General features: G+C 49.2%; 199 protein-coding genes, 5 tRNA genes, 3 pseudogenes and 1 other annotated feature (2 of these 208 running past the window's edge). Of the genes and pseudogenes, 123 read left to right on the top strand and 84 right to left on the bottom strand.

The window, feature by feature from the left end:
• The 5 genes from BUQ98_RS01380 to BUQ98_RS01400 all read left to right on the top strand — a co-directional run.
• A protein-coding gene (locus BUQ98_RS01380; protein WP_074212156.1) for a heme lyase CcmF/NrfE family subunit crosses the window boundary here: on the top strand, positions 1–1,577 show its 3' portion. It extends 397 nt beyond the left edge of the window; the window shows 1,577 of its 1,974 coding nt (coding positions 398–1,974); its start codon lies beyond the left edge, outside the window; its stop codon occupies positions 1,575–1,577.
• On the top strand, positions 1,574–2,125 hold the full coding sequence (locus tag BUQ98_RS01385) for a DsbE family thiol:disulfide interchange protein (RefSeq protein ID WP_074212157.1): 552 nt from the start codon (positions 1,574–1,576) through the stop codon (positions 2,123–2,125). The genes BUQ98_RS01380 and BUQ98_RS01385 overlap by 4 nt, the downstream gene beginning before the upstream one ends.
• Entirely contained in the window at positions 2,122–2,631 is a 510-nt protein-coding gene (locus tag BUQ98_RS01390; protein ID WP_083605162.1) for a cytochrome c-type biogenesis protein, read from the top strand. The genes BUQ98_RS01385 and BUQ98_RS01390 overlap by 4 nt, the downstream gene beginning before the upstream one ends.
• Positions 2,628–3,839 carry a c-type cytochrome biogenesis protein CcmI gene (gene ccmI, locus BUQ98_RS01395; RefSeq protein WP_074212158.1) on the top strand — a complete coding sequence of 404 codons (1,212 nt, stop codon included), beginning with the start codon at positions 2,628–2,630 and terminating at the stop codon, positions 3,837–3,839. Before BUQ98_RS01390 ends, ccmI begins: the two co-directional genes overlap by 4 nt.
• Before the next feature lie 75 nt (positions 3,840–3,914).
• A complete protein-coding gene (locus tag BUQ98_RS01400) occupies positions 3,915–4,673 on the top strand; it encodes an MlaA family lipoprotein (RefSeq protein ID WP_074212159.1) in 759 nt (252 codons plus the stop codon).
• 83 nt (positions 4,674–4,756) lie between these two features.
• Here BUQ98_RS01400 and BUQ98_RS01405 read toward each other — a convergent pair whose 3' ends face one another.
• The 3 genes from BUQ98_RS01405 to BUQ98_RS01415 all read right to left on the bottom strand — a co-directional run bounded on the left by BUQ98_RS01405 (position 4,757) and on the right by BUQ98_RS01415 (position 7,605).
• Positions 4,757–6,124 carry an outer membrane protein transport protein gene (locus tag BUQ98_RS01405; protein ID WP_074212160.1) on the bottom strand — a complete coding sequence of 456 codons (1,368 nt, stop codon included), beginning with the start codon at positions 6,122–6,124 and terminating at the stop codon, positions 4,757–4,759.
• A gap of 271 nt (positions 6,125–6,395) precedes the next feature.
• Positions 6,396–7,100 carry a DUF3379 family protein gene (locus BUQ98_RS01410; RefSeq protein ID WP_074212161.1) on the bottom strand — a complete coding sequence of 235 codons (705 nt, stop codon included), beginning with the start codon at positions 7,098–7,100 and terminating at the stop codon, positions 6,396–6,398.
• Positions 7,087–7,605 carry a sigma-70 family RNA polymerase sigma factor gene (locus tag BUQ98_RS01415; protein ID WP_254813859.1) on the bottom strand — a complete coding sequence of 173 codons (519 nt, stop codon included), beginning with the start codon at positions 7,603–7,605 and terminating at the stop codon, positions 7,087–7,089. The genes BUQ98_RS01410 and BUQ98_RS01415 overlap by 14 nt, the downstream gene beginning before the upstream one ends.
• Before the next feature lie 479 nt (positions 7,606–8,084).
• Between BUQ98_RS01415 and fadI the strand changes: the two genes are divergently transcribed.
• Complete coding sequence (fadI, locus tag BUQ98_RS01420; RefSeq protein WP_074212163.1) at positions 8,085–9,395, top strand: acetyl-CoA C-acyltransferase FadI; 1,311 nt, start codon at positions 8,085–8,087, stop codon at positions 9,393–9,395.
• Positions 9,395–11,533, top strand: coding sequence for a fatty acid oxidation complex subunit alpha FadJ (gene fadJ, locus BUQ98_RS01425; protein WP_074212164.1), 2,139 nt, complete (start codon positions 9,395–9,397; stop codon positions 11,531–11,533). The genes fadI and fadJ overlap by 1 nt, the downstream gene beginning before the upstream one ends.
• A 56-nt stretch (positions 11,534–11,589) precedes the next feature.
• On the opposite strand, the gene BUQ98_RS01430 is transcribed toward fadJ, so the two are convergent.
• Positions 11,590–14,367 carry an insulinase family protein gene (locus BUQ98_RS01430; RefSeq protein ID WP_074213539.1) on the bottom strand — a complete coding sequence of 926 codons (2,778 nt, stop codon included), beginning with the start codon at positions 14,365–14,367 and terminating at the stop codon, positions 11,590–11,592.
• 140 nt (positions 14,368–14,507) lie between these two features.
• Here BUQ98_RS01430 and sixA point away from each other — a divergent pair, with 140 nt between their 5' ends.
• Entirely contained in the window at positions 14,508–14,993 is a 486-nt protein-coding gene (gene sixA / locus BUQ98_RS01435) for a phosphohistidine phosphatase SixA (protein ID WP_074212165.1), read from the top strand.
• 52 nt (positions 14,994–15,045) lie between these two features.
• Here sixA and smrB read toward each other — a convergent pair whose 3' ends face one another.
• Complete coding sequence (gene smrB / locus BUQ98_RS01440; protein WP_074212166.1) at positions 15,046–15,576, bottom strand: endonuclease SmrB; 531 nt, start codon at positions 15,574–15,576, stop codon at positions 15,046–15,048.
• Between the two features lie 121 nt (positions 15,577–15,697).
• Here smrB and prmB point away from each other — a divergent pair, with 121 nt between their 5' ends.
• Together prmB and aroC are read left to right on the top strand one after the other, a co-directional pair.
• Positions 15,698–16,630, top strand: coding sequence for a 50S ribosomal protein L3 N(5)-glutamine methyltransferase (gene prmB / locus BUQ98_RS01445; RefSeq protein WP_074213540.1), 933 nt, complete (start codon positions 15,698–15,700; stop codon positions 16,628–16,630).
• A 177-nt stretch (positions 16,631–16,807) separates the two neighbouring features.
• Positions 16,808–17,881 (top strand): chorismate synthase, encoded by a 1,074-nt coding sequence (gene aroC / locus BUQ98_RS01450; RefSeq protein ID WP_074212167.1) that lies wholly within the window; start codon positions 16,808–16,810, stop codon positions 17,879–17,881.
• Between the two features lie 61 nt (positions 17,882–17,942).
• Here the strand turns inward: aroC and BUQ98_RS01455 are convergent, their stop codons facing one another.
• Positions 17,943–18,566, bottom strand: a complete 624-nt coding sequence (locus BUQ98_RS01455; protein WP_074212168.1) for a trimeric intracellular cation channel family protein — start codon at positions 18,564–18,566, stop codon at positions 17,943–17,945.
• A gap of 201 nt (positions 18,567–18,767) precedes the next feature.
• Here BUQ98_RS01455 and BUQ98_RS01460 point away from each other — a divergent pair, with 201 nt between their 5' ends.
• A complete protein-coding gene (locus tag BUQ98_RS01460; protein WP_074212169.1) occupies positions 18,768–19,319 on the top strand; it encodes an elongation factor P hydroxylase in 552 nt (183 codons plus the stop codon).
• 4 nt (positions 19,320–19,323) lie between these two features.
• On the top strand, positions 19,324–19,602 hold the full coding sequence (locus tag BUQ98_RS01465) for a YfcL family protein (RefSeq protein ID WP_074212170.1): 279 nt from the start codon (positions 19,324–19,326) through the stop codon (positions 19,600–19,602).
• 108 nt (positions 19,603–19,710) lie between these two features.
• Here the strand turns inward: BUQ98_RS01465 and mnmC are convergent, their stop codons facing one another.
• Positions 19,711–21,711 (bottom strand): bifunctional tRNA (5-methylaminomethyl-2-thiouridine)(34)-methyltransferase MnmC2/FAD-dependent 5-carboxymethylaminomethyl-2-thiouridine(34) oxidoreductase MnmC1, encoded by a 2,001-nt coding sequence (mnmC, locus tag BUQ98_RS01470; protein WP_074212171.1) that lies wholly within the window; start codon positions 21,709–21,711, stop codon positions 19,711–19,713.
• A gap of 119 nt (positions 21,712–21,830) precedes the next feature.
• Between mnmC and fabB the strand changes: the two genes are divergently transcribed.
• From fabB to purF, 10 genes are all read left to right on the top strand, one after another.
• Positions 21,831–23,045, top strand: a complete 1,215-nt coding sequence (gene fabB / locus BUQ98_RS01475; RefSeq protein WP_074212172.1) for a beta-ketoacyl-ACP synthase I — start codon at positions 21,831–21,833, stop codon at positions 23,043–23,045.
• 253 nt (positions 23,046–23,298) lie between these two features.
• On the top strand, positions 23,299–24,453 hold the full coding sequence (locus BUQ98_RS01480) for a 4-phosphoerythronate dehydrogenase (RefSeq protein ID WP_074212173.1): 1,155 nt from the start codon (positions 23,299–23,301) through the stop codon (positions 24,451–24,453).
• Positions 24,450–25,463, top strand: coding sequence for an aspartate-semialdehyde dehydrogenase (locus BUQ98_RS01485; protein WP_074212174.1), 1,014 nt, complete (start codon positions 24,450–24,452; stop codon positions 25,461–25,463). Before BUQ98_RS01480 ends, BUQ98_RS01485 begins: the two co-directional genes overlap by 4 nt.
• A gap of 270 nt (positions 25,464–25,733) precedes the next feature.
• A complete protein-coding gene (locus BUQ98_RS16740) occupies positions 25,734–29,945 on the top strand; it encodes a FimV/HubP family polar landmark protein (RefSeq protein WP_083605164.1) in 4,212 nt (1,403 codons plus the stop codon).
• Positions 29,946–30,079: 134 nt separating this feature from the next.
• Complete coding sequence (gene truA / locus BUQ98_RS01505) at positions 30,080–30,916, top strand: tRNA pseudouridine(38-40) synthase TruA (protein WP_074212175.1); 837 nt, start codon at positions 30,080–30,082, stop codon at positions 30,914–30,916.
• 116 nt (positions 30,917–31,032) lie between these two features.
• Positions 31,033–31,965: an acetyl-CoA carboxylase, carboxyltransferase subunit beta gene (gene accD, locus BUQ98_RS01510; protein ID WP_074212176.1), complete on the top strand. Its 933-nt coding sequence runs from the start codon at positions 31,033–31,035 to the stop codon at positions 31,963–31,965.
• A gap of 65 nt (positions 31,966–32,030) precedes the next feature.
• Complete coding sequence (gene folC / locus BUQ98_RS01515; protein ID WP_074212177.1) at positions 32,031–33,281, top strand: bifunctional tetrahydrofolate synthase/dihydrofolate synthase; 1,251 nt, start codon at positions 32,031–32,033, stop codon at positions 33,279–33,281.
• Positions 33,282–33,293: 12 nt separating this feature from the next.
• Positions 33,294–33,854 (top strand): SPOR domain-containing protein, encoded by a 561-nt coding sequence (locus BUQ98_RS01520; protein WP_074212178.1) that lies wholly within the window; start codon positions 33,294–33,296, stop codon positions 33,852–33,854.
• 61 nt (positions 33,855–33,915) lie between these two features.
• Positions 33,916–34,413 (top strand): CvpA family protein, encoded by a 498-nt coding sequence (locus tag BUQ98_RS01525; protein ID WP_074212179.1) that lies wholly within the window; start codon positions 33,916–33,918, stop codon positions 34,411–34,413.
• 31 nt (positions 34,414–34,444) lie between these two features.
• Positions 34,445–35,959, top strand: a complete 1,515-nt coding sequence (purF, locus tag BUQ98_RS01530; protein ID WP_074212180.1) for an amidophosphoribosyltransferase — start codon at positions 34,445–34,447, stop codon at positions 35,957–35,959.
• Positions 35,960–36,021: 62 nt separating this feature from the next.
• Here the strand turns inward: purF and BUQ98_RS01535 are convergent, their stop codons facing one another.
• A complete protein-coding gene (locus tag BUQ98_RS01535; RefSeq protein WP_074212181.1) occupies positions 36,022–36,621 on the bottom strand; it encodes a Yip1 family protein in 600 nt (199 codons plus the stop codon).
• A gap of 505 nt (positions 36,622–37,126) precedes the next feature.
• Between BUQ98_RS01535 and BUQ98_RS01540 the strand changes: the two genes are divergently transcribed.
• The 3 genes from BUQ98_RS01540 (at position 37,127) to BUQ98_RS01550 (ending at position 40,131) form a co-directional block, all read left to right on the top strand.
• Positions 37,127–38,182: a response regulator gene (locus BUQ98_RS01540; protein ID WP_074212182.1), complete on the top strand. Its 1,056-nt coding sequence runs from the start codon at positions 37,127–37,129 to the stop codon at positions 38,180–38,182.
• 149 nt (positions 38,183–38,331) lie between these two features.
• Positions 38,332–38,832 (top strand): transcription/translation regulatory transformer protein RfaH, encoded by a 501-nt coding sequence (rfaH, locus tag BUQ98_RS01545; RefSeq protein WP_074212183.1) that lies wholly within the window; start codon positions 38,332–38,334, stop codon positions 38,830–38,832.
• A 63-nt stretch (positions 38,833–38,895) separates the two neighbouring features.
• A complete protein-coding gene (locus BUQ98_RS01550; RefSeq protein WP_074212184.1) occupies positions 38,896–40,131 on the top strand; it encodes a GGDEF domain-containing response regulator in 1,236 nt (411 codons plus the stop codon).
• Between the two features lie 88 nt (positions 40,132–40,219).
• Here the strand turns inward: BUQ98_RS01550 and folD are convergent, their stop codons facing one another.
• Positions 40,220–41,080, bottom strand: a complete 861-nt coding sequence (gene folD / locus BUQ98_RS01555; RefSeq protein ID WP_074212185.1) for a bifunctional methylenetetrahydrofolate dehydrogenase/methenyltetrahydrofolate cyclohydrolase FolD — start codon at positions 41,078–41,080, stop codon at positions 40,220–40,222.
• 309 nt (positions 41,081–41,389) lie between these two features.
• On the opposite strand from folD, the gene BUQ98_RS01560 reads away from it, so the two are divergent.
• From BUQ98_RS01560 to BUQ98_RS01605, 10 genes are all read left to right on the top strand, one after another.
• Positions 41,390–41,466: transfer RNA gene (locus BUQ98_RS01560), tRNA-Arg, on the top strand.
• Between the two features lie 347 nt (positions 41,467–41,813).
• Positions 41,814–43,118, top strand: coding sequence for a trigger factor (tig, locus tag BUQ98_RS01565; protein WP_074213541.1), 1,305 nt, complete (start codon positions 41,814–41,816; stop codon positions 43,116–43,118).
• 278 nt (positions 43,119–43,396) lie between these two features.
• Positions 43,397–44,020, top strand: coding sequence for an ATP-dependent Clp endopeptidase proteolytic subunit ClpP (gene clpP / locus BUQ98_RS01570; RefSeq protein ID WP_074212186.1), 624 nt, complete (start codon positions 43,397–43,399; stop codon positions 44,018–44,020).
• A gap of 144 nt (positions 44,021–44,164) precedes the next feature.
• Entirely contained in the window at positions 44,165–45,442 is a 1,278-nt protein-coding gene (clpX, locus tag BUQ98_RS01575; RefSeq protein WP_074212187.1) for an ATP-dependent protease ATP-binding subunit ClpX, read from the top strand.
• A 137-nt stretch (positions 45,443–45,579) separates the two neighbouring features.
• Positions 45,580–47,952 (top strand): endopeptidase La, encoded by a 2,373-nt coding sequence (gene lon, locus BUQ98_RS01580; RefSeq protein WP_074212188.1) that lies wholly within the window; start codon positions 45,580–45,582, stop codon positions 47,950–47,952.
• 189 nt (positions 47,953–48,141) lie between these two features.
• The gene (gene hupB, locus BUQ98_RS01585) at positions 48,142–48,417 is read left to right on the top strand and encodes a nucleoid-associated protein HU-beta (protein ID WP_074212189.1); all 276 of its coding nucleotides are present in this window, start codon (positions 48,142–48,144) and stop codon (positions 48,415–48,417) included.
• A gap of 169 nt (positions 48,418–48,586) precedes the next feature.
• Positions 48,587–50,467: a peptidylprolyl isomerase gene (gene ppiD / locus BUQ98_RS01590; RefSeq protein ID WP_074212190.1), complete on the top strand. Its 1,881-nt coding sequence runs from the start codon at positions 48,587–48,589 to the stop codon at positions 50,465–50,467.
• Between the two features lie 171 nt (positions 50,468–50,638).
• On the top strand, positions 50,639–50,941 hold the full coding sequence (locus tag BUQ98_RS01595; RefSeq protein ID WP_074212191.1) for a ComEA family DNA-binding protein: 303 nt from the start codon (positions 50,639–50,641) through the stop codon (positions 50,939–50,941).
• 107 nt (positions 50,942–51,048) lie between these two features.
• Positions 51,049–51,651 carry a 5'-deoxynucleotidase gene (gene yfbR / locus BUQ98_RS01600; protein WP_074212192.1) on the top strand — a complete coding sequence of 201 codons (603 nt, stop codon included), beginning with the start codon at positions 51,049–51,051 and terminating at the stop codon, positions 51,649–51,651.
• Positions 51,638–52,996 carry an anti-phage deoxyguanosine triphosphatase gene (locus BUQ98_RS01605; protein ID WP_074212193.1) on the top strand — a complete coding sequence of 453 codons (1,359 nt, stop codon included), beginning with the start codon at positions 51,638–51,640 and terminating at the stop codon, positions 52,994–52,996. Before yfbR ends, BUQ98_RS01605 begins: the two co-directional genes overlap by 14 nt.
• Here BUQ98_RS01605 and BUQ98_RS01610 read toward each other — a convergent pair.
• Complete coding sequence (locus BUQ98_RS01610) at positions 52,986–53,609, bottom strand: tRNA-uridine aminocarboxypropyltransferase (protein ID WP_074212194.1); 624 nt, start codon at positions 53,607–53,609, stop codon at positions 52,986–52,988. The two genes, BUQ98_RS01605 and BUQ98_RS01610, sit on opposite strands and share 11 nt — an antisense overlap.
• 76 nt (positions 53,610–53,685) lie before the next feature.
• Entirely contained in the window at positions 53,686–54,906 is a 1,221-nt protein-coding gene (locus BUQ98_RS01615; protein ID WP_074212195.1) for a pyridoxal phosphate-dependent aminotransferase, read from the bottom strand.
• 291 nt (positions 54,907–55,197) lie between these two features.
• Here BUQ98_RS01615 and BUQ98_RS01620 point away from each other — a divergent pair, with 291 nt between their 5' ends.
• The 6 genes from BUQ98_RS01620 (at position 55,198) to BUQ98_RS01645 (ending at position 62,369) form a co-directional block, all read left to right on the top strand.
• The gene (locus BUQ98_RS01620; RefSeq protein ID WP_074212196.1) at positions 55,198–56,496 is read left to right on the top strand and encodes an isochorismate synthase; all 1,299 of its coding nucleotides are present in this window, start codon (positions 55,198–55,200) and stop codon (positions 56,494–56,496) included.
• Positions 56,496–58,265 carry a 2-succinyl-5-enolpyruvyl-6-hydroxy-3-cyclohexene-1-carboxylic-acid synthase gene (gene menD / locus BUQ98_RS01625; RefSeq protein ID WP_074212197.1) on the top strand — a complete coding sequence of 590 codons (1,770 nt, stop codon included), beginning with the start codon at positions 56,496–56,498 and terminating at the stop codon, positions 58,263–58,265. Before BUQ98_RS01620 ends, menD begins: the two co-directional genes overlap by 1 nt.
• The gene (gene menH, locus BUQ98_RS01630; RefSeq protein WP_074212198.1) at positions 58,265–59,047 is read left to right on the top strand and encodes a 2-succinyl-6-hydroxy-2,4-cyclohexadiene-1-carboxylate synthase; all 783 of its coding nucleotides are present in this window, start codon (positions 58,265–58,267) and stop codon (positions 59,045–59,047) included. Before menD ends, menH begins: the two co-directional genes overlap by 1 nt.
• A 61-nt stretch (positions 59,048–59,108) precedes the next feature.
• Positions 59,109–59,975 (top strand): 1,4-dihydroxy-2-naphthoyl-CoA synthase, encoded by an 867-nt coding sequence (gene menB / locus BUQ98_RS01635; protein WP_074212199.1) that lies wholly within the window; start codon positions 59,109–59,111, stop codon positions 59,973–59,975.
• A 7-nt stretch (positions 59,976–59,982) separates the two neighbouring features.
• On the top strand, positions 59,983–60,972 hold the full coding sequence (gene menC / locus BUQ98_RS01640) for an o-succinylbenzoate synthase (RefSeq protein WP_074212200.1): 990 nt from the start codon (positions 59,983–59,985) through the stop codon (positions 60,970–60,972).
• On the top strand, positions 60,969–62,369 hold the full coding sequence (locus BUQ98_RS01645) for an AMP-binding protein (RefSeq protein WP_083605166.1): 1,401 nt from the start codon (positions 60,969–60,971) through the stop codon (positions 62,367–62,369). Before menC ends, BUQ98_RS01645 begins: the two co-directional genes overlap by 4 nt.
• On the opposite strand, the gene BUQ98_RS01650 is transcribed toward BUQ98_RS01645, so the two are convergent.
• Together BUQ98_RS01650 and BUQ98_RS01655 are read right to left on the bottom strand one after the other, a co-directional pair.
• A complete protein-coding gene (locus BUQ98_RS01650; RefSeq protein ID WP_074212202.1) occupies positions 62,366–64,228 on the bottom strand; it encodes an MFS transporter in 1,863 nt (620 codons plus the stop codon). The genes BUQ98_RS01645 and BUQ98_RS01650 overlap by 4 nt on opposite strands.
• Before the next feature lie 182 nt (positions 64,229–64,410).
• On the bottom strand, positions 64,411–64,806 hold the full coding sequence (locus BUQ98_RS01655; protein ID WP_074212203.1) for an NINE protein: 396 nt from the start codon (positions 64,804–64,806) through the stop codon (positions 64,411–64,413).
• A gap of 201 nt (positions 64,807–65,007) precedes the next feature.
• Here BUQ98_RS01655 and BUQ98_RS01660 point away from each other — a divergent pair, with 201 nt between their 5' ends.
• Positions 65,008–65,871 (top strand): Tim44 domain-containing protein, encoded by an 864-nt coding sequence (locus tag BUQ98_RS01660; RefSeq protein ID WP_074212204.1) that lies wholly within the window; start codon positions 65,008–65,010, stop codon positions 65,869–65,871.
• 56 nt (positions 65,872–65,927) lie between these two features.
• On the opposite strand, the gene BUQ98_RS01665 is transcribed toward BUQ98_RS01660, so the two are convergent.
• The gene (locus BUQ98_RS01665; RefSeq protein WP_074212205.1) at positions 65,928–66,194 is read right to left on the bottom strand and encodes a YkgJ family cysteine cluster protein; all 267 of its coding nucleotides are present in this window, start codon (positions 66,192–66,194) and stop codon (positions 65,928–65,930) included.
• A 164-nt stretch (positions 66,195–66,358) separates the two neighbouring features.
• Between BUQ98_RS01665 and BUQ98_RS01670 the strand changes: the two genes are divergently transcribed.
• The 11 genes from BUQ98_RS01670 (at position 66,359) to BUQ98_RS01725 (ending at position 77,061) form a co-directional block, all read left to right on the top strand.
• The gene (locus BUQ98_RS01670; RefSeq protein ID WP_074212206.1) at positions 66,359–66,796 is read left to right on the top strand and encodes a YcgN family cysteine cluster protein; all 438 of its coding nucleotides are present in this window, start codon (positions 66,359–66,361) and stop codon (positions 66,794–66,796) included.
• 453 nt (positions 66,797–67,249) lie between these two features.
• Positions 67,250–68,110 (top strand): helix-turn-helix domain-containing protein, encoded by an 861-nt coding sequence (locus tag BUQ98_RS01675; RefSeq protein WP_074212207.1) that lies wholly within the window; start codon positions 67,250–67,252, stop codon positions 68,108–68,110.
• 112 nt (positions 68,111–68,222) lie between these two features.
• On the top strand, positions 68,223–69,545 hold the full coding sequence (locus tag BUQ98_RS01680) for an MATE family efflux transporter (RefSeq protein WP_256359493.1): 1,323 nt from the start codon (positions 68,223–68,225) through the stop codon (positions 69,543–69,545).
• A 192-nt stretch (positions 69,546–69,737) separates the two neighbouring features.
• Entirely contained in the window at positions 69,738–70,097 is a 360-nt protein-coding gene (locus tag BUQ98_RS01685; RefSeq protein WP_074212209.1) for a hypothetical protein, read from the top strand.
• Positions 70,098–70,146: 49 nt separating this feature from the next.
• Complete coding sequence (locus BUQ98_RS01690; protein WP_074212210.1) at positions 70,147–72,270, top strand: protein-disulfide reductase DsbD family protein; 2,124 nt, start codon at positions 70,147–70,149, stop codon at positions 72,268–72,270.
• Complete coding sequence (locus BUQ98_RS01695; RefSeq protein WP_074212211.1) at positions 72,267–72,785, top strand: protein disulfide oxidoreductase; 519 nt, start codon at positions 72,267–72,269, stop codon at positions 72,783–72,785. The genes BUQ98_RS01690 and BUQ98_RS01695 overlap by 4 nt, the downstream gene beginning before the upstream one ends.
• 29 nt (positions 72,786–72,814) lie before the next feature.
• Positions 72,815–73,546 (top strand): DsbA family protein, encoded by a 732-nt coding sequence (locus tag BUQ98_RS01700; RefSeq protein WP_074212212.1) that lies wholly within the window; start codon positions 72,815–72,817, stop codon positions 73,544–73,546.
• A gap of 107 nt (positions 73,547–73,653) precedes the next feature.
• Positions 73,654–74,882 (top strand): IS3 family transposase gene (locus tag BUQ98_RS16745; RefSeq protein ID WP_139294610.1). Its coding sequence is split into 2 segments (ribosomal slippage): positions 73,654–74,005 and positions 74,005–74,882, totalling 1,230 coding nucleotides; the frame shifts between segments, so codons are not numbered across the junction.
• Between the two features lie 85 nt (positions 74,883–74,967).
• Positions 74,968–75,948, top strand: coding sequence for a tRNA dihydrouridine(16) synthase DusC (gene dusC, locus BUQ98_RS01715; RefSeq protein ID WP_074212215.1), 981 nt, complete (start codon positions 74,968–74,970; stop codon positions 75,946–75,948).
• An 8-nt stretch (positions 75,949–75,956) separates the two neighbouring features.
• Positions 75,957–76,592: a YecA family protein gene (locus BUQ98_RS01720; protein ID WP_074212216.1), complete on the top strand. Its 636-nt coding sequence runs from the start codon at positions 75,957–75,959 to the stop codon at positions 76,590–76,592.
• A 4-nt stretch (positions 76,593–76,596) separates the two neighbouring features.
• Positions 76,597–77,061, top strand: coding sequence for a (deoxy)nucleoside triphosphate pyrophosphohydrolase (locus tag BUQ98_RS01725; protein ID WP_074212217.1), 465 nt, complete (start codon positions 76,597–76,599; stop codon positions 77,059–77,061).
• 6 nt (positions 77,062–77,067) lie between these two features.
• On the opposite strand, the gene dsbB is transcribed toward BUQ98_RS01725, so the two are convergent.
• Complete coding sequence (gene dsbB / locus BUQ98_RS01730; protein WP_074212218.1) at positions 77,068–77,607, bottom strand: disulfide bond formation protein DsbB; 540 nt, start codon at positions 77,605–77,607, stop codon at positions 77,068–77,070.
• Positions 77,608–77,695: 88 nt separating this feature from the next.
• Entirely contained in the window at positions 77,696–79,288 is a 1,593-nt protein-coding gene (gene nhaB, locus BUQ98_RS01735) for a Na(+)/H(+) antiporter NhaB (protein ID WP_074212219.1), read from the bottom strand.
• Positions 79,289–79,685: 397 nt separating this feature from the next.
• Here nhaB and fadR point away from each other — a divergent pair, with 397 nt between their 5' ends.
• A complete protein-coding gene (gene fadR, locus BUQ98_RS01740) occupies positions 79,686–80,537 on the top strand; it encodes a fatty acid metabolism transcriptional regulator FadR (protein ID WP_074212220.1) in 852 nt (283 codons plus the stop codon).
• Between the two features lie 56 nt (positions 80,538–80,593).
• Here fadR and BUQ98_RS01745 read toward each other — a convergent pair whose 3' ends face one another.
• Genes BUQ98_RS01745 through BUQ98_RS01755 form a run of 3 tightly spaced genes read right to left on the bottom strand, consistent with a single transcriptional unit; the run spans position 80,594 to position 85,422 of the window.
• A complete protein-coding gene (locus BUQ98_RS01745; RefSeq protein WP_074212221.1) occupies positions 80,594–82,141 on the bottom strand; it encodes a SpoVR family protein in 1,548 nt (515 codons plus the stop codon).
• 41 nt (positions 82,142–82,182) lie between these two features.
• Positions 82,183–83,454, bottom strand: coding sequence for a YeaH/YhbH family protein (locus BUQ98_RS01750; RefSeq protein ID WP_074212222.1), 1,272 nt, complete (start codon positions 83,452–83,454; stop codon positions 82,183–82,185).
• A gap of 33 nt (positions 83,455–83,487) precedes the next feature.
• On the bottom strand, positions 83,488–85,422 hold the full coding sequence (locus BUQ98_RS01755; protein ID WP_074212223.1) for a PrkA family serine protein kinase: 1,935 nt from the start codon (positions 85,420–85,422) through the stop codon (positions 83,488–83,490).
• 279 nt (positions 85,423–85,701) lie between these two features.
• Here BUQ98_RS01755 and BUQ98_RS01760 point away from each other — a divergent pair, with 279 nt between their 5' ends.
• Positions 85,702–86,457, top strand: coding sequence for a MipA/OmpV family protein (locus tag BUQ98_RS01760; RefSeq protein WP_175566272.1), 756 nt, complete (start codon positions 85,702–85,704; stop codon positions 86,455–86,457).
• Positions 86,458–86,512: 55 nt separating this feature from the next.
• On the opposite strand, the gene BUQ98_RS01765 is transcribed toward BUQ98_RS01760, so the two are convergent.
• From BUQ98_RS01765 to BUQ98_RS01775, 3 genes are all read right to left on the bottom strand, one after another.
• Positions 86,513–87,397 carry a D-hexose-6-phosphate mutarotase gene (locus BUQ98_RS01765; protein WP_074212224.1) on the bottom strand — a complete coding sequence of 295 codons (885 nt, stop codon included), beginning with the start codon at positions 87,395–87,397 and terminating at the stop codon, positions 86,513–86,515.
• A 137-nt stretch (positions 87,398–87,534) separates the two neighbouring features.
• The gene (gene gap, locus BUQ98_RS01770; RefSeq protein WP_074212225.1) at positions 87,535–88,530 is read right to left on the bottom strand and encodes a type I glyceraldehyde-3-phosphate dehydrogenase; all 996 of its coding nucleotides are present in this window, start codon (positions 88,528–88,530) and stop codon (positions 87,535–87,537) included.
• Between the two features lie 352 nt (positions 88,531–88,882).
• Positions 88,883–89,752 (bottom strand): DUF2989 domain-containing protein, encoded by an 870-nt coding sequence (locus BUQ98_RS01775; protein WP_074212226.1) that lies wholly within the window; start codon positions 89,750–89,752, stop codon positions 88,883–88,885.
• 152 nt (positions 89,753–89,904) lie between these two features.
• On the opposite strand from BUQ98_RS01775, the pseudogene BUQ98_RS01780 reads away from it, so the two are divergent.
• Positions 89,905–90,185, top strand: a pseudogene (locus BUQ98_RS01780) (YeaC family protein).
• Between the two features lie 48 nt (positions 90,186–90,233).
• Here the strand turns inward: BUQ98_RS01780 and BUQ98_RS01785 are convergent.
• The 3 genes from BUQ98_RS01785 to sppA form a co-directional block, all read right to left on the bottom strand.
• Positions 90,234–90,896 carry a glutathione S-transferase family protein gene (locus BUQ98_RS01785; RefSeq protein WP_074212227.1) on the bottom strand — a complete coding sequence of 221 codons (663 nt, stop codon included), beginning with the start codon at positions 90,894–90,896 and terminating at the stop codon, positions 90,234–90,236.
• A 123-nt stretch (positions 90,897–91,019) separates the two neighbouring features.
• A complete protein-coding gene (gene ansA / locus BUQ98_RS01790; protein ID WP_074213543.1) occupies positions 91,020–92,033 on the bottom strand; it encodes an asparaginase in 1,014 nt (337 codons plus the stop codon).
• A 132-nt stretch (positions 92,034–92,165) separates the two neighbouring features.
• Positions 92,166–94,052, bottom strand: a complete 1,887-nt coding sequence (gene sppA, locus BUQ98_RS01795; RefSeq protein ID WP_074212228.1) for a signal peptide peptidase SppA — start codon at positions 94,050–94,052, stop codon at positions 92,166–92,168.
• 216 nt (positions 94,053–94,268) lie between these two features.
• On the opposite strand from sppA, the gene BUQ98_RS01800 reads away from it, so the two are divergent.
• Together BUQ98_RS01800 and BUQ98_RS01805 are read left to right on the top strand one after the other, a co-directional pair.
• Entirely contained in the window at positions 94,269–96,281 is a 2,013-nt protein-coding gene (locus BUQ98_RS01800; RefSeq protein ID WP_074212229.1) for an NADPH-dependent 2,4-dienoyl-CoA reductase, read from the top strand.
• Between the two features lie 97 nt (positions 96,282–96,378).
• A complete protein-coding gene (locus BUQ98_RS01805; protein ID WP_074212230.1) occupies positions 96,379–96,927 on the top strand; it encodes an NAD(P)H nitroreductase in 549 nt (182 codons plus the stop codon).
• Positions 96,928–96,976: 49 nt separating this feature from the next.
• Here BUQ98_RS01805 and BUQ98_RS01810 read toward each other — a convergent pair whose 3' ends face one another.
• Complete coding sequence (locus BUQ98_RS01810; RefSeq protein ID WP_074212231.1) at positions 96,977–98,209, bottom strand: ISL3 family transposase; 1,233 nt, start codon at positions 98,207–98,209, stop codon at positions 96,977–96,979.
• 173 nt (positions 98,210–98,382) lie between these two features.
• On the opposite strand from BUQ98_RS01810, the gene BUQ98_RS01815 reads away from it, so the two are divergent.
• Positions 98,383–100,350, top strand: a complete 1,968-nt coding sequence (locus tag BUQ98_RS01815) for a DNA topoisomerase III (protein WP_074212232.1) — start codon at positions 98,383–98,385, stop codon at positions 100,348–100,350.
• Between the two features lie 53 nt (positions 100,351–100,403).
• Here BUQ98_RS01815 and BUQ98_RS01820 read toward each other — a convergent pair whose 3' ends face one another.
• Positions 100,404–101,162 (bottom strand): sulfite exporter TauE/SafE family protein, encoded by a 759-nt coding sequence (locus tag BUQ98_RS01820; RefSeq protein ID WP_074212233.1) that lies wholly within the window; start codon positions 101,160–101,162, stop codon positions 100,404–100,406.
• Between the two features lie 236 nt (positions 101,163–101,398).
• Here BUQ98_RS01820 and BUQ98_RS01825 point away from each other — a divergent pair, with 236 nt between their 5' ends.
• The gene (locus BUQ98_RS01825; protein ID WP_074212234.1) at positions 101,399–104,347 is read left to right on the top strand and encodes a bifunctional diguanylate cyclase/phosphodiesterase; all 2,949 of its coding nucleotides are present in this window, start codon (positions 101,399–101,401) and stop codon (positions 104,345–104,347) included.
• A 134-nt stretch (positions 104,348–104,481) separates the two neighbouring features.
• Positions 104,482–106,569, top strand: coding sequence for an alpha-amylase (locus tag BUQ98_RS01830; protein ID WP_083605169.1), 2,088 nt, complete (start codon positions 104,482–104,484; stop codon positions 106,567–106,569).
• Between the two features lie 85 nt (positions 106,570–106,654).
• Here BUQ98_RS01830 and BUQ98_RS01835 read toward each other — a convergent pair.
• The 3 genes from BUQ98_RS01835 to BUQ98_RS01845 form a co-directional block, all read right to left on the bottom strand.
• Positions 106,655–106,731, bottom strand: a tRNA-Pro gene (locus BUQ98_RS01835).
• A gap of 107 nt (positions 106,732–106,838) precedes the next feature.
• The gene (locus BUQ98_RS01840; protein ID WP_074212236.1) at positions 106,839–108,716 is read right to left on the bottom strand and encodes a DUF3413 domain-containing protein; all 1,878 of its coding nucleotides are present in this window, start codon (positions 108,714–108,716) and stop codon (positions 106,839–106,841) included.
• A gap of 42 nt (positions 108,717–108,758) precedes the next feature.
• The gene (locus BUQ98_RS01845) at positions 108,759–108,977 is read right to left on the bottom strand and encodes a YejL family protein (protein ID WP_074212237.1); all 219 of its coding nucleotides are present in this window, start codon (positions 108,975–108,977) and stop codon (positions 108,759–108,761) included.
• A gap of 77 nt (positions 108,978–109,054) precedes the next feature.
• Here BUQ98_RS01845 and yejK point away from each other — a divergent pair, with 77 nt between their 5' ends.
• Positions 109,055–110,074, top strand: coding sequence for a nucleoid-associated protein YejK (gene yejK, locus BUQ98_RS01850; protein WP_074212238.1), 1,020 nt, complete (start codon positions 109,055–109,057; stop codon positions 110,072–110,074).
• 89 nt (positions 110,075–110,163) lie between these two features.
• On the opposite strand, the gene nhaC is transcribed toward yejK, so the two are convergent.
• Positions 110,164–111,618 (bottom strand): Na+/H+ antiporter NhaC, encoded by a 1,455-nt coding sequence (nhaC, locus tag BUQ98_RS01855; RefSeq protein WP_074212239.1) that lies wholly within the window; start codon positions 111,616–111,618, stop codon positions 110,164–110,166.
• Between the two features lie 542 nt (positions 111,619–112,160).
• Between nhaC and asd the strand changes: the two genes are divergently transcribed.
• Positions 112,161–113,285, top strand: coding sequence for an aspartate-semialdehyde dehydrogenase (gene asd / locus BUQ98_RS01860; RefSeq protein WP_074212240.1), 1,125 nt, complete (start codon positions 112,161–112,163; stop codon positions 113,283–113,285).
• Positions 113,286–113,436: 151 nt separating this feature from the next.
• Here the strand turns inward: asd and sodB are convergent, their stop codons facing one another.
• A complete protein-coding gene (gene sodB, locus BUQ98_RS01865; RefSeq protein ID WP_074212241.1) occupies positions 113,437–114,021 on the bottom strand; it encodes a superoxide dismutase [Fe] in 585 nt (194 codons plus the stop codon).
• Positions 114,022–114,303: 282 nt separating this feature from the next.
• On the opposite strand from sodB, the gene BUQ98_RS01870 reads away from it, so the two are divergent.
• On the top strand, positions 114,304–114,642 hold the full coding sequence (locus tag BUQ98_RS01870; RefSeq protein ID WP_074212242.1) for a Grx4 family monothiol glutaredoxin: 339 nt from the start codon (positions 114,304–114,306) through the stop codon (positions 114,640–114,642).
• 93 nt (positions 114,643–114,735) lie between these two features.
• Here BUQ98_RS01870 and BUQ98_RS01875 read toward each other — a convergent pair whose 3' ends face one another.
• The 3 genes from BUQ98_RS01875 to rnt all read right to left on the bottom strand — a co-directional run bounded on the left by BUQ98_RS01875 (position 114,736) and on the right by rnt (position 118,983).
• The gene (locus tag BUQ98_RS01875) at positions 114,736–116,058 is read right to left on the bottom strand and encodes a Na+/H+ antiporter family protein (RefSeq protein WP_074212243.1); all 1,323 of its coding nucleotides are present in this window, start codon (positions 116,056–116,058) and stop codon (positions 114,736–114,738) included.
• Between the two features lie 447 nt (positions 116,059–116,505).
• On the bottom strand, positions 116,506–117,819 hold the full coding sequence (locus BUQ98_RS01880) for an outer membrane protein transport protein (RefSeq protein WP_074212244.1): 1,314 nt from the start codon (positions 117,817–117,819) through the stop codon (positions 116,506–116,508).
• A 486-nt stretch (positions 117,820–118,305) separates the two neighbouring features.
• A complete protein-coding gene (rnt, locus tag BUQ98_RS01885) occupies positions 118,306–118,983 on the bottom strand; it encodes a ribonuclease T (protein WP_074212245.1) in 678 nt (225 codons plus the stop codon).
• 205 nt (positions 118,984–119,188) lie between these two features.
• Between rnt and BUQ98_RS01890 the strand changes: the two genes are divergently transcribed.
• Positions 119,189–120,100: a flagellar protein MotY gene (locus BUQ98_RS01890; RefSeq protein WP_371515103.1), complete on the top strand. Its 912-nt coding sequence runs from the start codon at positions 119,189–119,191 to the stop codon at positions 120,098–120,100.
• Between the two features lie 104 nt (positions 120,101–120,204).
• Here BUQ98_RS01890 and gloA read toward each other — a convergent pair whose 3' ends face one another.
• From gloA to BUQ98_RS01940, 10 genes are all read right to left on the bottom strand, one after another.
• On the bottom strand, positions 120,205–120,621 hold the full coding sequence (gloA, locus tag BUQ98_RS01895) for a lactoylglutathione lyase (protein ID WP_074212246.1): 417 nt from the start codon (positions 120,619–120,621) through the stop codon (positions 120,205–120,207).
• A 44-nt stretch (positions 120,622–120,665) separates the two neighbouring features.
• Positions 120,666–121,307, bottom strand: a complete 642-nt coding sequence (nth, locus tag BUQ98_RS01900; protein ID WP_074212247.1) for an endonuclease III — start codon at positions 121,305–121,307, stop codon at positions 120,666–120,668.
• A 17-nt stretch (positions 121,308–121,324) separates the two neighbouring features.
• Positions 121,325–122,023, bottom strand: coding sequence for an electron transport complex subunit E (locus tag BUQ98_RS01905; protein ID WP_074212248.1), 699 nt, complete (start codon positions 122,021–122,023; stop codon positions 121,325–121,327).
• The gene (gene rsxG / locus BUQ98_RS01910; RefSeq protein ID WP_074212249.1) at positions 122,020–122,658 is read right to left on the bottom strand and encodes an electron transport complex subunit RsxG; all 639 of its coding nucleotides are present in this window, start codon (positions 122,656–122,658) and stop codon (positions 122,020–122,022) included. The genes BUQ98_RS01905 and rsxG overlap by 4 nt, the downstream gene beginning before the upstream one ends.
• A complete protein-coding gene (gene rsxD / locus BUQ98_RS01915; RefSeq protein WP_074212250.1) occupies positions 122,655–123,734 on the bottom strand; it encodes an electron transport complex subunit RsxD in 1,080 nt (359 codons plus the stop codon). The genes rsxG and rsxD overlap by 4 nt, the downstream gene beginning before the upstream one ends.
• Before the next feature lie 5 nt (positions 123,735–123,739).
• Complete coding sequence (rsxC, locus tag BUQ98_RS01920; protein WP_074212251.1) at positions 123,740–126,190, bottom strand: electron transport complex subunit RsxC; 2,451 nt, start codon at positions 126,188–126,190, stop codon at positions 123,740–123,742.
• Positions 126,190–126,765, bottom strand: coding sequence for an electron transport complex subunit RsxB (rsxB, locus tag BUQ98_RS01925; protein ID WP_074212252.1), 576 nt, complete (start codon positions 126,763–126,765; stop codon positions 126,190–126,192). The genes rsxC and rsxB overlap by 1 nt, the downstream gene beginning before the upstream one ends.
• Positions 126,762–127,346 carry an electron transport complex subunit RsxA gene (gene rsxA, locus BUQ98_RS01930; RefSeq protein WP_074212253.1) on the bottom strand — a complete coding sequence of 195 codons (585 nt, stop codon included), beginning with the start codon at positions 127,344–127,346 and terminating at the stop codon, positions 126,762–126,764. The genes rsxB and rsxA overlap by 4 nt, the downstream gene beginning before the upstream one ends.
• A gap of 350 nt (positions 127,347–127,696) precedes the next feature.
• Positions 127,697–127,772: transfer RNA gene (locus BUQ98_RS01935), tRNA-Asn, on the bottom strand.
• A gap of 141 nt (positions 127,773–127,913) precedes the next feature.
• Positions 127,914–127,989, bottom strand: a tRNA-Asn gene (locus BUQ98_RS01940).
• 690 nt (positions 127,990–128,679) lie between these two features.
• Between BUQ98_RS01940 and uvrB the strand changes: the two genes are divergently transcribed.
• The 3 genes from uvrB (at position 128,680) to BUQ98_RS01955 (ending at position 132,826) form a co-directional block, all read left to right on the top strand.
• Positions 128,680–130,704, top strand: a complete 2,025-nt coding sequence (uvrB, locus tag BUQ98_RS01945; RefSeq protein ID WP_074212254.1) for an excinuclease ABC subunit UvrB — start codon at positions 128,680–128,682, stop codon at positions 130,702–130,704.
• A 299-nt stretch (positions 130,705–131,003) separates the two neighbouring features.
• Positions 131,004–132,452 (top strand): quorum-sensing sigma-54 dependent transcriptional regulator LuxO, encoded by a 1,449-nt coding sequence (gene luxO, locus BUQ98_RS01950; protein ID WP_074212255.1) that lies wholly within the window; start codon positions 131,004–131,006, stop codon positions 132,450–132,452.
• Positions 132,453–132,466: 14 nt separating this feature from the next.
• A complete protein-coding gene (locus BUQ98_RS01955; RefSeq protein WP_074212256.1) occupies positions 132,467–132,826 on the top strand; it encodes an Hpt domain-containing protein in 360 nt (119 codons plus the stop codon).
• On the opposite strand, the gene yvcK is transcribed toward BUQ98_RS01955, so the two are convergent.
• From yvcK to BUQ98_RS16995, 3 genes are all read right to left on the bottom strand, one after another.
• The gene (gene yvcK, locus BUQ98_RS01960) at positions 132,773–133,690 is read right to left on the bottom strand and encodes a uridine diphosphate-N-acetylglucosamine-binding protein YvcK (RefSeq protein WP_074212257.1); all 918 of its coding nucleotides are present in this window, start codon (positions 133,688–133,690) and stop codon (positions 132,773–132,775) included. The two genes, BUQ98_RS01955 and yvcK, sit on opposite strands and share 54 nt — an antisense overlap.
• 110 nt (positions 133,691–133,800) lie before the next feature.
• The gene (locus tag BUQ98_RS01965) at positions 133,801–134,373 is read right to left on the bottom strand and encodes an LON peptidase substrate-binding domain-containing protein (RefSeq protein ID WP_074212258.1); all 573 of its coding nucleotides are present in this window, start codon (positions 134,371–134,373) and stop codon (positions 133,801–133,803) included.
• Between the two features lie 360 nt (positions 134,374–134,733).
• Entirely contained in the window at positions 134,734–134,901 is a 168-nt protein-coding gene (locus BUQ98_RS16995; RefSeq protein WP_175566273.1) for a hypothetical protein, read from the bottom strand.
• 287 nt (positions 134,902–135,188) lie between these two features.
• On the opposite strand from BUQ98_RS16995, the gene BUQ98_RS17000 reads away from it, so the two are divergent.
• The 5 genes from BUQ98_RS17000 (at position 135,189) to BUQ98_RS01985 (ending at position 141,965) form a co-directional block, all read left to right on the top strand.
• Positions 135,189–135,353, top strand: coding sequence for a hypothetical protein (locus tag BUQ98_RS17000; RefSeq protein ID WP_175566274.1), 165 nt, complete (start codon positions 135,189–135,191; stop codon positions 135,351–135,353).
• Positions 135,354–136,043: 690 nt separating this feature from the next.
• Entirely contained in the window at positions 136,044–137,714 is a 1,671-nt protein-coding gene (locus tag BUQ98_RS01970) for an ABC transporter substrate-binding protein (RefSeq protein WP_074212259.1), read from the top strand.
• A gap of 154 nt (positions 137,715–137,868) precedes the next feature.
• Complete coding sequence (gene oppB / locus BUQ98_RS01975) at positions 137,869–138,789, top strand: oligopeptide ABC transporter permease OppB (protein WP_074212260.1); 921 nt, start codon at positions 137,869–137,871, stop codon at positions 138,787–138,789.
• Positions 138,790–138,799: 10 nt separating this feature from the next.
• A complete protein-coding gene (gene oppC / locus BUQ98_RS01980; protein ID WP_139294693.1) occupies positions 138,800–139,711 on the top strand; it encodes an oligopeptide ABC transporter permease OppC in 912 nt (303 codons plus the stop codon).
• Positions 139,712–139,859: 148 nt separating this feature from the next.
• Positions 139,860–141,965, top strand: coding sequence for a methyl-accepting chemotaxis protein (locus tag BUQ98_RS01985; protein ID WP_074212262.1), 2,106 nt, complete (start codon positions 139,860–139,862; stop codon positions 141,963–141,965).
• A 16-nt stretch (positions 141,966–141,981) separates the two neighbouring features.
• Here BUQ98_RS01985 and BUQ98_RS01990 read toward each other — a convergent pair whose 3' ends face one another.
• From BUQ98_RS01990 to BUQ98_RS02010, 5 genes and pseudogenes are all read right to left on the bottom strand, one after another.
• On the bottom strand, positions 141,982–143,130 hold the full coding sequence (locus tag BUQ98_RS01990) for a ribosomal protein uL16 3-hydroxylase (RefSeq protein WP_074212263.1): 1,149 nt from the start codon (positions 143,128–143,130) through the stop codon (positions 141,982–141,984).
• 116 nt (positions 143,131–143,246) lie between these two features.
• A complete protein-coding gene (gene purB / locus BUQ98_RS01995) occupies positions 143,247–144,614 on the bottom strand; it encodes an adenylosuccinate lyase (RefSeq protein WP_074212264.1) in 1,368 nt (455 codons plus the stop codon).
• Positions 144,615–144,639: 25 nt separating this feature from the next.
• On the bottom strand, positions 144,640–145,284 hold the full coding sequence (hflD, locus tag BUQ98_RS02000; RefSeq protein ID WP_074212265.1) for a high frequency lysogenization protein HflD: 645 nt from the start codon (positions 145,282–145,284) through the stop codon (positions 144,640–144,642).
• Positions 145,285–145,297: 13 nt separating this feature from the next.
• Positions 145,298–146,407: a tRNA 2-thiouridine(34) synthase MnmA gene (gene mnmA, locus BUQ98_RS02005; RefSeq protein WP_074213545.1), complete on the bottom strand. Its 1,110-nt coding sequence runs from the start codon at positions 146,405–146,407 to the stop codon at positions 145,298–145,300.
• A gap of 270 nt (positions 146,408–146,677) precedes the next feature.
• A pseudogene (locus tag BUQ98_RS02010) lies at positions 146,678–147,303 on the bottom strand (pseudouridine synthase); the annotation flags it as partial.
• A 139-nt stretch (positions 147,304–147,442) separates the two neighbouring features.
• Between BUQ98_RS02010 and icd the strand changes: the two are divergent.
• Positions 147,443–148,693, top strand: a complete 1,251-nt coding sequence (icd, locus tag BUQ98_RS02015) for an NADP-dependent isocitrate dehydrogenase (RefSeq protein ID WP_074212266.1) — start codon at positions 147,443–147,445, stop codon at positions 148,691–148,693.
• A 103-nt stretch (positions 148,694–148,796) separates the two neighbouring features.
• On the opposite strand, the gene pseI is transcribed toward icd, so the two are convergent.
• The 19 genes from pseI to BUQ98_RS02110 all read right to left on the bottom strand — a co-directional run bounded on the left by pseI (position 148,797) and on the right by BUQ98_RS02110 (position 164,758).
• Positions 148,797–149,846: a pseudaminic acid synthase gene (gene pseI, locus BUQ98_RS02020; RefSeq protein ID WP_074212267.1), complete on the bottom strand. Its 1,050-nt coding sequence runs from the start codon at positions 149,844–149,846 to the stop codon at positions 148,797–148,799.
• A complete protein-coding gene (gene pseH, locus BUQ98_RS02025) occupies positions 149,830–150,408 on the bottom strand; it encodes a UDP-4-amino-4,6-dideoxy-N-acetyl-beta-L-altrosamine N-acetyltransferase (RefSeq protein WP_074212268.1) in 579 nt (192 codons plus the stop codon). Before pseH ends, pseI begins: the two co-directional genes overlap by 17 nt.
• Complete coding sequence (gene pseG / locus BUQ98_RS02030; RefSeq protein WP_074212269.1) at positions 150,399–151,475, bottom strand: UDP-2,4-diacetamido-2,4,6-trideoxy-beta-L-altropyranose hydrolase; 1,077 nt, start codon at positions 151,473–151,475, stop codon at positions 150,399–150,401. The genes pseH and pseG overlap by 10 nt, the downstream gene beginning before the upstream one ends.
• On the bottom strand, positions 151,472–152,176 hold the full coding sequence (pseF, locus tag BUQ98_RS02035; RefSeq protein WP_074212270.1) for a pseudaminic acid cytidylyltransferase: 705 nt from the start codon (positions 152,174–152,176) through the stop codon (positions 151,472–151,474). The genes pseG and pseF overlap by 4 nt, the downstream gene beginning before the upstream one ends.
• 3 nt (positions 152,177–152,179) lie before the next feature.
• On the bottom strand, positions 152,180–153,325 hold the full coding sequence (pseC, locus tag BUQ98_RS02040; protein WP_074213546.1) for a UDP-4-amino-4,6-dideoxy-N-acetyl-beta-L-altrosamine transaminase: 1,146 nt from the start codon (positions 153,323–153,325) through the stop codon (positions 152,180–152,182).
• Positions 153,326–153,337: 12 nt separating this feature from the next.
• Positions 153,338–154,333, bottom strand: a complete 996-nt coding sequence (gene pseB, locus BUQ98_RS02045; protein ID WP_074212271.1) for a UDP-N-acetylglucosamine 4,6-dehydratase (inverting) — start codon at positions 154,331–154,333, stop codon at positions 153,338–153,340.
• Positions 154,334–154,504: 171 nt separating this feature from the next.
• Entirely contained in the window at positions 154,505–155,128 is a 624-nt protein-coding gene (gene hisIE, locus BUQ98_RS02050) for a bifunctional phosphoribosyl-AMP cyclohydrolase/phosphoribosyl-ATP diphosphatase HisIE (RefSeq protein ID WP_046075334.1), read from the bottom strand.
• Positions 155,125–155,898 (bottom strand): imidazole glycerol phosphate synthase subunit HisF, encoded by a 774-nt coding sequence (gene hisF / locus BUQ98_RS02055; RefSeq protein ID WP_074212272.1) that lies wholly within the window; start codon positions 155,896–155,898, stop codon positions 155,125–155,127. Before hisF ends, hisIE begins: the two co-directional genes overlap by 4 nt.
• Positions 155,880–156,617 (bottom strand): 1-(5-phosphoribosyl)-5-[(5-phosphoribosylamino)methylideneamino]imidazole-4-carboxamide isomerase, encoded by a 738-nt coding sequence (hisA, locus tag BUQ98_RS02060; RefSeq protein WP_025673431.1) that lies wholly within the window; start codon positions 156,615–156,617, stop codon positions 155,880–155,882. Before hisA ends, hisF begins: the two co-directional genes overlap by 19 nt.
• Before the next feature lie 6 nt (positions 156,618–156,623).
• Positions 156,624–157,223: an imidazole glycerol phosphate synthase subunit HisH gene (gene hisH, locus BUQ98_RS02065; RefSeq protein WP_046075337.1), complete on the bottom strand. Its 600-nt coding sequence runs from the start codon at positions 157,221–157,223 to the stop codon at positions 156,624–156,626.
• Positions 157,223–158,290 (bottom strand): bifunctional histidinol-phosphatase/imidazoleglycerol-phosphate dehydratase HisB, encoded by a 1,068-nt coding sequence (hisB, locus tag BUQ98_RS02070; RefSeq protein WP_074212273.1) that lies wholly within the window; start codon positions 158,288–158,290, stop codon positions 157,223–157,225. The genes hisH and hisB overlap by 1 nt, the downstream gene beginning before the upstream one ends.
• Before the next feature lie 11 nt (positions 158,291–158,301).
• Entirely contained in the window at positions 158,302–159,354 is a 1,053-nt protein-coding gene (hisC, locus tag BUQ98_RS02075) for a histidinol-phosphate transaminase (protein ID WP_139294695.1), read from the bottom strand.
• Between the two features lie 2 nt (positions 159,355–159,356).
• A complete protein-coding gene (hisD, locus tag BUQ98_RS02080; protein ID WP_074212275.1) occupies positions 159,357–160,673 on the bottom strand; it encodes a histidinol dehydrogenase in 1,317 nt (438 codons plus the stop codon).
• A gap of 6 nt (positions 160,674–160,679) precedes the next feature.
• Complete coding sequence (gene hisG, locus BUQ98_RS02085; RefSeq protein WP_074212276.1) at positions 160,680–161,576, bottom strand: ATP phosphoribosyltransferase; 897 nt, start codon at positions 161,574–161,576, stop codon at positions 160,680–160,682.
• A 34-nt stretch (positions 161,577–161,610) separates the two neighbouring features.
• Positions 161,611–161,749, bottom strand: a sequence feature (His leader region).
• 199 nt (positions 161,750–161,948) lie between these two features.
• Positions 161,949–162,152 (bottom strand): hypothetical protein, encoded by a 204-nt coding sequence (locus BUQ98_RS02090; protein ID WP_074212277.1) that lies wholly within the window; start codon positions 162,150–162,152, stop codon positions 161,949–161,951.
• A 101-nt stretch (positions 162,153–162,253) separates the two neighbouring features.
• On the bottom strand, positions 162,254–162,730 hold the full coding sequence (locus BUQ98_RS02095) for a YchJ family metal-binding protein (RefSeq protein ID WP_074212278.1): 477 nt from the start codon (positions 162,728–162,730) through the stop codon (positions 162,254–162,256).
• A gap of 44 nt (positions 162,731–162,774) precedes the next feature.
• Positions 162,775–163,509: a UDP-2,3-diacylglucosamine diphosphatase gene (lpxH, locus tag BUQ98_RS02100; RefSeq protein WP_074212279.1), complete on the bottom strand. Its 735-nt coding sequence runs from the start codon at positions 163,507–163,509 to the stop codon at positions 162,775–162,777.
• A gap of 83 nt (positions 163,510–163,592) precedes the next feature.
• Positions 163,593–164,090, bottom strand: coding sequence for a peptidylprolyl isomerase (locus tag BUQ98_RS02105; protein WP_046075345.1), 498 nt, complete (start codon positions 164,088–164,090; stop codon positions 163,593–163,595).
• 143 nt (positions 164,091–164,233) lie between these two features.
• Entirely contained in the window at positions 164,234–164,758 is a 525-nt protein-coding gene (locus tag BUQ98_RS02110; protein ID WP_074212280.1) for a MarR family winged helix-turn-helix transcriptional regulator, read from the bottom strand.
• A 286-nt stretch (positions 164,759–165,044) separates the two neighbouring features.
• Here BUQ98_RS02110 and cysS point away from each other — a divergent pair, with 286 nt between their 5' ends.
• A complete protein-coding gene (gene cysS / locus BUQ98_RS02115) occupies positions 165,045–166,445 on the top strand; it encodes a cysteine--tRNA ligase (RefSeq protein WP_074212281.1) in 1,401 nt (466 codons plus the stop codon).
• A gap of 111 nt (positions 166,446–166,556) precedes the next feature.
• Here cysS and BUQ98_RS02120 read toward each other — a convergent pair whose 3' ends face one another.
• On the bottom strand, positions 166,557–167,405 hold the full coding sequence (locus BUQ98_RS02120; protein ID WP_074212282.1) for an ion transporter: 849 nt from the start codon (positions 167,403–167,405) through the stop codon (positions 166,557–166,559).
• Positions 167,406–167,514: 109 nt separating this feature from the next.
• Positions 167,515–168,153 (bottom strand): YchE family NAAT transporter, encoded by a 639-nt coding sequence (locus BUQ98_RS02125; protein WP_074212283.1) that lies wholly within the window; start codon positions 168,151–168,153, stop codon positions 167,515–167,517.
• A gap of 175 nt (positions 168,154–168,328) precedes the next feature.
• Between BUQ98_RS02125 and BUQ98_RS17005 the strand changes: the two genes are divergently transcribed.
• Both BUQ98_RS17005 and adhE read left to right on the top strand, forming a co-directional pair.
• Entirely contained in the window at positions 168,329–168,466 is a 138-nt protein-coding gene (locus tag BUQ98_RS17005; protein ID WP_175566275.1) for a hypothetical protein, read from the top strand.
• Positions 168,467–168,856: 390 nt separating this feature from the next.
• Positions 168,857–171,598, top strand: coding sequence for a bifunctional acetaldehyde-CoA/alcohol dehydrogenase (adhE, locus tag BUQ98_RS02130; RefSeq protein ID WP_256359488.1), 2,742 nt, complete (start codon positions 168,857–168,859; stop codon positions 171,596–171,598).
• A 72-nt stretch (positions 171,599–171,670) separates the two neighbouring features.
• Here adhE and BUQ98_RS02135 read toward each other — a convergent pair whose 3' ends face one another.
• From BUQ98_RS02135 to BUQ98_RS02170, 8 genes and pseudogenes are all read right to left on the bottom strand, one after another.
• The gene (locus BUQ98_RS02135; RefSeq protein ID WP_074212285.1) at positions 171,671–172,318 is read right to left on the bottom strand and encodes an SDR family NAD(P)-dependent oxidoreductase; all 648 of its coding nucleotides are present in this window, start codon (positions 172,316–172,318) and stop codon (positions 171,671–171,673) included.
• Between the two features lie 258 nt (positions 172,319–172,576).
• Positions 172,577–173,089 carry a VC2046/SO_2500 family protein gene (locus BUQ98_RS02140; RefSeq protein WP_074212286.1) on the bottom strand — a complete coding sequence of 171 codons (513 nt, stop codon included), beginning with the start codon at positions 173,087–173,089 and terminating at the stop codon, positions 172,577–172,579.
• An 80-nt stretch (positions 173,090–173,169) separates the two neighbouring features.
• On the bottom strand, positions 173,170–174,177 hold the full coding sequence (locus BUQ98_RS02145; protein WP_139294697.1) for an alpha-L-glutamate ligase-like protein: 1,008 nt from the start codon (positions 174,175–174,177) through the stop codon (positions 173,170–173,172).
• Positions 174,178–174,217: 40 nt separating this feature from the next.
• A pseudogene (locus BUQ98_RS02150) lies at positions 174,218–175,723 on the bottom strand (inactive transglutaminase family protein); the annotation flags it as partial.
• Between the two features lie 9 nt (positions 175,724–175,732).
• Complete coding sequence (locus BUQ98_RS02155) at positions 175,733–176,521, bottom strand: ATP-dependent zinc protease family protein (RefSeq protein ID WP_074212289.1); 789 nt, start codon at positions 176,519–176,521, stop codon at positions 175,733–175,735.
• Positions 176,522–176,903: 382 nt separating this feature from the next.
• On the bottom strand, positions 176,904–177,875 hold the full coding sequence (cmoB, locus tag BUQ98_RS02160) for a tRNA 5-methoxyuridine(34)/uridine 5-oxyacetic acid(34) synthase CmoB (RefSeq protein WP_074212290.1): 972 nt from the start codon (positions 177,873–177,875) through the stop codon (positions 176,904–176,906).
• 146 nt (positions 177,876–178,021) lie between these two features.
• A complete protein-coding gene (gene cmoA / locus BUQ98_RS02165) occupies positions 178,022–178,750 on the bottom strand; it encodes a carboxy-S-adenosyl-L-methionine synthase CmoA (RefSeq protein ID WP_074212291.1) in 729 nt (242 codons plus the stop codon).
• 147 nt (positions 178,751–178,897) lie between these two features.
• Positions 178,898–179,776 (bottom strand): DUF72 domain-containing protein, encoded by an 879-nt coding sequence (locus BUQ98_RS02170; RefSeq protein ID WP_074212292.1) that lies wholly within the window; start codon positions 179,774–179,776, stop codon positions 178,898–178,900.
• Positions 179,777–180,034: 258 nt separating this feature from the next.
• On the opposite strand from BUQ98_RS02170, the gene aspS reads away from it, so the two are divergent.
• The 25 genes from aspS (at position 180,035) to nadA (ending at position 204,280) form a co-directional block, all read left to right on the top strand.
• On the top strand, positions 180,035–181,819 hold the full coding sequence (gene aspS, locus BUQ98_RS02175; protein ID WP_074212293.1) for an aspartate--tRNA ligase: 1,785 nt from the start codon (positions 180,035–180,037) through the stop codon (positions 181,817–181,819).
• 127 nt (positions 181,820–181,946) lie between these two features.
• Positions 181,947–182,693 carry a YebC/PmpR family DNA-binding transcriptional regulator gene (locus BUQ98_RS02180; protein WP_074212294.1) on the top strand — a complete coding sequence of 249 codons (747 nt, stop codon included), beginning with the start codon at positions 181,947–181,949 and terminating at the stop codon, positions 182,691–182,693.
• Positions 182,694–183,215 carry a crossover junction endodeoxyribonuclease RuvC gene (gene ruvC, locus BUQ98_RS02185; protein WP_074212295.1) on the top strand — a complete coding sequence of 174 codons (522 nt, stop codon included), beginning with the start codon at positions 182,694–182,696 and terminating at the stop codon, positions 183,213–183,215.
• Between the two features lie 658 nt (positions 183,216–183,873).
• Positions 183,874–186,468, top strand: a complete 2,595-nt coding sequence (locus BUQ98_RS02190) for a LysM peptidoglycan-binding domain-containing protein (RefSeq protein WP_254813860.1) — start codon at positions 183,874–183,876, stop codon at positions 186,466–186,468.
• 157 nt (positions 186,469–186,625) lie between these two features.
• The gene (locus BUQ98_RS16885; protein ID WP_139294612.1) at positions 186,626–186,862 is read left to right on the top strand and encodes a hypothetical protein; all 237 of its coding nucleotides are present in this window, start codon (positions 186,626–186,628) and stop codon (positions 186,860–186,862) included.
• Positions 186,863–186,904: 42 nt separating this feature from the next.
• On the top strand, positions 186,905–187,432 hold the full coding sequence (locus BUQ98_RS02200; RefSeq protein WP_074212298.1) for a hypothetical protein: 528 nt from the start codon (positions 186,905–186,907) through the stop codon (positions 187,430–187,432).
• A gap of 42 nt (positions 187,433–187,474) precedes the next feature.
• Positions 187,475–188,707 (top strand): ISL3 family transposase, encoded by a 1,233-nt coding sequence (locus tag BUQ98_RS02205; protein WP_074212231.1) that lies wholly within the window; start codon positions 187,475–187,477, stop codon positions 188,705–188,707.
• A 202-nt stretch (positions 188,708–188,909) separates the two neighbouring features.
• Positions 188,910–189,530, top strand: coding sequence for a hypothetical protein (locus BUQ98_RS02210; RefSeq protein ID WP_074212299.1), 621 nt, complete (start codon positions 188,910–188,912; stop codon positions 189,528–189,530).
• A 28-nt stretch (positions 189,531–189,558) separates the two neighbouring features.
• Positions 189,559–190,188 (top strand): hypothetical protein, encoded by a 630-nt coding sequence (locus BUQ98_RS02215; protein WP_074212300.1) that lies wholly within the window; start codon positions 189,559–189,561, stop codon positions 190,186–190,188.
• A gap of 6 nt (positions 190,189–190,194) precedes the next feature.
• A complete protein-coding gene (locus BUQ98_RS02220) occupies positions 190,195–190,860 on the top strand; it encodes a hypothetical protein (RefSeq protein WP_217693626.1) in 666 nt (221 codons plus the stop codon).
• Positions 190,861–190,888: 28 nt separating this feature from the next.
• Positions 190,889–191,524: a hypothetical protein gene (locus tag BUQ98_RS02225; protein WP_074212301.1), complete on the top strand. Its 636-nt coding sequence runs from the start codon at positions 190,889–190,891 to the stop codon at positions 191,522–191,524.
• A gap of 697 nt (positions 191,525–192,221) precedes the next feature.
• A complete protein-coding gene (gene ruvA, locus BUQ98_RS02230; RefSeq protein ID WP_074212302.1) occupies positions 192,222–192,851 on the top strand; it encodes a Holliday junction branch migration protein RuvA in 630 nt (209 codons plus the stop codon).
• 2 nt (positions 192,852–192,853) lie between these two features.
• Positions 192,854–193,867 carry a Holliday junction branch migration DNA helicase RuvB gene (ruvB, locus tag BUQ98_RS02235; protein WP_074212303.1) on the top strand — a complete coding sequence of 338 codons (1,014 nt, stop codon included), beginning with the start codon at positions 192,854–192,856 and terminating at the stop codon, positions 193,865–193,867.
• Positions 193,868–194,377: 510 nt separating this feature from the next.
• The gene (gene cydA / locus BUQ98_RS02240) at positions 194,378–195,961 is read left to right on the top strand and encodes a cytochrome ubiquinol oxidase subunit I (protein WP_217693632.1); all 1,584 of its coding nucleotides are present in this window, start codon (positions 194,378–194,380) and stop codon (positions 195,959–195,961) included.
• Positions 195,962–195,972: 11 nt separating this feature from the next.
• Positions 195,973–197,109, top strand: coding sequence for a cytochrome d ubiquinol oxidase subunit II (gene cydB, locus BUQ98_RS02245; protein ID WP_074212305.1), 1,137 nt, complete (start codon positions 195,973–195,975; stop codon positions 197,107–197,109).
• Positions 197,110–197,124: 15 nt separating this feature from the next.
• Positions 197,125–197,232 (top strand): cytochrome bd-I oxidase subunit CydX, encoded by a 108-nt coding sequence (gene cydX, locus BUQ98_RS02250; protein ID WP_021024361.1) that lies wholly within the window; start codon positions 197,125–197,127, stop codon positions 197,230–197,232.
• Positions 197,225–197,521: a cyd operon YbgE family protein gene (locus tag BUQ98_RS02255; protein ID WP_074212306.1), complete on the top strand. Its 297-nt coding sequence runs from the start codon at positions 197,225–197,227 to the stop codon at positions 197,519–197,521. Before cydX ends, BUQ98_RS02255 begins: the two co-directional genes overlap by 8 nt.
• Positions 197,522–197,736: 215 nt before the next feature.
• Positions 197,737–198,144 carry a tol-pal system-associated acyl-CoA thioesterase gene (ybgC, locus tag BUQ98_RS02260; protein WP_074212307.1) on the top strand — a complete coding sequence of 136 codons (408 nt, stop codon included), beginning with the start codon at positions 197,737–197,739 and terminating at the stop codon, positions 198,142–198,144.
• Positions 198,141–198,827 carry a protein TolQ gene (tolQ, locus tag BUQ98_RS02265; protein ID WP_074212308.1) on the top strand — a complete coding sequence of 229 codons (687 nt, stop codon included), beginning with the start codon at positions 198,141–198,143 and terminating at the stop codon, positions 198,825–198,827. Before ybgC ends, tolQ begins: the two co-directional genes overlap by 4 nt.
• Positions 198,828–198,830: 3 nt before the next feature.
• On the top strand, positions 198,831–199,277 hold the full coding sequence (gene tolR, locus BUQ98_RS02270) for a protein TolR (RefSeq protein WP_074212309.1): 447 nt from the start codon (positions 198,831–198,833) through the stop codon (positions 199,275–199,277).
• A gap of 9 nt (positions 199,278–199,286) precedes the next feature.
• Positions 199,287–200,363: a cell envelope integrity protein TolA gene (gene tolA, locus BUQ98_RS02275; RefSeq protein WP_083605170.1), complete on the top strand. Its 1,077-nt coding sequence runs from the start codon at positions 199,287–199,289 to the stop codon at positions 200,361–200,363.
• Between the two features lie 107 nt (positions 200,364–200,470).
• On the top strand, positions 200,471–201,802 hold the full coding sequence (gene tolB, locus BUQ98_RS02280; RefSeq protein WP_074213549.1) for a Tol-Pal system beta propeller repeat protein TolB: 1,332 nt from the start codon (positions 200,471–200,473) through the stop codon (positions 201,800–201,802).
• A 49-nt stretch (positions 201,803–201,851) separates the two neighbouring features.
• Positions 201,852–202,370, top strand: coding sequence for a peptidoglycan-associated lipoprotein Pal (gene pal / locus BUQ98_RS02285; RefSeq protein WP_074212310.1), 519 nt, complete (start codon positions 201,852–201,854; stop codon positions 202,368–202,370).
• 34 nt (positions 202,371–202,404) lie between these two features.
• Positions 202,405–203,133: a tol-pal system protein YbgF gene (ybgF, locus tag BUQ98_RS02290; protein WP_074212311.1), complete on the top strand. Its 729-nt coding sequence runs from the start codon at positions 202,405–202,407 to the stop codon at positions 203,131–203,133.
• Positions 203,134–203,236: 103 nt separating this feature from the next.
• Entirely contained in the window at positions 203,237–204,280 is a 1,044-nt protein-coding gene (gene nadA / locus BUQ98_RS02295; RefSeq protein ID WP_074212312.1) for a quinolinate synthase NadA, read from the top strand.
• A gap of 81 nt (positions 204,281–204,361) precedes the next feature.
• Here nadA and BUQ98_RS02300 read toward each other — a convergent pair whose 3' ends face one another.
• Complete coding sequence (locus tag BUQ98_RS02300; RefSeq protein WP_074212313.1) at positions 204,362–204,940, bottom strand: UPF0149 family protein; 579 nt, start codon at positions 204,938–204,940, stop codon at positions 204,362–204,364.
• 231 nt (positions 204,941–205,171) lie between these two features.
• On the opposite strand from BUQ98_RS02300, the gene BUQ98_RS02305 reads away from it, so the two are divergent.
• The 3 genes from BUQ98_RS02305 (at position 205,172) to BUQ98_RS02315 (ending at position 208,751) form a co-directional block, all read left to right on the top strand.
• A tRNA-Ser gene (locus BUQ98_RS02305) sits at positions 205,172–205,259 on the top strand.
• A gap of 583 nt (positions 205,260–205,842) precedes the next feature.
• Complete coding sequence (locus BUQ98_RS02310; RefSeq protein WP_074212314.1) at positions 205,843–208,203, top strand: S8 family peptidase; 2,361 nt, start codon at positions 205,843–205,845, stop codon at positions 208,201–208,203.
• 44 nt (positions 208,204–208,247) lie between these two features.
• Positions 208,248–208,751 carry a hypothetical protein gene (locus tag BUQ98_RS02315; protein WP_074212315.1) on the top strand — a complete coding sequence of 168 codons (504 nt, stop codon included), beginning with the start codon at positions 208,248–208,250 and terminating at the stop codon, positions 208,749–208,751.
• A 96-nt stretch (positions 208,752–208,847) separates the two neighbouring features.
• On the opposite strand, the gene wecA is transcribed toward BUQ98_RS02315, so the two are convergent.
• Entirely contained in the window at positions 208,848–209,888 is a 1,041-nt protein-coding gene (gene wecA, locus BUQ98_RS02320; protein ID WP_074212316.1) for a UDP-N-acetylglucosamine--undecaprenyl-phosphate N-acetylglucosaminephosphotransferase, read from the bottom strand.
• A 158-nt stretch (positions 209,889–210,046) separates the two neighbouring features.
• Between wecA and BUQ98_RS02325 the strand changes: the two genes are divergently transcribed.
• The 18 genes from BUQ98_RS02325 to rfbB form a co-directional block, all read left to right on the top strand.
• Entirely contained in the window at positions 210,047–211,213 is a 1,167-nt protein-coding gene (locus BUQ98_RS02325) for a nucleotide sugar dehydrogenase (protein ID WP_074212317.1), read from the top strand.
• 372 nt (positions 211,214–211,585) lie between these two features.
• Entirely contained in the window at positions 211,586–212,290 is a 705-nt protein-coding gene (locus BUQ98_RS02330) for an alpha/beta hydrolase (RefSeq protein WP_254813861.1), read from the top strand.
• Positions 212,291–212,340: 50 nt separating this feature from the next.
• Positions 212,341–213,687, top strand: coding sequence for an MBL fold metallo-hydrolase RNA specificity domain-containing protein (locus BUQ98_RS02335; protein WP_074212318.1), 1,347 nt, complete (start codon positions 212,341–212,343; stop codon positions 213,685–213,687).
• Between the two features lie 241 nt (positions 213,688–213,928).
• A complete protein-coding gene (gene cysD, locus BUQ98_RS02340) occupies positions 213,929–214,843 on the top strand; it encodes a sulfate adenylyltransferase subunit CysD (RefSeq protein WP_074212319.1) in 915 nt (304 codons plus the stop codon).
• A 12-nt stretch (positions 214,844–214,855) separates the two neighbouring features.
• Complete coding sequence (locus BUQ98_RS02345; protein ID WP_074212320.1) at positions 214,856–216,577, top strand: SLC13 family permease; 1,722 nt, start codon at positions 214,856–214,858, stop codon at positions 216,575–216,577.
• A gap of 5 nt (positions 216,578–216,582) precedes the next feature.
• Positions 216,583–217,215, top strand: coding sequence for an adenylyl-sulfate kinase (gene cysC / locus BUQ98_RS02350; RefSeq protein WP_074212321.1), 633 nt, complete (start codon positions 216,583–216,585; stop codon positions 217,213–217,215).
• 3 nt (positions 217,216–217,218) lie between these two features.
• Positions 217,219–218,205, top strand: coding sequence for an acetyltransferase (locus BUQ98_RS02355; protein WP_074212322.1), 987 nt, complete (start codon positions 217,219–217,221; stop codon positions 218,203–218,205).
• A gap of 3 nt (positions 218,206–218,208) precedes the next feature.
• Positions 218,209–219,618: a sulfate adenylyltransferase subunit CysN gene (gene cysN / locus BUQ98_RS02360; RefSeq protein WP_074212323.1), complete on the top strand. Its 1,410-nt coding sequence runs from the start codon at positions 218,209–218,211 to the stop codon at positions 219,616–219,618.
• 120 nt (positions 219,619–219,738) lie between these two features.
• The gene (locus BUQ98_RS02365; protein WP_074212324.1) at positions 219,739–221,055 is read left to right on the top strand and encodes a flippase; all 1,317 of its coding nucleotides are present in this window, start codon (positions 219,739–219,741) and stop codon (positions 221,053–221,055) included.
• 2 nt (positions 221,056–221,057) lie between these two features.
• Positions 221,058–222,155: a nitroreductase family protein gene (locus BUQ98_RS02370; RefSeq protein ID WP_074212325.1), complete on the top strand. Its 1,098-nt coding sequence runs from the start codon at positions 221,058–221,060 to the stop codon at positions 222,153–222,155.
• Entirely contained in the window at positions 222,152–223,303 is a 1,152-nt protein-coding gene (locus tag BUQ98_RS02375; protein WP_074212326.1) for a polysaccharide pyruvyl transferase family protein, read from the top strand. The genes BUQ98_RS02370 and BUQ98_RS02375 overlap by 4 nt, the downstream gene beginning before the upstream one ends.
• Positions 223,304–223,568: 265 nt before the next feature.
• Positions 223,569–224,570: a glycosyltransferase family A protein gene (locus BUQ98_RS02380; protein ID WP_074212327.1), complete on the top strand. Its 1,002-nt coding sequence runs from the start codon at positions 223,569–223,571 to the stop codon at positions 224,568–224,570.
• 8 nt (positions 224,571–224,578) lie between these two features.
• The gene (locus BUQ98_RS02385) at positions 224,579–225,706 is read left to right on the top strand and encodes a glycosyltransferase (RefSeq protein WP_074212328.1); all 1,128 of its coding nucleotides are present in this window, start codon (positions 224,579–224,581) and stop codon (positions 225,704–225,706) included.
• A gap of 82 nt (positions 225,707–225,788) precedes the next feature.
• Positions 225,789–226,574, top strand: coding sequence for a glycosyltransferase family 2 protein (locus BUQ98_RS02390; RefSeq protein WP_074212329.1), 786 nt, complete (start codon positions 225,789–225,791; stop codon positions 226,572–226,574).
• Between the two features lie 43 nt (positions 226,575–226,617).
• Positions 226,618–227,424, top strand: coding sequence for a glycosyltransferase (locus BUQ98_RS02395; protein ID WP_074212330.1), 807 nt, complete (start codon positions 226,618–226,620; stop codon positions 227,422–227,424).
• Between the two features lie 76 nt (positions 227,425–227,500).
• Positions 227,501–228,475, top strand: a complete 975-nt coding sequence (locus BUQ98_RS02400; RefSeq protein WP_074212331.1) for a glycosyltransferase family 2 protein — start codon at positions 227,501–227,503, stop codon at positions 228,473–228,475.
• Positions 228,476–228,523: 48 nt separating this feature from the next.
• On the top strand, positions 228,524–230,098 hold the full coding sequence (locus BUQ98_RS02405; RefSeq protein WP_074212332.1) for a hypothetical protein: 1,575 nt from the start codon (positions 228,524–228,526) through the stop codon (positions 230,096–230,098).
• Positions 230,099–230,442: 344 nt separating this feature from the next.
• Positions 230,443–230,686: the start of a dTDP-glucose 4,6-dehydratase gene (gene rfbB, locus BUQ98_RS02410; protein WP_074212333.1), read on the top strand. It continues 842 nt past the right edge of the window; 244 of the gene's 1,086 nt are visible here — the first part of the coding sequence; it begins with the start codon at positions 230,443–230,445; the stop codon falls past the right edge of the window.

Here is a 230,686-nt window from a genome sequence, read left to right on the forward strand (position 1 = left end):
CAGTGGGCTTTTTGCTCTTTATTATCCTCACGTCGAATCCGTTTGATCGTACGTTGCCATACTTTCCCGTCGATGGGCGTGATTTGAACCCTCTGCTTCAAGATCCAGGATTAATTGTTCATCCGCCGATACTGTATATGGGCTATGTCGGTTTCTCGGTGGCCTTTGCGTTTGCCATTGGCTCTTTGTTGGCGGGACGACTCGATACCGCATGGGCTCGTTGGTCTCGCCCTTGGACGACTGCCGCTTGGCTGTTCTTGACACTTGGCATCGCCCTTGGGTCTTGGTGGGCCTACTATGAACTCGGCTGGGGTGGCTGGTGGTTCTGGGATCCCGTCGAGAATGCGTCATTTATGCCATGGCTAGCAGGCACGGCGTTAATGCACTCATTGGCGGTAACTGAAAAACGTGGCACCTTTAAAGCCTGGACGGTGTTATTAGCCATATCGGCCTTTTCACTGAGCTTATTAGGGACCTTCCTCGTGCGCTCAGGTGTCTTGGTCTCGGTGCATTCGTTTGCTTCCGATCCGGCAAGAGGTCTCTTTATTCTTGGGTTTCTTGTCGTGGTGATCGGAGGGTCGTTACTGCTGTATGCCCTCCGTGCGTCAGAGATCCGAGGACGCAGTAAGGTTTCGCTTATCTCGCGCGAGAATGCGCTATTGGTGAACAATACGTTACTGATGACCGCGCTGGTGATTGTCCTAATAGGGACCCTCTTACCACTCGTCCATAAGCAAATTGGCCTTGGTTCGGTGTCCATTGGAGAGCCTTTCTTTAACTTTCTATTCGCGTGGCTAATGCTACCGTTTGCCTTTTTCTTGGGGATCGGTCCTTTGATCCGCTGGAAGCGTGACAAGCTCTCGACGCTCATCAAACCCATGCTCGTGAGTGGCATAGCCTCCGTAGCGCTCGGTATCGGAGCGATAGCGATACTGGCTGATAGTTTTAAAGCCATGGCTGCGATGGGCGTGACCATGGCACTTTGGATTACCTTCTTGCATGGCTATGAGCTCCACCTGCGTGCGACTCATCGCCATCCATTCAGTGTGGGGATCAAGAAACTGGGGCGCAGCCACTGGGCCATGGTACTCGGGCATATAGGTTTGGCCATTACCATTATTGGCGTGGCGATGGTGGAAAACTACGATATTGAGCGCGATGTTAAAATGGCGCCAGGAAGCAGTGTGACACTGCAAGGGTATACTTTTAACTTCACCGATCTGTCTGAAAAGCCAGGTCCTAACTATCAAGGCTATGTCGCTTCATTTGATGTGTACCGAGGGGACACGTTTATTAATCATTTGGAGGCGGAAAAACGCTTTTACTCGGTTCAGCGCTCGATGATGACAGAGGCGACCATTGATCGGGGGTTAACCCGTGATCTCTACATCGCCATGGGTGAAGAGTTACCGGATGGTTCTTGGGCAATGCGGCTTTACTACAAACCTTTTGTCCGCTGGATCTGGTTTGGCGCGATCGTGATGGCACTAGGCGGTGCGTTGGCGATTAGTGACAAACGGTATCGGTTTCGTCGTAAGCCTAAGCTATCGAGCACGACACAGGGAGTAAAAGGGTGAAGAAGTTATTTTGGTTTTTACCGTTGTTCGCGTTTGCTGTCCTGGCCGGTTTTTTTGTCGCGCAGCTCGATAAGAATGCGCAGGGAGATGATCCAACCAAGCTTGAATCCGTGTTGGTGGGAAAGCCGGTGCCAGCGTTTCATCTTGAGGATCTACAAACGCCGGGCAAGGTCTATGATCAAGCCATTTTTAATGGTGAGCCCTTATTGCTAAATGTATGGGCGACCTGGTGTCCTACCTGTTATGCGGAGCATCAGTTTTTAAATAAACTGGCATCGCAAGGGGTTAAAATTATCGGGCTTAACTATAAAGATGATCGTGAAAAGGCGATTAAGTGGCTGAATAACCTCGGCAACCCATATCAGATTAGTTTATACGATGGCGATGGCATGTTAGGGCTGGATTTGGGCGTTTATGGTGCTCCTGAAACCTTTTTGATTGATGCCAATGGCATCATTCAGTACAGACATGTGGGTGATGTGAATGCACGTAATTGGGAACAAACTCTCAAGCCCAAGTTCGACGCACTGAAGGAGGCTGGATCATGAAACGGATCATGATGTTCTGCTTGCTGTGTGTCAGTGCCTCCCTGGCATTGGCTAATGCGATTGATGTGTATCAGTTTGAGTCGGCAGAGCAGGAGGCGCGTTTCCGTACTCTGACCAGTGAGTTACGTTGTCCTAAATGCCAAAATAACAGTATTGCAGATTCTAATGCAGAATTAGCCCAAGACTTGCGCCAGAAGGTCCATCAAATGCTGCAACAAGGGCGTAGTGATGATGAAATTCGAAGCTTTATGGTGGCTCGTTATGGCAACTTTGTGACTTATAATCCGCCGTTGACAGCATCCACCGTCATTTTATGGCTCGCTCCGGCTTTGGTACTGATGTCAGGTATTGGTTTTGTTATTGTCCGTAGCCGACGAGCGAAGCAAACCCTCAACGACGAACTCAGCCGTGAAGAGCAACAACGACTGGATGCGTTATTGTCGCCCTCCGAGCAATCGACGTCATCCGAGTACGCAGAAAAAGAACAAAATAAGGAGCCAAAATGATTGAGTTTTGGGGCGCCACCTTGGTGTTATTTGTCCTTGGCGCGGTGATGTTTCTTTGGCCCCTTTGGCAAAAAAGCGACCACGACCATCAAGCCAGCCGTGATGCACTCAACAAAGCTTTTTACTATGACCGGGTTGAAGAAATTCAGTCAGAGAGTGCCGAAGGGCTGATTGATAACGAGCGGGACTTAACGCAGGATTTACAACAATCCTTGCTAGATGATATTCCCGAAAAAGAAAAAGCTAAACAGGCGCGTCACTTGCGTTTAACGCCGATGCAATGGGTGCCGGGGCTTATCGTTCTCGCGGTGGTGAGCTTTGGATTATATGGCATTGAAGGCAGTGCGGAGCAGGTTGCACAATGGCAGCAAACCGCCAAACAGCTACCCGCATTGTCAACGCGCTTGCTGGACAATGAACAGCCGCTAACTCAGCAAGAGATGCAAGACTTAACCTTGGCATTGCGTACGCGCTTGCAACATGATCCGCAAGACAGCACTGGCTGGTTGTTACTGGGACGAATTGGTCTGGCCAACCGTGATGGCGAAACTGCCAAAGGGGCGATGGAAAAAGCGTACGCACTGTCGCCATCTCGCCCAGAGATCCAAGTGGGGTTAGCCCAAGCGCTGTTGTTTGCGGGGGACGAGGCTGAAAGTGCCCGAGCTCAATCGTTATTACAGTCAGTGGTTAAATCGGATCCTTTTAACTTACAAGCGATGTCGTTACTGGCGTATCAGGCGTTTGAACAAGCACGTTACCAGGACGCGATGGCTACCTGGGAGGCGATGAAAACCTTGATTGGCAAGGAAGACCCGCGTAATCAAACACTCGATCAATCGATTTCTCGTGCTAAGCTGGCGCTGAATAGTGCCGAAGGGGCTAACGTTGGCATTACCGTCAAACTGGGTAAGCAAGTTGAACTCCCCGATCAGGGGGTCGTGATCATTTCTGCCCATGCATCGGTTGATGCAGCGATGCCGATAGCAGCCAGGCGTTTACCACTGTCTAAATTTCCCCTCTCGGTAGCGTTGGCGGATACAGACAGCCTTAATCCGTCACAGGCGCTCTCATCACTAAATAATGTAGTGATTAAGGCGCGTATCGATCGTGATGGTAATGTGACTACCAAGCAAGGTGACTGGGTCGGTATCAGTGAACCTGTGGCGTTAGGCGAGGACGTTGAACTGGTTATCGACAAAAGACAATAACCAAGACAAAATAGTCGAATTTGTTACCAAGGCTGGGCATGTCCAGCCTTTAATCGTAGAGAGGAATCTCATTTGATGTGGAAACGCCTATGTTTGATGGCCGTGGTATTAGGTCTATTGTCAGGGTGTGCGTCGCGGCCACCAGGGGCTGAGCCTCATCCGGACGATCCGTTAGAAGGGTTCAACCGCGCCATGTGGACGGTTAATTATGACTATCTTGATCCCTATGTGGCACGTCCTGTTTCGATTGCGTATGTCGATTATGTACCAAGCCCTGTGCGTACAGGTATTTCCAACTTTTTAGGTAACCTTGAAGAGCCGGCCAGCTTTTTGAATAGTTTGCTTATGTTGGAGGGCGAAAAAGCCGCCACCCACTTTAACCGTTTTTGGATTAACACTTTGTTTGGCTTGGGTGGCTTAATTGATATTGCCTCGGACGCCAATATTCAACAATACGATCAACGTGAGTTTGGTGACGCCATGGGGCATTATGATGTCGGGACCGGCGCGTATATTATGCTGCCTGGCTATGGCCCTACCTCGGTGCGAGAGGGCGCAGGGGAAGTGGTCGATGGCTTATACCCACCGCTTGCGTTACTTACCCTGCCGCAGTCGGTTTTAAAATGGATGTTTGATGGGATGGAGTCGCGCGCCGCGTTAGTGTCTCAGGAGTCGCAATTGGATAACTCGCCGGACCCCTACGCGTTTGCACGTGAGGCTTACCTGCAAAACCGTCGCTATCGTGCTAAAGGGGATGAGGCACTGGAGCAACAACCCGCTTTGGATGATGAGTTTCTCGATGACTTTATCGATGATATCGATGCTGCACCGTAAATCAGCGTAAGCGAGTTAGGTAAAACGCGATAAAAAACACCACGGCCAAAGCCGTGGTGTTTTTGTTAGATAAGGCGTGATGCTTAGAAACGATAGCTGGCTTGCACGCCGACTAACCACACATTACCGGTGGTTTCGCCTTCAAAGTTACCACCAAACGCTGAGCCTGACTGATCGGACTCAATACCATCACGTGGTTCTTTTACCGGGGCATCTTTGGCAAACACATAAGTGAATGCCGCATCCAGCGTGAGCTTGGGTGTCAAGTTATAGCCAGCGCCCACGCTCAACCACGTCCGGTCAGTCTCTGGGATGGTCAGGGTACGGTTTTTATCGCTTACCGCCGACGTGTCATAGGCAACGCCTGAGCGCAATGTCAGTTTTTGATCCCACTGGTAGGTGGTGCCGATGGCAAAGCGGTAGTTATCTTCCCAGTTTTCCACTTTCACCATCTTTGGATCGCTAGAAAGGGAGGGAATATTCGCCTCGAGTTTGTCAAAGCTGCTCCACTCGGTCCAGTTAATGCTGGTGTGTACCGCCCACTGCTCAGTCAGTTGATGCAACGACGAGAGCTCTGCGGTAGCGGGCAGGGTGAGATCCATACTGCCTGAATAGTGGTTGTCACTCAGATAATCTGCTCCAGCAAGTTGACCTTTTTGAATCGCTGCTAGGTTGTAAGTTAGCCCTTCTGCATGCCCATCTAATGTCAGGTTTACTTCAGAGCGATAGTTAACGCCGACCCGGTGCTTGTCATTAATGTCGTACACGGCACCCAATTGCCAACCCCAAGCACGGTCATCGCCTTCCATGTATTTCAGAGTGCTGTGGGCGGGAACAGGGCTGCCAGCAAGTGCGCCTGCGTTGGAAGGTAGTTGAGAGTCTTTACTACTTTTGGCTCCAATGCTCCCTTCCCCCAACACATAGCGGATACCGGCGCCGAGGCGTAATTGCTCGGTGGCTTTCCAAGCGATATTAGGGTTGATTTCAAAGGTAGTCACCGCCGCTTCGTTACCAAACTGGGTACCGGTAAAATCGTCGCCCAAATCGGTTTCCATGCCAAAGTTGGTTGCTAAGGCTAAGCCAGCGGTAAAGCGATCGTCGATTTGATGGGAAAAATAGAAATTAGGGATCACGGCATCATGAGCGACATCATCGGTTGACGTTGTAGTCTTTTTACCATTCGCGATGTTTGTGTTCGTCCCATCAATATCGACGTTAGGGTTTACGTAGATGCCACCGGCTGATACTTGCGTATCGGAAAGATAGCTTAATAGCGCGGGGTTACGAAATTGCGCACTGGCGTTATCCGCCATTGCCGCTTCCCCTGCGAAGGCTCGGCCAAGGCCGGTTGCTGAGGTTTCTGCGAGCTGAAAACCGGCACTGTGTGCGGTCGTGGAAAGAGAGCCGAGCGCGGTGGCGACGGCAAGGTAAACGATCTTATTATTTTTCATCTGCTTACTTGTTCGCTGTATAAAGGGAGGCCTAGAGTAAAAGCTCGCGTGCGTAAATCAATTTATCGCTACGCTAAAGGGTAAAAACAAAATAATAAAATGATAAAAATTAGTTTATTGGTGTTTTTATCTGTTTTGATGGTGGGGATTTAAGCGACGAAGGCTGAATTCAGCGAACACTTGTAATCACTAGCAGGATACAACGTTGTTGGTAATAAAGGACATTGTGTCACGCGCCCTCTCTGTCCGTCGAAAGGGCGCACACACTTGGTTAAATAGCTTTGGGGGTAAGCTGCTGTTGCAGTTGCTCGGCGATGGGGGGGGCGGCGCCGTTTGCCTCGCCGACCACGATCACGCTCGCCGATTGTACTGGGCGGCTGACGGCTTGCATTTTGCCGTCACTTTTTTGCGCAGGTGCTTGGCTAGCAGATGGAACGACAAACACTGTATAGGCTTGCCCATTACTCTCCATCACCATGTGTAAAGCATGTTGATCACCAAAACTACAATGGTTGATATAAGTGACCTGGCCGGGGAGCGCATTAAAGGCCTTGCCAAACGGCTGCAACTTGGCATTGACTTGCTCAATAGTCGCCCCCTCGTTAATACCTTCGATAAAGGCGTGCTCATGATAATAGTGTGCTAATGCCGTTTGGTTGAGGTCCAGCGTGGCACTGCCCCAGTTAAATTGACCGAGTGCGATGCCAAACACAAAGGCAATGGAGGCGGCGATGGCAAGATGCCAGCGAGGGCGTTTGACTCGTTGCTCCACATCGGTGGTTTGCGAGAACAAAATTTTATCGGCCAACTCTTCAGGTACATCGACGCGCAGTGCTTGGTCAATTTTGCTATCCAGCTCGGCGATGTCCTCCGCATAACTTTGATGGCTGGCGGACTCGTTTTTGGCGGCTTGCAACTCAGGGTCGGTGTCGTAAGGGTCTGCAAGTAGACGGCGGCGAAATTCAAGATCGTCCATACTGTTGGCCTCCTGAGGTTGCGGCGGTATCCAGTGCTTCTTTTAGCTGTGCGCGGGCGCGAAAAAGGCGTGTCATCACGGTGTTTTTGTTTAGATCCAAGATTTGGGCGATTTCTTCACCGCTAAAACCAGCAATCACTTGCAATACCAAGGGTTCACGATACTCCGGCGCTAACGCGGCAATTTGCCTGTGTAACCAGCGTTGCTCCATGGATGCCTCTTCACTGGGACGGGTTTTGTCTTCTAGATCGCCATCGTCGATATCGACGTGCTCAAGCTGCTTGCGTTCAAAGCGTCTAGCGTTTTCTCGGCGCAAAATTGTGATTAACCAGGCCTTAGCGGCCTTGTCGTCTTGGAGGCTGTCCAAAGCGCGCCAAGCGCGTAAGCAGGTATCTTGCACCAAATCTTCCGCGATATGCGGATCTTTTGCCAGCCAATAGGCATAGCGGTAGAGGTCTCGATGCCACGCGCGCACCAATGCCTCGTATCGTGCTTGTCGGGTCATACCAGATGAGCCTTTATCCATGGGTTGCATCAGCCTATAGAGACCGAGTGATTTGTCATTTTATTTCATCTTAGGTGAAAAAAGGGCACAAGTTTGATCTGTTTCAATATTACCCTCCAGCAAATCGGTACAGTGGTTCCTGTCGTTATCGGCCATGTGTCGACACTCGTGAGGTTGAGTGAACGGCGTTTCCTTTTTGAATGATATGACTTTCTGTTCGGATCTGGGTGCGGGGAAAAGCACTGCACACATCCCAGATTATCGTTTTGCTTTCCAATATTTTTGGGGCTCACGCTAGCGTGTAGCCCCTTTTTTTTATGCGGTTTTCTCTGCTTGCTGTAAAAAACACGGTCGACGCATGACTTGTTGAATTGTGCGCTTGTTGGCAATCTCACCAATCAACGAAAACGGATGTTTTAAGCCGATAACAATTTAGTTACAATCGTGGTCAGACCTGTAGAACATCCTAAGGAGCAGTGATGACGTCTCAGCAACACCTCAAAACCAGCAATGGTGATCGCATTGCTATTGTGTCTGGGCTACGCACCCCCTTTGCCCGTCAATCAACCGCTTATACAGATGTGCCCGCGGTCGATCTCGGCAAAATGGTGGTGCAAGAGATGCTCAACCGAAGCCGTATTTCCCCGACAGATATCGATCAAGTGGTGTTTGGGCAGGTGGTGCAAATGCCTGAAGCGCCCAACATTGCTCGTGAAATTGTGCTGGGTACCGGCATGGATATTCACACCGATGCCTACAGTGTCACGCGTGCTTGTGCCACCAGCTTTCAAGCGGTCGCCAATGTGGCAGAGAGTATGGTCGCGGGCAATATTCAAGTGGGTATTGCTGGTGGCGCGGATTCATCATCCGTATTACCCATCGGCGTTAGCAAAAAGCTCGCGCGAACCTTATTGGATTTAAGCAAAGCAAAAACAATGAGTAAGCGGTTAAAGCTGCTCAGTAAACTGTCAGTAAAAGATCTGGCGCCGGTTCCGCCCGCTGTTGCCGAATATTCGACGGGGCTGAGCATGGGGCAAACCGCTGAGCAAATGGCAAAATCGCATCAGATCCCACGGGAAGAGCAGGATGCATTGGCACTTCGTTCTCATCAATTAGCCAGTAAAGCCTGGGATGAAGGCTTACTGAGTGATGAAGTGATGACCGCCTATCCCGAACCCTACAAAGCCTGGATTGCACAAGACAATAATTTGCGCCCAGACTCCACGCTTGCTGACTACGCCAAACTACGCCCCGCGTTCGATCGCAAACATGGCTCGGTGACGGCAGCCAATAGCACGCCGCTGACCGACGGGGCTGCGGCGGTACTGATGATGCCAGAAAGTCGCGCGAAAGCATTGGGTCTTGAGGTGCTCGGTTACATTCGCTCCTATGCGTTCTCCGCCATCGGGGTGGAAAAAGACATGCTAATGGGCCCTTCTTACGCCACACCACTTGCGCTTGATCGTGCGGGGATTTCTCTTGCGGACTTAACCTTGATTGATATGCACGAGGCGTTCGCCGCGCAAACCTTATCCAATGTGAAAATGTTCGCCTCTGATACGTTTGCTCGTGAGCATTTAAATCGTGACCGCGCGATTGGTGACATTGATATGGATAAATTTAACGTGTTAGGGGGCTCTATAGCCTACGGTCACCCATTTGCCGCGACAGGCGCGCGGATGATCACCCAAACTTTACGTGAATTAAAACGTCGCGGCGGTGGTTTAGCATTGAACACAGCCTGTGCAGCAGGCGGCCTAGGCGCAGCAATGATCTTGGAGGCAGAATAATGACCACAGAAACCCATCAAGCCTTTCATTTAACGGTTGCTGATAACCAAATAGCCTGGCTGACCATTGATGTGCCGGGCGAGAGCATGAATACGCTACAGGCAAGCTTTGTTGAGGGCGTTTCCGCGGTTTTAGATCGACTCGAAAACGATAAAAGCGTGAAAGGGCTAGTGATTCACTCGGGTAAGCCAGATAACTTTGTGGCCGGTGCAGACGTGCGTATGCTCGAAGCCTGTGACAGCGCCGAGCAAGCCCGCGATATTGCCGCGCAAGGTCAGGCTCTGTTTTCACGCATTGAAAAGCTTCCATTTCACGTGGTGGCAGCCATTCATGGCCCTTGCCTAGGTGGTGGGCTGGAGCTCGCGCTTGCCTGTCACAGCCGTGTGGCCACAGATTGGGAGAAAACCCGTCTTGGCCTGCCAGAAGTACAACTAGGCTTGTTGCCAGGGTCGGGCGGGACACAGCGACTCCCTCGCCTTATCGGTGTGCCTGACGCACTCGATATGATGCTAACCGGCAAACAGTTACGCGCCAAAAAAGCGAAAAAGCTTGGTGTGGTGGATGACTGTGTGCCAGATACCGTTTTGCTCGACGTGGCCGAGCATCTCGCGCAAAAGTCGAAACCAAAACGCAACCGCAGCTGGCAAAGCTGGATGCTGAGTGGGAATGCGGTTGGGCGTAACATCGTCTTTGATCAAGCGGGCAAAAAAGCACGAGCGAAGACTCGTGGTAATTACCCTGCCGCCGATGCCATTTTATCGGTGGTGAAAAAGGGACTCGATAAAGGTTTGAAAGCCGGATTTGAGGAAGAAGCGCGCCAGTTTGGTGAGCTGGTGATGACCTCGGAGTCTAAGGCACTACGCAGTATCTTTTTCGCCACCACCGCGATGAAAAAAGAAAACGGCGCCGATGCTGAGCCCAGCGATATCAGTCGTATTGGCGTGCTTGGCGGTGGCTTGATGGGCGCGGGGATTGCCCATGTCTCGGTCGCAAAAGCGGGTTACCCGGTACGCGTGAAAGATGTGAGTGAAGATGGCATTTTGAATGCCCTGCGTTATAGCTACCAACTGCTGGACAAAAAACGTAAGCGTAAACAGCTTAGCAAGGCCGAGCTGCAAGCGACCATGATGAAGCTATCGGGTGATACACAGGCGACGACTTTATCTAACTCGGATGTGGTGATTGAGGCGGTATTTGAAGATTTGTCACTGAAACACCGTATGGTGGAAGAGGTCGAGTCAATCACAGATAAAGATGCTATTTTTGCCACTAATACGTCGTCATTGCCTATCTACCAAATCGCCGAAGGTAGCCAGCGCCCGGAAAACATTGTGGGCTTGCACTATTTTAGCCCCGTAGAAAAAATGCCGCTGGTGGAGGTGATTCCTCACAAAAACACCAGTGATCAGACGATTTCGACTGTGGTTAAGCTGGCGCGCCAGCAAGGTAAAACGCCGATTGTAGTCGGTGATAGCGCGGGCTTTTACGTCAACCGGATCCTTGCCCCTTATATGAATGAGGCTGCGCGTGTGTTGTTGGCAGGAGAAAGCATTGAGCATATCGACACCGCGCTATTGGACTTTGGCTTCCCTGTCGGGCCAATCACCTTACTTGATGAGGTGGGCATTGATATTGGCGCTAAGATAGCACCTATCTTGACGCAAGAGCTGGGAGAGCGTTTTGAAGCGCCGGATGTCTTCGATGTGTTGCTGAATGACGACCGGAAAGGGCGTAAAACAGGCAAAGGGTTTTATCGCTACGATGCAAGCAAAAAAGGCAGTAAGGGTAAGCAGGTGGATAAGAAAGTTTATAGCTTGCTCAATATTACCCTTGGTGCCAAGCTTTCCGGCCACGAAGTGGCGCAGCGCTGCGTATTGATGATGCTTAACGAAGCAGCACGGTGCCTCGATGAAGGCGTCATTCGCTCAGCACGAGACGGCGATATTGGGGCGATCTTTGGTATCGGCTTCCCGCCGTTCTTGGGCGGCCCTTTCCGTTATATGGATCATATCGGCATTGACCGTGTGGTCAACTTGCTCAACGAGCACCAGAATCGTTACGGTGAACGATTTGCACCTTGTGAGCGTCTGACCGTGATGGCCCAAGAAGGGCAGGTATTTTATCCCAAGGGTGAATAGTTCTCACCGGTTAGCGCCAAAAACAGCCTCGTCAATCGAGGCTGTTTTTTATTGTTTTATTCTTCACTACGCCCACATCGTGCCCGAAAGGCATCGATATCCATGATGGGGTAAGTGCCATCTAGTTCAGCATCTTCTTGATGCTCGGTACCACAGCTATGCATCACTAGCCTATCGGCTGTTCGTGGTTTGAGTGTGTTAACCACAAAACGCACCATGTCAGCTCGAGTGAGTGAAGCCATGGCGTCGGCGACTTGCTCGCGACGTTGGTATTGATAATCCTTATTACCTATGCTTATCCAGTAGCGCTGAGCACGGGCTCGTAAGTTATTATCTGGCTCTCTAACTTGTGCTAACAGGCTCTGCTTACTACTTTGCCAGCGCGCGTCAGTCATTTCCAGTAGCACCATGAAAAAGGCATTGAGAAAATCATCGATAGCGCCCATTAATAATTCAGGGCCCGCCATAGGGGATTGCACATAAAAAATGAGCCCCGGGTGGCGATTCAAGGGTAAGTTGTTGGCTCCAACCATATACCCGAGTTGTTGTTTGGTGCGTAATTCATTAAAAAAGGTTGCTGACATTAGGTGGTTAGCAAGGGTATAGGTCGCGACGGCTTCTGGCTCGGTGGATGCGCTTTGATAATAAACCAACAGAGCCGATTCGGCATGTCCAAGTTCGCGCTCAAAACTGACAGTGCCAACACCGTCGAGTAAGGTTAGCGGACGAACCGATTCTTGGTACGCCTGTCCTTTTACCCTTAGCGTGTCTTTAACGGTTTCTGCTAAGGCTTGGGCGTGGTGCCGATGCCAATTTCCGTACACAAACATGTCAACGTGGAGCGTGGCAAGCATCGCATCAACGAAACGGGGTAAGTCCCCTAGACTGACAGTGTCTAATGCACTTAAAAGGGCATGATACGGTGGGTTGTTTGGTTGCAGTAAGCCAGTCATGCTGTTGTAAAGCTGGCTCAGCGGCTTATTCTTTTCTGCATTTTCCCAACTGCGTTTAAGTTGCGCTTTGATGGTGTCAAAGCGCTCGGGATTAAAGCTACGCCGAGAAAAGGCTTGTAAAATCAACTCGAGCAACAAAGGCTGCTTATCGTTAAAACCACTTAACGTCAGCGTTACCCCTCCTTGGTGGGCATACAAATTGTAATTGATCCCCGCAATTTCGGCTTGATACGCTTGCTCGTTTAACGCTTCAAGTAACATCTCAACACTGAGTCGTGTCATCACAATGTTTTTCACCGTAGCGACAGCATGAGGGCTGTCGATAGCAATATAAATATGCCCTTTGGGGACACAAAAATGCGGCTCTTGACCATGCCAGAGTCGAAAGCCAGGTAACTCTTCTACCAAGCTTGGGGCATCGCCAGAACCGGGTTCAACCGCTAGTGGGTGTAGTGCATCGGCAATGTAGGGATTAGGGTCAGGTAACGTCAGTGCGGGAGATGTATAGTCGGTTTTCCATTTGGCGATCTGTTGCGCTGAAAAGCGTTTGACCGAATAGGGCGTTTGATACCAATTGGCTTGGTGATCGTAACTAAAGCCTTTCGCAACGAGCATGACGCGCACATTATCGACCGTCATATGTTGCAACATAGTTTGAATCTGGTTTTGGTCGAACTCCGTCATCATATAATCACCATATAGCACGTCATCGGGTGCGTAATGGTGCATATTCATGACTGCCTGACTGACGGTATCAATTGGACGAAGGGCGTCTTGGTAGTGGAACGCCAACTCTTGTACTTGTCGTTTTTCTTGGTAGCGCCACGCTTGTATCCCGTCACGGCGGATCAAGGCCATCGCCTGAAAAACATGAGTGATGATATCGTCAATATGGCTGAGGCCCAATTCTGTCAGCGCGAAGCCAAGCGTAAATTCACGAAAATCTCGCCCGCTGATCCCGCCTCCCGCAGAAAGTGTGTTGATGTACCCCTTGTTTTTTAATAAAGACATTAAGCTACCTGGACCTTCATAGCCAAGCAGGTGAGCAATGTAGGATAGGGGCTTGGTGCGATATTGTGTAGGGTGTTCTGGGACAGAAAAAGCGAGGGTCAGCTTACGCACCTCTTTGAGAGGTTCAATGGTGACCCATTGATGCTGCTCTGCCTTGGTAACGAGCGGCTCGTCAATCGAAAGAATCGAATAATTTTGATTAGGGATCGCCGTAAAATGTTGCTGGGCTAATGCCTCAAGTGTATCTAGCGATTGCGGGCCAGTGAGGGCCAATGTCATGAGGTTGGCGCTGTAGTTATCGTGATAAAAAGCAATCAGATCGTCACGTATACGTTGGTCGCCGCGATCGGCTAACGTATCCACACTGCCGACTGAGAATTTCGCAAACGGATGGTGAGGGTTGATGGTTTCTTTGTGGACTTGATAGATACGTCGCACATCGTCGTTGAGCTTCATGCGATATTCTGCGTCAACGGACTGACGCTCTTTGTCGACGGCATCGGCATCAAAGCGTGGCGAGATAAAGAAAGCACTGAAGCGATCTAAGGCAGGCTCGAATTGATTGGGCCGAATATCGAAAAAGAACGTTGTGTTTTCTGTACCGGTCCAAGCGTTATTATGCCCCCCATGTTGGCTGATAAAGCGCTGGAAGTCGCCAAGCACAGGGTAAGGCTTTGTGCCCAAAAATAGCATGTGTTCTAAAAAGTGCGCCAGCCCTTGTCGGTCTTTGGGATCATGGAAATGACCCACATTGACTGATAGCGCAGCGGCACTGCGATGGGCGTGTGGATCATTGATGAGTAAGACACGTAACGCGTTAGCAAGCGTGATATAACGGTAGTGTTTGTTGTCGTTCGGACTGACGTGCACAAGCATCTCACTATCACAGTAAATAAGTTAGTAGTAAGTATGACTACCAGTGACCAGAGTCGCAAACCACTTATTTGGTCTTTTGTGTTTTACCTTGGTAGCATGCAGCAAATCTCAGCATATAGGTGGGTATCAAGGCGATGAAATTGATCATAATGCGTCACGGCGAAGCTCAAGCATTTGCAGCAAGCGATAGCGAGCGCGGCTTAACCGCCAATGGTGAACAGCAAAGTAAACAGATGGCGGTTTGGCTGAACCAGCAGATAGGGAGCCAGGCCATTGATAAAGTGCTAGTGAGCCCTTACCTACGTGCGCAGCAGACGTGGCAAGTCTGTGCACCGTTATTGCCTACGGCTAGCCAGGTGATAACTGAAGAAGAGATTACGCCTTATGGCCAAAGTGATCGGGTCTATGATTATGTGAATGCAATGATAGAGGTTGAGAAGCTCGACGTGGTCTTGGTGGTATCGCATTTGCCGCTGGTAGGGTATTTAACCAATGAATGGGTTCAAGAAGGCCAGCCGCCTATGTTTGCGACCTCGGCGATGGCGTTAATTGATATTGATATCGATACGCAACAAGCCTCGCTGAGCACGATGATGTCGCCGAGAAAGCTCCCCCGTTGATAGCCTCAGTATGTAACCCAAAGCAGTAATATGAAGACAAGTGGTGCGTTTGCTAACGCTCTGGCACCTCGATCAGGACCAACAAGGCCCCATCCCCACCAAATTCGCGGGGTGCCTGATGAAACGCCATCACATTGGGGTGCTGCGCTAGCCAGAGGGGGATTTTCTCTTTGAGGATGCCTTTGCCGATACCATGCATCACACTGGCACAACGAGTGCCCTCTTTGACACAGGCGGCAAGCATCGCGCCGAGCTCTCGTTTGGCTTCTTTTTGCGTCATTCCGTGTAAATCGAGATAGATATCGGGCACATACACACCACGACGAAGCCGCTTGACCTCGTATTTTGAGACATCTTGACGCGCGTACTGCATCGGGCCAGATGCACTGAGCAGCGGCTCGAACTCATCGGAAAAGTAAAACGCATGATCGCTACTTTGCCGCTCAAACTGACGTTGTTTGCGCGTGTTGGTCGTCTGGCGTTGCGGTGGGTTTATGGTATCCTGCTTCAACTTTTTTGCGCCTTTGACGGCATCACGGAATAGCGATAAATCTTCTTCCGTCATCGATGGTTTTTTGCTCATTAAAAACTGTCTCCGAGGTGATGACCTGAATTGTACATTCAGCCAGCTCAAAATGCTGCTTATTGTACTGACCTCGCGTCAAAGGGCGACCCTAAATTGCATGAAGCCGATGGAGGCCAATGTGGATACGATTTTTACTGAAGAAGTGGTCAGTGAGTTACACACGCTGCAAGACATGCTGCGCTGGACAGTCAGTCGTTTCAATGCGGCAGGACTGTTTTATGGTCATGGTACGGATAACGCGTGGGATGAGGCGGTGCAGTTGGTATTACCGACACTTTATCTCCCCGTTGATGTGCCCTCCGAAACACGCTTTTCTCGCCTCACCACCAGTGAAAAGCATCGAATTGTTGAGCGTGTGATTGCGCGAATTAATGATAAAACCCCGGTCGCGTACCTGACCAACAAAGCGTATTTCTGTGGCTTAGAGTTTTTTGTCGACGAGCGCGTGCTGGTCCCACGCTCACCGATTGGTGAACTGATCCAACAAGAGTTTGCTGGCATCTTGTCCCATCCACCCAGCCGAATTATGGATCTGTGCACCGGCAGTGGTTGTATCGCGATCGCCTGTGCTTATGCCTTCCCAGATGCCGAGATAGATGCGGTAGATATTTCCACCGATGCGCTGGATGTCGCTGAAATCAATATTCAGGATCATGGCTTGGAAGAGCAAGTGATCCCAATGCGGTCAGACTTGTTAAAAGAGGTGCCGCAAGATAAATACGACTTAATTGTCAGCAATCCGCCTTACGTTGACGCGGAAGATATGGATGATTTACCGGATGAGTTTCGCCATGAACCTGAGTTGGGGCTTGCTGCGGGCACGGATGGCTTGAAGTTGGTGCGCCGGATGCTCGCCAATGCACCGGATTACCTCACCGATGACGGTATACTGATTTGCGAAGTGGGTAATTCGATGGTGCATATGCAAGAGCAATATGGCCACTTGCCTTTGCACTGGGTTGAGTTCGAAAACGGGGGTCATGGCGTGTTTATGATCAGCCGCCAAGACCTCGTTGCGTGTGCCGATGAATTTGCGCTTTATCGCGACTAGTCAGAGCGCGCGTTTTATGAACAAAAGCCAGCTTCTCGCTGGCTTTTTTATTCTTTATTGCTGATAGGTGTTGCCCGATACGCCTGGATTTTCTTTGCGTCTTTGGTTGCTTTATGGTTAATTGCTAACAAAGTACGCAAAAACACAACAATGCCCATCAGGCAAACAGAGGAAGGCATGGCAGGCAACACGATAGGACAAATTTTTCGCGTCACGACCTTTGGAGAAAGTCACGGTGTCGCGTTGGGCGCGATTATTGATGGCTGCCCGCCGGGGTTAGCGCTCACCGAAGCCGATATGCAGCATGATCTTGACCGCCGTCGTCCCGGGACGTCGAAATATACCACACAGCGCCGTGAGCCCGATGCGGTCAAGATTCTATCCGGTGTGTTTGAAGGCCAAACCACGGGCACATCGATTGGCTTGATGATCGAGAATACCGATCAGCGTTCAAAAGATTACTCCAAAATCAAAGACGTGTTTCGTCCTGGCCATGCAGACTTTACCTATCACCACAAATATGGCGTTCGCGATTACCGCGGCGGTGGCCGATCGTCAGCCCGTGAAACGGCGATGCGTGTTGCCGCCGGTGCGGTGGCTAAAAAGTACCTGGCGCAAGTACATGGCATTCAAGTGCGTGCTTACTTGGCGCAGATGGGAGAGGTGATCATAGACACCGTCGACTGGGCGCAAGTCGAGCAAAACCCCTTTTTCTGCCCGGACGCCAATAAACTCGAGGAGTTAGATGCACTTATCCGTCAGCTCAAAAAAGACGGCGACTCGATTGGTGCCAAACTGACCGTAGTGGCGGAAAACCTGCCGGTGGGCTTAGGCGAGCCGGTGTTTGACCGTTTAGATGCCGATATCGCCCACGCGCTGATGGGGATCAATGCGGTGAAAGGGGTCGAAATTGGCGATGGCTTTGATGTGGTGACGCAGCGCGGCAGTGAGCATCGTGATGAAATTCATCCTGAAGGCTTTGCCTCAAACCACGCGGGTGGCATTCTGGGAGGGATTTCCTCAGGTCAGCCATTGGTGGCACATTTAGCATTAAAGCCGACTTCTAGCATTACGGTGCCGGGAAAAAGCATTGATATTCACGGGGAGTCCGCGGATGTGGTGACGCGTGGTCGCCATGACCCGTGTGTGGGGATCCGCGCGGTACCGATTGCCGAAGCGATGGTCGCGATTGTGCTGATGGACCATTTGCTGCGCCATCGCGGCCAAATGGGCGAAAACCCCCGCATATAACAGCATTCACCTATCATTCTGCATACAAAAAACCGCACCCAGTTGTGCGGTTTTTTTATCATTAGTGCAGAGAGGAAGGCGCTTCGAAGCGAAAAACCGGTAACGACCAGCCAAAGCGAAGGGCAGCCATTCGGAATCCAAAACCAATCACTAAACTGGCGACGGTCGCAATCAGTTCACCGATGTCGAGTTTAATCAAACAAAAGTAGAGCGCACCGGTCACAAAGGCGACTAAGGCATACAGCTCTTTGTGCAACACCATGGGAGGTTGCCGGCAAATTAAATCCCGTAGTAGTCCACCAAAAATACCGGTGATCAGTGAAGAGACCATGCAAATTAAGGGATGCAAGCCCATATCCATTGCCACACGGCAGCCGATAATACTAAAGGCGGCAAGGCCCAGTGCATCTAGGGTGACAAACAGTTTATAATTGCGTGCGACCCAACTGGCTATCCACGGAGTGATGAAGCCAGCGAGGCAGGTGATCACGAGAAAATGCGGGTTAGCGACCCAAGTCAGCGGGTAATGGCCAAAAAGAATATCGCGTACTGTACCGCCTCCGATAGCGGTGGCACTGGCGACAAACATCACTCCAAACCAGTCCATGTGTTTTCTCCCTGCGCAGAGGGCACCTGTCATGGCTTCTGCGGTAATGCCAATGACATAAAGCGTCAATAACAACATACAACCCGACACCTTATACTGGGGTTAGAAATTGACGCGCATTGTAGTGGCCTTAACTGTCTCGCACAATCAAATTTGTGATGAAAAACAAATAAAAAAGAGTGTGTAGATTGAACAACTTAGCTGGTATATATGCTAATTTTTACTACTAAAGATGTCTTTTTTGTTACTGATTAATATTTAATCCTTTTAAAGTGCAGTATGACCCACGATTATCACGACTTAATTCGACTTTTTAACCAAACATTTCTTGCCACGTTCAACACTGAGCTCTTGCTTGGCGGCGATGAGCCTATTTACCTGCCTTTGGATGCCAAACATCCTCACCACCGGGTGATCTTTGCGCGTGGCTTTTTTGCCTCAGCATTGCACGAAATTGCACACTGGACGATTGCTGGTGAGAAGCGCCGTCAGCTGGAAGACTATGGCTACTGGTATCACCCCGATGGCCGTGATGCTGATACCCAAGCCGCGTTTGAGGCGGTTGAAGTGAAGCCGCAAGCGATTGAGTGGATTTTTTCTGTAAGCTGCGGATTTCGCTTTCAAGTGAGCTGCGACAATTTAAGTGGTGTGGTGCCGGATCGGTACGCGTTTACTGACAAAGTCCGTCAGCAAGTGATGGGGTATGTCTCTGATACTGAGACAAGCCCTGCTTTGCCCGTGCGCGCCAAGCAGTTTTCTGATACCTTGCGAGACTTTTATGGTGTTGCACCGTTGACGCCAGATACCTTTACGTTGCCAAGCCAAGGTTAAAAAGATGAAAGTTCAAGACTATGAAGCGCGCATTTTAGCGTTGATCGATGAGATGGTAGAAACCGCCTCAGACGATGAATTGTTTGCCAGTGGCTATTTGCGTGGCCACGTTTCTTTAGCGGCAGCGGACTGTGAGTTAGAGGGCACGGACGATGTTGCGTCGTTAAAAGCCCGTGTTGATGCCAGCTTGTCTGACAACGCCAGTGAGCTGTCACCTGGCGACCAACGTCTCGTTGGAGCGCTGTGGGATTTATTGCAGCAGCAAGTGGAAAAAGACGCGTAACTTGTTGTTTTAAAATTGTGACACTAAGAGGTATTGCAAACGATACGTCTTGGAAAAAGAAAGCCATCGCCTCGACGATGGCTTTTTTATTGACCTTGTTCGAGGGGGCTATAGCGCTTTACCTTTTAGCAGCTTACGAACCCACATTCGTCCCGGGTGCAGAGAGTCCAGTACCGACTGAGCTAAAGGCAAAGGCTCGTCACAAAGCTGCGCAGCTAGTACTTCTGCTGCTAATGGCGCTGAGGTGAGGCCGCGAGAGCCGAGACCCAGTAAGCAAAATAGTCCTGGGTAAACAGGGACGGAGCTGGCTTTCTCTTTGTCTTTTTGCAGGGTTTGGTAGGTGGAAACCAGTGCGTCGTAATCACACACATTGCCCACAAACGGCAAATGGTCGCGACTGGCACAGCGCACGCCCACGCGCCCCTCTTTCGCTAATGGTACCGCACGTGCCCAGTCGGTATCGACACAATCGGTTAAGCGTTGTTGGTTTTCAACCTGATCAGCGGCTTGGAAGGCTAGGTCAGCATTATTGCGGCGATAGCTTGCACCTAAGCAATGTTCCTCCGCCTGATTAGCTGGCGTCAAATAGCCTTCGAAACATAACACAGTGTTGAGTTTACGTAGATCGGCATTGCTGGGCACATGGCTGACTTGACCGCGCACGGGATAAACCGGAATAGGCTGTGTTTGGCTAAATTGCGCGGATTGATGACTGTTTGCGATCACCACATTTTGGTGGCAAACCTCACCAATGGTGGTATTGAGCGTCCAGTCATTATCCGTTTGGGTTAAGTTGTCTACGTGACAATCAAAATGGGCGTGAAGCTGTCCGCTCGCGATAGCGGCATCAATCACTCCCGCGGTAAACTGTTGCGGGCTCATCCAACCGCCTAACGAGTAATAGACGCCAGCATGCCCGGTTTCTAACCCCACTTTGTTGCGAACCTCTTCTTCATTGAGTGGCGTCACTAACTCTACCGGAAACGCGCCATTGACCATCTTGGCCAACTTAGTGGCACTTTTTTCATCGTAGCTAAGTTGCGTCACCCCACACCAATCGTGTTCGAACGGGATGCCTTGTTCGTCTCTCTGGCGAACAAACTGTCGTGAAAATAAAAACGCTGGGGCAAAAAACTGACTTAACGTGTCGTTGTTGCCATTGAGCAGTGGATAAATCGCGCCTTGACGGTTACCAGATGCGCCAGCCGCAGGGTGCGGATCTTGGCAGTAAAGGGTTACTTGCTTGCCCCGTTGAAGCAATGCGGTGATCAAGGCAGCACTGGCAATGCCGCCGCCAACAATGGCAACATCGTCTGCTTTTGAGGCAGGTTTGCGCGCATACCAAGGCTGGTAGCTGGCAGCTGCTTGGCGAACAGATAAAACGCCAGCCAACATTTCCCGCTTGTGACCAAAACCTTTGACCTTTTTCATCTCAAAGCCGGCATCGATTAAACCACGACGCACGAAGCCCGCCGCGGTGAAGGTGGCACAGGTACACTGCTCACGAGCAAGCCTTGCCATGCCATTAAATAATGCTTGATTCCACATCTCTGGGTTTTTACTCGGGGCAAAACCGTCTAAATACCAAGCATCAACAACGCCTTTTGGGCCTGTTGGCACTTGCGGTAACCAATCTTTAATATCACCAAACCATAGATCGAGTGTAATCTGACCGTGAGCCAGCACGATCCGTTGGCAGCCAGCGAGCGGTGAAGGGTAGAAAGCACGAAGTTGCTCGGCATAGGGCGCAAGCTCAGGCCAAGCTTGATGTGCACGGGTAAGATCCTCTACTGTCAGGGGGTACTTCTCAAAGCTGATAAAATGAAGCTGAGTGACAGGCGCATTTGGGTGGTCTTGACGGAATTTGTCGAAGGCCGCCCAAGTGGCGAGAAAATTGAGCCCGGTGCCAAAGCCGGTTTCCGCAATCACAAATCGGGGTGACGTGGCTATTTGCCAACGTGCGGGGAGTTGGTTTTGTTCGAGGAACACATAGCGGGTTTCGGCCAGGCCGTCGTGGTTGGAGAAATAAACGTCATCGAACTGATCCGCGACGGGGGTGCCCGTGTCATTCCAGCTTATTTTTGCGTGGTCGATCGAGGGAGTGCTCACAAATGCCTCTTACACAGGAAAGGGAAAATGGAAATTGTACTGATAGAAAGGAAAGCTGACCACTTATCAGCCTTAAAAACGCTATCATCCACTGCGAAATTAACGTCTAGGAAAGAATCATGAAACGAGCTGTCATTACAGGCATGGGGATTGTTTCCAGTATTGGTAACAACGTCAAAGAAGTGCTGGAGTCGCTCAAAGCGGGAAAATCTGGCATTAACTTTTCTCAGCAGTTTGCAGATATGAAGCTGCGCAGTAATGTTTGGGGCAATCTCAAACTCAACCCAGCCGACCATATTGATCGCAAAAGAATGCGCTTTATGGGTGACGCGGCGGGCTTTGCCTACTTAGCGATGGAGCAGGCAATTGAAGACTCAGGCTTAGCTCCTGAGCAGGTTTCTAACCCACGAACTGGCCTGGTTGCTGGTTCGGGGGGGGCGTCATCCGTTAATCAAGTCACCGCAGTGGATACCTTGCGCGAGAAAGGGGTTAAACGTGTTGGGCCTTATATGGTGCCGCGCACCATGTCATCAACCGTTTCAGCGTGTTTGGCCACTCCATTTCAAATTAAAGGGGTGAACTACACCATGAGCTCTGCGTGCGCGACCTCGGCACACTGTATTGGTCATGCCCTTGAGCTTATCCAGCTAGGCAAACAAGATGTGGTGTTTGCCGGTGGTGGTGAAGAGCTTGATTGGTCACTGACCATGATGTTTGATGCCATGGGGGCCTTGTCGACCAAATATAACGATGATCCGCAAAAAGCGTCACGAACCTATGACACGGACCGAGATGGTTTCGTCATTTCTGGCGGTGGCGGTATGCTGGTGGTGGAAGAACTGGAGCATGCGCTGGCGCGTGGTGCGACCATCTATGGTGAAATTGTTGGTTACGGTGCAACGTCTGACGGGTATGACATGGTGGCGCCGTCGGGTGAAGGTGCCGTGCGCTGTATGAATATGGCGATGCAGGATGTCGATGGCGAGGTTGATTACATCAATACGCATGGTACATCAACGCCTGTGGGTGATGTGAAAGAGCTAGGAGCAATTCAAGAAGTGTTTGGCGGCAAGAGCCCAGCCATTTCTGCGACTAAGTCAATGACAGGTCACGCGCTCGGTGCTGCCGGTGTGCACGAAGCCATCTATTCAACCTTGATGCTTGAACAAGGCTTTGTCGCGCCAAGTATCAACGTGGAGAACTTGGATCCAGCCGCTGAAGGGTTAGATATTGTGACCCAACCGCGTGAGCAAGCGCTTACTCGAGTGATGTCAAACAGCTTTGGATTTGGCGGCACCAACGCCACCTTGGTGATTGAAAAATATCGCGGTTAATACCGCGCCTGTTTCCAGGTTTGCAGAGAGACTCTGCCATCAGACACGGATCATTATCGTTGAGAGCCGTTAATGGTCTTTTCAGGTCCTGGATTTACCCGGCTTCGGCCGGGTTTTTTTATGGCTGAGGCCACCCGATAAGCGGGGTAACCCGCTCAGCTGAAGGGTGTTTTCTTACCGTGAGACAGATACAATAACCTTCTCGCATTTAGCATCCGATAAGCGATGCACCGACTCACATAGGACGTTGAACGTGAAAATTGTCGTAGACGAAAACATGCCTTATGCCCAAACCTTGTTTAGTCAATTGGGTGAGGTGGTTGCATTACCCGGGCGCGCAATCCGTGCCGCGGATTTAATCGATGCTGATGCATTAATGGTGAGAAGCGTCACGCAAGTGAACCATGCGCTGATTGACGGTGCCACCCGTCTGCGTTTTGTCGGTTCAGCCACTGCTGGTGAAGATCATCTTGATTTTAACGCCTTGCACGCACAAGGCATCCATGGCACGGCAGCGCCAGGTTGTAATAAGGTTGGGGTCGCGGAGTATGTGATCAGTGCTTTATTGGTATTGGCACAACAGCAAGACTTTAAATTGACCGACCGCACAGTCGGTATTGTTGGCGTGGGTCATGTGGGGGACTACTTGGCTGCGCGGCTTGCGGCACTTGGGATTAAAACCTTACTTTGCGACCCACCTCGTCAGGCTCGAGAGAACCTTGCTGATATGGTGGACATTGACACCCTGATCGCACAATCGGACGTGGTCACTTTCCATACGCCTTTGACCACGACTGGTGAGCACCCCACTTACCACCTCATGAATCAAGCTCGTTTAGAGGCGCTTGCGTCAGGCAGCATTTTAATAAATGCTGCGCGTGGCCCGATTGTTGACAACCATGCACTTAAAGCGCGGTTAGCACGAGGCGACATTGATGCGGTGTTGGATGTTTATGAACATGAGCCTGAGGTCGACCTTGCCCTTATGGACCAGCTCACGTTTGCCACACCTCATATTGCAGGCTATGGTCTGGAAGGAAAAGCCCGCGGTACTACCATGGTCTTTAACGCACTGTGTGAACACCTTGACCTGCCTCATCGTGTGCATGCCAGTGAGCTGCTGCCTACGGCGCCGATTCCACAGGTTGCCTTGGCACAGCCGTGGCATCAAAGCGATCTGATGGCACTGACCCAATTGGTCTACGATATTCGCCGAGATGACAGTGATTTTCGTCGTGCCATGCATACCGCAGGTGATGACAAACAGGCTCAGCGTACAGCCTTTGACCAATTGCGAAAAAATTACTGGGATCGACGCGAGTACAGTGCGATCACGGTAGCCGGGCAGGCAGATTTCGGGTTACAGTCGCTGGCTAAGCTGGGCTTTAGTATTGAGGAGCATGCATGACACAAGCATTTGACGTTGCCATTTTGGGCGCAACCGGTGCGGTAGGCCGCACCATGATCGAGATGTTAGAAGAGCGCGATTTTCCGATTGGTACGCTACACCTCCTCGCCAGTGAGCGGAGTGCAGGAGAGACCATTACCTTTAAAGGTGACAGCTTGCGTGTGCAAAATGTCGATAATTTTGATTGGACACAGGTTCAACTTGGACTGTTTTCAGCCGGCGCACAGGCTTCCGCGCACTGGGCGCCGATTGCCGCCGATGCGGGCGTCGTCGTTATCGACAATACATCCCAGTTCCGTTACGACTTCGACGTGCCGCTGGTGGTGCCAGAAGTCAACGCAGCCGCGATTGGTGATTTTCGTAACCGTAATATTATTGCTAACCCAAATTGCTCGACCATTCAGATGCTGGTGGCATTAAAACCGATTTACGATGCCGTGGGTATCGAACGCTTAAATGTGTCTACCTACCAATCGGTATCGGGCTCTGGGAAAGCGGGTGTCGATGAGCTTGCCGGACAGACGGTTAAATTGCTTAATAGCCAAGATGCTGAGCCTGCGTTATACAGCAAACAAATTGCCTTTAATTGCTTGCCTCACATCGACCAATTTATGGAAAATGGCTACACCAAAGAAGAAATGAAAATGGTGTGGGAGACGCAAAAAATCTTGGCGGATGAGATGATAGGGGTTAATCCTACTTGTGTGCGTGTCCCCGTGTTTTATGGTCATGCCGAAGCGGTCCATATCGAATGCCGTCAACCTATTGACGCGTCAGAAGCGATTGCGATCTTAAGCCAGCACGATCATATCGAGGTTTTTGAAGGGGAAGATTATCCAACCCAAGTGAAGGAAGGGACAGGATCAGATAAAGTGCTCATTGGGCGTATTCGTAATGATATCAGTCATCCCAATGGGTTAAACCTCTGGGTGGTAGCGGATAACGTCCGTAAAGGTGCCGCGACTAACTCAGTCCAAATTGCTGAAGTATTGATCCGCGACTACCTATAGAATGACAGCATCGTGTGATAGCAAGCTCGCCAGAGTCTGAGCTTGGTGGCTACCCCATCCATTGATGGGGTATTTTTTTAGGCACTAAACTTGCAAAGGCTGGCCATGTTCAGGCGTGTTGTGATGTAGCCATTCGGGCAAAAACTGAGGCAGAGCGCCCACAGTTTGATCGCACAACACACTTTTATATCATCAAACTACAGTTTTTCGCATGGCTTCCGATATAGTTAGATATTTAGTGAGGCCATTTCTGCCATAGGGAGTGCGGGTGTGTCCAACGCACAGCAAAGTGAACAGTCTTCTTCTCAAGCTCGATTGACGATAATCTCGCCTAATATTAGGCGGCATCTTGTTGCCGTACTGGGGTTATTGGTGATCAGTCTCGTCAGTATGTCAACGGTGCCGGTCGAAGCGGCGATCCGTATTCTGGGTCCGCAAGATGAAATGGCGGCCGAAACCGCCTCGCCCCAACCGACGCCAGCGGTTGCATCTGCACAACAATATGGCCCAACTGAGGCTAACGAAACCTTGTGGTCGATTGCGACTCAAATGCGTCCTAATACGCAAGTGAGTGTGTATCAGACGCTCGGTGCGATTTTTCGTCTTAATACCGACGCATTCACCAACAACAATATTCATAGCTTGCAGCCGGGTAGCACCTTGGTCATGCCGACGCTGGCGCAAATTGAGCGAGAAAGCACACAAGATGTGATTAATCGTCTTGAAATCGATGATGCGCGAAAACAGGTACAAAATACTGCGCCTTTAAGCGCTCAAGTCAGCGAGCCTGAAGAGCAGGAAATGACACAGGCCGAGCCAGCCCCCCCTTCACCTGGGTCGCAATCAGAACCAGACCAAACATCAGATTCTGAGAATGCGCAGGCCAACACGCCTCAACCTGAAGTGGTTCAAACCTTACAATCGCAGCTGCAAAACTCTGATCAAGAGATGACCCGCTTGGTTGAAAGTAACCATGTGCTTAAGGTGCGTTTGTCCGAAGTGCAGCACGAGCTGAGTGCACTGAAAGAACAAATGGGTAACGATGCAGAGTTGAATCAAGAAATCCGTGCCTTTCTTGATAAACAACGTCAACAACAAGTTGAGCAGGACACACAACCTCCTTCAGCGGTTGATTCATTGCTCGACAGCCCACTACTGCTGGCCATGCTGGCGATTATCCCCGGCGCTTTGATTGCAGGGGGAGTTTTCTTCTTCCTTGCTCGCCGTAAAAAACAAGAGGAAGAAAGTGAAGAGCCTGCTTCACTTGATCACGATGACCTCGATGATATGCCCGTTATCATGGTCCCCGATCCTGATGAGGATCAGGACGAAAACAGCGATGAAGAGCAGCCCGACGATGAGTTAGAAATTACTGATGACGGCCTTAGCGATGAAGACATCGCGTTTGGGGATGACACAGATCTAGATAATCTCGACCTCGACGATGAGCTTGATGGTATGTCTGGCAACGAGTCCAGCGTAGCGCCAACAAGTGATGATGCTATTGGCCTTGAGGACATGGAACGCGCGTTGGATGAATTAGCGGATACGCCACCTGCTGAGACTGAAGCTGCAACCGACGATGCGAATGAAGAAAAAGATACGGGCGATGCTGAGCAACCTGAAGAGGAAATGAGCGCGGACGAAGCGCTTGCGGCTGAGTGGGCGAAAGCATTAGAAGAAGGTAACGACAGTGATGTCGATGATATTGATGCCTTGCTCGCGGGAGAGTCAGACTCAGAGTCTTCACCTGAATCGAACGATGAAATAGATGCGAGCACCGAAGGGGGTGACGCTGAAGTATCGGCTGATAATACAGAGACAACAGGGGACAATGAAGAACAAACGCCAAATGATGCCCTGTTTGACTCGGTTCTCGATGATGAGCCGGATCTAGATTTAAGCCAAGATATTGATCTGTCGGATGACAACGAGGATGACGGTGTTTCTCTCGATAACACCACAGAGCTACTTGATGAGTTAGTCGGTGATGAAGACGACGATGAAAGTTGGTTGAATAAAGACGATGAAACGGATGATGAGTTTGATGAAAGTAGTGACGCACTGCTTGATGAAGTTTTAGACAAAGACGATGACCCACATTTAGAAGATTCTGATGCCTTGTTGGAAGAAGTTCTGGGGGATGATCAAACACCGGATCCGCTGTCCGATGAGGATGATCCCGCCCTCTGGGATGAAACAGAAGACAGTGATCCGAATGAAGCGGAGTTAGAAAAGCTTCTCTATGCATCTGATGACAGCGATGAATCCGCGACGACGGATGACGTAGAAGCCGACGCCCCTGAACAAGAAGAAAGCGAAAGCGATCCCGTGTCGTCTGATGAGACGGACTCAACGGTCAATGAAGAGCCTGACACTGAGGAGCAGCCGGAAGCAGATACTGCTGAACCGGAGCAAGCGCCAGAAACGGATGACAGCGATGAACCCGCGACGACGGATGACGTAGAAGCCGACGCCCCTGAACAAGAAGAAAGCGAAAGCGATCCCGTGTCGTCTGATGAGACGGACTCAACGGTCAATGAAGAGCCTGACACTGAGGAGAAGCCGGAAGCAGATACTGCTGAACCGGAGCAAGCGTCAGAAACGGATGACAGCGATGAACCCGCGACGACGGATGACGTAGAAGCCGACGCCCCTGAACAAGAAGAAAGCGAAAGCGATCCCGTGTCGTCTGATGAGACGGACTCAACGGTCAATAAAGAGCCTGACACTGAGGAGCAGCCGGAAGCAGATACTGCTGAACCGGAGCAAGCGCCAGAAACGGATGACAGCGATGAATCCGCGACGACGGATGACGTAGAAGCCGACGCCCCTGAACAAGAAGAAAGCGAAAGCGATCCCGTGTCGTCTGATGAGACGGACTCAACGGTCAATGAAGAGCCTGACACTGAGGAGCAGCCGGAAGCAGATACTGCTGAACCGGAGCAAGCGCCAGAAACGGATGACAGCGATGAACCCGCGACGACGGATGACGTAGAAGCCGACGCCCCTGAACAAGAAGAAAGCGAAAGCGATCCCGTGTCGTCTGATGAGACGGACTCAACGGTCAATGAAGAGCCTGACACTGAGGAGCAGCCGGAAGTCGATGCTGCCGAACCGGAGCAAGCGCCAGAAACGGATGACAGCGATGAACCCGCGACGACGGATGACGTAGAAGCCGACGCCCCTGAACAAGAAGAAAGCGAAAGCGATCCCGTGTCGTCTGATGAGACGGACTCAACGGTCAATGAAGAGCCTAACACTGAGGAGCAGCCGGAAGTCGATGCTGCCGAACCGGAGCAAGCGCCAGAAACGGATGACGCAGAAGCCGACGCCCCTGGATCTGAAGGCGATAATCTAGATGACATCAGTGAAGATGATTTACTCGACTTAACCAGCTTGCCTGAATATGACGAAGAGGCCGCGCTCGCGGATGTCGAGCCGGTTGACGACGAAGAGCAAGCTGCTTTTGATACCGTGCCAGAGCCAGAGCCAGAGCCAGAGCCAGAGCCAGAGCCAGAGCCAGAGCCAGAGCCAGAGCCAGAGCCAGAGCCAGAGCCAGAGCCAGAGCCAGAGCCAGAGCCAGAGCCAGAGCCAGAGCCAGAGCCAGAGCCAGAGCCAGAGCCAGAGCCAGAGCCAGAGCCAGAGCCAGAGCCAGAGCCAGAGCCAGAGCCAGAGCCAGAGCCAGAGCCAGAGCCATCAAAAAAAGATGAACGAGATTACGCGTTTGACTCTCTGTCGTTGGATGATTTGGGTGAGTTTGACGAGAACGATGCGTTAAGCGCAGCACTTGATGAACAGCGTGAACTTGAGTCTTATCTGAATGAACAACAAGGTGAGGCCTCAACGTCAGACATATCTGAGCGTGACACAAGAGATATCAGCGATCTTGATGATGATGATCACCAAGTGGGTGGTTTGAATATGGAGGCGCTGCTATCGGAATCCGATGACGATTCACCACTTGATCTGTCTACGTTATCGGACGAAGAAGCAGCCGTTTGGCAAGCCGATAACGAACCAGAGCCAGAAGCGGAAAGTGAAGACTGGAGTCAACAACCTGCTATTGATCCCGCTTCACTGGAAACGTTCGAGTTAGAACAAGCCCTGGACGAAGATCTGCTTAGTGAGGGACAAGCAGAAAGCGAGTTAATTGGTGAAGCTCAGGAAGACGATGACTATATAAGCATTGAAGAGTTGATGCGAGATGACGGAACGACACCAGATATCGATCCTGACAAGGCAGAGATGAACTTAGACGTCGGGCTTGATGAATTCCCGGATGTGTTGGAAGACATTAGCGCTATCGATGTGGATGGTGACACTGCCAGCACTGAGGCATCTACCAATCTTGACTTGGCTAAAGCCTATCTCGAAATGAATGATATTGATGGTGCGATTTCGTTATTAGAAAAAGTGATGCAATCAGGCAATAAGACCTTGCAACAAGAGGCGAGACAATTGCTTGAGCAACTTAGATAGCAAAAGAAACAGGTAGCGTGTGCTACCTGTTTCTTTATGGCTTCGATGTAGGCAGCCCATGTTTTAACCTGCATCCAGATGGCTTTATGGGTATAATGCGGCGCCTTATTGACGAGTAAATAAAAGGCACAGGCATGAGATTCGCGTTAGGCATTGAATATGATGGCGCTCAGTTTTACGGTTGGCAGAAGCAACGAGAAGTGACCAGTGTTCAGGAACACTTGGAAAAGGCGTTGTCGACAGTCGCCAATCATCCTGTGGCAGTACAATGTGCGGGTCGTACGGACTCAGGTGTTCATGGCACGGGACAAGTGGTGCACTTTGATGCTGATAATGCCCGCCCCTTAAAAGCGTGGACTATGGGCGTGAATGCGAATTTGCCGGACGCCATTGCAGTGCGTTGGGCCAAACCTGTTGCAGAGGATTTCCATGCACGTTTCAGTGCGACTGCGCGCCGTTATCGGTATGTGATCTACAATTATCCTTTACGCCCAGCGATACTGGCTAAAGGCGTCAGTCACTATCATGGCGAACTCGATGAAACCTTAATGCATCGCGCGGGTCAGTACTTACTGGGGGAGAATGATTTCTCGTCATTTCGGGCGGCGCAATGTCAGTCTAAGTCGCCATGGCGGAACCTGATGCATTTATCCGTCAACCGGCAAGGGCGCTTTATCGTGATTGACATAAAAGCGAATGCCTTTGTCCACCATATGGTACGTAATATCGCTGGCAGCTTAATGTCTGTAGGCCGTCAAGAGCAACCACCTGAGTGGATCGCATGGCTCTTGGCGCAAAAGGATCGCACTTTAGCGGCAGCGACGGCGAAAGCCGAAGGTTTGTACTTGATTGAGGTTGATTACCCGGAAGAGTTTGCGTTACCGCGCCCACCGGTTGGTCCTCTATTTTTGCCTGATCAAGTGATTGAACCGGCAATGATTCTCGGTTCAAACCGTACGGAGAGAGAATAGGTAGTACCAGTTTTTTGTCCCAAGTCTGACAGACTTGTGATTTAATTCGGTCTAATTTTTTACGAATCTAAGATGGTTGTCCTATCGTGATAGCCATGACTAAGTAAAGGTTGTTCATGAGCTGGCTAGAAAAAATATTAACCAAAAGCAATATTGGTTCATCGCGCAAAGCATCAATCCCAGAGGGTGTTTGGACCAAGTGTACGTCGTGTGATCAAGTGCTTTATCACGCTGATGTCGAGCGCAATTTGGAAGTCTGTCCGAAATGTGAACACCATATGCGCATGCCAGCCCGCCGTCGTCTCGATGTGTTTTTAGACACGGATGGGAGGGAAGAGATTGCGGGTGAACTTGAACCCAAAGATGTGTTGAAATTCCGTGACTCTAAAAAGTACAAAGATCGTTTAGTCGCGGCGCAGAAGTCGAGCGGTGAGAAAGATGCGCTCGTGGTCATGAAGGGCAGTGTGCTTGATGTTCCGGTGATCGCTTGTGCGTTTGAGTTTAAATTTATGGGCGGTTCGATGGGGGCCGTTGTTGGCGCACGGTTTGTCAAAGCGGTTGAGCAGGCAATTGAAAATAAGTGTGGCCTGGTGTGTTTTTCAGCCAGTGGTGGTGCGCGGATGCAGGAAGCCTTGATGTCATTGATGCAAATGGCCAAGACCAGTGCCGCCCTTGAGCGCTTGTCTCGCCACCATTTGCCCTTTATTTCGGTGTTGACTGATCCGACTTACGGGGGAGTCACCGCGAGCTTTGCCATGTTGGGTGACATCAATGTTGCAGAGCCAAAAGCCATTATTGGATTTGCGGGGCGCCGCGTCATTGAGCAAACTGTCCGTGAGAACCTACCAGAAGATTTCCAAACCAGTGAGTTCTTGCTTGAGCATGGCGCGATTGACATGATCGTCGACCGTCGAGAGATGCGTCAGCGTTTGGCTGGCTTGCTTGCGAAGCTAAATAATGTGAAATCTCCGTTAGTGGTCGATGTTGAACAAGATAAACCACAAGCGCCAGAAGAGTCTGAAGTGGCGCCTTCCTCTCAAGACCAATAATTGGCCGTGTTCCATCGCGTTATCCTTGGTATCATTTGCCCATCATCGAGTAACTGACCAAGCCAATGTCTGAACTACAGCGCCCAACAGCCACGTCCTCTTTGACGACGTGGCTGTCTTATCTAGAAAGTATTCATACCAGTGCCATCGACCTTGGCCTTGAACGTGTTGCGGCGGTCGCCGAGCACGCGCAACTGACCAAACCAGCCCCTAAGGTTATTACTGTTGCAGGTACCAATGGCAAAGGCACAACGTGCGCACTATTAGACGCTATTTTACAGCGTGCAGGCTACCGCACCGGTGTCTATAGTTCGCCACATCTTGTTCGCTACAATGAGCGTGTCCGGATCAATGGCGAGTTGCTTGCCGATCATGAACACACGAAAGCCTTTGCTGATATCAATCATGCGCGCGGTGAGACGAGCCTCAGTTTTTTTGAGTTTGGTACCTTAGCGGCTCTACAGTTATTTAAACGTTATTCGCTAGATGTGGTGATCTTAGAAGTTGGTCTAGGGGGACGTTTGGATGCCACTAATGTGGTTGAGCATGACGTATCTGTCATCACCAGCCTTGCGTTGGATCACTGCGATTGGTTGGGCAATGACATCAACCAAATTGGCTATGAAAAAGCGGGAATATTCCGTGCGGAGAAGCCCGCTATCTGTGGACAACCTTCACCTCCTGCCAGTGTGGCTGCTCACGCCGATGCGATTGGTGCGGAGTTGTACCAGCAGGGCTACCAGTATACCTATGCGATAACTGACGATACGTGGCGCTGGGCGGCTGGAGCGTTTGAGCTGACGGCATTACCGATCCCTGCAATTCCGCTGCAAAATGCGGCAACGGCGTTGATGGCACTGGGGGTTGCGGATCTCGAGATTGCCGATACCCACATTACAGAGGGGTTAGCGTCGGTCTCGTTACCAGGGCGGATGCAGGTGATAGCTGATTCACCTTACACCGTGTTAGATGTTGCACATAACCCGCATGCCGCAGCGTATCTTGCCGATAAACTGACTCAGCGAAAAGCGGCGTCAGCAGGACGCGTTCATGCTGTGGTCGCGATGTTAGCGGATAAAGATATTGCGGGTACATTAGCCTGTTTTGAGGGAATTGTAGACTGTTGGTATCCTGCCTCTCTAACGGTGCCCCGAGGCGCCGCGGCTGAGATGTTACCTGTGACGGCAAAAGAGACATTCGCCTCGCCAAGTGATGCGTATCAATATGCATTGACTCAGGCTGAACCAGATCGTGACTGTGTGGTCGTATTTGGGTCGTTCCATACCGTTGGGCAGGTAATGGGCACGCTTAACTAAAACGGAGTCATTGTGGCCAGTAAGTTACAAAAAAGAGTGGTTGGTACCTTGGTGTTAGTGTCTATCGGTGTGATAGTGCTGCCTGATGTGCTTGATGGCAAAAAAGAGCACTACCAAGAAAGCTATGAGAGCATTCCTCTGCGGGATGATTTTGATAGCGAGGCAAGCCAAGTGCCGATTGAAGAGCCTCAGGTGGTCGATATCTCGGTGCCAGATACACGGGTGAAAGAAGAAACCCAACCTAATACGCCGACTGGAACATCTGCTGCGGAGAAATCTGACTCGACGCAAAGCGCATCGGTTTCACCGTCCATGAGTGAAGATAAAAGTGCGTGGATGATCCGTCTTGGCACGTTTCGGAATCAAGATAATGCCCGTCGCCTCGTTAAACAATTACGCGAAAAAGGCTATCAGGCTCATATATTGCCTAAAGACATTAAAGCGGGTGACTTGGCCAAGGTCATTGTTGGCCCAAATGTTTCTAGAACCACACTCGAATCGCAACTGACTGATCTGCAATCGCTAACAGGATTGAAGGGACAGTTGCGCAAATTTGACCCACTTACCCAATAAGAAAACGTTTGCGTGAGCATTTTTTCTGTTAGAATGCGCACGTCTCGAGCAAGTGAATACGATGAATTGGATTGATTACCTCATTATTGGCGTCATTGGTTTTTCGGCGTTAGTTAGTGTGATTCGAGGCTTTGTAAAAGAAGCATTGTCATTAGTGATTTGGTTTGGTGCTTTTTTTATCGCGAGCCAATTCTATACGCAATTAGCGGTGTATCTGACTAATATCCAAGATGCGGTTATCCGTAATGGCAGTGCGATAGCCTTATTATTTATCGCCACCTTAATGGTTGGTGCAGTGGTCAATTATGTGATTGCCCAGTTGGTAGAGAAAACAGGGTTGTCTGGCACTGATAGAGTACTAGGTATGGTATTTGGCAGTGTTCGCGGGGTGTTAATCATCGCGGCGATGCTTTTTTTCCTCGATGCCTTTACGTCGGTAGCCAAAAACCAAGCTTGGGAGCAATCGCAACTCATTCCTAACTTTGCGGTAGTGATTGAGTGGTTCTTTCACTACCTCGAGAACAGCTCCAGTTTCTTACCTGAGATCGCAGGATCTTAGGGTGATATTTGCGTAACAAGGAATCGCTGACATGTGTGGTATTGTTGGAATCGTTGGTAACAGTCCAGTCAATCAGTCCATCTACGATGCACTTACCGTGCTTCAACACCGAGGACAAGACGCCGCTGGCATTGTCACTATCGATGACAATCGTTTCCGGCTTCGAAAAGCCAATGGTTTAGTCAAGGATGTGTTTCAGCTCAAGCATATGCAGCGCTTACAAGGCCAGGTGGGAATAGGGCACGTTAGATACCCTACTGCAGGAAGCTCAAGTGCGTCAGAAGCACAGCCGTTTTATGTCAATTCGCCTTATGGTATTACACTGGCACACAATGGTAATTTGACGAATGCCGAAGCCTTGCGTCAGTCATTATTCGAAAAAGATCGCCGTCACCTTAATACAACTTCCGACTCTGAAATTCTTCTCAACGTGCTCGCCCATCAACTCTCTACAGCGACCTCACACCCGTTAACGGTAGAAGACATGTTCACGGCGGTGACATCGGTACACCGGGAAGTGTCAGGGGCATACGCCGTCGTCGCGATGGTGATTGGTCATGGCGTGATTGCGTTTCGCGATCCAAAAGGAATCCGCCCTTTATGTTTAGGTAAACGGGATACAGCAACCGGCACTGAATACATGGTGGCGTCGGAGACAGTGGCGTTGGATGCCGTTGGCTTTGATTTTGTACGGGATGTTGCACCAGGCGAGGCTATCTATATTACGCTAGATGGCCAATTACATACCAGCCAGTGTGCGGAGTCCCCGAGTTTGAATCCGTGTATCTTCGAATTTGTGTATTTTTCTCGGCCGGATTCTTTTATCGACAAAATTTCGGTTTATGGCGCCCGTATTCGTATGGGTCAAAAGTTAGGCGCTAAAATTCAGCGAGAATGGGATGACGTCGACATCGATGTTGTGATCCCAATTCCTGAGACATCTTGCGATATTGCATTAGAAATCGCACAGGTATTAGATAAGCCATACCGCCAAGGGTTCGTGAAAAATCGCTACGTTGGTCGGACTTTCATTATGCCGGGGCAGCAAATGCGGCGTAAATCAGTTCGTCGTAAACTCAATGCGATACGCTCAGAGTTCAAAGATAAGCGCGTACTCTTGGTGGATGATTCCATCGTACGAGGTACAACGTCAGAGCAGATCATCGAAATGGCACGTGAAGCGGGCGCCAAAGAAGTGTACATGGCATCAGCGGCACCAGAAGTGCGTTTCCCAAATGTTTATGGGATTGATATGCCAACGGCCAATGAGCTTATTGCACATGGCCGTGAAGTGGATGAAATTGGGCACTTAATTGGGGCCGATGGATTAGTTTATCAAGATCTTTCTGATTTAGTCGCCGCTGTCGGGGAGGCCAATCCCGCGATTGAACGCTTTGAAGCTTCGGTATTTAGCGGCGAATATGTGACACAAGATGTCGATCAGGCTTACCTCGAGTATGTGCAAAGCTTACGCAATGATGATGCTAAAACGGTACGTGAGCAGCAGCAAGAGTTGGCTAACTTAGAGATACATAACGAGGACTAATTGAAAACGCCGCGATAGATATCGCGGCGTTTTTCAGCGTTAGCCCGTTTAGTCTATGTAGATTAATGGGTAAAGACAGGTCCCATGCCGACATTCCACAGGATGACCGAGGCAGCAAGGATCGCGACCAGCAAAACTAACCCGCAAGTGACGACAGAGCTCGCATAGATGAACCCTCGCTCTTCAGGGATTTCCATGAGTATCGGTACCCCCGTATAGAGTAGATAAACAGAGTAGGCAATACCTATCAAGCCCACTATCATAACAAACCACACTACGGGATAGAGCGTTGCCAGCCCCACCATAAAAATCGGGGTCGCGGTATAAGCGGCCAATTCCAAACATTGGGTATAGGTAGGGGCGGATCCAAACGTGCGACTCATCCACAGGGTTAAATAGGCAAGTGCTGCTACGCCACCGAGCAGAGCCAAATACATTGCGCTGGCAATAAAGAGCGCGCTTTGCGGCGTCATAAATATGGGATCGCCTGCGCCGATTTTCCAGCCAATGTTCACACTCGCATAGTAAGCACATACGGGCGGGATCAAGGCTAATAACAGCGCATGACCGATACTGTTTGATGCTCCTTCATGCCGTTCACCAATGGTCTTCCATTCTTTTTTTGGGTGGGTATATAACCCGACTAAGTGACCTAGAATCATAGCAACCCCGCTCATTATTCCCTAAATAAAGGTGCAACGGTCGGCGCACGATTGTCTGTAACAGTCCAACTTCTTCAGCGTGCGGAGACAGATGCCCATATACGTTCTCCTTTACTAACGAATAGTTCTTGACGTCATAATTGGCAAGTTTTTTACGCAGTCAAAAAAAACACGTGAGTGAATATCGATATGGCTCGATATTTATACAGTACCTGTATACATTATGTGATAGGAGTCATGTATTAATTGGTACCAGTGTCACTTTCAATACGGAGTAGCGTACTCTTATAGTGTCATTGATTTTCAAGCCTTTTTTATGCTGCCGGTAAATGGCTTTGAAGATACACATCGTTAAGCACCGAAAAAATAATTATTTTAAACAGTTGTTTATAGTTCGCTACTGAATTAAATATCATTAGCGATAACGGGTGTGTCTGGATTCAGCTACGATTAGTACAGTGAAAATTGAAACAGCCGCTGCTTTGCAGTCCTGGAGGAGAGCGTCGTGTTGCATAATAAAGAAGTGTTAATTGTTGAAGATGATCCCGTCTTCAGCCGGATGATCGCATCTTTTCTGGAAAGAGAGGGAGCGATAGTCAGAGAAGTAGAAAATGGCTTGGAAGGGTTGCAGGCATTAAGGCAGTCGATTCCCGATCTACTCATTAGTGATCTATCCATGCCAGTAATGACAGGACTTGAGTTTGTTGAGGAAGTCAGTCTCGAATACCCTATGTTACCTATGATTGTGATTTCTGGTACGGGGGGAATGACCGATGTCGCCCAAGCCCTTCGGTTTGGAGTGAAGGATTTCTTGATCAAGCCGATTGAAGATATCCGTGTCGTCAAAAAAGCGATAGAAGCGGTAATTGATGATGCTAACGATGATGTACATGCTAACGATGATTTTAGCCAGCAGTGGTTTAAAGTCAGTGAGGATGCGGATCGTGGTGCATCTGAAAGCGAGTTGAAGTGGCACCTCGATGCGTTACGCCATAATCCGGGGAGCGCACGTGAGTTACTCATGGGACTGATGCCAGAACCTGACTCTCAACAAGGTGCATGGCGCTTATCCTATCACTCCCTGCAATCGGCTGATGCGAACCCGATTGTTCTTGATTATGCTTGGCTTCTGGGCGGTAAAATGGCGTTTTACGTCGTAGATTCGGCATCTGCCGAAGAAGATGGCACGGCGACGACCTTGATGATCCGCGCATTCTTTAATGACTTTGTGCGATCAAGTGACGTCAATGAAAGGGGGTTTCTTACCTTAGTTAAACGTATTGAGGACGCGATTCGCGCGTCAGCTTACACATCACCGGTGCGTGCTATGTTTGGTGTTCTGAGTACCGCCGAAAATCAACTCGACATTCTGCCTGCAGGTCTGAAAGCGACGGTCGATAGTTGCGGAACAACGAGTTTGATGCATAGCGAGCATTGGTTGGGCCGTGATGCCTTTAGCAGTCAATTCCAAACCGTAGATATGCAATCGGGAGATGCGCGTGTGTCGTTAAATGAAGTGGGCCTGAATAGCTTCAGCGTTGATATCCAAAAGATTGCTTAATACTCAAACCGTTAGATGCATTCCTCAATAAAAAGGGGCTAATGTCGTCGCTTCGTCATTAGCCCAGCTTGCTGCTCAAGGTTAACCTCCGTATACTCACGTCGCTTTAGGCAACTACCAACGTCGATAGACTTCAGGGACAGACCGACATGAAACATTGGTATTTACTTTATTGTAAGCGCACTGAACAACAACGTGCGGAGCAAAACTTGAAACGACAAGGGGTTGACTGTTACTACCCTATAGTCACGGTTGAAAAGCTGCGTCGAGGAAAGTATCAGCAAGTTGAAGAGCCCTTATTTCCTAACTATGTTTTTGCCTATTTTGATCCCGAGTGTGTTCAGTATACGTCTGTTCGCTCTACGCGCGGGGTGGTGGATTTTGTCCGTCAAGGTGCCTATCCGGTAACCGTGGATCTTGCTCTTATCCAGCAGCTTATGGTGCTGGAAGACAGTGATGAGCAACGAGAAACCTTGCATCAAGGCTTTAAGCCTGGCCAGCGTGTGACGGTTGAGTATGGTCAATTTGCGGGCGCGGAAGCGATTTTTAAAGAAAGAGACGGCGAGAAGCGCTGTATCTTATTAATAAAAATGCTCAACAGACAAACTGAGCTTTGTGTTAATAACACAGATATCAAAGCAGCTCATTAGCTCAACCGCTCAATTTGGCTGCTACACTCGGTAGTCAGTGTCTCAGTATGAGGAGGCGGCCGGTTGGAGTCTGTATTTATCGTTGAAGATAGCCGTTCATTTAGAATGCTTGCTGAGCATGAAGTGCGTCAGTGTGGCTTTCACCCTGTCACTGCGACATGCCTGACGGAAGCCCAAGCGGTTATCAATCACACCACTGATTTTATGTGTGCGGTACTCGATTATAATCTGCCTGATGCCCAACATGGTGAGATTATCGATGTTTGCTTATCCGTGGGCTTGAAGGTCATTGTCCTCACCGCTTCTCAAACCGAAAAAGTTCGCGCGAAAATTCTCGCGAAGCCTGTCATTGACTATGTACCCAAAGACAATCGCCATTGTATTCAGGCTGTTTGCTCCTTACTGACTCGCCTTTCTCGCAATAAACGTCACCATGTCTTGGTGGTGGATGACTCGTTTTCACTGCGTAAGCACATCGTAACACTGTTAGAACGGCAGTACTTAACAGTGCTCGAAGCTAAAGATGGTGAGCAGGCATTAACAATATTGGCACAGAAGCCCGATATCTCACTGATTATTACCGACTATGAAATGCCCAAAGTCGATGGGCTCCAATTAGTCTATGCTATCCGAAAAAGAGAAACGGAATTAACTCAGGCGATTATCGGCTTATCAGGGCATAACGAGAGCGCGTTGACTGCGCGCTTTCTTAAAGCCGGTGCCAATGATTACCTGACTAAACCTTTTAATCAGGAGGAGTTTTTCTGTCGCGTACATAGTTGCCTTGATGCTATGGATAATGAAAGGCGGCTATTCACTTTGGCCAATACTGATTTCTTAACCCAGCTGTGGAATCGGCGTTATTTTTTTGAGCGTAACGAACAGCTTCCCGATGAGGCATGTAAGCACTTAGCTATCATTGATGTTGATCATTTCAAACGTGTAAATGACGAGCACGGCCATCATACAGGGGATGATGTGTTGATTGAGGTTGCAAGTATGCTAGCAATGCATTGTCCGGATGATAGGGTCGCACGCCTAGGTGGGGAAGAATTTGGGATCTTATCACAACGTAAGTTGACCGCCTTTACGCAGTCTTTAGAAAACTATCGCCAAGCTGTTGCGGATCGCGTTATGACGGTGACAGATCTTCCTCTTCGCATTACGGTGAGTATTGGTGTTGCGTCTCGCTCTGGAAATTTGACCGAGCTTTTGCTCTTAGCCGATAAAGCGCTTTATCAAGCGAAAGCGTCAGGCCGTAATCAGCTCGTGGTATTCGATAACAGCGACACCCAGTAGCAGATCAAAAAGCGTGTTGTTGATAACGATGCATGTGAATGGCATATACGCAATAGATGAGAGAGTCTTGCAGACCCTCTCCATCGTTTTAGTTTGCGTCGTGGTATTGCTCGCATGCCATTAGGGTGTTTTCAATCAGGGTCGCGACTGTCATCGGTCCCACACCGCCGGGAACGGGGGTGATATGGCTGGCTTTTTCATAAGCGACATCGTATTCGATATCCCCCATTAGCTTACCGTCATTCATACGGTTTATTCCCACATCAATCACGATTGCACCGGGTTTAACCCAGTCGCCAGGAATAAACTTGGGCTTACCAACCGCAACCACTAATACGTCGGCTTGGCGCACATGTGTTTCTAAGTCTTGAGTAAAGCGATGGCAGGTCGTAGTTGTACAACCGGCGAGTAAGAGCTCTAGTGTCATCGGGCGGCCAACAATATTGGATGCACCAACCACCACTGCATGTTTCCCGCGTAAAGGAACATTATAACGATCGAGTAGCGTGATAATGCCTTTTGGGGTGCATGATCGCAGCGTTGGCATACGCTGACATAAGCGACCAACATTATAGGGATGGAAACCATCTACATCTTTATCAGGGCGGATCCTCTCTAACACAGAGGTAGAATCAATGCCGGCAGGTAAAGGAAGTTGCACCAAAATACCGTCGATACTGTCGTCGTGGTTTAACGTATCAATGAGAGAAAGCAACTCGTGTTGTGAGCAAGATGCGGGAAGGTCATAAGAGCGTGATACAAATCCAACTTCGTCACAGACGCGGCGTTTGCTACCAACATAAACGTGTGAGGCGGGGTCTTCTCCTACCAAGATAACGGCCAACCCTGGCGCTCGGCGCCCTGCTTCAGTACGGGCGGTGACGCGTGCAGCGACCTCACGACGCACGGTTTGCGCGATCAGTTTTCCATCAATCAGTTGTGCGGCCATAACGATCCTTTGGCTAAAGCAATGTTGGGTATTATTGTGACAAAAATCGTGGCTGAAATCTATTACGCAAACGTTTGCTTTGAGTGATTGAGGCAATAACAGGACGATTTTGTATGTGATTAAGGCGCATACCACCCGAGATGCGCATCAAGAGTCGGCGATCTAGCTTGTTTCATTGCTTCGTGAAAAATCAGTCAGTATTCGCCCGGCAACAAAATGACGCGCTTTTGAGCAAACAAGTCAACATTTTAGGGAAAAGCGTTGACGGGGCCCAACGTCGCTTTATAATCCACGCTGCACATCAATATTGCGCCCTTAGCTCAGTTGGATAGAGCAACGGCCTTCTAAGCCGTGGGTCACAGGTTCGAATCCTGTAGGGCGCGCCACCTTTCACATATGTGCTTTCCGCTTTTCAGGCCTTTTGGGTTGCTTTAAAAATAATCAAACGCACACAAAACCGTAAAAACTGTGATCTTTAGCGGTTGAATTGTGAGATATCACCCCAATTTCAATATTGAAACGCCATCGGTCGCCCCTTGTCTCGACTCAGTTGACGGGTGCCGCTATAATAGCGCGTCTTAATTTTCAGTCTCGGATGAGATAGCTCGATACGCCAATTGCGTGTATCCGGATTCGCAGGGGCTATGACGGATTCATAGCTCGGATGATGCCACCAGAAAATACTGGTAAACATCACTCAGTACCCCTGAGTAAATTTGAGGTTAAATTTATAATGCAAGTTACCGTTGAAACCACCGAAGGCCTAAAGCGCCAAATGACCATTACAGTGCCTGCTGCAAACATTGATGATGCAGTCACTAAAGAGCTACGCAATATCGCTAAGAATCGTCGTTTTGATGGTTTCCGCAAAGGTAAAGTTCCATTGGCGATGGTGTCACGTATGTATGGTGATACCGTACGCCAAGACGTACTGGGCGAAGTGATGCAACGTCATTTCATTGAAGCGATGATTCAAGAGAAGGTTAACCCAGCGGGTGCACCAAGCTTTACACCAGTTGAAAATGAAGCAGGCAAAGATTTGGTGTTCAAAGCTGACTTTGAAGTCTATCCAGACGTCGAGTTACAAGGCCTTGATGGGATCAAAGTAGAAAAGCCAACCGCTGACGTTCAAGAGAGCGACGTTGACGAAATGTTGACAACCCTGCGTAAACAGCAAGCAAGCTGGGCAGACGCCGAGGGTGAAGCGAAAGAAAACAGCCGCGTGACCCTAGACTTCGTGGGAACTATCGACGGGGAAGAGTTCGAAGGCGGAAAAGCAGAAGGCTTCCAGCTAGAGATGGGTCAAGGTCGAATGATCCCTGGCTTTGAAGAAGGCCTTGTCGGTAAGAAAGCGGGTGAAGAATTTACTATTGATGTGAACTTCCCAGAAGACTACCACGCTGAAAACCTGAAAGGTAAAGCGGCCCAATTTGCGATTAAACTGCACCAAGTTGAAGAGCAAGCGCTACCTGAGCTAACTGAAGAGTTCGTTCAGCGTTTCGGCATTGCTGACGGCAGTGTTGAAGGTCTGAAAGCAGAAGTTCGTAAGAACATGAATCGCGAGCTTAAGCAAGCGATCAAAAACAAGGTAAAAGAGCAGGTACTTGACGGTTTAGTTGAGCAAAACCAAATCGACGTACCGTCTGCCTTGATTGAGCAAGAGATTGGAGCACTACGCCAGCAAGCGGCACAACGCTTTGGCGGCAACATGGATAGCGCTTCTCAGCTACCACGTGAGCTGTTCGAAGAGCAAGCGAAACGCCGTGTAAGCGTCGGTCTTCTGCTTGGGGAAGTGATCAAGTCAGAAGAGCTTGAAGCTGATGATGAGCGTGTTAAAGCACTGATCGAAGAAATGGCGTCTGCGTACGAAGATCCATCAGAAGTTGTCGCTTACTATGAGAAAGACGAAAAGCTGATGGAAAACATGCGTAACGTTGCGCTTGAAGAGCAAGCTATTGACGCACTGCTAGCCAAAGCAACAGTGACTGAAGCCGAAGTCGGTTTCAGTGACCTAATGAACGCTTCTCAGCAAGCGTAATTCAGGTTAAAAAACGTTAGTGTTGCATTGACACTGCGTAAACGTATCTGCTTACAATGGCCCTAATGACTTGTCATTTGGGCCATTTTTTCCATCTGTTGGTCTGAATGATTGGCCGTTTATCATTGGATAGCGAGAGCCATTTTTGTAGCAAAAACTCTCGGTGGATCATTAAGCTGCGTTCATCGATATAAGATTTTAGTGACCTGTTACAGCGTTTTGTGCTAAACCTTGGTTAAGGCAAGAGTTATAACGAATTCGATTAGGGATATTACGCTATGAGCCATCAAGATAAAAATGCCATGCCGCCAATTATGGACGCACTTGTCCCTATGGTGGTGGAACAAACCTCGCGCGGTGAGCGCTCTTACGATATATACTCTCGCCTGCTAAAAGAACGCATCATCTTCCTGACTGGGCAAGTGGAAGATCAAATGGCTAACTTAATAGTGGCGCAGATGTTGTTCTTAGAGTCTGAAAACCCTGAGAAAGATATCTATCTGTACATCAATTCGCCGGGCGGAGTGGTCACTGCAGGCATGGCGATTTACGACACCATGCAATTTATTAAACCCGACGTCAGCACCCTTTGTACGGGACAAGCCTGTTCAATGGGCTCTTTCTTGCTGGCGGGTGGCGCGAAAGGCAAGCGTTATTGTCTGCCAAACTCACGTGTGATGATTCACCAGCCACTAGGTGGTTTCCAGGGCCAAGCGTCTGATATTGAGATCCATGCCCAGGAAATGATTAAAACGAAGCACCGCCTTAACACCATATTGGCTGAGCATACTGGCCAGCCGATGGAAGTAATCGAGCGTGATACTGACCGTGATAACTTCATGGCTGCGCAAGAAGCGGTGGATTATGGCTTGGTTGACGCCGTATTGAGTCAACGAGACTAAACCCGATAGACCACAGAGCCTTGAAATGAGAAAAACTTCACTCATGAGTCAAGGCTTGATGGTTGTTGGGTCGGAAAAAGTGGCCGATTTGTTGTAAACTCAACATAAGGCAACGACGGGCAAGTGCCCCAAAGAGGTTAGCGAATGACAGACAAGCGAAAAGACGGTGGAAGCGGAAAGCTGCTTTACTGCTCATTCTGTGGTAAGAGCCAACACGAAGTTCGCAAGTTAATTGCTGGACCATCGGTCTACATTTGTGATGAATGTGTTGATCTGTGTAATGACATTATTCGTGAAGAGATCAAAGAAGTTATGCCGAAGCGCGAAGGTGATGCATTGCCTGCGCCAAGCGAAATTCGAGAGCATCTGGACGATTATGTTATTGGTCAAGAGCAAGCGAAAAAAGTGCTTTCGGTTGCGGTATACAACCACTACAAACGCTTGCGAAACGGTGATAAGAGCGCAGATGGCGTTGAGCTAGGTAAGAGTAACATCCTGCTTATTGGCCCAACGGGTAGTGGTAAAACGCTATTGGCGGAGACCCTCGCGCGCTTTTTGGATGTGCCATTTACGATGGCCGATGCCACGACACTGACTGAAGCCGGTTATGTGGGTGAAGACGTCGAAAACATTATCCAGAAACTGCTGCAAAAGTGTGACTACGATGTTGCTAAGGCAGAACGCGGTATTGTTTACATCGATGAAATCGATAAGGTGTCTAGAAAATCAGACAATCCGTCTATTACGCGTGACGTCTCCGGTGAAGGGGTGCAGCAAGCGCTGCTAAAACTGGTTGAAGGGACAGTTGCGTCGATCCCTCCGCAAGGTGGACGTAAGCACCCACAGCAGGAGTTTCTCCAGGTTGATACCTCGAAAATCCTATTTATTTGTGGTGGCGCGTTTGCTGGATTGGATAAAGTCGTCGAGCAACGCGTAGATACAGGCTCTGGCATTGGTTTTGGTGCGCAAGTTAAAGGTGCCACAGAACGATCCGCTGACGAATTTTTCGGCAAGGTCGAACCAGAAGACATGGTTAAGTATGGTTTAATCCCTGAGTTTATCGGGCGTTTGCCAGTGACAGCGGTGCTTAGAGAGCTTGATGAAGATGCGTTAGTGCAAATTCTTCGTGAGCCCAAAAACGCGTTAACCAAACAATATGGTGCGTTGCTTGAGCTCGACGGCGTTGAACTCGAGTTCCGGGACGATGCACTGCGTGCGATTGCGAAAAAAGCCATGACACGCAAGACAGGTGCACGTGGCCTTCGTTCTATCGTGGAAGCGGTGTTGTTGGATACGATGTACGACTTACCCGCAATGAAAGACGTGAGTAAGGTCGTGATCGACGATTCAGTGATCCGAGGTGAATCAGCGCCTCTACTGATGTATGAACACACTGATAACCAAGTAGCAGGCGGTGAGTAGCGCTTATCACTTGTTTTATCAGCGATAAAGAAAAGGGAGTGACAACTCCCTTTTTTATTTTCTGACGGTGAAGCCGTTGAAACCTGTCCAACAGACCCCATATACTCTTAATCAGATTGAACGGAAGAGAGAAGCATATGAACTTGGAGCGTTCCGAGCGCATTGACATTCCGGTGCTGCCACTTCGGGATGTGGTGGTTTATCCTCACATGGTAATCCCGCTCTTTGTGGGAAGGGAAAAGTCGATACGCTGCCTTGAAGCGGCGATGGACAATGACAAACAGATTCTATTGGTTGCGCAAAAAGATGCAGCAACTGATGACCCCAGTATCTCAGATTTATATACCGTAGGTACGGTAGCAACCATCCTTCAGCTTCTTAAACTTCCAGATGGCACAGTAAAAGTCCTGGTTGAAGGGATGCAACGTGCAAGCATCGATCAGTTTAGTGAAGATGATTTCTTCACTGCTCAGGCTGATTACCTGAACACGCCGAGTTTGGATGAACGAGAGCAAGAAGTTCTCGTTCGAACGGCGATCAGTCAGTTTGAAGGCTTCATTAAGCTCAACAAAAAGATCCCACCTGAAGTGTTAACATCGCTGAATGGGATTGAAGAAGCCGCTCGGTTGGCTGATACCATCGCTGCGCACATGCCGCTGAAGCTTGAAGATAAGCAACAAGTCCTAGAAATTGTAGATATTTCTGAGCGTCTTGAATATCTGATGACCATGATGGAATCAGAAATTGACTTACTTCAGGTTGAGAAGCGGATCCGTGGCCGTGTCAAAAAACAGATGGAAAAGAGTCAGCGCGAGTATTATCTCAACGAGCAAATGAAAGCCATTCAGAAAGAACTGGGTGAGCTGGATGATGCGCCGGATGAGTTTGAAACGCTGAAGCAGAAAATCGAAGAATCAAAAATGCCGCAGGAGGCGCGGGAAAAAACCGAGCAAGAGCTGCAAAAGCTAAAAATGATGTCTCCGATGTCGGCAGAAGCCACGGTAGTACGCAGCTATATTGACTGGATGATCAGTGTGCCATGGGCAAAACGCTCAAAAGTGAAGAAGGACTTAGCCCGTGCAGAAGACGTGCTGAATGCGGATCACTATGGCCTAGAGCGAGTCAAAGACCGGATTTTAGAATATCTTGCGGTTCAAAACCGGATGAAGAAACTTAAAGGTCCTATCCTTTGCTTGGTCGGTCCACCAGGAGTGGGTAAAACCTCTTTAGGTCAATCTATCGCGCGTGCCACGGGACGGAAGTATACGCGCATGGCATTGGGCGGGGTACGTGATGAAGCGGAAATTCGCGGTCACCGCCGTACTTATATTGGCTCGCTTCCAGGTAAACTGATCCAGAAAATGTCCAAAGTCGGTGTGCGTAACCCGCTGTTCTTACTGGATGAGATTGATAAAGTCTCCTCTGACATGCGTGGCGATCCGTCATCAGCTTTGTTGGAGGTCCTCGACCCAGAGCAAAACAACGCTTTTAACGATCATTACTTAGAAGTGGATTACGATCTCTCTGATGTTATGTTTGTGGCGACGTCAAACTCCATGAATATTCCCGGCCCCTTGCTGGATCGCATGGAAGTGATTCGTTTATCAGGTTATACCGAAGACGAGAAGCTGAATATTGCTAAGCGTCATTTGATTGATAAACAGGTTGCACGTAATGGTCTTAAGCCGCATGAAATCACTATCGAAGATTCAGCGATTATTGGCATTATCCGTTATTACACGCGTGAAGCCGGTGTTCGTAATTTAGAGCGTGAAATTTCGAAGCTATGTCGTAAAACGGTTAAAGAAATCTTGCTCGATAAAGATCTTACCCAGGTCACGGTGACTAACGACAACCTCCAAGATTATTTGGGAGTTCGGCGTTTCGACTACGGCAAAGCGGATGAGCAAAACCGTGTCGGTCAGGTAACGGGCCTTGCTTGGACCGAAGTCGGTGGTGATTTGCTGACTATCGAGACAGAGTCTATGCCAGGTAAAGGTAAGCTGACACATACCGGTTCGTTAGGCGACGTGATGCAAGAATCAGTGCAAGCGGCGATGACCGTGGTGCGTAGCCGTGCTGAGAAGCTGGGTATCAATAGCGACTTTTACGAGAAGCGTGATATTCATGTCCACGTCCCAGAAGGCGCAACGCCCAAAGATGGCCCAAGTGCGGGCATCGCGATGTGTACTGCCTTGGTGTCAAGCTTAACCGGTAACGCAGTGCGTTCCGATGTCGCGATGACGGGAGAAATCACCTTACGTGGTGAAGTGCTTCCAATTGGCGGCTTGAAAGAAAAATTATTGGCAGCGCGTCGCGGTGGGATTAAAACCGTCGTGATTCCAAAAGAAAACGAGCGTGATCTAGAGGATATTCCTGACAATGTGAAAGAGGCGTTATCGATTCACCCAGTACGGTGGATTGACGATGTGTTGACCATTGCGTTGGAGAATAACCCACTCGGTATTGAGTTAGTGAACGCTGAAAAGAGTGACATGCAGCAAAATTAAGCAACCTAAAACGCTGACGGACCGTAAAAGGCTTGTCAGCGTTTTTTTTGCTCGCTAACGTTACTTTGAGTTATTGCCTGCATGGGGCGGGCAAGCGCGCTTTCAACGTCTTTCGTCGACAAAGCGTCTGTTATTGAAAACCGCAATCCTAATAGAATTTGCGGAGATGTAATCTAAGGGGATGAAAAAGTGAATAAGTCGGAACTGATTGATCATATTGCAGAAGGTGCGGATATCTCTAAGGCCTCGGCGGGCCGCGCACTGGATGCTTTCGTAGACTCTGTCTCTGAAACACTGAAATCAGGCGATCAAGTCGCGTTAGTGGGTTTTGGTACCTTCTCAGTGCGTGAGCGTTCGGCACGTAAGGGCCGCAACCCGCAAACGGGCGCTGAAATCGATATTGCAGCAGCAAAAGTACCTGGCTTTAAGGCCGGTAAAGCGTTAAAAGACGCAGTGAACGATTAATTATCACGTGACTCCGTACCGAATTATTCGCGTTTGACAGGGTGTTGGAGCTGCAAAGCCACTAACAACCGCGTATAATTCGACGCAGAAGAGCGTAAAGGCGCATCAAACGATGCGCCTTTTTAGTTGAAAAATAACCAACCCAAATCAGTTGGAGTACCGGCCAGTTATGATGGAACGTATACGCGAAGGCACCAATAGTCTTGTGGTGAAGATCATTTTAAGCCTTATTATCTTTTCCTTTGCTTTTGCCGGTGTCGGCAGTTACCTGGCAGGGGGCTCCAACCCGCCTGCTGCAACCGTAGGTGATAAAGAAATCAGCCGTGCTGAACTGGATCGCGCCTATCAAAATGAGCGTGCGCGTATGCAACAACAAGCAGGAGAGCAATTCAATCAGCTGCTTGGTAATCCAGAGTACGTGAAGCGTTTTCGTCAAAATATTCTGGATCGCATGGTCAATGATTTGCTTTTGGAGCAAGAAGCAAGCAAGTTGGGCTTACGTGTCAGTGATGAGCAAGTGAAAGCCGCGATTCGAGCGATGCCTCAATTCCGTCAGTCTGGTCAGTTTAATAACGAGCGTTATCAAGCGGCATTACGTCAAACTGGCATGAGTGCAGATGAGTTTGCTAACTACATGCGTACAGACTTGATGCGCCAACAGTTGGTTAATGGCCTGCAAAGTACAGCCTTCGTATTACCTAGTGAGTTAGAAAGCCTGTATCGTCTCGAAGCGCAGAGTCGTGAAGTGCGTACCATCACTTTATCGGTTGATACTTTCGCGGAGAAGGTGACATTGAGTGATGAAGAGCTCGAGAGCTATTATCAAACCAATCGCGATGACTATGTTCAGCCGCGTATGGTGAAAGTCGCCTATGTAGCATTGACCGGTGACAGTTTGGCAAGTGATATTCAGATCTCGGATGATGAGATCAGTGCCTATTATCAAGAGAATCAGTCACAGTATGGCTCGCAAGAACGACGAAAAGTCAGCCACATCTTGATTGAAGGCACTGGCGATGAAGCGAAAGCGCGTGCACAGGACGCGTTAGAACGTCTTAATCAAGGTGAAGCATTTACAACACTGGCAAAAGAAGTGTCTGATGACACCTTTAGTGCAGAACAAGGCGGTTCACTAGATTGGATCGAACCTGACGTGATGGATCCTGCGTTTGAAAAAGCCGCTTATGGGCTTAACAGTAAAGGGGACATTAGCGGTCTAGTTCAATCTGACTTCGGCTTTCATATTATTCGCTTAGATGATATTGACCCGGCTGACGTGACACCTTTAGCTGAGGTTAAAGAGGATATTCGTCAAGCGCTGCAGCAAGCGCATGCTGCGGATCGTTTCTATGCCCAAACGACAAAACTTGCTGAAGTGGCGTTTGAAGAAGCAAATGGTTTAGAGCCAGCGGCCGATGCCATCAATGCGACTGTGCAGTTCACCGATTACTTTGCGCCAGAAAAAGCGAAGGGACTGATGGCACGCCCTCAAATCCAGCAAGCGTTGGATAGTTATGACGTGCGTGAAAACGGCCTCAACTCTGAGCTTATTGAGCTGTCAGGTGAGCACGCTATTGTCGTTCGACTTGACGATGTGAAACCCGAAAAGCAGTTAAGCTTTGCGGAGGTTAAAAGTCAGGTCCGTGATACGCTCGCCGCGGAAAAAGGACGAGAGCAGGCGCAAGAAAAAGCCAATGCATTGGTTGCACAGCTAGAAGAAACTGGCGAGTTGGGAGATGGCGGTTACGCATTCAGTAAGGCACAAATACTCAACCGCGTGTCTCAGCAACAAGCGATTGCAGAGCGTGCTTTCTCACTACCTCAGCCAGAACAAGTAAGTGCTAGCTATGGTGTGACTCAGGATGAACAAGGCAATATCGTTGTGGTTGCACTGGACGATGTTATCGATCCTGAAATCCCTGATATTAGCCCACAAAGCCAGATGGCATCTCGTGTCGCTCGCGCGATGAGCAATATGTCTTTGTCGGCAACATTGCAAGCATTGCGTGATGAGGTAGATGTTACCTATGCAGAATCAGGTTCACAGTAATAAATTATCCTGTCATCTAGCAGAGTGAGACTTCTCTCGCATTAGATGATGTGAACAAACAAAAACGGCGTTAGGGTTTTGTCCTGCGTCGTTTTTCTTTTATCGGTACCATGCAATCGCTTAAGCGTGACAGTAGGGTGGGGATGAACTTAATCAATAAGGAACTAGCCCATGAAGCACGTATTGTCCAGTATCATGTTTGTCTTGGCATTGATAACTTCCCCTGTTGTCTTGAGTGCTAGCCAAGATGAAGCGCAAGTATCAGAACAAGTGGAAAGTCATTCAGTGAATATCAACACGGCGAGCGAGCAGCAGTTATCAGAACTACTCAACGGTATTGGCCCTGCGAAAGCCAAAGCCATTATCGAGTATCGTCAAGCTCATGGTGAGTTTACCTCGCCAGATAATTTGACGGACGTGAAGGGGATCGGTCCATCGACACTGGAGAAAAACCGCGACCGAATTAAAGTGTAATGATGAAGCTAGCGCAAAGGGGCTTAGCTCTTTGCGCTAATAATACTTGTGTCTGTCCGTCTGAATGCACACAATGTAAGCGATGTGTAGTACGGTAGCAGGATGCAATGACTCAAAAACAAAGCCACTTTTTTGCCCACCTTGCGCGAATGAAGCTGATTTACCGTTGGCCGCTTATGCGCAATGTTTCCGCCGAAAATATTTCCGAACATAGCTTACAGGTTGCCTTTGTGGCGCATGCGTTAGCATTAATCAATAACAAACGTTTTGATGGACATTACCAGCCGGAGCGCATTGCGGTATTAGCCATGTTTCATGACTGCAGTGAGGTGATCACTGGTGATTTACCTACTCCAGTGAAGTACTTTAATCCGTCGATTGCTGCCGAATATAAAAAAATTGAAAAAATGGCGGAGAAAAAGCTCATAGCGATGCTGCCTCCGGAGCTACAAGACGAGTACAGCGGTTTGATTGATTCTGACCATATCGACTCTGATGATTATTTGTTGGTTAAACAAGCGGATATCTTGTGTGCGTACTTAAAATGTTTGGAAGAAATTGCAGCAGGTAACCATGAATTTGAACAAGCGAAGAAGCGACTCGAAACATCACTAGAAAAACGGAGCTCACCGGCGACGGATTATTTTATGGCCACGTTTGTTGATAGTTTTACTTTATCGCTTGATGAGATCAGTGATGATGGATTTTAAACTCCCCGAGACCTGGCAGACACGCCAGATGACCAATGAGAACAAAAAACGTCGACACGATAAACGTACCGCTTATCAGCGCGATCGTGCTCGTATTTTGCACTCGGCAGCTTTTCGACGCTTACAAGCGAAAACACAGGTGTTAGGGGCCGAGCACAGTGACTTTTATCGGACACGTTTAACGCACTCGCTGGAAGTGTCACAAATCGGTACTGGGATTGTTGCTCAGCTTAAAGAAAAACAGCCTGAATTTCGCCCGTTACTACCTTCAACGGGATTGATGGAGAGCTTGTGCCTCGCTCACGATATCGGTCACCCACCTTACGGTCATGGTGGCGAAATCGCATTAAATTATATGATGCGAAATGATGGTGGGTTTGAAGGCAATGCCCAGACATTTCGGATTGTGACGTTACTTGAACCTTATACGCAACATCATGGCATGAATCTGGCGCGCCGTACCTTGCTGGGCGTGATGAAATATCCTGCCTTTATTAGCGCCACGCACAATGGTTCACAGCCAGAGCCAGTCAGAGACTTTCGTCACCTCAAAGCGCGTGATTGGCAGCCTGCGAAAGGTATTTACGATCATGATAGTGTGCGCCGAGACTGGGTGCTTGAACCGTTCAGTGAGGTGGATCGGGCGTTATTTTTGACGTTCAGGGAGAACACGCCCGCTGACCAGCACCGTAAAACACGTTATAAGTCGTTAGATTGCTCGATTATGGAGCTGGCGGATGATATCGCCTATGGTGTTCATGATCTGGAAGATGCGATTGTCATGGGCTTGGTGACGCGTGAGCAATGGCAAGAGGCTGTGGCAAGCTATATCGCTGAATGTGGTGATCCTTGGTTAGAGGCCAATATTGGTGAGCTGAGTGAGCAAATGTTCGGTCCACCGTATGAGCGCAAAGATGCGATTGGCGCCTTGGTCAACACCTTGTTAACGTCTGTTGAGGTCTCACCGACGGTGCAAGATGGCACCCACAGTTTTACCTCCCCTTTGTTAGCGTGGAACGCGTATTTAACCGAGGTGATGGCCGGCGTACTTGAGGTGCTGAAGCGATTTGTCAGCCAGTTTGTGGTGCAGCAGCCAGAGCTTCAGGTGGTTGAGTATAAGGGTCAGCAATTAGTGATGGAGCTGTTTGACGCTTTTGCCTCTGATCCTGAACGTTTGTTGCCTAAAGACTATCAACAAGATTGGTTAATGGCGCGAGCTGCGGGCGAATCGGGCATGCGCGTGATTGCCGATTACCTTTCGTCGATGACAGACAGTTTTGCGCAAAAGTTATATAGCACGATGTTCACCGCCGCGAGCAACGGGCCTGTGTATGCTATTCGCTAGGACGGTTTGTACTGTGTGATGAGGGCATAAAGGCAAGCTGGCGGGCTATCATCGTCTCAAAGCTTGCCAATAAGGGCTGATAATGTTCACTGTTACCGCTGAGCTCGCTGAGTGCAGTAAACCCGGCTTCTAGAGTGGAAAGGGCCCCTAGTTTTGCACTTTTGCGGATGGTGTATTGGCTAGGCGACATGGGAGTGATATTTACTGTTGGTAAATCATGGAGATTCTTTGACAGCTGATACATCTTGTACGCTTTTTTCCATGTTCCATCGAGTAAGATGATCCCCCACGGCCTCTCTCGATTATTGTCCTCGACAGGTTGCTCGGTAAGCGATGACAGTGAGATGGCATGTTCGCCCGGGTATAACACTGCATAGCGGCGCTGGGTCTGTGCGAGTGTTTCATTAAGCGCACCGTGTTCACTAAAATTTTCTCCTATCCAACGCTCACAATTGTCTAGCGCTAAACTGAGCAAGCAAGCGCTATTCTTGGGATGTGAGACCTCATCGGGATGCTGCAAGATAATCACTGGGATCGAGTTCGTGATCGGTGTGATAGCATCGCATACGCAAATGGCTTTCGCTTTGTGGCAAGAAGAGCAGTATCGAGACATGATGGTCGCTGTTTGATAACGGAATCAAGCAGCGTTTTACCGCTGCTTGATAGGAAACGCAAGTGTCCTTTAGGGGCTAGGCGCCTTGGCTATACCCAGAGAGGAAGCGTTCAAAGCGGCTGATCGCCATTTCCAAATCATCGACACGCGGGAGCGTCACTAATCGGAAATGATCTGGTTGCTGCCAGTTAAAACCGGTGCCATGTACCATGAGCACTTTTTCCTGGAGCAAAAAATCGAGCATTAGTTTTTCATCGTCATGAATGTTGTACCGTTTGGTGTCGATTTTCGGGAATAAATACAGTGCTCCTTTGGGCTTTTTACAGCTCACTCCAGGGATCTGGTTGATCAGCTCATAGGCTTTATCACGCTGCTCAAGTAATCGGCCGCCCGGAAGGATCAGCTCGTTAATACTTTGATAGCCACCGAGTGCCGTTTGAATCGCATGCTGCATCGGCACGTTGGCACACAGGCGCATGGAAGCGAGCATTTCTAGTCCTTCGATATAACCACGGGCATGCTGCTTGGGCCCAGTCACTAGCATCCAACCGGCACGAAAGCCGCAAACGCGATACGCTTTGGACAAACCGTTAAAGGTCAAACAAAGCACATCTGGGGCGAGGGTGGCAATTGAATAGTGTTGAGCCCCGTCATAGAGAATTTTATCGTAAATCTCGTCCGCAAAAATAATCAGCTTATGTTGGCGGGCCAGCTCGACAACGTGCAACAAAAAGTCACGGCTATAGACGGCCCCGGTCGGATTATTCGGGTTGATCAGCACTAACCCACGAGTGTTGGGCGTGATCTTGCGCTTGATATCCTCTAAGTCTGGGTACCAATCGGACTCTTCATCACACAGATAGTGAACTGGCTTTCCGCCTGATAGCGAGGCGGCGGCGGTCCAAAGTGGGTAGTCGGGCGAGGGGACAAGCAGTTCATCGCCATTGTTGAGTAAAGCTTGCATGGCCATGACGATCAGTTCTGAGGCACCGTTGCCCAAATAGACGTCTTCAACGTCAAGATCCATCAATCCGCGCTTCTGATAATGTTGCACCACCGCTTTGCGCGCCGAGTAAAGGCCTTTTGAGTCACAGTAACCCTGCGAGGTGGGTAAATTCCGGATCACATCGACGAGGATTTCGTCCGGGGCGTCAAAGCCAAACGGCGCGGGGTTACCGATATTCAGTTTTAAAATACGGTGGCCTTCTTCTTCCAGCCGTTTTGCTTCTTTCATCACTGGGCCGCGAATGTCATAACAGACATTATCCAGCTTGGCGGACATACCGATTGGTTGCATTACCCTTCCTGTCAATCAAAGGTGAAAATTGTTATTAGGCTTTTTAAGTAACTTACACTATTTCTCACCCTCTTCGAAAGATGGTCAATCGATTTGGGAAGGATTCAGTGAATAAGGTTTTGTTTCGCTTGGGTCGACAAAAAATCAGCCGATTTTAACCGAAGACTGATCTAGCGCATATTTGTCTTACCCTGTGACAGGTAGACTGACAAGCAAGATTAACGTGCTACATAAATAGAAGCATGTACCGACTTGCGAATAGGACTGCCGCCTCGGCGGTTGGAGGATGTCGTGACTACCTTGATTCAAGCGGCTAATTACTTACAAAGCCAGCTGGCGATCAGCCAAGCACCAACACAGCTGCAAACCGATTTTACCTGGCCAGGGGATTTATCACCGATTGCGTGGTTAGAGGCACAACCCGTCTACCCGAAGAGTTATTGGCAATCGCGTGATGGCCGGGAAGAGGTATTGATTCTGGGAGCCTGCCGTCAGTTTGCTCAATTGCAGCAGGCGCAAGCCAGCTTATTACCTGATCAAAGAATCTGGGGATGTGTTGCGTTTGATGATGCACCAGGCACCGGTGACTTTTTTCTTCCTGTGGTGGAGCTTATTCGCCGCGATAAGCAATGGCAGCTTTGTGTCAATCTCACTGCTGAAACTGACAGCCAAACGACCCTCAATCACATTGTCTGGCAAGGTCGGCCCCTTGCGCCAATGGTCGGGCGAGTGACTCAAGAAACACATACCCCAAGCCATCGTCAATGGTGTCACTCGGTGACGCGTGCATTGTCACACATGGCGGATTCTGAGCTACAAAAAGTGGTACTTGCGCGGCAAACACGCTTAACTTTGGAGGGTTCAGTGAGTGGTGGGCAGCTTCTTAGTCACAGTCAGCAACATAATGGCGAGAGTTTCCATTTCCTTTTTGCAACCGGGCCTGATGATGCCTTTGTTGGATCGACCCCTGAACGGTTATATCGGCGTCGTGATTGTCGCGTGACCACAGAAGCGGTAGCTGGCACCGTGCGTCGTGGTGCGAGCTTTAGCGAAGATCATCATCTTGGAGAATGGTTGTTAAACGACAATAAAAACGTTCATGAGAATCAGTTGGTCGTTGATGATATTTTTGCTGGCCTACGTCGTCATTCATTAACGATTACCGTTGACCCTGAATCGCATTTGATTGTGCTTCGTCATCTTCAGCATTTGCGTCGTCGTATTAGTGCCATTGTCGGACCAGGAGTGGATGACAGTGTGATCTTGGGCGCGCTTCAGCCGACTGCTGCGGTGGCGGGTCTCCCTCGTAATACGGCTCGCGCGTTTCTCGCTGAACAAGGGATCACTCGGGGTCGTTATAGTGGGGCCGTGGGGTATATTTCGCAACGTGAAAGCCAATTTTGTGTCGCGATCCGAAGCGCGCAAATTACCCACAATACGGTGGATTTATTTGCGGGCGCCGGAATCGTTCCGGGATCTGATCCTGAGGCTGAGTGGCAAGAGTTAGATAACAAACTGACGACCATGCGTCAGTGTTTACCTTGTACGCAGGTGGACGAGCACGACGATGTGATTGCTGGAGTCTGCTAATGTCGCTGACACTTACGCATATTTGGGCTGAGACCCTCATCGATGAATTGTCGCGCTTGGGCGTCAAACATATTTGTGTTGCCCCAGGATCACGCTCGACGCCGCTTACGTTGGCGGCTGTGAAACAAAGTCAGCACTCTCAGCGCCCGATCACCTTACATCGTCATTTTGATGAACGCGGTCTTGGTTATCTTGCGTTAGGCTTAGCCAAAGCCGGACACGCACCGGTTGCGGTGATTGTTACCTCTGGCACGGCGGTGGCAAATTGTTTGCCTGCGGTAGTCGAGAGCGGGTTAACCGGTGAGCCGTTAATTATCCTTTCTGCGGATCGCCCGTTTGAATTGGTCGATTGCGGGGCGAACCAAGCGATTGTACAGCGCAATCTGTTTTCATCCCATGTCATCGCCCAACTTGACTTGCCCACGCCAGATGCGGGCATGCCACTTCATGCTTTATTAACCAAGGTAGATCAGGTGCTTGCCCATCAGGCAGCAGGTGGCGGCAGTGTGCACATTAATTGCCCGTTTCGAGAGCCGTTCTATGGTGAACGAGATGCGGCGCTTGAGGCGGAGATCCGTGCCCCGATTGCTAACTGGTATCAAAGCGAACAAAGCTATATGCGCCATCATGGACGGTTTTCTGCGTCGATAGAGCGAGATGGTCTACCGCCCCGTTTGCCATCCGATCGCGCAGTCAAAACGGTGATTGTGGCGGGCGCGCTGCCGCACGGGTTATCAGCATCGGTTAACCGTTTAGCTGAAGCGCTGAATGCGGTGGTATTAGCCGACCCACAATCGGGCATCACGAGCACGGCACCTGGCTACGATCTTTGGTTAAACCATCCCAACTTGCAGGCGCAGTTGTATCAGGCGCAATGGGTCATCCAGCTTGGGGGCCGTTTGGTGTCAAAACGTTTGGGGCAATGGTTGGCGCAAACCTCAGCGCAATATTGGTTGGTGACGGATCAAGCGCAGCCACTTGACCCCCATCATCGGGCGGTTGAACAGTGTGTTGTCCATACGCGCCACTGGTCGTCATGGCTTGATGCACTGACTGATCAGGTGAGTGCGTCGTTCTCAGTGCCTGAAGACCTTACTCCGCCCGCGAACTCCCCCTTTGTTTGGCAACAAACCTTGACTAATGAGGCGAAAGTACAGATGGAGCGCGCGGCTGACAGTCTCTCTCCCTCATCGCTATCAGAGCACCGCCTATTTCAAAAATTATCGTCAATGCTTCCCGAGCACCTCGATATTTTCATCGGCAATAGTCTGGCGATTCGTTTAGCCGATATCTGGTCACAACTTGATAGGTATCCGGTTTTTGTCAATCGCGGTGCGTCAGGGATTGATGGGTTATTTGCCTGTGCCGCTGGGGTTCAGCGATGCCGACATCAGCCTATGTTAGTCGTGCTTGGCGACACGAGCGCGCTTTACGATCTTAATAGTCTTGCACTATGGCGAGCATCGCCGGCACCGGCTGCAATCCTTATTCTCAACAACAATGGCGGCGGCATTTTTGACTCGTTGCCGGTCGAACCGCAGCTTTGTGACGCCTATTATCGCATGCCACATGGCCTTGGTTTTGAACATATTGCCGCGCAATTTTCATTGAACTATCAGCAACCGACCAGTGAATCTGATCTTGCCGCCGCGCTTGCCCAAGCTTTCAGTACACCGGGGGCTGACGTGATTGAAGTGGTGACTCCCGCGGGTGAAGCAGGAAAAATTTTGACTGAGCAACTTGCCAATATGGCTGCGCAGGAGGGGTGATGCTGGGTTATCAGCAGGGCGGTAACGTAGAAGGCCGCAAGGTCGTTTTTCTGCACGGCTTGCTGGGGAGCGGGCAGGATTGGCAGGGCGTCACGTCTCGCTTAAGAGACTGTCATTGGCTCTGTATCGATTTACCCGGCCACGGTGACAGTGTTGACGCTTTAGGTGTTGATTTTACAACCACTCTCGACGCGGTGCGTCAGACCTGTGACCACGTGTGGGGTAATCAGTCGGCCTATCTGGTCGGGTATTCACTCGGGGCGCGTATCGCAATGCATTTAGCCATTGCTTACCCAGCGTGTTGGCTAGGGTTATTTCTTGAGGCTGGGCATCCTGGTCTTCGACATGCTCATGAGCGTCATCAACGGCTAGCCCATGATCAAGCCTGGGCTAAGCGCTTTGGATGCGAGCCGCTCTCTGCCGTATTAAACGACTGGTATCAGCAATCGGTGTTTCAATCTCTCGATGCCGCGCAGCGTGCCGAGCTGATAACAGCCCGTGGTCATAATCATGGACCCGCGATTGCCGCGATGCTCGATGCCACGTCACTCGGTCGGCAAGCCGACCTGCGCACCGTACTAGGTAATGTATGTCGCCAAGGGTTGCCGATTGACTACCTTTGTGGGGAGCAAGACGACAAGTTTATCTCACTGGCCCATTCTCTGCTGCTCACCACGGGGATCCCATTTACCTTGATCAAGGGGGCGGGGCATAATTGCCATTGGGCCGATCCGTCGCGGTTTGTGCAGGTACTATTAGAAAAATGCCTGTTGTCAGCGTGACTATTTTAATATTCCAATTTTCGGGGCCTTGTACCCAACCAACCAATAAAAGGGAGAGCCTATGGCTGTTACGCCGGGTATGACCGAACAAGAACTGTACTCACCCATTGAGTGGGTAGAGACTGATCTGACATTCAGCGACATTCTGTACCATAAATCAGCAGACGGCATTGCGCGCATTACGATTAATCGTCCCCAAGTTCGCAATGCCTTTCGTCCCCAAACCGTCAAAGAGATGATGCAAGCGCTCTCAGATGCCCGTTACGACAGTGATGTAGGAGTGATCATCCTGACCGGTTTAGGCGAAAAAGCCTTTTGTTCAGGAGGCGATCAATCTATTCGTGGTGACTACGGCGGCTATCAAGACGACGAAGGCACCCATCATCTTAATGTGCTGGACTTTCAGCGTCAGATCCGTACCTGTCCAAAGCCTGTGATTGCTGCTGTGGCCGGTTATGCTGTAGGCGGAGGTCACGTGCTACATATGATGTGTGATCTGACCATCGCGGCCGATAACGCTCAATTTGGACAAACCGGACCCAAAGTGGGCAGCTTTGATGGTGGCTGGGGCGCCTCGTACATGGCCCGCATTGTGGGTCAAAAGAAAGCGCGTGAAATTTGGTTCCTATGTCGGTTCTATAACGCACAAGAAGCGTTAGATATGGGACTGGTAAACACTGTGGTGCCACTTGCCGACTTGGAGCGAGAAACGGTGCGCTGGTGTCGTGAAGTGCTGCAGCACAGCCCGATGGCACTGCGTTGCCTAAAAGCCGCGTTGAATGCTGACTGTGACGGACAAGCTGGGTTGCAGGAGTTGGCGGGGAACGCAACCATGATGTTCTATATGACTGAAGAAGGGCAAGAAGGGCGCAATGCGTTCAACGAGAAGCGCCGTCCGGCGTTCAATCGTTTCCCACGTAATCCATGAGGTGAGTATGAGGCAGGCACGGATCTACCACTATAGGTTACCGATCCAGTCGGGCGTGTTTCTGCGCGACAAGCGACTGGCTGAGCGGGAAGGATTGGTGGTTGAGCTGAGCGAAGGGGCACGTCGCGGCTGGGGAGAAATTGCACCTCTCCCGGGGTTTAGTCAAGAGAACTTAGCACAAGCGCGCCACGCGTTGATTGCCGCCACCGCGGCATGGTGTGATCACCGCCATGTGGCGATGACACAGCTACCACCCTCAGTCGCGTGGGGAATGAGTGTGGCGCAAGCGGAGTTGGACCAAAAGCTACCGACAGAGGCGACGTTTGCGACTGTGCCTGTCTGTACGGGCGATCCTGATGCGCTCTTACAAGCGTTGAGTGGACCCAGTCAAACGCCATCACCGCAAGCCAAGGTAAAAGTAGGCGAATATGAGGTGGCGCGCGATCGGTTGATGGTCACGACTTTACTGGAGGCGATCCCGACATTAACCTTACGGCTGGATGCCAATCGGCGTTGGCGCCCAGAGCAGCTAAGCCAGTTTTGGCAAGGCTTGAGTGAGGCACATCAACAGCGGATTAGCTGGATTGAAGAGCCCTGTGCCGATCCCTTGCAATCACTTAGCTGTGCGCAACAGTTGAGCTTTCCTCTCGCTTGGGATGAGACATTACGCGATCACGATGACAGTGAATTGATTGAAAGTGAATACGTTTCGGTGTGGGTACTCAAGCCCACTTTGATGGGCGATCTTGCGTCACTGACGAGCTGGGTTGATAGTGCGGAAATGCTTGGCAAGCAGGCTGTGATCAGTGCTGCGCTAGAATCAAGCCTTGGACTCACGCAGCTATCACGCTTTGCCACCTGGTTAACGCCGGATGTGGTTCCTGGACTTGATACGCTGAGTATCTTTGCCCATCAACTTGACCGTACGTGGCCGGGTGCGCCGCAGCCATTAGCGCCTTTGCATGACCAGCCTCTTATCTGGGTAAATACATTGTGACGGCCGCAGCGTTCGGGGTTAAGGCGTGGCCATGGCGGCACTGGGCTGACTGTGCACCAGACTCGCTTGCTATCGAGAGTGACACCTCACTGACATGGCAGGCGCTGGTGGCGGATGTGGACCGTCAGCAAACGCAGTTTAATGCCGCGCCAGTGGTGGTGTTCGACAGTCGTCTTGCTCCCCAGCGCTTAGTGGTGGGCCTGCTTGCTGCATGGCAAGCGGGTAAGATCACCTTAGTGCTCAATCATGCTTTAAGTGACGACGTGAAAGCCGCCGTGTTGGCAGAACTTGGCGAGTTTCAATGGCTGGACCGCGATAACGACAAGGTAAGAGGATCTGACGCGATATCGATAGTGCCTTGGCAACCATGGCAACCGCTCACCATGACGCTGACATCAGGGTCAACAGGAAAGCCCAAAGCCGTGGTACATGCCGCGCATCAACACCTTGCCAGTGCGGCAGGTTTAACCCAGATGCTGCCGTTTCAAGGGCTGTCTGAGCACGAGGAGAGGCCGAGCAGTAGCACCGATAGTTGGTTGTTATCGTTGCCGCTTTTTCATGTGTCGGGGCTGGCTATTGTGTGGCGCTGGTTATTCAAAGGTGCCACCCTCGCCATTTTCCCTTGTCAGGGAGAAGCTTTACCCGAATCACTGACTCGGGTGACACACGCCTCCTTGGTGCCCACACAACTCTATCGCGTCTTACCTTGGTTGGCCGCGCGGCAAGCGCCTTCTCGACTTAAGCATGTATTACTGGGCGGTGCAGTGATTCCCGCACGATTGACGCAACTAGCTGAGCAACAGGGCATTGCTTGTTGGTGTGGCTATGGCATGACAGAAACCGCATCGACCGTCACGTTAAAGCGCGCCGATGGCCATGACGATGTCGGTGAGCCTTTGCCGTATCGTACCGTTGCGCTGGCGAGCGATGGTGAAGTGATTCATCGTGGCGACACGCTCGCGTTAGGATATTGGCAGGCGGGACGGTTAAAGGCGCTTTCGGCAGAACAAGGCTTAGCCTCGCGGGATCTGGCGAGATGGGAGACGCGTCGCCAGCGGCCAGTGTTGCGTATTATTGGGCGCAAGGATAATCAGTTTATCTGCGGTGGAGAAAATGTTCAGCCTGAGCGTATTGAAAACCACTTACTTCAACGAGACGAGATCAGCCAAGTCGTGGTTGTCCCGGTTATCGACCATGAATTTGGCGCGCGTCCTGTTGCGATAGTGCAAAGCACAGCGCCACTGGATCAGGTGCAATTAACGGCGCATTGTCAGTCGTTAGCGCCTTATCAACGTCCCATTGCTTTTTTGCCGTGGCCGACATTTGAGCAGGGTGCCAGTATTAAGCCGTCACGTGTGCAGCTTGCCCAATGGGCAAGCCAGCAAATCGAACATTAAGGTCGGTCGGCACGTAAGCGAATCACCTCGTCGCGCATATACGCGGAAGTGGCTTTTTCCGGCTCAACGGCGGGGCCGGCAACCACAGTTACCTTTGACCAAAAGCGTTTTGGCAGTTTTAACATGGCTTTGCCGCCATGTCGGCTAAAATAACTGCCCCACAAGCCTTGCAGTGCCATGGGCACGACGGGGACCGGTGAACGCTGCAGAATCATATCCATGCCACGACGAAACTGGTCTATTTCACCATCAAAGGTCAGGTGACCTTCTGGGAAAATCAACACCACTTCGCCATTATCTAACGCGCGTTGGATCTCATTCATCGCGGCGCGAATAGTGCGTCCTCGGTGACTGATGGGGATCACTTTTGAGGTGCGGAAGAACCAATGCAGCACGGGTAATTTATATAAGTCCTCAAACATCACAAAGCGAATCGGACGATGACAAGCACCCGCCAGCAAAAGCGCGTCCATGTAGCTGACATGATTACAAATCAGTAAGGCTCCCCCTTGTTCGGGAATATGATGTAAATCTTTATGCTTCACCCGATACAAGGTGTGCGTGATCATCCACGTAAAAAAGCGCAGTGCAAAAATCGGCACCAACTGACTGACATAAATAGCGACCAATAAATTGAGCACTGTCAGTAACAAGAAAAACTCGGCAATGGAGATTTTCACCACCACCAAGAGGGTGATGCCAAGAATGGCGCTTGCCACCATAAACAACGCATTGAAGATATTGTTGGCGGCAATAATGCGTGCACGCGCAGCTTTATCGGCGCGCTGTTGCATCAAGCTATACAAGGGGACGATAAAGATCCCACCGAACACGCCAATCATCAATAAATCGATAAACACCCACGTCAGTGCCGGATCGGTCACAAAGGCGATTAAATCGCTGTGCACGGTTGGACTGGTGGGGGTGGCAAAAAATAAATGCAACCCAAAGCCGGTGAGCCCAAGGCTTCCCAAGGGCACGATACCGGGCTCGATACGGTGGCCGGACAGCTTATCACACAGCAGCGCGCCCACCGCGATACCGATTGAAAATAGGGTCAGTAAGAAGGAAACACCGGTTTCATTCCCGCCCAGCAAGGCGGTGTATTTAGGAAATTGGGTCAGGTAGCTTGCGCCAAGAAACCAAAACCAGCTGATACCTAAAATGGCCTGTAAGGTCACTTTGTCTTGGCGCGCAAAACGCAAGGTTTGCTTCATCAGTGAGATGGGCTTATAGCGCAGATTGAGGGTTGGATTACCGGCAGGCGCGGGAGGGATCGCATGTGCCGATAGTACGCCCAGCAGTGCAAAGGCTAACACCGCAGCGCCGGCAACCACATTGGCATGTGGGTGATGAGCGATAAATCCGGCGAGTAAGGTCCCGAGTAGAATAGATAAAAACGTGCCGGTTTCGACGAGTGCATTGCCCGAGACCAGCTCTTTATCGCTCAAGGTTTGCGGTAGCAGCGCGTATTTTACCGGGCCAAAAAAGGCGGACTGGGTGCCCATCATAAACAATAACCCCAGCAGCACTATCCATGACTCGTAATACAAGGCAATCGCGGCGCTCGACATAATCACGACTTCCAGCCATTTCACGCGCCGCATGATAAGGGCTTTATCGTATTTGTCGGCGAGTTCACCGGCAAAGGCAGAAAACAGGAAAAAAGGCAGAATAAATAGCCCCGCCGCAGCATTAATAAATAGAGTCGCATCCATTGGCAACTGCTCGGCGGAAGCAAATGCGACCATGATAACCAACACGTTTTTATAAACGTTATCGTTAAAGGCCCCTAACGCCTGTGTGATGAAATAGGGCAGAAAGCGTCGCTCGCGCAGAAGCTGAAACTGTTGGCTCATGAGTACATTGGTCCGTTTAGCGGTGCAATAAGCGACTTATACTAGCAAGGCGAGGCGAGTGCGCAACCTTTAAACGGGTTGCGCATCATTGAGTTATGCGATTGGCAATCAGTGTGCACACCCTATATTGGCTGTGTCATCGGCAAAAAACGGTTATTGATTACTGCCAGTCGACAATGGCGTTAGGCAAATTTTTGGCTGTTTTTTATTGAGACTTGATCATTCAACGTCCAAAAATCATATAGCACGCCGAGTAAGAAGAAACCGCCCGTAAAAAGGTAAATGACCCCAGTGATCCATTTCCCCATGTACATACGGTGGACCCCAAAGATACCTAAAAAGGTCAGCAGCAGCCAAGCGACGGTGAAATTGGTTTGTCCGCTACGAAAACGTAGATCCGCTTCCTTATCCATTAGCGGGATCAAGAAGAGATCGATAATCCAGCCAATCCCGAGCAATCCGAGGGTAAAAAACCAGAGCGTACCGGTGACAGGTTTACCATAGTAAAAACGGTGTGCGCCAAGAAAGCCAAAGATCCAAAGCAGATAACCGATAAACTTGCTGTGGGTATCATTCATGGTCCAGTCCTATCAATGTAAATAAATGCGTTGTGAACTTGGAGTCGTAACAGCGTAAATGGTTCCTTGAGTGCACCAAACTCCGCGATGGTTACCAGATCCGGTGGTGACGTTTGGTAACAATTAATGTCAGTCATAGGATTGACTTCACTTCCAGACACTCTAGCATGACATCAGTCATAAACCACAGATGAAGCAATCATGAAAAAATTACTCTCTGTCGCAGCGTTGATGTTTGTCTTCGTTGTTTCAGCGCCTTACGCAGAAGCCAAGCGCTTTGGTGGCGGTAAGTCATTTGGCAAAAGCTTTAAAACCGCCCCAGCCCCTAAGCAAAAAACAACCGATACCAACACCATCAAACAAAGCCCTACCAAAAGCGGCAGTAAAAAAGGCTTGATGGGTGGTTTACTCGGCGGCTTACTCGCCGGTGGTTTGTTGGCGGCCTTTTTTGGTGGTGCCTTTGAAGGTATCCAATTTATGGATATCTTAATCCTTGGTTTAATTGCCTACTTGATTATGAAGTTCTTGCGAGGTATGACACAGGCCAAAGCCAGTGCTCAGGCGCAAGGGCCTGCTTACGCGGGACAAAACAAAGGCTATTATCACGAACAGCCCTCAGCGTTTCGTAACAATGCCACAGATACCAACGCGACGTCGGGTGGTTTCGGGGAAACACAAACCGATGTCCCCTTTAACTTCCCGCCACAATTCGACATGCAAAGCTTTTTGAGTGGTGCGCGCGAACACTACCGTATTTTGCAAGGCGCTTGGAACCATAACGAGCTGGAGAAAATCCAAGAGTACGTGACGCCAGCGCTGTATAACGACTTAGCCGCCGAACGTGCGCGATTAGGCGGAGAGCAACACACCGAAGTGATGTATGTGGATGCTGAGATTGTGCGTGCCGATTACGACAGTCGCACTGCCCAACTGAGTTTGAAATTCACCGGTCGTTACTGTGATCGTGTCGAGGGTGTAGAAGAAGATATCTCGGATATTTGGCATCTAGAGCGTGATTTGACCCAGTCCAATGCACCTTGGTTGATCGTAGGTATTCAAAGCTAAAGCGAGAACACGCGTTTCGCTACAATAACGCTAGCTCATCACTGGGCTGGCGTTTTTTATGTTGCCGCCTCGAGGTAAATTAAATTATCTAACGCTTGCTGGGTGCTCTCACCGCACACGTCTTTGTCAGCGCTAAAGGCACTACACACCGCAGGTCGCTCAGGACGACCAAACAGTTTACATAAATTATGCTCGTCGAGTTGGACACATCGTGTTCCTGCGGGTTTACCGTCAGGCATACCGGGTATTGGAGAGGAAATACTCGGGGCAATACAACACGTGCCGCAGCCTAAACGGCACGAGAATGTCGGCGTAGTGGGCATAAAACCTCGGTATCGGAGAACAACGGGCAGGCACTCTACCATTGACGTTGGTTGTCGCCAAGTCGGTAAGGGAAGGTAGCTTGCACTTTACCGCTATGATGGTTATAACAGCGGCGCAATGTCGTTACCGCCACAAAGCGGAAAAATATAAGAGAGTACACATCATGAGCACGCCTTTTTGGCAACAAAAAACCTTGGCGCAAATGAGCGACGAGGAGTGGGAAGCTTTATGTGACGGTTGTGGCCGTTGCTGTTTACATAAGCTGATCGACGAAGAGACCGACGAGCTCTACTACACCAACGTGGCGTGTAGTCTGCTCGATGATAAAACGTGCTCATGCAAAGACTATCCCAATCGCTTTTCTTATGAAGAGTCATGCCTCAAGCTTACCCGCGATAAAATAGATGAGTTCTACTGGCTGCCAGAGACTTGCGCGTACCGCTTGTTGGCAGAGAATAAACCGCTGCCTGAGTGGCATCCTCTGATCACTGGCTCAAAAGCGGCAATGCACCAAGCTGGGATCTCGGTCAAAGACAGCGTGGTATACGAAATCGATGTGATTGATTGGGAAGATCATATTTTGAATCATCCTGCTCGATAGTAACGCTTAATAATGACCAATGGGTTATGAAGTAACTAATTCTATAACCTGATCAAGCCTATGGCTCATGAATGTTTGTCAATATTTTTGCGCTGCAAGTCAGTTATTCTGACTAGAAAGCGCAGATGATAGGGAAAAGGATATCCCATAAACAAGTATGAACGTTGACAAGTGATCCATGAGCCTCAGTGAATCCATCATTGTTACCATAGTTAGAACGGTGCAGCTTATGCTTGCACCAAAAGCCACAAACAAAACCCACGACTCATCCTGCCTGTGAGCTGGTCATGTTGTGGTATAAGTATCTTCTTTAATTCTAGATCTTCCAAATGCTCGTTATTGTAAGGTGTAACATTGAGTCTTTGTTTATCAGATCAGATGACGATATATATTAATGGAAATATGCAGTATAAGATTGGACAGTTTTGACAAAAGGGCCCGAGCCGACACTTGATGAATACAAAAAGATATATTCCCCACGTTCAACTATCAGCTAATCAGTTTTGTCGAGCAATAGAGATCTCCAGCGAGCAAGAAGGTCCGTTTCTACTCCCTCATCGTCATGATTATTGGGAACTGGTTTGGTGCCAAGAGGACAGAGGCACACAAAGTATAGATTTTGTTGAATATGAAAACCGCTCTAATCGTTTTTTCACTATCGCGCCAGGTCAAGTGCACTTATCCAAATTTATGGGTAACAATGTCCGTCTATTGTTGTTTTCTCCTGAGTTTGTAGGGGCGGATCGACGTAGCAACCAACTTATCAGTACTATCTTCTCCACTTACGGTGATCGTTCACCCTATATCGATTGTGATAAACAAGCCATCAAATATCTGGATCCGCTGTTTACGATGTTGAAAGAGGAGTGTGAATATAGTGAAAAGCCTTGTGATTGGGATTTGATGGAATCACTCACCAACGGCTTTTTACGCTACTTGTCTCGTTACGCTAAGGCATCAACTAAGGGAAGCGAACAGAGAGATACACGTGTTCGGAAATTGATGGAACTTATCGAGCTGCATTTTAAAGAAGAGCGGAAATGTGAGTTTTATGCATCTAAGCTTTCTCTTACAAGTAAGCGTCTTAATGAAGTTGTGAAAAACGAACGAGGCAAAACTGTTACGCAATTGATTCACGGCCGCATTATGCTTGAAGCTAGCCGCGATCTGGCGTTCTCCACGAAAACGATCAAAACCATCGCGCTTGAGATGGGCTTTGAAGACCCTGCCTATTTCAGCCATTTCTATCGCAAGCAAATGAATGAGTCACCCAAACAATTCCGGTTAAGATGTTCAGATAGTGCTGCACTATAGGGGAATCGTCCATTTTTTATTTGTCTCTGTGTTTCGATAATACCCGTAATTCTATTTACTAAAATCGGGTTTTACTGACTCCTTATGGCTATTAATCGTCAAAAACGATCCTATTTCAAAATCCTTTTATCAATACCTATGGCCTGCTCTTACGGGCATGCTTATCAAGTCACTGTTTATCATGAGCGATGCTTTGGTTATCGGACTTGGTATTGGCTCAGATGGGTTAGGGGCAATTGCTCTCATCACACCTCCCTTTTCAATTTTTACCGCTATTGCGATGATGGTCGGTGTTGGCGGTGCTGCCAAAATGTCGATAGAAACAGGTAAGGGAAGCACAGAGTCAAATCAGATCTGGTTTAGTCAATCCATCTTGCTCATTCTCACGCTCTCTTCTTTGGTCGCTATAGGTTCGTTCATTTGGTTAGATGAGCTACTTAACTTCATAGGCGCATCAGGTAACATCGCTTTGTTGGCACACGATTATATGTCGGTTATGCTGCCGTTTTTTGTGGTTTACTCGCTCGCGTGGGTATTGTCGAGTTTTATTCGCAATGATACCAATCCCAAACTTGCAACTTATGCTATGTCCATTGGAGCAATCGTCAATTTGTTGCTTGATTATCTCTTTATTATGGTCTTTGACATTGGTATGAAAGGTGCCGCATACGGCACAGCCATCGCGCAAACACTTATCGTACTGATCCTAATGACTCACATTTTTCGAAAGCAAGGATCTTTGAAGCCCAACCTCAAAGGTATCGGTTTAAATAGAGCAAAGGAGATCATGGGTCTTGGCTCGCCTACTTTTTTTATCGAACTGACGACTGCTATGACCATTGTGCTGTTCAACTATGTGCTACTGGCACAGTTTGGCGACAATTACATTATTGCTTACGGTCTGACAACCAATGTTGGCGTATTTGCACTGTTTGTGATGGTAGGAATTTCGCAGGCTTGCCAACCTATTATTAGCTTTAACCACGGGGCGGCACGCTCAGAACGAATTGATGAGACCCTCAAGCTGGGTATGAAGGCCGCAATAGGAAGCGGTATCGTTTTTTTACTAGGAATATGGCTTACTGCACCCATGATTGCGTCATTTTATTTGGGCGACGCTCATGACTTAATACCAATCGCAGCAAGTGCATTAATGTTCTACTTTTTGGGTGTGCCTCTGATGGGATTCAACATAGTTATCGGCAATCTTTTCCAAGCGATTGCTAAACCCAAACAAGCAACATTCATTTCGTTAAGTAGGGGGTTCGTGTTTGTTGCAATCGGTGTGGTGCTGTTGCCAAAGGTGTTTCCTCAAGACGGAATTTGGGCTAGTGTTTTCTTCGCAGAATCGATAACCGCTTTTATTAGTTTATCCATGCTATTCGGGTACCGACGAAACAAAATGGCCCCTTACAATGAAAGTAGCGCTATTTAGAGATAGGTCAACGCTTAAGTAGGGTCACTCTAGCCGCACTCAAATTCTTCCACTCGGCTGGAAATGCCTTTTTGTTAAGACGGTACTGTATCGACGCGCAAGCCACGGCGTAAGGCGATGGTTCTTCGCGGATAACCCATTGTTTATTTTCTGCTGTTGGGCATAATGATTGCCAACTCGACAGGAGGTGGAATGCAAGAGTATGCACGTCGTTCCAAAGCTGGCTGGGCCCTCGCGGTAGCGTTATGGGTTCTGGCAGTGTGCGCCTTGCAAAACCAACTGAGTTGGCAATCAGGTGTGCAAGCCGCTTGCCAAGCATTGAGTATGCAAGACCAAAGTGATGACACGAGTGCGGTCGGGAAAAAATGTGCCCTGTCTGAGCAGCTGGTACAGCCTACAGCGTTGACGCTCGATTGGCTTCCCGCGCCACTTTGGTGGCTGATTGTATTACTTGCGGTCATGGCGACGGTGAGCGTATCGATTACCTTACCCACTCACGACCCACCCACCTATCGGCGACGGCACCTTTGTTTTTGTGTGTTCCGAGAATAAAGCGCCTGCTTTTCAAATGGCGTATTTATTCTTAACAAGGAACAGACTTATGAATCGAATCAATGACTATTGGCACACTGTTAAACAAGGTCGCGCTTGGCAAGCTTGGGTCTTGCTGCCGTTATTGTCTTTGTGCTTACTGCTACTCACTCCAACGGCACGAGCTAATGCCCCGGATACCGGCTGGCTCAGCAATCCTGACCATCCGCCGGTGACGGCGCATTTAGCGTTAACTGGTCAAGGGAGTCCAGACACGCTGCGCCTCGATGGTTTACTTTCTATCCGCTTACAAGGTGATTGGAAAACATACTGGCGCTCGCCCGGCGAAGGGGGCGTGGCACCCGAGTTGATTATCAATGACAGCCAAAACCTGAACCAGATTACTTGGCACTGGCCGGCGCCGAAGCGCTATGAGCAGCTCGGGTTGACCATGCTCGGCTATAAAGGGCAGGTTGCTTTCCCTCTGACATTAGATGTTGAACACTGGCAACAACCGGTTTCACTGGATGCGACGCTGCGCTTGTCATCGTGCACCAGTGTGTGTGTGATCACTGACTATCCTATCTCGCTCGACTTTACGCCTAGTGCACTAGAGGCCGATGGCGAGCGGATGTATCAGTTTAACCAAGCGATGAGTCAGGTGCCCAAGCCACTCCCAAATGTGACGCTTGATTCTGCGGTTTGGGATGCAAATAAACAGCAGCTCGCTGTCATCGTGACGGGCAACCAAGCTTGGCAGCAACCTGATCTCTTGGTGGATGGTGAGGCGGTGATTGATGACACCTTTGGGGTGCCGAGTATCCACCGTGATGGCAATACGCTGACCGCGACCTTTGATGTGACTAATTGGATTGAAACGCCCAATCTAACCGACAAGCCGATTCAGGTTACCGTCATGGATAAACAGCTACTCGCCGAGCATAGCATCACGGTACGAGCAGGCCATGTGGTTGCACACGAGGGACTTTCTATTTGGGTGATTGGCGGGATTGCACTCTTAGGCGGTTTGATCCTGAATGTGATGCCCTGTGTGCTTCCCGTTCTGGGACTCAAACTAAACAGCATTGTTGCGAACCCTAACGCCACTCGTGGTGTCATTCGTGGCCAGTTTTTGGCCTCAGCAGCCGGGATACTCGTCTCCTTCTGGGCGATAGCTGGATTACTGATGGCGCTCAAGCTAACAGGGCAAGCGGTGGGTTGGGGCATCCAGTTCCAAAGTCCGATCTTTATCGGGGTCATGACGCTGGTGATTTGGCTCTTTGCCCTGAGCCTATTCGACGTGCTGCGTATTGATTTGCCCCCAAGCTGGCAGACGTGGCTAGCAACACGCGGTGGTCACACCCACAGTGGTCATTTTGTGCAAGGCGTGTTTGCGACCTTACTCGCCACACCGTGTTCGGCCCCTTTTCTTGGCACGGCTGTGGCGTACGCACTGGGCGGCTCTTTGACGGCACTATGGCTGATTTTTACCGCGCTGGCGATTGGTATGGCGCTGCCGTGGCTGTTGGTCGCCGCTTTCCCGGGGCTGACCCGCGCATTGCCAAAACCCGGTCCGTGGATGAACCATGTCAAACGGGTCTTTGCGCTGTTGCTGGCTGGCACCACAGTGTGGCTATTCTGGTTATGGATGCCTTATCTCGGCGTTTTAGGTGCAATAGCAACGGGAACACTGTTGCTGGTTGCCACTGTGTGGCTGACATATCGGACCCTTGGCAAGCTTGCGGTAATTAAAAGCTCGGCTGGGTTGCTGGTTATTATTGTGCTCGGGCTGATAGGGGCGTCCTTGACCGCGCAGCAGTGGGCAACGCCCCTCAATCCTGAACCAGATTGGGTAAGCCTTGATGAAGCGGCAATCACGCGCGCCGTCGAACAGGGTCAAGTGGTGTTTGTCGATGTGACCGCTGATTGGTGTATTACCTGCCATGCCAACAAAGTAGGGGTGATGCTACAGTCGCCCGTCTATGATGCGATCACCGCACCGAATGTAGTGACGATGCAAGGTGACTGGACCCGTCCGAGTGATACAGTGACGCAGTATTTGCAAAAGCACCAGCGCTATGGCGTACCGTTCAATATTGTTTATGGTCCGGGTGCACCTGATGGGATCGCGTTGCCGGTGATTTTGACCGATAACGCGGTGATGGCCGCGATTGAGCAGGCGAAAACACCATGACGGCCAATCAAACGAAACTGTCATGGCGTCAGCGGGTCAAACGTGGTGCGCGTGATCTGTGCTGGCTCATCGTGTTTGTGTTGATATCTAGCACTGCTGTCGATTGGTGGCGAAGCCGTGATATCGACACCAGTCAGGTACCGGTGACGTCGATGCGTTTGCTGGATGGTCGCCAACAAGATTTGGTTGCTATGTCGCAACAAGAGCCGGTGCTGGTCTATGTGTGGGCAAGTTGGTGCGGGGTATGCCGTTTTGTGACTCCCTCGGTAGATTGGCTAAGTGGTCATGCGCAAGTGGTCTCGATCGCGTTACGCTCAGGCTCGGATAAACATGTGGCCGGATACCTTGCTCATCATGGTTATGATTTTCCTGTGGTGAACGATCAAAGCGGGGCGCTTTCTAATGCCTTTTCAGTGAAAGTAACGCCCACCGTGATGGTGATCGAACAAGGAAAAATTACTTCAATTACAACCGGATTCACCACGCCCCTTGGCCTATGGTTGAGACTGTTGTAATGCATTTATATCAATAAAAAGGAAACCCAATGTCCTTCACTCGTTATATCGCGCCATGTGTTGCGCTCATGATGCTAGCCATGCCTGCTAGCGCCAAGAATTTAAGCGATACACAGCAAGCGCAACTGGATGAAATTGTTAGCCTGTTGGAAGATAACCCCAAGCTAATTGCCAACCTTAATCAGAGTTTGCAAAAGTTTGTTGAACAGCAAAAGACGTTAAAGCAAAACCTTGCCGCACGTCGTGACTGGTTTGAATCGGACACCCACAGCTGGATTGGCACCGAAAACCCTGCGGTGACTGTGGTTAACTTTATGGACTACAACTGCCCCTATTGTAAAAAGCTGGAAGAGGAATTACAGAAACTGGTGGCCGAGCATGATGATGTTAAGGTGATTAATATTGCCGTGCCACTCAAACAGCAGAGTATTGAATCGCTCGGCACCAATTCTGCGGTGTATGCCATGAATGTGTGGCTAGAACAGCCAAAAGCTTTTGCACAAGTTCATGAACTATTGATGAAAAAGCGCGGCATGCATGATGCACGCTCGCTAGATAAAATCGCCAAGAAAACCGGCACCGAAGCGTTGCTGAAAGGTAAAGAAATGACCGGAAAAGCGGTCGCAGAAAATTATCGCGCGTTTGTCGAGCTGGGGCTAAGAGGCACGCCAGCGATGATCATTGGCGAGCAAGTCGCGCCAGGCTATTTGCCATATCCACAGCTAGAAGCCATGGTTGAGGCAGCGAGGGCAGAGGGATAAATCTCCGCTAATATCACTAATAGATTGAAAGCCAGTCCTATTGTGACTGGCTTTTTTTGTGTGCTGTGTCCCGTCCTGAAATACGTTGACATAAAGAGGACTTCTTTATGACAACATCAAGTAATTCAAGCCGTAAGCGCACGCAACGTGATTACACCTTAGCCTTTAAATTAGGCGTTGTAGAGCGTGTTGAAAAAGGCGAAATGACGTACAAACAAGCTCAAGCCCGTTTTGGCATTCAGGGCCGCTCAACGGTACTCGTCTGGCTCAGAAAACATGGTAGACTCGATTGGTCGAAGCCATTTCAGCATCCCCTTATGCCACATTCAAAAGAAACCCCATCCGAAACTATCAAGCGCCTTGAGCGTGAGTTAGCCGAAGAGAAACTGCGTAACCAAATCCTCAATGGTATGGTCGATATCATGGACAATGAGTACGGAGCCGGCCTCAGAAAAAAGTACTTATCCGGTACATCTGGCAAGCCAAAGCCAAAAGTAAAATAAAGTTAGCGGCGGCATGTCGTGCCACAGGCATTTCTCGGCAAGGTGTCTATCAAGCCGTTGCTCGAATGGAAAGCCGAAGAGCTGAACTATCAATCATCAGAGACTGGGTCCAATACTGGCGTAAGTATATGCCGAGGTTAGGGGCGCGTAAGCTCTACGCGTTGGTAAAGCCCAAGCTAGTTGAACACGAAATTAAGCTAGGGCGAGACGGGTTTTTTAGCTATCTGAGAAGCGAAGGCTTACTGGTTAAACCCAAGAAAAGCTACACAAAAACTACGTGTAGTAAGCACTGGATGAAGAAGCATCCTAACCTGCTAAAAGAAGACGGACTGCATGATGCTGCGCATGTACTGGTCAGCGACATCACTTATGTTGAATCAGACCAAGGTGTGCACTATCTGTCACTGGTGACCGATGCCAACTCACGCAAGATAGTGGGTCATCACGTTAGCGAAGATATGAAAGTCGACAATGTAGTGAAAGCGCTGAAAATGGCCGTCAAAGATAAGCGCTATATCGGCAATGCGGTACATCACTCAGACCGAGGTTCGCAATACTGCTCAGCCGTTTATCAGAGTGCGCTACAGGAGAGTCAAATCCAGCCGTCGATGACGGATGGTTATGATTGCTACCAAAACGCGTTAGCGGAAAGAGTCAATGGCATACTGAAGCATGAGTTTTTACTGTACCGGTGTAAGACACTGACAGAGCTTAAAATACTGGTAAAAGAATCGATAGCGATATACAACGAAATGAGACCGCACCTAAGTTTAAGTATGGCAACCCCCAATCAGGTGCATAATAAAAAAGGCCAGCTACTGGAGCTGGCCTAAAAACTGTCAACCTATATTAGGACGGGACACTGCGCTTTGTTGTAAAAGCTGGCAAAATAGCGCGCCTTAACGGTAAAGGAACGGCATGAGTCAAACGAATCATCAATCACCACGCATTGTATTAGGCCCGATGGAGGGCGTGCTCGACCCCTTGATGCGCAAGCTGCTCACCGAGATCAATCACTACGATCTTTGCGTCACCGAGTTTGTGCGTGTGGTGGATCAGCGCTTGCCGGAAAAAGTCTTTTATCGCTTCTGCCCGGAGTTATATCAAGGTGGCCTCACCGATGCAGGTACGCCTGTTCGAATCCAACTCCTGGGGCAAGACGCCCGTGCGATGGCCATTAACGCGCAGCAAGCAATCCAGTTAGGGTCGCAAGGGATCGACATTAACTTTGGTTGCCCTTCGAAAACGGTGAATGGTAACCGCGGCGGCGCAGCGTTATTAAAGACGCCTGAGCATATCTACGAGGTGGTCAAAGCGGTGCGTGATAGTGTCGCGCCTGACCATACGGTTAGCGCAAAAGTGCGGTTGGGGTTTAATGATCTGGATGATTATTTAGAGATTGCACAGGCGGTCAATGATGGGGGAGCTGACGAGCTGGTGGTCCATGGCCGAACCAAGCGTGATGGTTATAAGGCAGGGACGATTCGTTGGGACTTAATTGCGGAAATTAACCAACAATTTGCGATCCCTGTGACGGCGAACGGTGACATTTGGGGACGGGATGACGCACTCAAGTGCCAAGCGTTAACGGGCTGTCACACCTTAATGGTGTGTCGTGGTGCGCTAAATATGCCGAACCTTGGCCAGCATATCCGTGATGATGTCGCGCCGATGCCTTGGCCTGCGGTGTTGGCTTTATTAGTGCGCTATAGCGAACAAGAGCGCCAAGGGGATAAGGCCGTGTATTTCCCTAATCGTATTAAGCAGTGGTTTAAGTATTTGCGTCAGTATTACCCTCAGGCTGATGCCTGCTTTAAGGTTATTCGCGTCCTTAATCGCGCTGATGAGATAACCAGAGCGCTCGATAACGCGCGTGGGCAAACAGAATTCATAAAATAGGAAAACTTATGTCAACACTAATGACACTCTCTGATGACTGGGAAGGCATGCCTTCCAGTTTTGTTGAAGGGGCGCTGCTGGCTGCCAACATTTGTCCTGTGCCGATGGATCCAGATACTTGGTTATCGGTGTTAGTGACCGCTGGGGTTGAAGACGATGACGCTGTGGTGCTCAATGAGGAGCACAAGCAGGGAGTACTCGCGCACCTGGAACAGCAATATCATTCGTTGATGCGTAATGATTACACCTTGCCTGACGCGTTAATGGTGTCTATGCGCGGTGAGCTTGCCCAAGCCTTTGCCGAAGGGTTCCTTGCGGTATGGCCCTACATTGAGCCGCATTGGCGCGATGTAACCCTCAATGATGGTAGCCGCCGGATGTTATCTGCCCTGGTAACCACCATGCTGCTACTGAATGATGAAGCAGGCACCCTCGCGCAAATGAAAGAGGTCGGGATTGATGTTGAGCCTGGTCAATATATTGACCAGCTAGATTTAATGATCCAAGAAGTGGCGAAAGCAGCGGATGAAGCACAACAAGGCACGCATGGTGCGCACCAGGTTAATCCATTTAAGTCGGTAGGACGCAACGACCCCTGTCCATGTGGCAGTGGTGTCAAGTTCAAGAAATGCTGTGGGCGTTAGTCATATGAAGCCGTCAAAACAGTCCTCCCCGATCCGTGTTGTGGCCGGTGTTGCCATGTACGATAAGCAAGTGCTGGTGGCGCAACGGCAGCCAGACGCGCAGTTTATTAGTTGGTGGGAATTTCCTGGCGGAAAAGTCGAGCTGGGCGAAACTGACCAGCAGGCGCTTAAGCGAGAGTGGCTTGAAGAGTTCGGGGTTGAAATCCAAGTCGGTGCGCCGATTATTGAAACCGAATTCGATTATGGCGATAAGGTGATCGTACTTTGCAGCTTTTGGTGTGAAATTATTGATGGGACCTTAGCACTGAACCAGCATCAGGCCGTGTATTGGAGTGATCCTCACCGCCTTGATGCCGGGACTTTCAGTGCTGCCGATCGCCCCTTAATTGATGCGTTGCGTCATCGTTTGGAAAGCCTACCGACCAGCGAAAGCGCCGGTGTGACCGACGCGATTGTGTCAGGAGCATAAAAGCGATTATGAAAAAATACGACGTGGGGGGCGGCCAATAAACTGGGCGATGACTACTAACGCCCAGATAAATAACATGGCCGAGAAGATCCCCACGAGCCATTGAGGCATCGACCAGCCTAGCCACTGCCACACTACTTTACTGCAATCACCGTAGGCTTCAAAGACTTGTGGTAGCCATTGGTTGAGCGGTGCCCAAGAGGGGAAGTTCACCGCCACATCGCAGGTGGCACCGAACAGTTGGTTCGGATCCGGAAATTGATAACTCACGTGCTCTAGCGAGAGCTTTAGCGCCCACCCGGCCGTGACGCCATAGCCAAGCAAGCCCAGTGTCCGCCAGAAAGGATCGCTGGGGGCGATTAACCCCAGTAAGGCGGCAACGCCGATTCCGAATAAAGCGACGCGTTCATAAATACACATCACACAAGGGGCAAGCCCTTGATAGTGTTGAAAGTAGAGCGCGGTGGCTTCTAGACCCACAACACATAGAAGCAACAACAGCCAGGACGCTCGGCTGCGAGAAAACTGGTTTAAGGCGCGCCACATAACTCACTCCTGATAAAAAACAAGGCCCTATATTGAGAGCCTTGCTATTCAATCGTTTGTTGAGACGAAGGTCAATGGTAGAAGTGCGTTAGTGGGCGCTAGATATGGCTTGCTGGCTCATGTGGATGGTTTCGGAGATCCAACCTTGGTGCAGCATCCACTCAGTAGCAGGGACCAAGAAAAACTCAATGCCAATGACGCCCAATACACCCATGACAATGGTATACGGCAAGGCCATATACACCATGCGCCCATAAGAAAGGCGCAGCAGCGGCGCAAGTGTTGAGGTGAGCAAGAACAAGAAAGCCGCTTGGCCATTAGGCGTGGCGACTGACGGTAAATTTGTCCCGGTATTAATCGCTACCGATAGCATATCGAACTGTTCACGATCGATAACACCATTGAGTAACGCGGTTTTTACTTCATTGATGTACACGGTACCGACGAACACGTTATCAGACACCATAGAAAGCAGGCCATTAGCGATATAAAACATAGTGAGCTGAAGATGGCCTTCAAGTGATAACACGAGATCAATCACAGGCGTAAAAAGGTGTTGGTCGATAATCACCGCAACGATCGAGAAAAAGACCGCCAGTAGTGCTGTAAAGGGGAGCGCTTCTTCAAAGGCTTTCCCTATATGGTGTTCATCCACGACCCCAGTAAAAGCGGTAGCCAAGATGATGATACTTAAGCCGATTAAACCGACAGCGGCCAAGTGGAGTGCTAGAGCCGTGATCAGCCAAACAGCGATTAACGCTTGAACCACCAATTTAGCGATATCTTGTGGCGTTCTTTTAGCACGTTGTGCTGTATCGTACTGAACCAGTATTTTCAGCACATTATCAGGCAACTTTGCCCCATACCCAAACCAGCCAAACTTTTCGACCAGGGCGCATGTCAGCAAGCCCGCAAAGAAAACCGGCAGCGTGACAGGAGACATACGAAGAATAAACTCGCCAAAATGCCAGCCGGCTTGGTCGGCAATGATCAGGTTTTGTGGTTCACCCACCATGGTCATCACCCCGCCTAATGCGGTACCGACGCCAGCATGCATCAAAAGGCTACGAAGAAAGGCGCGATAATTTTCCAAATCGTTACGGCTAAGCTCATCGCTTAAGCTCTCATCCGAGGTGTGATCATGGTTAGCACCAAACTCTTTTCCGGACGCCACGCGGTGGTAAATCGAGTAAAAGCCGACAGCGACACTGATCACTACCGCAATAACCGTCAACGCATCCAGGAAGGCAGATAGCGCGGCTGCAGCCCCACAAAAGGCCAAAGAGAGTGCAATTTTAGAGCGAATACCCAGCAATATTTTGGTGAAAATGAACAGCAGTAACTGCTTCATAAAGTAGATGCCTGCCACCATAAAGACGAGCAATAGCAGCACTTCGACGTTAGCGACCAGCTCGTGTTTGACTTGCGCTGGACTGGTCATACCGATTGCGACTGCTTCAATGGCCAATAAACCGCCTGGTTGCAAGGGATAGCATTTTAAGGCCATCGCGAGAGTGAAAATAAACTCGACCACCAGCAGCCAACCGGCGATGAAAGGATCCATCGAGAAGACGATAGGATTGATGATTAAAAAGCCAACGATAGCCAGTTTGTACCAGTCAGGGGCTTTGCCGAGAAAGTTCTTGAGAAACGCAGTGCTGAGCGTAATGGTCTTAGCCATAATGAAAGTCTCATTGTTATCTATGCCTCTTACAGCGCACGGATGAGCAAATAACGTGCTGGTTACACACGTCCGTTTATTTGAACGAATGTGCTCGCACGCAAGAGGATGACAGTAAAGGTGACGGTATGGCTATCGATAGTGTTGTTCATTGAGCACAACGGGAATGGATAGCCTAGTCACACATAAGTGTGCGCTAGTTTGCCTTAGACATATTTTGTTACATCTTGTAAGGCTTAGTTTTGCGAGTTATGCCCAGAATTTCATTGATCTGGTACAAAAATATAGCAGATGTCACGCGATACGGGGTGAAAACACGCAGCGGTTTCTGCGGGTGGCGACTAGTGGTATGATGAGTTATTAATCAGAGTAAGAAGCAAATTGGAATTTAGATTCAATGGTTATAAAGGCGGATAGCCCAGCAACATTTGCTGAAAAATATATAATTGAAAGTATTTGGAATAATCATTTCCCTAAGGGCTCAATTTTACCCGCAGAGCGTGAATTGTCTGAGTTGATAGGGGTTACACGCACCACGTTGCGTGAGGTACTTCAGCGTTTGGCGCGCGACGGTTGGTTGACTATTCAACATGGTAAGCCGACCCGTGTGAATGATTATATGCGTACGTCTGGCCTCAGTATTCTTGATACGCTGGTGACGTTGGAAGGGCAAGATGTTCACGGTGTACTAGAAGATTTATTGGCAGCGCGAACAGATATTAGCGGCGTGTATATGCGCTATGCGGCCAAAAATCGCCCTGAAGATTGTTTAAACCTGATTGATTTTGTGATTAAACGTTGTCAGCAAGTACTCGAGTGTGAGCGCTTTGAGCAGTTCTTAGAGCTCATCGATGAGAAAGCTGAAGTCCTGAAAGACGTTAAAAAAATCCAAGATAAATACGGCAAGCAGGACGCTGATCTATGTGAGCGTATTTGTATGGGTCGTGCGTTTAATCATTTTGACTACCGCTTGTTCCAAGGCTTGGCGCATTTCTCTGGTAACAAAGTCTATGTTCTGACCATTAATGGCATGCGGCAGATATACTCACGTGTCGGTGGCTACTACTTTATGGATCGTCGAGCCTGTGAGAATGCATTAAGCTTTTACAGTGATTTACGTGAAATGGTGGCCAGTAACCAGCACACGATGATTGGTGATCGGGTGAAACAATACGGTCGCGAGTGTGGTGGCTTATGGTTCAGTAACCGTGAGACCATTGCATCGCATATGGCGGAAGAAGAAGCCTAACGGCGGTATAAACGTGAACAAAAGCCGCCATGATATAACATCATGGCGGCCTTTTTTTAGTGGCTTCCCATTAACATATCAGGGTCAAATTGTGGCCGTTTGGGGCAACAGCTGAGTATTTTTCCACGCCCCTCGTTGGTTTCTTCTTCTAACACCACTTCAAATCCCCAAAGCCGATGAACATGCTTTAACACCTCTTCATAAGAATTAGCGAGAGGAATGCGGTTATGGGGCACATAACGAAGTGTCAGAGATCGGTTACCGCGTAAATCAACATCAAAGACCTGAATATTGGGCTCGCGATTACTGAGGTTGTATTGGGCCGACAGGTCTTCGCGCAGCTGACGATAGCCTTGCTCGTTATGAATACTGGTAACCTCAATATAGTTTTGACGGTCATCATCATTCACGGCAAAAAACTTCATGTCTCGCATCACCTTTGGCGATAAAAATTGGCTGATAAAGCTTTCATCCTTAAAGTTCGCCATCGCGAAATGCACCGTGTCTAACCAGTCTGTTCCCGCGATCTCCGGGAACCAGTATTTATCTTCATCGGTCGGATTTTCACACATTCGGCGAATGTCTTGGAACATCGCAAACCCGAGTGCGTAAGGATTAATGCCAGAGTAATACTGGCTATTGTAGGGCGGTTGTGCCACCACATTGGTATGGCTATGCAGAAACTCCATGATGAAGCTATCAGTGACCAAGCCTTCATCGTAAAGATGGTTAAGGATGGTGTAATGCCAGAAGGTCGCCCAGCCTTCATTCATGACTTGGGTTTGCTTCTGCGGGTAGAAGTACTGGCTCACTTTACGGACGATACGCACAATTTCTCGCTGCCACGGCTCCAGTAGTGGAGAGTGTTTTTCAAAAAAGTACAACAGGTTTTCTTGCGGCTCAGAGGGGAATCGGCGCTTTTCCTCTTCTTGCTCTTTTTTGCCACTCGGAATCGTCCGCCATAGTTCGTTGACTTGCGTTTGCAGGTAATCTTCTCGTGCCTTTTGGCGTGCTTTTTCTTCGGCCAATGAGATTTTTTGTGGTCGCTTGTAGCGATCGACCCCGTAGTTCATCAGCGCATGACAAGAGTCAATCAGGCTTTCAACTTCCGCAAGGCCGTATTTTTCTTCGCATTCACTGATGTAATGTTTGGCAAACAGCAGATAATCGATGATTGATCCCGCGTCGGTCCAGGTTTGAAATAAGTAATTGCCTTTAAAAAAGGAGTTATGGCCATAACAGGCATGCGCCATCACTAATGCCTGCATGGTAATGGTGTTTTCTTCCATTAAATAGGCGATACAGGGGTCGGAGTTAATCACGATCTCGTATGCCAGCCCCATATAGCCGTGTTTGTAGTTGCGCTCAGTTTCGATGAACTTTTTGCCAAATGACCAGTGGTTATAGTTAATCGGCATACCCACGCTAGAATAAGCGTCCATCATCTGCTCGGCGGCAATGATTTCGATTTGATTTGGGTAGGTGTCGAGCCTGTAATGTTCGGCTACCCGTTTAATTTCCTGGTGATACTGCTCAAGCAGGTCAAAGGTCCAGTCTGGTCCATCGTGGAGTGGAGTGTTACGTTTACCTTTGGTGACAGCCATACTCTATCTCCCTGATAAAATGCGCTGATGCCGGTATCGCGTCAGGCTTCGACCTGACGCTTAAACAATTCGCGAAATACGGGGAAGATTTCTTCCGCTGAACGAATGTTTTGCATGGCAAAGTTGTCATGGCTTTCCGCAAGTGCCTCATACTCCCGCCATAGTGTTTGGTGCGCACGGCGAGTAATTTCTATGTAGGCATAATAACGGCTGACCGGCAACAGGGTGCTTTGTAGTAGATCTCGACAGCCTGGGGAATCATCGGCCCAGTTATCGCCATCAGAAGCTTGTGCTGCGTACACGTTCCATTCTGTGGGGTTGTACCTGTCTTTTATAATTTCATCCATGAGTTTCAGGGCACTCGACACAATGGTGCCGCCGGTTTCCTGAGAGTAAAAAAACTCGTGCTCATCGACTTCTTTCGCCTGAGTATGATGGCGGATAAATACCACCTCAACGTTCTTGTACGTCCGCGTCAGAAACAAATAAAGCAGAATATAAAAACGCTTTGCGATGTCTTTAGTGGCTTGATCCATCGAGCCTGAGACATCCATCAAGCAAAACATCACCGCTTGACTGTTCGGTTGGGGACGCTTCTCGTAGTTTTTGTAGCGTAAGTCGAACGTATCGATAAAAGGCACCGCAGCGAGTTTGTTTTTTAGTGCTGAGATTTCTTCTTCAAGGCGCTTTACCTCTAGCGGTTGAGCTGGCTCAGAGTGCTTTTGTTGCTCGAGTGCCTCCTCAAGTTCGGCCAGTTCCCGGCGTTTGCCCGCGGACATTGCTGTCCGCCTGGCGAGTGAGTTTTGTAATGAGCGTACGATAGCGATGTTAGAGGGTACCCCATTAGAGGTATACCCCGAGCGGTGGGTTTTGTACTCCACCATTTTTGCCATTTGGTTTTTTTTCAAGTTCGGGAGCTCAAGATCCTCGAACAAGAGATCTAAATATTCGTCTTTTGATATTTGAAAAACGAACTCATCCTGCCCTTCGCCATCTGGGCTCGCCTGTCCTTCTCCTGCGCCACCACCTTCGCCACCAGGGGGACGAGCTATACGGTCACCTGGACTAAATTGGTCGTTTCCAGGGTGGACAGCCTCACGCTGTCCCCCTTTACCTTGATGGAACGTTGGCTCACGAATATCGCGTGATGGAATTGAAATATCCTCACCGCTCTCGACATCCGTGATTGAGCGATTGTTGACGGCGTCGGCAATGGACTCCTTTATCTGCCGCTTGTGGCGGCGTAAAAAGCGCTGCCGATTGACAGTACTTTTGTTTTTGCCATTGAGACGACGATCAATAAAATGCGCCATAACTCTCTCCCGTCATCTGTGTCAGCCCGCGGGCTACGATGATTTACGCACGCGCAAATACCATTCAGCGAGCAAACGAACTTGCTTGCGGGTATAGCCTTTTTCCATCATACGAGCGACAAAATCGTCATGTTTTTTCTGCTCGTCACTGGAGGTCTTGGTATTAAACGAGATCACAGGCAGAAGGTCCTCGGTGTTGGAGAACATTTTCTTCTCGATCACGGTTTTCAGCTTCTCGTAGCTGGTCCAAGCCGGGTTTTTGCCTTCATTATTGGCACGGGCACGGAGCACAAAATTGACAATTTCGTTGCGGAAGTCTTTCGGGTTACTGATACCGGCTGGTTTTTCGATTTTTTCCAACTCGCCATTAAGCGCCGAACGATCAAATAACTGGCCGGTATCTGGGTCTCGGAACTCTTGGTCCTGGATCCAGAAGTCTGCGTAGGTGACATAGCGATCAAAAATGTTTTGACCGTATTCAGAGTACGACTCGAGATACGCGGTTTGGATCTCTTTGCCTATAAACTCGATATATTTGGGGATCAGATACCCTTTAAGGTGTTCAAGGTAACGCTCAGCTACTTCTTGAGGGAACTGCTCCCGTTCGATTTGTTGCTCGAGTACGTAGAAAAGGTGAACGGGGTTTGCAGCCACTTCCGCATGATCAAAGTTAAACACGCGAGATAAAATCTTGAAAGCAAAACGCGTCGATAGGCCATCCATCCCTTCATCCACCCCGGCAAAGTCGCGGTACTCTTGGTAAGACTTAGCTTTTGGATCGGTGTCTTTGAGGGTTTCACCATCATAGACGCGCATTTTTGAATAAATGCTAGAGTTTTCAGGGTCTTTTAAGCGCGACAACACCGTAAAGCGCGCCAAAATATCGAGTGTGCTTGGCGAGCAAGGGGCATGGCGTAGTTCACTGCTCGATAAGAGTTTGTTGTAGATACGAATTTCATCCGAGATTCGTAAACAGTAAGGCACTTTGACGATGTAAACACGGTCTAGGAAGGCCTCATTGTTTTTGTTATTACGAAACGATTGCCATTCAGATTCGTTCGAGTGGGCTAAAATGATACCGTCAAATGGTAGTGCAGAAAGCCCTTCGGTCCCGTTGTAGTTACCTTCTTGAGTCGCAGTTAATAGAGGGTGCAGCACCTTAATAGGGGCTTTAAACATTTCTACAAATTCCATCATGCCTTGGTTGGCACGACATAGGGCACCGGAGTAGGAATAAGCATCGGGATCATCTTGCGAATAGTGCTCAAGCTGACGAATGTCTACTTTACCGACCAAAGCAGAAATATCTTGGTTGTTTTCGTCACCCGGTTCGGTTTTGGCAACCCCGACCTGATTCAGAATGGATGGACGAAGTTTGACCACTTTGAACTGGCTGATATCGCCACCAAATTCTTTTAATCGCTTGGCGGCCCAAGGCGACATAATGTGGTGAATATAACGGTTCGGAATGTCGTATTCTTGCTTTAGTAGGTGCCCATCTTCTTCGGCATCAAATAAGCAGAATGGGTGGTCGTTTACTGGACTGCGCTCACCGTTAGCGGTCAGCACATAAATAGGCATTTGCTGCATCAAACTTTTTAGTTTTTCAGCCAAGGAGGATTTCCCCCCACCGACAGGGCCTAGCAAGTAGAGAATTTGTTTTCGTTCTTCCAAGCCTTGGGCGGCATGTTTGAGGTAAGAGACGATTTGCTCGATCGAGTCTTCCATGCCATAAAAATCTTCAAAGGTCTTATAGCGAGAAATGACGCGGTTTGAAAAAAGACGGCTGAGTCGTGGATCGAGCGAGGTGTCGATTTTTTCTGGCTCTCCAATTGCCATCAGCAAACGCTCTGCGGCATTGGCATACGCACCGCGATCTTCTCGGCATAGATCCAAAAATGCTTGAAGGCTCATTTCTTCGTCTTTGGCTTCTTCGTAGCGCTGACGATAGTGATCGAAAATAGTCATGGTCCTGCCCCCTAAATCGTCTAATAACTCGAAAAGAAAAGGCGAAAAATTGGCTGAATGTTCCCTTTCCTTTTTATAAGGTTAGACCTGATTTGAGGATTTTGCGTGAAAGAATTGTTTGTTTTTTCGATAATTTTTGTTACCGGATCCGTACACTTGTCTTGTCAAGATATTGACAGCTGGTGTTCAAGCTAGTTAGGTATGCTAGTGGTGATAATTTTGCCAACTAGAGTGACTGAGCTGCCATTGGCCAGCCGTGCAACAGTGAAGGAAATGATGATGAACATAGCAAGAAAAGCGGCTTGGACAGCGTGCGCTTTGATACTCACTTCCGGCAGTGCCTATGCCGATACGCGCGTGTCGGCAGGGGTGATCGGGGCGTTTTCACCACAGGTGTATAAAGACACGGATACCGATCCACTTGTGGTGCCGACCGTAAACGTTGATACAGAGCACTTTTACTTCCGTGGCCTGACGGCGGGCGCACGCCTGGCCCCGAAAGATGCAACACATAATCTTGTTTTATCAGCGACTTATGACCCACGCCGCTTTGATCCGGCAGACGCCGATGATCCACAGCTGAGCCAGCTCGACAAACGTGATACGTCGATTGTGGCGGCGTTAGCTTATCAGTACCACTCGCCGATAGGCCGTTTTCAGGTGCTAGCCGGGGAGGGGATCACGCATGACAGAGACGGTGTTTATGGGGAAGTCAGCTGGAAATATGGGTTTAATCATCCGCGTTGGGGGGTCTCACCGGAAGCGGGCTACTCCTACAACAGCCATGAACTCAATCAGCACCTGTATGGGATCAGCGAGAATGAAGCCACGCGGTCTGGTTTAGCCGCTTATGAGCCTGGTTCAGCCGGTCACTATTTTGCTGGGGTCAGTGGTTATTTTATGCTGACAAAACGTATCCAGTTATTGGGTGGTGCACGGTATACCAATCTGGATGACAATATTGCGGATAGCCCTATGGTTGACCAATCCACCGCCGCCTCTGGCTACTTAGGCATCAATTATATTTTTATGTGATCCTGTTACCCAATAAAGCAGGCCGTGCCGGTGCTGAACGGCCTGTGAAAAGGACTTAGCCTTGATAACGTTCATCCAGCAACTGGGTTGCTAACGTGTAACTTTGTCTGGGATGAACAACTTGGGTGGGCTGCTCAATGGCCGCTTCGATACAAACAAATTTGAGGTATCCGTTGTCTTCCATATCCGCCATCTTCACGGCAGCCGCTTGGCCTGGATTCCAGATCACCGCACTGGTGGCACCGCGATTGTTGACCTTAAGGCGACGGTTACCAAGCGGATCGGTTAAAGTCAGTGTCTCTTTGGCACCCGTATAAATTCGGTCAACCGGCTCTTGGAAGGTCACTTTCCCTGGTGCAGGGCATTGCTTGCCTGCTGCAAAGTTATCGAGATACTGACAACCGACACCTTCCACGTTGACCTGCTCGCTATCTTCCACCGCGAGGTAGCTGTGCAAGGCGCCACCCATTGTCCAAGGGTGTTTGTCGGTATTGGTCACGGTGAGCGCAATGTCGGCTTGGTGGGTCAGGGTAAATGTTACCGTCGCGTGGAAGCGATGCGGCCACAGCGCCCGTGAGGCTTCAGAGTCGAATAATTCCAGCTGAATGGTCGCGCCTTCAGGAGTTTCTTCAATTTTGGCCAACTGCCACATTTGGCGTCGAGCAAAGCCATGTGAAGGTTGTCCTGTGTTGCCAAACCATGGCCAACAAATCGGTACGCCGCCGCGTAATGGGGTTTTGGCATCGTAGATAGCGTTGTCGCTCATCCAGGTTAGCGATTTTTCACCAGAGGGGGCAAAAGTGATCAGGTGTCCGCCGAATAAACTGATAGTGGCTGAACAAGATGGGTGGGCAACACGAAGAATAGGAACGGACTGGCGATAGCACAGATCGACAGACGCAGATAATTGGCGCTCAACATGCAGAGAGGGGAGAGTCATAGCCTGATCCTCTTGGGTAAGTTTTTTCTATAAGTTATCCAAAGAAACGTTCACAGAAAGTGAGATTGCCGCTCAGGGCCCGATAGACAAAAGGCGGCCTAATGGCCGCCTTGACGTATGGGGTAGTTACATGCGCATTACTTAGCGATGTGTGCAACCAGATCCAATACTTTGTTTGAGTAGCCGATTTCGTTGTCGTACCAAGAAACCACTTTCACGAAGTTATCAGTCAGTGCGATACCTGCTTTCGCATCGAACACAGACGTTTGAACTTCACCGATGAAGTCTTGAGATACCACGGCATCTTCAGTGTAACCGAGTACACCTTTCAGCTCACCTTCAGACGCTTCTTTCATCGCCGCACAGATTTGCTCGTAAGAAGCTGCTTTTTCAAGGTTAACAGTCAGGTCAACCACAGAAACGTTGGCAGTTGGCACACGGAACGCCATACCAGTCAGTTTGCCGTTAAGTTCTGGCAATACTTTACCCACGGCTTTCGCTGCGCCAGTTGAAGATGGGATGATGTTCTGTGAAGCACCACGGCCGCCGCGCCAGTCTTTCGCAGAAGGACCGTCAACGGTTTTCTGGGTTGCTGTGGTTGCGTGAACGGTAGTCATTAGACCCGATTCGATACCGAACTTATCGTTCAGTACTTTCGCAACAGGTGCTAGGCAGTTAGTGGTGCAAGATGCGTTAGACACGATGTCTTGACCTGCGTAATCGCTGTGGTTAACGCCCATAACGAACATAGGTGTTGCATCTTTTGATGGACCTGTCAGAACAACTTTCTTCGCACCCGCTTGGATGTGTTGACGTGCTGTTTCGTCAGTGAGGAAGATACCGGTTGCTTCAGCAACAACGTCAACGCCAACTTCGTCCCATTTAAGGTCTGTTGGGTTGCGCTCAGCTGTGACGCGTACGGTCTTGCCGTTAACGATAAGGTTGCCACCTTCTACTTCAACGGTGCCATTGAAGCGGCCGTGCGTTGAATCGTATTTCAGCATATAAGCCATGTATTCAACGTCGATAAGATCGTTGATTGCTACCACGTCGATGTCGTTACGCTCTACAGAAGCACGAAATACGAAGCGGCCGATGCGGCCAAAACCGTTAATACCTACTTTGATAGTCATTATGTTGCTCCACAACTTAATTTCTAGTGAGATTAAACTGGTAGTAAAATTACAGAATAGGACCCCGCCATGCAAGGGTAATCGCAGCCAAAATTGTTCAAAATCAAAAAAAAGTACGGATTTTTTTTACATCACCTAAACATTTGGCACCCTTGCGACCATGCCTGTATTGTCTTTAACCACTTTGCGCAAAGATCATATCTACGGACATAGGACGACAGCTGGTATCTGATAGCGTAGAAGCAGAACGGTGATCGCGAAAGCCCAAGTGGTATGACAAGCGGGTGAATGAGAGGAAGGCGATAGCAACGCGCGCCTGGTAGCGCGTGTTGCTGAGGTTGAGAGCGTGAGTTTAAGTCGGTGGAGGCTCTGCTTGCGTGGACAGGGGAGCGAGCATCGAGGCCTGGAAGTCACCATCATCGATCGCAGCCGATATTTTAAATGCCAGTGTCTGTAGTGACTTTTCTTGTTGCTCCGTGAGTGTGTAGAGCCTCGAAAGTCGATCACCGCTAGCAATTGGAAGATTGTAACTTTGTCCCACTTTTGCCCATAAATACGCATGTTCAAAGCGTTTTAGCGCATGGTTGGTGGTTGCGAGTGATTTTATGGCTTCTGGGATCACGTTTTTCATCACGGTGTTGTCGTGACCGTCATAAAGTTCCAACGTATGCAGTAAAATTCGAACCGTTTTGGGTTTGTCACGAGAGACGTAATAGGTCGCGAGGCCCAGTTGTAATTGGGGGGTTTCTAAGTGCCGTGTCCCCTCTAATTTTAAAAATTGTGGCAGCGCACTGTTATCACCTTGTGACCAACGATAGTAAATAACCGGAGGTTGGTACGACGCCTCAAGCTCTGATTCTAACCGCGTGATCGAGTCGTAGGCATGATAGACCGCTTCCGTACGCGTAGTTTTACGTTCTTTCAGTGTTGTTGGTTCAATCTCTGCTACAAGCTCCATACAGCGTAGGTAGAGCTTGGTTTGCTTTAGTTCGCTCAGCTTATTGAGATCGGAAGGATTTTGATAAACGGCTAAGCGATCAAAAATCAGATCTGAACGTTCAAATCGGCACTGTCCGTCTCCCGTGTTCAGCCCTTCACACAGTTCCGGATGCGTTTCGCAGACTTGGGTGGTTGTAGGGGCGCCGTCGCAGCCGGTTAACAGCAGCAAACCCGCAGCCAACCCTAACGGGTAAAAACATCGAGAGAGTAATCGTAAATCCATGGTTTATCGTATCCTGAGTGAACTGCATTGAGTATACGTCATCTTTAAGGGTAGTTGATGCTCTAAAGCGTGATAAAGCGCACTTAACCGACCATGCCGTCTACCAGTAAAAATCAGGCATAATAGTGGATGAGGACGATAACGAGGTAATGATGGATATTGAACAAGTACTACAAGCTATGACACCTGAGGTCTATGATCGTCTGTGCTATGCGGTAGAAACTGGGAAATGGCCGGATGGAACGGTGCTAAATCAAACTCAACGCGATCAAGCATTGCAAGCGGTCATGCTCTATCAATCGCGCCACAATCATCAGCCCCAGCATATGACGGTTGCTAAAGGGGGAATGTTACGTGGAAGTCGAAAGCTGAGTTGAAGCGAGAGTTTTCGACCCCAGATGAAAAACGTATTGATATTGAAACTAAGCACTAGAATAAGAAGCCTTTTTCTAGTGCTTTAGGATGTTGAATGTAGTCTGGCTTAATTCATACTTAGGCTAATGGGACTGGCAAAAAACGGTGTCAATTGGTGATTCTCTTCCTGCGCATAGTCGTCAAATAGTGTGTGTTGCCCAAGCTCCGCGAGGTAGTCTCGAAGCACTGTAAATCGGTCGTCGAGTACCATCCCTGCCATCTCTGCGCAGCGAAACAGGCTCCAAACACTAATACTTGCCATTGTGATGGTTTGAGTTGGCATTACTTTCACTCGTTCGCCAAGGTAGTGGCAACAGTCAGGAAGGGTTTCTAAGGCATAATTAACCGCTTGATGGTCAATATCTTTTCCAAGTAGATGACCGCGTACGACGCGCTGATAAAATAAAATATCGGTAATTAAAGGATCAAGTTGGTAACGACAGAACCATTCTACCCAACGAATGTTGGCTCGATACGTCGGATTACCAGGATAAAGTAACGGGTCAGGGTAGGTATCATCAAGATAAGCGGCGATGACCGTATCCTGGTATAGGGTGTCGAGCCCATCAGCTAGCCCCACCACGGTTTGCATGGGGGGATGATGCATGACACGTTCATGCTGTTCAAAGGGTGACGTCGGCGCTAGCTGGTAGGTGAGTTGTTTGAACCTTAGTGCTAGCGCGACTTTTCTGGTATGGGGGGAGAGTGAGTCACCATGCAATACCCTCATTGTGCGCTCCTTCTATCTGCCGTCAAAGCTCAATGCTTGACCGTGTTTATACGTTAGCAAATAAAACAGCCGGCGACCTTGCCGGCGTCACACACTGAGTGAATTGGTGAGTCTGTGGCCTACTCAATAATAGCTGAGCTCGCCACGAAGATCTTTTTGCACCCAGGTTCGCAGTGTTTCAAAAGGGAGTGACTGGCTAAGTAGAAAGTGAAGCTTAGCCAGTGCCGCTTCAGGTGTCATGTCGTAGCCACTGAGCACCCCCGAATCGGCCAGTGCGCATCCAGTTGCATACCCGCCCATATTGACGCGACCAGCCAAGCATTGTGTTAAATTCAGCACCAGTACACCACGTTCGGTGGCTTGTTTGAGCAAATCAAGCAGTTCGGGGTGCTGAGGCGCATTGCCGACACCAAACGTCAGTAAAATCATGGCATTAACAGGCTGTTTCAGGGCGTTTCTAACCACGTCTGGTGAGATGCCAGGGTACATCATGATCACCGCAACGGGCTGATCACTAATGGTGTGCACCTTAAATGGTCCTTGAGAGGGTTGATTAAGGTTATCGGCTTTCACTTCAATATGAATACCGGCTTCAAGCAGCGCTGGCAGGTTGGGTGATGTAAACGCATTGAACCCATCCGCATGAGACTTGGTACTCCTGTTTCCTCTAAGAAGTTGGTTATTGAAGAACAAGGTCACTTCATTGACCGGGTAGTTAGCGGCAATGTGCAGTGCGTTAAGCAGATTCGCTTGCCCGTCTGAGCGCAATTCTGCGATTGGAATTTGTGAACCCGTTACGATCACTGGTTTTTCTAAGTTTTCTAACATGAACGACAGGGCTGAGGCGGTATAAGCCATGGTGTCGGTGCCGTGTAAGATCACAAAGCCATCGTAATGGTGATAATTCTCGCCAATATCGTCCGCAATCCGTTGCCAATCCGTTGGCGTCATGTCCGATGAATCAATGAGTGGTTCGTACTCATGAATAGTAAAAAGCGGCATTTCTGGACGATGGAATTCGGGCATCTTCTCCAACTGTTGTTGAAGAAAACCAGACACAGGGACATACCCGTGATCGGACTTTTGCATACCGATCGTGCCACCTGTGTAAGCGATATAAATATGTTTACGTTCCATCATGTCAAATCTGCATTAAATGAGCGTGTGCACAGTATACATGTAACGATTACATCGGTGATACCGAGTGGCACACAGAATGGAAGAAAAATAGGGGAAGGGCCCTGGCCAATCGACCAGGGCGAGTGGATCCTACTGGTACTGACAATTTAAGCAGAACAAATAACGACCTTGTGGGTCATTAAACTTCTCCAACAAAGTCAATGATTGCCATTCAGGTGAGGCGGCTAACTGACGCGCGATAACAGGCACATTGGCTTGCACCGTTTCACCAAACACGTTGATGCTTTGTCCAAGCATATCGTTGATAAATTGCTCGAACGGCGTGAGAGGTTGTTGCATCCAATCCAGCTGGTAGTCATCAATGCCTGCCAGCTCGGCGGCCGTTGATACGGCGTCGTCAAAGTCACCCAACGAATCGACCAAACCGAGGTTCAATGCATCTTGGCCCGTCCATACTCGGCCTTGCGCCACTGTATCCGCTTCTTCCATCGACATGTCGCGGTGGTTGCTGACCAGAGATAAGAAGCGGTGATAGCCATGCTCAATGCCTAATTGCATGATTTCACCTACATCATCAGGGAGTGCTCGGGTGAGACCTACCCCCGCAAAGGGTGTGGTACCTACACCGTCCGACTGCACCCCCAAATCATCGAGCGTGTTCTCAAAGGTCGTGAACAGGCTAAAAATACCGATTGACCCAGTGATGGTGGTGGGCTGGGCGATGATACGATCGGCACTCGCAGACAACCAGTATCCACCGGAGGCGGCGACGCTCGACATGGATACTACAACCGGCTTGCCCGCCTCCCTTAAGGCATCCACCTCATTGCGGATCACCTCAGAGGCGAAGGCGCTCCCGCCTGGACTATCGACACGCAGCACCACGGCTTTAACACTGTCGTCGAGGCGAGCGTCACGCAGTAGTGCTGCAGTGGTATCGCCGCCCACCGTCCCCGGACGTTGAAGTCCATCCATGATGGGTCCGCTAGCGACTACCACGGCAATGTTATTACTGCCGGGAAGACTAAAGCTGTTTTGTATTTTTGGTAGGTAATCGTAATAGCCGGTGTATTCGAAGCTGTCTTTACCGTCGCTGCCAAACTTCTCTGCTAGATAACGGCGGATTTGCTGGCGAGTCATTCGCTTATCCACGATACCCACGTGCTCGGACAGGGCAGCAAAGTCTCCATCAAACTCACGCAAGGAAGCGAGTAACTGAGCGGCAGTAGGAGAGAGAACATTCGGTTCAATGCCTCGATTTTCCGCCACATCGCTCACATACGCATCCCAAATCTGGGATAACCATGCTTGGTTAGCCTCCCTCGCGGGATCTGACATATTGTTACGTGTATACGGTTCGACGAAGGATTTATAGGTCCCCACGCGGAACACGTGTGTGGTGACATCCAGTTTATCCAGTAAGTCTTTCCAATAGAGGTTATAGCTGCCATAACCTTGTAGCATCACCATACCATCCGGCGACATCAGGACTTCATCGGCATAACTGGCCAAGTAATACTGACTTTGACTATAGGTTCCGCCGATAGCAATCACCGGTTTACCGCTATCTTTGAAGGTGTCGATTGCTTTAGCAATATAGCGTAGCTTGGTCAGGCTTGTTGAAGGCATATCGCCCAAGCTCAGCACTAAACCGTTGATTTGTTCATCGGTCGCGGCATGACGCACGGTATCCACGATGTCAAACAGTACGTTCTCGCTTTCAATCGGTTGACCAAGTGCATTGCGAGATAACGTATCGATAGGACTTAGCCGCTGGCGTTGTTCAACAATCGGACCATCGATATTGAGCAATAGGGCGTGAGGTGCCTGCTCCGTTTGTGCAACTTGTGCGGAGTCTGACTTCTTGGGTGTTAATGGCGTTTCTGAGGTTAAGGCAAAATAAACGGCCACAATCACGCCTATAAAAAGGACGTTTAGCAAAAGCTGTCTAACGAAGCTTAGTGCACGCCATAACCATCGAAATAGGGAGGCGATAAAGCGGAACAGTTTTTTCATACTTGAATCCATCAGTGCATGTCGCTGATATCCTAGCTGATCACAGCCAAGATCGATAGGCTATGCAGCGCGTCTACCCCTTCCAATACCGAGCTAAAGTCCTACCGAGATCAATAATTCATCATTCTATGTTGCCAGTTTGTAAACGAGTATTTGAAATCACGTGTCTGTCAGCGCTATAGTCTGGTCAGACCACAAACAATAAGTGAGCAAGCAATGGAACAGCACCCTTATCCCCACATGCTAGCCCCGCTCGATCTTGGGTTTACCACCCTAAAAAATCGTGTCCTGATGGGTTCAATGCATACCGGACTCGAAGAAGCAAACGATGGGTTTAAAAAGCTAGCCGCCTTTTATGCCGAGCGAGCCAAAGGTGATGTAGGGTTGATTGTCACTGGCGGCTTCTCGCCCAACTTTCGCGGCCGCCTGACGCCGTTTAGCGCCCAGTTTAGTTCTGCACGGGCAGCTCGTGCACACCGTGCTATTACCGAAGCCGTACATACTCACGGTGGTAAAATTGCGCTACAGCTTTTACATGCGGGACGCTACGCCTTTCACCCATTCGCTCAAAGTGCCTCCGCGATCCGAGCACCGATCAGTAAGTTTACTCCGTTTGAAATGAGCGAGCGGGCGATTTGGCGCACCATTAAAGCCTTTGGTCGTAGTGCTGTGCTTGCTCGAGAAGCCGGGTATGACGGCGTTGAGATCATGGGATCTGAAGGATATCTGATCAATCAATTCTTCTGTCACCGTGCCAACCGTCGCTATGATCAGTGGGGCGGGCCAGTCGAAAATAGAATGCGATTTGCGGTAGAAGTGATGCGCGCGGTTCGTCAGGCCGCTGGGGACGACTTTATCGTTATATTCCGTTTATCTATGTTGGATTTGGTTGAGCAAGGCAATACCTTTGAGGACGTGGTAACGCTGGCAAAAGGCTTAGAAAAAGCGGGTGTTACTATTATCAATACGGGGATTGGTTGGCATGAAGCTCGTGTTCCTACTATTGCGACTCAGGTGCCACGCGGTGCATTCAGTTGGGTGACGGAAAAATTAAAAGGGGAAGTGTCGGTTCCTCTCGTGACGTGTAACCGAATTAATACGCCAGAGGTTGCCGAGTCGATTCTGGCCAGTGGCCAAGCGGATATGGTGTCAATGGCACGTCCATTCTTAGCTGACGCGGCCTTCGTTGCCAAAGCGAAAGCCGATCAATCGGATGACATCAATACTTGCATTGCCTGTAACCAGGCATGCCTCGATCACGTATTTAAAGGCAAGCGCGCGAGCTGTTTGGTCAACCCTAAAGCCTGTTATGAGACGGAATTAGTCGCAACACCAGTGCGCCAAGTCAAAAAAGTGGCGGTGATAGGGGGCGGGATGGCAGGTATTAGCTGTGCCACCGAAGCCGCTGAGCGGGGTCATGATGTGACCCTATTCGAAAAGTCTGAGCGTCTCGGTGGTCAGTTCAATTTAGCGATGGAGATTCCGGGAAAAGAGGAGTTTAAAGAAACCATTCGCTATTATTTGCGGCGTTTGGATAGAGCGGGCGTCACCACTGTGCTTAATCAGGATGTAGACGTGGAAACGCTGCGCAGTTTTGATGACATTGTTGTTGCAACGGGCGTGAAGCCTCGTCGTCCAGCAATAGAGGGAATAGATCACCCTAAAGTCATTGATTACCAAACATTTATCCGTGAAAAACCTGAATTAGGTAGCCACATTGCTATCATTGGTGCTGGTGGTATTGGCGTAGACGTGGCGACCATGATCACCGAGCCCCAAGATCAAGACCTAGATGCCTGGCTCAATGAATGGGGGATCGATAAAACGATCACTCATGAAGGGGGGCTTTATCCTGGGCATGATACGCTCAGTGATAAGCAAGTGTGGGTATTGCAACGCCGTGAAGGGCGTGTGGGTAAAGGGCCAGGGAAAACGACCGGCTGGATTCATCGGAAAACGCTGCAAAAACGCGGAGTCAACCTCATCGGTGGAGTCAGTTATCATAAAATTGATGATGACGGGCTTCATATCAGTATCAAAGATGAGGCACATTTGATTCCTGCGACCCAGATTATTTTGTGTGCGGGCCAAGAATCAGTCAGCCGCTTGGCTGAACAGCTTGATGATGCCAGTGTTTCTTATCATCTCATTGGGGGGGCTGAACATGCGGGAGAGCTCGATGCTAAGCGTGCGATTCGTCAAGGGATTGAGACGGCACTGTCGCTTTAAACCCGTATCATCTCCGCGGCTTTAACCAGTGATGCTTATGTTAGTATGAAGTGATCAGCTCATCCAATGAGCGTTAACGGTTAAAAAAGGACGAACCATGAACGCACTTGATTTGCTCTTGCAACGCCGCTCACTTCCGCGATTAGCGGCGCCAGCGCCGAGTGGTGAGATACTCGAAAATATCATTCAGGCAGGCCTTCGTGCCCCGGATCATGGGGCGCTGACGCCGTGGCAATTTGTTATCTGTGAAGGTGAGGGATTAACGCGTCTCTCGACGATTTTAGCAGAGGCAGCGCAAGCGAATGGTGCTGACGCGGCAGCGGTTGAGAATGCCAAAAATGCGCCTTTTCGTGCGCCTATGGTCGTGGCCGTGATTGCGCGCACCCGTGTGCATGACAAAGTGCCGAGCATTGAGCAACACATCTCTGCAGGGTGCGCGACGCAAGCAATGCAAATGGCGGCCATCGCTCAAGGGTTTCAGGGCTTTTGGCGTACGGGGGCGTTTGCCTACCACCCCGCAGTGCGTGAGGCTCTCTCCGTTGAGGGAGATGATCAGATTGTTGGCTTTTTATACTTAGGAACGCCAGATTGCGCACCTGCGAATGCACCCAAGCGGGATGCCAGCAAATATGTGACCTATCTTTAAACCGGTACAAACCTCACTCACCTCGAAAAACCTGTGCATATGTGGCTCTTCATCGTTCATGGTGGAAAGTCATATCAAGCCCCCCAAAATAGAACAGTATCGCTGTCTTGAACCGTTGTTTGTTTCTAAAGCCTTTAGCTCTAAGCTTCATGTATTGGATTTTGGCATTTATAGCTTCCGCCAGGCCATTCGATGCCTTCAGCCGCATTGCATTAAGGATTGCTGGTAAGTGCTTTTTCACTGTCGCCGCTGCTGTCATCAATGGTTTAATTCCACTTGCCTTAACTAAAGCAAGCCACTCTAGCCATTGATTCCTTGCGCTTCTGATCGAACCTCCGTACCAGATTAGTCTTGCTTGCTCTTTGAGCAACCAGCTAAGGCTTGTATCTATCATGAGCTTGGCCAATTTGTTTATACGCTCCCTCAAGCGACCAGTGAGGTTTCTATTTCTTTTGAGCCAGCCATAACGCGTTCTGTAGCACTCTCGTTTAAGGTATGGCGGTAGACGGTTAACCTCTTGCTTGCGAACATCGTCAACAGCTTTGGTGAGCACTTTTGCCACGTGGAAATGATCAACTGCAATCAGGCGTTTAGAGCGTGAGCCAAAGAAGGACTCGGTTGCATTCATAAAAGCTTGGCTCATATCCATCGAGACTGAGCGGACCTGTTGTTTAGCGATGTTAGGCAGCACTCGATAGCAGTTTGCTAAGCTTTGTTCACTTTTACCGTCGGCAACAGCGAGAACTTGGCCCGTTCGGCTCGACATCACCGTGACATAATCATGCCCTCGGCAAAAGGCAGTTTCGTCTACCAACAGATCTTCTACCTTATTTAAATTTCTCCGGGCGAGCCCTCGTGAAACAGCCCTTTTCATTACCCGATCAATGGCTCCCCAACTCAGTCGAAAGGCTTTAGATACAGAGAGAAGAGAAGTGAACTGAAGTGTTTCAATAATCTTTGTCTCAAAGAGTTCGGTATAGCGACTTCCAGGAGATGCCCAAGGAACAGAAACGGTCTGAACCCCATGCTTTGGACAGTCAGCACGTGGAACTTGGGCCTCAAGATATGTTTCGTATTGGCATGTATCCAAATGACGCCATATCCGCTTTCGAGAGTCATGCTTTCTTACCGCTTTCGAGCATGTTGGACAAGCAACGCTTGAATGACTTTCGTACATGATAGTCACGGTAATACGTTGGCTCGTTTTATCCACCTGGACAGAGTCGACAGTCCATGGCGGAATCAGTCCAAGGATCGCTTGATAGAGTGCTGTATCTTTCATCTGATTCAGGGCTCAAGTGCAGAGTGTTTCCTCATTTTCCAATTAATCGGAAAACTTGAAAAGAAACACTTTCCACCACATCCGGTGAAGAGCCGCATATGTACAGGTTTTTTATTGCACCCCGATCGGGCTTTGCATACCATGCGGTCAGCGACTGTTTAAGAGGCTTTGTCATGGCACGATTATTTATTGCGGAAAAACCGAGTTTAGGGCGCGCGATTGCCGCCGGCCTGCCTAAGCCTCATAAAAACCATAAAGGATACATAGAGACAGGGCAGGGCGATGTGGTGACTTGGTGTATTGGCCACCTGCTCGAACAAGTTGAGCCGGAAGTCTATGATAGTCGTTATAAAAAATGGAACCTCGCCGATCTGCCTATAGTGCCCGAACGGTGGCAGTTACGACCACGCAAAGCCGCATCCGGTCAGCTGGCGGTGGTAAAAAAACTGATTAAGCAATTCAATCAACTGATCCATGCCGGTGACCCTGATCGCGAAGGGCAGTTACTTGTGGACGAAGTCATTGATTACGCCAATGTCAGCGCCACCAAAAAATCAAAGATTAAACGCTTGCTGATCAGTGATTTAAATGTCAGTGCGGTTAAAAAATCACTGAGTCAAATGCAAGACAATAAAACCTATATCCCGTTGTCTATTTCTGCATTAGCGCGCTCAAGAGCGGATTGGCTATACGGTATGAATTTATCTCGGGCGTATACCTTATTGGGAAAGCAAGCCGGCTATCACGGTGTCTTATCCGTCGGGCGTGTACAAACGCCCGTTCTCGGCCTTGTTGTAAGACGTGATCAAGCGATTGAACGGTTTGTCCCCCATCCTTATTTTCAGTTGGATGCGCTTATTCCTTACCAAGACACCCAAGTACGTGCACGTTGGCAGCCGAGTGAAGCGTGTGCAAAATGGCAAGATGAGCAGGGCCGGGTGCTGTCTCGTCCCTTAACTGAAAATGTGGCGAACAGAATCGCTGGGCAGCCAGCTACCGTTATAGAAGCGGATCGCCAGCAACGTAAGCAAGCCGCGCCGCTGCCTTATAATTTATCGGCGTTACAAATTGATGCGTCAAAGCGGTTTGGTTTTAGTGCCCAAAAAGCCTTGGATGTGTGCCAGCAGCTTTATGAACGTCACAAATTAATTACCTACCCGCGCTCTGACTGCCGCTATTTACCCAAGGGTCACTTTGCTGAGGCATCTAAGGTATTGGACGCGATTAGAAAAGGGTGTCAGGTTCTCCATCAGGCTTGTGATAGCGCGGATCCAAAACAGAAAGGCAAAGCGTGGAACGATGCCAAGGTGGGCGCACACCATGCCATTATTCCTACGGCTAAAGCTGCCCCCGCCAACCTATCTGACGATGAAATGAAAATTTATCAGCTGGTCGCGCGACAATATCTGATGCAATTTTACCCTCCGGCAGAATATGCGGAAGGAAAATTGGTGTTTGATATCGCTGGGGGCTGTTTTATCGCCAAAGGGAAAGTGCTAACTCAGGCCGGCTGGCGAGCGCTATTGCCAAATAGTAAAACAATGGAAAGTGATGCCGCACCATTGCCTCTAATGAATAAAGGCGAGCAGGCGCAGTGCGAGCGGGGAGACATAAAAGACTGCATGACGGAGCCGCCCGCAGCATTTACCGAATCGAGTTTATTGCAAGCGATGACAGGCATTGGGCGTTATGTACAAGACAAGGCTTTAAAGGATATTCTACGTGAAACGGATGGGCTGGGCACTGAAGCGACTCGCGCCGGTATTATTGAATTGTTGGTAAAACGGAGCCTATTAAACCGGCAAGGAAAAACACTGCATGCGACCGCCAGTGGGAAAGGACTTATTGATGCCTTACCAGACAGTGCCACTTACCCTGATATGACTGCAGACTGGGAGCGTCAGCTGCAAGACATGGCTGACCAACAATGCGCCTATCATCCCTTCATGCACGCGTTGACGGAAAGAGTCACTGGGTTGATTGAAACGGTAAAAATCGCCCCACCTCCCCCGTCGTTAAAAGACTTACCAGCGGCGCCGGCTAGAACGTTTAAACGTCGACGACAGGGTACAAGCAGCAGCCGTAAGCGTACGTCTAAACCAAAGCGTGAAGCGACGACACGTAAGGCGGCTGGGCAATGATGGCAGCAACCGAGTCATTGCCTCCCTCGATGGCGTCAAAATGACTTGCTTCGTTAAAAGGTATATGCAGCGATACAACCGACGAGGGTCATCACCAATAAAAAGACTTTTAAAACTTTTGGGTTCGCTGAGACAGCAAATCGTACCGCAATGCGTGCCCCTAACATGGTTCCTATCGCGAGAATGAGCCCTGGCGCCCAACGTATGAGGTCATCGGCAATAAACACTACCAGTGAGAGGGTGGTAAAGGCCAACGTACACGCCAATTTAAGCGCATTACCTCGCACCAAGTCGTAGTTAAGGGTGCCACATAGTGCGGCGAGCAAAACAAACCCCACGCCTGCTTGCACGAAGCCACCATAAAAGCCCGCTAACAGTAGGCCAACCCAAGCACTGGGGGTTTGAGAAACGTGTTTTACTGGCGTGCCAGCGGGGGGAGCAAAGGTGGCTGGCCTAATTAACATGATGACGGTCATGGTCAATAAAGTGCCGAGCAATAAAGGTTTAACCCAACTCGGCGGTAACCAAGCCGCGGCTAAAGCACCGCATAAGCCACCTATTACGTTAGGTATTAACACTGGGATGATATCCTGGGTATCGAGCTTGTTATGCTGGCGAAAGCCTGTCATGCCAGAGGCACATTGCAGCCATACTGCGACTCTATTGGTGGCATTGGCCACATCGGCAGGCATGCCCATTACCATGAGTGCGGGCAGGGTTAAATTAGAGCCACCACCTGCTAACGTATTGATGATACCCGCGATGACACCCAAACTGACTAATAGAAAACTGTATTCTAGACTGATTGTCATGCGCACTCCTTTGTTTGTTATTGGTTGTATGTTGTTGCGTTTAATCAATCCACTTGAAGGCGTCACTTCTTGGTGAAACAGGTAGTGCCTCAGCATACTGTCTACACATCATGTTGTGAAACCGCTTTGTAGTGCTGGCGATTATCTGCGTGCCCTTTATAATCACGTGCTACACCTGAGGTTTTTGGTTCATGTTCGCTCAATCATGAGTAGAGCGAGATAAGGTATGTCACGTTATGCAGCAAGCTGGTTCATCGGCGCTTGATAAAGTTGCACGCCGCTCCGCACGGGTCGGCTTTATCTACAATGTGCTTATCTCCATCATGGTCTTCGTCTTCGCTGTGGCCTCGGTGGAGTTTTGGCTGTATCAGCAAGCACATGATCAAGAGGTAAAAGAAGTCCGCAATACCTTGCTGGCTTACCGTTCTCGTATTGAATTAAAAGTGACGCAAAATATAGATTTAAGTCATGGTTTAACCACGTATATCAGTTTAAATCCCGACTTAACTCAAGACGAATTTGCGCGTTTTGCTGGCCAACTCAAAGCGAAATCGCCACATATCCTTAATTTTGGCGCCGCCCGAAACTGGGTAATTAGTCACGTATTCCCGGAGAATTTACAGGCGTCATTAGTCGGGACCAATTATCGAGAGCTCCCCGAACAACTCGATAGTGTGCGCGAGGCCTATGGGTCAAGGCAGCCGGTCATCTCAGGGCCGGTGGACTTAATCCAAGGAGGCACAGCCTTGATTGCACGCCAATCCATTATTAATCAAAAAACGGGCTTGCCCTGGGGCGTGTTATCCACCGTGTTGGATATCGATGCCTTATTCTCCGAAAGTTTTCAAGAGGAAGAAGCCGCACCGGTACGCGCGGTGTTACAAGAAAGAGAGACGCCAAACGCCGAATTTACCAATATATACGGTGATACGTCGGTATTAACGCATTCGCCTGAAGCCGTCACACTTAACTTGCACTCTGGCCAATGGCGTCTTCTAGGCGTGCCTCGTGAAGGTTGGAAAGGGTTGCATGCACACCCGACCGTGTGGGTTGTTGGGTCGATCATTCTCGGTTTTTGGTTAGGGGGGTTATACGGCCGTTATAACGCGGGTCGTAGTTTTGCCCAATCTATTGGTCGAGTGGTCAATGACAGTTATCGATTTCGAAGTATTTTTAAACGTCATGATGCAGTGATGATGCTACTCGACGCTAAAAGTGGCGATATTCTCGATGCCAATGATAGTGCCCAGCGGTTTTATGGTTATGACCATGCAACACTGACGGCTATGCGTATTAGCGACATTAATACTCAAACGGACCGAAGACTTAAAGAAAGCCTGTCGCAGGCGCAACAGCGAGAAAAGAACTATTTTATCTTCTCCCATCGACTTAAAAATGGTGATGTTCGGCAGGTAGAAGTGCATTCATCTCCAATAACGGTCGGGCATGCCAAGCTCTTGTTTTCAGTGATCCATGATGTCTCAGAACGGCTTGAAATTGAACGTAAACTGATGCTTAACGCAAAAATCTTTGAGCAGTCGAGTGAAGGCGTATTGATTACGGACGCTGAAGGTTACATCGTTGCAGTAAACGGTGGGTTTAGCGTGATCACTGGTTATCAAGAAGAAGATGTTGTGGGAGTGTCGCCATCGGTGCTTAACTCGGGTCGTCACAATAAGTGCTTTTTCGCTGAAATGTGGCAGCAGATTAACCGTCAAGGACATTGGAAAGGTGAAATCTGGAACCGACGCAAAGATGGGGTGGTATATCCTCAGCTACTCTCAATCAGTGTTGTGAAAGACGAAGTGGGCGAGGTAGTTAATTATATTGGTGTGTTCTCTGATATTACCAAGCTCAAAGACTCAGAGAAAAAGCTGATTGATTTGGCACACTACGATTCATTGACCGGATTACCCAACCGTTTACTGTTAACCTCTCGCATTCGCGAAGCCATGAGCATGCAGTCAACCCAGCGTAACCAGCTTGCGTTGATGTTTCTCGATCTCGACCAGTTTAAATTCGTTAATGACAGCCATGGGCATGCAGTGGGAGACGCATTGCTGAAGATGGTCAGTCAACGTTTGTATGGCTTATTGCTCGAAGGTGATACGTTGGCGCGTCTCGGAGGGGATGAGTTTGTGATCCTTAGGCTGATTCATGCTGACAACCACGCATGTGTTCGCTTATCCGAGGATGTCATTCACGCCATGAACCGTCTATTTGTCTTAGAAGGCGGTATTGATGCACAAATTGGCGTCAGTATTGGCATCGCACAATACCCATATAATACCTCCAGTACTGAAGAGCTATTGACGTTTGCTGACTCTGCGATGTATCACGCGAAGAAGTCCGGACGTAACACCTATGCGTTTTATAATGATGCGCTTACCGTGGAGGCTAATCACAAGCTGCGCCTCGCCGTTGAGCTTCGACAATGTGTGCAAAATGAGGAACTGGAGTTGTACTATCAGCCCCAGATCGATTTGGTCACAGGCGATATTGTGGGGGTCGAAGCCTTATTGCGTTGGCACCACCCTGAGCGAGGCCTGCTGTCACCGTTCCACTTTATTGATGTCGCAGAAGAACGATCGATTATTCATGATATTACGCGATGGGTTGTTGAGACGGGCTGCCGACAATTGAAAAGTTGGCATGATGCAGGCGTACATATCTCCATGGCGGTAAACATCTCGCCGCGAAACCTTGCGGATGTCACTTTTACACAAGTAGTGTCTGAGGCTCTTGATCGTACGGGTGCCGATCCGCGTTTTTTAGAGTTAGAAATTACCGAGAATACCTTAATAGAAAATCAAGCCAATGCGTTACAGGTGTTGGAGCAGTTACGTGATAAAGGCGTAGGCATTGCGATCGACGATTTTGGAACGGGTTATTCTTCTATGGCGTATTTGAAGCGGTACCCGATCTCTAAATTGAAAATCGATCGCCATTTTATAAAAGATATTCAAAGCCAGTCCCCTGATGAAGAAGAGGTAGCCATTGTCTCTGCAATGATAGCGATGGCAGACAGCCTTGGCATGGGCGTGGTCGCTGAGGGTATTGAAACCTTGCATCAACAAGCCATCCTGCGAGAGTTAGGCTGTACTTTTGGCCAAGGATATTTGTATCGCCGTCCAGCGCCGGCAGGAGAGATAGCGGAACTATTGGGCGTTGAGTCTTGTGAGTAAGATAAGACGATGAAGATAAAGATAAAGAGGCACAATCCCAATAGACTCCTCCCCAGACTGTCATCGCTCACACTTTGAAGGCGCAGAGACAGGAATGATGTCAACACCTTGCCATTTTTTTACCCTAGGGAAAAATGGCAAGGAGTATCATGATGACCTCTCTTTTTTCTGGGCAGCGTCTTGCCGTGGCGATCGTTGCTTCGTTCAGCTCGGCGGCAATCCAGGCGGCACCACACATTACCATCACGACATCAACGACCCAGCTTAATCAGCCGCTAGATGCCGCCACACCTGCGGTGTTTACATTAGATAAAAATACCTATCAGATAAACGTAGAAGGTATCGAAGGTGAATGTCAGGCTGACACGCCTGAGAAAGCCAAGTTTAATACACCAATCCCCCTATCGTGCAATACAGCAAGCCCCTTTGATCTCACCATTCGTTTTGCCGGTGACTATGGCTTTTACTATCAACCGGACACGCGTACGTTGAGCGTTAAACGTGAGCCGAAAAAAACGACCTCCACTTTTAAACGGCCTTTACCGGATGTGCAATGCCAGCAGTACCAAGGTGGACCGGTCACGATTGATCTTGCCGACAGCTTTCCTGAAGGTACTCAGCTAAAAGATGCGCTCAGTGGTCAGGTCGCCACTGTGCATGACCAACGCGTGACGCTGACGCCAGCGCCTAAAAGTGGTGGTTTGGTGCTATTGGCACCGGTTGATGCCCCTGATCCTGAGTTTAGTTACCGTAATGCCAATATCTACTTTGTGATGGTGGACAGGTTTAACAATGGCGAACCGAGCAATGATCATAGTTATGGTCGTCACCAAGATAATGCGCAAAACATAGGCACCTTTCATGGGGGAGATCTGCAAGGAGTCATTGATAAATTGGATTATATTCAGTCTCTCGGTACCGATGTGATCTGGCTATCGCCTATTGTCGAACAGGTCCATGGTTTTGTTGGGGGCGGTAGCAACGGCAATTTTCCTTTCTATGCGTATCATGGTTATTGGTCACGTGATTTCACCCAGGTCGATAAAAACTTTGGTGATGACACCGTGCTCGAAAAACTGATAGAGGAAGCCCATCAACGTGGGTTGAAAGTGTTTCTAGATGCGGTGGTTAACCATCCAGGCTATGCGACCCTCGCTGATTTACAGCAAGATAGTATCGAGGTCGTGAATGACTCGGGGTTGCCAGAGAAGTGGCAGGATTGGCAACCCAGCGACAGACAAAGCTGGCATGACTTTCACCAAGCGATTAACTATAACAGCCCCAATTGGCAGCAGTGGTGGGGAAAAGACTGGGTGCGTGCGGGGTTGCCTGGCTATGACGCGCCGGGAACCAGTGATGAAACGCTTACCTTGGCAGGACTGCCTGACTTTAAAACGGAGTCGACCAAGACAGTGACACCGCCGCAGTGGTTGCTAGATAATCCAGGAACGCAGGTTGAAACACGAGAAAACTATACGGTTAGTGATTACTTACTCGAATGGCAAACCCAATGGGTTGAACGTTTTGGCATTGATGGCTTCCGCGTCGACACGGTTAAACATGTAGATGGTGACGTCTGGCGGGCGTTGAAATCACAGGCATCTACGGCGTTGGAGACATGGCAAGACGCGAACAACAAGACGGCTGAACCATTTTGGATGATGGGTGAAGTGTGGGGGCATCGTGCTTATCGCAGCCCGTACTTCGATCAAGGCTTTGATGCGTTGATTAACTTTGATTTGCAAAAGCAGATGGACAAGGGCGCGTATTGTCTCAGTGAAATGCAAGACACCTATCAAGTGTATGCCGATACCATGGAAAAAGAGAGCGATTTTATTCCAGTCAGCTATATGTCTTCCCATGACACCGAGCTCTTTTTCAGTCGATTCAAAGATATCAGTATGCAACGCGGTGCTGCCAATGCGTTGTTACTGACACCGGGGGCGGTACAAGTCTATTACGGTGATGAAGTAGGGCGTGATTTGGGACCTTATGGTGATGATTTTCACCAAGGAACACGCTCAGACATGGTGTGGCAGCCTAATGTCGCGCAGACTGCTTTATTGGATCATTGGCGCAGGGTGGGACAGTTTAGACAGCGCCATCCCGCCGTGGGGGCTGGGATGCATCACGCTATTCCACAACAAGGTGCGTACGTGTTTTCACGCCAACTCGGGGAAGACACCATTGTGGCTGCGTTTGTTGGGCGTCAAGCAGAATAATAGTGTGGCCGATAATGCGGGAGGTGAAACTTTTTGCACTAGGTATGAAAAAACCCGCTGCTCTATGAGCAGCGGGTTTATATATTGGTCGGTCTGACTGGATTTGAACCAGCGACCCCTGACACCCCATGACAGTGCGCTACCAAACTGCGCTACAGACCGACTAAGCGCTATATTACGAATCGGTCTGATAACTGTCAATTGCCAAAACCGTTTGTTTTCCAGTTTTTCAATCGTTTGGCTACTTATGCGCCAGTTACCGAGAAGGATTAACGTTCGTGATCCTCAGGATGGTAGAAGCGCTTGAGTTCATGCATGACCTGCATTAGCAATGAGAGTTGAGGCTTACCTTCTGGTAATGGCGTGTAGTGGCGATCATACACTTTATAATTACCAAATTTATCCACCACCGTGGTTTTTTGTGGTTGTACAACCACGATATCACGACTGTCCCCGGCCAGAACCCACTTACGTGGGCGGGTCTTTAGCTCAAACAAATTGGTCCCGCTGCTGTAGATGTCTGCCGGAGAGCTGACCGACAGCATTGATTCCATTAGCGTCGGGGCTACATCAAGATGACTGCTATAGTTTTCAATTTGTTCAGCTTTTTGGTTAGGCCAGTGCATGACCATCGGCACTTGGAGCTGATAACGACTATAATTAGAATTAGATCCCCAGCTATTCAGTCCTGTCTCGTTAAATTCCATGCCGTGATTGGCGGTGATCATAATGACCGTGTTGGTTAATTGACCGGATGCTTCAAGCTGTTTGAAGAGGCCACTCAACTGATCATCAAGATAATGAGCCGCATTGTTGTAACTGTTTTTCAGTACCAAGCTAGTTTGCGCATCTACACCAGCCATGACGCTATCAAGCGCTGGCTGGAAGGGTTGTGGGTAATCGCCACCTTGCTCATATTCATTCACGGTAGCCAGTTCTAAGTAGCCAAACCATGGCGCGCCAGGTTGACGATCGTTCAACCAACCTTGCATGGATGAGATAGCGTTTGCGTCGGCTTGCCAAGCTGGAGCATCTGACCGTGTGTTTCCGTCTAGCGCACGACTGAAAATGCTTTGATAATAAATAGGATTTGCGAAATGGTCACCGCTGAACAGCCCTAATTGGTAGTCGCGTTGTTTGAGTGTTTCTATCATCAGTGGACGCAACCCCTCGGTACGTGCACTTTGCGCATAACTGCCGGGAAGACCATAGAAAAATCCAAACAGCCCTGCCATGTCATCGTTACTGCTACTGAAGTGATTTTTAAACCATAGATTATCGTTAGCAAAACGATAGAGGTGCGGCATGGTAACGGGATTTAACATATCGGCACGCAACCCTTCGACCATTACCACCAGCAAATTTTTCTGGTATTTATTGGCATCAGGGGCAAACGCGAGAGGTTCAAGCGGGTAGCGAATAACTTCACTACTTTCTTGGCCACGCTGTTCACGTAGACGTTGATACTCTTGTCGGTCAAGCAGGCCGTATTTTTCCATAAAGGTTTTCGCTGTCATCGGATACGAGACAGGGAAAGTCGAGCGTTGTGCGGTGACAGGGCTATAGATAAATGCATCAGCCCAAATATGGATAAGATGGCTGGATATAAAGCAAAGCGCAAAGACGGTGGCAACGGGAATACCAATGCGTTTGCGTGTCAGTTTTCGCAGTTTGCGCCACACCCATTCGGCAATAATCAGCTCTAGGATGAAAATGGCGGGGACGGCAATAAACAAATACTGCCAGTGCGCATTCATATCGGTTTTTTCGCCGCTTAACAGCAGCTCCCACACCAGTGGGTTGAGGTGAAGGTGCAGGGTTTGATAGGCGTAAATATCGAGCAGCAGTACCATCATCCCGACGGTCGCAACCATCACAGCAAATAGCCGCATCAGTCGCTGAGACGGAATGATGAAACTGGCAGGGAAAATAATAAGAATATAAAGCGCAAACACCAGGAAGCCGAAATGCCCGACCCAGTTAAAGACCAAGTAGCTTTGCCCTAATAGCGTCTCAGGCCATCCTGATTGGCTGATGTAGCGTGTGCCAAGCAACATAGCGGCAATGATGTTGAAAAAGCTAAACCAATGCCCCCAACTGATCAGTTGGGATACTTTGTCGCGATACGATGTTCCGCTATCAACCATACAAATTTATTCTTCTCTTATTAGATACTGCTGCTGCAAACGTTACTGACTATCAATCGAGGCCATCAATGCTTGGGCGAACTTGTCGGCAAAGGCCTGACGTTGAGCGGCAGGAATATTGTGGTTAAGGATATTGGTGGCGACATTCCCAATCACCATCAGTGATAAATCCGTCGATGTACCGTGTTGCTCTAACACGTTGACAACATCACTGATAATACGTTCCACTTGCTTATCATCATATTTTGAGGTTACAGGCATAAAATCGTCTTGTCTTATTAAAACCAAAGCAGCGTATAATAACTCACACTTTAGTCTTACTGAAAATCTTTTCAATCATGACCCTCACGCTTTCCAACGTAATATTACATCAAATCGTCAAGCAAGCTGATGATTCTCTTAACGTTCACCTTCGTGATGGACCTTTACCTATCAGTGAACAAACCGAAAACCTGATGGGGGATATTCATCGGGTTTATCATGCAAAAGCAGGCAAAGGGTTTGCTTTGTTTGACACCGAGAGTGAATGCCAGCAGTGGTTAAAAGCTTACCGAGCTAATGAACTCGACTTTCGCACGTTTTCCGAGCGAGCCGTTGAGCGCTTGCGCGCCGAACTAGCGAAATACCCCTTTGCGGATAACGGTACATTGGTGATGGCGCATTATCGTGCACTTGCCACGGATTATTTGTTTATTGGTGTTCTAGAATCGAAACACAGCTTACGTGTTACTGATGAACTAGATGTCAACGCAACCGAATACCTAGATGTCAGCAAGATGGATATTGCTGCTCGCATTGATTTATCGACGTGGGAAACCGATCCCGAGTCAAACCGCTATCTTTCCTTTATCAAAGGGCGAGTCGGGCGCAAAGTGTCGGATTTCTTCCTTGATTTCCTACAAGCCGAAGTGGGCATGGACAGCAAACAGCAAAACCAGGTACTGATGCAGGCTGTTGAAGATTACTGTGATGATGCTCGGCTGGATAAGGAAGAAAAGGATACTTATCGCAAGCAGGTCTTTGATTATTGCAATGATCAGCTTAAAGCGGGTGATGAAGTGGTGGTGAAAGAGCTGGCGAGTGAGCTGCCAGCGACATCAGAAGGCACCGATTTCTACCAGTACGCGAATCAGCAAGGCTACGAGCTCGAGGAGCAGTTTCCTGCAGACCGTACAACGATGCGCAAGTTAACCAAATTTGTCGGATCGGGTGGCGGTTTATCGGTCAACTTTGATGCCATGTTATTGGGGGAGCGTGTGTTCTATGATCCAGACACCGATACTCTCACCATTAAAGGGACACCGCCTAACCTTCGTGATCAATTGCAGCGACGTTTGGCCAGTCGAGATGATGAATAACACGGCGTAGTCCATGTTCTGTCACAAAAAAGCGGGACCCCTTGATGGTGTCCCGCTTATTTATGCGTCTGTTTATTGCGAGTCCGTGATTAGGTGCGTTCAGCAACCGTTTCTACTGCTGCTGGCGCATTATTATCAGCATGCGTCTCTGCAGACGGCTTCGTCGGTTCGACTTTATCGACAAACCATCCCATGTAACTGGTGACGATAGTGACGGCGATACATACGAAGCTGAGCCACATGAACGGCGCATAAGACAGGGTTGCGACACCTAAGATACTTGCCATATAAATGCCGTTATCGCTCCATGGCACCATACCAGAGGTCAACGTGCCGCCAAACTCCGCATTTCTGGACAAGTTCTTACGCTGATAGCCCAGTCTATCGTAGTTTTTCGCGCAGATTTTTGGGGTTAAGATCAGTGACACATACATGGCCGAGCCGAAAACGTTGCCCATGAAGGCGGTGCCAATAGTTGACGTCGCCAAACTACCGGCACTGTTGACACGGCGCTCAAACAAGCTGGCAATGGTGTGTAATACACCGACTTTTTCGAGTAAGCCACCAAACCCCAAACCGAAGACGATCACAGCGACGGAGCCAAGCATGGATGACATGCCGCCACGATTAAGAATCGCATCAATGAAATCAACGCCTGATGAAATCGAGAAAGGGGCCCATGCCGTATTAATGGCGTGAACAGGTGTCATATCTTGCAGCATGATGGCCCAAACTACGCCGAGCAATGAGCCAAAGCTAATTACAGGGAAAGACGGTAATCGCATTGCCAGCAGCGCAAGGACAATCAGCACCGGGACAAAGGATAGGGGCGAGATCACAAACTGATCCTGCATTGCCTGTTTCACCATTTCTACTTGGCTCATGTCGACATTGCCTGCGTAATGCCAGCCAATAAGCGTAAACAAAATACCAGTAATAATGTAGCTTATCAGCGCAATGGGTAGCATGCCTTTGATGTGCTCAACGATTTCCACACCTGACATGGAAGAGGCGAGGATCACCGAATCAGACAGAGGCGACATTTTGTCACCAAAATAGCAGCCAGAGAGTACGGCACCCGCAGTCATTGGAGCAGGGATCCCTAAGCCTTGGCCAATCCCCATCATTGCAATTCCCGCAGTACCGGCGGCCCCCCAAGAGGTACCCGTGGCCAATGCGGTCAGAGAGCAAATCAACATGGTCGCTAAAAGGAAAATAGAAGGGTGAATAGCTTTAAGACCATAGTAAATAATGGTGGGGACAATCCCGCCAGCGATCCAAGTGCCGACCAGTGCACCGACTGAAAGCAGAATTAAAACGGCACCCAACCCATTGGATATCCCTTTTGTTGCGGCGGTTTCGAGCTCTTTATACTGATGCCCAAGCTTTAAACCCAGACCCATAATTACAAACCAGCCAATAAATAAGGCGAGTTGGATTGGGAGATCAAGTTTGGCGGTAAACGAAAACGCGAGTGCGAGAAACGCGCCAAGCGCCAGAACCACCTGAACGATGGATGGTAATCGAGTTTGCTGTGTTGTCATAACTAAACCTTCTTCACGTCGCACTTCTGGTCAAACCATGAGGTACACGTATCAATATCATTATCGGAAGGTGGATCGTCTGTGATTGCGCGACTACTCCCTGCGCGATTTAGCGATGCACTAAGCAACCACCAAACTCACATCACTGTCCGTGTGTCAGTATCCTTTGTTCCATTTGTGAGGTGTCATACTCTAGCTAACAGAGCAATCAGATGGGAAACATTTTTGTCGCTTATGTGAGTCAAGCGCGAGCCAGGTTAAAACTTATCGTTAATGGTTTATTGTTTGTTTTCTTGTGGTTTTTAATTTGTTTTTATTCGGTGTTTTTTATGTGTGCTGGTGCTGTTTTTTTCGGCGTTTGTACGTTAAATCAAGTTGGACATCAGTGACGGAAAATTGACAAGTAGGGGGTAAATCGCGCAGAAAAAGGGACGGACCTGACGATGGTGAAAAGACATGTTAGTATCAAAAACGTTTTTTCACTGACTGTCGAAAAGAATGCTCTTTAAAACGGCGGTCACACAACATGGAGTGTGAAAATTATGATGCGAGTAGGTTTAGTTGGCTGGCGCGGCATGGTGGGATCGGTGCTGATGCAGCGTATGGTGGAAGAGAAAGACTTCGACCATATTGAACCTGTATTTTTTAGTACCTCTCAGGTTGGGATCGACGCACCAAACTACGGTAAGGATGCGGGTACCCTAAAAGATGCTTACGACATTGAGATGCTAAAAACCCTCGATGCTATTATCACCTGCCAAGGCGGAGATTACACCAACGACGTTTACGCAAAGCTGCGTGAATCAGGTTGGAAAGGCTATTGGATCGATGCCGCGTCATCACTACGAATGGCAGATGATAGTATCATCACCTTGGATCCGATTAACTTCAAGCAAATCCAAGCGGGTATTCACAATGGCACACAGACGTTTGTGGGTGGCAACTGTACCGTTAGTCTCATGCTGATGGGTCTTGGCGGTTTGTATCAGAACGGCCTGGTCGAGTGGATGACAGCACAAACTTATCAAGCGGCATCTGGCTCAGGCGCAAAACACATGCGCGAGCTGATCAGCCAAATGGGGGTGATCAACGACGCCGTGAATACCGATTTAGCCAGCCCAGCGACGTCAATCTTAGATATTGATCGTAAAGTTGCCCAAACGCTACGTTCTGGGGACTTCCCAAGCGAGCAGTTTGGTGCGCCGCTTGCCGGTTCTTTGATCCCTTGGATTGACGTTAAACGTGATAATGGCCAAAGCAAAGAGGAATGGAAAGCATCGGTTGAGACCAACAAAATCCTCGGATTGGACAACAACCCGATCCCCATCGACGGTACGTGTGTCCGTGTGGGAGCGATGCGTTGTCACAGTCAGGCCTTGACCATCAAGCTGAAAAAATCGGTACCGATGGATGAGATTGAAGACATGATTGCATCACACAACGACTGGGTCAGTGTCGTCCCTAATGAGCGTGATGTGACCATGACTGATCTGAGCCCAGCCAAGGTAACAGGCACCATGTCCGTGCCTGTTGGCCGCTTGCGTAAATTAGCAATGGGTGATGATTTCCTCAATGCTTTTACCGTGGGTGACCAACTCTTGTGGGGTGCGGCAGAACCTCTGCGTCGTACGCTGCGCATTATCTTGTCGGAAAAAGAGCAAGACTAATTGCTGTGAAACAGTCTCGTTAAGCCGTCAATTATATTGGCGGCTTTTTTTGTGCGCGATTTTTGTCGCATAAGCTAGGTGTACCAAGCACCCATAAAAAAGGAGGCGATAGACGCCTCCTTAACTTTACGCTTTTTTGTCGTAAGCCGACTTAGCCTGCGAAGTTTTTCGCGACGAAGTCCCAGTTAACCAGCTTCCAAAAGGCAGCCAGATAGTCTGGACGTACGTTACGATAATCGATGTAGTAAGCGTGCTCCCAAACGTCCACAGTCAGTAGTGGCGTTTCACCGTCGTGAGTCAGTGGGGTTTCGGCATTTGATGTGTTGACGATTGCCACAGAGCCATCTGCTTTTTTCACCAGCCATGTCCAGCCAGAGCCGAAGTTAGTGACTGCGGCGTTGGTGAACTGCGTTTTAAACTCGTCGAAAGAGCCAAACGCTTTAGTGATTGCATCCGCAACGTCACCCGTTGGCTCACCGCCACCGTTAGGGCTTAGGCAGTGCCAGTAGAAAGTATGGTTCCACACTTGTGCAGCATTGTTGAACACACCGCCTGAAGAGGTTTTGATGATCTCTTCCAGTGACTTACCTTCAAAATCAGTCCCTTCAATCAGACCATTCAGCTTTACCACATAGGTGTTGTGGTGCTTGTCATAGTGATAGTCCAAGGTTTCTTTTGAAATATGTGGCTCTAGCGCATCTTTTGCGAAAGGGAGTTCAGGTAGTTGGAATGACATTGCTTATATCTCCGTTTTTATCGTGAGAGTGCTTCCTGTAGTCCATCGCCCGTGGTGTAGGGTGTCGTTTGTGATGGGTTATCACGTCAACGAACAGCCACCTAACCATCGGGTGTGGCTACTATTTTCGTTTTGCTGAGTGTAGTTTAGCAAGTTTTTACTTTATTAAAAGGATCGCGACAAAATTTTTATGCCTAATCCCACAAAAGATTTAGGCATTTTTTTCCGCTCTGTTAACCAGTAGAATCAAAGCAAGATTCACAGACAGTGTTCGAGGAAGCAATGGAAACAACGGACAAGATCAAGCAGCAAATCGAAGAGAACGCAATTCTGCTTTACATGAAAGGGTCGCCAAAACTGCCAAGCTGTGGTTTTTCTTCGCAAGCCTCTCAAGCGCTGATGTCGTGTGGCGAGAAGTTTGCGTACGTGGATATTCTACAAAACCCAGATATCCGCGCTGAGCTGCCTGTTTATGCACAGTGGCCGACCTTTCCACAACTCTGGGTTGACGGTGAGTTAGTGGGCGGTTGTGACATCATTCTGGAAATGTTCCAAAAAGGTGAGCTACAGCCACTGGTCAAAGAAGCGGCAGAGCGCCGTGACGCGAGCGAAAACGAATAACTTTGTTATTGATAGAGCCGACGTTGAAAAGCCACGTCTGGGACGTGGCTTTTTTGTATGGTTTAGTGAGTGGAAACGCGCATTGTTTTCTCTCTAGAGCACCATGGCGGCTAACCAGCCAAACGCAATTAACGGTAAGTTGTAGTGGAGAAAGGTCGGCACCACCGTATCCCAAATATGTTCATGCTGACCATCGGCGTTAAGCCCAGAAGTTGGGCCGAGGGTGGAATCAGACGCGGGAGAGCCCGCATCCCCCAACGCCGCAGCGGTACCAACCAGCGCGATCGTGGCCATGGGTGAAAAACCAAATGCCAGTGAGAGTGGAACGTAAATAGTAGCGATAATGGGAATGGTCGAGAACGACGAGCCGATCCCCATGGTAACCAAGAGTCCTACAACCAGCATCAAGAAAGCCGCCAATGGCTTGTTTTCGCCAATGGAACCAGACAAAGATGCGACCAAGGATTCCACCCCTCCCGTTGCCTTCATCACCGCGGCAAACCCTGCTGCCGTGATCATGATAAAGCCGATCATCGCCATCATATGCACGCCCTTGGTGAACACGTCCTGGGTGTCTTTCCAGCGAATGACACCACCAAAGGTGAATACCATAAAGCCGGCCAACGCGCCGACAATCATCGACCCTGCCATCAGTTGCACGCTTAACGCGGCAATAATTGCAATCCCTGCCACCCAAAGGTTACGAGGGCTAATGGTGTGATTTTCTGGCTCGGCGTTGAGTACCTCGCCTTCGTTATATTGACGGGGCTGGCGGTAACTGACGAAGGTCGCGATCAGTAATCCAACCACCATCCCGGCGGCCGGTAATAACATTGCGGTTGGTACCTGGCTGGCGACCACGCTTAAACCGTTATCATTGAGGTTTTTGAGCAAAATATTGTTCAAAAAGATGCCACCAAAACCGACCGGTAACACCATATACGGCATGATTAAGCCAAAGGTGAGCACACAGGCGACCAAACGACGGTCGAGTTTTAAGCGCTGGAACACATGCAATAGAGGAGGGATCACAATAGGAATAAAGGCAATGTGGACCGGGATTGCGTTTTGCGACGAAATCGCTAATAGCCCTAACAGGACTAAAACAACATATTTAAAGGTGGCCGTGTTGGCATCGGTTGGGCGCGCGTTTAGCTTGCGGATCACCGAGTGCGCGAGGACATCGGTGATCCCTGAACGACTTATTGCTACCGCAAAAGTGCCGAGCATGGCGTAGCTAAGGGCAATGGTGGCACCGCCGCCAAGCCCACCTTCAAACGCACCAATGGTCTCGGAAATACTGAGCCCACCGACCAGTCCACCAAGGACGGCACTAAAAGTGAGTGCGACGACGACATTCACGCGCATAAGGGCCAGTGCCAGCATGACACAGACTGAAATGACTACCGGGTTCATGGAAACGTTCCTGTTATAGGGTTATCACTGCAGCGTTGCCGCAGGGGTTATCTATGGTTTTGTAATTAAGCTACCCAGTTTGCGCAAAATTTTGTCTGTGTCGAGGGGAAATCTGCTTTTTTAGTTACTTTCTTTCATGCTTGTCCGCCTTGCTGCAAGCCGAGACTGTCAAAGTAGGCAAATCGACTCGTAAGCGATCGCAGACGTGTGGCAATGTAGGCGATCCTGATGAGCGGTCGCGACCGAGTGCCGCTAAGCAGACCCTCCCGCGCCAAGGACAGCGCGGCGGCGCCCCCTGAGATGGGTTCACGGCATGTCTGCGAGCGGGGGCTTGGCTGCGTTGTACCATGATAGCGGCCAGCCATCGCTTATCATCCTCAACGGTGAATAGATAAAAAAGCCGGCCTTAATAGGCCGGCTCGTTGGGGTATGTTTAACTCGCAGAGTTTAGAACAAGTAGTTCAGCTGCAAACCATAGATATACGCATCGCCGCCAGCTGAGAACGCAAATCCGTCTTCAGTACCGTCAACTTGGTCGCCATCTAGGTAGGCAAAACCCGCATCAACGGAGAGGTTCTCATTCGCAGTGTAGGTCGTACCCAGGCTCCACCAATGACGGTCAGAATCAGGAATACTTAGCGTACGATCTTCAGCATCTACCGGGCTTTCATCATAGGCATAACCGGCACGGAAGGCCCAGTGATCGTCCATGGTGTAGGTGGCACCGAGTGCATAACGCCAGCTGTTATCCCAGTTTTCATCTTTTTGGAGACATTGGCCAGCTGTGCCATCATTACAATTAGTCGCTGCACTCGTTGCTTTTAACTCCTCAAAAGTATCCCATCCGACGTGCATTGCACTATAGTGGACTGCAATTTGTTGGTTGAGTTGATGGAAGCCTGAAAATTCAATAATCTCAGGTAAATTAAGATCTAACTCACCTGATACAGACTGTCCTTGTTTTCCTACGGCAATAGTTGAGATGCCTTCGTAGTCACCTTCTAGTGTGATATCCGACTGTGAGCGATAAGACACACCTAGTCGGTTGTTTTCATCTATTTCCCATAGAGCTCCAAGATTCCATCCGAAGCCCCAGCCGTCACCACTTAGGTGGGAAATACGACTGGTAGGAGTATAAGATGTTCCTAATTGCCCATTGAGTACTGGAGCTGCGGCACCAGCAAATCGATTTAACTCCGCATCGGCGTAGATAGCACTAATACCCGCACCAACACTCCACTGATTGTTTATCTTGTATGCAATATTAGGATTGAAGTTCATGGTAACTAGAGCGGTATCACCGGCTCCAACTCCAGCAGCAAAGTCTTTTGAGTATTCTGTCGATAACCCGAAATTAGAAAAAGCGGAAAAACCTATCGCAAGATTATCGTTTAGCGGGCGAATAAGGTGAAAATTAGGGACATATTCAGTTGGAGCAAGATCATTTTCATCTGTTGATAAACCTTGAGCTTCTAGGACCGCTTTAGGTATGGTGCCGTTGCCTGCACTGTTTACATCAGCATGCACATCAGGATCGATAATGGTTAAGCCGCCCGAGAACGCGGTAGTGTTAAAACGGGTTAGGGCAGCGGCGTTGCGTGCGCCTACTGCGGCATTATCTGCGATAGCGGCTTCACCGGCAAAAGCACGCCCCAAACCAGATACCGAGGTTTCTGATACTTGGAAGCCGGCACTGTGTGCTTGCACGGCTAACAAAGATAAACTGGTTGCCACTAGCGATTTCTTAAATAGTGATGACATAACGCGCCTCACTCCTTTGTTAATTAGCTTCTTGTTCTTTGGGGCCGCCTCTTCCAAGCCCATCTTGCGTGGGCGAAAGAAGTGCTCGGATGTTCTACAAGTTCAATAGTGGCACCAATTTCACGTTTGTTAAAGGTTGGTTTCAAAACGGATAAACCACTATTTCACCTGATAGGGCTAACAATGTTTCTATCAGTTGTTTTAAGTAAAAACTCTATTTGAGTAATATCTATGCTCAGCCCTTATTTAACGTGATTTTTATATTGTTATTCTGTCGCTCACTCCTTATGTGCCTGTTTAATAGTGGTTAGTCTGATAACGAAATAAAGACCAAAATAAGATCATGAAAATGTGACCGCAAACAAATTGTTAACAAGTCTAAGCTGAACTTTTTGTGGTTTGTGAACACATTTGGCGTCAAACCATGCAGGGTCGGCGACAACGCTGGGGCTGCGTGTTTGCCGACCTGGTTGGGTTAACTTGTCTTTATTGGTAATTAGGTAGGTGTATTCTCAGAACTCTCGGGGGAGTCGGGAGAGGCCAGCCGCCCAAGCGCTTCCAGCGATTGACGATCTCACAAAAGAGCTCAGCAGTACGCTCGGTATCATAGAGCGCGCTATGTGCTTCTTTATTATCAAACGGGATTTGTGCTGTTTGGCAGGCTTTTGCCAACACGGTTTGTCCTAATGCTAGGCCACTCAGTGCAGCGGTATCAAAGGTGGCAAAAGGATGAAAGGGAATGCGCTTGAGTTGAGCTCGTTCTGCTGCAGCCATGACAAAACTATGGTCAAAATTGGCATTGTGCGCGACCATAATGGTGCGCTGACATTCCGCCGCTTTTTGTTCTTTGCGGATCAGCTTAAAGATTTCCCGCAAGGCCTCGCCTTCATCAACGGCGCCACGTAATGGGCTATAAGGGTCGCGGATGCCGGTGAACTCAAGGGCAGCAGGTTCGAGATTAGCGCCTTCGAACGGGGTAACATGAAAATGCAATTTTTTATCCGGTGCTAGCCAGCCTTGTTCGTCCATTTTTAACGTGACAGCACAAATCTCAAGTAGCGCATCGGTTTTGGCATTGAACCCGGCAGTCTCGACATCGACCACGACGGGGAAGTAGCCACGGAATCGGGCCTTAAGGCTGTTTAGGTTGCTTGCTTCGCTCATGCAGATGCCATTTTACTGAAAGTAATAAAAGGTGATTATCGCAAATCGCAGCGTTAAGCTAAAGTCACCATGTTGCCCGTCGATACCTTTATATATACTGTGAATGTTTAAACCGCCTTTTTGCAGTGCCGCATGTATATTGTGCGTTGGTGCTTGCAGTAGGCCACGCCTTATTCATTATTCTATGTGAAGTTCGGAGTCTAGGATGGCGTCTCGCCTTTTTACGCAATGCCTCATGCTAATAATGCCATTATGCACGATAGCGTTGGTTATCGGTCTCTTCGCGTCGGGCAACGCCTATGCGAATAAGCAATATGTGGCTTCGCTTGGAGAGTCAAACTGGGCCGTCACCATAGATACACCGATCGAGTGTCGTTTAGAACATTCTATTCCCGGATATGGGCTTGCTTCTTTTACTGCTCGAGCCAGTAAAGACATGAATTTAGACTTCTTGTTAGAGATGCAACGCGCCATGGGAGAGACCACTCAGGTATCACTATTATCCATGCCTGCTGATTGGATGCCTGGCGAGCCGGCTCGATATATGGACCAACTTCAATTTTTCCAGCAGTTCGATGGCTATGTCGGTGGTCAAACGGCTTGGTCGATGCTCAGTGAGTTGGAGTCGGGCCGATTTCCCACGTTTAGCTTTCAAGATTGGCAACGTCAGCAACGACAAGTGGATGTCGCGCTATCGGCAGTGGCATTTGGCTCGCCGTACAACGAATTCAGCCGTTGCCTCAATCGACTATTACCTTACGCGTTTGAAGACATTTCTTTTACCGTGTTGCGTTATCAAGAAAATAGCGATGAGCTGACCAAAGCGAGTCGCCAACGATTGACTCAAATTGCCGAGTTTGTTCGCTATAGTGATGATATCGATTTGGTGCTGGTTGCCACCTATTCAGACGCACGCGGGACACGAGAGGCCAATCAGCAAATGTCAGAGCGCCGAGCGAAAAAGCTTCGAGACTACTTCACGTCGTTAGGGCTACCAGAAGACAGAATTACGGTTGAAGCCTATGGTGAACGTCGGCCTATTGCTGATAATGAAGATCCGATTGGGCGAAGCAAAAACCGGCGCGTAGTCATTTCGCTGGGAAGAACCTTGTTATAAATGATAGAGACGGTAACTGATAGCGCTTGTCACCGATAGAATGCAAAAAGCCCAGCATCAAACGCTGGGCTTTTTGTTTGAAGTTGAAGTCCTGTCTTGCTGTGTTAACCGTTTAGGCCAGCAGAGGCACTTTTGTTTTGGATAAGCTCAAGCTTGTACCCATCAGGGTCAGTGACGAAGGCGATTTCAGTGCTACCGCCTTTGACTGGGCCTGGCTCACGGGTGATATTGCCGCCCGCTTGGCGAATTTGATCGCAGGTCGCGTAAACATCGTCCACGCCAATTGCGATATGGCCAAAGGCGTTACCGTGATCGTACTCGCTTTCGCCCCAGTTGTAGGTCAGCTCAATCACGGCGCCTTCTGACTCATCGGAATAGCCGACAAACGCCAGGCTATATTTATACTGCTCGTTTTCATTGCTGCGTAACAAACGCATTCCCATCACTTCAGTATAAAATTTGATCGCACGGTCTAGATCACCGACCCGGATCATGGTGTGTAGAATTCTGCCGTTTGACATGACGTTGCTCCTTTTTGGCTTGCCAGTGCTCGCCTTTGGCGGCGTTAGCTATCTGGATAAACTTTTTCTTTGTACTCACATAAATCTTCAATGATGCAACTGCCACAGCGAGGTTTTCGTGCTAGGCAGGTGTAGCGTCCATGCAGAATTAGCCAGTGGTGCACATCGACTTTAAAGGCTTTGGGCACCACCTTGATCAGTTTCTCTTCCACGTCATTGACGTTTTTACCCATTGCAAATTTGGTGCGATTAGACACCCGAAAAATATGGGTATCGACGGCGATGGTGGGCCAGCCAAATGCGGTGTTAAGCACCACATTAGCGGTCTTTCGTCCCACTCCAGGCAGGGCTTCCAGTGCCTCTCTGCTTTCTGGCACGTCGCCATTATGTTGTTCAATCAAGGCGCGGCAGGTTTTAATTACGTTCTCGGCTTTGGAGTTAAATAAACCGATATTTTTTATATACGCTTTTACTCCGTCAACGCCCAACGCCAGCAGCCCCTCAGGTGTATTGGCCACGGGGTACAGTTTATTGGTTGCTTTATTCACACTGACATCGGTTGCTTGTGCCGACAGTAACACCGCAATCAGTAATTCGAAAGGGGTGGACCAATTGAGCTCAGTTTGCGGATTCGGGTTGTTATCTCGCAGACGTTCAAGGATCTGTCTTCGTTTTTCTTTATTCATTTACCGTATCCTGTGGGTCATTGATTGCCTGTCACACGCGCGCGCTCAATCACCGGTTTCTCGTCTTTTTCTGTTTTGCTGGCAAGGTGCGTATCAATGATGTTCTTCAGCGCGATAAGAAAGCCGACAGCGAGGAACGCGCCGGGTGGCAATATGGCTAACAGAAACTTGGTATCGAATTGGAAAATTTCAATCCGTAATACGGCCGCCCAGTCGCCCAATAACAGATCCGCGCCATCAAACAAGGTGCCGTTGCCAATAATTTCTCGAATGGCTCCGAGTATCACCAACGCGGCGGTCATCCCTGTGCCCATCCAAAAGCCGTCACTCACCGATAAACTAACAGGGTTTTTAGAAGCAAACGCCTCCGCGCGACCGATGATAATGCAGTTGGTCACTATGAGCGGAATAAAGATCCCCAGTGATTGATATAGGCCGTAAGCATACGCATTCATGACCAATTGCACACAAGTCACCAGCGAGGCGATGACCATCACGAAAATGGGAATGCGCACCTCTTTGGGGACCCATTCACGGATCACGGAAACAATTAAATTGGAGCCGACGAGCACCGCCAATGTCGCGATGCCTAGACCAAGGGCATTGGTGACGGTAGCGGAGACCGCCAAAAGTGGGCATAGACCCAGTAGCTGCACAAAAGCGGGGTTGTTACTCCACAAGCCATTTTTCATTAACTCTTTATGAGCACTCTTCATGATGCACCTCCACAATTCACTGGCTGATTAATCAGAGCAGCTTGCTGTTGGCTCACAAACCAAGCGGCTTTTTTAACCGCGGTTACTACAGCCCGTGGAGTGATGGTCGCACCGGTGAATTGGTCGAACTGGCCACCATCTTTTTTGACCGCCCAACGTTTATCCTCTTCACTGGTCACGGTCTTTCCGCTAAAGCTGCGTATCCAGTTTGACACTCGTAAGCTCACTTTGTCACCGAGCCCTGGGGTCTCGTTATGTTCTAACACCCGTACTCCTAACACTTGGTGACTCGTTGCGTCCATACCTATGAGTACTTTAATGGCGCCATTGTAGCCATTAGGGGCAATAGCTTGGATAGCGACTGCAGTCACGTCATCGTTAAGCGTTGCTACGTAAAAAGGTTGTGCCTCATCGGTGCCGAGCGCTTCTGAATGTTGTATTAGCCGGCAGTTTTGGTGAAGCGGATTATCATGTCGATCTTCAGGGATCACTTGGTTGAGTGCTTTTGATAACTGGATTTGCTGCTGCTCTTTAATGGTGTCTTCCGTCAGTGCATTGGTCACCGCGACTAACGCCGTTGATAAGAGGGCCGCGACCGCTAGGATGCCCCCATGCTTTCGTATCGTTTCAATCATAGTTGTGACTTCTTCTCTGCACGGTTGCTGGCATGCCCATAAGTGCGTGGCTTGGTGTAATAATCAATCAATGGCACACACAAATTAGCAATGATGACCGCAAACGCGACACCGTCGGGATAACCGCCCCATGTGCGAATTAGATACACCAGCACTCCAATCAGGCCACCAAACCATAAGCGGCCACGATCAGTGGTTGAGGCGGAGACTGGGTCGGTGGCGATGAAAAACGCACCGAGCATGGTGGCGCCCGATAACAAATGGATCAGTGGTGACGCGAGTTGATCAGGCGCGATCAAGTGGCCGAGCAATGAACATACAAGCAAGGCGGCGAGTACCGCGACCGGAATATGCCAATTGATAATGCCTCGTTGGATAAGCACCAAACCACCGAGTAGGTAAAGCGTGTTAACCCAAGCCCAACCTTTACCGCCTAATGCTGAGAAAATCGGTTGTTGCAAGGCTTCGCTGACGGTTTGGCCGCCAGCCAGTGCGGTTTTAATGGTATCCAGAGGCGTCGCCATGGTGGCGCCATCCACCGTCATACGCAATTGGTTGACACTAAAGCCATCCAAGGTGTAACCGCCAAAAATCGCCGCAAGGGTGTCAGCAAAGGTCAAGCTATGGGGGGCAAGAGTTTCTGGCGGCAACCAAGTGGTCATTTGTACCGGAAAAGCGATGAGGAGTACCACATAGCCAACCATGGCTGGGTTAAAGAGGTTCTGCCCTAATCCGCCGTAGATATGCTTGGCAACAATGATAGAAAACGCAGTACCGATGACGATCACCCACCAAGGTGCCATCGGCGGGATAGCGACGGCCAATAAAAAGGCGGTGAGTAGGGCGCTATTATCGCGAAGATAAGCCATCACTGGGCGACGACGCAATCGCATCACCAGTGCTTCGGTAGACCAAGCCGTGACAACCGCTAAGGCTAATTGAATAAGCACGCCCCAGCCGAAGAAATACCACTGTGCCGCCAAACCGGGTAAGGCACATAGGAGCACCGTCAGCATGATATGGCTGGTGGAACGTTTGTTGTGGGCGTGTGGTGAACTTGCGATGAAAAACGCCACGTGGGTTATTCCTTATCTTCTTGTTGTGATTGTTGGGCGGCTTTACGTGCTTTGGCACGGGCGACCGCAGCGGCGACAGCGGCTTTCTTGTCGTTAGCTTCGTCAGTTGCCGGCGCAGTGTCCGCAGCGTCGGATGGCGTATCGGCAGTCGTCGGTTGTGCCTTAGTGTCGCCTTGCTGGGCGGCTTTGCGGGCTTTCGCACGCGCAATGGCGGCAGCCACGGCGGCTTTCTTGTCGTTAGCCTCGTCAGATGCAGGCGCGGTGTCCGCAGCGTCGGATGATGTATCGGCAGCCGTCTCTGGTTGTGCCTTGGTGTCGCCTTGCTGGGCGGCTTTGCGGGCTTTGGCACGCGCAACAGCGGCAGCCACGGCGGCTTTCTTATCGTTAGCCTCGTCAGATGCAGGCGCGGTGTCCGCAGCGTCGGATGATGTATCGGCAGCCGTCTCTGGTTGTGCCTTGGTGTCACCTTGTTGTGCAGCTTTACGCGCTTTGGCACGCGCAACAGCGGCAGCCACGGCGGCTTTCTTATCGTTAGCCTCGTCAGATGCAGGCGCGGTGTCCGCAGAGTCGGCTGGCTTCTCGTCAGCCGATGTCGATTCCGCCTTGGTGTCGCCTTGCTGGGCGGCTTTGCGGGCTTTGGCACGCGCAACAGCGGCTGCTACGGCATCTTTTTTATTGTCTTGGCTGTCAGCGTTGTCTGGTGCTGCCTGCGGATTGGCGGTTTCTGGGGCTTTTTGTGCCTCTTTGGCCGCCTTACGTTCACGCGCTTGCCGTTTACGCTCTTCGCGTAATTTCATCATTTCACTGTTGTCTGGCTCATCACTGCCTGCTTGCGCTGCTTCGGCTTGTTTGGCTTTGGCTCGTGCGATCGCGGCTGCGACGGCAGGTTTGACATCGCTTGATGCCGACTGCGCAGCTTTTTTCGCTTTTACCCGCTCCACAGCAGCATTAAGTGCATCATCGGAGCCAGTATTTTGTTGCGCCGCTTTTTTCCGACGCTCTGCAGCTTTACGATGTTTTTCTTCTCGCTCCTGCTTTTCGCGTTCCATGCGCGCTTTTTTCGCTTCAAAGCGTTGGCGCGCACGCTCGGCGGCTTCTTTTTCCGCTTCAATTTCACGAATTTCAGCTTTGGCTTGGCGATAATATTGAACCAATGGGATCTCACTTGGGCACACATAGGCACAAGCGCCGCACTCGATGCAATCGAAGAGATCATAGTCTTGGCACTTGTCGTAGTCCTGATCTTTGGCGTACCACTGCAATTGCTGAGGTAAAAGGTGTGCGGGACAGACATCGGCACAGGCACTGCAACGAATACAGGCCATTTCTTGCTTGGCAGGGGCAATTTCCTTGCGCGTTGGCACCAGCACACAGTTGGTAGTTTTGGTGACAGGCACTTGTGTGTGTGGGACGGTAAAGCCCATCATCGGGCCACCAATGATCACCCGTGGCAGTTTTTTCTCTGCCTTATAGCCGTGATGTTCCAATAGCTCGCCAATCGGCGTCCCGAGAAGCGCCCATCGGTTTTGCTGGGTGTTGAGCGTTTTCCCGGTCAAAGTGACCACACGCTTGATCAGCGGCTCGCCATCTAACACCGCGCGTTTGATCGCATAGGTGGTACCGATGTTTTGCATAAGCACGCCAATACTGGCGGGAAAGGCTTTGGCAGGCACCTCTTTGCCCGTGATGATTTGAATCAGCTGCTTTTCACCGCCAGATGGGTACTTGGTAGGCACCACTTGGATAAGTATGTCCTCATCAACGGCCTCCACCGCGGCTTTAAGCGCGGCGATCGCTTCGGGTTTGTTGTCTTCAATGCCAATAACCGCCAGTTTGGGCTTAACGATATGATTGAGGATTTGTACGCCTGCGATGATTTCATCTGCACAATCTTGCATCAGCCGATCGTCAGCGGTGATATAAGGCTCACACTCCGCGGCGTTGATGATTAGCACTTCCGTTCTGGCTAAGCCGCTTTGCAGTTTTCTTGCCGTTGGAAAGCCGGCACCTCCCATCCCAGCAATACCCATGGCACGAATATGGTCGATCAACTGCTCGGGTGGCTGGGTTTGATAAGCCGGTAAGGCAGGCTTAGGCCCCCATGCATCTTTGCCATCAGGCTTAATCACCACGCAGCGGTCAGACAAGCCTGACGGATGCGCAATCGTTCTATCCTCGATGGCAACCACCACCCCTGACGTAGGGGCGTGCACGGGCACACATTGTTGAATATCTGTTTCAGTGAGGGCTTGCCCTGCGAGCACCTGATCGCCCTGGCTGACGCATAGCTTTCCCTTGCTGCCAATATGTTGCTTAAGCGGGATAACAAGCTCATTAGGGAGCATTTTTTCTAAAATGGCACCCTGATTCGACTGGGTTTTATGCTCAGGCGGATGAATACCGCCATGGAAATCCCAGACTTGGCCATGTTTTATTTGTTCTATGAGGCTTTCCATCAGGCACCTGCTCCCTGACTCTCAGTGACATCTACAACGGGAATTTGTTCAAGCTTCCATTTCCAGGTATCGGGCGTGTCCTGAACGGGGAGCATTTCAATACAGTCGGTTGGGCAGGGGGCAACACATAAATCGCACCCGGTACAGTCTTGCTCAATCACGGTATGCATCGCTTTAGTACTACCGACAATCGCATCGACCGGACAGGCCTGAATGCATTTTGTACAGCCGATGCAGTCTTCTTCATGAATGAAGGCAACGGTTTTGATACTTTTTTCTTCATCATGGGCCAGTTCGGTGGCTTCTACGCCCATCAAGTCAGCCAAGTTTTCAATGGTTTGTTGGCCACCTGGCGGGCACTTATTAATTTCATCGCCATTGGCAATGGCTTCGGCATAGGGACGACAGCCAGGGTAACCACATTGACCACATTGTGTTTGCGGTAGAATGGCATCAATCTGATCGACAATCGGATCTGCCTCAACCTTGAAGCGAATCGAGGCAAAACCAAGAATTGCACCGAATACGGCGGCAAGAGCGGCAATCACTATCACCGCAATCACTATTCCACTCATGATAACGTTACCAGTCCAGTAAAGCCCATAAAGGCAAGCGACATTAATCCTGCAGTGATCATCGCTACTGACGCGCCCTTGAAGGGGGAAGGAACATCAGCGGCAGCAATACGCTCGCGCATTGCCGCGAACAAAACCAGCACCAGCGAAAAACCACAAGCCGCCCCAAACCCATAAATAATCGATTCAATAAAGCTGTGCTGTTGTTTCACATTGAGCAACGCCACCCCTAGCACTGCACAGTTTGAGGTGATCAAAGGCAAGAACACGCCTAACAGCCGATGCAGGGTAGGACTGGTCTTGTGCACAACCATTTCCGTGAACTGCACCACCACGGCAATCACCAATATAAAGCTCAGTGTGCGTAGGTATCCGAGATCGAGTGGGATCAGAATATAGGTTTCAACCAGATACGAGCTCACTGACGCCAAGGTCAACACGAAGGTTGTGGCGAGCCCCATCCCAATTGCTGTTTCCAGTTTTTTTGATACGCCCATAAATGGACACAGGCCCAAAAACTCCACCAGTACGAAGTTATTGACCAAAACCGTGCCCACCAGTAGCAACAAATACTCAGCCATGCTGTTTAATCATTTAATGTTTTTGTGATCTGCCTATTATCGACCTTTGACGCAGCTATAACAACCGCCATGGAGCAGGGTTTTTGTCTGATTTGCTGTAAGCTGTCAGTGACGCTTTACTTAAGCGACATTCATAAGGGTAGTGGAGGCGTAGAGTGTTCGATCACAGCAAGAAGGCGTGATGAGATCATGAAAACGTGGGATAGGTCGAGGAGAAAAGGAAATAGAGAAATTGGCTCCCCCAACTGGAGTCACCGGGAACGCCTAGTTGGGGGCGCCCAGCCCAGTGACATATTCCGCATTGCGGAACGATTAGCTTGAATAACTAAATTTGCCATCGGACATAAATTTGGCTCCCCCAACTGGACTCGAACCAGTGACATACGGATTAACAGTCCGCCGTTCTACCAACTGAACTATGGGGGAATCGTGTTTGCTATGGTGCTCTGTTGTGTTTCAAGAAGGTGGCTCCCTCTACGGGACTCAACGGGGACGCCCAGTCCTGCGACATATTCTGCGCAGCAGAACGGATACCAGCTTTTGACACGCTTATCTTTCTCAAGAATATGGCTCCCCCTGCGGGACTCGAACCTGCGACATACGGATTAACAGTCCGCCGTTCTACCAACTGAACTAAGGGGGAATCGCCTTGAGAACGAGGCGAATGTTAGCGACCGCCTTGCAGGGTGTCAACTCATGAAAAGCAAGAAAAGCGGTCTTGGCGACTGATTGCTGAAAAGCTAGCCGTCAACGCTGATAAAATCATCACAATGGGTGCTGATTAAACATTTCCGTAAATTTAATCTTGACTTTTTTTCACCCCAGTCAAAAAAGGGCTAATAGCGGTTACCCACAGATTCTGTGGATAACCGTGTGTGTGGATCTTGGTCAACTCTCTATATGGTTGATTTTATTCGAGCTGCTGAACGCTGGAATTACGAAGATTAATAGCTAAATGTTTGTTTTTAAATGTTTTTATTTTTATGTTGGGGGCGGGTAACAATGAATAGAGACGAGGGGATTATGCACAGGTGGTTATTTATTCAGTGACTGAGTATCGGGGATAAATATAGCGACGAACAAGAAGTGTAGCCACTTACAGAGGAGAGCGTAGAGAAAATGAGAGCAATATTACAATAATGTCTCAAATCCAGCTGGCTGAGTATTTCAAAAGAGGACACATAGATTACCTAGGCGGTATTGTCAGATCAAGAACTGAATACGAAAAAGATCGCATTTTACGCTCACCCAGTATGCAGTCAGAGTCGTTGACTCCATAGGGTGAGTCAGGACAATAGCATGACTCGGTCAGATGACCCAACAGGATAGTTTCATGAGTAAAACCTTTTCGCTGCATTCCGCATTTAAGCCATCAGGCGATCAGCCTGAAGCCATTAATCGATTATGTGAAGGGCTTGATGCTGGGCTTGCCCACCAAACACTCTTGGGGGTAACGGGCTCAGGCAAAACATTTACGATGGCCAATGTTATTGCTGAACTTAATCGACCCACCATGGTACTCGCGCCCAATAAAACATTAGCGGCACAACTTTATGGTGAGATGCGTGAGTTTTTTCCTGATAACGCGGTTGAATACTTCGTTTCTTATTACGATTACTATCAACCAGAAGCCTATGTGCCTTCCACAGATACCTTTATCGAAAAAGATGCGTCTATCAATGATCATATTGAACAGATGCGCTTGTCGGCGACCAAAGCGTTAATGGAAAGGCGTGATGTGATAATTGTCGCATCCGTGTCGGCAATTTATGGATTAGGTGATCCGAACTCCTACCTGAAAATGATGCTACACATCCGTCGCGGCGACTTATTGGACCAGCGCACCATTTTACAACGCCTCGCGGAACTTCAGTATACTCGCAATGATATGGCCTTTGAGCGCGGTACTTTTCGTGTTCGCGGTGAAGTGATTGACATTTTTCCCGCGGAATCAGACAAGGACGCTATTCGTGTTGAACTTTTTGATGATGAAGTCGAGACGATCAGTGTTTTTGACCCTTTAACGGGTCAAGTGAGTGTCAAAGACATGCCGCGTTGTACGATTTATCCAAAAACGCACTACGTCACCCCACGCGAACGGATATTAGAAGCGGTTGAGCAGATCAAGGTTGAATTAGCCGAGCGGAAAAAGACACTGCTCGATAATAACAAACTGCTTGAAGAGCAGCGTATAACCCAACGTACGCAGTTTGATATCGAGATGATGAATGAGTTGGGCTATTGTTCAGGGATTGAAAATTACTCGCGTTACCTAAGCGGGCGTTCAGGGGGGGAGCCGCCGCCTACCTTGTTTGATTACTTGCCTGCAGATGGCTTGTTGATTATCGACGAGTCACACGTCACTGTGTCGCAAATTGGCGCCATGTATAAAGGTGATCGCTCCCGTAAAGAAACACTGGTGGACTATGGCTTTCGGCTTCCGTCGGCATTGGACAACCGTCCGCTAAAATTTGATGAATTTGAGGCGCTTGCTCCGCAGACTGTTTATGTCTCGGCGACACCGGGCAATTACGAAAAAGAAAAATCAGGTTCTGACATTATTGATCAGGTCGTTCGTCCAACCGGCCTTCTTGATCCAGAGCTCGAAGTTCGGCCTGTTGCCACACAAGTCGATGACTTGCTCTCTGAAGTAAGAGCGCGACGAGCCCTTGATGAGCGAGTACTCGTGACAACGTTAACCAAACGCATGGCAGAAGACTTAACTGAGTACATGCAAGAGCATGGTGTGCGCGTCCGATATCTGCATTCTGATATTGACACGGTGGAACGAATGGAAATTATCCGTGATCTCCGCCTAGGCGAATTTGATGTGTTAGTCGGGATTAACCTTCTGCGTGAGGGGCTTGATATGCCGGAAGTTTCTCTTGTCGCTATTTTAGATGCTGATAAAGAGGGCTTTTTGCGTTCCGAGCGATCCTTGATTCAAACGATTGGTCGTGCGGCTCGTAACCTTCGAGGTAAAGCGATTCTTTATGGCGATACGATCACTAAATCGATGAAGCGTGCCATTGATGAAACAGAGCGACGCAGAACGAAACAAACGGCATATAATGAAGAGCATGGTATCACGCCACAGAAACTGAATAAAAAAGTGATGGACGTGATGGAGATAGGAGCCGGTAAACGTAAAAGCACAAAACCATCGTTGAAATCGTTGCGTTCAGTGGCTGAACCAGATGCCGATTATGCGCTTAAATCCCCGCAAGCGATTGATGCCGAGATTAAGAAACTTGAAAGTCAGATGTTTGAAGCGGCGCAGAACCTTGAATTTGAAACCGCGGCACAATTACGTGATCAGCTCCAGGTCTTGCGTGAGCAATTTATTGCGAATAGTTGATGTACCTAACTGCGGGGTAAAAAAAAGCCAACCTTAAATGTCAGGTTGGCTACAGTGTTTCAGTGAGTAGAAACTCACAAACAACGTCAGTTGGCTAGGTGACCCCTTGGGGTCACTGACTTAGATGCATTTGTCGTGCCAAAAATGGAGAAGGGCTATTTCATCGACAAATCGTGTGGTTTTAATGTGCAAGCAAGGATAAAGTGCGATTAAGTTTGCATAATGCAATGCATTTCGCATACTCTCGTGCAATTGACTGAATTAACGCTACACGTTGTGATGTGATTTTTGGAGGATTAATGCCAGCACTATCACCCAGTAAACGAGTATTGATGGTGGAAGATACCGCGTCAGTCGCGGCGTTATACAAGTCGTACTTAAATCCATTGGATGTAGACGTAACGATTGTCGGCACGGGTCAAGATGCGATGACGTTCTTCGAACGAGAAGGCGAGCAGTTGGCACTGATTATCCTAGATCTTCGTTTGCCTGATATGTCAGGAATCGATGTACTGGCACAAGTGCGCGCCGTGGCCCCGGCATTACCCGTTATTATAATGACGGCCCATGGCTCCATAGATGCTGCTGTCGATGCGATGCGTCACGGCGCAAATGATTTTTTAATCAAACCTTGTGAAGCGGATCAGTTACGTGTCACGGTGAATAAATCCCTCAAGCCTAAGTCAAACAATCAAACCAAAGCGACTAGGCAGGAAAGTGAATACCATGGGTTTATTGGCCGTAGTTTGCCAATGCAAGCTGTTTATCGTGTCATTGAGTCTGCAGCACCTAGTAAGGCCACTGTTTTTATTACCGGGGAAAGTGGGACCGGTAAAGAGGTATGTGCCGAAGCCATTCATGCCGCCAGTACCCGCAACAACAAGCCTATTGTTGCACTAAATTGTGCTGCCATCCCCAAAGATTTGATTGAAAGTGAGCTATTTGGTCATGTTAGAGGGGCGTTTACGGGGGCAGCCTCTGAGCGTGAAGGGGCGGCAGAAATGGCTAATGGCGGCACCTTGTTTTTGGATGAAATTTGCGAAATGGATTTGGATTTGCAATCCAAATTGCTACGTTTCATTCAAACAGGCAGCTTTCAAAAGGTGGGTTCTTCGCAAGTTAAGACGGTAGATGTTCGATTTGTCTGCGCGACTAACCGTGATCCCTGGCTTCAGGTACAGCAAGGAAAATTCCGCGAAGATCTTTACTATCGGTTACATGTGATCCCCCTTGAGCTTCCTCCTCCAAGAGAGCGGGGGGATGATGTGATCGCGATAGCAAACGCCTTGCTCGCTGTGTTTTCCGCTGAAGAAGGAAAGGACTTTTGTCGATTCAGTGATGAGGTGGCTGATCAGCTTCTCCGCTACGATTGGCCGGGAAATGTTCGTCAGCTACAAAATGTGATCCGCAACATTGTTGTGCTCCAGAACGGTAAAGAAGTTAGCAAAGAAATGCTGCCTTCTCCAGTAACTCGCGTTTCTGGTGCTGAAATTGCATCTACCGATGTCAATGCTCGGTCTGAAGCGGCGACAAGTTCATTTGTGACACGTTCGTCTTCTGAACCAGAGGTATTATCGGTGACGAAAGCCGATATCGAGCCATTATGGAAAACAGAAAAGCGTGCAATAGAAGTTGCGATTGATGCGTGTAATGGCAATATTCCCCAAGCGGCGGGATTACTCGAAGTCAGCCCTTCAACCTTGTACCGAAAGCTACAAGCTTGGCAAAAAACTGCGGCGAATGAATGATAGGAAACGGATGTATGGCCACCACAGTAAATACTGAAACATTACGTCGACTGACGCTAGAAGTGGGAGAAGATACGGTGACTGTGTTGCTCACTGTGTTTAGTGATGAGCTATCTCAGTACCACTCTCAGCTCTCAGGCTCCCCGTCTATTGAACAGGTCGGTGAAATTAGCCATGCGATTAAAAGCAGTGCGGCGAGCTTTGGGGCGGACGATTTAGCTGAAATGGCACGCGAGTGTGAATCGCGAGTAAAGCAAGGTCAGCAAGAATGGATGACACATCATCTGAATGAATTAACTGACCTGTTACAGGGCACCGCTTCAACGTATCGGGACATGGCTGTCGAGCAAGGCTTCATCAATAGCTTGACGTAGTTTGTCTCTATCATGACGCCAAGGGCGATTTGAAGAGGCCAGTTTGGTCTCTTTTTGTTGATAACGGCTTTCAAGTTGAGGCGCGTTTTTATCACCGATCACAACCCCTATCTCTTTTCCTCCCATCGCGCGTTCGCACCATGTAAGCATGGTTTCTAATGACATCTGGCTAGCAGGGCCAATTTCTTTACCTAGGTTTCTGATAAACATTACTGTGGCATGGGTGTGTTTAAGTGCCCGTCCAATCTCAGTGACCAGTAGAGGTGGCATAACGCTGGTTAAAAAACTGCCGGGACCAAGCAATATGACATCGGCGTTGGCTATGGCGTCAATGGCTTCACGTGTGGCCGGTACGGTTGGGGAAAGAAATAAACGCGTAGGGGGGACAGCCAGCTCGTCAATGTGAGTTTCTCCTGATACTGTCTCACCTTCAGCGGTCAGTGCTGCTAATTCCGCAGGGTGTTCGGACATCGGGAGTAGATGTGGGCGTACATCTAGCAAATCTCGAATAAGCTGTATGGCTTCCAATGGCCGAACCGAAAGGTTATCTAAAGCAGTAAGAATTAAATTGCCGAGGTTGTGTCCATTGAGCTCACCTTTGCCTTTAAATCGGTATTCGAACAACATTGAACCGACTGATGGCTCCGTGATCAATTGATTGAGGCAGTTACGGATATCTCCCCATGCAATGCCTCCCTGACACGCACGGATACGACCCGTTGACCCGCCATTATCAGTCGTGGTGACGATACCTGTTACTCGGCTACCATGCTCACTTAACGCCGACAATACTCTCCCCAAGCCATGTCCACCGCCAATGGCAACAATACGTGTTGATTGATGAGAAAGGGTTTGATGTGTCATCGTATGGTTACCAGTGTCAACGTGTACATGGCGCTGATATTACCTCAATCAACCCGGTACCGCTGCCTTCTTCCCCATCAAAGTGTGAGCAAACGAAAACATTCCCGTCCCTAATGGGGCTCTTGCATCATGCTGAGCAAGTAATCTCGCGTCGCGACACAGGAGCTATTGGCCATAAGCTGTTGCTTCTCGTGAGTGGGGAGGGGCAATAGCTCCAACCAGCGCTGACATAACCACGTTAAGTTGGAAAATTCGCTTTCTCGATGCATTTTTTGTAGTTCAGGGTGACGATCAAACATCGACTGAAGGCGCTCAACCAAAGGCTCGCTTTGCTTATCGACTTGGCAATCAGGCCAGCGAGGAAGCGGTCTCACGGTAGCAAATAGCATCTCATTGTGTTGCTGGTTGAATGCTTGGATCGCGAAACGAGCGGTTCCCCGTGCGGTGATCACAAGGCAGCCATCTTCTTGGCTACGGGTATAATCTTCAATTTCGATGAAGGTACCAATATCAACATGCTGGCGCTGGGCGTGACTCTCTGCCATACAGACTCCCAAAGGAAGACCGTGTTTTAAAGCAAAGACCAGTGTATTTAAAGAGTCGCCAACAGGGATCCGAAGTGGGATACGTCCACCTGGGAGAATATGACGGTCGTTAAATAATATCGGTGTGGATTGTCCCATGGTGCACCTCCTGGCGAGCAATGGTATTGGCTACTCATCTAGATACTGCAAAAGGGGTGCCTACTTTTTAAAACCTGTCTGTACCAGTGTGTCGGCACGTTATTTCGTCAGTTAGGCCAAGCAGGGCAATAGAGAAAATCGCAATTTGCAACGCAAATCATGTTTACATGACGCATTGTGCAATCATGACCGCATTGTGCAATGGAATAACGGGGGAACTCAGATCCGGAAGCGGGTAGAAGAGAGTGGACATATCAAAGTGCAAAAAAATAGCCTCCGACAGGGAGGCTATTAAATTGACGCATCGTTACTTCAACACCGCGTTAGCGATTAACCTGCGGTTTTTTTCCTTTATTCGGGTTATAACCGTGGCGAACGCGTGCGCATAAAGGGCGCGAGGTTGAGCTTTGTGGTCTCATAGTCTTGCTTGTCACTCTTTTTGTCGGAAGAAAAAACAATGATGACGATCGGGAACATCTCGCCATCACCGTAATGATGGGGGAGATAGCCTTGAATAACAACACGCATTGATTAAAAAGTCGTCAATATTGGTATTTAGTCTAAGCAAAGGCTTGTTATCAGTAAATGTTATTAAACTTGGCGAAAAATATGCCGACACCCGCGGTTGCCATGAGCTGAGTGTAATAAGGCGCATGCTTATGCAATCGATAACATTGTTATGTTTTGATTTATTATCGACAAGGGTGTAGCTTAAAAATTGCACAAGCGGTTTGTACTGAGGCAACATAAAAGCAGCGGGTGCTGTTGTTGTCATGAGTGACTGTGCCAAACACTGATACATTCAGGAGGACACAATGAAACACAAGCGCTATAGCAATAAGAAAATGAAAGAGATGCTGCACGATGTGATGCCGGAAATGGAAAAGGCACGTGAAGAAGGTCGCATTATTCACGAGCACTCAAGCCATCACGCGGAAGATGATACGCCAGTCTTTAACACGGATGAGGCCAAAAAATAGTCGGCTCACGAGGTTGGCCAGCGACTCACGCTGGCTTTTTATCCGTTTATCCATATACTGCGACGACCGTCACTTCCCTTTTCAAGTCAACATGTGGTGCTTGCTCCACGCTGCACAAGTCTTTTCTTCCCAGTCAATAAAGCGCTTTTACGGATAAACGACAACAGCGACTGTTAGTACATTTTGTGACTTTGATACCTGTCTGACATCACGTACACGTTTTTCTGTTGAGTTTTTTCGACAAATAGCGTTTATTATCGTCTTTACAATTGAGTAACATTTGACGCGTGCTGGCAGTCAAAGTCACTGGGATTGCAAAGCTAAAAAGAGGCTTGTGTGTTTTTTACACCACATGCTAGTTAGGCATTAGCGCGAAGATCCCCAGAATCAGTATAAATAGTAATTTGTTCCGTTTTTTGTTTCTTGTGGTGAATAAAGCGCTAAAGCTTTCTCGTCTTACCAGCCAAAAGTTTTTTTATGTGACTTTTGGGTAGTGAAAGATAAGTTTTTAATGTCATTCTATGGCAAAATAGTTCAGGTTTATGGCAAAACACAGCGTTGATTGGTAATGTTTTGCCTTTAGTCGCGTAGCAGGGCGTAGTACAACTTCTTCAGTTGTGCAAAACGGATCTCTCCGCCAAGCTGCGACGATTGTCATGGATGCAATAGCGATTGTTATGGAGTTACACGATGAAGCTAAACACGATCACCCGAACCCTTTTTATGGGCGCAGGCCTTTCTCTGGCTCTCGCAGGATGCAGTGAGCCCGAGCAAAAACAAACCTCCCAAACAGCCCCTGAGCAAAAAACTGAAACCGCCGCCGGCGAACCCCAACTTGCTGATGTACAAGAGCTAGTTCGTGGTAATGGGGCGGAAGTGGCTTCTCTCGATCCACATAAAACCCAAGGCGTGCCGGAGTCGCATGTTATTCGTGACTTGCTCGAAGGTCTGGTTAACCAAGACGCCGACGGTAATGTGATTCCTGGTGTGGCTGAGCGCTGGGAAAACAAAGATAACAAAGTCTTTACCTTCTACCTGCGCGATGAAGCTCAATGGTCGAACGGCGATCCCGTCACCGCGCAAGATTTTGAATACAGCTTTAAACGTGTCGCGGACCCAATGACGGCGTCGCCTTACTCATGGTACCTGGGTTATACCCACATGGAGAATGCGAAAGCCATTATTAAAGGTGACAAAGACAAAGACACCTTGGGGGTTAAAGCCCTCGACGATCACACGTTACAGATCACGCTTGACGCCGCGGTACCGTACTTGGTGAAAATGATGGGTCACACCACCATGAAGCCAGTCCATAAAGAGACCGTAGAAAAGCATGGTGATCAGTGGACCAAACCAGAAAACTTCGTGGGTAATGGCGCGTTTGTGGTCGATAACTGGGTGATCAACGAGCGCATTGAGTTAACCCGTAACGAGCAGTATTGGGATAACGAAAATACCACGCTCGATAAAGTCACTTTCTTGCCGATTGAAAACCAAGTTGCAGAAATGAACCGCTACTTAGCGGGTGAAATCGACATGACCTACGAGATCCCCAACGAGCACTTCCGTCGTTTGAAAAGCGAGCATCCAGACGATCTCTCTATCGTGGGCAATCTATGTAGCTATTACTACCTCTTCAATACCAAACGTGAGCCGTTCGATGATGTCCGTGTGCGTAAAGCGCTGTCTTATGCCATTGACCGTAACGTGATCACGGATGCTTTATTGGGTCAAGGCCAAAAACCGGCTTATTTCTTAACGCCAGAAATCACCGCTGGATTCGAACCTGAATTGCCAGAATACGCCAAGATGACGCAAGAAGAGCGTGATGCGGAAGCCAAGCGTCTGCTTGAAGAAGCGGGTTTTGATGAGAGCAATCCACTGGATTTCTCACTGCTCTACAACACCAGTGAGAACCACAAAAAACTGGCCGTTGCGATTGGTCAAATGTGGAAAGACAAATTGGGCGTGTCTGTTGATCTGAATAACCAAGAGTGGAAAACCTACCTAAGTACTAAAGACGAGGGTAACTTTGACGTGGCGCGTGCCGGTTGGTGTGGCGATTATAACGAAGCCTCAACCTTCCTCAGCTTAATGCGAAGCACCAATACCTCCGGTGGCGTGCACTACGATAGCCAAGCTTATGACGCTATTATGCAAAAAGCGATGACCACCACAGACGAGGCGGAACGTAGCAAACTATACCTTGATGCAGAAGCACAAATGGCGAAAGACATGCCGATTGCGCCGATTTATCAATATGTAAAAGCGCGTCTGCTGAGCCCTCAAGTCGGTGGCTTCCCAGCCAATAATGCGGAAGAGAAGATCTTCTCCAAAGATCTTTATATCAAAGCTGAGTAATCTCTGGATCACTGCTAAGTAAGGGAGTCGTTTATTACGACTCCCTTGATGGTTGTTGCTGTTTGTGGAAATACCCAAGGCAGCGCTTGCTGTGATGCTTAACTAACATGGAACAGCTCCTATTTATGTATGAGCGAATGTTGACGGTAGAGCTATGTTGAAATTTATCGCGAAGCGAATATTGGAAGCGATCCCAACACTGTTGGTCTTAATCACTGTTTCCTTCTTCTTGATGCGGTTTGCGCCTGGCAACCCTTTTTCAAGTGAACGGCCATTGCCCCCGGCGGTGATGGAAAATATTAATGCGAAATACGGCTTAGATAAGCCCGTGTTTGAGCAATACACCACCTATTTAGGCAATATCTTACAAGGGGATTTTGGCCCTTCGTTTAAATATATTGACTATAGCGTCAATGAATTGATTGCTGGCTCACTTCCTGTTTCGGCGCAAATCGGCGCGATAGCATTTGTGTTCACCCTGCTGTTTGGGGTCACGATCGGCACCATTGCTGCGCTGAAACAAAACACCTGGATTGACTACACCATAATGTCAACCGCGATGCTCGGGGTGGTCATGCCCTCGTTCGTGCTCGCCCCTGTGCTTATTTATATTTTTGCCATTAATTTAGGCTGGTTACCCGCAGGGGGCTGGCAAGGGGGAGGCTGGCACTTTATGGTGCTCCCCGTGATTGGCATGTCGCTGCTCTACGTTGCTACGTTTGCGCGTGTAACCCGTGGCAGCATGATTGAAACCCTGAACAGTAATTTTATTCGTACTGCGCGCGCCAAAGGGTTGAGTTACCCGACCATTATTATCAAACATGCGCTTAAACCAGCGATGCTGCCGGTGGTGTCTTATATGGGGCCAGCTTTTGTCGGGATTATTACCGGGTCGGTGGTGATAGAGACCATCTTTGGACTGCCTGGCATCGGCAAGCTATTTGTCAACGCTGCGTTTAACCGTGACTATTCACTGGTGCTGGGTTGTACGATTTTAATCGGGACGCTGACCATTCTTTTCAACGCCATTGTCGATATCCTACTTGCGTATATCGACCCTAAGATCCGTTACTAGGGGTGACATGATGCTGACGAAAAAAGAAAACATTGACGCCCTAGAAAACTTCGCAGAAGAAGTGGACGTAAAAGGGCGAAGCCTTTGGCAGGATGCAGCGATACGCTTTAAACGTAACCGAGCTGCCATGGCCAGCTTGGTGATCCTTGTTCTTATTGGTTTGAGTGTCCTATTGGGTCCGTCCCTGAGTGCCTATGCTTATGATGCGACCGACTGGTACGCTATTCATGCGGCCCCGACATTGGGTCTTGATGGCCACTGGTTTGGCACTGACGCCCTCGGGCGAGATCTGTTTACGCGCACCATGATGGGCGGGCGTATATCGATCATGGTAGGCGTCATGGGAGCCTTTGTCGCCGTCCTGATTGGTACATTATATGGTGCAACCTCTGGCTTTATTGGCGGCCGTACCGATGCGGTGATGATGCGCTTGGTTGAGATCTTACAATCGATTCCATTCATGTTCTTCGTGATTGTGTTGGTGACCTTCTTTGGTCGTAATATCGTGCTGATCTTCGTGGCGATTGGTTGTATTGCTTGGTTGGATATGGCCCGTATCGTTCGCGGTCAAACACTCAGCTTACGCAGTAAAGAATTTGTTGAGGCGGCGCACGTTTCCGGGGTGAGCACACGTCATATTATTACCCGCCACATCGTGCCTAACGTATTAGGTATCGTAGCTGTGTATTCGACCTTGTTGGTGCCGAACATGATTCTTTTCGAATCCTTCCTCAGTTTCTTGGGTCTGGGCGTGCAAGAGCCAATGACCAGCTGGGGTGCCTTGCTGCAAGAAGGGGCACAAACGATGGAAATAGCTATCTGGCAGCTGCTGTTCCCAGCGACCTTTATGGTGCTGACGCTATTTTGTTTTAACTATGTCGGTGATGGTTTGCGTGATGCGCTGGATCCAAAAGACAGATAATCGACGTTTTTTGTCATCGTAAAAAACGCAACTAAGATGAAAAGCGCAGGTTTATTTCCTGCGCTTTTTTGTTACTGTTAAATCAGTGTTTCAAGGATGAGAATCGTCAGCGCTAAGTGCCTGTCGATGAAATGACAAAGGAGCTGTCATGCGATCCCTCTCAATTCAATGGAAGGTCACCTTAGTGGCCAGCTTGTGTGTTGCCGTGACTGCGGTGACGTTATTAACCTTTTCGACATACGTTAATAATCAGTTTCAGCAAACAGTGGGCCAAGCGAGTACCCAAACGTTACGTAGTGCCGCCCAACGTCTCGCCACAAGCCAAGCCCAAGTCCAAGCCACGCATGTTCAACGTTTGCTAGATGAAGCGGTGTATCGTGCTCAAATGTTGGCACAAAGTGTGGTCTATCTACAATATAACGCGGAGCAAAATTTTACCGACAGTGGTGAGCTGCGTGGATCCATCAATGAGCTGGTTCGGCGCTCCGTAGTGAACTTTGATACGGTACAAGCGGCGTTTGTGGTCTTTAAACCGAATGCATTGGATCAAGAGGATGAGTTTTACCAGCTGGATACCGAGCGGGGGGCTAATGCCGCTGGACGTTTTGCTAGCCGTTGGCAAAAACAACGCGGTGAACTTCAGGCCTCGGTGTTGAGTGAAGCGCAAATCAGCGACTCGAGCGGTGCAGGTCAACCTGCTAATTACTGGTATCAGTGTCCGTTAGATAGCGGCGCGGCTTGTGTCTCTTCGCCTAAGCAAGATGACAAGGGCCTGCATGTGACTATTTCCTCGCCATTGATGCGAGACAATCAAGTGGTTGGTGTGCTAGGCATTGATATTCGGCTTAATGGCTTAGCGTCTATTATTGCACAGGCTGATCAAGCGCTATTTGAGGGAGCCGGTCATGTGAGTGTGCTCAGCCAAGGTGGGCGTTTAGTCGCCTCAGATCAGCCAGAGACACTGGGTCATTCCGTGAGCCAACTGACTCAGGCACCTGATGACATTGACGCTTGGTTGCAAAACGGTCAGCCTCAAACACAATGGCAGCAAGGTCAACTGATGACGTATGTGCCGGTTGCTTTACCGGGTACAACATGGGGGGCGTTGATCACTCTGCCCGAGGATGCTCTGCTATCAGAAGCAAACCAGTTGAGCAAGCAGATCGAAACTCAGCGTCGCCAGGCGGCATGGACGGAGCGTGCGTTGGGCGTTTTGGCAACATTTCTTGCCTTAGCCATTGCGGGGCTAGCGGCCCGTCAAATCGTCAAACCGTTGAAATTACTTGCTGAGCGATTGGCAGAAATTGCCGATGGTGACGGTGATCTTACCCAACGTATCCAGCTTAAAAATCGTGATGAAATCGGTGTGTTAGCGGGGCGCTTTAATCGCTTCCTCGATAAACTTCAGCCTATTATGGCGAATGTGATTAATAGCGTTGAAGAAGCGGAACATACGGCCAAAGAAGCCGCACGTGTGGCCGTACAAACCCGGGACGGTAGTCGTGAACAAGTATCAAGCTTGGATGCGGTGGCGACGGCATCAGAAGAAATGACCCAGACCGCCTCTCAAGTTGCTAGTCATACTGAATCGGCACTTACTGCTGCGAGTGCGGTGAATACGGCCACCGAAAATGGCGAAAAAATTGTGACTCGATCGTCTCAAGCGATGACGCATTTGGTGGAAACGTTGAATAGCGCGACCCATGATGCCCAAGCCCTGCAAAAGAGCAGTCAAGATATCACAGAGATCCTGACTGTGATTGATACCATGTCAGAGCAAACCAATTTACTGGCGTTAAATGCGGCGATAGAAGCGGCGCGGGCCGGCGAGCAAGGGCGTGGTTTTGCGGTGGTCGCTGACGAAGTCCGTGAACTGTCACAGCGCACCAATCAGTCAATCACCCAGATCCGTACCGTGATTGACTCGTTGCAATCGGAGGCTGACTCTGTGGTATCAGCCATTCATGATGGCAACCAGTTAGCCGATGATACGGCTGAAAAGGTGCAAGAAACGGTCACTAGCTTGAACCAAGTTCGTACCGCAATGCAGGAAATGATGGGGCTTAATAGTGAAATTAGCGCGGCGGCGGAACAACAAAGTGCAGTATCAGGTGATGTGACCCAAAATGTGACCCATATTCGTGAGCGCAGTGATGAACTGTTATCGCATGCTGAATCCGCGGCGAGCATTGCCAGCCAGCTGGAAGCGCTAGCAGGCCGTCAGCGAGCGCTCACGGCCCAATTTAAAGTCTAGTACCTATCCCGCAGTATTACTCTGGTGCCTCTTCTAAGGGGTACCAGTAGCCGCGGTTGACCCACAGTGTCAGCATTGGCCAAAACAACCCATTCTCGGCGGCGTTGCCGAGCGTTTCCCAATCAATGAAGCGTTGATTACATAGTGTTGGGGTGAGGGGGGCACAGCCTTCCGGTAAGTCAAAGCTTTCACCCAGCATAAAAATCATATCAGGCTGGTCTGCGTGATAGAAAGCACGTAAACCACTGAGTTTTTCTAAGCAAAGACCATCTTGCATGGCAGCCTTTAGGCTATCTGGTTGCCACTGAGGATCGGGGCTAAGTAGGTCGAGCTCATGCCGTGCTTGGGATAGAAATTCGCCAATCCAGCGTTTTTTACGGGTCTCGTCGTGCATTAACGCCATCATCATCTCATCCATCTGGGCGAGATGTTGTGGGTCGAGTGCCGACGGCGCATCGGGTTGTGCTGGCATAGCGGGCCAATGGAAATGGTTGTCGCCCGCTTCATCAACAATGACTTGATCCGCGTAGCTACTGAGTAGCTCGCGCGCTTTTGGCGATCGATAACCAATCGAGTAACTGAGCGAAGGCTCTAGGGTATCTCCCTCGTGCGGGAAACCGGGTGGAATGTAGAGAATATCGCCTGGGGCGAGCTCGACATCGATAATGGCATCAAAGCCAGTAATTTGCTTGAGACCGGTTTCGAGATTGGCATCTTGATAATCGCCTTTCGGCCCAACGCGCCAACGACGACGTCCTTGGCCTTGCACAATAAAGACATCGTATTGATCGATATGGGGTCCGACGCCGCCTTGCGGTTGCGAATAACACACCATCACATCATCAAATAGCCATTGCGGCAGCGAGGTAAACGCATCGGCCAGCTCACGGACGCCAGAATGCCAATGGTTAGCCGCTTGCACCACCAATTGCGAATGGGTGTCTGGGAAATCATCAAAGTGCTCGAAAGGGCCGTTTGCCACCTGCCATTTACCATTCACTTGAGTGACAAGACGAGAATCAATGTCTTCTTCCATTGCCAGGCCTGCCACTTCTTCAGGCTCAATGGGATCATTAAAATTCGCTAACCCTTGTCGGAGTACCGTCGGGCTTTGATGCCAATGTGTTGCCATAAATTCGGCGAGCGAGAATTGAAATTGATACATAGCGACCTAGATTGCAAAATTTGCGGCAGTATACCTTGCTATAAATCTGGGTGCGAGCCAGGAGCAAAAACGGCCACCGCAGAGGGTGACCGTTCTTCATAACGCATAAACCGAGCTTAAAGTTTGTCGGTTAAGTTAACCGCGTCACCAATGTAGTTAGCCGGTGTCATTTGCTTCAAGCGCACTTTTTCATGCTCAGGCAAGTCGAGACCATCAACAAAAGCACGCATGCCTTCGCCATCCACCCGTTTGCCGCGAGTCAGCTCTTTCAGCTTCTCGTAGGGTTTTTCAATACCATAACGGCGCATCACGGTTTGAATCGGTTCGGCAAGCACTTCCCAGTTCTTATCCAGCTCGGCTTCTAGCGCGGCTTGGTTGACTTCTAGCTTGCTGATCCCTTTAAGGGTCGAGGCATAGGCAATTAGGGTGTAACCCACGCCGACCCCCAGGTTACGTAATACCGTCGAATCGGTCAGATCACGCTGCCAACGAGAGATCGGTAGCTTTTGTCCTAAGTGCGAGAAAATCGCATTCGCTAATCCTAGGTTACCTTCCGAGTTTTCGAAATCAATGGGGTTCACTTTATGCGGCATCGTCGATGAACCAATTTCACCTTCAACCGTTTTTTGCTTGAAGTGGCCTAGCGCGATATAGCCCCAGATATCACGATCAAAATCGATCAAAATGGTGTTAAAACGCGCCACGGCATCAAAGAGCTCGGCAATGTAGTCATGTGGTTCAATTTGGGTGGTGTACGGGTTCCAGTCGATACCGAGCGAAGTGACAAAGGCTTCGCTGTAGGCATGCCAATCAACCTCAGGGTACGCAGAGAGGTGGGCATTGTAGTTACCGACTGCGCCGTTAATCTTACCGAGGATCTCAGTGTTTTTGACCTGTTTGATCTGGCGTGTCATTCGGTAGGCAACATTTGCCATTTCTTTACCCATGGTCGATGGTGATGCCGGTTGGCCATGGGTACGCGAGAGCATTGGGACTTCACGGAATTGCTGTGACAGATTGGTCACTGCATCCGCAAGTCGCTGCATTTCTGGTAGAAGCACGGTATCGCGTGCTTCTTTGAGCATCAGCGCGTGAGACAGGTTATTGATATCTTCAGAGGTGCAGGCAAAATGGATAAACTCGCTGACTGCGTGGATTTCTGGGTGATGAGCAATTTTCTCTTTTAAAAAGTACTCAACCGCTTTCACGTCATGGTTGGTGGTTCGCTCAATCTCTTTGATTCGGGCGGCATCTTGCTCATCAAAGTCAGCGACAATCTGGTCGAGCAGGGTATTGGCGTCATCGCTAAAGGCAGGCACTTCAGCAACGCTGTCAGTGGCTGCTAGCTTTTGCAACCAGCGGATTTCAACGATGGTGCGATACTTTAGCAACCCAAATTCACTGAAAACTGATCGCAACGCAATCGTTTTCGTACCATATCGGCCATCGACCGGGGAAACAGCAGTCAGCGCTGACAGTTCCATTTTATGTCTCCTGAGTTCAATCTGATTAGCTACGGGCTAGGATAGTTTTGGCCTGCTCAACCATCTGTTTGCGACCAAAGATGAGATGCCGGCGTTTACCGCCTACTTGACGCCACAGTACGGCGCTGCGGATACCGGATAACAAAATAGCACGCACACGATGTTGCACGCCGGTTTGCTGTAGGTGTTGTGGGTCGCCTGATACTTGAATTCGTGGGCCAAGTGGGCTTATCACGTCAAGGTAGATGCTGGCGAGATTACTGATCATTTGTTCATCAAGCAGATCAAAGTGGCTCGCTTGGCGCTCGATGGTTTCGATCCGATCGCCCAATTGTGCCATCGCATCACGACGGCTGGCGAGTTTGCGTTCTAATGCAAGCAAGTTGATCAGGTAGCGCATGAGTTCACTGCCATTGCGGCTGTTATCAAGCTGACTGATCAGCGCTTCCAAGCCTAAATGGAGCCCAGCTTCGCCACCACCCGTAGCATTCCCCACTTCACCGCGAAAAACATCGAGGGTAGAGGACGGGTTGGTGATAACGATGCTGCTTAGGCTCGTACTGAGTGCGTCTTGATCGCAATAGCCCTGACGGGAAATATCTTGCACCAACTTCGCTGCTTGGCAAATGCTCGCAAAAGCGAGGGTGCGATCATAAATCGTCTCTGCCACTGATCACGGCTCCTTAAATACGTTGCTCGATAATACCACCACCTAAACACACGTCGCCGTCATAAAAAACAGCAGATTGACCAGGGGTGACAGCAATTTGCGGCTCGTCGAAAATGACCTTGATCGTGTCATTATCAACGGGCGTGATAGTACATGATATATCGTGCTGACGATATCGGGTTTTGACAGTACAGCGGCGTGTCTCGGTCACAATCTCGCGATCGACCCAGTGTAATTGCGCGGCAATCAGGCCTTGAGAGTACAAGCGCGGGTGATCATGGCCTTGGCCAACCAGCAACACATTGCGTTCGACGTCTTTGTCGACCACATACCAAGGCGCTTCACTGCCGTTACCGCCTTTCAGGCCGCCAATCCCCAAGCCTTTACGTTGGCCCAGCGTATGATACATCAGACCTTGGTGCTCACCGATGTGCTCGCCGTCGGTCGTCTCGATGGGCCCCGGCTGCGCGGGTAAGTACTGCGATAAAAAGTCAGTAAATTTACGCTCGCCAATAAAGCAAATCCCAGTGGAGTCTTTTTTCTTAGCGGTCACCAAGCCTTGTTCTTCAGCAATTTGGCGCACCTGCGGTTTTTCTAAATCGCCCACAGGGAACAGGCTACGTGCCACCTGATCGTGGCTGAGTGTATATAAGAAGTAGCTTTGATCTTTGTTGTTGTCCAAGCCGCGCAGCATTTGCGCTTTTTCGCCGTTTTCAGGGAAGGTGCGACGGACATAATGCCCCATAGCAATATAATCGGCATCCAGCACTTCGTCGGCAAATTCGAGAAATGCCTTAAATTTGATTTCTTTATTGCACAGAATATCAGGGTTGGGCGTTCGGCCCGCTTTGTATTCCGTCAAAAAATGCTCGAAGACATTGTCCCAGTACTCGGCAGCAAAATTGATGGTGTGTAGTTCAATGCCAAGTTTATCGCAGACGTCTTGTGCATCGGCCAAGTCTTCTGCAGCAGAGCAGTATTCTTCGTTGTCATCCTCTTCCCAATTTTTCATAAACAGGCCTTCAACCTGATAACCCTGTTGTTTCAACAAGTAGGCAGAAACGGACGAATCAACACCGCCGGACATTCCGACAATCACTTTTTTGCTGCTGTTATCTGACATGGTGATCACAAATGCTGCTATTAATAAACGGACGCTGAGTTTAACAGAATCAAATCGCCGGATACAGATGTGATAGGGCTCACACGTTAACCGTTATCCAGAGTGGGTGGTACCCAATCTTAGAACGGTGACGACAATTGCCGTGGCAGTCCAGGCTTATCGAGTCTTTTTCGACGGTGCGCGCTTGGACGAGCGAGTGCGCCGGCGTGGTGCTTTCCCTTTTGCGCCTTTGGGTTTAGGTGTGAACTGCTCGAAGCCTTTCGGGGGAGCGACCTCACGCCATTGGCCTGGCTGCAAATCATCCAGTTGCCATGGGCCGAGTTGGGCGCGAATCAAACGCAGCGTCGGGTGACCAATATGCGCGGTCATACGGCGCACTTGTCGATTACGCCCTTCTTGCAGCACCACCTTTAACCAGGCTGTGGGAATGTTGGCGCGATAGCGCACCGGAGGATGGCGTTCCCACACAACAGGTGGCGCCATTTTTGATACCTCGGCGGGTAGCGTCAGACCATCTTTCAGTTCGACACCCTCGCAAAGCGCCTGTATCGCTTCGTTGCTAGGCTCGCCTTCTACCTGCACCCAATAGGTTTTGGGCGATTTAGAAGAGGGCTGAGTCAGTCTGGCTTGTAAGGCGCCATTATTGGTGAGAACTAGTAAGCCTTCGCTGTCTTTGTCTAGCCGGCCGGGTACACGTCTTTCACTGACACAATATCCGCTAATGTGCTGTCACCGGGCTCACCACTAAACTGGGTCAACATGTTATAAGGTTTGTTAACAAGTATCACTTTAGTGGGTGTCGCGTCAGTGTGCGGCGAGTGTCCGCGTTTAGACGATTTGGCTTGCGTATTTGAAACAGCCGTTGACGCTGGCTGGGGGCGGACTTTATATGGCATAAGGGCTGTCAAATAGATTAAACGGCAAATGAGACTTTGGTATTATACACGTAATAATCTGTTTGGCGTGTTGCATGAATTCGAGTATCCTCGATGCGCATCTTACACAAAGATAACAAATGGACGCTAGGAGATTAAAATGGAAAGTAAAGTAGTTGTACCGGCGGAAGGTCAGAAGATCACTCTCGACGGCGCAAAACTGGTAGTCCCTAACCACCCTGTGATCCCTTACATTGAAGGGGATGGCATCGGGATGGATGTTAGCCCTGCAATGATTAAAGTGGTTGATGCTGCGATTGCAAAAGCCTACAACGGTGAACGCAAGATTTCATGGATGGAAATCTACACCGGTGAGAAATCCACCAAGGTTTATGGTGACGATCAGTGGCTGCCAGCTGAAACCCTCGACTTTATCCGCGAATACAAAGTGGCAATCAAAGGGCCACTGACGACCCCAGTTGGCGGTGGTATTCGCTCATTGAACGTGGCGCTTCGTCAAGAACTCGACCTCTACATTTGTGCGCGTCCGGTACGTTACTTCACTGGCGTTCCTAGCCCACTGAAAAAGCCAGAAGATACCGATATGGTGATCTTCCGCGAAAATTCAGAAGACATCTACGCGGGTGTTGAGTTTAAAGCAGGCACCGCCGAAGCGGATAAAGTGATTAAGTTCCTGCGTGAAGAAATGGGGGCCAACAAAATCCGTTTCCCAGAGCAGTGTGGTATCGGTATCAAGCCGATTTCTGAAGAAGGTACCAAGCGCCTGGTGCGTGCGGCGATTGAATACACCATCGATAACGACCGTGACTCTCTGACCATCGTCCACAAAGGTAACATCATGAAGTTTACCGAAGGGGCGTTTAAAGATTGGGCGTATGAAGTGGCCAATAAAGAGTTTGGTGCTGAGTTGCTGGATGGCGGTCCGTGGATGACGATGAAAAATCCAAAGACCGGCAAACAAATCACCATCAAAGACTCCATCGCGGATGCCTTCTTGCAGCAAATTCTGTTGCGTCCCGCGGAATATGATGTGATTGCCACCATGAACTTGAACGGTGATTACGTATCTGATGCCTTGGCAGCACAAGTGGGCGGGATTGGTATTGCCCCAGGTGCCAACATTGGTGACGGTGTGGCACTGTTTGAAGCCACCCACGGTACTGCGCCAAAATACGCTGGCCAAGATAAGGTAAACCCAGGGTCGCTTATCCTGTCAGCAGAAATGATGCTCCGCCACATGGGTTGGTTTGAAGCGGCTGATTTGGTGATCGAATCAATGGAAAAAACCATCGCTAACAAAACCGTGACGTATGACTTTGAGCGCCAAATGGAAGGCGCGAGCCTACGTAAGTGTTCTGAGTTTGCAGACGAAATGATCAAACAGATGTAATCACTGATTCTCAGTGAGAAACGAAACCCGGCTTAGTCAGCCGGGTTTTTTATGTCTCTTTGTTAACGCCCAGTCAGACGAGGGGAGTTATCCACTCAAACGGTTAACCAATATCGTTCCACGATAACGCGGTGCCTTTGGTTAACGCGCGTGTTGCTCGCTTTCCGATCACGGCATCGTAATGTTTCGGCGCCAGTCCAAAACCGGGACGAATACTGCGCACGTTATCCGCCGTCAGTGGCTCACCGGGCGCGATATCCTGACATACATACAAAGAGCGCCTAAATTGACGGTTGCTCGACTCGGCCTCTCGTGTAGTTAGGGCGCTTTCTCCTAACGCTTGCCACGCCGCGTGGGTTTGCTCACAAAGCGCGCTGAGTGCAGGTGGCGTAAGCGAGAAAGCGGCATCTGGGCCTCCCGAGTCTTCAGAGAGCATTACATGTTTTTCAATCACGCACGCGCCGAGTGCGATGGCTGCGATCGCGGCGGTGTTGGTCAGCGAATGATCGGATAAACCTGCCAAGGTTTGATAGCGGGTGGCTAAGGTTGGAATGGTTCGTAGGTGGCTTTGTTCAATCGGCGCAGGGTAGGCGCTGATACAATGAAGCAACACCAGCTCACGACAGCCGTTATCACGGGCGGTCGCCACCGCCTCGGCAATCTCTGTCTCGTCAGCCATGCCGGTTGAGATGATCATCGGTTTACCGGTTTGCGCGGCATAGCGAATCAAAGGCAAATCAATCGCCTCGAACGAGGCTATTTTATAGGCGGGTGCGTTAAGATCTTCGAGTAAGTCAATCGCTGAACAATCAAAAGGAGAGGAGAATAAGGTGACGCCTTCTTTTCTCGCGTGATCAAATAACGGCTTGTGCCACTCAAACGGGGTTTGTGCCCAACGATATAGCTGGTGGAGACTATAACCATCCCACAGTCCGCCTTTGATCTGAAACTCATCGTGGTCGCAATCAAGGGTAATGGTATCGGCGGTATAGCTTTGCATTTTGACCGCATCGGCACCGCAGGCTTTGGCCATGGAAATGGTTTGTTTGGCAAGCTCAAGGCTACCATTATGGTTCGCCGACATTTCGGCAATGATATAAGGAGGATGCTGGGGACCGATCAAACGGCCTGCAATATTAATGTCGTTGTTCATAAACCGCGTCGATATTCAGTTTGGTTTGAAGGGCACTGGCGCATTGCTGCCACTCATCAGCGGACAAAGACAGGCACACAATCTCGACTGTTTTTCCCTCAGGCAAGGAAAAGGTGCGTTGCCGACTTTGCGGCGTCTCACGAAAGCCAAAGCGTTGATGTAGCTGCACCACCCCCTGATTATGACTGAGCACTTCACAGTTCAATTGGGTCACGCCCAAGGTTTCAAATGCTAAGCTTAATGCGCCAAACTCCATGAGCGCGCCGCTGCCACGTGGTGCATCGGGGGCGGCGTAAAAAGCCCAGATCGCGCTTGTACTATTATCGCTATCGAGGTCAAGATTGACCACGCCAAGTGGCTTGTCCGGTTGGCCGTCTACGCGTTTGTAGACGATATAGAAATAACGGTGTGTGTTGGCGAGCATATGGCTGAACCATGCTTGGTGCTCATCATGGCTAATTTCATGTTGGGTATACATAAACTGGCGGACATTGGGACGATTGCGCCAATGCCATAAAGTGTCACTGTCCGCGTGAGTCACCGCTTTAAAAATCAGTTGCATAAGTCATGCTCCAAGGCCGCGACGACACGCTCTGCGCCTTTTCCATCAGTGATCGCTGGTAGGGTAGGAAGCTGATGCCAGTTTGCCTCAAGGTGCTGCAGTGCAGATGCGTAATCTTGCCAGCGGGTGTGCTCACCGCGTCCTAAGTATTGATAGCCCGGCTGTCCGGCGAGATACTCGGCCATGGCGTGTTGGTTTTCCGCCACACACACCAAGGTGCTCGGGACCCCCAAGCAGCTACGTTCAATGGCGGTCACACCGGCCGCCCCAAACGCGTAGCGTGCCCGTGCCATGTGGGTATCAAAGTCCGACAGTGCTTCCACTACGCGAACCCCATCGGGGACAAGCGCTTTACACAATGCATCGCGGTCTGGGTTACGCCGGCCGGTGACAATTAACAGTGAGAAAGGCAGCCTCTCGATCTTCTGCTCTTGTTCTAGGTGTTTCACAGCGTCCACGAGCTTGCGGCTTTCACCGGTCGGATCCGTGCCGGAGAAAAAGGCGAACACCTTATCTTCCCGCGGTGGCGGAGACTGATGTAAGGCGGCAAATGCTGGACGCAATAGTGCATAGTCTGGCCCCAATAAGCATCGGGTTTGTGAATTTAAAAGCTGTGACGCATAGCGCGTGGTAAGCTCAGGCCAAGGGTTTTGATCGAGCAAAAACGCGCAATCGTGGGGCCGATTGGCTAAATCATCGACCACCATCACTGGACAGCCCAATTGGGTGTAAATTGATTGCTCCCAGCGGGCATCTAAGGCGTAATGATCCACCACCATCAAATCCACCGGCTGGTTAGCCACGCATGCGGTTGTCTCTTCGGCATCTTGCCGCTGGCTCACACCCAGCCAATCGATGTTGCTAAGCGAGTGTTTGGGGGCAGGCAACGCCGCCACCGTTAAGCCTTGCTCTTGGCTGACCGCTATCAAATTACCGGGTAAATCGCGACAGACCAAGGTTACCTGATGACCAGCCCTTTGTAGCATGTTAGCCAACACGTGCATGCGGCTGACGTGTCCGGTGCCTATCGCTTGGGAGGCATCGACTCGAATGGCAATATGGCTCATAGCAAGGCCTGTTGCTCCAACAGTTGATACATTAGCTCAGCGCGTAGCCAGTCATCCGGCTCATCAATGTCTTGCACGCGGTAATGAGGGATCAACACAGCTTTCGAGTGGGGCGCAAAAACCGGCTCGCGCGCTAAAAACGCACTTGGCGTGCCCCAGTAAAACATTCCCGCATCGTGGTACGCCGGTTGTAGGTCTTGTGAGCGCGTAGTGAAGTGCTCCGGCCATAACATGCTGACACTGCCATCGGCATCGACATGAATACTGCGCTGAATCGGAAAGGCGTAGCGGGTGGCGGCAAAACTGTATTTGACGGTGTCGCCGTCCAGTAACGCTAAGCCTTGGCGCAAGTCATCCGTGGTGACAAAGGGAGTGGTAGCATACAGGCAGCATACCGCGTGCAAAGGCTTGTGCTGTGGCGACTGGTTGAGCCACTGGATCGCATGCTCAAGCACATCCAAGGTCGTGGCGTGATCACCGGCAATCTCGGCGGGACGGACAAAAGGCACCTCAGCCCCTGCATCGCGCGCCACACTGGCAATGTCCTCGCAATCGGTGGAAACCAAGACGCGATCGAATAGCCCACTTTGACGTGCTGTCGCAATGGCATAAGTAATAATGGGCGCCCCGTTAAACCGTTTGAGGTTCTTGCCCGGAATGCGTTTGCTGCCACCGCGGGCGGGAATAATACATACATTCATCGGTCACGCATCCTCAATGGCTTTTTGTAGCGCAGCAATCACCGTATCTTGCTGTTGCTCGGTTAAATCGGGGTAAAGCGGTAAAGTGAGTGCCCCCGCGTAATACTGCTCGGCAAGCGGGAAGTCTCCGGGCTGGAAGCCCTGTGCCTGATAGTAAGGTTGCGTATGCACAGGAATATAGTGCACGTTCACGCCAATGCCTTGCACACGCATAGCCTCAAAAACGGTGCGGCGTGTGTCGGCGTGATCAAGCTCAATCAAATACAAATGCCATGCCGACTCAGGATCTAAAATGGGTCGCTTAACGGGCAAATCCGCCAGCGCTTGGTGGTAGCGTTCAGCGAGTGCAAACCGTCTGGTGATAAAGGAACGAAGCTGGGTTAATTGTGAACGGCCAAGCGCGGCATGAATATCCGAGAGGCGATAGTTCATCCCCAATGCATGCTGTTCATACCCCCAAGGTGGCAGGGCAGCGTGGCTGTCTTCTGCATCACGGGTGATCCCGTGGCTACGCAACTGACGCAGCGCTTTCGCCAATGTGGCATGTTGGGTGGTGGCAACCCCGGCTTCTCCCGCGGTAACCACTTTGACCGGATGAAAACTAAACACGCTAATATCGCTGTACTGGCATCCACCCACTGCCGTTCCTTGATAGTGGGCACCCATAGCATGTGACGCATCCTCAATAATAGCTACCTGATAACGCTTAGCGAGCGCGGCAATCTCGGCCATTGGCGCACTGGCACCGGCCATATGCACCACCACCAGCACTTTGGGTAAGGTGTGAGTTGCGGCCGCTTGCGCCAGTTTTTGCGCGAGCTGCTGGGGGCATAGGTTACGTGTGTGCGGGTCGATATCGACAAAGTCCACCTCGGCACCACAGTATCGACCACAATTGGCTGACGCGACAAAGGTGATGGGGGAGGTCCATAAACGATCGCCTGGGCCCAGTCCTAGCGCCAGACAAGCGAGGTGCAGGGCAGATGTAGCGCTATTAACGGCGACCGCATGCGCAGCCCCGGTGAGTTCGGCGACGGCGGCTTCAAAAGCCGGAACTTGCGGGCCTTGCGTCAGATAATCACTTTTTAGCACCTCAAGCACAGCGGCATAGTCTTGCTCACTAAGATGCTGCTTTCCGTATGGGATCAACGCCATACTCCTTTACTGCTCGGTGTCGAGTTGCAAAATGGCCTCGACGGTTAACACATCTGGGTTAGTGCCTGATTGATACTCAAAGCCTTCTGGCACGGGCTGTCCTTTTTCGCCCAACGCATTTTCTCGGTAGTCATCATCGGCGTCGTAGAACTTAATGGTTGGGCAAATCACGTAATGTTCGGCAAATTCGAGCGTCAGATGGGCATCGTCAGCCGGACACATCACTTCATGCATTTTCTCGCCGGGACGAATGCCTATTACCTTGACGGGCGTGTTCGGGGCATAGGCGCTGGCGAGATCTGTCAGGCGAACCGATGGGATCTTAGGAACAAATATTTCCCCGCCATACATGCGCGAAAAGTTTTTCAGCACAAAATCCACCCCTTGCTGCAAGGTAATCCAAAAGCGGGTCATTTCAGGATGGGTAATGGGCAAATGATCCGCACCTTCCGCTGCCTTTTTCTTAAACAAAGGCACCACAGAGCCGCGCGAGCCGACCACATTGCCATAGCGCACCACCGAAAAACGTGTCTTTTGGCCCCCGGTCATATTGTTAGCGGCGACAAACAATTTATCTGAACACAGTTTGGTGGCGCCATAGAGATTATTGGGACTGGCGGCCTTATCGGTCGAGAGCGCAATCACCTTTTCCACCCCGTTGGCAATCGCAGCGCGAATCACATTCTCTGCGCCGTGAATGTTGGTCTTGATACACTCCATCGGGTTATATTCGGCGGCAGGTACCTGCTTGAGTGCAGCAGCATGAATCACATAATCAATGCCTTGCATCGCTTGCATTAAGCGATCGCCATCACGTACATCGCCGATAAAATAGCGCATGCAAGGGGCGTTAAAGGTTTGCTGCATTTCATACTGCTTGAGCTCATCGCGAGAGAGCACCACGAGGCGACGTGGTTGATAGCGTTCAAGCAGGGTGCGGACGTACTTTTTACCAAAAGAACCAGTACCGCCGGTGATCAGAATGGATTTGCCGTTAAACATAGGACGCCTTGTCACTAACTGTCGGGAATACAGGCAGTTTAACTGATCTGAGCAGGATTTGGCGATCTGCTACGGTGTTCTGGTGCGGGATTGGCAAAATTCAATGGCTCCAAAGCGCCGCAGTTGAGCAGCGCTTTGGAGGGACCATGTTTAGGTTAACGCGCGTGGCCGTTAGCCTTGATGGCGAGAGGCGAGGACTTCGGTCACTTGATGGAGGCTAAGCTCTTGGTCTTGCAGCAATACCAACAGGTGATAGAGCAAATCGGCGCTTTCGTTTAATAGCTCGGCTTTATCGCCTGCCGTGGCAGCGAGGGCGACTTCGACCCCTTCTTCCCCCACTTTTTGCGCGATACGCTTAGTGCCTTTGGCAAATAAGCTTGCGGTGTAAGAGTCATCAGGCGCGGCATCTTTGCGGCTGGCAAGCACTTGCTCTAGGCTCGACAAAAAGCCGGGCCCCGTGTGTGGTGGTTTATTATCACTGTCAAAGCAGGTGGTCGTGCCGAGGTGACAGGTGGGCCCGTGTGGTGTCGCCGTGACCAACAAGGTGTCTTGATCGCAATCGAGTGCAATGTGCTCAAGGCTTAATACATGGCCGGAGCTTTCGCCTTTTACCCAAAGACGCGATTTACTGCGCGACCAAAAGGTGACGCGACCGGTTTCGAGCGTCGCGTTCAGTGCATCGGCATTCATGTAGCCCAGCATCAATACTTGGCCGCTATCGCTGTGTTGGATAATCGCAGGCACCAAGCCGGCGTTTTTCTCCCAATCGATACGTTCTACCCACGTCGCCGTCATACTCTTACCTCGATCCCTTGTTGCTTTAGAGCTTGTTTTAATTCGCTTATTGCGATGATTTGCTTGTGAAATACCGAGGCGGCCAGTGCGCCATCGACATTCGCTTGTAAAAAGGCGTCGGCGAAATGCGAAATTTCACCGGCACCGCCGGAGGCAATCAGGGGTACCTGACAGCGCTCTCTTACCATTTTGAGTTGGGTTAAGTCATAGCCTTGGCGCACGCCATCGCGGTTCATCATATTGAGTACGATTTCGCCTGCGCCTCGCTGTTGGACTTCCTCAACCCACGCGGCGGTTTGCCAAGGCGTAGCCTGAGTGCGGCTCTCATCGCCGGTAAATTGATAGACGTGATATTGCCCGGTCGCTTCATCGAAGAAAGAATCAATCCCGACCACCACGCATTGCACGCCAAACTTCTTGGCCAGCCGCGTGATCAAACTCGGGTCGGCCAATGCGGGTGAATTAATCGATATTTTATCCGCGCCGAATTCCAAGATTTGCTGGGCATCGGCTTCGGATTTAATCCCACCGGCGACGCAAAAGGGGATATCAATCACTTCCGCGACGCGACTAACCCAGCTTTTATCGACCACGCGACTGTCACTGGAGGCGGTGATGTCATAAAACACCAGCTCGTCAGCGCCTTCTTCGGCGTAGCGTTTGGCGAGCGGGACGATATCGCCGATGATTTCGTGATTGCGAAATTGCACGCCTTTAACCACCTGTCCGTCGCGGACGTCCAAACAAGGAATTATCCGTTTTGCCAGCATGCGATCGCCTCCTCTGCGCTAAAGTTGCCTTCCAGTAGGGCGCGGCCGACGATCACGCCTGCGACGCCAGTGTTGCGTAAGGCGCGAATGTCTTCGAGACGGCCAATGCCGCCTGATGATTGAAACGCAATGCTCGGATAGCGCTGACACAAGTCGCGGTAAAGCGCCACATTACTGCCTTGTAAGGTGCCATCGCGGGAAATGTCGGTGCATAGCACATGCTTGAGCCCGACGGACAAATAATCGTCGAGGAGCGCTTCAATGGTGACGCCGGAGTCTTGTTGCCAGCCGGACACCGCCACGCGTCGCGTCCCGTCGCTGTCGATATGAATGTCGAGTGCCAATACAATGCGGTCAGGGCCGTAGGTTTGCATCCAGCCTTTAACCAAATCGGGGGATTTGACCGCGGTGGAGCCGATCACTACGCGCTGCGCGCCGGTATTCAGCAGCTCAATCACGTCCATTTCAGTGCGCACACCACCGCCAATTTGGATATTGGCGGGCGTTGATTGCAAAATCTCGGTGATTAAGTCGACCTGACGTGCGGTCGGATCTTTAGCGCCGGTTAAATCCACGAGGTGCAACCAATCTGCCCCCGCTTGATGGTAACGTGCAAACTGCTCACGCGGGTCAAAACCGTAGTCGGTTTTTTGCTGATAATCCCCTTGATAAAGGCGCACCACTTGGCCGTCTATCAAGTCGAGTGCTGGTATAATCATCCTTGCTTACATCTCCAAAAAATTCTGAATCAAACGCGCGCCCACTTTGCCCGAGCGCTCAGGGTGAAACTGAACCCCGTAGTAGTTGCCTTGATTGATAGCCGCACTGAACGCATGGCCATAATGACATTGTGCCAAGGTGTAATCGCCGACCGGCATCGCGTAACTGTGGACAAAGTAAAAATGACTCCCCGCGACAATGCCATCGAAAAGAGGATGGTCATTAACGGTGGCAACCCGGTTCCAACCCATGTGAGGCAGAGGCTGCCCCGCGGTATCCATCAGTTTGGTGGGAGCGGGGATGTGGCCGAGGCACTCGACCGGGCTGTCGCCTTCATCCGAGTAAGTGCCTAGCATTTGCATGCCAAGACAAATCCCCAGCAGCGGTTGCTCCACTTGCTTAACTAAATCCACCAAGCCACGCTCGGTGAGATTTTTCATCGCTTCGCTGGCGGTGCCGACACCGGGCAAAAAGAGCTTATCCGCCCCTAGTACCACGTCCGGATCGCGGCTTAATGTGGCTTGATACCCCAAACGCTCAACAGCAAAGCGCACCGAGGACACGTTGGCGCAGCCGGTATCGATAATGACAGTCTGTTTGCGCATTACAGCACTCCTTTACTGCTTGGCAGGGCGTCGCCCTCGACCTTGATGGCTTGACGCAAGGTGCGGCCAAAGGCTTTAAACAAACTTTCCACCAAGTGGTGGGTGTTTTCGCCCGACACGGTTAGGTGTAAGGTACAGGCCAAGGTGTCGGTCAATGAGCGGAAAAAGTGTCCCACCATCTCGGTCGACATATCGCCCACTTGTGGCTGTGGGAAGCTGGCTTCAAATTTCAAATAGGGGCGTCCGGACAAATCCAATGCACATTGCGCCAAGCATTCATCCATCGGCAGGCTAAACCCAAAGCGGCCAATACCGCGTTTATCTCCCAGCGCTCGTTTGAGTGCCTCGCCCAACGCGAGGGCGGTATCTTCAATGGTGTGGTGGTCGTCGATGTGCAAATCGCCTTTAACGCGTACGTTGAGCTGAAAGCCGCCGTGGGTGGCGATTTGATCCAACATGTGGTCAAAAAAGCCCAGTCCTGTTTCAATACGACTGCCGCCACTCTTATCTAGATTAACATCCACCTGAATATCGGTTTCTTTGGTGGTGCGGGTGACGCTGGCCAGTCGCGGCTGCTGGGTGAGGCGCTCGACAATCTGTGGCCAGCCCATCACGTCACGTTGGTATTTGATCCCTTGTAGCGCCATATTGTTCGCTAAGGTGATATCGGTGTCGCGATCGCCAATTACCGCCGATTGGGCGAAATCAATTCGGCCTTGCTGTAGATAGTCTTTCACCAAGCCTAGTTTGGGTTTGCGACAGCTACAGTCATCGCTATCAAAGTGCGGGCAAATCAGTACGTCTTCAAAATGGATCCCTTGTGAGCGAAACAGGGCCATCATCATGTTGTGTGGCGCATCAAAGTCCGCTTGCGGGAAGCTCTCGGTCCCTAGACCATCTTGATTGCTCACCATCACCAAGGTGTAACCCGCCGCTTGCAGGCTGAGTAGTGCAGGGATCACGCCCGGTTCAAGCGCCAATTTATCGAGGCGATCCACTTGATAGTCTTCAGGCGGCTCCGCAATCAAGGTGCCATCACGGTCAATAAATAAAATCTTGTCTTTCACAGTGGTTGTCCTTATTCACTGAGTTGCTGGCGGATAAAGGCCAACACTTTTTCACATTCGTCACGGTTACCAATACTGATGCGCAAGCTGTTGACCACGGCGGTCTGGCGCACAATCATGCCTGCACGTCCTAAACGTGCGAACACCGCGTCGGCATCATCCAGCGTGATGAGTAGATAATTACCAAAGCCTGGGTGCACTTCAACGCCGGGCAGCATACTGAGGCCGGCTTGCAGGTAGGCACGGTTGGCGGTCAAGTCCAAAACCTGATATTTCATCCGCGCCAAACCGGCCTCGGAGAGCGCTTGCTGGGCAATGTCTGCCACCGGTACCGGTACGGGATACGGCGGGATCACCTTAAGCATCAAGTTAATAATCGCGGGGCTGGCGAGGGTAAAGCCGCAACGCAGTCCTGCTAGGGCAAACGCTTTGGATAGGGTGCGCAAAATAGCCAGATTCTCAAAGCGCGCGAGCAAGTCGGTGAAGGTCGCTTCTGGACTAAATTCGATATAGGCTTCATCCAACACCACAATCGCGCGACCTTGGGTGCGGGTGAGTAGCGCTTCTATGTCGTCGCGGTTAATGAGATTGCCGGTCGGATTATTGGGGCTACACACGAAGATAAGCTTTATGCCGGCATCTGCCTCCAATGCGGCATCAATCCTTGCCATGTCCAACTGCCAGTCGGCGGTGAGCGGCACTTGGGTGGTGGCGATACCTTGATTTTCCGCACTGACCGCATACATGCCATAGGTAGGTGGACAAATCAGCACGCTATCTTGGTTTGGCTCGCAAAAGGCACGCAGCAACAAATCAATCCCTTCATCGGCGCCACGAGTGGTGATGACTTGGTTCGTTTCGACGCCTGCATAATCCGCATAGGCATTGATCAATGCATCGGGCTGACAGCTGGAGTAGCGATTGAGTCCCTGACCGCTGACGGTGTAAGCGTTGTCAAAGGGTGACTCGTTAGCATTGAGCCAGACATCCCCGCTACCGCCGATACGGCGGGCTGACTGATAGGGAGTAAGCGCTTGTACTTGCTCACGGGCGAGTTTTTCGATGCTCATACTAACGAGTCCTCTGAGGCTTGAGTTTGTTGTAGTTTAGTGAGACGAATTTCGACTGCTTGGCGGTGTGCATCCAAGCCTTCGGCCTCTGCTATTCGCATCACTGTCGGGCCCAGTGCTTGTAAGCCGCCTTCGCTTAACTGTTGTACTGTCATTCGCTTATTAAAGTCGGCCAACCCTAAGCTGCTGTAAGTGCGCGTATAGCCATAAGTGGGGAGCACGTGATTGGTGCCAGAGGCGTAATCACCGACAGACTCGGGCGAGTATGCGCCCAAGAAAATCGATCCAGCGTTATCTAACAGTGGCAATAAATCCCTTGGTTGTTGGGTTTGCACAATCAAGTGCTCCGGCCCATAGCGGTTAGAAATCGACACGCACTGAGTGAGGGTGTCGGCAATGATAATCACACTGCTACCCAGCGCTTGCTTGGCAATTTCCGCACGGCTGAGCGTGGTTAACTGCTGCTGCACCGCATCCGCCACTTTCTCTGCCATCTCTGGCGCCGGGGTCACCAGCACCACTTGCGAATCGGGGCCGTGCTCCGCTTGGCTGAGTAAATCGGCGGCAACAAAGTCTGGATCCGCGCCGGCATCGGCAATCACTAACACTTCCGAGGGGCCGGCAGGCATGTCCATGGCCGCGCCATTGGCGGCAAGGCTCACTTGACGTTTGGCCTCGGTGACATAGGCATTACCCGGGCCAAAGATCTTATCCACCTTGGTCACGCTTTGAGTGCCAAAGGCCATCGCCGCCACCGCCTGTGCGCCGCCCAGGGTATAAATTTCATCAATCTCGCACAGTTTGGCACAGTATAAGATTTCATCGGCTACCGGCGGTGGGGTACACAGCACCACTTTACGGCAGCCGGCAATTTGTGCGGGTACGCCCAACATCAATACGGTCGAGGGCAAGGGCGCGCTACCGCCGGGAATATACAGCCCCACGCGGTTAATCGGGCGGGTAATGGATTCGCACACCACCCCCGGCATGGTTTCGACTTTCAACGGCTGCGCTTTTTGCGCACGGTGAAAGGTGCTGATGTTATCGTAGGCTTGGCGCAGGGCGAGTTTGATATCTTCCCCTAAGCGCGCTTCAGCGTCGGCCAAAGTCGCTTTGTCGAGTTTGATGCTATCGAGTTCGACACCATCAAATTTTTGGGTTAATGCTTTTAAGCTTTCATCTCCCCGCTCACGGACATCGGCGATGATCTCCGCGACGCTTGCTTGGGTTTGTGCACCGGTTGTGATTGCAGGGCGGCGCATTAAGCCTTCTTTTTGTGACTCTCCGAGTGATTTCCAGACCACAGTACGCATCGTGATTTACTCCATCATCTTTTCAATCGGCAGGACCAAAATTGAGCTTGCACCTAACTGCTTCAATTTTTCCATGGTTTCCCAGAACAGGTTTTCTGTACTGACCAGGTGTACGGCAACACGGCTTTTTTCGTGCGCGAGGGGTAAAATGGTCGGATCTTCGGCCCCGGGGAGTAGCTCAACGATTTTTTCTAGCGCGTCGCTCGGTGCGTGGAGCATGATGTATTTGGATTCTTTGGCTTGGATGACACCTTGCATGCGGGTGAGCAAGCGTTCAATCAATGCGGTTTTCTCTTCACTGAAGCTCCCTTCACGCTGAATCAGTACTGCCTTGGATCGGAAAATGACTTCGGCTTCTTTCAGGCCGTTGGCCTCTAAGGTGGCTCCGGTTGAGACCAAGTCACAAATCGCATCGGCGAGGCCAGCCCGCGGCGCGACTTCCACTGAACCATTGAGTATACAGGCGCTGAAATTCACGCCCTGCTTGTCCATGTAGGCTTTAAGAATGTTGGGATAGGTGGTCGCAATCCGCTGCTCAGCCAGATCTTGCGGGCCGTTATAGCTTTGGTCTTTGTCGAGAGCGATGGAGAGACGACAGCCTCCAAAGTCGAGGCGGCGCAGCAGTTGATATTGGCTCGGCTCGCCCAGCTTGATGCGCTCAAGGCGTACTTCTTCTAACTCGTTTTCGCCAATCACGCCTAAATCGACCACGCCGTCCATGATAAGGCCCGGGATATCATCGTCACGCACCAGCAGCAGGTCGAGGGGCATGTTTTCGGCGTGGACCACTAAACGTTCACCGGTGTAATTGATTTTTACCCCGCAGCGTTTAAGCAGCTCTTGGCACTCCTTGGCGAGGCGGCCCTTTTTTTGGATGGCGATACGTAAGCGTTGTGTTTGCATGTGTGCTTCCTTGTCTAAAAATGAAAAGCTAAAAAAGAAAAAACCCTCGGAAGACGGTGCTCCCGAGGGTCTGAATCTGTTAGCTGGCTAATGACCGACGGAAGCGCTTTTTACTCGTCTTCCAGTCGAAACCATTCCTCCCGAAAGACTAGTCAGGATGATGGTGGTGATGCATGGTCATTAGCGCTGAAATCATTATTGGTCGTCCGTTATCTAGCGAAATACGCTTTGTGATAAAAGTAAATGCTACAACAAAAAAATTAACTGTTTATGACCATATCAAAATCCGTTTGGATTGCAACCAGTCAAAGCGCGTTTTTTCATGCTAAGTGTTGCTATCGCGATGAACAGCGAGAAAATGAGACTCAGAGGCTAGACATAAATATCTAACTCGCCATCTTTTTTGGGAGTCTTTTCTTTGTGTTCTTGTTCGGCCTGCTGCGTATGATCACTGAGATCATCCAACCGGCGTTCTTTGCGCGCGTCAATGTGTTCTGATTTACGGATCGCCCATACCTTGGTAGGCGGCGCATGCGGCGTGCGATACACAGGACTCAGATTACCAAGCCAATTCATAATAGGTCCTCCTTTGGTCTTACTATTAGTATCGACTAAGGAAAACTGAACTTGATGGTTTTTTAATCAAAAAGAGGTCAGGGTAGGGTTAAAATAGCAGGTTAGCTGCAACACTTTTTAAACTTACGCCCGCTGCCACAAGGGCAAGGATCATTACGCCCTGCTTTGACATGGCCGGGAAACACGCCATCGATATATCGCCACTGAAGCTGTCCATCGATCGTCTCTTTAACAAAACGAGAACGCTCATGCAGACATTGGGGCTGGCCGTCCGCGATAAAGTGGGCTTTAAAGGTGACAAAGCCAAGTTCACCTTGTTGCAACACCTCGCTATCTACGACTTCGAGCGACTGCCACTGGTGCTGGGTCATGGTGGTGATGTCATCACGAAACGATTCGGCGCCACATTCGCTGTGATACGTCTCGACGATAAAGCCCACCAAGCCTTTAGGGTGCGCGCTATAACGAGCACGCATCAATTGCTCAGGATGAGAAGCGTTGGCGGGGTTTTGATGAACGGGCGCGCAGCATTTGTCGTAGGGTTTATTGCTGTAACAGGGGCATAAGTGAGTCTGCATAAACGTCTCGTTGGTAAAAACAGGGTGGTTTCGCGGTTTACAAATTAGCGGTTTGAAAAGTCTCGGGTTTGTAAGTCACAGCCTTGCGGACCACACACTAATACCGAACCGTGCTGATACCAATCGCCTAACACGATGCGCTGGTAATCGTGGCCTTGAGCACGCCATTGGTGCACATGAGGACGATGGGTATGGCCATGAATCATATGGCGCACATCCGCTTTATCTAACTGCCGTTGTACCTCTTGCGGGGTGACATCCATAATCGTTGATGACTTTTGCTGATTGGCATTGGCACTGCCGGCGCGCATTTTGGCTGCAATACGACGCCGCAACGCTAAGGGTAAGCACAAAAATACGCGTTGTAACCAGCGCTGGTGGACCTTGCGACGAAATGCTTGATAGTCAGCATCCGCCAAACATAGAGTATCGCCATGGAGAATGAACGTCGGGGTACCATATAAATCAATGCAGGTATGCTCATCCAACAATGTGATGCCTGTCTCACGGGCAAAACGCTTGCCGATTAAAAAATCACGATTGCCATGAATAAAATACACAGGTACGCCGTGTTGCGTGAGTGTCGAAAAGGCGTCTTTGATTTGCTGATGAAAAGGGCTGTTGTCGTCATCACCAATCCAAACCTCGAATAAATCCCCCAGCACATACAGGGCGTCGGCGTTTATCGCTTCTTGCGTCATAAATCGTTCGAAGCAGTCAGTGATATCTTGCCGCGTCGGGCTTAAGTGTAAATCAGCGATGAAGAGGGTATGAGACATGCGTTGGTTTTATCATTAATAGAAAGCGGGTCGCGACGAAAAAGAAAGGGTAGCCTTGGCTACCCTTGCTCGATAGTGTCACTTCAGTCTTCAATAGTCACGCTATTGATCAACACTTCTTCGACCGGGACGTCCTGGTGAACGTAACCCCAGTTACCGGTGGCAACGCCTTTGATCTTGTTGACCACATCCATGCCTTCAACCACTTCGGCAAACACACAGTAGCCCCAGCCATCTGGCGTCTTAGCTTTGTGATCCAAGAACAGGTTGTCATTGACGTTGATAAAGAATTGCGAGCTTGCTGAGTGCGGCTCCATGGTGCGAGCCATCGACAAGCGACCCGTCAAGTTGCTGAGGCCGTTATCTGCTTCGTTTTTAATTGGCGCACGGGTTGCTTTTTCTTCCATGCCAGAGGCCATGCCACCGCCTTGGACCATAAAGCCGTCAATCACGCGGTGGAACAGGGTTCCGTCGTAAAAGCCGTCACGGCAGTATTGTAAAAAGTTCTCGACCGTAGCCGGTGCTTCGTCTGCAAACATGCGAAGTTTGATGTCACCGAACGTGGTATGAAGAGTCACCATGATGTAATCCTGTCATTGGCTTGGCTAAAAAGGATCACAGATTTTAGCCGAAAGTACTCGCTGATCAAGCAAAGATCCCCTGGATGTGGAATTAATCATCATTCCTGAGTCGTCCTTATCTCAGGCGAGCCGGGAAAAAGCGATTAAGACACGGGCTCAACATGTGCGAGTAATTTTTTAAGCAACACGGCGAGTTCGGCTTGCTCGTCGGCGGTGAGGCCAGCCAAGAGCTGGTGTAAATTGTTGGTATGATCCGTCACCGCTTTATCGATTAATCCCATACCCGCGTCTGTCAGTGAGACATAGACGCCACGGCGGTCGTTGGGATCAGGGCTGCGAGACACCAAGCCTTTTTGCTCGAGGCGATCGATACGGTTGGTCATTGCGCCCGAAGTAAGCATCAAGGCATCGAGCAGCTGGTTGGGTGTTAATGTATAGGGCGAGCCTGCACGACGTAGAGAGGCCAACACATCAAACTCGCCAGGGTTGAGATTATATTGGCCAAATACTTGTTGCAGTTTGGGGTTAATGTTGCCCAATACCCGCGCCAGTCGGCCAGTAATCGCCATCGGACTGGGGTCGATATCTGGGCGCTCGTCGTGCCATTGGCGTAAGATGAGGTCAACTTTGTCCTCTTGGGGAGCGGAAGGGGTTGCGTTATCAGTCATGATTCTGCCACATCGGTTAGTCTCAATAAGATCGGTGAGTGCCAATCAGTCAGTGGGCCAGTTTGCCCAATAAATACTTATCGATAAAGATTCTTTATTGAAAAATAAATGAATAGACTTAAAAAGCTCAAGCGATAATCTCGGTTTTAGTAGTAACTTGTGAACCCTATCTTGGTGTCTCGATGCGCCAGACGGGTGTGAGGCGCTTGCGTCAAGCTAGCATAAAAGGTGTAATAGCGGATTCATCTTACTATTTGTCACTATCGTAACGAGTAATCAAATCATTATGTCGACGCAAACCCCCCCGTTAAAGATTTACAACTCATTGACGCGAGAGAAAGCTGTCTTTCAACCCATCACGCCAGGAAAAATCGGCATGTATGTGTGTGGGGTGACCATTTACGATCTCTGTCATATCGGACACGGGCGCACTTTTGTTTCGTTTGACATGATTGCACGTTACTTACGCTATCGCGGCTTTGAGCTGATCTTTGTCCGCAATATCACCGACATCGACGATAAAATCATCAAGCGCGCTGCTGAGAATGGCGAGAGCTGTGAGTCGCTGACTGAACGCCTGATCGGTGAAATGTATCAAGATTTCGATGCCTTAAACATGGCTCGGCCTGATATCGAACCGCGTGCAACGGATTATATTGACGAAATCATTGTGCTGGTGGAAAAGCTTATTGAGCGTGGATTCGCGTATGTGGCAGATAATGGCGACGTGATGTTTGAAGTTGCCAAATTCAATGAATACGGCAAGTTGTCTAAACAAGACTTGGATCAGCTCCAAGCGGGGGCACGCATTGATGTGGAAACCGCTAAACGTAGTCCCCTCGACTTTGTAGTGTGGAAAATGTCGAAACCTGGCGAGCCAACGTGGGAATCCCCTTGGGGCCCAGGCCGCCCTGGCTGGCACATTGAGTGTTCGGCAATGAACTCGGCGATTTTGGGTGAACATTTTGATATCCATGGCGGCGGCTCTGATTTGCAGTTCCCGCACCATGAGAACGAAATTGCTCAGTCCTGCTGTGCGCATGATACCCCGTACGTGAATACCTGGATGCATAGCGGCATGGTGATGATCGATCGGGAGAAAATGTCCAAGTCGCTCGGAAACTTCTTTACCATTCGAGATGTACTTGAGCATTACGATGCGGAAACCGTGCGTTACTTCTTATTGTCTGGGCATTACCGCAGTCAGCTGAATTACAGCGACGAAAATCTAAACCAAGCGCGATCGGCTCTAGAGCGCCTCTACACCTCGCTTCGCGGTTTAGACACCCTGGCCACACCTGCGGGTGGTGAGGATTACGTGACGCGCTTTGAGGCGGCGATGGATGATGACTTCAATACCCCAGAAGCCTACTCAGTGTTGTTTGATATGGCGCGTGAGATTAATCGCCTACGAGCAGATGACATGGTGGCGGCGTCAGCTTTAGGTGCACAGATGCGTAAACTGGCTACTGTGCTGGGCTTGTTAGAGCAAGACGCGGATAGCTTTTTGCAAGGTGATGCGGGTGCGGATGATGAAGTCGCCAAAATAGAAGCCTTGATTCAAACGCGGAACGATGCCCGTAAAGCAAAAGATTTCGCAGCAGCGGATGCCGCGCGCGATGCACTGACGGCGATGGGGATTGTGTTAGAGGATGGCCCACAAGGAACCACTTGGCGTCGAAAATAAGCTGGCTAATCATCAATCAACTAGCAAATAAAAACGGAGCTCACTTGCTCCGTTTTTTAATGTCTTCACCAATGGGTAATCAGATGTTTTAACCGTCATGGACGACAGACTTTAAAGACCAGGCTGCACCACGCGTTTGTCGCCTTCGGGCAGCTCACTACCACAATGTTTGCAAAAGTCAGCATCAGACTCGTGTCCCCCTTTGGAACAATTTGGACACTTGACTAGCTGACGGTGCAGCGACATTTGTTGGCCGATTTCAGCGGTAATGATCCCGGTAGGCACGGCAATGATAGAATACCCCATCAACATGGTAAAAGAGGCTAGCGCTTTACCGATGTCGGTCTGTGGGATGAGGTCACCATACCCCACGGTTGTCAGCGTCACAATCGCCCAATAAATCGCATAAGGAATACTAGTAAAGCCATTCTCCGGCCCTTCAATTACGTACATCAGTGCGCCAAATACCGTGACGAGAATCATCACCGTAGAGAAGAAAATCAGTACCTTGCGTGATGACATGATCATCGAGCGCATTAAGATATTGGAATCTTCCAAAAAGCGCATCAGTCTCAGTACACGGAATATGCGTAATACGCGAAGCAGGCGTACCACCATCATATACGTTGTCCCTGGGACAAACACTGCGATATAAGTGGGAAGAATGGCTAGCAAGTCCACCACGCCATAAAAGCTGCGCGCATAGGCTGACGGACGAGGTGAGCAGTAAAGACGCAGCAAATACTCGATGGTGAATATGCCCGTGAAGCCCCATTCAATCCAATACAGCCATTGTGACCATTGAGCATGAAAGCTGGCAATTGACTCCAGCATCAATACCACCATAGATGCTAGAATCATCACGATCAGTGCTAAATCAAACACTTTTCCGTGCCGAGTCTCGGTACCAAATATGGTAGTGTACAGGTAATGCTGGAGACGGCTTTGTGACTTATTCATTCGCTCTCCTTGCTAAAAATTTTCCGTTATTGAGCCGTAAAAAAACCGGCACTGCAACTGTCTGCCTGCCGGTTCTATCACTACGCGCCTAAGGCGGCTTATCGCATGTTTAGTTAAGGCCTGGGAACAAAGCGCGCATGCCAGAGGCAATAAACTCAATGCCTAATGAACCAAGAATAAGACCCATAATCCGCGTGATGACATTGATGCCGGTTTGTCCTAAGAATTTCACCACTGTGGGCCCGACTTTAAACAGGCCCCAGATCCCAGCCGCGAAGATAACCAAAGTGGAAATGAGTGTTACTGTGCTCCAAGTACCAGGGTACTGAGAGCCATACACGATTGTCGAACTAATGGCACCAGGGCCAGCGAGCAACGGCATGGCCAGTGGCACGACGCCTACTTGTTCACGACTGATTGTCTCTGACTGTTCCTGCTTGTTTTGTTTTCCTTCCCCCAGTTTACCATTCATCATAGTGAAGGCGATGCTGAGTAGCAGCATGCCCCCGGCGACGCGGAACGAATCCAGTGAGATACTGAACAAGTCCAATAACATCTGACCGGCAAGTAGGGACACAATTAAGATAATCGCCACCGCGGTGGCTGCAATATACGCCGTTCGATTACGCTCTTGCTGATCAAGATGCGCGGTTAGGGCAACAAAAACGGGCATGATACCGATAGGGTTAACGGCGGCAAAAAGCCCGACAAAAAACTGTACAAAAATCATGGTATCGAAAAAGGCCATGGCGATTCTCGTAATGCTGTGAGGAAGTCCAGTTTCTCTCGGGTGAGTAGATGGAGTCAGTATAGCGACCTCAGCTTAAAAACCAACCGCTTAACCCTGCATTTTCTGCAAGCAGTGATTGCGGATTTGATGAGGCCATGGCTTGTAAAAAAAGTTAGATTGATGGTTAAGCAAGATGGCCAGAGCAAACTATACTCAGCCATTAAACTGCGGCTTTGGTGGTCGTGTTTTGACCGTCTATGCTGGTGAATGTGACTGGGGGCTTGAAGCTATCGGCCATCATCGCCAGTGGGTTAAACGGAAAAAGCAGTGATGTAGCGGTATGAAAGTAACAGAGGTAAATCCTTAATGTGTTTTCTTTTTTATGGCTTTCGCTAACTTTTTGTTGAAAAAATAATACAAATCCACCGTTTTTGTTGGTCTTCCATGTAAAGCCTGTGTTACTTTGGTGAAAATTTTAGACACGATTATAGTGTGCTACAGTGGCAATGAACCCACTGTTTATGGGGGTTAAGAAGCAAATTCGTCGTTATTGATTTGATAACAAATGATCGAGATCAAGTTGTTCTTGCTGTGAAAACTTATACTCAGTTCTGAAAGTTATTTACTAAATGCGACACCTTAACGGACCAAGGTAACCATCGGAAATGCCAACTAAGGTAAGTAAAGATGGCTGAAAGCAGTTACTAAATGATTTTCAAATATGAACCAGGAGACAACTATGCCTGTCACTAATATTGCTGAACTCAACGCGATGGTTGAGCGTGTCAAAAAGGCACAAAAAGAATTTGCTACCTACTCACAGGAGCAAGTCGATAAAATCTTCCGTGCTGCATCGCTCGCTGCAAACAATGCGCGTATTCCTCTCGCTAAACAAGCCGTTGAAGAGTCAGGCATGGGTATCTTGGAAGACAAAGTCATCAAGAACCACTTCGCCTCTGAGTTTATCTACAACAAATACAAAGACGACAAAACCTGTGGCATTCTGGAAGAGAATGACGAGTTCGGTACCATGACGATCGCTGAGCCTGTCGGCCTGATTTGCGGTATCGTTCCAACCACTAACCCAACGTCTACTGCGATTTTCAAATCACTGATTTCACTAAAAACCCGTAACGGCATTATCTTCTCGCCACACCCACGAGCGAAGAATTCAACCAATGATGCCGCGAAACTGGTACTTGACGCAGCGGTTGCTGCTGGCGCGCCAAAAGACATTGTCGGCTGGATTGATCAACCGTCAGTTGAGCTTTCTAACGCATTGATGAAGCACGACGACATTAACCTGATTCTAGCGACTGGTGGCCCAGGTATGGTGAAAGCCGCTTATTCGTCGGGTAAACCTGCGATTGGTGTCGGTGCAGGTAACGTGCCTGTCGTTATTGATGAAACGGCGGATATCAAACGTGCTGTCGCGTCTGTTCTGATGTCAAAAACCTTCGATAACGGCGTGGTTTGTGCGTCCGAGCAAGCGGTTATCGTGATGGACGAAGTGTACGATGAAGTGAAAGAACGCTTCGCGTCTCACAAAGGCCATGTATTGAGCAAAGCAGACGCCGATAAAGTGCGTAAGGTGCTGCTCATTAACGGTAACCTCAACGCTGATATCGTGGGCCAAGCTGCGACCAAAATTGCAGAGATGGCCGGTGTTAGCGTGCCATCAGATACCAAGATCTTGATTGGTGAAGGTCTGGAAATCAGCATCGAAGAAGAGTTTGCTCACGAGAAACTCTCTCCAACTCTGGGCATGTTCCGTGCCAAGAGCTTCGAGCACGCGGTCGACATGGCATGTAAGATGGTAGAAATGGGCGGTATCGGCCACACCTCTGGCTTGTATACCAACCAAGACGTTAACCAAGATCGTATCAGATACTTCGGTGACCGTCTGAAAACGGCGCGTATTCTGGTGAACATTCCAACCACGCACGGTGGTATCGGTGACTTGTACAACTTTAACGTTGCACCGTCGCTTACATTGGGCTGTGGCTCATGGGGTGGTAACTCTATTTCTGAGAACGTTGGGCCTAAACACCTAATGAACAAGAAAACCGTAGCGAAGCGAGCTGAGAATATGCTGTGGCACAAACTACCAAAATCTATTTACTTCCGTCGCGGCAGTCTGCCCATTGCACTGGGTGACTTAGAAGACAAAAAACGCGCCATAATCGTGACGGATCGTTTCTTGTTTAACAACGGTTATTCAGAGCAGATCGAATCAATGCTCAAGGCGCAAGGCATGGACGTGACCACTTTCTTCGAAGTGGAAGCGGATCCAACGCTAAGCGTGGTACGTAAAGGTGCTGAAGCGATGAAGAGCTTCCAGCCTGACGTGATTATTGCTCTCGGTGGTGGTTCACCGATGGACGCAGCGAAAATCATGTGGGTCATGTATGAGCACCCAGAAACCGCCTTTGAAGAGCTGGCAATGCGCTTTATGGATATCCGTAAACGTATCTACAAATTCCCGAAAATGGGTAAAAAAGCAGAACTGGTTTGTGTGACAACCACATCAGGTACCGGTTCAGAAGTGACGCCGTTTGCGGTTGTGACTGACGACGAAACCGGTGCGAAATACCCACTGGCCGACTACGAGCTGACACCACAAATGGCGATTGTTGATGCCAACCTGGTGATGAACATGCCGAAGTCACTGACAGCCTTTGGTGGCTATGATGCGATTACGCACGCTTTGGAAGCGTATGTGTCGATCCTTTCTAACGAATATTCAGAAGGGCAAGCACTGCAAGCGCTCAAACTGCTGAAAGACTACCTGCCAGCGAGCTATGCACATGGTGCTAACGACCCAATTGCACGTGAGAAAGTGCACAATGGTGCGACAATTGCTGGTGTCGCGTTTGCTAACGCCTTCTTGGGTGTCTGTCACTCAATGGCGCACAAAATCGGTGCTGAGTTCCACTTGCCGCATGGTCTTGCGAACGCATTGCTGATTTCAAACGTGGTTCGCTTCAACGCCAATGACAACCCAACCAAGCAAACTGCATTCTCGCAGTACGACCGCCCACAAGCACGTCGTCGCTATGCTGAGATTGCAGATAACTTGGGTCTGGCTCAAGCGGGTGACCGCACGGCTCAGAAAATTGAGCGCTTGCTAACATGGCTTGAAGATATGAAGCTGAAGCTAGACATCCCAACCTCTATCCAGGCGGCGGGTGTACCAGAAGCCGACTTCATGGCCAAACTGGATGAGCTTGCTGAAGAGGCGTTTGATGACCAATGTACGGGTGCTAACCCACGTTACCCACTTATCAAAGAGTTGAAAGATGTGCTGGTTGCGTCTTACTACGGGAAACCATACGTAGAATGTGAAACGTTTGAAGGCACCACGGTTATCAAGAAAAAAGATGACCGACCAGCCGCCGCGCCGACTAAAACGGCCAAAGCTGACGCGAAAGCTGAGAAAAAGGACCAAAAAGCAGACGCCTAATCTCACTTAGGCAACCGCTTAACGAAAAAGACCCGCTCCGGCGGGTCTTTTTGTATTCTCTTCTTTACTTCTTTACCCACTCGCTTCCAACAACCGGCCGTTAAATGAGTCATTGGAGACAATATACTCCGCGTTACGGATTAACTCATCATCAAGCTCACCAGAGCCTCGGCGACGATGGCGCGGCACAATGCCTCCCACGCGAATTTTGAGCCCGGAAAGCTCTTTGGCCCAACGTTGGGTTAAACCGCCAATCATGGCATTGGCGACCGTATCTGGAGTGAGGTGGATACCAGCAATATTGATAATCACGCCGGGTCGGCCACGTTGATGCATGCATTCAGCGGCATGTTGAACCACAAGGTAACTTTGGGATGTGGTATCGGTGATCGACTTAGGTACATCGCACCATGTGCCATTGTTAAATAAGCTGGGCAATATATCGCCTTGCCAGTGATTAATGAGTACATCAATCCCCCCAAAAAGTTGGGTGACTTGTGTGAATGCATCATGGATAGAAGCCGGTTGATTATTGGCTAAACAAACAGGTTGGACACGTCCTGCATAAGGGCGACATTGATCAGCGCTTAGACGGAGTGCTGGCCACTCGGTATCGAGTAATGCAACGTCTGCACCGAGTGAGCAAAAGTGCTCCGCCATTGCGCGTCCAGACGGAGAGCCGCCTCCGGTGATGACGACCACTGCGTTATCGATCTTCATGGTCAATTCCTCACTATTATCAACCTTTTAACTAAGTCATGGTGACCTTGATTGCCCAAGAGTCCACGTAAAAATGACAGCTTACACACACCTTATTCAAGCGTGGGAGAATAATACTGGACCATAATTACGTGGACTGCGAAAAAAAGGCTCAAAACGTCAGGCAGTATGGCAAAAAGATTATCGGGAATTTACAGAGGATCACAGTTTGGCAAAGGATCAGCGAATGTCATCAAGATCAACTTGCGATCTTACTCACTATGCACTTACACGCATTTTGTCGAAGCAATGAGAAGTGGTGAGTTTTTCATACAAGGTCGCAGGATTAAATGCTGGGCGGGTTGGATCTGGATGCGCTAAATGGCGACGTTCGTGACCCGATAAATTGTGATAAACCGCTTCGTCAAAGCCATGAGTCCCTTGTGGAGGGTAATGCATCGCTGCAGGGGCAAGTTGAAAGCGTAGATTGGCACTGGCAATACCGCCACGATGAAAGGCATCGGCTTGGGCACCGGCACGGAGATAGTCTTCTTCATTGCTGGCAGCCAGCGGTTGTGGCGCCGCTAACTGGAACTGCTGACGCAAGACCTGATCGTTGCTGATCGGGTTATTGGTTAGTGTCAGCGGCGTTGATTCATTCGCATCACCGGAGAGCAAGGCCACCATCAGGGCAAAGTCGGAACGACGCCCTTGCACCACCGCATGGTTTAGGTTATCCCCAAACTGGACGTCGCTAATGAGCTGTGCTTTGTCGATGGTATGGATGGTCACTGCGGTTACCCTAATAATGACGTGGATAATGGTCGTGTTTAATAGGGTATCGGCAGTGTACGATAAACTTTAGCGCTTTTTTATCCTGCTTGCGCGAGTCGAGGCTGTAATGGTTGCGTGCTTTGTCCGGCAAAATGTTGGATAGAAAAGGCCACTCGATCTTCTGGCAAGGGAGGATAGCGTCTTGGCGGTAATGCCTCAATCAGTCGTAACCTTGGCAGTAAACCACAACCGTTGGCTATTTGAATGGCCAAGCCAGGTCGTGCGTTTAGCTCTAGCACCATCGGCCCTTTCTCTTTATCCAGCACCATATCCGTGCCCATATATCCCAAGTCTGTCATTTCCCAGGCGCTGGCTGCCAGCGTGAGCAGTTGCTGCCAGTGGGGCACCTTAAGGGTATAAAGATCTTGATGGGTATCCGGATGGTGAGTGATAGGGCGGTTAAACTGCACCGCTTTTAATGCCTTTCCCGTGGCAATATCCAAGCCGACACCCACGGCACCTTGGTGTAAGTTGGCTTTGCCATCGGACGCTGATGTTGACAGCCGCATCATTGCCATCACGGGGTAGCCTTGAAACACGATCACACGAATATCAGGCACGCCCTCATAGCTAAAGCCGCTAAAACTATCATCAAAGGCGATTAAGTTTTCTACCACGGCGACATCGGCTTTGCCGCCGAGAGAGAACAAGCCCGCTAAGGTGTTGGTAATGTGGCGCTCAACATCGTTATGGCTCACTGTCTTTCCCGAGGCTTTGGTATAGGCACCTTGGTGGTTTTGTGTGACGACCAAAATGCCTTTACCGCCAGATCCTTGCGCCGGTTTAATCACAAAGCCGGGCCAGTGAGCCACCATCGCATGAATACGTTTTACATCTGCTTGACTATCGATCACGCCAATCAGATCAGGCACCGTTGCACCGGCTTGTTGGGCAATGAGTTTAGTTTGTAGTTTATCGTCAACCAATGGGTACAAACGTCGATCATTGTAGCGGCCAATATAACGAATATTGCGCTGATTCATACCCATAATGCCTGCTTGGTTTAAACGGAAAGGCGAGGCCAACTTATCGAGGAGTGCGCGCATCATCACCTCCAGTATTAGGGGCTAAACCAAGTGGCTTGTCATTATTCGCCAATGGGCGGAAACGCTTGAGTTCAGACAAGCGATAGCCAGTGTAATTACCCAACAGCAAGATCAGTGCGAGGATAACCAGTTGCAAACCAATAAAGTTAAATGTGAGATGACGAATCAAGTCATTGGTCATGGCTAAGTACACGAGCACCGCCGTTAGCAAGGAACCACCGCCTTGGAGCACCACTTCTTTAGCGCCTTCCTCTTCCCACAAAATTGACATCCTCTCGATCGTCCATGACAGGATAATCATCGGGAAGAAGGTGATGGTTAGCCCTTCCATTAAACCAATATGAAACGCAATCACGCTAAATACCGAAATAATCAGTATGACCGTGATGATGACTGCGGAAATTCGAGCGACCAGTAACAAGTTGAGCCGGGATAAATAGCTACGTATTACTAACCCTGTGCCAACAATCAACACAAAGCCGACAATCCCCGTGAGCAGTTGGGTTTGCACAAAGGCCACTGCAATTAATACCGGCATAAAGGTGCCAGAGGTTTTTAACCCCACAATAATTCTGAGAAACACCACAATTAAGGCGCCAATTGGCACCAGCATGATGGTTTTGAACATCGCCTGCTCTTCTATCGGCAAGCTATGAATAGAAAAATTGAGCAAATCGTCAGCCGACACCTTGGCGGATGTCGCCTGCTGCGGGCTAATATCTTGTGAAATAATTGAAAAATGGACTTGGCTATGCTCGCCTCCCATCACTTCAAGCAACGGCCCGCCATGCTGGTTCCACAATAAAACGTCGTCGTGATGACCATTTTGTCCGGTGGTCAAATCAAACAAGTGCCAACGGGTGTCTTGCCAGACTTGAAGCATCGGAGAAATTGTTTGTCGGCGCCGGCCATCTTCAAGGTCGAGCCCACCGACAACCCGCGCGTGGATCCCTTCCAGGGATAACGTTTTTTGTAATGCGTCGGGTTTATCCAACGTATTTAATAATAAGGCGGCATTTTGACTATCAGGGCTATTAAATTGCTTGATGAGTTCACGGGTTAAAGTGATATTGTCAGCAGAGCGTGAGCGAGCCTGATCGAGTAACGCTAATGCAGCACTCTTTCCTGCATTATCCATGACTGGTGGCGCGATGATTTCCTCTTCTGGCGGCGTCATCGTGTAGCGTGCACTGTCATCGACCAGCATTTGATTTTTAAAATACAGGGTTTGTTCACCGCTGGCTGTGCGCGCAGACCACTGAGCTTGGCGGCCATGTTCGGTATCCAATAATGAAAAGCCATAGCCAGCAGACGAGGTGCTTTCATCGATCAATGTGAGGCCTAGTTGGCTATCTGGTGCGGCAAGGCTGACTTTTACTGGGCCATCATCGGCATCAAAGTTGATTCTTGCCTCAATTTGCCAGACTTGGCGTGTTTCATCGGCGAGCCAAGGCACACCATAAACAACGTGGCGATAAGCACTGAGCGCGATACCCGCTAAAACTAAAAAGCCGATGAGAAAGTAAAAAGGAACACGTGAAACCATGAGGCTTACCTACTTTTGATGGGTGTCGTCATCGCTAGGGGTCGATGGCGTGTCCGGCTGATATTGAGGGTGAATATGTTCTTTACTGACATCGATGACAGCTAGGTCTTTGAAAAACTCGCGGCCTAGCAGTACGGGGTATTCCATATTGGTCCGGTCTGCGAGGGTAAACTCGGTTTTCTCGTGAATATTGCCTACCCGGATCCACGCTTCAACCACAGGGCGGCGATCGGTGGTATCACTAGAGGATTGACGTATCCGAACCCAGCGTTTTACTGGCATTTCCATAAACACAGGTTGGTCACTGTTTTCGCTATGATTGACGTTGAACTTGACCCAGGTATCACCATCGCGCTCAAATTCTTGAATATCGACTGCGTTGAGCGATGACGTTTCTGCACCCGTATCGACACGAGACTGGAATGTATTCTCTACGGCATCAAACCAGACCCATTCACGTCCACCTAGAACGACTTTGTCGTTGTTGACCGGGACTCGGACCACTTTTTCTTTCACTTTAACGTCTGGTTTTTTGTTCGCGAGGTTGGCATATAGCTTGGCTTGTATGCGTTGTACCACGGTAAGCTGGCTTTCCATCGCGGTGACTTGTTGGCTCAATTGTGTCAAAGCGGCATCATGCTGGGTGAAGGTGTTCGTCAGGCGTTGTTGCTGTTGCTGGCTTTGTGCGGCAACGGTATCCATTTTATTGAGCGTTTCTTGGTGCTGGTGTTGCGAGGTAAGCGTACAACCAGACACTGTGAGTAAAAGTGCACTGATCAGTGAGCAACGAAAAAGCATCTGAGTCTCCACTGCATAAGAAGAATTGCGGCTAGCCCTATCGCCTCAGAAGGTGGACTGGAGGCGATCTCGAGCGCAAATTCTAAAGCAACCGACAAAGATAGGTAGGGGGTTTCTGTCAAATGTTAGTCAGAATTGGCTAAACGTTGATTTTATCGGCGGTGCTGGCGGAAAAACCGTGACAAGACAAAGACACGAGGTATTGAGGTGGATGCGAAGACTGATAAAACGGACGTGGGCAGCGAGGTCAACGTCAGGATAGGGTGTGCCCCAGGTCAACCTGAGGCATTCGATTATACGAATGAGATAGGTGTGAATGTTTGCTCACCTTAACTTACGACTGAACATGGGTGAGCTCGACCAACCATTCTCCTCCCGTTGTTTAATCGGGATTACGGGCGACCAAAATGGCGCGTTTTGGCGCTGGATACCCTTCGATGGTTTGCGTCGGATCATCTGGGTTCAGATACTCTGGCAACGAATTATGTGTCATCCACGCGGTGCTGCGCTGCTCATCGGTGGTGGTGATACACTCATCGACAATACGGACATCGACAAAGCCGACTTTTTCCAGCCACACTTTTAGCGCCCGAGCAGATGGGAAAAAGTAGACATTGCGCATTTGTGCATAACGGTCGGAGGGGACTAATACCGCGTTTTCATCGCCGTCAATCACCAGGGTTTCCAGTACTAACTCACCATCTTTACCCAACTGGTCTTTAAGCTGAATCAGATGATCGAGCGGCGAGCGACGGTGGTAGAGCACCCCCATGCTAAACACGGTATCAAAGGCACGTAGGGCTGGGAGTTTCTCGATCCCCAGTGGCAGTAGGTGCGCACGCTGGTCATTACCCATTAAGCGACGAATCGCATCAAATTGCATCAAAAACAGCTCGGAAGGATCAATACCCACCGTTAGCGCCGCTCCTTCACCCAACATCCGCCACATGTGATAGCCGTTGCCGCAGCCGACATCAAGTATATAGCGACCCTTCAGCGGCGAGATATGTGGGAGCACCCGATCCCACTTCCAATCCGAGCGCCATTCGGTGTCTATATCCATACCGTGAACCTGGTAAGGCCCTTTGCGCCATGGGTGAAAGCTACGCAGCAGATTTTCTAATTTTTTACGCTCACCGGCAGGCAAACTGGTGGCATCGCCAATCTGGACCCGATCTTTTAGCTCCACATGCTCTGGCGCATCGGTCGGGATTTTATTCAGCACTTTTATCCACTTGGGCATATCGCCATGGGGCTGGGTTTGCCATTCTGCCAATTGGGCTGGCAACACTTCCAACCAGTGAGACAGACGGTTTTTGGCGATCAGCTGATAAAAATCGGAAAAATCAAACATCAGATTACTCGTATTGTATGGCGCGTTTAGCTTAATCAAAGGGTTGACTGAATCAATGGTGTCACTGGTGCAATGGCTACCGAGAACAATGACGTAAAGGGATCAATAAGCTTTACGTCATCAATAGCGTTCCGTCATCGCTCATCTTATTTAATCGCGAGCATCGACCCAAAGTTAAAACACTGAAACCACATGGCAACACTGCTAAAACCAATGTCGCTTAAGCGTGTTTTGTGGGTGCCAATGCTGTCAGGGCGCATCACGTTTTCTAGGGCACTCCGCTTTTGACTGATCTCCAACTCGCTATAGCCATTGGCGCGCTTAAAGTCATGGTGTAAATCAATCAGTAGCTCGTTAGCGGTCTCGTCTTCAAAGCAATATTTCTCCGACAAAATCAGGATCCCGCCTGGCTTTAACCCTTGATATATGTGCGTCAGTAGGGTTTGGCGATCGTCAGGGCTTAAAAATTGTAGGGTAAAATTCAGCACCACCATCGAGGCATTGGCGATCTCCACGTCGCGAATATCGGCTTCTCGCACCTCGACATCCGCAGCCCCGCGGTAAGCATTGACATGGAGACGACAACGCTCAACCATCGCTTGCGAATTATCGACCGCGATGATTTTACAACTGTCGTGGGGGATATGGCGGCGCATCGACAAGGTGGCGGCGCCCAACGAGCAGCCAAGATCGTAAACATGGCTATCTGGTGTCGCAAAGCGTTTCGCTAACATACCAATCGCCGAGATAATATTGCTGTATCCAGGCACCGAGCGCTGGATCATATCTGGAAACACCTCGGCGACATTTTCATCGAAAGTAAAATCACCCATCTTTTCGATCGGTGCCGCGAAAATTTTATCCTGATTAGCCATATTAGCCTCTACAAATCAGCCTCAAGTCACAGGTTGTTATTGGTCAACGTCAGGCGTTATACCAGCAAACTGTGTTGCAAAAGCGGCGTATTGTAGTGAATTTTTCAACGCCTGTCTGCACAGCGTTCGCCGTAGGATCCAAGTGGATTAAAACAGTGTCCCTTGTTGGCTTTGTGCCGCACGCGTGACTGGGGCGAGTGGAGGCGATAAATCAAGACGTTGATACAGTTGAGCCGCGAGTGCCGGAGCCTGGTCGTTGTCCGATGTATGAATCATTAAATAGGGTGTTTTACCGGCGGTTATCCACTGAGATAAACGTGGGATCCACGGGTCGAAAAATGTACTGTTTTCTGTCAACTGAGGATGGCCAATAAAACGCACCATAGGCGCATCGTTGGTGGCGATAGCATGAACCGGCACGCGTGGCTTTTTCTTTTGCGCATCAATAATCTCTGGGGTCTCCGGTTTTGCCGCGAATACCGGGCGACTGTCCATGATCACGCGGTTGGCACCCTGGGCGATCAACAGTTGATTCAATGCCTTCTCTGCGTCTCCTTTGGCAAAAAACGTAGGGTGACGTACTTCCACGCCGACAGAGACATCCATCGGTAAGCTTTGTAAAAAGGCGGCAAGATCAGGCAAGCCTTCCGGACCAAAACGAGCCGGCAGTTGAATCGTCCACTGGCCAATTTTATCATGGAGCGGTGCCATCAGATGGATAAAATCCCGCGTTATCTCTTGCGCATGACGCAACTGACATTGATGAGTAATGGTTTTGGGAAACTTAAAGGTAAACTGAAAGGTGTCTGGAATCGCTGCCGCCCAGTTTGCGACCGTCTGTGGCGATGGTGACGCATAAAAGGTGGTATTGCCTTCCACCGTATTAAATACCTCGGCATAACGGGCCAAACGCTCACCTGAACGGGTTCCCGGGGGATAAAAATGGTGCTGCCAACTGGGATGAGACCACTGGGTCAATCCGAGCCGCAGCGGAGGCTGATTGAGCGTATGTAAGGCAAAAGGCATCGTGTCATGCTCATTGATGATCGTGAATACGGCATAGCCTAATGATAACCAACCTCAAAGACCATCTGAAGAAAAACCCACGATCGCTTTACCAACGGCGGGCCTTTTCCTTTATAATAGCCAGTCTTTGACAGTAACGGCAGTGATGGGGGCGTACCGTCAGGTACGACAAAGGCTGTTACCGAATTCCCCTCAGTATTTGACAGGCTTGTGCCCAAGGGGGCAAGCGGAATTATCAGAACAGATCAGGAATATTCTATGCGCACCCAATATTGTGGTCACCTGAATAGCGCCCACGTCGGGCAAGAAGTAAGTCTTTGTGGTTGGGTTAATCGTCGTCGTGATTTGGGCGGCTTGATTTTTATCGACATGCGCGATCGTGAAGGTCTGGTGCAAGTTGTGATTGACCCAGATATGGGTGACGTTTACGAACAAGCCAATAAACTGCGTAACGAATTCTGTATCACCATTCGTGGTGAAGTGCGCGCGCGTCCAGAGAGCCAAATCAACCGTGATATGGCCACCGGTGAAGTCGAAGTGGTCGCAAACGGCTTGGACATCATCAACCGTAGTGCGCCGATGCCGATTGACTTTAACCAGTTTATCTCTGAAGAGCAGCGTCTTAAGTACCGTTACCTCGACCTGCGCCGTCCAGAGATGAGCGATCGGATTAAACTGCGTGCCAAAGCCACCAGCTTTGTTCGTCGCTTCTTGGATGAGAATGACTTTTTAGATATCGAAACTCCGGTACTGACCAAAGCAACGCCAGAAGGTGCGCGTGACTACTTGGTTCCTAGCCGTGTGCACAAAGGCAGCTTCTATGCCTTGCCACAATCGCCTCAGCTGTTTAAGCAGTTGTTGATGATGTCTGGTTTTGACCGTTACTACCAAATCGTGAAGTGCTTCCGTGATGAAGACTTGCGTGCTGACCGTCAACCAGAATTCACCCAGATCGATATCGAAACCTCGTTCATGAGCGCCGAGCAAGTGCGCGACGTGACCGAGAAAATGATCCGCGAAATGTGGCAGTCGCTGCTTGACGTCGACTTGGGTGCCTTCCCAATCATGAAATTTGAAGAGGCGATGCGCCGCTTTGGCTCTGATAAGCCAGACTTGCGTAACCCGCTTGAAATCGTCGATGTTGCCGATATTGTCAAAGACGTTGAATTTAAAGTCTTCTCTGGCCCTGCGAACGATGAAAAAGGCCGCGTGGCCGTGATCCGTGTACCAGGCGGTGCCAGCTTGTCTCGCAAGCAGATCGATGAATACACCCACTTTGTCAGCATCTACGGTGCCAAAGGTTTGGCGTGGATGAAGGTCAACGATCGTGACGCTGGCTTTGATGGTATTCAATCGCCGGTTGCCAAGTTCTTGAATGCCGACGTGGTAGAAAGCATCTTGTCACGCACTGACGCGCAAACCGGCGACATTATCTTGTTCGGTGCCGACAAAAAATCGGTGGTTACTGAAGCGCTGGGCGCATTGCGCGTCAAGCTAGGCTTGGATCTTGAACTGACCGATACCAACGCCTGGACTCCGCTGTGGGTGGTAGACTTCCCGATGTTTGAGGAAGACGACGAAGGCAACTTGCACGCGATGCACCACCCATTTACCGCCCCGACCGACGTCACGCCAGAACAGCTAAAAGCGAATCCGGCGGCCGCGAACTCTAATGCGTATGATATGGTCATCAATGGTTACGAAGTCGGCGGTGGCTCGGTGCGTATCCACAGTCCAGAGATGCAAGCGGCGGTATTTGAGACCCTAGGCATTGATGAGCAAGAGCAACGTAAGAAGTTTGGTTTCTTGCTCGATGCGCTTCAATACGGCACCCCACCACACGCAGGTTTGGCGTTTGGTATGGACCGTTTGGTCATGCTGTTATCTGGCACCGAGAATATTCGTGACGTGATTGCCTTCCCGAAAACTACCGCGGCTGCCTGCTTGATGACCAATGCACCGAGCATGGCCAATGACGCGGCGCTTGAAGAGCTCGCGCTCAGCATTACTGCGGCAGCCGAGCAAACCGAACAAAGCGAATAAACACGATTTACCTTGGGCAGGTTGACTGCTCATTGCTCATCAACGCGCCTCAGACTGAAAAGCCAAGGCGCGTTTTTTCTGATTACTCCTTTCACGTGAGGGGAGCGCAAAAAAACGGAGAGTCGATATGGCAGGTCACAGTAAGTGGTCCAACATTAAACACCGTAAAGCCGCTCAAGACGCGAAGCGCGGTAAGATTTTCACCAAACTGATTCGAGAATTAGTGGTTGCCACCAAAGAGGGTGGGCCAGAAGCGGAAACCAATCCACGCTTGCGTGCGGCGGTCGATAAAGCGTTATCAAACAATATGACGCGCGACACCATTAACCGTGCGATTGCACGCGGGGCTGGTGGCGATGGCGATGAGAACATGGAAACCGTCATCTACGAAGGCTATGGCCCGGCAGGCACCGCGGTGATGGTGGAATGCATGACCGATAACCGTAACCGTACCGTGTCAGGCGTGCGTCATGCATTTTCTAAATCTGGCGGCAACCTAGGCACCGATGGTTCAGTGAGCTTCTTGTTTGATAAAAGAGGTGTCGTCACTTACGCCGCAGGGCTTGAAGAAGACGATGTGATGGAAGCGGCACTCGAAGGTGGTGCGGAAGACGTCGTCACCTATGATGACGGGTCGATCGATGTTTATACCACCCCCAATGACTTTGGCACGGTTAAAGACGCGTTAGATAAAGCCGGCTTTGAAGCCGAGCGCGCCGAAGTCACTCAGGTGCCATCCACCAAAGCCGAATTAGATGCTGATACCGCACCTAAATTACTGCGACTTATCGATATGCTAGATGATCTTGACGACGTGCAAGAAGTCTATCATAACGGTGATATGTCCGACGATGTGGCAGCGAGTTTAAGCTAAATGACAGTGATACTGGGGATTGACCCAGGTTCGCGGATCACCGGTTATGGGGTGATCCGCCAACAGGGTCGGCATCTTGAATACCTCGGCAGTGGTTGTATTCGCACCGAAACAGACGACTTACCCGGTCGATTGAAGCATATTTACGCAGGGGTGAGCGAAGTGATCACCCAATTCCAGCCCGATAACTTTGCTATTGAGCAAGTATTTATGGCCCGCAATGCCGATTCAGCCCTTAAATTGGGCCAAGCCCGTGGCAGTGCCATTGTCGCCGCGGTGAATGCCGAGTTACCGGTGTCTGAATACGCGGCGAGGTTGATCAAGCAAGCGGTGGTGGGCAAAGGCAGTGCGGATAAAAAGCAAGTTCAACATATGGTTACCCACATGTTGAAACTCAGCGCCACTCCCCAAGCCGACGCCGCCGACGCCCTTGCGGTCGCCATTTGTCATGCCCACACTAACCACACCCTCATCGCCATGGCCGGCAAAGCCAATGCCGCCCGCCGCGGCCGGTATAGATGATACCATTGGCGTAGGTGACACAAGCCGCGGTAAGATGTCAACAATGATGCATTATGCTACCTGGGCGCCAGTTGCACTGCGCCTGTCACGATCGGTGTTAATTTTACCCCCCCATGTCGGAGGCGCGCTTTGGCTTGGGTATTCATGGTTGACATCGCTCCGGCGCTTGTCCGACCTACGCCTGATTTATATATCGGTGGTGTCATCGGCTACGATTACTCGTTCCCACGCTCCTGCGTGGGAATGAATACAAAACTCGAACCCTGAACAGAGGTCGTGACAAAACCATCGAACCGCACTTGTCGAATTTGGTTGCTCTGATTCTGCTGAACGGATCTCTGTTCTCACACGCTCTAACACGGTGCCCAATTTGGGTTGGTCACTACAATTGGACCCACCTCACAATTCAGCCAGTGCTAACCTAACGATGACAACAAACCTATCCAAAAATCTGGCCCGTTGCGTAGAATGATCCGCCATGATTCTTGGCAGGCGGACAATGCGGTGGGTTACAAACTAGTTCGATTGACTGAACTTATGGCTTATGAGTTTGGGCAAGTAGAGGGCGATACTGAGGCGCTGAATGAGCGAGACCTTGATGGAGTGATAACCTAACGATGACAACAAACCTATCCAAAAATCTGGCCCGTTGCGTAGAATGATCCGCCATGATTCTTGGCAGGCGGACAATGCGGTGGGTTACAAACTAGTTCGATTGACTGAACTTATGGCTTATGAGTTTGGGCAAGTAGAGGGCGATACTGAGGCGCTGAATGAGCGAGACCTTGATGGAGTGATGCCCGATGGGGTGAGCTTTTCACAATTCAAAGAAAAGCTTGATAGCGGTGAATTTGCACTGTTGGCTGACACCCCAACGCGGCCCGCGATGGTGCATGATAATACGAATAAGGTTTGGACCCTCTCGCCAGACACTGAAACGACCCTCTCACCACAAGCCCGTTCAGCACTTGCCGCCCGAGCCAATCAGTCTGGCAGTGCGGTCGGTGGCGCGAGTGGCTCCGGCGGTGCTAGTCACAGTTCGCATGCCGCAACCAATATCGAAGACACCTATGTGCCGGAACCGGTAAAACCTGACCGTTCAGATGCGCCACCGCCACTTAAGTACGAGTACTGTTTTGAGATTGCCAGCTCGGACAAGGTCTTTAGCAAGACAGTCGGGTGTAAATTTGAGTTAGCCAAAACACAACAAGAAGGCGTGAAGGGTGATTGGCAAACCGCGCCCACTGAACATGGTACCAAGTATACCGCTTATGCGGTATTCAATGAGCCCAAAAAGCTTGTTGCTAAAATTGCATCGGCCTCAATGGGCATCAGCGTGCCCGAGCCCGTGCAGATGAAGCCGATTGGCTCTGGAGTAATCCAAGAAGCCTTTATTCCTGTAACCCCCTCCGTTCAACTCGGCGAGCGACTAGGCTTACCCACCGAAGGCTATTACTACCACTTTTATCAAAAGCGCTTAGTGCAGGAGTACAAGCTGCTGGGTGACGGAAAATGGCAGTTTTACGCCACGCGCTCTAGGCATGAGAAACTCAATCATGAGCAAGGTTTTAATCGTTATCAAAGCGCGCTCTTGGTGTACTGGAAGATTGGCGGGAAAGAAGTCGAAGACCAACATCTTGTCTATCTCGAAGAACCGATCACTCGCGAGACGCTTGATAACCCAGACGAAGAATGGCTGGCAGAAAACGGCGTAAAGCTATCTATCAGCGATTTGCTCGCCGCCCCTAAGCAAGCCGTTGCGAATCGAGATGACTCACCGGCAGAGTCGGATAGCGATAAAACTGGTGACTCAGCGCAACCATTAACCCATACCGTTAAGTTTGATCCGACTACCCGCCAACGTGAATCATGGCCGACAATTGCCGAACAATATGGCTTATCCGCTAAGCAGCTGCTGGGTTTGAATCCGCAGTATGACGCTGAACCGATGGCATTGGCGGTAGGTGATAGCCTAACGGTTAGTCAGCCAGCGGCGAAAAGCGAGAAGAAATCAATAGCTCGCTCTTTACCACCAGAAGAACCAAAAACATACCACTTAGCGGCCAATACCCACTATACGTTTGATGGAATATTACAGGGGACATCTGTTAAACCAATAAATCGAGACGATATGGTTAACGCAGAAATTTCTGTGGTCAATTTAACTCAGTTATCCCCTCAAGACGTTGATGATGTGTATCTTGTTTTTGCTGACAAACGAATGAGCGTGGACGATTTTGCGCTTGAAACATATTTATCAAACCAAAAGCATATAGTCGAACATGTTCTTAATTCAAACCCTCATTTGAAACGTAGCTTTAGCCAGATTGTTGAAGGTATGCCTCTAGTCGTATCACCTTGGTCTGAGCAACACCCAGATGAAGAGTTTGCCATCAAACAGGCGGACGACTTAATGAGTGAATTTCTCACTCTCTCAAGCGAACAGAAAAAGTGGTTCGCAGAGCATCACGAAACAACAACGAATGCACTACTTATGAGTGCGGCATCTGGCCTAGATATTCATCAGCAGGACGCAAACACATCTATGCTGGCCGAGCTAGATCTAAACCATCTTTTGGCTGGCTCTGGCGCCGTGATCGCTGGCGCTCAAGTCCAAGGTGATAAAATAAGCAAAAAGATGAAGTCTTTTGCTGACTACTCTCGTTACGTTGCTTCTCGAACGGAAGGACTGTCAGGTCCCAAGCTATACTCTCACCCCGACTACAAAGCATGGAGAAAACAAGCTCGCACGTTTCAACAAGAGATGAAGTTAATACTTTCCGAGGTAGGAAAACCTGGATATATTAGAAACATACAGACAAAACGTATCAACAACTACCTAAATGTCGGCAAGCGCCAACTTTACCGAGCAAGAGACTTTTCTAAAGCAATTTCCGGTATTGAAATGACCTCGTTGTATAAACAAACGATGTCATTTAGCCGCTCATTAGGTATCGCTAACGGTCTCGTAATTGGTGCGGGATTATATGGAAACGCTGCTGATGTGGTAAATACATGTAATAGTAGTGGTTGGTTTGAGGATACTTGTAATAGAAATATAGTAAACAATACTGCAAGTGGTTTTTTTAACGTATTGGGAGGTATTGGTGTAGGCATTGCTCTAGCTGCAATCCCTGTAACTGGGGGGCTATCGATGGCTTTAGTTGGTGGAGGCTCTTTATTCTGGGGGATGTATGGTGGTGACTTATCTCAGCAAGTAGGTTTATTTGTCGAGGAGATAGTCTTTGATTAAGCTCGTATCCGAAATTAGCATTATGATTTCTCTACTATCATTCTTTCCTTGGATAGGTGTAATAGTATACCTATCCATGAAATTGAGAAAAAATAAGTATGAGTTAATATTGAAAATCTCTCTATCTGCTCCGAACTCATTTTCTACAAGATCTAGGATGATGATGGAAAGTAACTTATCTTGGATTGCTGCAAGCTGCTTCCCGTTTTATTGGTTTGGAAAAGCAATGCTAAAATATGCTTGGCGCATTCCAGAGTCAGAAGTGAATAACTGGAAAAAAAGCATTCTAGATATTTTTGGAGCATGGAACACATGGTATAAATCAATTGTTTATCTTGGCAATATAACTTTTACCAGTTTAATCGTGTTTTCCATTTTTTTCTGGGGGCTTTGAGTGCACTCAAGGATGCATTTTCGAAACGCCAGATATTCGGTAATGACTAAATGGAAAGCATTTTTACCACTGCTCTTATCAGTGGCTGTTTTAGGTTGTGAACCTGAGCCTTATACTGCTGAAGTTGGTTTTACGAATGGTAGTTCCACAGGTAGGCACTCTGTCTATAAAATGACAATTACAACCGTGTCTGGCGGTAAAGCCAACTTTGCCATGGGTGGAGTGAGCGGTTACCCCGGCGCTCACTCCTCAGGTGGGCGTATAGACGCTCCCGCTTACATTGAAGGCGAATGGGAAGAAGGATGGGGGTTTGCAGACGATGACATCAGCTCTACACCTCATCACCGCATATCTGCTCCCATTCCAGATAATGCCGAAGCCAAAATGAAAACAATGGATAATTATTACCAAAATTTCGACCGTGACTATGGTTCGATGGAGGTGATTGTTGATGGCCCTAGAGTACGGGTCTTCTACTCAAAATCGTGCGTTGATATGTACGATGACTGTACGCCTAAGGCTCTTCACCGGATGTGGTGGAAAGTGTTTCTTTTCAAGTTTTCCGATTAATTGGAAAATGAGGAAACACTCTGCACTTGAGCCCTGAATCAGATGAAAGATACAGCACTCTATCAAGCGATCCTTGGACTGATTCCGCCATGGACTGTCGACTCTGTCCAGGTGGATAAAACGAGCCAACGTATTACCGTGACTATCATGTACGAAAGTCATTCAAGCGTTGCTTGTCCAACATGCTCGAAAGCGGTAAGAAAGCATGACTCTCGAAAGCGGATATGGCGTCATTTGGATACATGCCAATACGAAACATATCTTGAGGCCCAAGTTCCACGTGCTGACTGTCCAAAGCATGGGGTTCAGACCGTTTCTGTTCCTTGGGCATCTCCTGGAAGTCGCTATACCGAACTCTTTGAGACAAAGATTATTGAAACACTTCAGTTCACTTCTCTTCTCTCTGTATCTAAAGCCTTTCGACTGAGTTGGGGAGCCATTGATCGGGTAATGAAAAGGGCTGTTTCACGAGGGCTCGCCCGGAGAAATTTAAATAAGGTAGAAGATCTGTTGGTAGACGAAACTGCCTTTTGCCGAGGGCATGATTATGTCACGGTGATGTCGAGCCGAACGGGCCAAGTTCTCGCTGTTGCCGACGGTAAAAGTGAACAAAGCTTAGCAAACTGCTATCGAGTGCTGCCTAACATCGCTAAACAACAGGTCCGCTCAGTCTCGATGGATATGAGCCAAGCTTTTATGAATGCAACCGAGTCCTTCTTTGGCTCACGCTCTAAACGCCTGATTGCAGTTGATCATTTCCACGTGGCAAAAGTGCTCACCAAAGCTGTTGACGATGTTCGCAAGCAAGAGGTTAACCGTCTACCGCCATACCTTAAACGAGAGTGCTACAGAACGCGTTATGGCTGGCTCAAAAGAAATAGAAACCTCACTGGTCGCTTGAGGGAGCGTATAAACAAATTGGCCAAGCTCATGATAGATACAAGCCTTAGCTGGTTGCTCAAAGAGCAAGCAAGACTAATCTGGTACGGAGGTTCGATCAGAAGCGCAAGGAATCAATGGCTAGAGTGGCTTGCTTTAGTTAAGGCAAGTGGAATTAAACCATTGATGACAGCAGCGGCGACAGTGAAAAAGCACTTACCAGCAATCCTTAATGCAATGCGGCTGAAGGCATCGAATGGCCTGGCGGAAGCTATAAATGCCAAAATCCAATACATGAAGCTTAGAGCTAAAGGCTTTAGAAACAAACAACGGTTCAAGACAGCGATACTGTTCTATTTTGGGGGGCTTGATATGACTTTCCACCATGAACGATGAAGAGCCACGCCTAAACAGGGAGCAGACCCAAACGGGTGGGTCGTCCGTTCACCTAAAAACCAGACTGATGTGGTCGTTCTCTTTGATGGAAAAGGCGAATCTTCTTCGACACCTTTTCCAAACACCTTTTTTGCCGATTTGGAAAAGCGTAAAAAAGCGAGTGTGTCTGAGTAAGGTCAGCCCAAACATCAGGTAGTTAGCAATGACTAAATGGAAAGCATTTTTATCACTGCTCTTATCAGTGACTGTTTTAGGTTGCAAGCCCGAACCTTACACCGTTGAGGCTGGCTTTACTAATGGCAGCACCTCCGGCGAACATGGTGTAAAAAAAATGGTAATCACCACCCAATCAGGCGGAAAGGCTAATTTTGCCATGGGAGCCGTCAGTGGCTATCCAGGAGCTCATTCGTCTGGTGGACGTATGGATGCGCCCGCTTACATTGAGGGTCACTGGGCTAAAGGATGGGAGTATCCTTTCAAGTCATATCACCGCATATCTGCACCCATTCCAGGTAATGCCGAAGCCAAAATGAAAACAATGGATAATTACTACCAAAATTTCGACCGTGACTATGGTTCGATGGAGGTGATTGTTGATGGCCCTAGAGTACGGGTCTTCTACTCAAAATCGTGCGTTGATATGTACGATGACTGTACGCCTAAACAGGGAGCAGACCCAAACGGGTGGGTCGTCCGTTCACCTAAAAACCAGACTGATGTGGTCGTTCTCTTTGATGGAAAAGGCGAATCTTCTTCGACACCTTTTCCAAACACCTTTTTTGCCGATTTGGAAAAGCGTAAAAAAGCGAGTGTGTCTGAGTAAGATCAGCCCAAACATCAGGTAGTTAGCAATGACTAAATGGAAAGTATTTTTACTACTGCTTTTATCAGTGGCTGTTTTAGGTTGTGAGCCTGAGCCTTACACCGTTGAGGCTGGCTTTACTAATGGCAGTACTACCGGTCGGCATATCGTGTCCAAAATGACGATTACAACGCTATCAGGAGGCCGAGCAAACTTCGCTATGGGTTCTGTAGGTGGTTATCCAGGTGCCCACTCAGGCGGAGGAAAAATAGATGCCCCCGCTTACATCGAAGGTGAGTGGGCAAAAGGTAACCCAGAGCCGAGTAGCGGTTTAATCTCCTATCACCGCATATCTGCCCCCATTCCAGATAATGCCGAAGCCAAAATGAAAACAATGGATAATTACTACCAAAATCTCGACCGTGACTATGGTTCGATGGAGGTGATTGTTGATGGCCCTAGAGTACGGGTCTTCTACTCAAAATCGTGCGTTGATATGTACGATGACTGTACGCCTAAACAGGGAGCAGACCCAAACGGATGGGTCGTTCGTTCACCTAAAAATCAGACAGATGTGGTCGTTCTCTTTGATGGCAAAGGCGAATCTTCTCCGACTCCTTTTCCTTCAGCTGACACTGCGACATCAGAACACCGGCAAAAGGCAAACTCTCCGGAATAGATCTAAGTGTCAATTGATGCCAATCTAAGAGCCAGGTATTTGGCAGTGATTAAATTGAAAGCCTTTTTATCACTACTCTTATCGTTAGCGATTTTTGGCTGTGAGCCTGAGCCTGAGCCTTATACGGCTGAGGTCGGATTTACTAATGGCAGCACCTCCGGCGAACATGGTGTGAAAAAAATGGTAATCACCACCCAATCAGGCGGAAAGGCTAATTTTGCAATGGGGGCCGTCAGTGGCTATCCAGGAGCTCATTCGTCTGGTGGACGCATGGATGCACCCTCTTACATTGAGGGGTACTGGGCTAAAGGATGGGAATACCCTTTCGAGTCATATCACCGCATATCTGCTCCCATTCCAGATAATGCCGAAGCCAAAATGAAAACAATGGATAATTATTACCAAAGTCTCGGTCGTGACTATGGCTCGATGCAAGTCATTGTCGATGGTCCAAGAGTTAGAGTTTTTTATACTAAAAATTGCTTTGGTATTGTTACTGACTGTACCCCAAAGAAAGGCGCCGACCCTAATGGCTGGGTTAAGAAATCACCTCGCAATTTGACTGATGTAGTTGTGCTCTTTGATGGTAAAGGCGAATCTTCTTCGACACCTTTCCCAAACACCTTTTTTGCCGATTTGGAAAAGCGTAAAAAAGCGAGTGTGTCTGAGTAAGGTCAGCCCAAACATCAGGTATTTAGCAATGACTAAATGGAAAGCATTTTTACCACTGCTCTTATCAGTGGCTGTTTTAGGTTGTGAACCTGAGCCTTATACTGCTGAAGTTGGTTTTACGAATGGTAGTTCCACAGGTAGGCACTCTGTCTATAAAATGACAATTACAACCGTGTCTGGCGGTAAAGCCAACTTTGCCATGGGTGGAGTGAGCGGTTACCCCGGCGCTCACTCTTCAGGTGGGCGTATAGACGCTCCCGCTTACATTGAAGGCGAATGGGAAGAAGGATGGGGATTTGCAGACGATGACATCAGCTCTACACCTCATCACCGTATATCTGCTCCCATTCCAGATAATGCCGAAGCCAAAATGAAAACAATGGATAATTATTACCAAAATCTCGATCGTGACTATGGCTCAATACAAGTCATTGTCGATGGTCCAAGAGTTAGAGTTTTTTATACTAAAAATTGCTTTGGTATTGTTACTGACTGTACCCCAAAGAAAGGCGCCGACCCTAATGGCTGGGTTAAGAAATCACCTCGCAATTTGACTGATGTAGTTGTGCTCTTTGATGGTAAAGGCGAGTCTTCTCCGACTCCTTTTCCAAACACCTTTTTTGCCGATTTGGAAAAGCGTAAAAAAGCGAGTTTATCTGAGTAGGGGGAGGGGCGACACAAGCCCCAGCACCATGATGGATATCTGTGAATTGACAACGGGCACCTGTCACGGTCGGCGCCAAATTTGACCACAATGTCGGAGGCGCGCGTCGGCTTGGGTATTCAGGATTAACATCGCCCCGGCGCTTGTCCGACCTACGCCTGATTTATATATCGGTGGTGTCATCGGCTACGATTACTCGTTCCCACGCTCCTGCGTGGGAATGCATACAAAACTCGAACCCTGAACAGAAGTCGTGACAAAACTATCGATCCGCACTTCCTACGCCTAGTTATACATCGATGGTGCCATTGGTGTAGGTGACACAAGCCCCAGGCATAGTGTTGGGTATGTGTAAATTGCCAACGGACGCCTGTCACGTTCGATGCCAAATTTAACCCCGATGTCGGAGGCGCCGTGCAACGGGCGCGCCACTTACATCGAGTCACGAGGGTCACATCGCACTGGCGCTTGTCCGACCTACGCGATATTTAGGATTTTTGAATACTGAGCGCTTCGCTTACAGAATACGGGAAGAGCAGGAAGTAGTGCCTAGGTCCTAGGATCCTAGGCCCTAGGAACTTTTTCTACAGGGATAGGCACGTTACGCTTTTCCGTATTCCGCCCGTCGTCAATTCGACTGGATATACATCCAGTTATTCTTTATCCTTGAGGAAAAGTAACAAACAGAGAGTCGATTGTGATAGGCCGATTACAGGGAACCTTGATAGAAAAGCAACCGCCAGAGATATTAATTGATGTCAATGGCGTCGGTTACGAAGTCAGTATGCCGATGAATTGTTTATATCAATTACCGGATGTGGGTGAGATGGCCACTGTGTTTACCCACTTTGTGGTACGTGAAGATGCGCAGTTACTCTATGGTTTCAGCGGAAAACGTGAGCGTGCGCTATTTCGTGAGGTAATCAAAGCGAATGGCGTCGGGCCTAAGCTCGGGTTAGCGATTCTATCGGGGATGACGGCGAATCACTTTGTTAATAGCGTAGAACAAAACGATGTTTCTACCTTGGTGAAGATCCCTGGCGTAGGCAAGAAAACGGCGGAACGCTTGGTGATTGAAATGCGCGACCGACTTAAAAACTGGGAAGCATTCGATCTCTTCACGCCGCACACGGATGCAGCAACGGCCGAGGGTGCCGCATTACGCGCCGAGCCAACGACCATCTCGAATGCTGCTGACGAGGCTGTCAGTGCTTTGGTCGCGTTGGGTTACAAAGCAGCACAGGCAGAGAAAGTGGTGAAACAAATTGCAACCGATGACATGAGCAGTGAAGAGGTGATCCGTCATGCGCTGCGCTCGATGGTGTAACCATGATAGAAGCTGATCGTTTAATCTCGGCACAAACCACCCCTGATCGTGAAGACGAGGTGATCGACCGAGCAATACGCCCTAAGTTGTTGGAAGATTACCAAGGCCAAGATCATGTGCGTGGGCAAATGGAAATTTTTATCCATGCCGCGCGGAAACGCCAAGAAGCCCTTGATCACCTCTTAATTTTTGGCCCGCCCGGCTTGGGTAAAACGACTCTGGCAAACATTGTTGCCAATGAAATGGATGTGAGTATTCGTACCACGTCAGGGCCTGTGTTAGAAAAAGCAGGAGACTTGGCGGCGCTACTGACGAACCTTGAGCCCCACGATGTACTTTTTATTGATGAAATTCATCGTTTGAGCCCTGTGGTGGAAGAAATCTTGTATCCCGCCATGGAAGACTATCAGCTGGATATCATGATTGGCGAAGGGCCGGCGGCGCGTTCAATCAAAATCGATCTGCCGCCGTTTACGCTGGTGGGAGCGACCACGCGCGCAGGATCATTAACCTCACCACTTCGCGACCGCTTCGGTATCACTCAGCGTTTGGAATATTACAACGTGCGTGATTTAACGGGAATTGTAAAACGTAGTGCGCATTGTTTGGCGCTATCGATGGAAGAGGAAGGAGCCGAAGAGGTGGCGCGTCGATCACGTGGCACCCCGCGAATTGCTAACCGTCTTCTTCGCCGTGTGCGTGATTTTGCAGAAGTGAAGGGCAGTGGCCATATCTGCCCGGATATCGCCCAGCGTGCCCTCGATATGCTTGATGTTGATAGCCAAGGGTTCGATTACATGGACCGAAAACTGCTCAATGCCATTATTGAAAAATTCGATGGCGGCCCGGTCGGCTTAGATAACCTCGCTGCCGCAATTGGTGAAGAAAAAGACACCATTGAAGATGTGATTGAACCTTACCTTATCCAGCAGGGTTATTTACAACGCACCCCGCGTGGACGGGTTGCCAGCCAACGAGCCTATCTGCATTTTGGTTTTGATTTGCCCAAGACGTGATCAAAACCAACGGAAAGCTTAACTGAGATCAAGATAAAAAATGTCAAAACTGACCCGTTGCTCAACAACCAACGGGTTTTTTTGATCTAGATTAAGGTTGTGTAGCACGTGACCCCTTATCGTGGCTACCATCTGCTGAGTGTTACAGCTAACCAAGCCGTGAGAAGTGGCTTCCGTTAACGTCGACTGATCACCTGGTTTCTTTGTGGTTAATCACAATTTTGCATCTTGGTATATCCGTTTTATGGTTTTTGCAGCGCATGCGACAAACCAAGCAAAAGCGGGTTAACACACCTTTGTCACGCTTATAATATTAGTTATAGCTTAATTAGCTTTAATTTAACTAAAAAACAACCTAAGCGTTTCAACTGTGTAACATGCAAGCAGTAAATAGAGAGAGTGTCGATTTCCCCGCACCAGTAAGCCGTATCTGCTGCCGTGCAGGGTGAGAAAGTAAAACGAGCGATACACCTGTATCGGCACCGACAACGGTGTAAAGGAGTGACCATGATTACCGATATCGTTGATTTATCGCGGCTGCAATTTGCGCTTACTGCGATGTATCACTTCCTGTTTGTTCCCTTGACACTGGGCATGGCATTTTTGCTGGCCATCATGGAATCCTTATACGTGATGACTGACAAGCAAATCTACAAAGACATGACCAAGTTTTGGGGCAAACTGTTTGGGATTAACTTTGCTCTTGGTGTGGCGACAGGCCTGACCATGGAGTTTCAGTTTGGTACCAACTGGGCCTATTATTCCCACTATGTCGGGGATATATTTGGCGCCCCGCTTGCCATTGAAGGGCTGATGGCCTTCTTCCTTGAATCCACCTTTGTGGGCCTTTTCTTCTTTGGTTGGGATCGTCTCAGTAAACGTCAACACCTAGTCACTACCTGGCTGGTAGCGTTAGGCTCTAACTTTTCTGCGCTGTGGATCTTGGTCGCTAATGGCTGGATGCAAAATCCGGTGGGGTCGGAGTTTAACTTCGAAACCATGCGCATGGAGATGGTGAGTTTTGCGGATGTCGTCTTCAACCCTGTCGCACAGGTAAAATTCGTGCACACCGTTGCCGCAGGCTATACCACAGGGGCGATGTTTATCTTGGGGATCAGTGCTTACTATCTGCTTAAAGGGCGTGATCTCGCCTTTGCTCGCCGTTCATTTGCCATCGCCGCGTCGTTTGGTATGGCGGCGATTGTCTCGGTCATTATCCTCGGGGATGAATCCGGTTATGAGCTCGGTGATGTGCAAAAAGTAAAATTAGCGGCGATTGAGGCTGAATGGCATACCGAGGAAGCCCCTGCTGCGTTCACGGTGGTGGGCTTGCCAAACCAAGACACCATGCAGACCGATTATGCGATAAAAATTCCTTACGCGATGGGGATCATTGCGACGCGCTCGTTAGATAAAGAAGTCACCGGTTTAACCGATTTGATTGCTGAGCACGAAACCCGCATTCGTAATGGCATGCAAGCGTACGCATTGCTAGAAAAACTGCGTGCTGGCGAAACATCGTCTGAGACCAAAGCCGCGTTCAATGAAGTAAAAGATGATTTGGGCTACGGCCTGCTGCTCAAACCTTATACCGATAACGTGGTCGATGCCACCGAAGGGCAAATTCAGCAAGCGGCGCAAGACTCTATCCCACATGTGGCACCGCTGTTCTGGAGCTTTAGGATCATGGTGGCCTGTGGTTTCGCAATGCTGTTCATCTTTGGTATGGCATTCTGGCAAACTTGCCGTCAGCGTATTGATCAAAAACCTTGGCTACTCAAACTGGCATTGATTGGTATTCCGCTGCCTTGGATTGCCTGTGAAGCGGGTTGGTTTGTGGCTGAGTATGGCCGTCAACCTTGGGCGGTGGGGGAGATTTTGCCGGTGCATATGGCGGCATCCAACCTCGCAGCGGGTGATATCATCTTCTCGATGGTGGCGATTTGCTCGCTCTACACCGTCTTTCTCGTCGCCGAGCTTTATCTGATGTTCAAGTTTGCCCGTCTAGGGCCCAGCAGTCTTAAAACGGGTCGCTATCACTTTGAACAAAAAGGCAATCCAGAAGCGGATTTCAGCCGCCAGATTGAAGCATAAGGAGAGAGAGCATGTTTGATTATGAAATGTTACGGCTGATCTGGTGGATACTGATTGGGGTACTACTGATTGGCTTTACCGTCACCGACGGCTTTGACATGGGGGTGGGGGCCTTGCTCACCCTGATCGGAAAGACTGACAGTGAGCGTCGCGTGATGATCAACGCCGTTGCGCCGCATTGGGAAGGTAACCAAGTCTGGTTGGTCACGGCGGGTGGCGCGCTATTTGCGGCTTGGCCATTGGTTTACGCCACCTCATTTTCTGGTTTTTATATCGCGATGGTGATTACTCTGGCCGCGTTATTTTTCCGTCCAATGGGGTTTGATTATCGCTCAAAAATTGACGATCCGCGTTGGCGTACGGCGTGGGACTGGGGGCTAGTTGCTGGCGGTTTTGTGCCACCGGTGATCTTCGGTGTCGCCTTTGGTAATTTACTGCAAGGGGTGCCGTTCCAACTCAGCGATCTCTTGATCCCAACCTATACCGGCGGCTTTTTCGCGTTGCTTAACCCCTTCGCGCTGGTGTGTGGCCTAGTCAGTTTATTTATGGTGGTCTTGCAAGGGGCAACTTGGTTGCAGATGAAAACCACTGACGCCCTGCATGTGCGAGCTCGTCACGTAGCCCAGCTCTGTGCGTTGCTCACCACCGTGTTATTTGTCTCTGCTGGCTTCTGGGTACAAAATATAGATGGTTTTGTGATGGTGAGTGACGCGGCGACCCAAGCGGCGTCTAATCCGTTAGCCAAAGAGGTGGCAGTACAAAGCGGCGCGTGGATGCGTAATTACCAGTCAATGCCAATTCTCTGGTTAGCACCATTGGTGGGGACGGTGATGCCACTGTTGGCACTGCTTGCGTCTCGCCTTGAGCGTGGTGGCTGGGCCTTTTTGTTTTCAAGCCTCGCGATTGTGGGAGTGATCTTGACGGCAGGCATTGCAATGTTTCCCTTTGTTATGCCATCAAGTACCTTTCCTAGCCATAGTTTGACCATGTGGGATGCCACCTCAAGTGAACTCACCTTGTCAATTATGACTATCGTTGCCGCAATTTTTGTCCCCATTATTTTGGGTTACACCTTGTGGTGTTATATCAAGATGTTCGGCCGCTTAGATGCGCAATATATTGAAGACAACAAACATTCACTGTACTAAGTAAGGAGCCTGCATATGTGGTATTTCACGTGGATTCTCGGTGTGCTGCTGGCATGCGCCTTTGGCATCATCAACGCTTTATGGCTGGAACACACAGAAGCGATGGATCACGATAATGAGTGATCGCCACTCCGCACCTTTAGGCCAGAGTTTTTCTGGCCTTTGGCGCCTGCTCTCACTGGCCAGTGCGTTGTGCTGGGGCGGACAAGTGATGTGGGCGCCTGAAGCGTTTGCGCAGCGCATGGGTGGCGTAACTTTCCTCATGGGGATTGGCTTGCTCTATGCAACATGTGTCGGGGTCATTCATGCCATTGGCTTTCGTGCTCAAGGTCGATGGAGCCGATGGGCAACCTGGCCGCTATTTGGCTGGCTGATCTCACTGGTACTGCTGACACTGATGGGATTGCACTAAGCACGATGAGTATAAGATGACAACGCGATGACAAAGGCACCCAGGAGGTGCTTTTTTCGTCATTATTATCTGAACAATTGCTTATTTTTTGCAGCATATCACTTCTCTTCATCACAATCGGCGACCAAAGCGCCGCCCGCACTGCCTCAGCATTTCTATACATCCACAACTTAGGTATAGTAATTGCCTATTGTAAACCGATCATGGATAACGACATGACAGAATCAACGCCGTTTCGCTGGCCAATCCGCGTGTACTATGAAGACACGGACGCAGGCGGAGTGGTTTACCACGCCAATTACCTCAATTACTTTGAGCGTGCACGCACTGAACTGTTGCGTGAGATCGGTGTCAATCAACAAGCGTTATTTGCCGAACGCACTGCCTTTGTAGTGCGCCATATGGACATTGACTTTCATCGGGGTGCCAGGCTTGATGATGCTTTGGACGTTGTCACCACAGTGTCAGCCATGGGACGCGCGAGCATGACCTTTTGTCAAAGCTTGGTGAATTCTGATCAAAAAGCATTGTGTGCGGCGACGGTTAAGATAGCCTGTGTCGACCCAACAACCATGAAACCTAAATCGATTCCAACACTGATTAAATCGGAGATGATGACGTGACCGCTGAACTTTCCATTCTCGACCTGTTTTTACAAGCAAGCTTGCTTGTTAAGGGAGTGATGCTGATATTACTGGGTATGTCAGTGGCGTCTTGGGCGATGATCATTAAACGCTCCAAAGTGATGCAGCAAGCCTTTAGCAAAGCGGAGCGATTTGAAGATCGATTTTGGTCAGGGATCGATCTCTCACAATTATTTCAAGAAGTGCAAGCGCGCAAAGATAACCTGACCGGTAGTGAGAAAATTTTCTACGCCGGCTTTAAAGAATTTGCACGCTTGCATCGCAGCAATGACAAAGTGCCCGACGCGGTGATGGAAGGCACCTCACGTGCGATGCGCGTGTCCTTGTCCAAACAAGTGGAAGAGCTTGAAACCCACTTGCCGTTTTTGGCCACGGTGGGGTCGATCAGCCCCTATATTGGCCTGTTCGGCACGGTATGGGGGATCATGCATGCCTTTATCGCCCTGGGGGCCGTCAAACAAGCCACACTGGCGATGGTCGCGCCCGGCATTGCTGAGGCATTGGTCGCAACGGCGATGGGTCTGTTTGCCGCGATTCCAGCGGTGATGGCCTATAACCGACTGACAGCTAAAGTGAGCAAACTTGAACACAACTACATGAACTTTATGGAAGAGTTTTCTAGCATTCTTCATCGTCAAGCGTTTGCGGCAACCCAGGAGTAATCCATGGCGTATCAACCGAAACGACGCAAAATGACGGCGGAAATCAATGTAGTGCCCTACATTGATGTGATGTTGGTGCTGTTGATTATCTTTATGGTGACCGCGCCCTTTGTCACTCAAGGCGTCGACGTGGATTTACCACAAACCACACAGGCCAAAACAGCGGCAGAGCTCGCGGAAGAAGAAGACAGCGGTGCCTTTATCATTGTTGAAGTGGATAAAGACGGCCTGCTAGGGCTTAGTGTCGACAATGGCGACATGACCCGAGGATTGAGTCTGGAAGAAATCTTGGTTCGAGTAAAAGCCGAGCTGCAGCTTAACCCCAAATCGCCGGTGCTTGTCGGTGGCGATGGCCGTGTGCCTTATTCCGAAATCATCCTAACGCTTGATGCATTGAATCAAGCGGGTGTGTCGTCAGTCGGTTTGATGACAGAGCCATACGAGTCGTAGGTGAGGGTGATGAACGAACCAACCGATAAAAATAAGCCAACCAAGAGAAAGAGTAAAAAAGACTCGTTGGTGCCAGCCCTCATTATTTCAGGCGGGCTACACGTACTGCTAGTGATTGTACTGTTGTGGGGAGCGGATTTTAGCTCAGACGCCACGCCGACGCCGAAATCGGGACGCACCATTGATGCTACCGTGATTGACCCAGCGGTAGTCAGTGCGCAAGCCAAGAAAATTCGCGAGCAACGTGATCAAGCGAAACGTGAAGAAGCGGAGCGGCTGAAACGATTAGAGCAGCAAGCGAAACGTCTTGAGCAGCAGCGCGAGCAAGAAGAGCAGCGCCTTCGCGAAGTGAAACGGCAAAAGCTGGAAGCCGAGAGACAGGCACGTGAAGAACAAAAGCGGATCGCGGAACAAAAGGCCAAATCGGAAGAGCAGGCACGCATCGCCAAACAGCAGGCAGAGCAAGCGGAGCGAGACCGTCAGCGTAAACTTGAAGAAAAGCGTCAAGCCGAACTTGCGGCGCAAAAGGCTGAGAAAGCACGGCAAGAAAAGCTCGCCGCTCAGCGCAAAGCCGAGAAAAAAGCCGAAGCCGAGCGCCAGCGCAAACTGGCTGAAAAACGAAAAGCGGAAGAGCAAGCGCTAAAAGAGGCCGAACAAGCGCGTAAAAAAGCGGAGCAAGCAAGAAAAGAGGCAGAGCGCCGGGCGGAAGAAGCGAAGCGACAGCAGCAAGAACAAGAGGCAGCGCTAAACGATCTGTTCTCAGGATTGGAATCGGAAGCCAGTCAACGGCAAAGCGCGCGAGGACAATTTATTCAAGACGAAGTGGCGCGGTACGGCGCCATTTTTACACAGATGATCCAACAGCGGTTAATCGTAGACGATGGCTTAAGTGGCCAAGAATGTGTGGTGAATATGCGCTTGTCACCGACCGGTCTCTTGCTTAATGTGGAAGAAAAAGCAGGTAACACACGGCTTTGCCGGGCGACAAAAACCGCTGTGGCCTCTGTGTCTCAGTTTCCGATGCCAGAAGATGGCGATATTATCGCCAAATTACGTGATATTGAGTTAACCGTTAGACCTAACTAAACGACAGGATAAAAAACATGATGGAAGTGAGCCCCTGCGGTGGCACAAACAGTGTGACAAGCAAGAGTCAGGATCGTTTGCGGACGTGGCGTGTCGCCTTTGTTGTGATGCTTTTTGCCTGTCTGTGGTTACTCACTCAACCTGCGCATGCCGCGCTGAAATTGGTGATCACCGAAGGGGTAAACACCGCGAGACCCATTGGTGTGATCCCATTTCAATGGAAAGGGCAGGGCGAGTTGCCCGAAGACATTTCTGGTGTGATCGGCTCCGACCTACGCCGTAGCGGGAAGTTTAATCCGTTATCCGTGAACGAAATGCCACAAACCCCGTATAGCGATGCTGACGTGGATTACAATGCATGGACTGCCTTAGGCGTCGATGCGGTCGTGACGGGAACGATTACCCCGACATCTGATGGACGTTACCAGATTGACTATCAGCTTATTGATATCGTTCGGGGTCAACTCACCGGTGGTGACAGCAAAGGGCTAGGTGCCGATGGCCAACTGGTGCAAACCGATGATCACTTGTTGGTGAACAATCGCGCCACGGTCAAAGAAAGTGATCTACGTCGTTATGCGCATCGCATCTCTAATATCGTTTACGAAAAACTTACTGGCGAGAAAGGGGCCTTCTTAACCCGCATTGCCTATGTCGTGATTGATAAAGAGAACCCATTCCCCTACCAATTGCGCTTGTCGGATTATGATGGCTACAACGAGCGCTTGATCTTGCGTTCCAAACAACCTTTGATGTCACCGTCTTGGTCGCCTGATGGCCGACAGCTCGCCTATGTCAGCTTTGAAAATGGTCAGGCAGAAATCTTCATCATGAATATCTACACGGGTGAGCGTGAAAAGATCGCCTCATACCCACGTCATAATGGTTCGCCACAATTTTCGCCTGATGGCAGCAAGTTAGCCTTGGTGCTCTCCAAAACGGGTAGCTTGCAGGTGTACACGTTCGATTTGAACAGTAAAAAACTGACTCAAATTACCCATGGTCGCGCCAATAGCACTGAGCCATTTTGGGATCCCGATGGTAACTCGCTCATCTACACGTCGGACCGGGGTGGCAAACCACAGATTTATCGCGTAAATTTAGACGACGGGACTAGCCGACGCATCACGTGGCAAGGCAACCAAAACATGGGTGGGCAACTCACACCTGATGGCCGTCACTTGATAATGGTAAATCAATCATCGTCCGGCTATAACATTGCAAAGCAAGACTTAAACAGCGGGGCGGTGCAAATCCTGACCAAAACCTTGTTGGATGAGTCGCCAAGCATTGCGCCAAATGGCAGCATGGTGATTTACAGCTCGGTATATGGACGTAAGAATGTGTTGTCACTTGTCTCTGTAGACGGCCGCTTTAAAGCGCGGCTACCGGCAACCAACGGGCGCGTGCGTGCACCAGCCTGGTCACCTTACCTGTAGTTTTTAATTTTAAACAACGTGCGCTAACTTTCTAGAAAAGGAAAATAGAATGCAAATCAATAAAGTACTGAAAGGCCTGGCGGTGGCACTGCCGATGTTAACTCTGGCTGCGTGTAGCTCGAGCGACAGCGCGACTGGCAGTGGTTCTGGCCAATCAACTAACCAAAACGGCACTACCGTGGTTTCTCCTGTTGACGGCCAAGGCTCAATGACAGAGCAACAAATCCGTAACCAAGAGCTACGTCAGTCGCAAACCGTTTACTTCAACTTTGATGACTCATCCGTACTGCCACAATATGAAGACATGCTGGATGCGCACGCGACTTACCTGCGTGACAACCCAGCGATGGAAGTGGTCGTCGAAGGTCACGCTGACGAGCGCGGTACCCCTGAGTACAACATCGCACTGGGCGAGCGTCGTGCTGAAGCGGTTTCTAAATACCTGCAAGCGCTGGGCGTACCCGCGAGCCAGATCTCTATCGTGAGCTACGGCGAAGAAAAACCGCTGGTACTTGGCCAAAGCGAAGAAGCTTACGCCAAAAACCGTCGTGCGGTATTGGTATACTAATCCAGCCTTTTGGTAATGGATAAAGGATATGATAATGAACAGTAACTCTGTGCGAACCCTCGCGCTGGCGTTACTGGTGAGTGTGGCAGCCCCCGTGGCTGCCACACCTGCTCCGGTGACAGAAGTAGGGGCGGGTGGGTCCGCCGTTGATCGCTTAGAACGCATGCTTCAGGCGCGCAATCAAATGCAGCTTGATATGCAGCGCCAGCTTGACCAAATGGCGCAAGAGCTAAGTACCTTACGCGGTAACGTTGAGCGAAATAGCTATGAGATCAAACAGGTGGTTGAACGCCAGCGCGATCTTTATCGTGAAATCGATACACTAAGAACCGCTGAGCAGGCGGCCCCCGCACCAAAAGAAGCGCCGAAAGACCAGTCATCAGTCAGCTTCACGGACGATAAAACTGAAAATGCGGCCTACGAGGCGGCGGTTAACCTCATCTTAAAAGAAAAAGATTACCAAGGTGCCACTAAAGCGTTTAAGGCCTTTCTCGCCCAATACCCAGAATCGGTATACACGGCAAACGCCCATTATTGGCTCGGCCAGCTTTATTTTTCTAAAAGTGAATTTGAGCAGGCAAACCAAGAGTTTACTGCAGTCAGTGAGTTTAAAGACTCCAATAAACGCGCCGACGCTTTGTTAAAGCTTGGCCTGATTGCGCAAAAACAAGGGAATGGCAACCAAGCCGATCAATACTTCCAACAAGTAATTGATACCTACCCAGACTCAACCAGCGCCAAACAAGCCAAAAATGCAATGTAGGCAATAAGGTCCTAGGTTCCTAGGGCCTAGCCTCCTTCTTCATATTGTTTCTCCCCCCACTCAGGTTATACTACCTGGACTGGAAGTAAGCATGAGTAATCCCATGAGCCAAGTGATTGAAACGTCGCAAAGGGTCTACCCCTTTCCGCCGAAACCTATGGCATTGAGTGACGAAGAGAAAAAACAACACGTTGCGCGTATTAAACAACTCTTACAAGAAAAAGACGCGGTACTTGTTGCTCACTATTATACGGATCCAGAGATCCAAGCCCTTGCGGAAGAAACCGGCGGATGTGTCGCGGACTCGTTAGAAATGGCCCGCTTTGGTAATCAACATCCAGCCAAAACGCTCATTGTGGCGGGCGTGCGCTTTATGGGGGAAACCGCCAAAATTCTCACCCCAGAAAAAACCGTATTAATGCCCACGCTCAACGCCGAGTGCTCGCTCGATTTAGGCTGCCCAGCGGACGAATTCACCGCGTTTTGTGACGCCCACCCGGATCACACCGTAGTGGTGTATGCCAACACGTCAGCTGCCGTCAAAGCACGTGCCGATTGGGTAGTCACCTCAAGCATTGCGCTAGAAATTGTCGAGCATTTAGACAGCCAAGATAAGCCGATTATCTGGGCCCCAGATCGTCACTTAGGCGCGTATATTGAGAAAGAAACCGGCGCTGACATGGTCTTATGGCAAGGCGAATGCGTGGTCCACGACGAATTCTCTGCCCAAGCGCTGGAAAAGATGAAACACCTATATCCTGACGCCGCGATTCTCGTTCACCCAGAATCCCCAGCGAGCGTGGTAAAAATGGCCGATGCCGTCGGCTCAACCAGCCAGCTGATTAAAGCGGCGCAAACCCTGCCGAACGAAAAGCTGATTGTGGCCACGGATAAAGGCATTTTTTATAAGATGCAGCAAATGGTGCCAGACAAAGAATTGGTCGAAGCCCCCACCGCCGGCGCGGGCGCGACCTGTCGAAGCTGTGCCCACTGCCCATGGATGGCAATGAACGGCCTTAAAGCGATAGAGAACGCACTTGAAAACGGCGGCGAAGAGCATGAAATCCACGTTGATGACAAGGTGCGCGAAAAAGCGTTAACCCCACTTAACCGCATGCTCAACTTTGCCGCTGAAATGAAGGGGTAGGGAGTTGAATACGGATGAGGGAAAGAGCAAAAGCAAGCACGATATACTCTTTCCTTAATCCGTCATCCGGATTCTAGGGTTTTAGACGCCTTCTTGATCCTCCGCCAACGCCGCGCCGTGGTGGGTAAGACCACACAACATAGTTGGCATGGCGTTGAAGATTTCCTCAAACTGTGCCAATTCTTCTGCGCCTTGTGCTTCCATGGTGGAAAGCGCGGTTTCTGGATCGTAAAGCAAGCTAATAGACAGCACTACGCCACCGAGTAGGGCATTACCATCGGTGTTTTCCGGCATCAGCGTTTCCCAGTCATCACGTGTCAGGCTCCAGCCTTGCAACAAGCCTTCAGCGAAATCGCGCGTCGCTTGGTTGACAATCTCAGCGTCATCCAGCAAACAGCCTTCCGGCCATTGCCAGGTTTTCTCCAACAACTGTTGGCGTTGTTCATTCCAAATATCCACAATCAGATTGGCGTACTGCTCAAACTGCTCATGGCTCTCAAACGGCGCTTGTTCCTCGCCACCCCACATCACAGGAAGCCACTCGCTAGGGCTAATAACATGAGGGGCGGCCGCCATCGCGGTGACCACACCGCGGGTTTGCATTTCGTTAAGCAGTTGCGCGCTGTCAGCATGTTGGGTAAGGAATTCGGATAAAGTCATCAGGCTCTCATTCGTATTCGATTTGTGTGCCGAGTTTAACAGCTTTCACTACCACTTGCTTCCAGCTGATGTGACCCCTATGGATACTTTTGGTGATGGAATAGCCATTTAAACCCAAAGCCATCATCAACAGCTTGACCGCAAAGCAGCAACTCTCTATAGTACGCCCCGTTAACGCGACAGCGGGTAAGTCAAGCACCCACAATGAATAGCTCGCGTAACACACAATATGGTGAGGTGTCCGAGTGGCTGAAGGAGCACGCCTGGAAAGCGTGTATACGGCAACGTATCGAGGGTTCGAATCCCTCTCTCACCGCCATTATTCAAAAAAAGCTCGAAGGCTCAAAGACTACCCCAAGTGCTTTTCAAGGTCGTATGGCAAGTTCTAGTTATATGAATTGTTCTTAAGTCATGTCGTTGATTGCGCTTAAGGATACATCGCTTTTCTATCTCGTGTCACATATGGCTTTTCCAAGTGCAGTCTAGCGAAGTGTCACGAAAAATGGTTCATTCTTAAGCTACCAAAGTGCCATTATGGAAATAAAGCTTACCCGTAGCGGCGAAAGCTTTATGTCATCCCTCCTATTCTAACATCCGTCTAGGTTAAACATCTTTGTTTGCTCTCATGCTTAGCAACACTCTCCGAAAGCGTTGATTTATAGAGGCTCGTTTGGTCTGTCATTGTTGTATTTCTTAACCTAGCTCTTGATGATTTCTCTAGCTTCGAACAGCGTATTCTAATACATATAAAGCACTCCCATTTGATATGTTCTGTCAAAATAGGGGATTACCATAGTTCCTACTCGCGCTGTGGCTTGTGATATTTGTGTTGCATATGGAATGCTAGGTGGGTAATTTATTCTCTCCCTCATAGAATATTCATTTAGTCAAAGGATTGAACAATGTTAGCTTCAAGTTTAAAGCGAACGATGACCGCGGTGTTCGTGTCGGCAGCACTCGCAGGGTGTAATGATGGCTCTAGTAATGATGGGAGTAGCTCGGTCGAAATTGTCGATAAAAAGAATACTGCTATAATGGCTAACAGACAGTTTTTGGGCGAGTCGGTCAATATTATTGATGATCATTTTTCTACTCAGGATCTTCAGCTTTCTATTAGGGAAAAGGGTGTTGAGGTTCCTAAACCCAAATCAAATGAATTCTTACTGTCTCATGGTCTAGTCGTCAGTGATCTTGCAAATCGTGCTGTGTATTATATACCGACTCGCGCTGGAGCTAATCGCAGCTTCGAATACATAGTATCTGATGGTGTCTCACGCACGTCGGGAGCTATCACGGTAACAGGCGTGCTTGAGTCTGATCCTTTGGCTGCCGAGCAGTGGCACTTGAACAACACCGGTCAAACGGGTTACGCGATGAACGAGCAAACTTATCAGGCTTTGGTCGACCTTCGCGTTGCACAAGGTATGAGTGAGGAAGCAGCGAAGCTGCAACATCAACGTGATGAAAGTATCCTTGTCCCAGGAGAAGATATGAATGTGCTGGGCGCTTATAAACACGGCATTACTGGTGAAGGCACCATCACGGTCGTGGTTGACTCAGGCATGGCGATTTATCACGAAGACCTCGTGGACAACGTACTCCCTAACCGCTCAATTAACTTTGTAGATGGTTCGAGTGATCCAACATTAACTGGTACTGGGGGCGATCATGGTACCTCGGTAGCTGGGCTCATTGCGGCCACAGGATGGAATGGGTTAGGTGGACGTGGAGTGGCGTCTGACGCTGGGTTGATTGGTTTGAACTACCTTGAGTCCCAGGATCAACAGTCACTATTTGCGAGTTATGGCTTGGAAGGATCGGGCATTAACCCTAGTGAAAACCTCGTTGCCTTCAATCGTAGTTATGGGATTTCCGCGCCGATTTTTGTTGCTACGACCGATGTGGATGAGGTGCTATTCCAATATCCGACAGAAAACTTGCGACGGGGACTAGGGGCACTCAATATAAAGTCTGCGGGTAACTCTTTTATTTCTAGCAGGAGTTGGCAAGAGGGAAATACGTTATGCGACCTAGCCCAAGCTGGCATTAACCCCAGCCAGTCGCGTGTGTTCAGCTGTTATGACAGTAACTGGGACCCGGCCAATGCCAGTTTTTATACCCTAACCATCGGTGCAGTTAATACTGATGGGCACAGGTCTAGCTACTCCACTGCAGGGTCAAGCCTTTGGGTATCAGCGCCCGCAGGCGAAGATGGAACTGAAAACCCTGCCATGGTAACTACCGATCAGATGTCATGCGAGAGAGGCTATGCCAGCCAAGCGGCTGTGGATCAATTTGAAGCCACAACGGGGATTTTTTTGGCAATGTTAGGTGTAGAAGACTTTTATCAACGGGTTTGGCCATTTAACACGCCAGGCACAGACCTGAATCAAGACGCAAACCCAAATTGTAACTACACCAATACCTTTAATGGTACCTCATCCGCAGCTCCCAATGTCACTGGTGTGACGGCGCTTATCGCTGAGGCAAACCCAAATCTAAGCTGGCGTGAAATTCGTTATATTCTTGCTAAAACGGCTGATAAAGTCGATCCTAATGACGAGCCTGTTACGCTGTTAGTAGGTAGTCACTTAACAAATAATATTGAAAGTCAGAACAGTATCGACAAACAGAGCAATGGCGTGACCACGCATTTAGGCTGGGTTGAAAATGCAGCGGGCTATTCGTTTAACAATAAATATGGATTTGGTCGCGTGAATGCCGGTAAAGCTGTTGCGTTGGCACTGCAGGGGTTAACACTACCGCCACTGATCAAAACCGATTGGATTGACATTACGCCAACCAACTCCCCTGTAGTGATCCCAGATGCTGATGCGCAAGGCGCAGCATTTAGCTTTAAGCTAGGCCATGAGATTGACAGTAACTTGACTCTTGAAGGGATGCAATTTGGCTTCAACATCGAAAATAGTGATTTATTCAAGGTCGGTAGCGGTGACTTAACTGGAAGCACTGCTGCCTCCGATCTCGCTATTAAAGTTATCTCGCCTGAAGGAACCGAGGCTGTTCTTGCTACCTCGAGGACATCACTAGGTGTGTATCAAGGATTGGGCAATGATTCAGCGCCAGGCTATGCGTATCACGTAAGTGGACCCATGTTGGTCAATGCATTTCTTGGTGAAAAAGTGCAAGGGGAGTGGACAGTGAATATTGTTGACACCAACCGTGCTGACTTTGGTGAGATACTAAACAACCAAGTGGAAAGTCAACTGACTAAGGCTCAAGTCCGCGTTTATGGGCATTAAGCAACAAAGCGAAAGTTAAAAGTAGAGTTAAAAAGGAGTTTTAAATGGAAAACAAGATGATAGTAGCCTTTGTTGCTGGTACGTTATTGACTCAAGTCGCCTTAGCTGGGAGTAGCACAACGATGGTAGACAGCAATAGCTCAAAGCCCATAGAAGTAGATACTAAAGAGTTCAATGCTGAACAAGCTTTAGCTGCGCAAGTCGACGGGCCTGTGACCTTAACTGAAATCTCTGAACTCCATGGTTATAAAGGCGTAAACCTAGACAGTAATGCATTGAAAGCAGGTGACCAGGTTTACAATGAGGTGACTCGCACACTAGGTAAAGTGACAGGAAACATTACCGTACTACTAGAGAAAGGCACCATCTATGAGTTGGCTGAGTCGCTTAACTTGAATGTGACCTACTTTGATGAGACCACCAAGCTTGGACAACTAAATGCCAGTGGACAAGCCGATATCGTGACGATATTGGAAGAAATTAAATCAAAACCGGCGGTGAAGTCAGCGAGAATTGATATTCTTGAAGAGAAAAATCAGCCGCAATAATGAGTGCGCATGAATAAAAAGACAGGATTTTAAGAGCCTGTCTTTTTAGTGTTAATAATTTGGCTATTAAATTAGTCTATTGAATCTATACTGGGATTATCGCGGTATCGTCTTTTTATTGATTAAACAAACCAATAAGTAATAAGCAATAAAGAGTACAATGTAAACATAAAGCATCAGATAATCTGGAACACCTTTTAGTTCCGCATAAATCCCTACTCCAGCAAAGCATACAGCGATTGCGATTATAGCAATTAGTGTTTGTCTCGGAGATAACCCTAGATTTTGAAATAAATGATGTAGGTGCTCTCTATCTGGTTTGAATGGCGAGTCACCACGTTGAATACGTCTAATGGTCAATGTGACCATATCCATTAGGGGGATAGCAATAAGCCATAGTGCTGTGACTGGCTGTAAGGGAGGTGTTTTACCGTTCTGACTAGAGAGTAATAGTACCCAAACAACGGTAAACCCCACTAGCATACTGCCTGCATCCCCCATAAACACCTTTCTCTTTCGCCCTAAAACGCCTAAATTAAGCAAAATGTAAGGAAGAATTGCGACAACTAAGGCTAAACAGAAATAAGCCAGTGTTTGTTGCCCATCACTATTCAAAATCCAGGCCAAACTACCGAATGTTACAATAGACAAGCAACCCAGTAACCCATCAATACCGTCCACCATATTAAAAGCATTTATAGCAGCTATAACCGCAATAGTGGTAATGACGTATCCCCAGCCCCCAAGGTGAATATCACCCCACCCAAAAATATTGCCGAGGTTACTAAGCTCAATGTTCCCCAGTGTCATCATGGCGATAGATAAAATTGCTTGTATCGCGAAACGAACACTGTAGTGAACATCGTACTTATCATCAATTGCGCCAACGGTTGTTAAGAGAACAATACATATGGCATACAAAGAGCTGTTGTCGAGAAGGTTTGGGTTGTGAAAAAGCAAGTAGAGTAGAGTGATGCATAAGGCTATACCTCCTGCTAACGGAGTAACATCTTGATGCTGCTTTCGCCCTAAGGGATGATCGACAAGTCCCACTAGTTTTGCTCCTTTCCGAACAATGAAAAGTGAGCAAAAAGCAAAGAAGAAAAGAAAAAGCAAATCTACGATAGGAAGAAGCACGTTTATTCACACTCGCTGTCTGTATTTAGTGAGTACAGAGGTCATCCAAAACTGGCCTAATGTTTTCAGAGGCAGGTACCTGTCAGTACTGGTTTTGGATATACACGCGTACACATGTTCTGTAGTATCTTACCAGCATTATCAACAAGGGAAAAACGATGAAAATCGCAGTTGTCGGTACAGGTTACGTTGGCCTGTCAAACGCCATGTTACTGGCGCAACATAACGAAGTGGTCGCACTCGACATCGTGGAAGAAAAGATCAACCTACTTAACAATCAACAATCCCCGATTGTTGATGCCGAAATCGAGCAATTTCTCGCCGAAAAACCACTCAACTTTACCGCGACGCTCGACAAAGTGCAGGCCTACCAAGGCGCGGACTTTGTGATCATTGCCACCCCCACCGATTACGATCCCGAAACCAACTACTTTAATACCAGTTCAGTCGAATCAGTGATTAAAGATGTGATGGCGATTAACCCAGCGGCGGTGATGGTGATCAAATCGACCGTGCCAGTCGGTTATACCGAGCATATCAAGCAGAAAACGAACTGCGAAAACATCCTCTTCTCCCCTGAGTTTTTGCGTGAAGGCAAGGCGCTTTACGATAACTTGTATCCTTCACGGATCATTGTCGGCGAGCAATCCGAGCGCGCCCGTCAATTTGCCACCTTGTTGCAACAAGGCGCAGTCAAATCGGGTATTTCCGTCTTGTTTACTCACTCTACCGAAGCTGAAGCGGTGAAACTTTTCTCCAACACCTACTTGGCGATGCGGGTGGCGTATTTTAACGAGCTGGACAGCTACGCCGAATCTCACGGTTTGGACGCGCGTCAGATTATTGAGGGAGTAGGGTTAGACCCACGCATTGGTGATCACTACAACAACCCTTCGTTTGGCTACGGCGGCTATTGCTTACCGAAAGACACCCGTCAACTATTGGCCAATTATCAAGATGTGCCCAACAACATTATTCAAGCCATTGTTGATGCGAACACCACCCGCAAAGACTTTATTGCTAATGCGATCATCAAACGCAAACCAAAAGTGGTGGGCGTCTACCGCTTGGTGATGAAAGCCGGATCCGATAACTTCCGCGCCTCAGCCATCCAAGGGATCATGAAGCGGATTAAAGCCAAAGGCATTGAAGTGGTAGTGTACGAGCCCGTGCTTGAAGAAGACACCTTCTTTAACTCAGACGTGATCAAAGATTTGGATACCTTTAAACAGCGCGCCGACGTGATTGTCGCCAACCGTATGGTTGACGAGATCCGCGATGTAGAAAGCAAAGTCTACACCCGCGACTTGTTTGGCGCGGATTGAGAGAAGAGCGAGGGCCTAGGATTCTAGGCCCTAGGAACTCTCTTGCTTTTCGTCTTCTCCCTCGCAAAATCCTCTTAACACCATACAACGCAACTATCTACCTCGCTTATCCTCACCCGCACATTCATAACTGCTGGATGATGCCATGTTATTTATTACTAGTCGTATACCCGAACAAGGCTCGCACAGTGAGGCTGGCCGCTGGCTCAGCTTTGATAACCAAAACACCGATATCTCAAAGTGGGTGTATTTTTGCCAACGCGCCGGGCAGGGTGAATACCAAGAGATCACCGCTGCGCCGTTTATGAGCCAACTGAAAGCCTACCCACGCATACCCAAATACTCTTTTTGCTCCATGGTTATAACAACCAAATGGAACGTCATATCTTTCCGATGGCACAGACCTTACAACACCAATTTGATCGCCTGTCACCTAACGCCATACTGGTGGTGCCGGTTATCTGGCCGTGTGATGAAGATGGCCAGCTCGGTGTTATTGATGATTACTTGGATGATCAACTTGCTGCCACCGCTTCCGGCTTGGCGTTTAGTCGTTTACTGGCGATGTTTGATGACTGGCGTCGCGCCCCTGAGCAACAAACTGAACCGTGCAAAAGGCGCATGAACCTACTCGCGCACTCCATGGGGAATCGCACGCTCATCAGCACCTTTCACCATTGGCATCAACATGCTGGACTCGATACCATGCCACAATGGTTTCGGCATATTTTTATGATGGCCGCCGATGTTGATAACCAAGCGCTAGAGCCGCACCAGCCAGGGAGAGCCGTCCTCGATGCCGCCAAACAAGTGCATATTTACTATGCCGCCGATGATATTGCCATGGCCGCCTCAAAAGTGGTGAACGTACGTCACCGCACCGTCACCCGCCGCCTGGGCATGACCGGCCCCGAAAACCTTGACGCGCTTCCCGCCAACAAAGTGACGGTAACCGACTGCGACGCCTTTAACGACCACTTCGATCCCCACTGGCGTCATACCTATTTTCTCATCGACGACAACGGCCACCCAAGCCCGTTGATAGAACAGATGATGAGTAAGATGATAGGTACATAGATAACATGGGCGACGATAACAACATTTGAACCAACAACCTGGATGTGGCCATGCCTAACACCTCAATAGACAATAAAACCCTCACCGTCACTCACCATGGTGGCTATCAAACCGTGACTGGTTCGTGTCACCAAGTGAATATAAAACCAAGCGGCTTACGCTTGCTGATTGACTGCGGGCAATACCAAGGAGATGAAATGCGAGAGGCGAGGGTAAACCTTAATGGCAAACGCATTGATGCGTTGATCCTTACCCACGCTCATATCGACCACTGTGGCTTACTGCCATGGCTATTGGCGGCTGGCTTTAACGGCCCCATTTATTGCACTGAGGCTACCGCCGCTTTGGTGCCGCTATTGATTGATGACACCTTAAAACTGCAACTCAATATGAACTATGGCCACCGTCAGCGGGTGCTCGAACGCATCCACCAGTTGATGGTGACACTGCCTTACAACAGCTGGCACCGGCTAAAGCCCAAGCAAAAAGGGCAGCCAGCGACCTACTTGCGCTTGCAACCCGCCGGGCATATTTTGGGCTCGGCTTATGTTGAATTAATACTGCCCGACCAGCAGCGCGTAGTGTTCTCGGGTGATTTAGGGCCCTGCAACACGCCACTGCTGCCGGACCCAACCCCGCCAACCCGTGCCGATATTTTGTTTTTAGAATCCACCTATGGCGATAAAACCCATGAGTCCGTCGCCACCCGCGCCCAGCGGCTCGAGGCGATCATTCAACGCTCACTAGAAGACGGCGGCGTGATTTTGATCCCCGCGTTTAGTGTCGGCCGCACCCAAGAGCTGTTATTTGATATTGAGCAGCTTATTCACCAAAAGCAGCTTGATGATGCGCTCCCTATCATTCTTGACTCGCCGATGGCGCAAAAGGTGACGCGTCACTATCGCCAGTTTAAAAAGCTGTGGAGCAAAGAGGCCAAAACCAAACTGAACCAACACCGCCATCCGTTGGCTTTTGAGCAATGCATCACCATTGATGAACATAGCCAGCACATGGCATTGGTGAATCGCCTAAAACAAATCGGCGAGCCGGCCATTGTGGTCGCCGCCTCCGGCATGTGCCAGGGTGGGCGAATCATGAACTACCTTGCCGCGTTACTTGAAGACAAACGCACCGATGTGATTTTTGCCGGCTACCAAGCCCAACACACCCTCGGCCGTGATATTCAGCAAGGCAACCAACAGGTGTGGATAGACAACACCCCAGTCAACGTTAACGCGCAAATCCACACAATTTCCGGTTACTCCGCCCATGCCGATCAAAACGATTTAGTGAGATTTGTGCAAGGCATCCAACCACCGCCAAATCAGATCCAGTTAGTTCACGGGGAGCCGGAAACACAACAGGCACTAGGTGCTAAGCTCAAGGAATTAAATTAATGTCTAAAAACCGACCATACCGCTTGTGCGACGTCGACTTTTAGTGACTAACCCTTTTGCAGAATTGCGTAAGCAAGTAAACTCAATCGCGAAGTATTGACTTATCACGCAACGCGTAGTGAGTTTTAAAGGTTAGCTATGCGCACAGGGGGAGCGACACCTCATGGCGGTAGCGTGGGTAAATGCGGTATAAAAAGTGTTCGCCATGAGCAGCTGTATTATATAGGGTTAAGGAAACACCATGCCTGTATCACCAGAAAAAATGACGCATCTTAAACAACTTGAAGCCGAAGCCATTCATATTATGCGCGAAGTAGCGGCGGAGTTTGATAACCCAGTGATGCTGTATTCCGTGGGCAAAGATTCTTCTGTAATGTTGCACTTGGCGAAAAAAGCCTTTGCGCCAGGGGTACCCCCGTTTCCTTTAATGCATGTAGATACCACTTGGAAATTCCAAGAGATGTATCAGTTTCGCGATAAAATGGCTGAGCAAGCGGGCATGAAGTTGATTGTGCACCAAAATCCAGAAGGACTGGCGATGAACATCAGCCCGTTCACGCATGGCAGCTCAGTGCACACCGATATTATGAAAACCCAGGGGTTAAAGCAGGCACTTGATCAACATGGCTTTGATGCGGCGTTTGGTGGCGCTCGCCGCGATGAAGAAAAGTCACGAGCCAAAGAGCGTGCTTATTCTTTCCGTGATGAGCATCACCGCTGGGACCCAAAAAATCAGCGCCCCGAGCTTTGGAATATTTATAACGGCAAAGTGAAAAAGGGCGAGAGCATTCGAGTCTTCCCGTTATCAAATTGGACGGAGCTTGATATCTGGCAATATATCTACCTGGAAAACATCGAGATCCCAGGTTTGTATTTGTCCAAGCCGCGCCCTGTCGTAGAACGAGACGGCACGTTGATTATGGTCGATGATGAGCGGATGCCACTTGAAGAGGGGGAAGTGCCTGAGCACAAAATGGTACGATTTAGAACGCTAGGTTGTTATCCATTGACTGGTGCTGTGGAGTCAGAAGCAACCACCTTGACCGAAGTGATCCAAGAAATGCTGCTTACTACCACGTCTGAGCGCCAAGGGCGGACTATTGACCATGACAGCGCCGGCTCGATGGAGAAAAAGAAGCGCGAAGGCTACTTCTAAAAGGCCCAGCTGATGTTATTAACAGCCACCGTATTGGTGGGGCTGATTACGGCGCTGGTGACCACCAAGCAACGAGTAAGCCATATTTTTGTCGCCGCGACTGCTGTCTTGTTAGTCGGCGGCGAGATCGATACCCAAACGGTACTGAGCCATGTCACTAACTCGGGTATCGTTACTCTGATTTTATTATTGCTCGCCGCAATTGTATTAGAGCGCACTGTGTTGCTGAGTTTTTTGGCAAAACATATTGCTCATAGCAAGTATCTGCCGAGCTTAATAAAAATGGGTGCCTTAAGTGCTATTGCCTCGTCTATCCTTAATAACACGGCGGTAGTCGCGACCATGATGCGGGCGGTGATGAAGTCACAACTGCATGCTCCGCAGCGATTACTCATCCCGCTGTCATATTTTTCGGTGTTAGGTGGAACCTTAACCTTAGTCGGTACCAGTACTAACTTGGTGGTCAGTGGCTTAGTCGCCGCCCAAGATGGCCCGAACATCGCGGTGTTTGATTTTCTGCCGATTGGTGCTGCACTCGTTGTGGGCTGTGGTGCTGTCGTGGTCTTAGTAAGCCGCTGGTTGCCACAACACACCACCGACGAGTCACTTGAGAGTCAGTATTTTATCGAGGCGGCTGTGGCGCCCAGCAGCCCGTTGATTGGGAAAACGGTCATCAAAAACGGGTTGCGCGCACTCGACGGTTTATTTCTCGCCGAAATCGTGCGGGGGGATACCCTCATATCACCGGTCAAACCAAATGATGTTATCCAAGCTGATGACAAATTACTTTTTTGTGGTGATGTACGCCGTGTGCATCAAATTACCGCGGTATCAGGGCTAAACACTTTTAACAAGGGCGACTTGCCCGCTACGAATTTGCGTGAAGTCTTAGTCAGTCCTGAATCAATATTAGTCGGCAAAACACTCAAACAAGTTGGCTTTCGTGCCCGGTTTGATGCGGCAGTGATTGGCTTATCGCGGGAAGGCAAAACCGTCAGTGGTAAATTGGGTAATAATCCGATTCAAAGTGGCGACAAGCTGATGCTGGCGGTCGGGCCCGACTTTGAGCGGCGACAGAACATCAGCCGCAACTTCTTTTTGTTATCAGACTACAAAACCTTTCAGCCTCTCTCTATGGTGCAAAACACAGCCGCCATCGCTGGCTTTCTTGCGGCGATTGCGGCAGGTGCGTTGGGCTTCATGAGCCTGATAGAAGGCCTAACGCTATACTTGGTACTGATGGTAGGGAGCAATGTTGTCGATAGCAGCCAATTACGTCGACGCTTTCCGTTTGAGCTATTAACGATTTTAGTCTGTGCATTATCACTGGCCTCAGCGGTGCAAGTTAGTGGTTTAGCCACGTCGGTCACCCAGGTGTTTTTAGCTCAGATAAATGGGTTACCCACAGTGGCAGTGCTGTTTGGATTAATACTGCTGACGGTACTGCTCACTGAGACCATGACCAACACCGCCGCGGCCGCTTTAATGGTGCCTATTGCGCTCAGTATTGCCGATGGGTTGCAACTGAATGCCATGCCTTGGGTGATGGCAGTTGCGTATGGCGCGAGTGCGTGTTTTATCAGCCCCTTTGGCTATCAAACCAACTTAATGGTAATGAGCGCGGGAGAGTATCGACCCGCCGACTTTATCCGTGTGGGTTGGCCAGTTACGCTTGTGTATATCGCAATCGTGACCGTATTAATTCCGATTGTATTTCCTTTTGATTCTGTGTGAGTGCTATGACAACAATCTCGACGCCAGCTACCAATATAACCTGGCATAACAGCAGTGTGTCCGCACAAGCGCGGGCGAAACAAAAACAACAAACCCCTGTGGTGCTTTGGTTTACTGGGCTCAGTGGCTCGGGGAAATCCACTATCGCCAATGCCGTTGAGCATCAATTATTGACCGCAGGTGCGCACAGCTATCTGCTGGATGGCGACAACATGCGCCATGGCCTTAACCAGGACTTAGGTTTTAGCGCTGCAGACCGAGAAGAAAACATCCGTCGTATTGGCGAAGTCGCTAACTTATTTGTTGATGCTGGGGTAATTGTGCTCACTGCCTTTATCTCGCCATTTCGGGCCGATAGGGAAAAAGTGCGCGCTCTTATTGGGGAGGCCGCTTTTATTGAAGTGTTTGTTGACACGCCGCTTGCCGTGTGTGAAGCCCGCGATCCGAAAGGCTTGTATAAAAAAGCACGTGCAGGAGACATTCCTGATTTTACCGGTATTGATTCGGCCTATGAGCCGCCCAATGCGCCTGAGATACATTTGCACACCGACCAAGCCGATATTGAAACCTGTGCCCAGCAGGTGGTGAGCTATCTCGACACTCACGGGTTTATTCGGGCACCACAGGGAGCCAACTAAGCCATGCATTACGATGTGTTTAATGGTGATGCCGACGGCATTCTAGCGTTGTTGCAGTTGCGAAAGGCGTCGCAATTACAAAAAAACACACCGCAGGCAAGTACGCTCGTCACGGGTGTTAAACGTGATATTCAATTGCTTGATCAGGTCGCGCAACAAGCTGATGTCTCGAGCGTCACTGTGCTTGATATTTCGATGGATAAGAACAAAAACGCCCTTGAAGCTTTAATTAAGCGTGATATCCCCGTTTTCTATTGCGATCACCATCGTACCGGAGAAGTGCCCGTCGCCGATAACTTCACCGCGTTAATCAATACCGATGCCAACACCTGCACCAGTTTGCTAATTAACCAGCACCTTGGCGAGCGCTATGTGGCTTGGGCAATAGCAGCGGCCTATGGCGATAATATGGTTGCTGCAGCCGATGCCTTATGTGAGAAGCACGGTATCGCGGCCGACCAACAAGCGTTTTTAAGTGAGTTGGGAGTATTGATTAATTACAATGGGTATGGCGCCAGCGTCGATGATTTACACTTTGCGCCCGCGGATTTATATCACGCGTTAATGGCTTATGACTCACCGTCTGCGTTACAAACCGATCGCACGTCGCCGTATTATCAACTACAAGGCGGGTATGCCGATGATATGGCCAAGGCGCAGGCATTGGTACCCAAGCATACATCCACGGAATGCACCATTTACTGTTTACCGAATGCGGCGTGGGCGAGACGCATCAGTGGCGTGTTTAGCAATCAATTGGCCAATCAAGCGCCCGATAAAGCGCACGCGGTATTAACACTTAACCCGAACGAGCAAGATTACACCGTCAGCGTGCGCGCCCCGCTCAATCAGCGCCATGGTGCCGATGAGGTTTGTGGGCAATTCCCCACCGGCGGTGGCCGCAAAGCCGCGGCCGGGATTAATCAGTTACCCAAATCAGAGTTAACCCTTTTCATCGACACGCTGAATCAGTATTACAGGAAGCAATAACCCATGTCACACTCTTCAGATTTAATCGGCAAAGATATTGAAGCCTATTTGCAGGTGCATGAAAACAAGGATTTACTGCGCTTTTTAACCTGCGGCAGCGTCGATGATGGTAAATCTACGCTGATTGGCCGGTTGCTGTATGACAGCAAGCTGATTTATGAAGATCAGATGGCGGCGATTGAAAAAGACTCGCAGAAGTTCAACACCACCGATGAAGCGTTTGACTTGGCCTTGCTGGTTGATGGCTTGCAATCAGAGCGAGAGCAGGGCATTACCATTGATGTTGCCTACCGCTACTTTTCAACGGACAAACGCAAGTTCATCATTGCTGATACTCCAGGGCACGAACAATATACCCGCAACATGGTCACTGGCGCGTCGACGTGTGAACTAGCGATTGTCATGGTCGATGCCCGCCATGGCATTCAAACCCAGACCCGACGGCACAGTTATATCTGTAGCTTGCTGGGTATCAAGCACATCATTGTCGCGGTAAATAAGATGGATTTGGTGAGTTATGACCGAGACATCTATCAGCAAATCAAAGCCGATTACCGTGACATGGCGAAGCACTTTGCGATTGATGACATTCGTTTTGTGCCTATTTCCGCGCTGAAAGGCGACAACGTGGTGACCCCCAGTGAGCAAATGGACTGGTACCCCGGCGCCACCTTGATGAAGCTGCTTGAGACGGTTAAAGTCGCGCAAGACAAAGATACCGAGCACATGCGCTTTCCGGTGCAATACGTTAACCGGCCTAACCTTAACTTCCGTGGCTACTGTGGCACGTTAACCTCGGGTACCGTGCGCGTTGGCGACAATGTCACCGTGTTGCCATCTGGCAAACAATCGGTGGTTGCCTCGATCTATACCTACGACGGTGAGTTAGACTGCGCTTACCCCGACAACGCTATTACCTTAACGCTTGAAGATGAGATTGATATCTCACGCGGCGATATGTTGGTACATACGGGGCACGAGCCAAGTATCACCAATCAATTTAGTGCTCATGTAGTGTGGATGGGTGAAGCGCCTCTGCGTACCCATAAAGATCTATGGGTGAAATTTGCTACTCACATGGCCACAGGCAAGATCACCGACATTCAGCACAAGATTGATGTGAATACGCTCGAAACCCAAGCGCCAAATAGCGAAAGCCTCGCGTTAAACGAAATCTGCGTTGCGGACTTTACACTCACTGAGAGCACGCCGCTAGACAGCTATCAGTTCTTACCCAAAACCGGTGCCTTTGTATTAATTGATCGCCACAGCAATCTTACCGTCGGCGCCGGCATGGTCAAAAGCGTCAATCAAAACGACGAGCAGACCATACGCACATACACCGAAGCAGAAAAAGCCTTGAATGCGTATATCCGCCAGCACTATCCGGAGTGGGGGTGTGAAAAAGTATGAAGTATCAGTCATCATCGATGCGGACTTTATTGGGATTTGATTATTCTTGATAGTACTTTTCTTGCTTCCCGTAGGTATGATGATCCTGCAATACGTATTTAGTTAAATTTAGGACACAAATTGAAGATCATTAGTGTATATGAGAAATACAAAAAATATTTAAATAATACTTTTTGGATTATTGGAGATAAGCTGACCAACCTAGTGGTTGGATTTCTTGTCACTGTAGTTGTTGCTCGTTATCTAGGCCCTGAAGATTTTGGTCTATTTTCTTATGCGATCTCAGTTTCGACTCTATTCTCAGTTATTGGACATATGGGTATTAGCGGACTCGTTGTTAGGGAAATTGTAAAAAAACCGAGCGAGCGAGGAGTAACGCTAGGAACGACTTTTGGCCTTAAACTTTTGGGCATGTCAACTGGATACTTTTTTCTTCTTCTTTATGCATTTATTTATGAAGGAGTATCTAGCATGGAATTCCAAGCACTTGCCATTGCGGGTGCTATATTGCTTGTAAAGCCTTTTGATATTATTGATTTCTGGTTTCAAGCATTTGTCCAAGCAATCTATGTAGCCTACGCGCGCCTTCTAGCGCTGGTAGTTTCTGCAGTTATAAAGTTGGTTTTTGTGTCACTTGGGCTCAGTGTCGTTTACTTTGTAACCGCCAACCTTATACAGGCTATTGCTATTGCTATTTTATTTATTCTTGTATACAAATTTAAATCAGAGCTTAAGCTTAATGAGTGGCATTTTAGTTGGGAGAAAGCCAAAGAGTTATTGAGCCAGGGATGGATTGTATATTTAGGATCTTTCTTTGCAGTTATTTATCTTAAAGTCGACCAGATTATGTTACGTTGGTTTGAAGGGTCGGAATCAGTAGGGATTTATTCTGTCGCAGCACAGCTCTCCGAGGCTTGGTACTTTATTCCTGTTGCAATCGTATCCTCCCTCTTTCCTAAATTGATCAAACTAAAAGAAAAGGATCCAGAGCAGTTTAACAAGAGGTTACAGCAGTTGTTTGATCTTTTGTTTATAGTAGCGGTTGGTGTTGCTGTAATAATGTCATTACTTTCAGAGTGGATTGTTTTGCTATTCTTTGGTGATTATTATATTGATAGTGCGAACGTCTTAGTTATCCATATATGGGCTGCCATATTTATTTTTATGAGAGCGGCGTTCTCTAAGTGGATATTAATTGAAAATGTGCTGTTTTTTTCACTAATAACTCAAGGAACCGGAGCTCTTGTTAATGTGGTGATTAATTACTTCCTTATTCCCAAGTTTGGTGTTCAGGGTGCTGCCTATGCAACTCTTATATCCTATGCTTTCGCATCATTTTTCTCACTCGCACTTTATTCTAAAACAAGGCCGATATTTGTTATGATGGCTAAATCAGTAATTAGTCCTATTAGATATTATAAATTTAAGGGTTGTTAGAGATGAGGAAGTTTATAAAAAAAATACTGCCTAAACCAATAGTTAGTGTCGCGAAAGTTTTGGTCACTCGAACGAAGCTAGCTTTTTTAACATTAACTCAAAAAAGTCGCTTTCTTTCCAGTTTTTATTATCTGGTTAGCAATGGTTTCTCTAGTGAACACCAAGCAGTTATTAAGGGACGTAAAGCCTATTATGACTCATTAAAAGACATAGGTGAAACCTGCGCGTTGTTACGCAGAAATACACATCGCCTTGAGAAAGGGTTGATCATGCGGCCTAGACGACGTGTTTTTGCTGAGGGGTTTATTCAGGAAACAGTAGATTGTTATAAGGATGCTATTAAAGCTAGCGAGTTGGCACAAACTGAAAAAAAATGGGCAACTGATGTTCTTGATGAATATTTTAAGATAATTGGGTCTACTACTCTTATAGAGTACGCGAGAAAAGTTTATTTGGAGGCACGACAGCAGCATCCAGAAAGTTTTGAAACTGCGGCTGAATTTCCCAGTGAAGGCGCTGCTTATAAGCCTTATCTTTATGAAAAGTTACCAAGTGTAGATATAAGTTTTGACGAGTTAAAGCAGTTATTTATTCGAAGACGTTCTGTGCGTTGGTATCAAGATAAACAGGTGCCTTTAAATCTAGTTCAGCAAGCTGCCAACATAGCTAGTTTTGCTCCTTCAGCTTGTAATCGTCAACCTTACCGTTTCTTATTTTGTAATGAAAAAGAAAAGGCAATCACTATTGCTAAGTGTGCAGGCGGTACTAAGGGATTTGCAGATAACTTACCGGCAATGATTGTTATAGTGGGCGATTTATCAGCTTATCCTTACGAAAAGGATCGTCATTTGATCTACATTGATGGCTCTTTGGCAGCGATGCAGTTGATGCTTGCTCTTGAAACTCTAGGTCTTTCCACTTGCTCGATCAACTGGCCTGAAGTTGATGCCAATGAACGTAAAATTAGAAAAGTGATCAATCTCAAAGATTATGAAAGAGTCATTATGCTACTTGCAGTCGGGTATGCAGATCCTAGCGGTGGCATACCTTACTCACAGAAAAAACTAAACCAACTTATTTTGGAAGATATTAGTCAATGATAATAGAAATTAGAAAAGCAGGCTTCGTCAACAAGGGAGCGGAATTGATGCTTCACTCCGTGATGCAAAAAGTCCAAGAACGTTACCCTAATGCAGTACTGGTAATGTCACCAACTCATAACAAAGCTAGTCAGCCTTTCCATAAATTAACTAAATTAGGTTTTTACCCAAAAGTTTGGTTGTGGCGCTATGGTATCCAGTGGGGCGATTTTGCTCGCTATTTCCCCAAAAAATTGCGTGAAATGTATGGTTTAGTATTAGATGTAGATGTAGATGTTGTTTTGGATGCTGCTGGCTTTTCCTATAGTGATCAGTGGGGGAGTCATAATAGTAAAGAATTAGCTCGTTCCAGTAAGCGTTGGAGAAAACGTGGGACAAAAGTTATTTTATTACCGCAAGCGTTAGGACCTTATCAAAAAAAAGAAATTCAGCCCTGGGTGAAGCAATGGGCTGAAAACGCAGACCTAATTTTTGCTCGTGAACGGGATTCTTATAAGCACTTAATTGATCTAGTTGGGGAGCAAGAAAAGGTTAAACTCTATCCGGATTTCACTAATTTGGTTGAAGGAACTCTTCCTGCTAACTATAACTCTCGTAATAAGCGAATTGCTTTGGTACCTAACTATCGTATGGTTGATAAAACTAGCAAAAAAGAAAGCGAAGCTTATTTACCCTTTATGATTCTTTGTGCGAGATATCTATTGGATAAAGGGGCTCAGCCGTTTGTACTGGTTCATGAAGGTGAAAAGGACCAAATGTTGGCTGATAAAATTTCAGAAGCAGTTGGTGGTGTGCCTATCGTTAAAGAGACAGATCCCCTACATATTAAAGGTATTTTGGGTAGTTGTGATGCCATGATCGGCAGTCGATTTCATGGTTTAGTTAGCGCTTTATCGCAAGGTGTTCCTTCATTAGCAACGGGCTGGAGCCACAAATACATTCGACTTCTTGAAGATTATAACTTCAAAGAAGGAGTTGTCTCGGTGTTAGATAGAGACGAAAAACTTTACTCAAAAATAGATTTGCTACTTCAACCTGAAATATGTGACCCATTGAAACAACAGCTTATGGAAAAATCAGAACAGCTTAAGCAGCAATCAGAAGAAATGTGGGATTTGGTCTTCGCAGAAATAGATAAAGTGGAATAAGTTTAGCATGATGAATTCTCAATACACTAATTTCACGCTCCCCAAAGACCGATGATGGTATAGAAAGTATAAAAATTAGTCTTCTAGACCTTTAACTGATTGGGTTTTATCAATTTTATATTGGTTTCAAACGTATAAAACCAAAAAGGATGGACTATATTTTTCATGCCGTTTCTGTGATGCTATCATCTAGTAACTGTTATGAAAGAATCTTTGACTACGCGACTCTTATACGTTTCCCGTAGCTTTAGAGTGATGAAAAGTAATGATTGATAATAGAAAAAATAACGCGCCCTTTTTCTCGGTTATTATGCCTATTTATAATAAAGAGCCGCACATTGCTAGAGCGATTAACTCTGTATTGCGTCAAACGTATACGAACTTGGAGTTAATTGTCGTATGTGATCCGTCAACAGATAACAGTAATAATGAGGTTACTAAGTTTAATGACGATCGAATTCGAGTTTTTCATCGAAACGAAGCAGGGCCGGGTGGATATGCAGCTAGGAACCTAGGAATTCAACAAGCTCTCGGCCCATGGATTGCATTTTTAGATGCCGATGATGAATGGCTAGACTATCATTTGAATTTATTTTTCACCCATATAGAGAACAGCAAAAATGTCGGGTTTATTGCGTCTAGGTTTATCGAGGCTTACGATAGTAACATTAACAAAAACATCGATACCTCAGAGACAACGCAATTTATTTCATTTAAGGAATACTTAAGAAAATCACCTTTTTATACATCGAGCGTGGCCGTTAAGAAAGAAATAATTATTCAGTCCGGAATGTTTCCAGAAGGAAAGATGAAAAGAGGCGGTGATGTTGACACATGGCTTAGGTGCATTGAAAATATCAATGGTTATTTATTGGTGAATAATCATAGTGTTATTTATTATAAAGACGCTGAGAATATGGTAACTCGCCAAAATTTTTATACTCAAGAAGAGATTTATAATGAAGATATTGTAAAGCTAATTAGTAAATACCAAGGGACGGATGTAGAGGAGCCACTAAAGTTAAAATATAACAATAAACTAATATATGCATGGAATCAAAACTTGCATTTGGATATAGATAAAAATTTCAAGATTATTAGTCGTTGTTATTTTTGGTCTCAGCCCTTTAAAATTTCCTTTTTTTATGGCTTGTCATTATTGCCAATGTTTTTATTAAAGCCTACGCATCAGCTGTTATTCAAAGTAGTGAGCTTTAAAAGAAAGGTCTTTTCAGCGACGGTTAACAGGGTTAACTCAAACCACTAGGGTGAACTGTGACAAGTAGAAAGTTTAAATTGGTATTGCTAGCAGGTGCTTCATCTGTCCACACTGTTCGCTGGGCGAACGGGTTGAGTAATGCTGGCCATGAAGTGCATGTTATTTCTCAGCATGCCCCTTGTGATCCCCTAGACGACGGAATTATTTTACATAAATTACCGTTTCGTGGGACATTAGGCTACTTCACCATGGTGCCTGCTGTAAAAAGGCTGCTAAAACACATTCAACCCGATATTGTTAACGCCCACTACGCGAGTGGTTATGCAACCACAGCAGCGATGGTTGGATTCAGGCCTTGGTTATTATCAGTTTGGGGTAGTGATATATATGACTTTCCAACAAAATCTATACTACATAAATGGCTTGTCCAGGCTAATCTTCATAACGCAGACAAAATCGCATCGACCAGTTACGCCATGGCCACTGAAACATATAAATATGTAAAAAAAAATAAATGTAATAGTGATTCTGTTGCAATTACACCTTTTGGTGTTGATATCGAAGATTATGAAAGCATACCTGAACTTAAAGATGAATATGCGGACGAAATAACAATTGGTACAATAAAAGGGCTAGACTCCAAATATGGAATAGATATTTTATTAAGGGCATTTTCTGGTTTAGTAAAACGATTAAAGATAGTTAATGATTGCTTTGTTCCCACAGTAAAACTGCGAATAGTCGGTGATGGCCCTCAATCTTCCGAATTGAAACAGATGGCGAATAAACTTGGTATCGGTCAAAGTGTAGAATTTGTGGGAAGAGTTTCCCACAGTGAGGTTCCGTCACAGCTTGCTCTGATTGATATTTTTATTGCACTCTCACGTAGAGAAAGCTTTGGTGTCTCGGTTTTAGAAGCGGGAGCCGCGGGACGACCTGTGATAGTGTCCGATTCAGGCGGGTTGCCAGAGGTGGTAGAGAATGACCACACGGGTATCATTGTTGGAACTGAAGATACAGAAGCTGCAACAAACGCGATGGAAAGACTGGTACTAAATCCAAGTCTGAGAAAGAAAATGGGAGTGCAAGGAAGAGCCCATGTACACAAACACTACGCTTGGCTGCAATCCATCAAAGATATGGAAGAGGTGTACCAAAACACCATTGACAGCGCAAAAGCGTAGTTCAGAGAATGGAGGCTCTGATGGATGTAGAAACTTTCATGATTATATATACTAGACACCTAGCAAAAAACTGCGACGAACTATGACTTATCCTTTGGTATCTATCATTACGCCACTCTATAACTGTGAGTCGCACATCCATGACACCGTGCTATCTGTCATCAAACAAACCTACCCACACTGGGAACTGTTACTCGTTGATGATTGCTCAACGGATAGCTCGTTAACGATCGCCCTGCAGTATGCGAACGATGATCCGCGAATACGAGTGATTAGAATGACCACGAACAGTGGTGCGGCGGTGGCGCGTAACGCTGCCATAAAAGAAGCGGAAGGGCAGTTTATCGCGTTTTTAGACAGCGATGATCTATGGCTCCCCCATAAACTTGAGAAGCAGCTCGACTTTATGCACCAAAAAAACTGTGCACTCAGCTTCTCTGCGTATCAAAAAATTGATGAACGCGGGAAAGACTTGGGTGTAGTGGGGGTCCCCGAGACAGTCTCACATCAGGAGTTACTCAAAACCTGTGTTATTGGCTGTTTAACGGCCATGTACGATAGCCAAAAAATCGGCAAAGTGTATATGCCTCTGATCAGAAAACGCCAAGATTTCGGCTTATGGTTAAGCATTCTCAAAAAAATTGATATAGCATACGGCATCTCAGAGCCACTGGCCCAATACCGGGTAAGACGAGATTCTATCTCCGCCAACAAGCTAAAAGCGGCGCAGTACACCTGGCATCTTTTTCGTCACGTCGAACAGCTCAGTCTGATAAAAAGTGTGTACTATTTTATACACTACGCATGCAGAGGCGTATTGCGAACAAAGTTTCCGCGGCTCGCACGATCATTAAATGTTTTGCATTAACAGTGTTGCATCCACAAGCCTAACTACCACAACAAGGTTAACAATGAGACTCATTATCTCGACAGTATCCCACAATCACAGTGATATGATTATCGCGATAGATTCATTACGCCAAGCAAGCCAGATGGACAATGTTCTTGTTATCTGTCGGGATAATGTCGGTCAGAAAATGCTTAACCAATACTGTCAACAAAGCGGCATCACCTACATTGTCAATAGCGACAAAAAAGGCTTTGCAGCCAACAATAACTTAAATTATCTCCATTATATGAGTACGTTAGAGCCACAACCGGATGACTACTTTTTATTGCTCAACCCTGATGTACAAATCACCACAGAAGCGTTAGAAAACTTGCGTCAGTTTATTATTGCCAGTGGTAACGAGATGGTCGCGGGTAACCTATACCTTGATGCAGAAGAACATGTAGAAGATGACAACATCCGTCGCTTCCCCAAACTATGGTCTTTCATCTCTGCGTATGCGTTGAATGATAGGTCCACCGTTATCCGTAAAGCAGATATTCCCAACGTTCAATCGCCATTGTGGGCAAGCGGAGCCTTGATTGCTGTTAAAGCCGCGGTGTACCAGCAACTCGGAGGGTTAGATGAAAAATATTACATGTATTGTGAAGATATCGACTTCTGCTATCGCGCTTACCAGGCGGGCTATAAAATTGCATTTTCCGAACAGACCAAAGCCATTCACTGGCGTCAGCGTGCCAGTAGAAAACTACTCAGTCGCTACTTTTTTTGGCATGCATTCAGTGCGCTGCGTTTTTGCCTAGCACGCAAAAAAATACGCTCCAAGCAATCGCAATTGTACCAAGCGAATAGCCTAAACCTGACTTAATGTGACGATAGCGATCGCCTAAAACGACGATATTCCAAATGATTTTCCGCCCCTCAGCCAACGTGTAGTAAAGAACGTGAACAACACTAACGATAAAAAACCCGCTTTAAACGTTCCCGATAAACCGATTGATATTGTCTTAGCCGCCTATAACGGACAAGACTACATTCAGGCGCAAATTCAATCCATTCAGCGTAATCATGGCTACAGTCACCTCGTTCGGAAGTTGATCGTTGTGGATGATGGCTCAACCGATCACACGCTCGCAATCATTCAAACCTTAGCCGCCAATGATAATAAAATTGAGCTTCATCAACCGGCCCAGGAAAAGGTCGGGCCCAGCCAAAATTTTGCCCGAGGGTTAGCACTGACTTCGGCACCTTATGTGATGTTGAGCGATCAAGATGATGTCTGGTTACCGGATAAAATTGTAACTAGTTATCAATACATCAAGGCGTTAAATCCAGCGCAGCCACTCCTTGTATACTCTGACCTCTCGATCGTGGACTCACAGCTCAACGTAATCAACGACTCCTACTTTGCCTACAAGAAAATCCCTTTAAACTGGGGGAATACATTTAGTCAGTTATTGCAGCAAAATACCGTATCGGGATGTACCGCGATCGTTAACCGTCTTTTAATTGATAAAGCGTTACCCATTCCGGAAGCGGCTTATATGCATGATTGGTGGTTAGCGCTGGTTGCCAAACAATTCGGCACCCTCAAGTTAATTGAACGCCCCTTGATGCAATATCGTCAACACACCAATAATAGCATTGGGGCCAAACCTCATCGCTTAGTAAAAATTCGCCAACATTATCAAGACTTTTGTCTCAGCATGGACAAGATGGTGGCGCAAGCCAATGCATTTAAAGCCTACTTTAGTCATCAGGTCGACCCCAATGCCCTCAACCGGTTGACTCTGATCAGCGACCTCAAACATCTATCCCGAAAGCAACGATTGAAAGCATGGATCAGTAAAAAATTGAACCGCAGTCACGTTAAAGCTCGCATTGTGTTACTTGCCTACTTGCTATTCACTTGTAAGTAAGTCACATTTTGCGCTAAGCGATCAAGAAACCAAGTAATTGAGATCATCATGGATAAACGACTATACCTTTCTTTACTCTTACCATTAGCCTTCACAGGATGTGGAGGCGGCAGCGATAGTGGTGGTGGCTCTAAGCCCACCCCAAAATACAATATCGACTTTGCTAGCTTTTACATAACAAAAGCTGACCAATCATGTTCAATCTATGATGAAAAGATTTACTATGAAGAGGTTGACCCTTCCGATCCTAACTACGACCCGGATGCTGAGCCTGAAGTTGATTATCGTGAGCGAGTGCACGCCAGAAAAATTAGGTATCCTCGCTTTCGTGTAACAATTCATGGGGCCGATGGCACAGCGATCAAAACTTACACACTTGATGACGACGAGTGGTCAAGCAAAGGAACCCTTAAAATTAAAAAGAGTAAAGTGCCAAGCGACGGATATTTAACGATATATGAGTTTGATAACCAGGGCGGGTATGTCAACAGTATTTCCTATCAAAAACCACTGCTTTCGACTAACATGCGCTTTAGTGACTTTAAGCCTAATAACGGCGTTGGAAGCTGCATCACATCTGGCTCTAATGGCCCGACGTTGAAAGATAGAGATCAAACACTTGAAGACGGTGGTGACTCGAGTGGACAGGTGTTCGGTATCAACACCCGCGACCAGAATTTTTGGGCGACGTCACCTATCAATGTTGAAGCGGAGCTTGACAGCGAACAGATTATGGCAGCGCGTTATGAGCGCTTAGCCTCGGATACCAAAGAAAACGTCAATGAGACTATCCAGCAAGACAAGTATCGCCAAATCAATGCCTTCAAACTGTTTAAGCGTGGCAGTATTAGCAATAAGCCGCTTGAAATGAATGAAATTGGTGATGATTCCCGCGATGACTATAACTTTTGGTATCCACCATTAGCGGGAGCGGGTTCACTAGAAAATACTAAACTATACGTTAAGAAGGGTGGAGAGCCACTCTTTTGGCAGGTGCTACCTAACAATAGCGATGGCGTTTATGGGTATGCACACGACATTGGCAACCGTAACTACTATCTAAATGGACAAGGCACTCTCAATAATTGGGGATTGACCTTTACCGAGCAGCCGGAAGATGTAGACACGGGCATTGACTATGCTAATGCGTTATTGAATATTGACACGCCTAACCGCTTGGCTGCCACACAGGTGATAAGCTGCGGCACCAGTGAGACAGGCGCATGCTTGCAAGGATACATCAGTGGTGGTGAGCAAAGTTGGGACACGCAACGTAGCTTTATACGACTTGAAGACGGGTCGGGTCGGGAAATTCGCCAAGTCATTTATTCCAAACCTCAAGCCATGTTACCGCTATTGTCCTTTACCGGCTTTAATGATCTCTACATGAATAGCAACTTGAGTAAAGCCAAGCTCTCGTTACTATCAGCCGATAAAGAGGACGCGTTAGAGGCGATCATTAACAACAACATTGATGTAAGAGGTGTGGCGAGAGAAACGTCGGAGGCGCTCAACAACCCCGACAACGACGGTATGGCATTGCTTAACACCGAATACGAGCGCAAACAAGCGCAGACACAGCTAAGAGTACAGTCACACAAAGTGATTAGCGCCACCAACTAATCCCCTCTCTGCGTTGCTAAGCTGCCCCTCCCCGTAAACGACGCGGGGAGGGGCGCTTTTATGATAAGGTGATGGTCTTAGTGAATACAGTTAACGATCGCGTTGATACCAGTAATGATCGCCTTAATACCGTTAATCCGCGGGCAAAGTCAGGCAATTTAACGCGCATTGCTCGATTTCATCACCATGACTCGGTATTATCGTCGCCATCAAAACACAGCGATCGCCCTAGGGCGACCACACAGCAAAAAACGCAGTCTCGTCAACCAACGTTGTGTTAAACACTCGGCGCCTGATGACATCGACAGCCAGACTGCGAACGTGAAAATAAGCAAGGAAACACTGTGAAAATATTGATTACCGGTGGGGCGGGCTTTATCGGCTCAGCACTGATCCGCCACATTATTGCTGAAACCAACTATGAAGTGGTTAACCTCGATAAGCTTACTTACGCAGGCAATCTGGCCTCAGTTGAAGAGGTTGCCTCCTCATCACGTTACTGCTTTGAAAAAGTCGACATTTGCGATCGTGCTGAGCTAAAGCGCGTATTCGAAACGCATCAACCGGACGCGGTGATGCATTTAGCGG

The organism is Salinivibrio sp. ES.052 (assembly GCF_900141775.1).
Taxonomy (GTDB): Bacteria; Pseudomonadota; Gammaproteobacteria; order Enterobacterales; family Vibrionaceae; genus Salinivibrio.

Bases quoted from the DNA above. Each gene is read 5' to 3' on its own strand.
- BUQ98_RS01845 (WP_074212237.1), bottom strand. From the start codon at position 108,977: ATGCCTGTAACCTCAAAATATGATGATAAGCAAGTGGAACGTATTATC.
- nadA (WP_074212312.1), top strand. From the start codon at position 203,237: ATGAGCCAAGTGATTGAAACGTCGCAAAGGGTCTACCCCTTTCCGCCG.
- BUQ98_RS01840 (WP_074212236.1), bottom strand. From the start codon at position 108,716: ATGGTTGATAGCGGAACATCGTATCGCGACAAAGTATCCCAACTGATC.
- BUQ98_RS01905 (WP_074212248.1), bottom strand. From the start codon at position 122,023: ATGAAGAGTGCTCATAAAGAGTTAATGAAAAATGGCTTGTGGAGTAAC.
- BUQ98_RS01605 (WP_074212193.1), top strand. From the start codon at position 51,638: ATGATGGATTTTAAACTCCCCGAGACCTGGCAGACACGCCAGATGACC.
- BUQ98_RS17005 (WP_175566275.1), top strand. From the start codon at position 168,329: ATGGCCAGAGCAAACTATACTCAGCCATTAAACTGCGGCTTTGGTGGT.
- BUQ98_RS02390 (WP_074212329.1), top strand. From the start codon at position 225,789: ATGACTTATCCTTTGGTATCTATCATTACGCCACTCTATAACTGTGAG.
- cysD (WP_074212319.1), top strand. From the start codon at position 213,929: ATGCCTGTATCACCAGAAAAAATGACGCATCTTAAACAACTTGAAGCC.
- rnt (WP_074212245.1), bottom strand. From the start codon at position 118,983: ATGAGCGAAGCAAGCAACCTAAACAGCCTTAAGGCCCGATTCCGTGGC.
- asd (WP_074212240.1), top strand. From the start codon at position 112,161: ATGATGCGAGTAGGTTTAGTTGGCTGGCGCGGCATGGTGGGATCGGTG.
- dsbB (WP_074212218.1), bottom strand. From the start codon at position 77,607: ATGTGGCGCGCCTTAAACCAGTTTTCTCGCAGCCGAGCGTCCTGGCTG.
- pseH (WP_074212268.1), bottom strand. From the start codon at position 150,408: ATGCAACTGATTTTTAAAGCGGTGACTCACGCGGACAGTGACACTTTA.
- smrB (WP_074212166.1), bottom strand. From the start codon at position 15,576: ATGAGCAAAAAACCATCGATGACGGAAGAAGATTTATCGCTATTCCGT.
- BUQ98_RS01800 (WP_074212229.1), top strand. From the start codon at position 94,269: ATGGAACAGCACCCTTATCCCCACATGCTAGCCCCGCTCGATCTTGGG.
- BUQ98_RS01615 (WP_074212195.1), bottom strand. From the start codon at position 54,906: ATGCAACCAATCGGTATGTCCGCCAAGCTGGATAATGTCTGTTATGAC.
- BUQ98_RS01785 (WP_074212227.1), bottom strand. From the start codon at position 90,896: ATGAGGGTATTGCATGGTGACTCACTCTCCCCCCATACCAGAAAAGTC.
- BUQ98_RS02355 (WP_074212322.1), top strand. From the start codon at position 217,219: ATGCATTACGATGTGTTTAATGGTGATGCCGACGGCATTCTAGCGTTG.
- BUQ98_RS02090 (WP_074212277.1), bottom strand. From the start codon at position 162,152: ATGAATTGGCTTGGTAATCTGAGTCCTGTGTATCGCACGCCGCATGCG.
- clpP (WP_074212186.1), top strand. From the start codon at position 43,397: ATGAGCCATCAAGATAAAAATGCCATGCCGCCAATTATGGACGCACTT.
- icd (WP_074212266.1), top strand. From the start codon at position 147,443: ATGGAAAGTAAAGTAGTTGTACCGGCGGAAGGTCAGAAGATCACTCTC.
- adhE (WP_256359488.1), top strand. From the start codon at position 168,857: ATGAACCAGGAGACAACTATGCCTGTCACTAATATTGCTGAACTCAAC.
- pseI (WP_074212267.1), bottom strand. From the start codon at position 149,846: ATGAACAACGACATTAATATTGCAGGCCGTTTGATCGGTCCCCAGCAT.
- BUQ98_RS01830 (WP_083605169.1), top strand. From the start codon at position 104,482: ATGGCAAGGAGTATCATGATGACCTCTCTTTTTTCTGGGCAGCGTCTT.
- pseF (WP_074212270.1), bottom strand. From the start codon at position 152,176: ATGAATGTATGTATTATTCCCGCCCGCGGTGGCAGCAAACGCATTCCG.
- tolA (WP_083605170.1), top strand. From the start codon at position 199,287: ATGAACGAACCAACCGATAAAAATAAGCCAACCAAGAGAAAGAGTAAA.
- menD (WP_074212197.1), top strand. From the start codon at position 56,496: ATGTCGCTGACACTTACGCATATTTGGGCTGAGACCCTCATCGATGAA.
- tig (WP_074213541.1), top strand. From the start codon at position 41,814: ATGCAAGTTACCGTTGAAACCACCGAAGGCCTAAAGCGCCAAATGACC.
- BUQ98_RS01745 (WP_074212221.1), bottom strand. From the start codon at position 82,141: ATGGCTGTCACCAAAGGTAAACGTAACACTCCACTCCACGATGGACCA.
- ybgC (WP_074212307.1), top strand. From the start codon at position 197,737: ATGACAGAATCAACGCCGTTTCGCTGGCCAATCCGCGTGTACTATGAA.
- BUQ98_RS02255 (WP_074212306.1), top strand. From the start codon at position 197,225: ATGAGTGATCGCCACTCCGCACCTTTAGGCCAGAGTTTTTCTGGCCTT.
- BUQ98_RS02380 (WP_074212327.1), top strand. From the start codon at position 223,569: ATGATTGATAATAGAAAAAATAACGCGCCCTTTTTCTCGGTTATTATG.
- BUQ98_RS01775 (WP_074212226.1), bottom strand. From the start codon at position 89,752: ATGGATTTACGATTACTCTCTCGATGTTTTTACCCGTTAGGGTTGGCT.
- BUQ98_RS01655 (WP_074212203.1), bottom strand. From the start codon at position 64,806: ATGAATGATACCCACAGCAAGTTTATCGGTTATCTGCTTTGGATCTTT.
- gap (WP_074212225.1), bottom strand. From the start codon at position 88,530: ATGACTATCAAAGTAGGTATTAACGGTTTTGGCCGCATCGGCCGCTTC.
- ccmI (WP_074212158.1), top strand. From the start codon at position 2,628: ATGATTGAGTTTTGGGGCGCCACCTTGGTGTTATTTGTCCTTGGCGCG.
- purB (WP_074212264.1), bottom strand. From the start codon at position 144,614: ATGGAACTGTCAGCGCTGACTGCTGTTTCCCCGGTCGATGGCCGATAT.
- sppA (WP_074212228.1), bottom strand. From the start codon at position 94,052: ATGAAAAAACTGTTCCGCTTTATCGCCTCCCTATTTCGATGGTTATGG.
- BUQ98_RS02300 (WP_074212313.1), bottom strand. From the start codon at position 204,940: ATGACTTTATCCGAATTCCTTACCCAACATGCTGACAGCGCGCAACTG.
- fadR (WP_074212220.1), top strand. From the start codon at position 79,686: ATGGTTATAAAGGCGGATAGCCCAGCAACATTTGCTGAAAAATATATA.
- pseB (WP_074212271.1), bottom strand. From the start codon at position 154,333: ATGTTTAACGGCAAATCCATTCTGATCACCGGCGGTACTGGTTCTTTT.
- BUQ98_RS01870 (WP_074212242.1), top strand. From the start codon at position 114,304: ATGGAAACAACGGACAAGATCAAGCAGCAAATCGAAGAGAACGCAATT.
- BUQ98_RS01890 (WP_371515103.1), top strand. From the start codon at position 119,189: ATGGCGTCTCGCCTTTTTACGCAATGCCTCATGCTAATAATGCCATTA.
- hisG (WP_074212276.1), bottom strand. From the start codon at position 161,576: ATGCAAACACAACGCTTACGTATCGCCATCCAAAAAAAGGGCCGCCTC.
- BUQ98_RS01695 (WP_074212211.1), top strand. From the start codon at position 72,267: ATGACGGCCAATCAAACGAAACTGTCATGGCGTCAGCGGGTCAAACGT.
- ruvB (WP_074212303.1), top strand. From the start codon at position 192,854: ATGATAGAAGCTGATCGTTTAATCTCGGCACAAACCACCCCTGATCGT.
- BUQ98_RS02110 (WP_074212280.1), bottom strand. From the start codon at position 164,758: ATGACTGATAACGCAACCCCTTCCGCTCCCCAAGAGGACAAAGTTGAC.
- BUQ98_RS01400 (WP_074212159.1), top strand. From the start codon at position 3,915: ATGTGGAAACGCCTATGTTTGATGGCCGTGGTATTAGGTCTATTGTCA.
- BUQ98_RS02105 (WP_046075345.1), bottom strand. From the start codon at position 164,090: ATGGTGACTCTTCATACCACGTTCGGTGACATCAAACTTCGCATGTTT.
- BUQ98_RS01405 (WP_074212160.1), bottom strand. From the start codon at position 6,124: ATGAAAAATAATAAGATCGTTTACCTTGCCGTCGCCACCGCGCTCGGC.
- BUQ98_RS01665 (WP_074212205.1), bottom strand. From the start codon at position 66,194: ATGCCCACTACGCCGACATTCTCGTGCCGTTTAGGCTGCGGCACGTGT.
- BUQ98_RS01660 (WP_074212204.1), top strand. From the start codon at position 65,008: ATGAAAAAATTACTCTCTGTCGCAGCGTTGATGTTTGTCTTCGTTGTT.
- yejK (WP_074212238.1), top strand. From the start codon at position 109,055: ATGACCCTCACGCTTTCCAACGTAATATTACATCAAATCGTCAAGCAA.
- cysN (WP_074212323.1), top strand. From the start codon at position 218,209: ATGTCACACTCTTCAGATTTAATCGGCAAAGATATTGAAGCCTATTTG.
- BUQ98_RS02135 (WP_074212285.1), bottom strand. From the start codon at position 172,318: ATGAAGATCGATAACGCAGTGGTCGTCATCACCGGAGGCGGCTCTCCG.
- fadJ (WP_074212164.1), top strand. From the start codon at position 9,395: ATGACCACAGAAACCCATCAAGCCTTTCATTTAACGGTTGCTGATAAC.
- lpxH (WP_074212279.1), bottom strand. From the start codon at position 163,509: ATGTCTCATACCCTCTTCATCGCTGATTTACACTTAAGCCCGACGCGG.
- BUQ98_RS02315 (WP_074212315.1), top strand. From the start codon at position 208,248: ATGGAAAACAAGATGATAGTAGCCTTTGTTGCTGGTACGTTATTGACT.
- ruvC (WP_074212295.1), top strand. From the start codon at position 182,694: ATGACAGTGATACTGGGGATTGACCCAGGTTCGCGGATCACCGGTTAT.
- cysC (WP_074212321.1), top strand. From the start codon at position 216,583: ATGACAACAATCTCGACGCCAGCTACCAATATAACCTGGCATAACAGC.
- BUQ98_RS01985 (WP_074212262.1), top strand. From the start codon at position 139,860: ATGCGATCCCTCTCAATTCAATGGAAGGTCACCTTAGTGGCCAGCTTG.
- BUQ98_RS01815 (WP_074212232.1), top strand. From the start codon at position 98,383: ATGGCACGATTATTTATTGCGGAAAAACCGAGTTTAGGGCGCGCGATT.
- rsxG (WP_074212249.1), bottom strand. From the start codon at position 122,658: ATGATTGAAACGATACGAAAGCATGGGGGCATCCTAGCGGTCGCGGCC.
- sixA (WP_074212165.1), top strand. From the start codon at position 14,508: ATGAAATTGATCATAATGCGTCACGGCGAAGCTCAAGCATTTGCAGCA.
- BUQ98_RS01875 (WP_074212243.1), bottom strand. From the start codon at position 116,058: ATGAACCCGGTAGTCATTTCAGTCTGTGTCATGCTGGCACTGGCCCTT.
- BUQ98_RS01805 (WP_074212230.1), top strand. From the start codon at position 96,379: ATGAACGCACTTGATTTGCTCTTGCAACGCCGCTCACTTCCGCGATTA.
- truA (WP_074212175.1), top strand. From the start codon at position 30,080: ATGAGATTCGCGTTAGGCATTGAATATGATGGCGCTCAGTTTTACGGT.
- BUQ98_RS02310 (WP_074212314.1), top strand. From the start codon at position 205,843: ATGTTAGCTTCAAGTTTAAAGCGAACGATGACCGCGGTGTTCGTGTCG.
- cysS (WP_074212281.1), top strand. From the start codon at position 165,045: ATGTCGACGCAAACCCCCCCGTTAAAGATTTACAACTCATTGACGCGA.
- fadI (WP_074212163.1), top strand. From the start codon at position 8,085: ATGACGTCTCAGCAACACCTCAAAACCAGCAATGGTGATCGCATTGCT.
- aroC (WP_074212167.1), top strand. From the start codon at position 16,808: ATGGCAGGCAACACGATAGGACAAATTTTTCGCGTCACGACCTTTGGA.
- accD (WP_074212176.1), top strand. From the start codon at position 31,033: ATGAGCTGGCTAGAAAAAATATTAACCAAAAGCAATATTGGTTCATCG.
- gloA (WP_074212246.1), bottom strand. From the start codon at position 120,621: ATGTCAAACGGCAGAATTCTACACACCATGATCCGGGTCGGTGATCTA.
- BUQ98_RS01820 (WP_074212233.1), bottom strand. From the start codon at position 101,162: ATGACAATCAGTCTAGAATACAGTTTTCTATTAGTCAGTTTGGGTGTC.
- BUQ98_RS01460 (WP_074212169.1), top strand. From the start codon at position 18,768: ATGACCCACGATTATCACGACTTAATTCGACTTTTTAACCAAACATTT.
- BUQ98_RS01690 (WP_074212210.1), top strand. From the start codon at position 70,147: ATGAATCGAATCAATGACTATTGGCACACTGTTAAACAAGGTCGCGCT.
- folD (WP_074212185.1), bottom strand. From the start codon at position 41,080: ATGGCCGCACAACTGATTGATGGAAAACTGATCGCGCAAACCGTGCGT.
- uvrB (WP_074212254.1), top strand. From the start codon at position 128,680: ATGAGTAAAACCTTTTCGCTGCATTCCGCATTTAAGCCATCAGGCGAT.
- BUQ98_RS02325 (WP_074212317.1), top strand. From the start codon at position 210,047: ATGAAAATCGCAGTTGTCGGTACAGGTTACGTTGGCCTGTCAAACGCC.
- menH (WP_074212198.1), top strand. From the start codon at position 58,265: ATGCTGGGTTATCAGCAGGGCGGTAACGTAGAAGGCCGCAAGGTCGTT.
- BUQ98_RS01485 (WP_074212174.1), top strand. From the start codon at position 24,450: ATGACACAAGCATTTGACGTTGCCATTTTGGGCGCAACCGGTGCGGTA.
- BUQ98_RS02330 (WP_254813861.1), top strand. From the start codon at position 211,586: ATGGAACGTCATATCTTTCCGATGGCACAGACCTTACAACACCAATTT.
- BUQ98_RS01415 (WP_254813859.1), bottom strand. From the start codon at position 7,605: ATGACCCGACAAGCACGATACGAGGCATTGGTGCGCGCGTGGCATCGA.
- aspS (WP_074212293.1), top strand. From the start codon at position 180,035: ATGCGCACCCAATATTGTGGTCACCTGAATAGCGCCCACGTCGGGCAA.
- ansA (WP_074213543.1), bottom strand. From the start codon at position 92,033: ATGGAACGTAAACATATTTATATCGCTTACACAGGTGGCACGATCGGT.
- BUQ98_RS02210 (WP_074212299.1), top strand. From the start codon at position 188,910: ATGACTAAATGGAAAGCATTTTTATCACTGCTCTTATCAGTGACTGTT.
- BUQ98_RS02190 (WP_254813860.1), top strand. From the start codon at position 183,874: ATGATCCGCCATGATTCTTGGCAGGCGGACAATGCGGTGGGTTACAAA.
- pseG (WP_074212269.1), bottom strand. From the start codon at position 151,475: ATGAGCCATATTGCCATTCGAGTCGATGCCTCCCAAGCGATAGGCACC.
- BUQ98_RS02095 (WP_074212278.1), bottom strand. From the start codon at position 162,730: ATGCAGACTCACTTATGCCCCTGTTACAGCAATAAACCCTACGACAAA.
- BUQ98_RS01410 (WP_074212161.1), bottom strand. From the start codon at position 7,100: ATGGACGATCTTGAATTTCGCCGCCGTCTACTTGCAGACCCTTACGAC.
- BUQ98_RS01970 (WP_074212259.1), top strand. From the start codon at position 136,044: ATGAAGCTAAACACGATCACCCGAACCCTTTTTATGGGCGCAGGCCTT.
- menB (WP_074212199.1), top strand. From the start codon at position 59,109: ATGGCTGTTACGCCGGGTATGACCGAACAAGAACTGTACTCACCCATT.
- BUQ98_RS17000 (WP_175566274.1), top strand. From the start codon at position 135,189: ATGAAACACAAGCGCTATAGCAATAAGAAAATGAAAGAGATGCTGCAC.
- purF (WP_074212180.1), top strand. From the start codon at position 34,445: ATGTGTGGTATTGTTGGAATCGTTGGTAACAGTCCAGTCAATCAGTCC.
- luxO (WP_074212255.1), top strand. From the start codon at position 131,004: ATGCCAGCACTATCACCCAGTAAACGAGTATTGATGGTGGAAGATACC.
- BUQ98_RS01825 (WP_074212234.1), top strand. From the start codon at position 101,399: ATGCAGCAAGCTGGTTCATCGGCGCTTGATAAAGTTGCACGCCGCTCC.
- BUQ98_RS16885 (WP_139294612.1), top strand. From the start codon at position 186,626: ATGATGATGGAAAGTAACTTATCTTGGATTGCTGCAAGCTGCTTCCCG.
- BUQ98_RS02145 (WP_139294697.1), bottom strand. From the start codon at position 174,177: ATGCGCGCACTCCTCGATAAGTTGGCCTCGCCTTTCCGTTTAAACCAA.
- ybgF (WP_074212311.1), top strand. From the start codon at position 202,405: ATGAACAGTAACTCTGTGCGAACCCTCGCGCTGGCGTTACTGGTGAGT.
- BUQ98_RS01720 (WP_074212216.1), top strand. From the start codon at position 75,957: ATGTCAACACTAATGACACTCTCTGATGACTGGGAAGGCATGCCTTCC.
- BUQ98_RS02125 (WP_074212283.1), bottom strand. From the start codon at position 168,153: ATGGCCTTTTTCGATACCATGATTTTTGTACAGTTTTTTGTCGGGCTT.
- menC (WP_074212200.1), top strand. From the start codon at position 59,983: ATGAGGCAGGCACGGATCTACCACTATAGGTTACCGATCCAGTCGGGC.
- BUQ98_RS02200 (WP_074212298.1), top strand. From the start codon at position 186,905: ATGACTAAATGGAAAGCATTTTTACCACTGCTCTTATCAGTGGCTGTT.
- folC (WP_074212177.1), top strand. From the start codon at position 32,031: ATGTCTGAACTACAGCGCCCAACAGCCACGTCCTCTTTGACGACGTGG.
- rsxC (WP_074212251.1), bottom strand. From the start codon at position 126,190: ATGGAAAGCCTCATAGAACAAATAAAACATGGCCAAGTCTGGGATTTC.
- BUQ98_RS01700 (WP_074212212.1), top strand. From the start codon at position 72,815: ATGTCCTTCACTCGTTATATCGCGCCATGTGTTGCGCTCATGATGCTA.
- lon (WP_074212188.1), top strand. From the start codon at position 45,580: ATGAACTTGGAGCGTTCCGAGCGCATTGACATTCCGGTGCTGCCACTT.
- BUQ98_RS01725 (WP_074212217.1), top strand. From the start codon at position 76,597: ATGAAGCCGTCAAAACAGTCCTCCCCGATCCGTGTTGTGGCCGGTGTT.
- rsxA (WP_074212253.1), bottom strand. From the start codon at position 127,346: ATGGCTGAGTATTTGTTGCTACTGGTGGGCACGGTTTTGGTCAATAAC.
- cmoB (WP_074212290.1), bottom strand. From the start codon at position 177,875: ATGTTTGATTTTTCCGATTTTTATCAGCTGATCGCCAAAAACCGTCTG.
- BUQ98_RS01765 (WP_074212224.1), bottom strand. From the start codon at position 87,397: ATGACTCTCCCCTCTCTGCATGTTGAGCGCCAATTATCTGCGTCTGTC.
- BUQ98_RS01760 (WP_175566272.1), top strand. From the start codon at position 85,702: ATGAACATAGCAAGAAAAGCGGCTTGGACAGCGTGCGCTTTGATACTC.
- yvcK (WP_074212257.1), bottom strand. From the start codon at position 133,690: ATGACACATCAAACCCTTTCTCATCAATCAACACGTATTGTTGCCATT.
- BUQ98_RS02180 (WP_074212294.1), top strand. From the start codon at position 181,947: ATGGCAGGTCACAGTAAGTGGTCCAACATTAAACACCGTAAAGCCGCT.
- BUQ98_RS01670 (WP_074212206.1), top strand. From the start codon at position 66,359: ATGAGCACGCCTTTTTGGCAACAAAAAACCTTGGCGCAAATGAGCGAC.
- sodB (WP_074212241.1), bottom strand. From the start codon at position 114,021: ATGTCATTCCAACTACCTGAACTCCCTTTCGCAAAAGATGCGCTAGAG.
- BUQ98_RS02215 (WP_074212300.1), top strand. From the start codon at position 189,559: ATGACTAAATGGAAAGTATTTTTACTACTGCTTTTATCAGTGGCTGTT.
- clpX (WP_074212187.1), top strand. From the start codon at position 44,165: ATGACAGACAAGCGAAAAGACGGTGGAAGCGGAAAGCTGCTTTACTGC.
- fabB (WP_074212172.1), top strand. From the start codon at position 21,831: ATGAAACGAGCTGTCATTACAGGCATGGGGATTGTTTCCAGTATTGGT.
- BUQ98_RS02335 (WP_074212318.1), top strand. From the start codon at position 212,341: ATGCCTAACACCTCAATAGACAATAAAACCCTCACCGTCACTCACCAT.
- BUQ98_RS02370 (WP_074212325.1), top strand. From the start codon at position 221,058: ATGAGGAAGTTTATAAAAAAAATACTGCCTAAACCAATAGTTAGTGTC.
- BUQ98_RS01955 (WP_074212256.1), top strand. From the start codon at position 132,467: ATGGCCACCACAGTAAATACTGAAACATTACGTCGACTGACGCTAGAA.
- BUQ98_RS02345 (WP_074212320.1), top strand. From the start codon at position 214,856: ATGTTATTAACAGCCACCGTATTGGTGGGGCTGATTACGGCGCTGGTG.
- cydX (WP_021024361.1), top strand. From the start codon at position 197,125: ATGTGGTATTTCACGTGGATTCTCGGTGTGCTGCTGGCATGCGCCTTT.
- BUQ98_RS16995 (WP_175566273.1), bottom strand. From the start codon at position 134,901: ATGCGTGTTGTTATTCAAGGCTATCTCCCCCATCATTACGGTGATGGC.
- nth (WP_074212247.1), bottom strand. From the start codon at position 121,307: ATGAATAAAGAAAAACGAAGACAGATCCTTGAACGTCTGCGAGATAAC.
- ppiD (WP_074212190.1), top strand. From the start codon at position 48,587: ATGATGGAACGTATACGCGAAGGCACCAATAGTCTTGTGGTGAAGATC.
- cydB (WP_074212305.1), top strand. From the start codon at position 195,973: ATGTTTGATTATGAAATGTTACGGCTGATCTGGTGGATACTGATTGGG.
- BUQ98_RS01755 (WP_074212223.1), bottom strand. From the start codon at position 85,422: ATGACTATTTTCGATCACTATCGTCAGCGCTACGAAGAAGCCAAAGAC.
- BUQ98_RS01525 (WP_074212179.1), top strand. From the start codon at position 33,916: ATGAATTGGATTGATTACCTCATTATTGGCGTCATTGGTTTTTCGGCG.
- BUQ98_RS02205 (WP_074212231.1), top strand. From the start codon at position 187,475: ATGAAAGATACAGCACTCTATCAAGCGATCCTTGGACTGATTCCGCCA.
- BUQ98_RS01965 (WP_074212258.1), bottom strand. From the start codon at position 134,373: ATGGGACAATCCACACCGATATTATTTAACGACCGTCATATTCTCCCA.
- mnmA (WP_074213545.1), bottom strand. From the start codon at position 146,407: ATGTCAGATAACAGCAGCAAAAAAGTGATTGTCGGAATGTCCGGCGGT.
- BUQ98_RS01595 (WP_074212191.1), top strand. From the start codon at position 50,639: ATGAAGCACGTATTGTCCAGTATCATGTTTGTCTTGGCATTGATAACT.
- rfaH (WP_074212183.1), top strand. From the start codon at position 38,332: ATGAAACATTGGTATTTACTTTATTGTAAGCGCACTGAACAACAACGT.
- BUQ98_RS02225 (WP_074212301.1), top strand. From the start codon at position 190,889: ATGACTAAATGGAAAGCATTTTTACCACTGCTCTTATCAGTGGCTGTT.
- BUQ98_RS02155 (WP_074212289.1), bottom strand. From the start codon at position 176,521: ATGCTTTTTCGTTGCTCACTGATCAGTGCACTTTTACTCACAGTGTCT.
- BUQ98_RS01390 (WP_083605162.1), top strand. From the start codon at position 2,122: ATGAAACGGATCATGATGTTCTGCTTGCTGTGTGTCAGTGCCTCCCTG.
- BUQ98_RS01880 (WP_074212244.1), bottom strand. From the start codon at position 117,819: ATGTCATCACTATTTAAGAAATCGCTAGTGGCAACCAGTTTATCTTTG.
- cmoA (WP_074212291.1), bottom strand. From the start codon at position 178,750: ATGGCTAATCAGGATAAAATTTTCGCGGCACCGATCGAAAAGATGGGT.
- BUQ98_RS01650 (WP_074212202.1), bottom strand. From the start codon at position 64,228: ATGAGCCAACAGTTTCAGCTTCTGCGCGAGCGACGCTTTCTGCCCTAT.
- tolR (WP_074212309.1), top strand. From the start codon at position 198,831: ATGGCGTATCAACCGAAACGACGCAAAATGACGGCGGAAATCAATGTA.
- oppC (WP_139294693.1), top strand. From the start codon at position 138,800: ATGCTGACGAAAAAAGAAAACATTGACGCCCTAGAAAACTTCGCAGAA.
- BUQ98_RS01810 (WP_074212231.1), bottom strand. From the start codon at position 98,209: ATGAAAGATACAGCACTCTATCAAGCGATCCTTGGACTGATTCCGCCA.
- rsxB (WP_074212252.1), bottom strand. From the start codon at position 126,765: ATGAGTGGAATAGTGATTGCGGTGATAGTGATTGCCGCTCTTGCCGCC.
- hisIE (WP_046075334.1), bottom strand. From the start codon at position 155,128: ATGACGGCGACGTGGGTAGAACGTATCGATTGGGAGAAAAACGCCGGC.
- BUQ98_RS01465 (WP_074212170.1), top strand. From the start codon at position 19,324: ATGAAAGTTCAAGACTATGAAGCGCGCATTTTAGCGTTGATCGATGAG.
- BUQ98_RS02395 (WP_074212330.1), top strand. From the start codon at position 226,618: ATGAGACTCATTATCTCGACAGTATCCCACAATCACAGTGATATGATT.
- BUQ98_RS01685 (WP_074212209.1), top strand. From the start codon at position 69,738: ATGCAAGAGTATGCACGTCGTTCCAAAGCTGGCTGGGCCCTCGCGGTA.
- tolB (WP_074213549.1), top strand. From the start codon at position 200,471: ATGCTTTTTGCCTGTCTGTGGTTACTCACTCAACCTGCGCATGCCGCG.
- nhaB (WP_074212219.1), bottom strand. From the start codon at position 79,288: ATGGCTAAGACCATTACGCTCAGCACTGCGTTTCTCAAGAACTTTCTC.
- BUQ98_RS02170 (WP_074212292.1), bottom strand. From the start codon at position 179,776: ATGCCTTTTGCCTTACATACGCTCAATCAGCCTCCGCTGCGGCTCGGA.
- dusC (WP_074212215.1), top strand. From the start codon at position 74,968: ATGAGTCAAACGAATCATCAATCACCACGCATTGTATTAGGCCCGATG.
- BUQ98_RS01535 (WP_074212181.1), bottom strand. From the start codon at position 36,621: ATGATTCTAGGTCACTTAGTCGGGTTATATACCCACCCAAAAAAAGAA.
- BUQ98_RS01455 (WP_074212168.1), bottom strand. From the start codon at position 18,566: ATGTTGTTATTGACGCTTTATGTCATTGGCATTACCGCAGAAGCCATG.
- hisF (WP_074212272.1), bottom strand. From the start codon at position 155,898: ATGCTGGCAAAACGGATAATTCCTTGTTTGGACGTCCGCGACGGACAG.
- BUQ98_RS01990 (WP_074212263.1), bottom strand. From the start codon at position 143,130: ATGTATCAATTTCAATTCTCGCTCGCCGAATTTATGGCAACACATTGG.
- BUQ98_RS01610 (WP_074212194.1), bottom strand. From the start codon at position 53,609: ATGTCTCGATACTGCTCTTCTTGCCACAAAGCGAAAGCCATTTGCGTA.
- BUQ98_RS02405 (WP_074212332.1), top strand. From the start codon at position 228,524: ATGGATAAACGACTATACCTTTCTTTACTCTTACCATTAGCCTTCACA.
- BUQ98_RS01675 (WP_074212207.1), top strand. From the start codon at position 67,250: ATGAATACAAAAAGATATATTCCCCACGTTCAACTATCAGCTAATCAG.
- hisH (WP_046075337.1), bottom strand. From the start codon at position 157,223: ATGCGCAAACAGACTGTCATTATCGATACCGGCTGCGCCAACGTGTCC.
- BUQ98_RS02375 (WP_074212326.1), top strand. From the start codon at position 222,152: ATGATAATAGAAATTAGAAAAGCAGGCTTCGTCAACAAGGGAGCGGAA.
- hisD (WP_074212275.1), bottom strand. From the start codon at position 160,673: ATGCGTACTGTGGTCTGGAAATCACTCGGAGAGTCACAAAAAGAAGGC.
- oppB (WP_074212260.1), top strand. From the start codon at position 137,869: ATGTTGAAATTTATCGCGAAGCGAATATTGGAAGCGATCCCAACACTG.
- yfbR (WP_074212192.1), top strand. From the start codon at position 51,049: ATGACTCAAAAACAAAGCCACTTTTTTGCCCACCTTGCGCGAATGAAG.
- hisA (WP_025673431.1), bottom strand. From the start codon at position 156,617: ATGATTATACCAGCACTCGACTTGATAGACGGCCAAGTGGTGCGCCTT.
- nhaC (WP_074212239.1), bottom strand. From the start codon at position 111,618: ATGACAACACAGCAAACTCGATTACCATCCATCGTTCAGGTGGTTCTG.
- BUQ98_RS02120 (WP_074212282.1), bottom strand. From the start codon at position 167,405: ATGAATAAGTCACAAAGCCGTCTCCAGCATTACCTGTACACTACCATA.
- pal (WP_074212310.1), top strand. From the start codon at position 201,852: ATGCAAATCAATAAAGTACTGAAAGGCCTGGCGGTGGCACTGCCGATG.
- BUQ98_RS01750 (WP_074212222.1), bottom strand. From the start codon at position 83,454: ATGGCGCATTTTATTGATCGTCGTCTCAATGGCAAAAACAAAAGTACT.